The organism is Bradyrhizobium centrosematis (assembly GCF_045571495.1).
Taxonomy (GTDB): domain Bacteria; phylum Pseudomonadota; class Alphaproteobacteria; order Rhizobiales; family Xanthobacteraceae; genus Bradyrhizobium; species Bradyrhizobium centrosematis.
The window spans coordinates 3,525,398-3,752,916 of the sequence record NZ_CP120703.1 but is presented as its reverse complement, the minus strand read 5'-3'; the positions used below and the strand labels follow the sequence as shown (position 1 = coordinate 3,752,916).

The following is a 227,519-nucleotide window of genomic DNA, read 5'->3' as shown; positions in this document are numbered from 1 at the left end:
GCCTTCGGGCACCGCGAGATTGATGCCGTCATTGGACTTGCCGTTGGTCTTGGCGCCGTAGCTCGTGACCACCTTGCCGCGCACCGGCCAGCGGAAGGTCGGCAGCGCGCTGGTGGTCTCCGCAGCCTTGGCCGGAGCTTCGGCGGGCTTCTCCTCGATATTGGTCGTGGCCTGCGCCAGGCGCGCGCTCTGCACGGGCGCAGCGGCCGCCATCTTCGTTGCGGGCGCCGGAGCGGCGGCAACGGGCTGCAGGGTCCCGGCAACGGGAGCGGCCCCGACGGGCGCCGCAGCGACCGGAGCTCCGGCGGCGGCGGTTTTGGCACCCGGCATCGTCAGCTTGGTGCCGAGCTTGAGCTTGGCCGACGGATCGAGGCCGTTGGCGCGGGCGAGCTCCGCCGCCGAAATATGGTTCTTGCGGGCAATGCTGGCGAGCGTGTCGCCATGATTGACGTAGTGGGTGCTCGGCGGCGCCGCCACGGCCGCAACCGGCTTCGCAGCGGGAGCTGCCGCGACCGCAGTCGGCGCCGGCGCGGGTGCGGCGGCCGTGGCCGGATGCGGAATGATCAGCTGCTGGCCGGGCGAGAGTGAGCGCGGCCCCTTGTAGCCGTTGGCGGCAAGGATCGCCTGCGGCGTGACGTGATAGCGCTTGGCGAGCACATCGAGCGTGTCGCTGGTGCCGACGATGATCTTGGTCCCGCCGGCCGGCTGAGCGGCGGCAACGGAGCGCGGCGGCACGGTGGCCGTGGTCTCCAGATGCGGCTGCGCCGGGGGTGCGTAGGAGCCGACGCCGCGTCCGCCACCGGACACCCCGCCCCCCGAAGCGACGGGATAGGATTGCGGTGCGGACACCGCCGGCGGCGGCAGCGGCTGCGACTGATAATAACCGGGCTGCGTCTGCGGCCGCGCATATTGCGGCAGCTCACGCTGCGGCGGCGGTGCCTGCTGCACCGAACCGGTCGCTTCGGACGAAAAGGGATTGGAGAAGTTCGACTGGGACAGCCGCGACGACATGTCGGCGCTGCACCCTGCGAAGCTGAAGGAGATCAGCGCCAGCACCGCGACCTGCGGCACGCGGCGCGAGTAAAGCAACTCGGCGACAGCGGACATGGTTACTCACTCGTACGCAACTGAACTGGTGTTTTAAGTAAACACGCGCCGAGTAAATAACGGCTTAACCCTCCCAATAAGATGTTGGCGGCGCAGCCAATCCGGGAATCTACAGCTCCCGCGCCACTCCGGGCAGTGCCGGCACGAAGCGGACCTCGACGAGTTCCTTGCGTTCGATCCCGGCTTCGCTACGGGTCAGGCGGATCAGCGTCTGCACACCCTGGTGCGGGCCGACCGGTGCGATCAGGATGCCGCCAATCTCAAGCCGGTCGACCAAATTGTCCGGAATCTGCTCCATCGCGGCGGTGACGATGATGCGGTCGAACGGGCCGATATTGGGCGGGAGGTTGAGACCGTCGCCCAGCATCACCTCGACATTGTGACAACCGAGCTTTTCGAGCCTGGCGCGTGCCGTGTCCGCAAGCTTGCGATAGCGCTCGACCGTCAGGACCTGGCCAGCGAGCCGCGACAGCACGGCCGCCTGATAGCCGGATCCGGTCCCGATCTCGAGCACGCGGTGCTGCTTCTGGAGATGAAGCTGCTCGGTCATGTAGGCCACGACGAAGGGCTGGCTGATGGTCTGCCCGCAGGCAATCGGCAGCGCACTGTCGCGGTAAGCGCCCTCGCGATCGGCCTCGTCGACGAAAAGCTCGCGCGGCACCTCCTCCATGGTTCGCAGCACGGCCTGGTCGCTGATGCCTCGACGCCTCAGCGTGAGCTGAAACATCATCTTTTCCGGCGGGTGCTGATGGGAGCTCATTGCCTGCTTTTGCTGCCTTGCCCGGGCCCGCTGCGCGTCAGGGCCGGGCGCGAGAATCTGTTCCTGCTCAGGAACTCATGATAGTCTTCGAGCGGAGCATTTGACCACAAATTGGCTTGCCGCGGGCGAGCGGCGATGACCATTTTCACACATCCGTTCGTCGAAACGCGCATTGCGTCGATTCGTGTTATCTGCGAACGTTTTTGGCGATGGGCAAGGACTCAACCATGACCGCGACAGGGCTTTCCGGCCGCTCTGTATTCCTCGTCGAGGACGAGGTGATGATCAGGATGATGGTCGCGGACATGCTCGAAGAGCTCGGCTACAAGGTCGCGGCCGAGGCGGGCGACATCACCGAGGCCATGCGGCTCGCCCAGGCGACCGAATTCGACATCGCCATTCTCGACGTCAACGTCAACGGCAAGGTCATCTCCCCGGTTGCCGACGTGATCAAGGCGAAAGGCTGCCCGTTCATCTTCGCCACCGGCTACGGCTCCTCCGGCCTGCCCGAGCAGTACCGCGACCGGCCGGCGCTCCAGAAGCCGTTTCAGCTCGAAGCGCTCGGCAAGACCATCGAAGCCGCGCTCCGCGGCGGCTAGGAGATTTCCGTATCCCGGATTTCCTGCGCCCCATCCGGGCAACAGGCCCATCGCGGGCCGCTATTTCAGCATTGCGCTCAGCTCTTCCGAAAAGGCTTCGTTGGTGCGGTCGAGCCTGAGCGGCGTCACCGACACATAGCGCTCGCGAAGCGCCGCCAGATCAGTGCCATCGGCCGGCGTGTCCATCATCGCAGCGCGCTCGAAGCCGATCCAGAAATAGGGATTGCCCCGGCCGTCCTTGCGCTCGTCGATCCTGAGGAAACCAAGATTGCGCTTGCCCTGACGGGTGACGCGGATGCCCAGCACATCTTCCGGCGCGCAGGACGGGAAGTTGACGTTGATGACGGTGTCCTTCGGGATGCCCGCAGCAATCACCTTGCGCAGGATGTCTGGCCCAAATTTGCGCGCGGTGTCCCACGGCGGGCGCTCGCCGGTCTCGACGCTGAACTCCTGCGACAGCGCAAACGACGGCAATCCAAGGATGGTGCCCTCCAACGCGCCGGCGATGGTGCCGGAATAGACCACGTCCTCGGCGACGTTGCGGCCCTTGTTGACCCCGGACAGCACGACGTCGGGCAGCTTAGGCCCCAGGATATGGCGCGCGCCCATGATGACGCAGTCGGTCGGCGTGCCGCGCACGGCAAAGTGCCGTGGCCCGACTTCGCGCAAGCGCAAGGGATCGTTCAGCGACAGCGAATGCGACACGCCGGATTGGTCGAGCTCTGGTGCAACCACCCAGACGTCGTCGGACAAGGCACGCGCGATCTCCTCCACGACCTTGAGGCCGGGGGCGTGGATGCCGTCGTCGTTGGTGCAGAGAATGCGCATGCGAAGGGTCGATTCCAGAAGAGCAGGGTCTAAGCCGTCTTATCCGGCTCTGGCCGATCAGGCAAACCGGTCGCTCCGGGCTGGGGCGGCGGGTTCCCGGCGTAATCCTGCTACCTTCGGATGCGCCATTGCGGCAGGAAGCGCGCCAGCCGCCCCTCCGCACGCAGCTTCATCGCCGGCACGGCCGGACTGATGATCGGAGCCTCGACGACGCCGAGCGCCTCCAGTTGCGCGACGAGCGGATTTAACTCCGGCGGCTGCGGAAAGCGTTCGCGTGCCACCGTCAACGCCTTGTCGAAGTCGGACGCATTGACACCGGGCTTGGCCCGCCGGCTCTGCACGAGATCGTCGTCCCAGAGCCGCGCGATCTCGATGTCGAGCACGCCGCGTAGGCGCTGATCCACGGCCTGGATGCCGGCACCCGTCACCGCCCATTGTCGGCCGACCCAGAAGATGTCGCGGTGCAAGGCCATGACCGAGGGTTCGCGTTGAGGTGGCGGCAGGATAGCCGGCCGCCCGATCTGCGCAACGCGATTCTCGTGATGCCGCGTTTTCTTGACGCGAAACCGGTACCCACTTCGCTCGAAAACGCTTTAGTCGCGCCCGATCACCTTCGCGCCGCCCATATAAGGCTGCAGCACATCGGGGACCGCGATCGAGCCGTCCTCCTGCTGATAAGTCTCCATCACGGCGATCAGTGCGCGGCCGACTGCGGTGCCGGAGCCGTTCAGCGTGTGCACGAAGCGCGGCTTGCCGTCGGGGCCGCGCGAGCGCGCATCCATGCGCCGGGCCTGAAAATCACCGCAGACCGAGCAGCTGGAGATCTCGCGGAACATGCCGCCCTCGCCCTGCCCGGGCATCCAGACTTCGATGTCATAGGTTTTTTGCGACGAGAAGCCCATGTCCCCTGCGCAGAGCGTCATCACGCGGTAATGCAGACCGAGACGCTGCAGCACCTGCTCGGCGCAGGACAGCATCCGCTCCAGCTCGTCCTTGCTGGTTTCGGGCGTCGTGATCGAGACCAGCTCGACCTTGGTGAACTGGTGCTGGCGGATCATGCCACGGGTGTCGCGCCCCGCAGCACCCGCCTCGGCGCGGAAGCAGGGCGTCAGCGCGGTCAGGCGCATCGGCAGCTGCCTCTCGTCGAGGATGGATTCGCGCACGAGGTTGGTAAGCGAGACTTCCGCGGTCGGAATGAGACCGAGACGCTCGGTCCTCAATCGCTCCTGGTCGGGCGCAGCGAGAAGCTCGCCCTTGATCGCCCAGAACTGATCATCCTCGAATTTCGGCAATTGTCCGGTGCCGAACATCACCTCGTTGCGCACCAGCAGCGGCGGATTGATCTCGGTGTAGCCGTGCTCGGTCGTATGCAGGTCGAGCATGAATTGGCCGATTGCGCGTTCGAGTCGCGCCAAGCCCTTTTTCAGGACCACGAAGCGCGCACCGGAGAGTTTTGCCGCCGCCTCGAAATCCATGTAGCCGAGCGCGGTGCCAAGATCGTCATGCAGTTTCGGCGCAAAGCTGTAATTGCGCTTGTTGCCGAACACATGGAGCTGCACGTTGCCGTGCTCGTCGACACCATCGGGCACCTCGTCGAACGGAATGTTCGGGATTGCCGACAGCTCCCTGGCGAGCTCCTCGTCGGCAGCCTTGGCGGCAGCTTCGAGCTCCGGCATCGTGGTCTTGAGCTCGGCGACCTCGGCCATCAGCTTGGCCGCGCGCGCCTCGTCCTTGGCCTTCTTGGCGTCACCGATCTCCTTGGAGGCCGCGTTGCGCCGCGCCTGCGCCTGCTCGGAGGCCAGGATCGCCGCGCGCCGCTTCTCGTCGATCGCGAGCAGGGAGGCCGACATCGGCTTCAGGCCGCGCCGCGCGAGGCCGGCATCGAAGGCTTGCGGATTGTCGCGGATCGATTTGATGTCGTGCATGGCGGTGGTCCTGGATCGGCGCGTAAACAATCAACGTCGAATGTCGTCAGTTTGCATTGGCGCGCGTCCTAGCACAGCTGCCATCATCCGCGAAGGCGGATGATCCAGTATTCCAGAGACGGCGGTGATTCCTCGAGGGGCCGCGGCGTACTGGATTCCCCCGCATCGGCGGGGAATGACGGTGGAGGACGTGGGCCGCCCTACTCCGCCGGCTTGGCCGGCGTCGACACATCGGTGCCGGTGGTGGCCTGCGCGGCCGCCGCCTTCTTCTCCACCATCGCCACCGCGATGATCGAGCCTTCGTAGAGCGCCAGCAGGGGGATCGCGAGCGAGCACTGGCTGAGCACGTCGGGCGGGGTCAGCACGGCCGCGATGACGAAGGCGATGACAATGAAATAACGGCGCTTCTCGCGCAGCATTTTCGAGGTGACGATTCCGATCCGGCCGAGCAGAGTCAGGATCACCGGAAGCTGGAAGGCGATGCCGAAGGCGAAGATCAGCGACATCATCAGCGACAGATATTCGCCGACCTTGGGCAACAGCTGGATCTGCGCGGTCTCGTCGCTGCCGGCCTGCTGCATGCCGAGCGAGAAGCGCACCAGCATCGGCAGCACGACGAAATAGACCAGCGCCGCGCCGAGCACGAAGAAGAACGGCGTCGCAACCAGGTACGGCAGGAAGGCCTGCTTCTCGTGCTTGTAGAGGCCGGGCGCGACGAATTTATAGATCTGCGTCGCAACGATCGGGAACGAGATGAAGCCGGCCCCAAACAGCGCGAGCTTGAGCTGGGTGATGAAATATTCCAGCAGCGCCGTGTAGATGAATTTCGAGTTCTCGGGACCTGCGACCCACACGAACGGCCAGACCAGCACGTTGTAGATCTGCTTGGCGAAGAAGAAGCAGAAGATGAAGGCCACGCCAAAGCCGAGCAGCGCCTTGATCAGCCGCGAGCGCAGCTCGATCAGATGGTCCATCAGCGGGGCTTTGCTGGCCTCGATATCGGCGTCGGTCATGACGCTTTGGCGTCCTTGATCGCTTCGGATGGCGCGGTGTCCTGCGCAACCTTTGCCTGTTCGACCTCACGGGTGATCGCGAGCGGCTCGTTGGCAGCCGCGTGCGCCTCGGCCTCCATGAAGGTCGCAGGCGTCGGCGCTTCCGGCGTCGTGGGCGTCGCAGGCGGTTCGACAGCGGCCGTTGCGGATGTCTCGGCCGGCTTGTCCAGCGCATCGACACGGAGCGCGTCGCTGACGTCCTTCTGCAGCGAGGTCAGCGGATTGAACCCTGTGGCGGCCTCCTTGACCTCGTCGAAGCTCTTCTTGAGGTCGGCCATTTCGGCCTCGCGCATCGCTTCCTGGAACTGGCCCTGGAATTCGGCGGCCATCTTGCGCGCCTTGCCCATCCACTGTCCGACCGTGCGCAGCACGCCCGGCAGCTCTTTCGGGCCGATGGCGATCAGGGCCACGACCCCGATGAGGACCAGTTCACTCCACCCGATGTCGAACATGAGGTCTTCCGTTCACGCGAAGCCGCAACCGGCCCAATCCCTTGCGCGCAGGATCGGGGCCGCTACCCGCGTCTCGCGTGCTTCTTCCGGCTCAGACGGCCTTGCTGCCGACGTCGGACCGCGCCGCGGTCGGCGCACCATTGTGCTCGATCGACTTGGCGGGCTCGGGCTTCTCGGCAGGCTTGTCGTCGTCCTGCATGCCCTTCTTGAACGCCTTGATGCCCTGCGCCACGTCGCCCATCAGATCCGAAATCTTGCCGCGACCGAACAGCAGCAGGACCACTGCGATCACCAGGATCCAGTGCCAAATGCTGAGTGAACCCATCCTGCAACCCTCCAAACGCGCATGGCCGGGGACCCGGCCGATCTTCACCGAAACCTAGGCTTGGCAGGCCTCAAAAACAAGGACCAAGGCAGCGCCAATTCGCTGTGGGCGCTACGCAATCTTGCTAGTGTTAACTGTCGCAGGGCCCGTACTTCGCCGGCACGTCACTCCTCAGTGCCGCCCTCGCCGCCACCCTCATTGCCGCCTTCCGGCGGGCTCTCGGGCTCGACCGCAGGCGCGAGCGCGAGATCGAGGTCGTCACCCGGTTCCAGCGGATCCTCATCCTCCCGCAGGGCCGGATCATCCGACGGTGTCGGCACGCTGAATCCGGTCGGCAGGCGCGAATCCAGCAATCCCGTACCTTTGAGCTCCTCGAGGCCCGGCAGATCGCCGAGCTGTTCCAGGGTGAACTGCGACAGGAACTCCTCGGTGGTGCCGAAGGTCAGCGGACGGCCGGGCGTCTTGCGCCGGCCACGCGGCTTGATCCATCCGGTCTCCAGCAGCACGTCGAGCGTGCCCTTCGAGGTGACGACACCACGGATCTCCTCGATCTCCGCGCGCGTCACCGGCTGGTGATAGGCGATGATCGCCAGCACCTCGATGGCAGCGCGCGACAGGCGGCGGGTCTCGGTGCTCTCCCGCGTCATCAGCCAGGCGAGATCGCCGGCCGTGCGGAACGTCCATTTGTTGGCCACGCGGACGAGATTGACCCCACGCAAGGCGTAGTCGGCCTGGAGCTGTTCGAGCGCGGCCTTGACGTCGACGCCCTCGGGCATGCGTTTGGCCAGCGTCGCGGTATCCAGCGGTTCACTCGAGGCGAAGAGCAGGGCTTCCAGCAGCCGCAATTCCTCGGGACGTGCCTGGGTTTCGTTCTCCATCGGCTCGGCCTCTTCTACCCGCACTTCAGCCAGGCTTGCCATGGCAGATTCTCCTTCTTGCACTTAACCGACCGGCGCATCAGGCGCAGGAGCTGCGTCCGGAACCGGTTTAGGACGCCCCTTCCGGAAATAGATGGGCGCAAACGCCTCTTTCTGGTTCAGCTCCAGCTGACCTTCGCGCACCAGTTCGAGCGCCGCGGCAAAGCTCGAAGCGAACACGGTCGCGCGCTGCGAGGGATCGGCGACATGCCGGATCAGGAAGTCGTCGAGCACGCCCCAATCATCCTGTTCACTGATGCTGCCGACCAGCCGCTCCAGCGTGGCGCGTGCTTCGGCGAGCGACCACACCGTACGCTTGGCCAGATGCACGCTCGCCAGCACGCGCGACTGCCGCTGCGCGGCATAGGCGGTGAGCAGGTCGTACAGCGTCGCCGTGTATTTCGGATGCTTGATCTCGGCGATCTGCTCGGGCTCGCCGCGCGCGAAGATGTCGCGCTGCAATTGCGGCCTGTTCATCAGGCGGTTGGCGGCCTCGCGAATGGCCTCCAGCCGGCGCAGGCGGTTGGCGAGCGCGGTGGCCATCTGCTCGGCGCTCGGGCCTTCCGCGCTCGGCGGCTCGGGCAGTAGCAGGCGCGACTTCAGGAAGGCGAGCCATGCCGCCATGACGAGATAGTCAGCGGCAAGCTCGAGCCGGATCTTCCGCGCCGCCTCGATGAAGTGAAGATACTGGTCGGCCAGCGCCAGGATCGAGATCTTGGCGAGGTCGACCTTCTGCTGCCGCGCCAGCGCGAGCAGCAGGTCGAGCGGGCCCTCATAGCCCTCGACGTCCACCACCAACGCCGGCTCACCCTCGGCAAGCTCTGCGGGCCGCCCGGTCTCGAAAGATAGAATTTCTGCGGTCATGCGAATGCCGTATTTGCCCGTGCGATCAATGCGTCCAGCTCAGCGCGCGCGGCGGCGCGGTCGAGCGGCTGCGGCGCCCTGCGCGCAGCGAGCGCGGCATTCGCCCGCTCCAGCGCCCGGCCCGACAGCTCAGGGGTCTGACCGGCTACCGCACGCATCTCGTCGATATTGCCGTTGCAATGCAGGGCCACGTCGCAGCCGGCCGCGAAGATGGCGCGGGTCCGCTCGGCGATATTCCCCGACAGCGCGTTCATCGACACGTCATCACTCATTAACAAACCCTGGAACCCGATTGCGCCGCGAATCACGTCAGCAATCATTGTCGCAGATGTCGTCGCCGGATGGGCGGGGTCGACCGCGCTAAACACAACATGTGCAGTCATGGCCATCGGCAGGTCCGAGAGCGGCTTGAACGCGGCAAAGTCGGTCCGCTCCAGCTCATCCCTCGGCGTATCGACCGTCGGCAGCTTGAAATGGGTGTCGGCGGTAGCCCGGCCATGGCCGGGAATGTGCTTGAGCACCGGCAGCACGCCGCCCTGCTCCAGCCCTTCGGTGACGGCGCGCGCGATGGCCGCAACCTTCGCTGGCTCGGTGCCGTAAGCCCGGTTGCCGATGACGGCATCGGCGCCCGGCACCGGAACGTCGGCCAGCGGCAGGCAGTCCACGGTAATGCCGAGATCGGCGAGATCGGCTGCGATCAGGCGGGCGGAGAGGCGCGCCGCGGCGAGCCCGAGGGCCGAATCAGTGTCGTACAAAGTCGAGAAAACGGCACCCGGGGGATAGACCGGCCAGTGCGGCGGGCCCAGCCGCTGCACCCGTCCGCCTTCCTGGTCGATCAGCACGGGAGCGTCAGCGACGCCGGCCACTGTCCGCAATTCCGCAACCAGTGCAGCGACTTGGGCTGGCGTTGCGACATTACGCTTGAACAGGATGAAGCCCCATGGGCGCTGGTCGCGGATAAACTCCCGCTCGACGGCGGTCAGTTCCGTTCCGGATACGCCGGTAATGAAGGCCCGCGTGCTCATAACGGCCGATTAACCCTGACCCGCGAGGGGGTCAAGGAAACGGCCGTTAATTCCTCTGGACGAAGCAGGCTGACAAGCCGGCGGACTTCAGGCTGTTGCAGGCGTGCGTCGCCTCCTCCGCCGAGCCGTAGGGCCCAGCAAAGGCGCGGTAGACGACTCCCTTGCCCTTGTCGGTCAGGTCGACGCGCTTGATCACCGGCGAACGGGAGCCGAGCACGCTGCCATACTTGCTCTGAAGCACGCGGTACGACGCGGCGGCGCTCTCCTCGCTCTGCTGCGAGGAGACCTGCACGATGTAGCCGCCACCGCTGCTGGCGGGTGCCAGCTGGGTCGGAGCCGTCGCCGCCATCCGCTGCGGGGGTTCGGTGGCCGGAGCCGATTGCGGTGCCAGCGACATCGGCTGGTTCGCGCTGGCATTGGCCGAGGTCGGCGGATTGCGCGGCGCGGCCGGTGCGGCGGGCGCAGCAACAGGCTTGGGTGCAGCCGCAGGTTTGGCGGCAGCGGCCGATTGCGGCGTGCCGCTATCGGTCTGATCGCCCTTCACCGCGACAGTCCTGATCGGGCGCGGCGAATTGTTCGGCAGCGTGCCATTGCTCGCGGTCGCGCTCGGCGGCGGCACCGCAGACGGCGACACGCTCGCAACCGACGGCGGGTTCGCATTCTGGTTCAGCGGCGGGAACACGACGCGAGGACCACCTGCCTTGGCGTTGACGTCCACCGGCGCCTCTTCGCGCGGCACGATCTTTTCGGTGCCGTCGCCGCTCACCATGCGATCCGGCACCTTGGCCGAGGAATCCGTCGGCGTCGGCACGATCTTGGTCGGCGTGTTGTCGGCCTTGATGATCGGCGGCTCGCCGCTGCGGGGCGAGCCGACGTAAGTCTTGTAGGCGAAGGCCGCGCCGGTGCCGACCACGGCCAGCGCCAGGATCGCCGCGACCGTCATCATGCCGCCGCGTTGCTTCTTGGGCTCGTCGTCGGCCTCTGCGTCGGGATAGTCGCTCTGATACGCGTAGGGATCGTCGGGATAGGCCGGATCGCGCTGATAGTCCTGCTCGCCCGCCTCGAGCCGGCCATAGAGCGCATCGTCGTAGCGCGACGGATCCGGCTGTTGATGCGGCTCCTGGTAGGCTTGCTGCTGGTAGGCCTGATCCGGCTGGTAAGCCTGATCCTGATAAGCGTGGTCCGGATAGGCCTGCGACTGACGCGGTTCAGGCGCCGGCGCCGCGGGTTGGGCTGAATAGCGATGCAACGGATGGATCGGGTTGACGGAGACCGGATAGTCGGGCTCGGAGGCTGGCGCCGGCTGCGGCTGCACATTGGCGCGCCGCATCCATGAGGGCGGCCCGGGCGGTGGCAGCGGGGCCGGCTCGGCATCGTCCTGCTGATAATCGTCCTGGCGATAGCCGTCGTCGTGATAGCTCTGCGCCGGCGCAAGAGCAGCCGGCGGACGCACACCGGGCCGCGACTGCGCGGCGAACGGATCGGTCTGTCCGATCAGGCGGGCAAGCTCAGCTAAGGGATCGCTTTCCGTCCTGCCATGCTGGTCGCCGCCGCGACCATAGTCATCGGAAGGAAACGGTCTGTCCTGATATCGTTCGGCCATCGTGATGATGCGTCCCTTCGGGAAAGCCGCGCGCCCCTCGACCAAGGCACGGCTTTCGACCCACAAGGCATTCAACCAAGTCTCAGCGATCCGGCTTCTGCCGGTACCCCCAACAAATCCCCTTAAGTAGTTCGCCCCAAACTACCGCATCTCGTTCGGAGCATGGACGCCGAGGATGGCGAGGCCCGATGCCAGAACCGAGACGACGCCCTGGACCATGGCCAGTCGCGCCTTTGTAAGATCTGCATCATTATTGATAATGAAGCGTAAATAGGGCAAATCCCGCCCTTTCGTCCAAAGTGCGTGAAATTCGCTGGCTAAATCATAGAGATAAAAGGCAATTCGATGCGGCTCATGGGCCGCGGCGGCGGCCTCCAGCATGCGCGGATAAATTGCGAGTCGCTTAAGAAGGTCGAGCTCGACAGGGTCCGAGAGCCGTTCCACCGCCGACTCAGCGAGCCATGCGATGCGCTGACCGGCGTCCTCCGGCAGCTCCGGGAACACCTCCGCCCGGGCGTTGCGGAAGATCGAGTGGCCACGGGCGTGACCATATTGGACGTAGAACACCGGGTTGTCGCGCGACTGTTCCATGACCTTTGCGAGGTCGAAGTCGAGCACCGCATCGTTCTTGCGGTAGAGCATCATGAAGCGGACGGCGTCCTGGCCGACTTCATCCACCACCTCACGCAAGGTGACGAAGTCCCCGCTCCGCTTCGACATTTTCACCGGCTCGCCATTGCGCAGCAGCTTGACGAGCTGGACGATTTTGACGTCGAGCGACCCCTTGCCCGACGTCGTCGCCTTCACCGCCGCCTGCATGCGCTTGATGTAGCCGCCATGGTCGGCGCCCCAGACGTCGATCATCTCGGCAAAGCCACGGTCGAACTTGTTCTTGTGGTAGGCGATGTCGGAGGCGAAGTAGGTGTAGGAATTGTCCGACTTGATCAGGGGACGATCGACGTCATCGCCGTAAGCCGTCGCCTTGAACAGCAGCTGCTCGCGGTCTTCCCAATCCTCGACCGGCGCGCCCTTCGGTGGCGGCAGGCGGCCTTCATAGATATCGCCCTTGGCTTTCAGGAAATCGATGGTCTCGGCAACCTTGTTGTTGCCGGTCTCGATCAGCGAGCGCTCCGAGAAGAACACGTCGTGGCGGATGTTGAGGGCGGCGAGATCGTCCTTGATCTCGTCCATCATCATGGTGATCGCCTTGGCGCGCACGGTTGGCAGCCACTCGGCTTCGCTCTTGGCGAGCAGATTGTCGCCGTGCTCCTTCGCAAGGGCCTGCCCGACCGGTTTCAGATAGTCTCCGGGATAGAGCCCTTCCGGGATCGCGCCGATGTCCTCACCGAGCGCCTCGCGATATCGCAGGAAGGCAGACCGCGCGAGCACGTCGACCTGGGCGCCGGCGTCGTTGATGTAATATTCACGCGTGACGTCGTGGCCTGCAAACTGGAGCAGGCTCGCCAGCGCGTCGCCGAACACGGCGCCGCGGCAATGGCCCACATGCATCGGCCCGGTCGGATTGGCCGAGACGTATTCGACGTTCACCTTGGAGCCGCCGCGGACACGGCCGTAGTCGGCCCCTTCACGCAGTACGGTGCGCAGAGCCTCGGCCCAGGCGGTCGGCCTCAGCGTCAGATTGATGAAGCCGGGGCCGGCGACGTCGACCTTGGCGATCAGCGCATCGGCGCGCAGCCGCTCGGCGATCTGCTCGGCGAGATCGCGCGGCTTTGCCTTGGCCTCCTTCGCCAGCACCATGGCGGCATTGGTCGCCATGTCGCCATGGGAGGCGTCGCGCGGCGGCTCGACCACCACGCGCGAGAAATCGATGCCCTCGGGCCAGTTGCCGTCCTTCGCAAGCGCGCGGCAGGCGGCGTGCACGCGTGCGAGCACGTCGGCGAACAGATGCAGGGATGAGGAGGTCTGGGGCATGGCCGCCGCCTAACGCAAATCCGGGGTCGAGTCAAAGAGCCGCTGGTGCTCGGTCAAGGCGAAACGGTCGGTCATCCCGGCAATGAAATTGCCGATCCGGCGGGCCCGGTCGCCCTCGTCATCCGCCTCTGCCCCGAGCAGCCATTCCGGCGGCAGCTCGCCAGGGGATTTCAGGTATTTCGCGAACAGGTCGAACAGGATCTGCTCCGCTTCCCCCATCACCCGCATCACCCGCTTGTGGCGATACATGTGCTGGTAGAGGAAGGTCTTGATGGCGGCCTCTTCCTCAGCGACCTCGGCCGGGAACGCGACCAGCGCCCGGCTCTGCTGGCGCACGTCCTGGGCCGATCGCGGCTTCACCGCAGCGAGGTTCTTCTGCGCTTCCTCAAACACGGCACTGATCAGGTGGGAGATCAGCTCACGCACCAACTCGGCACCGCGCCGGACATCTTCGAGATCGGGATAATGGGCGGCGATCCCGGCGATGATCTCCGCCGTCAAGGGCATCACCTTGAGATCGTCGAGATGGAACAGGCCGGCGCGCAGGCCGTCGTCGATGTCGTGCGCGTCGTATGCGATATCGTCGGCAAGCGCTGCGACCTGCGCCTCCAGCGAGGCGAAGCTCCACAATTCGAGATCGTAGGTCTTGATATAGTCGGCGATGCCGACGGGAATGCCGTGCTCGCGATAGCGCCCGACCGGCGCGCCGCTGCGATCGGTCAGCGGACCGTTGTGCTTGACGATCCCCTCGAGCGATTCCCAGGTCAGATTGAGCCCGTCGAACTCGGGGTAGCGATGCTCAAGCGAGGCGACGACGCGGAGCGTCTGAGCGTTGTGGTCGAAACCGCCGAAATCCTTCAGGCAGGCGTCCAGCGCCCGCTCGCCGGCATGGCCGAACGGGGGGTGGCCGAGATCGTGGGCCAGCGCCAGGGTTTCGGTGAGGTCCTCGTCCAGCCCGAGCTGCCGGGCCAGCGCACGGGCGATCTGTGCCACCTCCAGCGAATGGGTCAGCCTAGTGCGGTAGTGATCGCCCTCGTGGAACACGAACACCTGGGTCTTGTACTTCAGGCGGCGAAAGGCGGTGGAATGGATGACGCGGTCGCAATCCCGCCGGAACGGGCTGCGGGTCCGGCTCGGCGGCTCGGCGACCAGCCGGCCACGGCTGCGGTCGGGATCGCAGGCATAGGGCGCGCGGGGGGCTGCCATTCCGACGGACACGACGAATTTAGTCCCTATCCATTTGATTCTGCGTATTCTTGCACTTAACTATGCCGGACGCGGGATACCAAATGAAATGGGCAAGACCCTTGTGTGACCGCGGGACGATCGGAGACCGACCATGACGACTGCCGTGACCATCAGCGACCGCGCCGCACGCCGCATTGGGGAGATCCTCAAGGGCGAAGGATCTGGCGCGATGCTGCGCATCTCGGTCGAGGGCGGCGGCTGCTCCGGCTTCCAGTACAAGTTCGATATCGACCGTGCTCGCACCGACGACGACCTCGTGATCGAGCAGGACAATGCTGTGGTGCTGGTCGATTCCGCCTCGCAACCGTTCCTGGCGGGCTCGCAGGTGGATTTCGTCGACGACCTGATCGGCGCCTCGTTCCGCGTGAACAACCCCAACGCGACGGCGTCCTGCGGCTGCGGGACCAGTTTCTCGGTCTAAAGCGCGATTCAGATGAATCGTCATCGGGCTTTAGGTTGTTGTTTGCGATGATCTTTCCGGAAAACCGCTTCGCACTTTTCCGGATCATGCTTTAGCGCGCTTATGCGCCGGTCATCTGCCTTTCCTCCTCCGTCCACTCCATGTCGACCGGCGCCAGTTCCGGCTGGAGCGGCGCGTCCTCCGACATCGTGTGGCCGTCCAGCGCGCGCAGCAAGGCTGCGACCAGCGCCGGCTTGCGCAATGGCTTGGCGATGAAGTCCGACATGCCGGCCTCGCGGCAGATCCTGACGTCCTCGGGGAAGGCGTTGGCAGTCAGCGCGATGATCGGCAAGGCCGCGAAGCGTCCGCCTTGGGCGCGGATCGCGCGGGTGGCGGCGAGCCCGTCCATATCGGGCATGCGCACGTCCATCAGCACGACATCGTATTCGCCTTCGGAGGCTGCTGCGACCGCCTCGGTCCCGTCAGTGACGACCCGCAGCTCGACGTCGAAGGCCCCTAACATCTTGCTCACGACCATGCGGTTGACCGCATCGTCCTCCGCGACCAGCACCTTCAGCGGCCGATCGAGGCTGGCGATACGGGCATTGAGTTCATCGGCCTCGTCGCGGCCGGCCGTCTGCTCCGATGCCTGCGCCTGGCTCCAGGGCAGCACCAGCGTGAAACGGAAGGTCGAGCCCTCCCCGGGCGTCGAGGTGACGCCGATGGTGCCGCCCATCTGCTCGATGATGCGCCGGGAAATCGCAAGCCCGAGACCGGTGCCGCCGAAGCGGCGGCTGATCGAGGCGTCGGCCTGCGCGAAGTCGCTGAAGAGCTGACCGAGCTTTTCCGGGGCGATGCCGATGCCGCTGTCGGTCACCGTCCATTCGACCGTCGCCAGCAGGTCGCGGCGGGCCTGGCAGGTGGCCGATATCCTCACCTCGCCTTCGTCGGTGAACTTCACGGCGTTCGAAGCGAGGTTGAGCAGGACCTGGCGGATGCGGGCGACGTCGCCGCGCAGCGTCGGCGGCAGATTCGGATCGAGCGCGACCTTGATTGCGAGCCCCTTGGTCTTGGCGCTGGCGCGCGCCACGTTCGCGACTGTCTCGACCAGCGCCTGCGGGGCGAAGTCGATTGCCTCGAATTGAAAGCGTCCAGCCTCGAGCTTGGAGAGGTCGAGGATGTCGTTGAGGATGCGCTGGAGATTGTCGCCGGACTCGCGGATCGTGGTGACCGCCTCGCGCTGCTCCGGATCGAGCTTGGTTTCGAGCAGCATGCTGGCAAGCCCGAGCACGCCATTCATGGGCGTGCGGATCTCGTGGCTCATCACTGCGAGGAAATCCGACTTGGCGCGGCTCTCGGCCTCGGCCTTTTCCGCGCGCCAGCGCTCGGTCACGTCGCGCCCGAAGCCGCGATAGCCGAGGAACTGTCCCTCGCGGTCATAGGCCGGCTTTGCCGTCAGCGACCACAGCCGCGCCTCGCCGCCGGCGACGACCTTGACGTTCATCTCGTGCAGCGGCTCGGCCTGCTCCATCAGGCCGACGATGTTGTAGGCGGCGGACTTGTCCTCTGGGCAGAGCATGTCGAGCACGTCGGCGAAATATGCCCCCTTCAGCAGCGGCAGCGGCATCTGCGCGACTGCGGCAAAGCGCTCGGGGACGTCGAGCAGATGCCCGTCGGCATCGGTCTGCCACAGCCAATCGCTGGCGTTCTCCTGAAAATCCTTCAGCAGCAGCGAGATGATCTCGGTCTGCCGCTCCAGCTCGAGCTGGGCCTTGAGATTGCCAAGGAAGAGATTGCCCTGCGAGACGATGTTGCGCGCCATGAAAAACGCGAACAGCAGCAGGAACACCGAGGTCACGAGGTACGGCCCGGTACCGCAGAGCAGCAGCGCGCCGGCGCAGGCGACCGTCATGGTGGCGAGATAGACCAGGCCGGCGCGCGGGAACGTCGAGAGCGTGAAGGCGCCGCCGGACATCATGCCGACCATGAGGCAGGCCAGGATCAACTGGCTGGTCGGCTCGATGCGGCTGAACAAAGCAAGCGGCAGCGTGCCCCAGATCGCGGCGAGGAAAAAGGCCTGTCGCAGCATCTGCTGCGCGGCGCGAGGTGAGGCCTCCTGCGGCGGGTTCTGGTGCGACCGCCGCCACGAGCGGACCGCGAGCGAGGCGGTGGCGGCCAGCGTCAGGCCCCAGATCGCCAGGAAGTCGTTCCAGCCCCTGCCCCAGAACAGGATCAGGACGATGGCGACGTTGAGCATGGTGACCGCCATCGTCACCGGAATCAGCTGCGTGACCGCGTCGATCTGCTTGGCGCGGATGCGCCGCAGCTCGCGCTCGCTGAGTCCAGCGGTCAGGCCGTCCTCGATCTCGAAGCCGCCGAGCCAATGCAGCAACACGCCGACCACGCCGTCGCGCGGCTCAATTCGCATTATGGATTTGTGCGGCCATCCCATCCGTGGAACCTTTTGTCGATCAATGGCCTGCCGCCTGCTTAAGCCGGGTTAATTTTGTGGGAGATTTTGCGGCATCCTTGACGGGCGCGTTGGCAGTTTGTTCTAACCATGGCCCGCCGCCTGGAGCCCTCCCAATGCCCATCAGAGTTGCCACCTGGAACGTGAACTCGGTCCGGCAGCGGATCGACCTGCTGCTGACGTGGCTGAAGGAGTGCCAGCCGGACATCGTCTGCCTGCAGGAGATCAAATGCGTCGACGAGGCCTTTCCGCGGCTGGAGATCGAGGCGCTCGGCTACAATGTCGTGACGCACGGCCAGAAGACGTTCAACGGCGTCGCCCTGCTCTCCAAGCTCCGCTTCGACGAGACCAAGTCGGGGCTCGCCGGCGACGATGAGGACGCCCACGCCCGCTTCCTCGAGGGCGTGGTGACGCTCAAGCGCGGCGTCCTCCGCATCGCCTGCCTTTATTTGCCCAACGGCAACCCGGTGGGCACCGAGAAATATCCCTACAAGCTCAAATGGATGTCGCGGCTTCTTGAATATTCGAAGGAGCGTCTCAAGGCCGAGGAGCCGCTGATCCTCGCCGGCGACTTCAACGTCATCCCGCACGCTCGCGACGTGCACAATCCGGCCGCCTGGACCGAGGACGCGCTGTTCAAGGCCGAGACGCGGGAGAGCTTTCAGTCCCTGCTCGGTCTCGGCCTCACTGACGCCTTGCGGGCCGTCACCGACGAGGGCGGGCTGTACACCTTCTGGGACTATCAGGCCGGCGCCTGGCAGAAGAACCAGGGCTTACGGATCGACCATTTGCTGCTGTCGCCGCAGGCGAGTGACAAGCTCGCCAATGTCGGGATCGACAGCTATGTGCGCGGTTGGGAGAAGCCGTCGGACCACGTGCCGGTCTGGGCCGACCTGGATATGGAAGCGGCGTAGACTTCAGATTGGTCATTCCGGAGCGACGCGAAGCATCGAACCCGGAATCTCGAGATTCCGGGTTCGGCTCTTCGAGCCGCCCCGGAATGACTGCGTGTCGTGATTACTCCCTACGGCCCTGCACCCATTGCTCCAGCATTTGCAAGGCCATGGCGCGGTCGTCGTCGGAGGCCTTGGCAAAGGCGCGGTTGTAGCTTTCCTTGATCCAGGTCTCTTCAGCCCCGGCGCTGTCGCGCGCCAGGGTCAGCCACATCAGGCCGCGCGCGGCCTGCCGCGGCAGACGGTCGCCATTGAACAGCATCTGGCCAAGCAGCGCCTGTGCCTCGTGCTGGCCCTTCTGCGCGGCAAGGCCGAGCCAGCGCGCGCCGTAGCGGAAATCCTCACGCGAGGCGTCCGGCGTCTTCAGGTAGAGCCGTGCGAGATCGTATTGCGCGTCGGCATTGCCGAAATAGGACGCCGCATAAGAGAACATCTCCCGCGCCCGCTCGGGATCCGACTTGACCTTCGAGTTCGGGATGCCACTGAGATAATAGCGGCCGAGCGCGACGAAGGCGTTGGCGACAACCTGCGCCTGCGGTGCCGACGGGCTGTCCTCGGCATGCGCATTGGCAATCCGGCTGAAATATTCGAAGGCGCGCAGATCGTCCTGGGCGACGCCGTCGCCATTGGCGTACATGCGGCCGAGCTTCCACTGCGCGATCGGATGGCCGCCCTCGGCGGCATATTGCAGGGCGCTGAGCGAGGTTTCCTGGGGCACTGTCGCCGGCGCGACCTTGCTGCGCACGGTCGCGGCGGTCCCCGGCAAGGTGGTCACGACAGGGATGGTCGCATCCTTGTTGACCGGTGCGCCGTCGAAGGCGAGCGCCGGCGCGGCCAGCGCACCGGCTCCCAACACAAACGCAACTATGGCACGCCTAGATGTCCGCATAACACTGTTTCTCGTGCGCGCCGCCCGGATGGGTCACTGCCCCCCCGACCGCTGGTCCAACCTGCTGAGCATATTTCCAGAGCGCACCCGACGTGTGGTTAGTCGCGCGAGCGCTCCATTTGGTCTTGCGCTGGGCGAGCTCGGCGTCGCTCAATTTTACGTTAAGGGTACCGGCGACCGCATCGATCTCGATGATGTCGCCGTCCTCGAGCAGCCCGATCGGGCCGCCGACGGCGGCTTCCGGCCCGACATGGCCGATGCAGAAGCCGCGGGTGGCGCCGGAGAAGCGGCCATCGGTGATGAGCGCGATCTTGCCGCCCATGCCCTGGCCGGTCAGCGCCGCGGTGGTCTGGAGCATTTCCCGCATGCCGGGACCACCCTTCGGCCCCTCGTAGCGGATCACGATGACTTCGCCTTCGCGGTAGGTGCGCTTCTGGACCGCCTCGAAAGCATCCTCCTCACGGTCGAAGCACCTGGCCGGACCGGTGAACTGGAGGTTGGACATTCCCGCGACTTTCACGATCGCACCTTCTGGCGCCAAATTGCCCTTCAGACCGACCACACCGCCTGTCACGGTGATGGGCTTGTCCGCCGGGTGCACCACGTCCTGGTGCGGATTCCAATTCACGCTCTTGAGGTTTTCGGCGATCGTGCGGCCCGTGACGGTAAGGCAATCACCGTGCAGGAAGCCGTTGTCGAGCAGCGTCTTCATCAGAAGCGGTATGCCACCTACTTCAAACATGTCTTTGGCGACATAACGGCCGCCCGGCTTCAAATCCGCGACATATGGTGTCTTTTTGAAGATTTCGGCGACGTCGAACAGGTCGAACTTGATGCCGGCCTCGTGCGCGATCGCCGGCAGGTGCAGCGCAGCATTGGTGGAGCCGCCGGAGGCGGCGACCACGGCAGCCGCGTTCTCGAGCGCCTTGCGGGTCACGATGTCGCGCGGCCGAATGTTGGACGCGATCAAGTCCATCACCTTCTCGCCCGCTGTCATGCAGAAGGCATCGCGGATTTCATACGGTGCCGGGGCACCGGCCGAGTAAGGCAACGCGAGACCGATCGCCTCGGAGACGGTCGCCATGGTGTTGGCGGTGAACTGCGCGCCGCAGGCGCCGGCCGAGGGGCATGCCACGCGCTCGATCTCGTCCAGGTCCTCGTCCGACATGGCGCCGACCGAGTGCTTGCCGACGGCCTCGAACATGTCCTGCACGGTGACCTGCTGTCCGCGGAAATTGCCGGGCAGGATCGAGCCGCCATAGATGAAGATCGAGGGCACGTTGAGACGGACCATCGCCATCATCATGCCGGGCAACGACTTGTCGCAGCCGGCGAGCCCGACCAGGGCGTCATAGGCATGGCCGCGAACAGTGAGCTCGACGGAATCGGCGATGCATTCGCGCGACGGCAGCGAGGAGCGCATGCCGTCGTGCCCCATGGCGATGCCGTCGGTCACGGTGATGGTGCAGAACTCGCGCGGGGTGCCGCCGGCCGACGCCACGCCCTTCTTCACCGCTTGCGCCTGGCGCATCAAAGCGATGTTGCAGGGAGCGGCTTCATTCCAGCACGAGGCGACGCCGACGAAAGGCTGGTGGATCTGCTCGGTGGTCAGACCCATGGCGTAGAAATACGACCGGTGCGGCGCGCGCGCAGGACCTTCCGTCACGTGACGGCTCGGCAGCCTCTGCTTGATGTCGGTCTTCGCGTCCATCGCAAACCAGTTTCCTCGGTCGACCCTTTCAGACCCGAAAAATCAGAGCCAAGATTTGAATCGACCTTGGGATTTTTCCGTCGCCTCGAGGACCGCCGCTGCCCTTAAAACATTAGAGTGATTTTATTCATGTTCGGCTGTGGCCAAAAAGCGGCGGCGATGCGAACCACCAGTGATGACGGTTAAATCGGAACCGAGTGTTGCGGAGACATCACAATCGTTACCGGGAAGACACGGGTGGAGCTACCAAGATACCATCAAGAAGATGACAGCTCACAACCTCAGATTTCACGATGCGTGGCGCGCGCCTGAGATTCAGCTTGGAGGAGATGCACGCAAGTGAGTCGGCCCTCTGCCAGCTTCAATTGCACGGCTCAGGCTGACATCGCTCCTTTGTGCCTGGCCGGACCGACCAGACGGACGATCTCGCAGACGGCGACGAGGCCGGCGAGCCAGACCGCGCAGGTCAATCCGATGCGCATCACGATCTCGGCCGTGAAGGCGCCCTCGCCGCCAAGCAGCGGCGTCCCGGCGAGCAGCGCGAGCTCGTAGGTCCCATAGGCGACGACGAGCGCGATCGCGAGCAGCAGCAGCAGCGTGCGGCCCTGCGACAGGAGGCCAATCACCATCGACGAGGCCGCGGTCGCCAGCAGCGCGGCCACGCCGATGACGAAGCCCCAGGCGATGCTGCTGGCGTCAACGGGATAATGCAGCACGCCGAAATCGATGCCCTGATTCACGAGCCAGGCGCCGGCAACGACGCGCAGCGCCGTGCGCAGCGGCAGCATCGCCGCGGCGACGACGGCGAAGGCCGCGAACGGCGTTGCGCAGGCGAACGCGAAGCTTGCGAGCGTGCATGACGCCGTCAGAAGCGCCAAGCAGAACATCGGTGCAAGGCGCGGCGCGACTGGGTGAAGCCCAGAACGGCCGCCGTGAGACGGCTGGATACTGCGAGCCACGACGTCAGGGCACATGGGTGATTTCCTTCTGCTTTGGATGTCAGAGGTCAGAACGTTGCGCCGACCTTGAGCAGATAGGTGCGTCCGGGCAACGGATAGGCGCTGAATCGGCCATCGGTGAAGGTGCTCGCGATGGCGTAGTCGTAATAGAGCGCATTCAGCACATTGTTGACGCTAAGTGACCAGAAGTAGCGCTCAACCTGGCCGCCGAGCTTGAGGTCGATCGTGCCATTGGCAGGGATTGGCTTCTGGGTGCTCGCCTGATCGTTGTCCACGCGCCGCTCGCTCCAGAAGCGCACAGTGGCATCGAGCACCAGATAATTCTGCCAGATGTTCCAGGTGACGCCGGCACTCGCCGTGTAGCGCGATACCAGCGGCACGTCGTTGCCCGCCCAGATGCCTTCGCGGAAAACCGCCCGCGTATAGGCCATGCCGGAGCGCAACAGCAGAGCGTCGCTGACTCGATAGGACAGGCTGGTCTCCGAACCGTAGCGCCGGGTCGGATCAAGATTAGTGTTGTAGAACAGGACCGGGCTGAAATGGATCTCGTTGGTGAGCTCCATCAGATAGAGACTGCTCTGCAGCTGCAGCCCGCCGCCTTCGATGCGCAGGCCGCCCTCGATATCCCAAGAGGTCTGGGTCTTGAGCTGAAAGGTTTGCGGGATCGCGGCGAAGGTCAAGGGATCGAAGGACGGACCCGAGGACAAGCGCTCGTCGACATCAGGCGTGCGGAAAGCGCGCGCGGCGCGGCCGAACAGCGCGACCGTGTCATTGAAGCGATGCTCGGCTCCAAGATGCAGCGCATATTGGGTCTCGTTGCTCGTCAGCGGCAGCGCGCCGATGTCGGCGTTGAATGGCGCGGCCGGGGCGAAACGGTCGCGTGCTGCAAGACTGACGGTCTGCACCCGCGCGCCATAGGAGATGTCGGTGATGGGCGCCACACCCATTGTGTGCTGGAAATAGCCCGCGACCGTCTGCTGCCTGAGGTCGTAATTGTGCCAGGCGGCGAACCCCTGCCCCGCGCCGCGGTTCTGCTGAAAGCTAGCATCGTAATAGTCGATGCCGGTGAGGAGCTGCGACGGCATGCCGAGCAGCAGGCTCTTCACGCTGAGCCGCGGCGTGATCGACCAATTGGTCAGATTGGAATCGACGTAAGTCGACGTGAAGAAGGCCGGAACCGGCGTCGGGCTGGAGAAGAACGCACTCTGCTGTTTCTTGTCGCGCACGCCGCCATCGACGATCAGATCGACGCCGTTGATCAGGGTCTTGGTGAAGCCCGCTGTCGCGCTAAAGCCTTGCTGGTTGGCGTAGTTGAACGGCGTGCTGGTTCCTCTCCGGTTGGTGGTGAGCTCGTCGAGGCCGATGGAGGGATCGACGGTGCGGCCGCCCGGCAGTCGCAGCTCCTGATTGTCGCCGGCGACAGTGAGAAACGCGGTCAGACCGGGCGTGGTATAATTGAGATTGCCGATGCCGTTCTGCTGGGCGTAGCGATTGTTGTCGCGATAGCCATCGGTCCTGACGGCATTGCCGTAGAACGAGGTCGACCACGGACCGGAATTGACCGAGGTCGAGACGTTGCCGAGCCCTGTGTTGAATGAGCCGAAACCCGCTTCGATGCGCGCGGACGCGGGCGGCCCTCCGACGCCAGTCTTCGTGACGATGTTGATCACGCCGCCGACAGCGTTGTCGCCGTAGAGCACCGCACCGGAGTTGCCGCGTGTGATCTCGATACGTTCGATGGAATTGAGCGGGATGGTGGAGAGGTCCACCTGCGCCATGTCGACGTCGTTCAGCCGCCGGCCGTTGACCAGCACCAGCGTGTTGGCGGTGGCAAAGGCGCCGAAGCCGCGCAGGTCCACGCTGGTCTTGGCGCCGATCGGGCCGCCATAGAACGTCGTGATCTGGGCTCCGGGGGTCTGCGTCGCGATGATCTCGGCCAGCGTCTGCGATGGCGAATGCGCGATATCCGCGGCCGTGACGACCGTCGTGGTGGCCCCGACGATACCGCCGTTGCTGGCCACGGCTTCAGCGCCAGTTGAGCCGGCGCCACTTCCTGCCGGCGCGACACGCGCGGTTGCCCGGTGTCTCGTCGCCTCGCCGTCACCTGTCGCCCTGGCACGCGTGCGGTTCTGATCGTCAGTCTTGCTCACTTCGATCGGCGGCAACTGCTCGGCGAGCGCCTGCTGGGCGAAGGCCGAGGATGGACTGAGCGAATGGAGGGAGACGGACGCGAACAGGCCGGCGCTGAGACGCCAGGCGGCAGGGACGAGACGGGACACGATTGTAACCTCGGTATGACGTCAGTGGCACGTCACAGCGAACGAGGCTTCACGGCAGAGCAATCGGTTGCTCCGGTGCAGCTAATGCCTGTACTCCCCGACCGACATCTTCGCGTGTGACCACGGCTGACGGCAGGTCTCCTGGCTCGCGGGTCATGACCTTAACGTCGCCTTCCCAGGACCGAGATTCCCAGTGGCACAGGACGAAAGATTCACCGCTTACAGTTGCGGGGGCAGCCGTGGCGTTGAGACAAATCCCGGCGTTGGGACGATCCCGCACCACATTCCCTTTTGATCTCCATGAGGAGAACCGTCGCCGATCATTTACGTGTCGTTGCGCCGGAGAGTCAATCGACCGGTCGTGCCAAGGAAAAGTTCTGGCCGGCCGGAGCCCGCCAGGAAGACGGCGAGGCCAAATTGCATGCGGAGAAGACGAAGCGAGCCGCCGTTCAGCCCCGCCCTCGCAAACGCTGGGCCTGGGCCCAGGCGACGGCGACATCGCGCGGCGGAACATCGACGCGCTTGATCGGGGTCAATTCGCCGGAGGCCGAGACGATCGCGGTTTCCTCGCGGCGGCAGCGTGTGCAGACGAAGCGGACCTCGTGCGGGGACGCCGACCAGCTCGACCGCTTCACATTGGCCGCCATCGGCCACGCATCGCAATGCGAGCACGACACCAGAAATCGACCGGGATCCAGCATACCCATTTCCATCGGACTCCGCGTCCTGCCCGCTCCTCCAATGATTAATCCAAGTGAATCGTTCCGGTGCCCGAGCACCGCCAGTTGCGCGGTTGCGCCCTTTGCAAGACAGCAGGCGTGCGCTCAGCGCGCGCCCTTGAGGGTGCAGGAGGTCGTGCAGGTGACCGTGGTACCGCGATCACAGGATTTGCAGGCACTGACGCACTGGTTCAGGTCGCGGGGATTGTAACTGTAGTTCCGCATCGGGCAGGCGGGCGTCGTCGAGCCGGTGATGTCCTGCTCCTGATCGCAGGCCGCCGTCATGAGCGCAAATATAATCACTGCAACGAGGCGCATGGGATTGCCCTGTCAGGCACGGCACAATGACGCTCACGGGACGCGCTGCACCGCAACGAACCCCGGTCTTCCCACCGCGAGCGCCGATCACCGACGCTCGCGTACCGTCAAGGATGCGCGCCAAACATTAAGAACGGATTGATTGCCGCCGGCCTCAGGCCGCAGCCTTGGTCGCGATCGCCTGCCGCATGTCCACCGCCAGCTGACGGTACTGCTCCGAAAGCTTCAGATAGAACTCGCGCTTGGCGCTGTCGGTGGCGAGCTTGGCGATCAGCTCGCATTCGGCGGTGAGCGTCTCGAACCGTTCCAGCCTGTCGTGAAGGTCTGTCATCGGCGTGTCCCCATCAAACGCCTCAAGGACATCCAACCTAAGCCCGGGAAATAGGTCACGGCGAACATCGTTATCGAGTGCAATCAATTTTTCCGATGCGCGGCCTATTTGCTGTCGAGCCGCCAGGCGCCATCCCATCCCTCGTCCGGCGGGCTCGTCTCGAACTGCGCGATGCGGCCGAGCATCATGCGCGAGGGACCATCGCCCGGGACGGCTTCAAGCGCCGCGTTGAAGGCCGCGCGCGCCGCATCGAACCGCCGGGCGCGATAGGCGGCGAGCGCTTCGGCATAGTGGGCGCGCAAGCTCGCTTGCGCGCCGGTGAGTGCACCCGCTTTCGCCATCACCTCGAAGATCGGCTGCGGCGCGCGCTGGCCCGCGACCGCCAGGCGATCGATCTCGCGCAGCTCGAGCCGCGATCCGATCGCCTCCGCGGTGGCCTGCGAGACCAGGATGCGGGTGCCGTAGATCTTGTTGGCGGCCTCCAGGCGCGAGGCGAGATTCACGGCATCGCCCATCACGGTGAAGCTCATCATCAATTCCGAGCCGATGCTGCCGGTCAGGACCTCGCCGGTGGCAATGCCGATCCGCAGATCGCATGGCGCCGGCATGGCGCGGATGCCGAGCAGGTCCGGCAGTTGCCTCTGGAGCGCGGGCACCTGGTCGGTCATCTCGATGGCGGCGAGCCCCGCGAGCGGCGCCTGCTCGTCCTCCGCGATAAAGGGCGGGCCCCAATAGGACATGATGGCATCACCGATATACTTGTCGATGATGCCGCGATTGTTCCTGATCGGAGCGGACATGACAGTGAAATAGTGGTTCATCACCTTGACGAGGCCGCGCGGGGTCATGCCCTCGCTCATCGAGGTGAAGCCGCTCATGTCGCAGAACATGATGGTCATGACCCGGCGCTCGCCGTCGATCGCGACCTCCGGCCGGTCGATCAGCCCCTGCACCACCTTGGGATCGATGTAGCGGCCGAAGGTCTCGCGGATGCGCTCGTTGTGCCTGAGCTGCTCGGTCATGCGGTTGAAGGCCGCCGCGAGCTCGCCGATCTCGTCCTGTGTGGAGACGGTGATGGTCTTGTCGAAGCGGCCCGCCTCGACCTCGCGGGTGCCGGCGAGCAGCAGCCGCACCGGGCGCGTGATGCCGCTGGACACCAGGAGCGCAAACACAAATCCGACGATCGCCGCGAGCAAGGTCACGATGCCAGAAATGACGATCGCCTGATGCTGGCGGCTGATCACCTGCGCCGTCGAGAAGAAGACCTGCGTCAGCATGTCGGCGCGGATCGCATCGACCTTCTGGTTGAACGCATCACGCAGGGTGTCGAGCTGTTCGAGCGTGCCGCGGGCCTCGACCATGTCCTTGGCCTCGACCTGCCTGAGCAGCCTCGCATTGCCCTGGTCCAGATCGCGCCGCAGCTCGGTGACGGCGCTTTCGATCCGGACGTCGAGCCGCGCCAACGCGGCATTGTCGGAATACGTCCTGGGATCGTCGATGATCGCGTTGATGAGCTTGCGCGCGGCCTCGGCCTCCTCCTCGAACTTGCGGTCCAGGGCCTCGAAGTCTCGGAGCCGCGTCGTATAGGCCTCTTCGTCGGTCGGCGATCCCATCCTGGTCATGATCATTCGCCGCAGCGCCAGCGCCCGCTCCAGCGAGCGGATATTGGCGCGGGCCAAATGGCTATAGGCCGGGATATAGCGGTTGGTCAGCTCGTCGAGCAGGACGCCGACCTGGCTCGACATCACCATCGACAGGATCGAGGTGACCAGCATCAGGACGATCAAGCCGAGGGCGATGCCGACGATCTTGCGCCGGATCGACTGATTGAAAATCGGCATAGGTGCAGGGCAAAGGCTGGAAGGACGGAACGGGGAACTCAATACACCGGATTTGGCCCCGGGAACACGCGGATCTGTCCGTCCATGGCGCCGTGAGCCGCTGCGAAGCGACGCGCAAGCCCAAGCGTTAACAAAGGTTAAGGAAGCTGCCCTTTCTGCCCCTAGAGAAGTTCCCGAGTTCCAATCCGTATTTTGCCGCATTGTTGCATGAGCGTGAGGAATGCGAAACGATGCCGCGGCATCGTTTGGTGTCGTCTTTGATTCTCAAGCCGCATGTCGTCGCGGACCTTGGTTTGTAGTGGTTTCGCAGGGGGACCATCGAATGAACCAGTGCCTACGCTCGCTCGCGTGTGTCGTTGCCGTGGCCGCAATGGCTTTCCTGCCTACCGAGCTCGCGGCAAAGAGCAGTCACAAATCATCCGCGCCGAAGAAGACGCATGAGGCGAAAGCCGGCAAGCAGCGTCATGCGGCGGCCAAGTCCTCAGCAAAGCCGCGTCACGGCAAGCATGCCGAGGCCAAGCGCAAGTCGAAGAAGCACGACGACGAGCCTGCGGACAAGCCGGCCGCGCCGGCACTGACCGGCGACCTCGCCGCGCTGAAGGACGCCATCGACCTTGCGCGCAAGGGCAAGACGGAGGACGCGAACGCCGCGCGCGACCGCATTGCCGATCCCGCGGGACAGAAGCTCGCCGACTGGTTCATGCTGCGCCATTCCGAGAGCACCGCGAACTTCAAGCGCTATGCCGGCTTCCTCGCCGCCAATCCGGACTGGCCGAGCAGCGCGCTGCTGCGCCGGCGCGCCGAGGCGCGGCTGTGGCAGGAGAAGAGCGACGCCACCACCGTGCACAAATTCACCATGGATCGTCCGACCAGCGCCAAGGGCAAGTTCGCGCTCGCCCGCGTGCTGCTGAGCGAAGGCGACACGGACAGGGCTGCGCAGCTGGTGCGCGAGGCCTGGCGTACGGACGAATTGTCAGAGCGCAGCGAGGAGGACGCCTATGAGGCGTTCCGCGATCTCCTCACCGGAGATGATCATCGCGCCCGCATGGACAAGCGGCTCGGCGCCAAGGACTATGCGGGTGCGCGGCGCGCCGCAAAGCGGCTCGGCGAGGATGCGCTTGCGATCGTCAAGGCCTGCGCCGCCGTAACCGGCAAGGCCAGCAAGGCCAAGGATTATCTCGACGACGTGGCGGCCCAAGAACGCCGCGATCTCGGCTATGTGCTCTGCCGCGCGCAATGGCACCTGCAGAACGACCGTATCGACGACGCCGCCGAGGCGATCCTGGCCGCCGCACCCGGCACCATGGCCGCACAGGACACCGATGCCTGGTGGCGCGAGCGCCGCCTGCTGGCGCGCAAGCTGCTCGACCAGGGCAAGTTCAAAACCGCCTACGACGTGGTACGCACGGCCGCGGTGCCTGAAAAGGAAGTCTATCGCGTCGATTATCACTTCATGTGCGGCTGGATCGCGCTGCGCTTTCTGAACGATCCCAAGACCGCGATGGTGCACTTCGCCGCGATCGACGAAGGCTCGGCCAATCCGATCGCGCTGTCGCGCGCCCATTACTGGCGCGGCCGTGCCGCCGAGGCGATGGGTGCCACCGCCGATGCACGCATGAGCTACCGGGCGGCCTCGCGCTATTCGACCGCCTATTACGGCCAGCTGGCGCGTGCAAAGCTCGGTCTCGAGCGCATCGAGCTGCGGCCGCCCTCACCGGTGCTGGCCGCCGCCGATGCGCCGCCCGCGGACGAGCGCGTGCGCGCTGCCGACATGCTTTACGGTATCGGCGAGCGCGACATCGTGTTCTATTTCGCCGAGGACTTTGCCAAGGAGAGCACCGACGTCGCAGCGCTCGAAGCGCTCGGCGAGCTCGCCGGAAGGCGCAACGATGCGCGCGTGATGCTGGAGGTTGGCAAATCGGCGCTGGCGCGCGGGCTTGCCCTCGACCATTACGCGTTCCCGACCATCGGCATCCCCGAGCATAAGCAGGTGGCGCCCGCCATCGAGACCAGCGTGATCTATTCGGTGGCCCGCACCGAAAGCTCATTCGACCAGCGCGACAAGTCGTCGGCCAATGCGGTCGGCCTCATGCAGGTGACGCCTGAAGCGGGCCGCGATACGGCAAAGCGCTTCGGCCTGACCTACGATTGGGACAAGATGGTCTCCGATCCCGTCTATAACACCCAGATGGGTGCGGCCGAGCTCAGCGCGTTGCTGTCGGAATATCGCGGCAACCAGATCATGACCTTCGCCGGCTATAATGCCGGCCGCGGCCGCGTGCGCGAATGGGTGCAAGCTCGCGGCGATCCGCGCGATCCCAATGTCGATCCGGTCGACTGGGTCGAGCGCATCCCGCTGTCGGAGACGCGCAACTACGTCCAACGCGTGATGGAGAACGTGCTGGTCTATCGCGCCCGGTTCGAGGGCAGCAGCATGCTCGCCGGCAAGAGCGACGAACGGGTGGTGACGAAGGACGCCAGCGCCAAGGCGATGCCGGCGGGATTGACGGGGACGGAGTAATCTCCGAGCGGCGCAGCTTCCTTGGGTGGATTAGCGCTAATCCACCCATTTTGTCGCAGCACAAGAAGAGGTGGATTACGCCTTTCGGCTAATCCACCTACGAGGCCCCGCCTAATCCACCTTGATGTTCGCCGCCTTGATGATCGGCCACCATTTTGCGATCTCGGCCTTCTGACGGGTGCCGAGCGCTTCGGGGGTGAGCTGGTCCTTCGGCGTCATCTCCAGGCCCTGGCTTTCGAGCTGCTTCTTTACAGCGGGATCGTTCAGCGCCTCTACAGCTGCGGCATTGAGCTTCGTCACGATCTCCTTCGGCGTGCCCTTCGGCACCCACATGCCTGACCACAGCGTCATGTTGAAGCCTTTCAGGCCCGCCTCCTCCGCGGTCGGGATGTCAGGCGCCGAGGACAGGCGCTTGCTGTCGGTGATGGCGTAGGCGCGGATGGTGCCGGCGCGAACCTGGCCGATCGAGTTGGAGGTCTGGTCGACGATGATGTCGATCTGGCCGGCGATGAGATCGTTCAGGGCCGGCGCAGTGCCGCGATACGGCACATATTGGAGCTTGATGCCGGAGACGCTCTCGAAATAGACGCCGGCGATGTGGCTGCCGGAGCCGGCCCCTGCGGTGCCGGCCGTGGGCGGCGACGGTCGCGATTTCAGCCATTCGATCAGCTCCTTCAGCGAGGTCGCAGGCACCGCGGTCTTGCTGACCACGATCATGGGATTGCTGGGCAAGAGCACCACCGGCTCGAGATCGGCGAGGAGGTCGTATTTGAGCTTGTAGACGGCGCCGTTGGCGACGTGGGTGCCGAGATGGCCGAACGAGATGGTGTAGCCGTCCGGCGGCGACTGCACCGCACGGGCAACGCCGATCGAGCCACCCGCGCCGGTGACGTTCTCGACCACGACGGGCTGACCAAGCGACACGCGCATGCGCTCGGCAAGCACGCGCGCCATCGCATCCGACGGGCCGCCGGCCGCGAACGGCACGATGATGGTCACGGGATGGGAGGGAAATTCATCGGCGCGCACGGCACCGGTCACAGCGAGAATAGCAAACAGCGCAGCCCAGACGGCCTTCGTCATTGTCTTCTCCCCAGCGATGTCATTGTTATTTTTGCTCTTCCCGCGTACGGGAAGAGGGATCATTCGTGGCGTGGTGCCGCGCTAAAACTAGAACTGCGAATAGTCGATCGGCTTGTGACGGTCGAGCGTGCGGGTGACCGGCGGCAGCGGATATTTCAGGCCGGTGGCGCAGTTGAACAACATCACGCGATCGGACTTGCTGACGCGGCCGTCGGCGAGGCTGTCCTTGTAGGCCGCATAGGTGGCAGCTCCCTCGGGGCACAGCAAGAGCCCCTCCTCGCGCGCGACCTCGTTCAGCGCCGCCGAGATCTTGTCGTCATCGACCGCAATCGCAAAGCCCTTGCTCTCGCGCACCGCACGCAGGATCAGGAAATCGCCGATCGCCTGCGGCACGCGGATGCCCGAGGCAATGGTGTGGGCGTCCTCCCAGCGCGTCGCGTGCTCGGTGCCGGCCTCGTAAGCGCGCACCATCGGCGCGCAGCCTGAGGCCTGCACCGCGACCATGCGCGGGCGCTTCGAGCCGATGAAGCCGATCTTCTCGAGCTCGTCGAACGCCTTCCACATGCCGATCAGGCCGGTGCCGCCGCCGGTCGGATAGAAGATCACGTCCGGCACGTCCCAGCCGAGCTGCTCGGCGAGCTCCAGGCCCATCGTCTTCTTGCCCTCGATGCGGTACGGCTCCTTCAGCGTGGAGGTGTCGAACCAGCCGACCTTGGCCTTGCCCTCGCCGACGATCTTGCCGCAATCGTCGATATAGCCGTTGACGCGGTAGACGGTCGCGCCCTGCAGCTCGATCTCGCTGACATTCACTTCCGGCGTGTCGGCCGGGCAGAAGATCGTGGTCTTGATGCCGCACGAGGTGGCGTAGGCGGCGAGCGCTGCGCCGGCATTGCCGTTGGTCGGCATCGCCATGTGCTGGATGCCGAGTGCCTTGCCCATCGACACAGCCATCACGAGGCCGCGCGCCTTGAACGAGCCGGTCGGCAGCCGCCCCTCGTCCTTCACGATGATCTCGCCACCGCCGAGCTTCTTCCCGAGCTTGGGCAGCCGGATCAGCGGCGTCGTGACCTCGCCGAGCGAGACGATGTCCTTGCATTTGCGCACCGGCAGCAGCTCGCGGTAGCGCCACATGTCGCCGGGCCGCTCCTTGAGCGCATCCTTGGTCAGCGCCTTCTTCACGCCCGCAAGGTCGTAGCGCACCAGCAGCGGCTTGCCGGCCTTGGAGAGATTATGGACCTGGTCGGCCGCGTAATGATCGCCCTCCATCGCGCATTCGAGATGCGTGACGAAGGTCGGGCGCTCGATGGTGAGGTTGTCGTTGTCGTGCATGGGGTGATTTCCTTCTTGTTTTGCAAACAGCTCTCTCTGCTCGTCATTGCGAGCGCAGCGAAGCAATCCAGAATCTTTCCGCAGAGGCAGTCTGGATTGCTTCGCTGCGCTCGCAATGACCGCGGCGGGCGACGCCCTCGTCCGTCAAATATTCAACACCCGTCCATACGCATCCAGCACGGCCTCCTTCATCATCTCCGACAGGGTCGGATGCGGGAAGACCGTGTGCATCAGCTCTTCTTCGGTGGTCTCCAGGTTCATGGCGACCACGTAGCCCTGGATCAGCTCGGTGACCTCGGCGCCGACCATGTGGGCCCCCAGCAGCTGGCCGGTTTTCTTGTCGAAGATGACCTTGACCAGGCCCTGATCCTCGCCTAGCGCGATCGCCTTGCCGTTGCCGACGAAGGGGAAGCGGCCGACGCGGATCTCGCGGCCGCTCTCCTTGGCCTTGGCTTCTGTGAGGCCAACCGAGGCGACCTGGGGATGGCAATAGGTGCAGCCCGGGATCATGTTCTTGTCCATCGGGTGCGGATTGAGGCCCTTGATCGCCTCGACGCAGATCACGCCCTCATGCTCGGCCTTGTGCGCGAGCATCGGGGGACCTGCGACATCGCCGATGGCGTAGATTCCGGGGACGTTGGTCTTGCAGTGACCGTCGACCACGATGATGCCGCGGTCGGTCTTCACGCCGAGTTTTTCCAGGCCGAGATTCTCGATGTTGCCGACGACACCGACCGCCGAGATCACGCGCTCGAACTCGGTCGTGACAGGCTTGCCCTTGCCGTCGTCGATGGTGGCGACGACGCTGTCGGCCTTCTTCTCCAGCTTCGTCACCTTGGTCGAGGACATGATCTTGATGCCCTGCTTCTCCAGCCGCTTGCGCGCGAAACCCGCGATCTCGGCGTCCTCGACCGGGAGGATCTGCGGCAGCACCTCGACCACGGTCACATCGCTTCCCATGGTGTGGAAGAACGAGGCAAACTCGATTCCGATCGCGCCGGAGCCGACCACCAGCAGCGACTTCGGCATCCGCTCCGGCACCATCGCCTCGAAATAGGTCCAGACCAGCTTCTTGTCGGGCTCGAGCCCGGGCAGCACGCGCGGCCGTGCGCCGGTCGCGACGATGATGTGCTTGGCCTGGTAAGTCCCCTCGCCCAGCGATCCCTTGGGCGCCTCGACATCGGACTTCTTCACCGTGATCTTGCCGGGCGCATCGATCGAGGCTGCGCCCCAGATCACGCTGACCTTGTTCTTCTTCATCAGGAAGCCGACGCCGGTGTTCAGCTGCTTCGAGACACCGCGCGAACGCTGCACCACGGCCTTCGGATCGAACGAGACCTTCTCCGCCGACAGGCCGTAATCCCCGGCGTGCTGCATGTAATGGTAGATTTCGGCCGAGCGCAGCAGCGCCTTGGTCGGAATGCAGCCCCAGTTCAGGCAGATGCCGCCGAGGTAGGATTTCTCGACGATCGCGGTCTTGAAGCCGAGCTGGGCGGCACGGATCGCCGTGACGTAGCCGCCGGGACCGGAGCCGATGATGATGACGTCGAAGGATGTATCGGCCATGGCGGCTCCCGTTCAATTCAAGAGGCGCCGCGAGCGCGGCGCTTGACCAGAAAAGATCTCATCAGCCATTCGAGTACCGCCACCAGGACCATAACGGCCAGCGTGGTGAGCACGATCGGCTGAGCGATGTTCCGTGCCAGTTGCTCTCCGGCAAAGAAGGCAGAGTGAAGAAAGTCGAGCCCAATCGGGTTGAGCGCGACGACGGCGCCGAGCAGCAGCGATATCCATGGCCAGCGGGTCCGGACATGCAAGGTTGCCCCCTCTCCCGCTGCGTCAGACCATCATCATCACAGGATTTTCGATCAACTGCTTGAAGGCGCCGATCAGCTCGGCTCCGAGCGCGCCGTCGATGGCGCGATGATCGCAGGACAGGGTCACGCTCATCATGTGCGCGATCTCGATCTTGCCGCCGCGCACGACGGGACGTTCCTCGCTGGTGCCGACCGCGAGGATGGTCGCATGCGGCGGGTTGATCACGGCGGTGAAGTGGCTGATGCCGTACATGCCGAGGTTGGAGACGGCCGTGGTGCCGCCCTGATATTCCTCGGGCTTCAATTTGCGGGATCGCGCGCGCGCGGCAAAATCCTTCATCTCGTTGGAGATGGTCGACAGCGTCTTGGTCTCGGCCTTGCGGATGATCGGCGTGATCAGGCCGCCCGGCATCGCCACCGCGACGCCGACGTCGGAATGGTGGTGCTTGACCATGCCGCTTTCGGTCCAGCTCACATTGCAGTTCGGGATCTTCTGCAACGCCACCGCCATCGCCTTGATGACGAAGTCGTTGACCGAGATCTTGTAGAGCGGCTTCTTCTCCTTGTCCTTCGGCGCGGCGGCGTTGATCTCCTCGCGGGCGGCGAGCAGCTTGCCGATATCGCAGTCGATGGTCAGGTAGAAGTGCGGGATATTCTGGATCGACGCGGTCAGGCGCTGCGCGATGGTGCGGCGCATGCCGTCATGCGGGACGATGTCGTAGGAGCCCGGCTCGAACAGCGACAGGATCTGCTTGTCCGACATGGTCGGCGCGATCGCGGGCGCGCCCGACGGGGCCGCGGCGGGGGCTTTGAGGCCCTTGCCGGATTTGGCCTGCTCGACGTCGCGCGCGACCACGCGCCCATGCGGGCCGGTGCCGGTGACCATGCCGACATCGATGCCGGCTTCCTTGGCGAGGCGTCGCGCCAGCGGCGATGAGAACACGCGGCCGCCATGGCCATTGGCCTGCGCGGTCGGAGCGGCAGCCTGCGGCGCGGGTGCTGCGGCAGGCGGCGGGGCCTTGGGTGCAGCAGGCGCTGGTGCGGCCGCCGGGGCAGCAGTGGGCGCTTCAGCAGCTTTCGGCGGCGCGGCCGAAGCGCTGGGCTTGGCGCTGCTTGCGGCCTTCACATCCTCGCCCTCGCCGGCAAGCACGGCGATCACGTCGTTGACCGGGACATCCTGCGTGCCCTCGGGCACCAGGATCTTGGCGATCGTGCCCTCGTCGATCGCCTCGACCTCCATGGTCGCCTTGTCGGTCTCGATCTCGGCGATGACGTCGCCGGATTTGACCTTGTCGCCTTCCTTCTTCAGCCACTTGGCGAGGTTGCCCTTCTCCATCGTCGGCGAGAGAGCGGGCATCAGGATGTTGATGGGCATGCTGACCTCACGAAGAACTTCTCAAAACGTCGTCTTCGACAGCCGAAGACGAACAGACCAGGTTTAGTTGCCGATGTCGCCCTGCCACAGGCGCTCATTGGCAGGGATGGAACGCCAATTCTTCATCATGGTGATGGAGCGCTGGTCGGCAAGGTCGATCCAGGGAATGCCGAACTTGTCGAGGATGTCCCTGGAGCCCTCGAAGGTGACGGACTCTCCGATCACCACGAGCTTGACCTTGAACAGCGCGAGCGCGCCAGCACACATCGAGCATGGCGACAGCGTGGTGTACATGACCGTGTCGTGGAACGAGATCGCGCCCGCCTCGCGCAGGCAGCTCATCTCGCCATGAAGGATCGGATTGTTCTCTTGCACGCGGTTGTTGTGACCGCGGGCGATGATCTTGTTGTCGCGCGTCAGCACCGCACCGATTGGCAGGCCGCCTTGCGCGATCGAGGCCTCGGCCTCGCGGATCGCTTCGAGCATCAGATCGTAATGATGGGCTTCGATTGCCACGTCAGTGTCCCTTGCCGCTCGGCGTCGTCGTGCCGGTGTCGGTGGGGCGCTCGATCTCGGCCTGGAACATCTCCAGGATCCGGTTCAGGGCGTCCTCCTCGGTGTAATCGCTCTCGCGTGCATAGGCGCGCGCGGCGTGGCGGGCGAGATCGACCAGCAACAGGCCCCACATGTCGGGCTCCTCGAAGGCGCGCTGGAACGCCATCGACAGGCCGCCGTCCAGAACGAAGACGCGCAGGATCTCGACCGCGTCGTCGCGGGTCATGACGTCGGGGGGCAGTGGCTGCTCCTTGGGGCCCGCCATGGTCTACCTGTAGCAGACGGCTTTGGCGGCCTCGACGACTTCCGCCGCCGAGGGCAGCGCGAGCTTCTCCAGGTTGGCGGCATAGGGCATCGGCACGTCCTTGCCGGACACGCGCGCAACCGGCGCGTCGAGATAATCGAAGGCGTTCTCCATGATGCGCGCGGCGATCTCGGCACCGACACCGCTCTGGGCCCAGCCCTCTTCCACGGTGACGGCGCGCCCGGTCTTCTTGACCGAGTTGATGATGGTCTCGGTGTCCATCGGCCGCAGCGTCCGCAGGTCGATCACCTCGGCCTCGATCCCGTCCTTGGCGAGCTCGTCGGCCGCCTTCAGCGCGTAGGTCATACCGTTCGACCAGGAGATGATCGTGACATGGCTACCGGAGCGCACGATGCGGGCCTTGCCGATCGGGATGATGAAGTCGTCGAGCTTGGGCACTTCGCCGGTGTGGCCGTAGAGCACCTCGTTCTCGAGGAAGATCACCGGATTGGGATCGCGGATCGCGGCCTTCAAAAGCCCCTTGGCGTCAGCCGCCGAATACGGCGCGACGACCTTGAGGCCGGGAATGTGCGAGTACCAGGACGAATAGTCCTGGCTGTGCTGGGCGGCGACACGTGCCGCAGCGCCGTTGGGCCCGCGGAACACGATCGAGCAGCCCATCTGGCCGCCGGACATGTAGAGCGTCTTCGCCGCCGAGTTGATGATCTGGTCGATCGCCTGCATGGCGAAGTTGAAGGTCATGAACTCCACGACGGGCTTGAGCCCCGTCATCGCGGCGCCGACGCCGACGCCGGCAAAGCCGTGCTCGGTGATCGGGGTGTCGATGACGCGCTTGGCGCCGAACTCCTGCAGCAGGCCCTGGGTCACCTTGTAGGCGCCCTGATATTCGGCAACCTCTTCGCCCATCACGAAGACGTCGGCGTCGCGGCGCATCTCCTCGGCCATGGCGTCGCGCAAGGCTTCGCGGATGGTCTGCGTCACCATCTCGGTGCCTTCAGGCACTTCCGGGTCGGGCTCGGCGGCGGCTTGCGGCGCAGGGGCAGCCTTCGGGGCTGGCGCCTCGGCCTTTGCCGCGGCGGGCGGCGCTGACTCGGCCGCCTTCTGCGCGGCCGGCGCTTTCGCGAGGTCGGCAGCGCTTTCGCCATCCGCCAAAATGGTCGCGATCGGCGTGTTCACGGCGACATCGGCGGTCCCCTCGGGGATCAGGATCTTGCCGAGGGTGCCCTCGTCGGTCGCCTCGACCTCCATGGTCGCCTTGTCGGTCTCGATCTCGGCGATGACGTCGCCGGATTTGATCGTCTCGCCCTCTTTCTTCAGCCATTTGGCGAGGTTGCCCTTCTCCATCGTGGGCGACAACGCGGGCATCAGCACTTGAATTGGCATATCTTCTCCAAAAGAAAGCTAGCGCGCGTTCAGCGGTACACGTCGGTCCAGAGCTCGGCGGCCTCCGGCTCGGGATCATGCTGGGCGAAATCGGCAGACGCGTTGACGATGTCGCGCACCTCGGCGTCGATCGCCTTCAAATCCTGCTCGCTGACCTTTGCGGCCAAGAGGCGGTTACGCACCTGCTCGATCGGGTCCTGGTCATGGCGGACCTTCTCGACCTCCTCGCGTGTGCGATATTTTGCAGGGTCGGACATCGAGTGGCCGCGATAGCGGTAGGTCTGCATCTCCAGGATGTACGGACCCTTGCCGGCGCGGCACCAGGCCGCCGCCTCCTCGCCCGCAGCCTTGACGGCGCGAACGTCCATGCCGTCGACCTGCTTGCCCGGAATATTGAAGGACACGCCGCGCTTGGAGAAGTCCTGCTGGGCCGAGGCGCGGGAGACCGCGGTACCCATGGCGTAGCGGTTGTTCTCGATGACGTAGATCACCGGCAGCTTCCAGAGCTCCGCCATGTTGAAGCTCTCATAGACCTGGCCCTGATTGGCCGCGCCGTCGCCGAAATAGGTGACGCTGACATTGTCGTTGCCGCGATAGTGATTGGCGAAGGCGAGACCGGTGCCGAGCGAGACCTGGGCGCCGACGATGCCGTGACCGCCGTAGAAGTGCTTCTCCTTGCTGAACATGTGCATGGAGCCGCCCTTGCCCTTGGAATAGCCACCGCGACGGCCCGTGAGCTCGGCCATGACGCCGTTGGCGTCCATGCCGGTCGCGAGCATATGGCCGTGATCACGATAGCCGGTGATAACCTGATCGCCCGGCTTCAGGGCCATCTGCATGCCGACAACCACGGCTTCCTGGCCGATATAGAGGTGGCAGAAGCCGCCGATCGCACCCATGCCATAGAGCTGGCCGGCCTTTTCCTCGAACCGCCGGATCAGGAGCATGTCGCGGAGCGCCTTGAGCTCCTGTTCCCTCGTGAATTCCGGAGGCGAGCCGCCGTCGGTCTTGTCCTGTGCAGTGCTTGCGGCGGCTTTCTTGGGTGCGGCCATGGGAATTCCGGGTCAGAGAAAACTTTCGCCCTCTCTAACCCAAGTCAAACGCCCTTGGAAAGCACCGCGGCGACATGCCACGATTTTCATTATGCCGCACTGCAACGTGATCGAAATATTGGAAAATCTTTGGCGCCGATCGGGCAACAAATCTACGTGTGCTGCTTCCGGGCCGGATCAAGAACTATGGAGCATGCGATTGCGGCCTTTGGAGCGGACGGCGCCTAAACGGCGCCGCCCTCTCCCTCCGCCGATCAGAAGAAGCCGAGCTTCTTCGGGCTGTAGCTGACCAGCAGGTTCTTGGTCTGCTGGTAATGATCGAGCATCATCTTGTGGGTCTCGCGACCGACGCCCGACTGCTTGTAGCCGCCGAACGCCGCGTGCGCGGGATAGGCATGATAGCAGTTGGTCCAGACCCGCCCGGCCTGGATCGCCCGGCCGAAGCGATAGCAGCGGTTGGCATCGCGGCTCCAGACGCCGGCACCCAGGCCGTACAGTGTGTCGTTGGCGATCTCGAGCGCCTCCTCGTCGGTCTTGAAGGTCGTGACCGAGACCACCGGGCCGAAGATCTCCTCCTGGAAGATCCGCATCTTGTTGTGCCCCTCGAACACGGTCGGCTGCACGTAGAAGCCGCCGGCGAGATCGCCGCCGAGATCGGCGCGTCCGCCGCCCGCGAGCACCTTGGCGCCCTCCTGCTTGCCGATCTCGATGTAGGACAGGATCTTCGCCAATTGCTCGCTGGAGGCCTGGGCTCCGATCATGGTGGTGGCATCGCGCGGGTCACCCTGCTTGATCGCCGCGACACGCTTCAGCGACCGCTCCATGAAGCGGTCATAGATGTCGGCGTGGACCAGTGCCCGGCTCGGACAGGTGCAGACCTCACCCTGGTTCAGCGCGAACATGACGAAGCCTTCGATCGCCTTGTCCAGGAAATCGTCGTCCTCGTCGGTGACGTCCTTGAAGAAGATGTTCGGCGACTTGCCGCCCAGCTCCAGCGTCACCGGGATAAGGTTTTGGCTGGCATATTGCATGATCAGCCGGCCCGTCGTGGTCTCGCCGGTGAAGGCGATCTTGGCGATGCGCGGGCTCGAGGCCAGCGGCTTGCCGGCCTCCAGGCCGAAGCCGTTGACGATGTTGAGCACGCCGGGCGGCAGGATATCGGCAATGATCTCGGCCCAGACCATGATCGAGGCCGGGGTCTGCTCGGCGGGCTTGAGCACGACGCAATTGCCGGCCGCGAGCGCAGGCGCGAGCTTCCAGCAAGCCATCAGCAACGGGAAGTTCCAGGGAATGATCTGACCGACCACACCGAGCGGCTCGTGGAAATGATAGGCGATGGTATCGTGGTCGATCTCGCCGATCGAGCCTTCCTGGGCGCGCACGACGCCGGCGAAATAGCGGAAGTGATCGATGGCGAGCGGGACGTCGGCGGCGCGGGTCTCGCGGATCGGCTTGCCGTTGTCCCAGGTCTCGGCGATGGCGAGACGCTCGAGATTGTCTTCCATGCGATCGGCGATCCGGTTCAGGATCGCGGCGCGCTCGGCGGCGCTGGTGCGGCCCCAGGCCGCTTTCGCGGCATGCGCCGCATCGAGCGCCAGCTCGACGTCCTGCGCGTCGGACCGTGCGATCTTGCAGACGATCTGGCCGTTCAGCGGCGAGGCATTGTCGAAATATTTGCCGGAGATCGGCGCGACGAATTTGCCGCCGATGAAATTGTCATAACGTTCGGCAAAGGGAACTTTGGTGACGCTGAGGAATTCCACCTTGTTCATTGATCACTCCCGATGTTTGCTGTTTGCGCAAGCCGTCGCGTGATCCGCGACTTGCGCGGACGATGATGCGGGAGGCGATTTCTGTCAGCCCTGAGGGGAGCGATGGCTGGGCTGACCTGTCGCAGTTCTGCGACAATGTCGTTGCCTCCTATGAGGAGCAAGCAAATCGGGCGCCAGCAGCTTCCACATCGTCATTGCGAGCCAACGGGGCCGCGCTTCGCGGGACCCGTTGGCTCGCAATGACGGAAATCTAGTGGTTCAGCTCGAACCGCTTCAGCTTTCTGTGCAGCGTGGCGCGGCTGACGCCGAGGGCCTTGGCGGCCGCCGAGACATTGCCGCCGGCGCGCAGCAGCGCCCGCTGCACAACCGCGCGCTGCCCACTGGCAAGATGGTCGCGCGCGGTATCGCCGCCGAGCAGATCGGCTGCGGGCACCGGCTGCAACGGCCGGCCCGGGGCAATTCCAAGCGCCAGCCGGGCGGAGCGGGTTGCGCCGATGACGAGATCGTCCGCATCGACCGCGACCAGACCTCCGCATTGGCCGTCTGCGCTTTGCGTGAGCACGATGCGGGCATGGGCGAAGGCCCTGCGGAACAGATCGGCTTCGATACGCTTGGCGGCCTCCCCGGTCGCAAGCGCGATCAGGCTGGAAAACGCATCAGTCCGATCGGCGCGGCAGGAGGAGACGTCGAGCACGCCCGCCAGCGCCGCCTCATGGTCGTAGATCGGAACGGCGGTGCAGCTCAGAAGCGTGTTGCGGGCGAAAAAATGCTGGTCGCGATCGATCGTCAGCGGACGCTGCTCAACGAGGCAGGTGCCGATGCCGTTGGTGCCTTCGTGCTCTTCGCTCCAGAGCGCACCGGTCCACAGCCCCCAGGACTGAAACGTTGCGTCATCCGCCGCCGTGCCGCGGCGATCGACCGGCACGCCCTCGCCGTCGGCGAGCAGCACGCAGCAGCCGCTCGCGCCGACGGCCTGATAGAGCCGGTCCATCGCGCCTTGCGCGGCGACCAGCAGCGGCGCGATCCGTTCGCGCGCATGGTGGAGCTCGGCTTCGGTCAGCCGCATCGGCGAGGTGCGGCCGACAGGATCGAGATGATGCAGTCTGGACGAACGACACCACGAGGCCACAAGCGCAGATCGTGCCGCCTGGCCTGACGCGATCGCGGCCTCGACACGGGCCGCGTGATGCCGGGGCATTGGCCCATTCATCACGGTTTCCTCCGGATAGCAGACTAGAACGTGCCGGTGCCGCCCGTTTGATCTGCGTCAACTTCGGCGACTGCCACCGAAGCCATGGGCCCGCCGGGGGGCCGTCGTCAAGGCGGCCGGCCGGCTGCGGGATTACGACCTTCGCAGGAGGCAACAGTGCGCCGATCGGATTTCGGCGGCGGCTTTCGGTGACGGTTTCGAAAACTGCGGAAAGCGCTAGTTCGCCGGGATCATCCGGACGAGATCGCGCGGATTGACGTAGTCGAGCTGGAAGCGTGCCCGCTCATCCAACATGTCGGGGTCGATCCGCTCGGACCGCAGCAGCGACACCCGCTGCTCGCTCCTGGCCCGCTCACGCTTGAGCTGGGCCAGCTCGCTGGTCAGCGCGATGATCTCCTGGTCGAGTTCCTGGCGGGCATTGAGGCCGTATTTGCCGGTATAGGCGTTCACGCCGAAATAGCCGACGATGGCGGCCGCCATCGCGTAGAGGGCAAGTCCGGTCAGGATCGATTTCAGGCGCGCGCGAGAGACCATCCTGGGAAGATGGGACAGATTGGTTAAGGGAGTGCTAATTTAATCAAAGTGGTCGTTCCGGGGCGGCTCGGAGAGCCGAACCCGGAATCTCGAGATTCCGGGTTCGATGCTGCGCATCGCCCCGGAATGACAGCGCCCTCTTAGCCCTGGTTCTTCGCCACGTGCGCGGCGAAGGCGTCGATGTATTGCTGCAGCACCGTCTTCAGGGAATCCTTGGTCAGGTTGCCCTCGGCATCGAAGGCATCGCCGACGCCGTTGAGGTAGATCTCCGGCTGCTGGAGCAACGGACCGGAAATGCCCGGCAGGATGTTCTGCAGATGCTTGGCCGCGCTAACGCCGCCGAGCGGACCCGGCGAGTTCGAGATGATGCCGACCGGCTTGCCGAGGAACGAGCTCTTGCCGTAAGGGCGCGAAGCGACATCGATCGCGTTCTTGAGAACACCCGGGATCGAGCGATTATATTCGGGAGTGACGAATAGCACGCCGTTCGACTTCTGCAGCTTGTCGCGGAAGGCCAGCCAGTCCGCGGGCGGCGCCCCCTCGAGATCCTGATTGAAGAACGAGATGCCCGCCGGCGTGATGACCTCGAGCTTGAGCGTATCAGGCGCGAGCTTGGCGAGCGCGTTGGCGATCTTGAGCGAGAAGCTCTCCTTGCGCAGGCTGCCGGCGATAACGACGATGTTGTAGGCCATGATTGTCCTTGAAACCTTGAGGGGAAGTGCCCGGCGGCACTTAAGCGATCCGGACCATTTGATGCAAGTGCATGAACCGGATTGATTTGGAAACGCAGCGTTTCGCGAAAGCAGATGGTCGCCCCAAAACAATCGGGCCGCCAAGCGGCGGCCCGACCTTCACGCAAATGTCCAGCTCAGATCAGATCGTCGGATTCCACGCCGATGGGATCAGGCGATATTTGGCGCCGTCCTTCTCGACATGGCCGATCGACGGGAACGTGAAGTGGAAGCCGATCACGGTCGCCTTCTCCGCCGCCGCCATGTCGTAGAATTTGTGGCGCGTCTCCTGCGCCATCGCGGCATCGTTGTCGAACATCACATGCCAGTCCGGATTACGCAGGAAGAATTCCGGAATGTTGGTGACGTCGGACTGGATCAGCACCTTGGCATCGCCGGAGGCGACCGCGAACGAGGTGTGGCCCGGCGTGTGGCCCGGGGTCGCGATCGAGGTGATGCCCGGCGCGACCTCCTTCCCCCACTCGTATTTGGTGACCTTGGACTCCAGGCCAGCGAAGGTCTTCTTCACGTTGGCGAAGTAGTTCTTCATCATCGGATTGGACTCGGCCTTGCCGGCGTTGTCCTCGCTGGTCCAGAACTCCCAATCCTTGCCCGGCACCATGATTTCGGCATTGGGGAATGCCAGCGCGCCGTCGGCGAGGCGAATACCGTTGGTGTGATCGGGATGCAGATGCGAGAGCAGAACGATGTCGATGGCTTTCGGATCGACGCCGGCGGCCTGGAGGTTCTGCAGCGTGCGGCCGACTGCGCCTTTGCTCGGCTCGAGATTGGCGACGCCGTTGCCAGTATCGATCAGAACGAGCTTGGAGCCGGTGTTGATGAGCTGCGGATTGAACGGCACCGTGACCATGCCCTTCGGCATGTAGGCCGCCTCGCCGGCGGCCAGCGCTTCCTCCTTCGGCTTGTTGGCGACGAACTTGTCGGGCATCGGGAAGGTGCGCGCACCGTCGTTGATCGAGGTGCACTCGAAGCTGCCGACCTTGTAGCGATAGAAGCCCGGCGCCTGCGTCCCGGCTTGCGGCACTGCGGCATCGGCAATGGTCGGACGAAGTCCGGTAGCGGCGGCCGCGCCGACGGCGGCAACACCTGCGAGCAGATGACGGCGATTGAGATCGGTCATGGAAAGGTCCCCTTCTGAGCCCTTGCGGTTTTCCGCATTCAATGGCTGCGGAATAATCCCCCGCTTCGCTCAGAAGGCAAGACCTTCCCTCGGTGGCCTGCCGCCGCAGATCACGATTATTTATTTGGGTTGATGAGGAATTTTTCGCCGGTGGCGCGTTTGGCGTACACCGCGATGTTGGCGGGATCGAGCACCTCTGCCAGCGATAGCACCTTGGTGTAGTGGCTAGCGAAGGTGGTCTTGAGCTCGGACGCGACGCGCTGACGCAGGCGGCCGATCTCGGCGGGACCGATCTTCTGCAGGAACGGGGTCAGCAGCCAGCCGCCGACGCCCCAGCTGAGGCCGAACGACCGGCTCAACTCGGTCGGACGGTTGTCCAGGCTGCCGTAGATATAGACCTGCTTGTACACGTTGGAGCCGTACCGGCTGTATTCCTTCGCGGTCTTGTTGGCCGCAACTTCCATGGCGGTCAGAATCTGGCTGGCCAGCTTGCCGCCGCCGATGGCATCGAACGCGATCGTGGCGCCGGTCTCGACCAGCGCATTGGTGAGATCGTCGGTGAAATCAGGCGCGCTGGAATCCACGACGTACTTGGCGCCGATCTTGTGCAGAATATCGGCCTGCTCCTTGCTCCTGACGATGTTGACGAGGCCGATGCCGTCCTTGATGCAGATCTTGTTGAGCATCTGGCCGAGATTGGACGCGGCGGCCGTATGCACGAGCGCCTTGTGGTTCTCCCGCCGCATCGTCTCGGTCATGCCGAGCGCGGTCAGCGGATTGACGAACCAGGACGCGCCGTCGGCGGCCGTGGTGCCCGCCGGCAGCTCCATGACGTCGCGGACCTTCAGCACGCGGTACTGCGTGTACATCGCGCCGCCGATCATCGACACCGTCTTGCCCATCAGGGCCTTCGCCGCGTCCGACGATCCGGTCCGGATCACCGTGCCGGCGCCCTCGTTGCCGACCGGCAGCGACTGATCGAACCTGGCCGCCATCATCCGCATCGCAGCCTCAGGCATTGTCGCGGTGATGACCGGCATCTCCTTGGTGCCGGAGGCCTTGGCGGCGGACATGTCGGCGGGGCCGATCAGGAGGCCGAGGTCGGACGGGTTGATCGGCGTCGCCTCGACGCGGACCACGACCTCATCTTCGGCCGGCTCCGGCGTCGGGACGTTCACAAGGGACAATTCCAGCTCGCCGCTCTTCTTGAGCAGTGAACGCAGTTGCAGTCCGGACGTGCCGTCGCTCATGTCGATTCTCCCCTGTGCGCCTTGTCGCGAGCCCGAGCGCTGGCTTTATGCCAGCGCCTTCAATGCCGCCTTGCCGCCGTAGAGTGCCTGCTTGCCGAGTTGCTGCTCGATGCGCAGGAGCTGATTGTATTTGGCGGTGCGGTCGGAACGTGCAAGGGAGCCGGTCTTGATCTGACCGCAATTGGTGGCGACCGCGAGGTCGGCGATGGTGGAATCCTCGGTCTCGCCGGAGCGGTGCGACATCACCGAGGTATAGCCAGCCTTGTGCGCCATCTCGACGGCGGCGAGCGTCTCGGTCAGCGTGCCGATCTGGTTGACCTTGATCAGGATCGAGTTGGCGCGGCCGGTCTTGATACCGTCGGCGAGGCGCTTGACGTTGGTGACGAACAGGTCGTCGCCGACCAGCTGGCACTTCTTGCCGATCAGGTCGGTGAGCTCCTTCCAGCCGTCCATGTCGTCTTCCGACATGCCGTCCTCGATGGTCACGATCGGATAGCGCGAGACGAGGTCGGCAAGGTACTTGGCCTGCTCGGAGATCGAGCGGGTCTTGCCCTCGCCCTCGTAGACGTACTTACCGTCCTTGAAGAACTCGGTCGAGGCGCAGTCGAGGCCGAGCATGATGTCGTTGCCCGCCTTGAAGCCGGCCTTGCCGATCGCATTCATGACGAAGTCGAGCGCGGCATCCGCCGACGGCAGGTTCGGGGCGAAGCCGCCCTCGTCGCCGACATTGGTGTTGTGGCCGGCCTTCTTCAGCTCCGACTTCAGCGTGTGAAAGACTTCGGCGCCGTAGCGCAGGCCCTCGGCGAAGGAGGATGCGCCGACGGGCAGGATCATGAATTCCTGGAAGTCGATCGGATTGTCGGCATGCACCCCGCCATTGATGATGTTCATCATCGGCACCGGCAGGAGGCGGGCCGAGGTGCCGCCCACGTAACGATAGAGCGGCATGTCGAGCGAGTTCGCGGCCGCCTTGGCGCAGGCCAGCGACACGCCGAGGATGGCGTTGGCGCCCAGCCGACTCTTGTTCGGCGTACCGTCAAGGTCGATCATGATCTGGTCGATCTGCGCCTGCTGCTCGACATCGAGGCCGCTGAGGGCCTCGAAGATCTCGCCGTTGACGGCGCCGACCGCTTTAGTGACACCCTTGCCGAGATAGCGGGCCTTGTCGCCGTCGCGTAGCTCAACGGCCTCATGCGCGCCGGTCGAGGCGCCGGACGGCACGGCGGCGCGGCCGAGCGCGCCATCTTCCAGCACGACATCGACCTCGACGGTGGGATTGCCCCGGCTATCGAGGATTTCGCGGCCGATGATGTCAATGATGGCGGTCATGATGTGCACTTCCGTTCGTTGGAGCTGATCGGTTCGCCGCGGGTCTTACACGGGCCGCAAGCAAATGTGAACGCTTGAGGGTGGCACTTCGACTGACGCCTGAAGTCGCCAGGACTAAGCTCGATACACCGGGTCTGCGCGTGCATCCTCAATCCCAAGCAGTCGGGGTAACGCCATGAATCGCCGCCAGTTTCTTGCCTCCAGTACTGCCCTGTTCGCGGTCCGCCCAGGTTTGGCCCAGGAGGGCCCGTTCCGGACAAAATACTTCCCGATCAGCGCCGGTATGGGCCTGCACGATCTCACGCCCGCCCCCGACGGTTCGATCTGGTTCACGGCGCAGGGCAAGGGCCTGCTCGGCAGACTCGATCCCCGGGATGGCAGTTTCAAGACGGTCAGTCTCGGTCAGGGCGCCGCTCCGCATGGCGTGACCATTGGCCCCGATGGCGCGCCCTGGATCACCGAGGGCGGCCAGAACGCGATCGCGCGGGTCGACCCCGCCGATCTCAAGGTCACGCTGTTCCGCCTGCCGGAAAAGTTCGCGTCCGCCAATCTCAATACCGGCGTGTTCGACAAGAACGGCACCTATTGGTTCACCGGGCAATCCGGCTATTACGGCCGGCTGTCTCCGAAGACCGGGGAGATGAATGTGTTCAGGGCGCCGAAGGGGGTCGGCCCCTACGGCATCACGGTCACGCCCAAGGGCGATGTCTGGTACGCCTCCCTCGCCGGCAGCCATATCGCGAAGATCGACCGCGCAGGCGGCAATGCGACCGTGGTCGAGCCGCCAACCCCGAACCAGGGTTCACGCCGCGTCTGGTCGGATTCGAGGGGCCGGATCTGGGTCAGCGAGTGGAACAGTGGCCATGTCTCGGTGCCTGATCCCGCCGACGGCTCGTGGAAGACCTGGAAGCTGCCGGGCGAGCGTCCCCGCGCTTATGCCGTATACGTCGACGACAAGGACAAGGTCTGGCTGAGCGATTTCTCCGCCAACGCCATCGTGCGGTTCGATCCCGCCACTGAGACGTTCAACGTCTTCGCCAGCGACAAGACCAACGCCAATGTCCGCCAGCTCGACGGCCGTCCAGGCGAGGTTTGGGGATGCGAGTCCGGCAACGACCGCATTGTCATGATCCAGACGATTGCGGCCGGTTGACGAGGAGCCCGTTTGCGTCCATCCCGGCGTCCGAAACAGGATGCAAGGACGATGGCGAAAAAATCCCTCCAGCTCGGCCGTGCGGTCGAGTGGCCGCACACTCCGGAAGAGGCCCAGCTCGACCGCGTGCCCAATCCGCAAAAGGGCACCGACTATCTGGTGCGCTTCACCGTGCCGGAATTCACCTCGCTTTGCCCGGTCACCGGCCAGCCGGATTTCGCCCACCTGATGATCGACTACGCCCCCGGTGCATGGTTGCTGGAATCGAAGTCGCTCAAGCTCTACATCGCCAGCTTCCGCAATCACGGCGCCTTCCACGAGGATTGCACCGTGATGATCGGCAAACGCATCGCCTCGGAGATCAAGCCGAAATTCTTGCGCATCGGCGGCTACTGGTATCCGCGCGGCGGCATCCCGATCGACGTGTTCTGGCAGACCGGCCGCGTGCCGAAAGGCCTGTGGGTGCCTGAGCAAGGTGTCGCGCCCTACCGCGGGCGGGGCTAATACGCGCTCAGCAAATCGACCTTGGCGTTGGCAGCGACGAGCCGCCGCGCTTCGGCTGGGCCGAGCAAACGGTTCGACTGGGCGTCCACCGCGTCACACCTCGAGTTGCCCTGAATAAAAGCAATTCGTGTGCAATGTATACGACCGTCGCGGTGTCATGCTGAGGGACCGGGCCTAAGACATAGCTCGGTCAAGCTGGACCATCGAGAGAAACCGGCCTCGCGCGACAGCGACGAGGCCGCTCTCGCATCATGGTCTTAGCTCGCCAGGCGCTGCCTCAGGCTTTGGTAGAACGCCGTCTCGAAATTCATATAGCCGATGAAGGATGTCGGATCGCCGAAGGGCAGAATCTGGGTGGCCCAGAACCCGCCGACGCCATTCTGCCGATCGATCCAGTAGAACAGGTTGGCAAGACCGGCCCAGCCCAGCGCGCCGGCGGGACGTCCCGTCGGGGCTTCCTCGTCGTTGACCATGAAGCTCAACGCCCAGGATTTGGATTGGCCCGGAAAGAACTCCGCGTCATTGCACAACGACGGGATGACACCCGTGATCGGCGTCACCTTCCTGTCGCCCAGATGGTTCTTTTCCGCCATCCGGACAGTTTCAGGTTTCAGCACGCGGCCGTGCTCACCGGCCCCGTCATTCAACCACATGCGGATAAAACGCATGTAGTCGCCGACCGTGCCGTACAGGCCGTGGCCGCCCATATGGACTTCGGGCTTTGCCGGAAGCTCGAAATCCATCGGCGTCAGCGACCCGTCGGCGTTTCGCGCGTGGATGCCGGCCAGTTTCTGGCGCATCGCGTCGGTCAGCTCGAAGCTCATGTCCTTGATCCCGAGCGGTTCGAAGATGCGCGTCTTGAAGACTTCACCGAGTCGCTTGCCCGTGATGGCCTCAACGATCTGGCCGCACCAGTCGAGATTTGTCCCATAGTCCCAGCGCTCGCCAGGATCGAACAGCAGCGGGGTCATCAGGCAGGCCTTGGTCGCGGTGATCACGCTGGGCTGCCCCTTCTCCTGGGCCAGTCGATTATAGGTGTGATTGATGAAATCGTAGCTCAGGCCCGCCGTGTGGGTCATCAGCATGCGCGTGGTAATATCGCGCTTCGGTGCACGCAGGATCGGCTCGCCCGCCGCATCGAAGCCCTCGATCACCTGCAGCTTTCCGATCTCCTTCTCGTAGCGCTTCGCGGGCGCATCGAGATCGAGCCTGCCCTCCTCGACGAGTTGCAGAACGGCCGTGCCGGTAATCGCCTTGGTCGTGGAGAAAATGGCAAAGACACTGTCGGTGGTCATGGCCGCCGGCTGATCGAGACGGCGTTTGCCGGCAGCGCCTTCATAGATGTTACGCCGGCGGTCTGTCACCATTGCGACAACGCCGGGCACGCGCGGCGTGGATGTGACGACGCCGTCGAGAACGGCATCTGCCGTTGCGCCAAAATTCATGATCATGATCGTCCTTCCGTGCTGGATTGATTGGTTTGATCGATGCTCGCGTCGCGAGCGCTCATTGCATCGCGAAGCCCTCGTAACCATTCATCGCGACCTCGTCGCACTTTTGCCGATAGGCGCCGACGCCGCCGCAGTACGACAAGACACGGCGCGGCTTGCCTTCGACGTTCGAGCCGAGGTACCAGGAATTGGTTTTCGCGATCAGCGTCGCGTTCGCGATCTCGTCGTGATGGGCCACCCAACTGTCCTGGGCGTCCTTTGTCGGCTCGACCACCTTCAGATCGTTGCTGCGCATGTACTTGATGCAGTCATCGATCCATTCGACCTGCTGCTGCAGGCAGGTGGTCATGTTGCACAGCGCGGCCGACGGAGCGAGCGGAACGGCGGTCGTGAAAAGGTTGGGATAGCCGTGAACCTGCAGGCCCATAGTGGTGCGGATGTCCCTGCCCCACTCCTCGTTCAGCGATCGACCGCCGCGGCCCCTGATATCGATGCGCGTCAAGGCACCGGTGCCGGCGTCGAATCCGGTTGCAAGGATAATGATGTCCAACTCATGAACCGTACCATCAGCGGTCTGAATACCCGTGGGCGTCACGCGATCGATCGGATTGCTCTTGACGCTGACGATCTCGACGTTGGGACGATGGAAGACCTCGAGGAAGTTCTGCTCCAGCGGTACACGGTGCGTTCCGAACCCATAGTCGGCGGGAATCAACGCATCGCACAGTTTCGGGTCTCCGAGCCGCTCGCGCATCTTGCCGCGCACGAATTCGGAGATCTCGGCATTGACATCCGGGTCGAAGAACAGCTCGGCGAACGAGGATATCCATAGCTTCAGGGAACCGTCATTCCAGCAAGCCTCGATCACCGCGCGGCGGCGCTCCGGCGTGAGGTCTGCCCAGGCGTGCTCGAAATCGTATTCAAAGCCGGTGAAAGTGCGCGGCAGGCGTTCCGTCAGCGACTTGAACCTCGACTTGTAGTCCTCGACATCCGCAGCTCCAAATTTCGGATTCTTCATCGGGATGATGTATTGAGGCGTGCGGATGAACACCTTGAGATGGCCGACATCGCCCCCGATCGTCTGGATGACCTGGATGCCGGTCGCACCGTTGCCGATGATCCCGACGCGTTTGCCCGCGAGGTCGACAGGCTGCTTCGGCCAGCGCGCCGTATGGAACAACTGCCCCTTGAAGGTCTCCTGCCCCGGAAATGAGACGTAGGGAGCCGACAGCATGCCGCAGCAGGTGACCAGAAACTGGGTGTCGATCACGTCGCCTCGATCGGTCGTGACCAGCCAGCGCTGCGTGGCCTCGTTGAAATGCGCGCTCTTGACCGTCGTGCTGAACTGGATGTCCTTGCGCAGATCTAGACGGTCGGCGACGTAGTTCATCCAGCGTTCGATTTCGGGCTGGCCCGGAAACTTCTCGCTCCAGCTCCAACCCTTGTAGAGTTCCTCGGAGAAAAGATACTGATAGATGTAGGCCTCGGAGTCGAAGCGCGCGCCGGGATATCGATTCCAATACCAGGTGCCGCCGACGCCTGACGCGGCGTCGATCCCCCTGACGCTCAACCCCTGCTCGCGCAGACGATAGAGTTGATAGAGCCCGGCGACGCCGGCTCCGATAACCACGGCATCGAACCTCGCTGTTGCCTGCGAACCGTTGCTTCCATTGGATTTGGTCAGGGCTTCCGCCATTTTTCCTCCTCGGTGATTTTTGAGTGCGCACGACCTTTCCCACCCGTCATGCGATCGGATGGTGGTGCAGCGCGTCATTGTTGATCCCGCCCGTGCGGGATGGGGAAAGCTATGAGTGTTCGGGCGGCTGGAGCTTGAACGAAACGGACAATTCTTTGAACGAAGCAGCACGCTCCCTTGCCGGTACGGTGGTTCGGCAAGACGGCTCGCTTGGCAAATGGCAAAACCGGCTTATGCTCGTCTCCGCCGTTCGGCCAATGAGAAGCAGAAGCGGTCAACCGCGCCGTAGAACACAGGGAAGGAGTCTCGCGCGATGGGCCAATTCATCACGGTCGAGGAGCTGCCACGCTACGCTCCCGGCCAATTGATGCTGGACAGCTCCGCGGTGGGCAAGACTGACTTTCGGTTGCGCGTCTTCCGCTATGCGCCGTCCGACATCTGGGTGCCGCCTTCCGAGAATTTCCTGATCGTCGTCTATCGCGAAGGCGCAACGTCGATGAACCGCCGTGTGACCGGCAGCTGGAAGCAGGATCACGTCGGACGTGGCGTCACAACCCTGCTGACACGTGCGGAGCCTTCGAGCTGGCGCTGGAGCAATGACCTCGAGGTCAGCCATTTCTACATCTCGCCGAGCCTGATGACGAAGACCGCGAGCGAGGCATTCGACCGCGACTCAGGAAGCGTCGAGCTCCACGATCTGCTCAGGATCGAAGATCCGGTGCTGACCTGGATCGGCGACCGGATGGTGCAGGAAGTGTCCGAAGGCGGTCCGGGCGGCCGGCTCTGCTACGATGCGCTGGCACTTCAGGCGAGTGTGCACATCTTGCGAAGATATGCCTCCGTGGAATTCAAGCTGCCCTGTCCGCAGGGGCGCTTCAGGCCGGCGCATGCCAGGCTGATCGAGGACTATGTCGAACAAAACATCTCCAGGAACATTACGCTCGAGGAGCTGGCCAATATCTGCAACTGCTCGCCGGTGCAGTTCGCGCGCAAGTTCCAGGTGCACTATGGCATGCGGCCGCATGCCTACGTCCTGAGCCGCAAGGTGGAGCGCGCCCGCCAACATCTGCGCAAGGATCGGCTCGCCCTGAAGGAAATTGCGCTCTTGAGCGGATTTTCCGATCAAAGCCATCTCAATCGGATTTTCCGGAGACACATGAACGTCACGCCGGCCGAGTATCGCAAGAGCTGCGTGAGCTAGTCCTCCTTCACCGAGTCCTGCGATCCAGCCGGACATGCATCGTGTCGCCGTCCGTCAGACCAGCGCATCGGACGGTGCCCGCTGCCTGAGCAGCCCCGCGCAGACCAGGCCCAGCACGACCATGATTGCGGCGCTCACGAGCAGCGTCGGCACCTTGCCGCCATGCTGGAGACCAAGGCCATAGGCGATTGGCCCCACGGTCTGCCCCATGAAGAAGAAGAAGGAATGCAGCGACATCGCCGTCGCCCGCGCCCCGATCGACAGTTCGCTGGCGAAGACCTGGAGACAGCCATGGGCGATGTAGAAGCCCCAGCCCATCACGACCAGATTCAGCGCCTGCACCTCCCAGCGAGGCCCGAAGGCGACCGCGACGAGCTGCGAGGCCACCAGCGTCATCCCTGCGATCATCATGCCCTTGACGCCGAGCCACGGCAGCAGCCGCGACACTGTCAGCGTGTAGAACAGGCCGCCGACGGCAAAGCCCGCGATGACCAGGCCGGCGATCGAGAGCGAGGTCTGGCCGAGCTCGAACAGGAACGAGGCGATGTAGGGAAACAGGCCGAGCACGCAGCAGCCTTCGATGAACACCGCCGAATAGCAGACATAGGCGTTCGGATTGGTGAAGATGGTGCGATAGCCGGCCTTCAGTGCCGACAGGCTCGTCTTCGGCGGATGCTTGACCCTGGCGCCGCGAAAGCCGGCGGCGACCGCGATCGAGGCCACGATCACGAGCCCGCCGAGCACCGCGAGCACGCCGCGCCACCCGAGAAAGTCGCCGATCAGGCCGGAGGCCGAGGCGCCGAGCAGATTGCCGGTCATGGCGCCGGCAAGCGTCCGGCTGATCGCGACCTGCCGCTTCTCGGGCCCGACCAGGTCGCTGGTGAGGCTAAGCGCCACCGGGAACACCCCGCCCGATCCGATACCGGCGAGAATGCGGGTTGCAAACAGGACCGAGAACGAGGTCGAGAATGCACCCAGGATGTTGGCGAGGCCGAGCAGCGCGAGGCAGCCGATCATCAGCCGCGTCTTGCCGAACAGATCCGCGGCAGCGCCGATGATCGGCTGGATGATCGAGAAGGTGAAGGCGAACACCGCGGCAAAGCCCGCGGCAGTCGTGATGCTGACGCCAAAATCCTCGGCGACGTGCGGCAGCACCGGATCGAGCGCGCGCGCCGACAAGGCAGCGGCAAAACTTGCGCCTGATATAACGTAGAGCGCCGTCGGCAAGCCGTGATCGTGCGGCCGCGCCTCGCCTTGCTGCATCAGCGCGGGTTCTTTGCCAGCGCGTCGAACGCCATCAGCCTGGCGATCAGCCCCTCGAACTCGCGCAACGGCACCATGTTGGGGCCGTCCGAGGGCGCGCGGTCGGGATCGGGATGGGTCTCGATGAAGACGCCCGCGACGCCGACTGCGACCGCGGCGCGTGCGAGCACCGGGACGAACTCGCGCTCGCCGCCCGAGGAGGTCCCCTTCCCGCCCGGCTGCTGCACCGAATGGGTGGCATCGAAGATGATGGGCGCGCCGGTGGTGCGCGCCAGGATCGGCAGCGCGCGCATGTCGGAGACCAGTGTGTTGTAGCCGAACGATGCCCCCCGCTCGGTGACGAGCACGTTAGGATTGTCAGCGCTGGTGATCTTCGCGACCACGTTCGCCATATCCCACGGCGCCAGGAACTGCCCCTTCTTGACGTTGACGACCTTGCCAGTCGCGGCCGCGGCAAGCAGCAGATCAGTCTGCCGGCACAGGAAGGCGGGTATCTGCAGGACGTCCACGGCCTGCTCCACCTCGGCGCATTGCGTGGCCTCGTGCACGTCGGTCAGGACGGGCAGGCCCAACGAGGCCCGGATCTCGGCGAAGATCGGCAGCGACTGCGCAAGGCCTAACCCGCGCGCCGCCGAAGCGCTGGTGCGGTTGGCCTTGTCGAACGAGGTCTTGTAGACAAGGCCGATGTTCAGCCGCGCCGCGATCTCCTTCAGCGCGGAGGCAACCTCCAGCGCATGCTGGCGGCTTTCGAGCTGGCAGGGTCCCGCAATGATCGAGATCGGCAGATCATTGCCGAATCTGACCGTGCCAATGGTGACGACCGGCGCCGCGGAATGCGAAGAGCTCAAGGCAAATCCCTCGTTTTGCCGCGACCATAGCCGCCACGAAGGTCGGATCAACCCTATTCGGTCCGGACCATCCGAATATCAGGGTTGCGCCGGGCCTGCCGGCGCCACCCTTACAGCGGCAGGTTCCTACTTCACCGCCGAGAAGGCGGTCGGCGTCAGGATCTGGCTGACGATATTGCCGACGATCTGGCCGTCCGCTTCACTCTCGGCGCGCGCTTTGATCCAGTCCGGATCGGTCATGAACTTGCCCCACTTCGTCTCGCGCTCGGCAAGCGACTCCCAGGCCAGGAAATAGGTCAGCTCCTGGTTGGATTCGCCGATCAGCGTGGTGAAGAAGCCGGCCTGCTTGATGCCGTGCTTCTCCCAGATCTTCAGCGTGGCGGTCTCGAACCGCTTCAAGAGCGCGGGCAGGCGGCCGGGCACGCAGCGATAGACGCGCATTTCGTAGATCATTCATGGTCCTCCCTGAACAGGTCCGGCGGTTATAGCGGCTGGTCCCGACGGTGTCTTGAGCCCCGCCGGGCCGCCCCATGTGGCGTTCTGCGCATGGCTTGAGCTCACCGCTGCGCCAGACTCCCGCAATGCTGCCGCAATGATCGGGCCGCTAGAAAGGCTCGGTTGGGGTTCAGGTGCCTGTCACATGCGGATTTTGCTGGTCGAGGATGAAGCGGAAATGGCCTGCGCGCTGGCCTCGGCGCTGAAGCGCTACGACATGGTGGTGGACCATGCCCCGACGCTGGCCGAGGCGGAAGAGGCCATTTCGGCCGACGTCCATGCCGCCGTCCTGCTCGACCGCCAGCTTCCCGACGGCGATGGCCTCGCTTTGATCCCCAAGCTCCGCGCGCGCGCCGATGGCGTGCCGATCATCGTCCTGACCGCGCGCGGCGAGCTCGCCGACCGCATCGCCGGGCTCGACGGCGGTGCCGACGATTATCTGGCCAAGCCGTTTGCGGTCGAGGAGCTGCTCGCGCGGCTGCGCGCCGTGCTGCGGCGGCCGGCTGGCCTCTCTCCCGACGTCGTCCGTGCCGGCCGGCTCGCCTTCGACCTCAGTCATCGCGAGGCCAGCATCGACGGCACCCCGTTCGAGCTGCCCCGCCGCGAGCTGCTGGTGCTCGAAACATTGGTCCGCCGCATCGGCCGGACCGTGCTGCGTTCGGCACTGGAAGAGGCGGTCTACAATTTCGACGACGAGATTCAGTCCAATGCGCTCGACACGCACGTCTCGCGGCTGCGGCGAAAGCTCGCGGACGCCGACGCAGGCATCGAGATCCACGGCATCCGCGGCGTCGGCTATCTCCTCAAGAAGCTGCCAGCCTGAAGAAGCCGATATGAGCAAACACGACGATCCCTATTGCCTGCGCTCGCGGCTGAGCTGGCGCCTGCTCTGGCTGCAGGCCGCGATCCTGGTCGCGCTGGTTGCCGTCGTCCTCGCCGGGCTTTGCGCCTCCGGCTTCGTGCTCGCCGAGCGCGACGAAGACCGCGTCATCGATGTCGTCCGGCGCGCGCTCACGCGCGACGCACAAGGCGCCTTGAGCTTGCGGCCGACGGCCGAGCTGCAGCAATTGCGCAGCGAGACGCCAGACCTCTGGTTCCTCGTGCGCGACCGGCAGGGTCGTTTCCTGAGCGAAGGCACCGTGCCGGCCGAATTCGCCGCGATCGGCAGCGGCCTCGACCAGATCAGCCAGGCGCGGCTCGGCTGGCAGATGTTCGAGGACGATCCGCGCAAGCCGGCGGCGCGGATGAAGCGGGTCGACACCGATGCGGGCAATGTCCAGGTCATCACCGCGACACAAGGACGCCTGACCGGCGCCAAGGCACTGTTCACGACATCCCTTGCATTCCTCGGCATTGCCCTCCCCGGCTTGCTGCTGATGGGAACAGCGACATTCATTGCCACGCCAATGATCGTGCGGCGCGCGTTCAGAGGGCTCGATAGCGCGGCGGACGAGGCCCGGCGCATCGATATTCATCAGCGTGGCGCGCGGCTGCCGGTGGAGGGTATTCCACTGGAGGTCATGCCGCTGGTGACCGCAATCAACGACGCGCTGGCGCGGCTCGACCAAGGCTATGCCCGCCACAAGCGCTTCGTTGCGGATGCCGCCCACGAGCTGCGCACGCCCATCGCCATCCTGAACACGCGGCTGGAGTCGCTCAGCCCCGGGCCGGACAAGGCCCGCCTGCTGGAGGATGCAGCGCGGCTGGCGACGCTTGCCGAGCAATTGCTCGATATCCAGCGGCTCGATCGCTGCGGCCATCCGTTCGCGCGCGTCAATCTCGCCGCCGTTGCGCAAAGCGTCGCCGCCGACCTCGCTCCCCTGGCGATTGCCGCTGGCTACGCGCTTGCCCTCGATGCGCCGGAGACACCGGTCGAGACGATCGGCGATACGGCTGCGCTCGAGCGCGCGCTGACCAACCTCGTGCAGAATGCGATCCAGCACGGCCCGCGCCGCGGCACGATCGGGATTCGCGTCGACAGACCAGCGAGCATCGAGGTCACGGATGAAGGCACCGGTATTCCCGCCGATCAGCGCGAGCAGATCTTCGAGCCGTTCTATCGGCTGACGCCGCTCGATCGCGGTGCCGGCCTCGGCCTCAACATGGTCCGCGAGATCGTGCAGCTGCATGGCGGTCACGTCTCGGTGACGGACGGGCCCCACGGCGGCGCCTGTTTCCGGATGACGCTGCCGGACGTGCGGCAGAGCTGATTCAATTCACATTTGCGCCCCATCGCGCAATGCCGGCGCAATGCGCTACCGCGACACTGCATCGGTCGCACCTCGCTTGAGGTGCAAATCAAGATGCTGGAGTGCGCATGCCCAACGATTTCCTCTCCTTTTTCCTGTCCTGGATGTCGTCCCCGCGTCGGGTCGGCGCGATCGCCCCATCGGGTGCGGCGCTCGCCGATCTCATCACGCGCGAGATCAGCGCGACGACGGGACCGATTCTCGAGCTCGGTCCCGGCACCGGCGCGTTCACCTACAAGCTGCTCAAACGCGGCGTCCGGCCGCAAGATCTCACGCTGATCGAATACGGCTCCGACTTCATGAAGGTCCTGCAGATGCGCTTTCCCGGATCGCGTGTGCTGTGGATGGACGCGGCACGGCTTGCGACCGAGCGCCTCTATGACGGCGCCCCCGTCGGCGCGGTCGTGAGCGGCCTGCCGCTGCTCAACATGTCCAGGCGCAAGGTGATGGCGATCCTCAACGGCGCATTCAGCTATGTCCGCCCTGGCGGCGCCTTCTACCAGTTCACCTACGGCATGAGCTGCCCGGTGCCGCGGCCGGTGCTCGACCGGCTCGGCTTGCGCGCAAAGCTCGTGGATCGCGCTCTGCTGAACGTGCCGCCCGCCGCGGTCTACAGGCTGACGCGGCGGCCCCAGATGAAGTTGATCGCGGGATCGCTGGCGCCTCAACCATCAGCGCGGGTCGCGCCGGCGCCGATGCAGCACGCGCGCGACTACTCCGCCGCGCGCTGAGCCATTAAAGCGCGATGCGACCAGGATGAAACGTCATCGCGCTTTGGGTTGTTGTTTAAGCATGATCTTTTCGGAAACCGCTGCGCACTTTTCCGGATCATGCTCTAGACGAGCCGGCTCTGCTTCGCCGCCGCTGCGATGAACGAGGCGAACAGCGGATGCGGCTCGAAGGGACGCGACTTCAGCTCGGGGTGGAACTGGACGCCGATGAACCAAGGGTGATCCTCGTACTCGACGATCTCGGGCAGCACGCCGTCGGGCGAGAGTCCTGAGAATTTCAGCCCGTGCTGCTCGAGGCGATCCTTGTAGGCGGTGTTGACCTCGTAGCGATGGCGGTGACGCTCGGAGATCTCGGTGGCGCCGCCATAGACCTCGGAGACACGGCTGCCGCGGTTGAGCGCAGCGGGATACGCGCCAAGGCGCATCGTGCCGCCGAGATCGCCGGCCTGCGAGCGCTTCTCGAGCTCGTTGCCGCGCAGCCATTCCGTCATCAGGCCGACCAGCGGCTCCTTGGTGGGACCGAACTCGGTGGAATTGGCTTCCTCGATGCCGACGAGGTTACGCGCGGCCTCGATCACCGCCATCTGCATGCCAAAGCAGATGCCGAAATACGGCACGTCGCGCTCGCGCGCGAACTGAGCCGCCTTGATCTTGCCTTCCGCGCCGCGCTGGCCGAATCCGCCGGGCACCAGGATGCCGTTGACGTGCTCGAGGAACGGCGCCGGATCTTCCTTCTCGAAGATCTCGCTCTCGATCCAGTCGAGATTGACCTTGACCTTGTTGGCGATGCCGCCGTGCGAGAGCGCCTCGATCAGCGACTTATACGCATCCTTCATGCCGGTGTACTTGCCGACGATGGCGATGGTGACGTTGCCTTCGGGGTTGCGGATGCGCTCGTTGATCTGCTGCCAGCTCTGCAGCGCCGGCGGAATCCGCGAGCCGATGCCGAAGGCGGCGAGCACTTCGTCGTCGAGGCCTGCATTGTGGTAGGCCTCGGGCACCGCGTAGATGTTGTCGACGTCGCGCGCCTCGATCACGGCGCTTTCGCGCACGTTGCAGAACAGCCCGAGCTTGCGCCGCTCCTCCTTCGGGATCTCGCGGTCGGTGCGGCAGAGCAGGATGTCCGGCTGGATGCCGATCGAGCGCAGCTCTTTCACCGAGTGCTGCGTCGGCTTGGTCTTCAATTCGCCGGCGCTGGGAATGTAGGGCAGCAGGGTCAGATGGATGTAGACGGCGTGATCGCGCGGCAGCTCGTTCTTGAGCTGGCGGATCGCTTCGAAGAACGGCAGGCCTTCGATGTCGCCGACAGTGCCGCCGATCTCGACCAGCACGAAATCGTAGTCGTCATTGCCGTCGAGGACGAATTCCTTGATGGCGTTGGTGACGTGCGGGACGACCTGGATGGTCGCGCCGAGATAATCGCCGCGGCGCTCCTTGGAGATGATGTCCTGGTAGATGCGCCCGGTCGTGATGTTGTCGGCCTTGGTCGCAGGCCGACCCGTGAAGCGCTCGTAGTGACCGAGATCGAGATCGGTCTCCGCGCCGTCATCGGTCACGAACACTTCGCCGTGCTGATACGGCGACATCGTTCCGGGATCGAGATTGAGATAGGGGTCGAGCTTGCGGAGGCGGACCTTGTAGCCCCGGGCTTGCAACAGCGCACCGAGTGCCGCTGAAGCCAGACCCTTGCCGAGCGAGGAAACCACGCCGCCGGTGATGAATATGTACCGCGCCATGGGACTTAACCTCTAATCCCTCGAATTCGATTCGCCAAAGCGATTCGTCTTCCGCCCCAAAGATTTTGCGGGCCTGTGGGTGAGCCAAAACTAAGAGTGGTGACAGTGCCTTGATGGGGATTGTTGATGCAGGACGGTAGAAGCCGCCCTGCATGGCCCCCCTGCTTTATTGCGAACGCGGCACCTGCGGGCCTGCCGGCGCCTGGTTCTGCTGCTGCTCGTCGGCCTTCTTCAGGGAATCCAGGATGCCGCCCGAGGTCGGCGGCGCGACCGGCGATCCGCCGGCCGGCTGGGTCTGCGACGGCTGGCCGATGATCGAGGACGGCTTGCGATCGTAACCTGCGTACCAGGACAGGAACAGGCTGGTGAGGAAGAAGCCCACGGCCAGGATCGCAGTGGTCCGCGTCAACAGATTCGCCGTGCCGCGGCTCGACATGAAGCCCGCGCCTCCTCCCATGCCGAGGCCGCCGCCTTCCGACTTCTGGAGCAGGACGGCGCCGATCATGACGGCAACGATCATGAGGTGGATGACGATGACAACGGTCTGCATAGTATCCTTCCGTCACAAGCGGGCGGCGCCTGACGGCGGCCGATCGCGCTTCGCGGGTTTTCCTGAAGTTGCGCGGTGTTACACGATCAGAGGGGGTATTGCCACCCCCGATCGGTCCCGAACCAAAGCTTCGGGTCAGCCGGGGGCAGCCCTTAATTAGGGCAGCCTTTGGCGATCGCAAGGAAATCGGTCGCCTTCAGGCTGGCGCCGCCGACCAGCGCGCCATTGACGTTCTTGACCGCCATCAGCTCGGCCGCATTCGAGGGCTTGACCGAGCCGCCGTAGAGGATCCGCATCCTGGCACCTTCGGCCTTGAACCTGACGGTCAGGACCTCCCGGATAAACCCATGAATCTGCTCGACATCCTTGGCAGTCGGGGTCAGGCCGGTGCCGATCGCCCAGACCGGCTCATAGGCCACGATCAGGTTGGCGGCGGTCGAGCCATCTGGCAACGAGCCGGCGAGCTGGCCGCGCAGGATGTCCAGGGTCTGGCCGGCGTCGCGCTGGGTTTGCGTTTCCCCGACGCAGACGATCGCGGTCGTCCCGGCCCGCCAGGCGGCTTCAGCCTTCTGGCGGATCAGGGCATCGCCCTCGCCGTGGTCGGCGCGGCGCTCGGAATGGCCGACGATGATGGCCGTTGCGCCCGCATCCGCCAGCATTTCGGCGGAGATATCGCCGGTGTGGGCACCGGATGCCTTGGGATGGCAATCCTGGGCCCCGACCGCGACTTTCTTGCCGCGCGCCTTGTCGGCAAAGGCTGCGACCAGGGTCGCCGGTGGGCAGACCAGCAGATCGGCCCTGGCCGCCACATCTGCCGCGCCGCTGAGCATGGCGTCGAATTCGGCAGCCTGGGCCTTCAGGCCGTTCATTTTCCAATTGCCGGCGATCAGGGGGCGGATGGCGTCGGTCATGTCCATTTCCAGCAAAATGAGGTTTGCGCATGCGCTAGCAGAGGACCTGCTGCAGTTCCAGATTCTTGTTTTGACGCGTTTTCTGACGCGAACCGGGGCCACTTCGCTGGAAAACGCTTTGGGGCGTTCAACCGCAGCTTCAAGCAGTCCCCTGACCTGAGGTTGCGGGGGGAAAGCCGCCACTTTATGATGATCTATCAATTTGGTGACGCGCTTTTGCGGAATCTGCATTAAGACGCGCTCCCGTTCCCCTCCTGACCAAACAAGTTGGACCAAATGCTTCGAGGAATGCGCAAGGCCTCATCAAACTGGCTCGGCAAGACCATTATGGCCGTGGTGATGGGCGTGTTGATCATCAGTTTCGGCATTTGGGGGATCGCCGACATCTTTCGCGGCTTCGGGCAGTCCACGGTGGCCAAGGTCGGCCGCACCGAGATCTCGCTGAACGAGTTCCGCCAGATCTACACCGACCGCCTGCAGCAGATCAGCCGCCAGTTCGGCCGTCCGCTGACACCCGACCAGGCGCGCGCCTTTGGTCTCGACCGGCAGGTGCTGCAGCAGACCATCGCGGAAGCCGCGCTCGACGAAGAGGCACGCCGGCTCGGGCTCGGCCAGTCCGACGAGCAGATCCGCCAGGTCATCATGAACGACCCCAACTTCAAGGGCGTCGGCGGCAATTTCGACGCGAACCGCTTCCAGGCTGTGATCCGCAATTTCGGCTATACCGAGCAGCGCTACGTCGCCGAGCAGCGCAAGGTCTCGCTGCGCCGGCAGATCACCGGCACGATCGGGGCGGGTCTCGAGCCGCCGAAGGCCATGATCGATGCGCTGACGCGCTATCAGAACGAGCAGCGCTCTATCGAGTTCGTCAGGCTCGACGCCGCCCAGGCAGGCCAGATCGACCCGCCCTCGCCCGAGGCGCTGGCGGCCTATTTCGAAGATCACAAGGTCCAGTTCCGCGCGCCCGAATATCGCAAGATCGCCTTCGTGGTGGTCTCGCCGGAAGAGATCGGCAAGTGGAGCGAGGTGTCGGACGAGGACGCCAAGAAGGTGTTCGAGCAGCGCAAGGACCGGCTCGGCACGCCCGAGAAGCGTCAGATCCAGCAGATCGTATTTCCCAACGCTGCCGAGGCCCAGGCTGCACGGGAACGTCTCGTTGGCGGCATGTCGTTCGAGGACCTCGGCAAGGAGCGCGGGCTGAGCACCTCCGACGTCGATCTTGGGCTCGTGACCAAATCCGCGCTCGCCCCCGCGGTGGGCGATGCGGCCTTCGCGCTTCCCGCCGGCGAGATCAGCCAGCCGATCCAGGGGCCGCTCGGCACGTCGATCGTCAAGGTCGACAAGATCGAGCCGGGCAAGGAGGCGGATTACGCCAGCCTTGCCGGCGACCTCAAGCGCGAGATCGCGACCGAGCGCGCGCGCGTCAAGGTCAACGAGCTCCGCGACAAGATGGAGGACGAGCGCGGCGGCGGCTCCAGCGTGATCGACGCGGCGCAGAAGCTCGGCCTCACCGCCGTGACCATCGATGCCGTCGATCGTTCCGGCCGGGCCCCGAACGGCCAGCCAGTCACCAACATCCCGCAGGGGCTCGACGTGGTGTCGCAGGCTTTCAACACCGATGTCGGCGTCGACAACGACTCGATCTCGTTCAAGGGCGGCTATGTCTGGTACGATGTGCTCGCCATCACGCCCTCGCGCGACCGCAATCTCGACGAGGTCCGCGATCAGGTCGAGGCGCGTTGGCGCCAGGACCAGATCGCGACCAAGTTGAAGGCCAAGGCGACCGAGATGGTGCAGAAGCTCGAAGCGGGCGGCAAGCTCGCCGATGAAGCCGCGGCGATCGGCGCCAAGGTCGAGACCGCTACCGGCTTCAAGCGCGATGATACGCCCGCCAGTGTGCCCGCAGCCGTCGTTGCCGCCGCCTTCCGCGCCGCCAAGGACGGTGTCGGACAGACGCCGGTGACCGGCGGCGCCGAGGTGATCGTCTTCCGCGTCACCGACATCGTCGATCCCGCGGTCGACGCCGCTTCCGACGCGGTCAAGAAGCTGAAGGACAGCCTCGACCGTGCCCAGACCGAGGAGCAGGTCGCGTCCTACGTCAACAAGCTTGAAACCGACATCGGGACCACCATTAATCAGGCCGCCTTCGCGCAGGTGACCGGCGCGAACCAGTGAGTTGAAAGCACGCGATGGACGACCTGAAATCGATCATTGGAAAAGTGGCGACCGGCGCCAGCCTGTCGCGTGACGAAGCCGCCTCCGCCTTCGACGCCATGATGAGCGGCGAGGCCACGCCCTCGCAGATGGGGGGCCTGTTGATGGCGCTCAGGGTGCGCGGCGAGACCGTGGAGGAGATCACCGGCGCCGTTGCGGCGATGCGCTCCAAGATGCTGACCGTGACGGCACCGCCTGATGCCGTCGACATCGTCGGCACCGGCGGCGACGGCTCCGGCTCGGTCAACGTCTCGACCTGCGCCTCGTTCATCGTCTCCGGCGCCGGCGTGCCGGTGGCCAAGCACGGCAACCGCGCACTTTCGTCGCGTTCGGGCGCGGCCGACGTGCTGGCCTCGCTCGGAGTGAAGATCGACCTCAGGCCCGAACAGGTCGGCCGCTGCGTGCGTGAATGCGGCATCGGCTTCATGTTCGCCCCTGCCCACCATCCCGCCATGAAGAACGTCGGTCCGACCCGGGTCGAGCTTGCGACGCGCACGATCTTCAACCTGCTCGGTCCCTTGTCCAACCCCGCCGGCGTGAAGCGGCAGATGGTCGGCGTGTTCTCCCGGCAATGGGTGCAGCCGCTGGCGCAGGTGCTGAAGAACCTCGGCTCCGAATCCGCCTGGGTCGTGCACGGCTCCGATGGTCTCGATGAAATCACCCTCACCGGCCCGACCTTCGTCTCCGCGCTCCACAATGGCGAGATCCGCAATTTCGAGGTGACGCCGGAGGACGCCGGCCTGTCGCGCTGCGAGGCCGGCGCACTGAGGGGCGGCGATGCCGAGGCCAACGCGATCGCACTGCAAAGCGTGCTCGACGGCAAGCCGAGCGCCTACCGCGACGTCGCCCTGGTGAATGCCGCGGCCGCGCTGGTGGTGGCCGGACGCGCCAAGGACCTCAAGGAAGGCGTCGCGCTCGGCGTGAAGTCGATCGACAGCGGCGCAGCCAATGCGAAGCTGAAGCACCTCATCGCGATCTCGAACGGCTGAGCCCGGCATGTCGGACATCCTGACCAAGATCGAAGCCTACAAGCGCGAGGAGATCGCTGCCGCCAAGCGCGCGCAGCCGCTCTCGGCCGTCGAGGCGACAGCCAAGGCGCAAGCCGCGCCGCGCGGCTTCGTGCGCGCGATCCGGGCCAAGCACGCCAAGGGCGATTTCGCTCTGATCGCGGAGGTGAAGAAAGCCTCGCCGTCGAAGGGGCTGATCCGTGCCGATTTCGATCCGCCCCGGCTTGCCAAGGCCTATGAGGCGGGCGGCGCAGCCTGCCTGTCGGTGCTGACCGACACGCCCTCGTTCCAGGGCCATCTCGACTTCTTGGTGGCGGCGCGCGCGGCGACGTCCCTGCCGGTGCTGCGCAAGGATTTCATGTTTGACACCTATCAGGTGGCCGAGGCCCGCGCGCACGGTGCCGATTGCATCCTGATCATCATGGCGGCACTCGACGACGCCACGGCAAGAGACCTCGAAGACGCCGCGACTGCCTACGGCATGGACGTGCTGATCGAGATCCATGACCGCGCCGAGCTTGACCGGGCGCTGAAACTTCGCTCGCCGATGATCGGGGTCAACAACCGCAATCTTCGGACCTTCGAAACCACGCTCGCGACCAGCGAGGGCTTGGCGCCGCTGATCCCTTCGGACCGGCTGATGGTCGGCGAGAGCGGCATCTTCACGCCCGCCGATCTCGCCCGGCTCGAGCGCGTCGGCATGTCGACCTTCCTGGTCGGCGAGAGCCTGATGCGGCAGGCCGACGTCACGGCGGCGACGCGTACGCTGCTTGCGCGAGAGACGGCCGCGCGCGCGGCCGGTACGCGCTAACATGGCGCGCAAGGCTGCTGCGACCAGGCCGAAGGCCAAGCCCTTGAAAACCGGGGCCGGCCCCGCCCTCACCCATATCGGTGCCTCCGGCGAGGCCCGAATGGTCGACGTGTCGGACAAGCCGGCCACCGAGCGGCTCGCGGTAGCGGAAGGCCGCGTCGTCATGACCAGGGCGACGCTCGACCTGATCGTGTCCGGCAACGCGAAGAAAGGCGACGTGCTCGGCACTGCCCGCATCGCCGGCATCATGGCCGCCAAGCGCACCTCGGAGCTGATCCCGCTCTGTCATCCGCTCGCGCTGTCGAAGGTCATTGTCGACATCGAGCCTGACGCAAAGCTGCCGGGCTGCGTGGTACGGGCGAGCGTGAAAGTGACGGGACCGACCGGCGTCGAGATGGAGGCACTCACCGCGGTGTCTGTCGCCTGCCTCACCATCTACGACATGATCAAGGCGGTCGAGCGCGGCGTGCGGATCGAAGGCATCCACCTGGTCGAGAAGCTCGGCGGCAAGTCCGGCCATTACCGCGCCTGACGCGCTCATTTCGGCGACCCACCCCTTGCATCGTGCGCATCGATTGCTTTTCCGCGCGACCATTCATGCTCCGTTAACCGCGCTTCCTAACTTCGCCTCCACACCGTTCCCGTAAACCAACGGATGTTTTCGGGGCCAAGAATTGATCCTGACGTGTGCACGGCAATGATCCAGCATGATGACGAGATTCGGCAGTCGCCTCTTTGACCAAGCCTTCGTGCGCGGCGGGCCGATCCGCTGGCTGGTGATGGGCGGCACGCTGCTGATCGCGGCTATCGCGATAGGCTCCGTGCTGATGGCGCAGAATTTCCGCGAACGGGCGCTGCGCAACTCCAGCCGCGAGCTGGAAAACACCGTGCTGATGCTCGCCCATCATTTCGACCAGCAATTGCAGGATTTCGCAGTCATCCAGCGAGACTTCGTCGATCACGCGCGTTCGATCGGCATCGCCAGCGCTGCAGACCTCCGCGCTCGCCTCTCTGGTCGGGACATCCACCAGATGCTTCGATCGAAGATCGAGGCGCTGCCTTATATCGGCGGCGTCAACATCATCGATGCCGAAGGCAATCTGATCAATTCGTCGACGGCTTGGCCGGTACCCAAGGTCAACATGGCCGACCGCGCCTATTTTCGCACCTTCAAGTACGATCCCAATTCGCCCGATGTCCTGATCGAGCCGTTGCACAGCCGGATCTCCGGCGCATGGACCATCCTGGTGGCCCGGAGGATCGTCGGGCCCAATGGCGAGTTCCTGGGCGTCGTCGGACGCGGCATCGAGCCCGCCAATTTCGAGAAGTTCTTCGCATCCGTGGTGCTCGGCGAAGGCGCGACGATCTCGATGCTGCATCGCGACGGCACGCTGCTCGCCCGTTATCCGCACGCCAGCGAATTGATGGGACGGAACTTCAAGACTGGCCCATTCGAGCAGCAGAGGGTTTTCGGCCTCGATCACTTCGCCGGCCGGTTCACGAGCCCCGTCGACGGCGAGGACCGACTGATCTCCTCGCGCGCGCTGCCCCATTTCCCGATCCTGATGATGGCGACCACGACGCGCGCGGCGGCCCTGACCGACTGGCGCGAACAGATCGGCATGCTGATCTCGGTCGCCACCGCCTCCGCGCTCGCCATCGCAGGCGTGCTGATTGCGGTCGTGCGCAAGCTGCTGGAGCAGCACCGCGCGTCGCGCGAACGGCTGACGCTGGAGAAGCAGCGGCTCGACCGCGCCGTCAACAACATGACGCAGGGCCTCCTGCTGTTCGACGCCGAGCGACGGATGGTGGTCTGCAACCATCGTTACATCGAGATGTACGGGTTGTCGGCCGACGTCGTGAAGCCAGGCTGCAGCTTCCATGACATCATCACCCATCGCAAGGCGACCGGTTCGTTCACAGGAGACGTCGACGCTTATGTCGCGCTCGTTCTGAAGGACATCCACGTCCGCAATTCCATGGTGATCGACACCGCCGACGGCCGCTCCATCCACATTCTCAACGAACCGCTCGCCGACGGCGGCTGGGTGGCGACCCATGAGGACATTACCGAGCGCCGCCGCATCGAGGAGCGCATCACCCATCTCGCCCATTACGATGCGCTGACAGACCTGCCGAACCGCGCCATGTTCCACGAGCATCTGCGCGTGGAGCTGGCCGCGGTCGGCAACGGCGAAGAGATCGCGGTGCATTACATCGATATCGACGAGTTCAAGGGCGTCAACGACGCGCTCGGCCACCTCGTCGGCGACGAGCTGTTGAAATCGGTTGCCGCGAGCCTGCGGCGCTGTACGGGCCCGGCGGATTTCGTGGCGCGGCTCGGCGGCGACGAATTCGCCATCGTCCAGAGCGCGGTGACGTCGCGGGACCAGGTCGACGACCTCGTCGCGCGGGTCTTCGCGGCCATCCGCGCCCCGTTCAACTGCATGGGCCATCATCTCACCACCGACGCCAGCATCGGCATCGCGCTCGCACCGGAACACGGCACGGCGCTCGACCAGATCCTGAAGAACGCGGACATGGCGATGTACGCCGCCAAATCCGCCGGACGCCGCACCTATCGCTTCTTCGAGCCGGAGATGGACGCCAAGGTGCGCGAGCGCCGGCAGCTCGAGAGCGACCTGCGCCACGCCATCGCCCAGGGGGATCTCGAAGGCGGGCTCGAGGTCTACTACCAGCCCTGCCTCAGCCTGAAGGATGATCGCATCACCGGCTGCGAGGCCCTGGTGCGCTGGCGCCACCCCGAGCGCGGCATGGTCTCGCCGGCGGAGTTCATCCCGATCGCCGAAGATACCGGCCTGATCAACGAGATCGGCGAATGGGTGCTGGCGACCGCCTGCCGGGACGCCGCGGGCTGGCCGGACGATATCCGCCTCGCGGTCAACGTCTCCCCGGTGCAATTCAAGAGCGGCACGCTGGCGCTGAAGATCATGTCAGCGCTCGCCGCTTCGAACCTGCCGGCGAGCCGGCTGGAGCTCGAGATCACCGAGGCGGTGCTGATCCGCGACGACGACGTCGCGCTCACGATCCTGCACCAGCTCCGCGCCATCGGCGTGCGCATCGCGCTCGACGATTTCGGCACCGGCTACTCGTCGCTGAGCTATCTGCACCGCTTCCCGTTCGACAAGATCAAGATCGACCGCTGTTTCGTCGACGATATCGCCCGTCCCGACGGCTCCGCCAGCATCGTCCAGGCCGTCGTCAATCTGGCAGCGGCGCGCCGCATGACCACCACGGCCGAGGGCGTCGAAACCGAGGAGCAGCAGCGCCTGCTGCGCGCGCTCGGCTGTTCCGAGATGCAGGGCTATCTGTTCAGCGCCGCAAAGCCCGCCGCCAAGGTGCTGGAGCTGTTCGCTCTGCATCGCAGCCGGCTGGCCCAGCGCGGCGGCAGCGAGAGCCGTCGGCGCGAGGCTAGCTAGCCCGCATGTAGCCGGTCCAACGAGACGTCGCTCAAACGAAATCGCCCGGGAGCGGCAATCCGCTCCCGGGCGATACCGAGAAAGTCGGAAAATTTAGTTCGGCACCGCAGCCTTCGGCGCGGGCTTGGCGGCAACCGCATTCGCAGTGACGCCGTGCAGGAAGTCATAGGCCGCATGCAAAGCCTTGTCGTCCTTCTCTTCCGGCGGGACGTAGGATTGCGATCCGGTCTGCTCGGTGCCGTCGGCGGCTTGCAGATGGCCGCGCATCTGGGACTCCGCCATAGTATCCATGCGGCCCTTCAGCTCGGGCGGCACGTCCTGCAGGATCTCGATGTCGGGCGCGATGCCCTGGGCCTGGATCGAGCGGCCCGACGGGGTGTAGTAGCGCGCCGTCGTCAGCGCCAGCGCGCCATTGCCCGCGCCGAGCGGAATGATCGTCTGCACCGATCCCTTGCCGAACGAGCGCGTGCCGATCAGCGTCGCACGCTTGTGGTCATGCAGCGCGCCGGACACGATCTCCGAGGCCGAGGCCGAACCGCCGTTGATCAGGACCACCAGCGGCTTGCCCTTGGTGAGGTCGCCGCCATGCGCGGTGAAGCGCTGGGTCTCTTCCGGATTGCGGCCGCGGGTCGAGACGACCTCGCCGCGCTGCAGGAAGGCGCTCGACACCGATACGGCCTGGTCGAGCAGCCCGCCCGGATTGTTGCGCAGGTCGAGCACGTAGCCGGTGAGCTTCTCCTGCGGGACCTGCTTTGAGATCGCCGCGATCGCCTTCTTCAAGCCGTCGGTGGTCTGCTCGTTGAACGAGGTGACGCGGATATAGCCGATGTCGCCGTTCTCGACGTGGAAGCGTACCGGGCGCACATGGATGATCTCACGCGTGATCGCAACGTCGAGCGGCGCATCCGCGCCCTTGCGCACGATGGTGAGCTTGGTCTTGGTGTCGACCGGGCCCTTCATCTTGTTGACGGCCTGCTCGAGCGTCATGCCCTGCACGGCCTCGCCGTCGATCTTGCTGATGAGGTCGCCGGACATCAGGCCCGCCTTCGAGGCCGGTGTATCGTCGATCGGCGAGACGACCTTGACCAAGCCGTCTTCCATCGTGACCTCGATGCCGAGGCCGCCGAACTCGCCGGAGGTGGTCTCCTGCATCTCGGTCCAGGCCTTGTCGTTCATGTAGCGCGAATGCGGATCGAGCGAGGTCACCATGCCCGTGATCGCGCCTTCGATCATCTTGGCATTGTCGGGCTTCTCGACATAGCTCGCCTTCACCCGCTCGAACACGGTGCCGAACAGGTTGAGCTGGGAATAGGCATCATCTGCGCTCGCTGCCGCCCGCGCCGCCCATACGCCGCCGTGCGGGCTCGCTACCAGAAGGGTCAGACACGCTCCGGTGAGCGTGCCGAGAGGGAACAGCAGGGACTTCCGCATGGATGGGCTGGCCTTTTTGCTTTGGCGGTTCGCTTTGAGCTTGCTCTCAAGACTTGGGAGGCGCCATGCAATTGGCGATCCAGTTCGCTTCTCACAATACCATTCTGGTTTCTTCAAGGCCGGGATGCCACGCCGGCGGGTACTCCGCAGAAATCGCTTCGTTCGAGCCTAAACTTTTGGCAACGTTGCAGGACTGGTCCGCCCGCAAGGGGAATCGGTGGGCCGGTCCACGCCTCGCAGCTATGCGATTTTAGGATAGTTTTGGAGGGCTGGACGGGTTAGGCGATGACATAAGGCTTCAAATTCTCGGGAGGAAAACAATGAACGAAGCACCCCGCATCCGGCCGGAACGGAACGTCGAACTCGGCGCCAGCAACGAGCCGTTCCAGAACCTGCACGAATTCATCCGGAAGGCGCGGGCCAACCTGAACCAGAACGCCTGGGACTACATCGTCGGTGCTGCCGAGACCGAAACCACAATGCGTCGCAACCGCATGGCTCTGGACGAGATCGCCTTTCGGCCGCGCGTGCTGCGCGACGTCCGCAGGGTGGACGGCTCGGTTCAGCAATTCGGCCGCCAGATGCGCCTGCCGGTGGTGCTCGCTCCCGTCGGTGCGCTCGAGATCTTCGATCCCGATGGCGCGGCGAGCGTCGCGCGCGGTGCCGGCGCCTTCGGTGCCGCCCACATGCTGAGCTCGGTATCGGAGCCGGGCCTGGAGAAGACCGCGGAAGCCGCGCCCGATGCGCTCCGGCTCTATCAGCTCTATGTCCGCGGGGACGACGCCTTCGTCGCCGATGTCGTCAGCCGAAGCGAGAAGAACGGCTACGCCGCCTTCTGCCTGACCGTCGACACCGCTCATTACAGCCGTCGCGAACGTGACATCGCCAAGCGCTATGTTCGCGAAAGCCGCCTGCGCGCCACCGGGGGCGATTTCCAGAAGGGACTGGAGTGGCGGACCGTGAAGATGATCAAAGACAAGTTCAAGATCCCGCTGATCCTGAAGGGCATCGCCACTGCCGAGGATGCCCTGATCGCGGTCGATCACGGCGTCGAATGGATCTACGTCTCCAATCATGGCGGCCGCCAGCTCGACCATGGCCGGGGTGCGATGCATGTGCTGCCCGAGATCGTCGAGGCCGTGAAGGGCCGCGCCAAGATCATGGTCGACGGCGGCATCTGTCGCGGCACCGACATCGTCAAGGCGATCGCGGCAGGCGCAGACCTCGTCGGCATCGGCCGGCTGCAATGCTGGGCGCTGGCGGCGGCCGGCGAAGCCGGCGTCACGCGGATGCTGGAGCTGTTGGAGGACGAGGTGCTGCGCTGCCTCGGCCTGCTCGGCGCCACCTCGTTTGCCGAGGTCGACAAATCCTGCCTGCATCCGGCGACCGCCACCAACGCGCCGAGCGTGTTCAGCGCGTTCCCGCTGTTCGACCACGAGCCTTATCGGTACTGATTGGCAGACCCTAGAGTGAAAGGATCCATGTGACATCGCTCTCTCCCGGCAGCGCGGACGCGCTTTTGTTCGATCTCGGGCGCGTGGTGCTCGACATCGACTTCTCCAAGGCGATCGCCTGCTGGGCTGGACATGCCGGGTGCGAGCCCGAGTCGATCGTCGCCCGCTACGTACGCGACGAGGCCTATCGGCTGCACGAGGTCGGCAAGATCAGTGACGAGGATTATTTCGCCTCGCTGCGCGCTTCACTGGGAATAGGCATTTCGGACGCCCAGTTCCTGGAGGGCTGGAACGCGGTCTTCGCCGGCGAGATGCCTGATATCGCCGAGTTGCTGCCGCGCGCGGCGAAGAAGATGCCGCTCTACGCCTTTTCCAACACCAACCGGCCGCATGTCGACTATTTCTCGAAGGAATATGCCGACCTGCTCGGCCATTTCCGCGAGCTGTACCTGTCGTCAAGCATCGGCCTGCGCAAACCGGATGCGGAGGCTTTCGACCATGTCGTGGCCGCGATCGGCGTACCCGCTGAGCGCATCGTGTTCTTCGACGACCTCGCCGAGAACGTCGAGGGGGCACGGGCGCGCGGCCTGACGGCAGTGCATGTGACCTCGCCGCGTGATGTCGGGAACGCATTGAAGGCATTGGGTATCTGACCCAAATCCCTTCGTTCCGCACAGCCCACGGCGGAAGCGCTTCCCGAACTAAATTTGCAGCGAATGTGGAACCTGATCACTTTGTGCATTTTTATACAGAGTTCCGGGAACGGAATACCACCCTCCGGACTCTTGAGTCCGTTGGGACTTCTACACCGGACTGATCGACGTGCTGGGCAAAACCTACCTCACCAAGCAAGCCTCTCTCCTGCTTGAATTCGCAAGAAACACCTCGGATTCGGACCTTTCCGCCAAGCTGATCAGCAAGGCGGCCGACCTGAAATCGCAGGCCGACCCGCTCCCCGACAAGGATCAAGGGCCCAAAGCTCCAGACGTCGCGTTCGGCCTCGGTACGGACGGACCGACTGGGAGCTGACCGATGCTGGCCGTGGCGCTTGTTTTTCTCGTTCTTGCCATGGCTATCCTCATGCCGGTTTGCCTTGCCTTCCGGATCATGCCCCGGCGGATGTGAGCTTCCTTCCTCTGCACGGAGATCACGCAGGATAAATCATTCTGCGTGCTGCTTTGCCTCGCGCCTGCACTCGGCTAGAACTCTCCGCCATTTTATCGATGTGCTCAGCAGGAGTTCAGCCGTGGCCTTGATGCCGGTTTCCGACGCCCTCGCTGCGGTGCTGGCGGCTGCAGAGCCGCTGCCTGAACAGATGGTTTCGCTCGACGAAGCCTACCACCGCGTGCTCGCCCATGACCTCGCGGCGCGGCGCACGCAGCCGCCGCAAGCCATGTCGGCGATGGACGGCTATGCCGTGCGCACGGTCGATGCGGCAACGATCAATTCCAGGCTGACGGTGATCGGCGAGGTCGCCGCGGGACGTCCCTTTGACGGAACGGTCGGGGCCGGCGAAGCCGTGCGGATCTTCACCGGCGGCGTCGTTCCAGACGGCGCGGACGCGGTGGTGATCCAGGAGGACACGGTTGCGGACGGCAACAGCGTCACCATCAAGGAAGCGGCGATCGCCGGACGGCACATTCGCCCGGCCGGCGTCGATTTCCGCGAGGGTGACGTGCTGCTGCGCAAGGGAACCCGGCTGACCGAGCGCGATCTCGCACTGGCCGCCGGCATGAATCACCCGCGCCTGCCCGTCCGCCGCCGTCCGAAGGTTGCGATCCTCGCCACCGGCGATGAGCTGGTGATGCCCGGCACCACGCCCGGCCCCGGCCAGATCGTCTATTCCAACGGTTACGCCCTGCATGCACTCGCCCGCAGCGAGGGCGCGGAGACCATCGACCTCGGTGTCGCCGCCGATACGCTGGAGGCGACCTCCGCCGGAATCCGCCGCGCCCGCGACAGCGGTGCCGACATCCTGATCACCACCGGCGGCGCGTCCGTCGGCGACCACGATCTGGTCCAGCAGGCGCTCAAGGACGAAGGCATCGCGATGGCCTTCTGGAAGATCGCGATGCGGCCGGGCAAGCCGATGATGCACGGGCGGCTCGGCGCCATGCGCGTGATCGGCCTGCCCGGCAATCCGGTGTCGTCCTACGTGTGCGCCTTCCTGTTCATGGTGCCGCTGATTCGTGCCCTCTCGGGCCGACAAGTGATTCATCATCAGCGCGAGCGCGCCGTGCTGGGCCGCGATCTCGCTGCCAACGACCAGCGCGAGGATTACTTGCGCGCGCGCCTGGAGCTGCGCGACGACGGCGCGCAAGTCGCCGTTCCCGTCAGCCATCAGGACTCCTCTCTGCTTGCGAATCTCGCTGCGGCACAGGTACTTCTCGTCCGCGCGCCCTTCGCGCCGAAGGTCGAGGCCGGCAGCCCGTGCGAGGTGCTGCGGCTACCGGTTTGAACCGCGCGGCCACACGCATTCCGCGAGTTTCGCTCCGTTCACCGTAAATTAAGCAGTTGCGGAACACATATCGAACATATAGTGTCCGTTCATGATTTGTTTCGAGCATGTAGCGCCTTGTCGCTGAATTCACCGTCTCGGAATCGAACGACATCAACCGGGGGACTTTGGTCGAGATGTTAACGCGCAAACAATACGAGCTTCTGCGGTTCATCAGCGAACGCTTGAAGGAAAGCGGCGTGCCGCCCTCCTTCGACGAGATGAAGGATGCGCTCGACCTGCGCTCGAAGTCAGGCATCCACCGCCTGATCACCGCGCTCGAGGAGCGCGGCTTCATCCGCCGCCTGCCCAACCGCGCCCGCGCCATCGAAGTGATCAAGCTGCCGGAGCTCCAGGCCGCGGCCGGCAACCGACGCGGCTTCACGCCGAGCGTCATCGAAGGCAATCTCGGCAAGGTCCGCGCGAGCTCCAGCCCGCCCGCGGACGAGGGCGAGCGGCCCGTGGCAGTGCCGGTGATGGGCCGCATCGCGGCCGGTACGCCGATCGAGGCGTTGCAGACCCGCAGCCACACCATCAGCGTGCCGCCTGACATGCTCGGCTCGGGCGAGCATTACGCACTCGAAGTGCGCGGCGATTCCATGGTCGAGGCCGGTATCCTCGATGGTGACATGGCGCTGATCCAACGCAACGAGAGCGCCGACACCGGCGACATCGTAGTGGCGCTGATCGACGACGAAGAGGCCACGCTCAAGCGCTTCCGCCGCCGCGGCGCCTCGATCGCCCTCGAGCCCGCCAATGCCGCCTATGAGGTGCGCATCCTGCCGCCGAACCGCGTCAAGATTCAGGGCAAGCTGATCGGGCTTTACCGGAAGTACTGATTGCGGACGTACTCGGCACGCGAATATCCGGCGCCTCACGCGCCTTCGTTCGGGATGCCGATCAGAGATTGGAGCGGACGGATGTCCGCTCCGGCTGGATAGTCTTTCTGGTTCTGCACAGATTATCCGGCCCCTTCTCCACGGCCAGGTCCTCGGCGTACCGCCAGAGGCAGCATCGCGTCACAGCGTCCCGCGTTCGAGGGGATAGGCAAGCGCGTATCGCTCGAGTGTCGGCGCTGATGGCAGCACTGGGCATCGCACGCGGTTGCCGCGCAATCGCGTCATCATGTCCGCAACGCCTGGCGCAGTGCAATTGCGCCGCATCGCAATCGTGCTGGCGATGCAGGCGTCGCGTTTGCCAGCCGTTGAGACGTGCCGGCCAAATGCACGGCAGCCCGCTTTGTTCCTAGCGAATTCGGGAAAGATAATGTGATCGCGGCGCTGAGGTCCCAGCCGCAGATTCGCCTTCAACCAAGCAGAGTCTTGCGTGCTTACTCTGACAGAGGCCTGTGCCTCCAAGAGAGGTACGGGTCGCTATTCTTCGCATGAGGAGCACCCGATGTGTGACTACAGCCTGCATGCCGTCGCGACGCGCCCCGCGGAAGTCGGCGAGACGATCGTCACGACCACGTTCCGCGGCACGTCGACGCGCGGCTTCGCCTCCGAAGCCGATCTCTCCGTCGCGGTCTGCCTGCTTCCGGGAACGGAGCTCGCCTTCGCCGACAACGTCCGCTACGACAACCGCTGGATCTGGACGCGCACCGTCAATTCCCGCGTCGGAAAATTCGGCAAGATCGATCCGCACATTCCCGACCGCCATCACGACGCGATCGAATTCCCTGACGGCAAATACGTGCTGGTGACGCAGCTCGTCGAAGGCCAGCGCGCGACCGTGCTGCAACTGCCCGTGACCCAACCGGTCGGCGAGCGCGAGCACAAGCCGCAGATCATCGCCGACAGCCGGCCGCCGGTGACGCGCCTGCCGATCGGCTGACGCCGCCCCGGCCGCCAGGTCGAGGCTAAGGAAATGCCATCGCCGGCCGCGGCCGGCGAGATGGTATGGTTTGCGTCTCACGGAATCCCATCGGACCGTCCACTTCCCCTCCATCCTCAATCGTCGGCCTGCAAGTCGGTCTCCGATGGCGTTGCGTCGCGGTTGCGGGGAGCCGCCTTCGGCGCAAGACTGCCGTCGAAATCGCCTTCGCCGGCGCCGGCAGGCAACCACGGGCGGTTGGAGCCTCTCGCCCTCACTGCTTGGACGGAAAATCCGTCACCACGCTGCGTGAGCGCCAGCGCGCCCTGGCGAACCAGCCGCTGCCGATCCACCACCATCGCCGCACAATCGGGCGGCGCGGGCCGTGGCGTCACCACCAATGTGGCACGGCTGCAATCGTCAGCCAACGCGTCGATGCGCAAGGCCAGCGCGACCAGCCGTCCGTCGGCGAGCGGCGTGACGCAGCCGGCCTCGTCGCACGATATGCCGTCGGCCAGCGCGCTACTGCCGGCATCGCGCGGATCGGCGTCGGCCGCCAACCACTCCCTCAGCATGAAATTGTCCTTCCCCGCCCTGATCAGGTGCAAACGCCCGTCCCTGCCCCGCACCGCGACACTCGCGCCGTCCCCGGCAATCAGGATATCGGGCTGCTGCACCGACAGACCCCAGGCGATCGAAGCCAGCAGCACCACTGCACCGGCCCAGCGCAAGGGGGTACGCAACAAGCCCATCACGATGATGCCGAGGCTCGCTCCGACCAGCGGCGCCATACCGAACGCCGGGATGCGGCCGACCGCGCCCGGCAAGGCGGCCACCCAGCGGGAGACCGCAACCATCCAGTCGATGCCCAGTCCCATCAGCCACCAGAACACGCCGTCGAGCCCGAACGGAGCAGCCAGCAATCCCAACAACCCGGCCGGCATCACCAGTGCTGAGACCACCGGCATCGCCCCCAGATTGGCGAGCACGCCGTAGGGCGTGACGCGATGGAAGTGAAAGGCGGCATAGGGCGTGGTCGCAAGCCCCGCGATCAGCGAGGCCAGAAACAACATCGCGATCTCGCGGCCGCCCCACAGCGCGACACGCGCAGTCGCCGAATGGTCAGGCGAGGCAAGCAGGTTCGGCATGCCGATCTGCACCAGCGCCACCAGCCCGAGCGTTGCCGCAAACGACATCTGGAAGCTCGGATGCACCAGCGCCTCCGGCGCGACCGCGAGCACGATCAGCGCTGCCACGGCCAGTGTGCGGAAGGTGATGGCGCGGCGATCGACCATGACCGCGATCAGCACCACCGCCGTCATGAAGAACGATCGTTGCGTTGCGACCTCCGCGCCCGAGAGCAGAAGATAGAACGCCGCCGCAACCAGCGCCGCGGCCGCCGACCATTTCTTGATGGGAAAGCCGACGGCGAGACCCGGGATCAATGCCAGCAGCGCGCGCACCGCGAAGAACACGACGCCCGCGACCACCGCCATGTGATAGCCGGAGATCGAAAGCACGTGGCCGAGCCCCGAGACGAACATCGCGTCGTTGACAGGCGTGGAAATCGCATCGCGTCGTCCGGTGAGCAGCGCTGTCGCGATCGCGCGGTTATCGCCCTCGAGCGTGGCGCGGATGCGGGCATCGATCGCATCGCGCAGGCCCTGCATGAAGGCGGCATAGCGCAGCCGCAGGCCGCCGGCATCCGGCGGCACCGCAGCTGTGATCGCGCCCATCACGAATCCGGAGGCGCCGATGCCCTGAAAGTACAGATCGCGTGAAAAGTCGTAGCTGCCGGGGCGGACTGGCGAGAGCGGCGGCATCAGCCGCGCCTTGAGCTGCACGAAGCTGCCGACCTCCGGCGCGGTGCCCTTGCGCACGGACAGGCGGACGCGATCGAGCTTGACGTCGCTGCGCTGCGCCTCCATGGCGGTGACGCGCAGCACGAAGCGATCGGTGCGCTCGCGGATGTCGCGCGTCTCGACGAAGCCGGACAGCGACACCGAATAGAGCGGCTTGGCCAGCACGGTGTGTGCGATGCGCGCGGTCTTCCAGGTCGCCACGGCAAAGCCCGCCGCGACCGCCGCGATCATGATCGCCGGCGCAAACAGCCGGCTCCGCCGCAACAGGATCGCGCCGAGCAGGAGCGCGGCCGCCGTCGTCGCGACAACCCACAGCACCGGCTCATGATCGGCGGCAAAATAGAGCGCGATGCCGCCGCCGAAGGCGACCGGCACCCACGGCAACAGCCGCCCGGGGCCGGCCTCGGCGCGGACCCATTGGCGCAGCGTCTCGACGATCGCCGGCCAGATGCCGAAGCCCGCCGGCGCAAGGCCGCCGGTTGGCACAGCGCGGCCGGCCGGCCACGTCCCGGCAACTCCCTGGGAGCGTAGTGGCCGGCCCGGCTGCCTCATTCCTCTGCACCTTACGCGACGTGATCAACGCCGAGGCTACCGGAACGTGCAGGCGGACGAATAGCGGCACAAATCAGGAACGAAGAGGGAGCGCCCTACTTTTCCTCTTCCATCGTCACGGCAACATCCGCCTTGGCGGACAGCCGCACCTTGTTGCCTTCGACATCGGCAACCAGGCCCTTGTCGATGAAATGATGGTGACCCTTGTGGCTGCCCTCGCCGCTGTCCTTCTTGGTCAGCTTGATGCGATTGCCCTCGACCCGATCGACGGTGCCGACATGGACGCCGTCGGCGCCGATGACTTCCATATGCTCTGCGATGTTCTGCATGGTGGGCTCCTTGTTGGACCCACCCCAACGCGCAGGAACGAGGTTCGTTCTCGCACACGGCAATGACGATGCCGTGTGCTGCCTAGAGCGCGATGAGATTTAGATGAATCGTCATCGCGCTTTGGGTTGTTGTTTGCGCATGATCTTTCCGGAGAACCGCTTCGCACGTTTCCGGATCATGCTTTAGATTTAGATGAGCGGCGCTTGCGAGGAGGCATGATGATTGACGATCTTCCAGTCGCCGTCCTCGCGGATGATGACCCAGCTCATCTTGACGATGAGATCGTCCCGCTCGCCGGCGAGGTCGAACGAGATGGTCGCGGCCATGTTGATGAGATCAGGGCCGACCTGCACTGCGTTCACGTCGGAGAACACGGCACTCGGCCTGCGCCAGCGCGGCAGGCCGTTGAAATAGTCGGCGACGCCGCCCCTGCCCCGATAGAGCTTTGGGTTCGAGCCGAAGAAGAACGCGGTCCTGGAGTACAGCGATGACAGTGCCGCTGCGTCGAGTGTTGCGAAGCCGGCGCACCATTTCGCGATGATGGCGGAAACGATGGCGTCGGCTTCGTTGCTCATTGTCGCCTGTCAGCCCTTTGCGACTTCCTTCGCGAAGGTGTCGCGAAGACCAATGGTGCGCGAGAACACCGGCTTGCCGGGCGTCGAATCCTTGTCGCGCACGAAATAGCCCTGGCGCTCGAACTGCATCGGCTCGGTGGAATTGCTCTCCGCAACCGAGGCCTCGACCCGCGCATCGGCGAGGATCTCCAGCGAGTTCGGATTGAGATCGGCCGCGAAGTTTTGAGCGTCCGGGCTTGGATTGGCGAACAGCTGGTTGTAGATGCGGATCTCCGCCGGCTTCGACGTCGCCGCCGGCAGCCAGTGCATGGTCGCCTTCACCTTGCGGCCGTCGGGCGCATTGCCGCCCTTGGTCGCGGGGTCGTAGGTGCAGCGCAGCTCCACCACCTCGCCCTTGTCGTTCTTGATCACGCCCGTGCACTTGACGAAATAGGCGTAGCGCAGCCGCACCTCGTTGCCCGGCGACAGGCGGAAGAACTTCTTGGGCGGGTTCTCCATGAAGTCGTCCTGCTCGATATAGAGCTCGCGGCCGAACGTGATCTTTCGCGTGCCCGCCGAGGGATCGTCGGGGTGGTTGATCGCCTCGAGCTCCTCGGTCTGCCCTTCCGGATAGTTCTCGATCACGACCTTGAGCGGCTTCAAGACCGCCATGCGTCGCTGCGCGGTGCGGTTCAGCTCCTCGCGGATGCAGAATTCGAGCATGCCGACATCGACCACGCTGTTGGCTTTCGCAACGCCGATGCGCTTGACGAATTCGCGAAGAGCCGCCGGCGGCACACCGCGGCGACGCATGCCCGCCATGGTCGGCATCCGCGGATCGTCCCAGCCGGCGACGTGGCCGTCGCGGACGAGCTGGGTCAGCACGCGCTTGGACAGCAGCGTGTAAGTCAAATTGAGCCGCGCGAACTCGTACTGGTGCGGCTGTGACGGCACCGGCAGCTTCTCGATGAACCAGTCATAGAGCGGCCGATGGTCCTCGAACTCCAGCGTGCAGATCGAGTGCGTGATGCCCTCGATCGCATCCGACTGGCCGTGCGCGTAATCGTAACTCGGATAAATGTGCCACTTGGTCCCCGTGCGCGGATGGTGCGCGTGCAGGATGCGGTACAGCACGGGATCGCGCAGGTTGATGTTGCCGGCGGCCATGTCGATCTTGGCCCGCAGCACGCGTGCGCCGTTGGGGAATTCGCCCGCCTTCATGCGGCGGAACAGGTCGAGGTTCTCCTCCACGCTGCGGTCGCGGAACGGCGAGTTCTTGCCCGGCTCCGTCAGCGTGCCGCGCGAGGCGCGGATCTCCTCCTGGGTTTGGTCGTCGACATAGGCGAGCCCGTCGCGGATCAGCTGCTCCGCCCATTCGTACAGGCGATCGAAATAGTCGGAGGCAAAGAACAGGTTCTTGCCCCAATCGAAGCCGAGCCATCGCACGTCGGCCTGGATGGAATCGATATATTCCTGCTCTTCCTTGACCGGATTGGTGTCGTCGAAGCGCAAATGGCAGCGGCCCGGAAACTCCTGGGCGATGCCGAAGTTGAGTGCGATCGACTTGGCGTGGCCGATATGCAGGTAGCCGTTCGGCTCCGGCGGGAACCGGGTCACGATCTCCCTGTACTTGCCCTGATCGAGGTCGGCCTGGATGATGTCACGAATGAAATCGCGCCCAACCTCAGCTGCCACCGGTTCTGTCATTACGAAAATCCTGTCGGGAAATCAGCGGTCCTTCTGCCAAATTCGGGAGGCTGAGCCAAGAGCTTAAGCAACAGCTCAAGCAAGGCCCGGCAGGGCCGCCGTCGGGCTTTAGTTATGTCCCGTTCCTGCTATACACCACCGCCTCCAACGCATAGGCCCTGCCAAGAATGACCGATTCCGTCGTCACCCGCTTCGCCCCCTCGCCGACCGGCTTCCTCCATATCGGCGGCGCCCGCACGGCGCTGTTCAACTGGCTCTATGCGAAGAAGCACGGCGGCAAGATGCTGCTGCGGATCGAGGACACCGACCGGGAGCGCTCCACGGAGGCCGCGATCGGCGCCATCCTCGACGGGCTGAAATGGCTCGAGCTCGGCTGGGACGGCGAGGTCATCTACCAGTTCGCCCGCGCCGCGCGCCACCGCGAGGTCGCCGAGCAGTTGCTCGCCGACGGCAAGGCCTATCGCTGCTACGCCACCGCCGAGGAGCTCGCCGCCATGCGCGAGAAGGCGCGCGCAGAGGGGCGCACCCGCCTCTATGACGGCATGTGGCGCGATCGTGATCCTGCGACCGCCCCAAGCGACGTCAAGCCGACCATCCGCCTGCGCGCGCCGCAGACTGGCGAGACCGTGATCGAGGATCAGGTTCAGGGCCGCGTGGTCTGGCAGAACGAGAACCTCGACGACCTCGTGCTGCTGCGGGGCGACGGCAACCCGACCTACATGCTCGCCGTGGTGGTCGACGACCACGACATGGGCGTCACCCATGTGATCCGCGGCGACGACCACCTGATCAACGCCGCTCGCCAGAAGCAGATCTACGACGCGATGGGCTGGACCCTGCCGAGCATGTCCCACATTCCCCTGATCCACGGCCCGGACGGCTCGAAGCTCTCGAAGCGCCACGGCGCCCTCGGCGTCGATGCCTACCGTGCCATGGGATACCTCCCCGCGGCGCTGCGCAACTACCTCGTCCGGCTCGGCTGGAGCCATGGCGACCAGGAGATCTTCTCGACCGAGGAGATGATCGCAGCCTTCGACCTCGCCAGCGTCGGCCGCGCCGCCGCCCGCTTCGATTTCGCCAAGCTGGAAAACCTCAACGGCCACTACATCCGACAGGCCGACAATCAATCACTCGTGAAGATGTTCGAGGACGTCTTGGATCACGTCGTGCCCAGCCGCGACGAGATTAAGGCGAAATTAAACGACACCACGCGCGCCCAGCTCCTCAAGGCCATGCCGGCCCTGAAAGAGCGCGCCAAGACGCTGATCGAACTGATCGACGGCGCCTATTTCATCTTCGCCGACCGGCCGCTGCAGCTCGATCCCAAGGCGCAGGCGCTGTTGACGGCAGAGAACCGCAAGCTGATCGGCCAGCTTCATTCCGCGCTGGAGAAAGTCGAGACATGGAGCGGCGCCGCCACCGAAGCCGCATTGCGCAGTTTTGCCGAGGAAAATAGTCTCAAGCTCGGCGCGGTCGCCCAGCCCCTGCGGGCGGCGCTGACCGGACGGACGACGTCGCCTGGTATATTTGAGGTTTTGGACGTTCTTGGACGCCAGGAGAGCCTCGGCCGGCTTAAGGACCAATCTACGACGTAAGTCGACCATGCGCGCGGCGATCTTGCAGCGCACATAGCAATAATATACCCATCTCCCCCGTACCTTCTGGAACATCCGGTCTGCCCCCATTATCCGCCTCGGGGGCTCCGGCTCCGGCCCGTTTCACCATACATCGGGGACCTCTGATGGACGCAAAACCAAGCCCAAAGACCGCTACGCTGACGGTCGGAAACAAGAACTACGATCTCCCGATCCACAGCGGCAGCGTCGGGCCTGATGTCATCGATATCGGCAAGCTCTACGGCCAGTCCGGGCTGTTCACCTACGATCCCGGCTTCACCTCCACCGCGAGCTGCCAGTCCAAGATCACCTATATCGACGGCGACGCGGGCGTGCTGGAATACCGCGGCTATCCGATCGAGCAGCTCGCCGAGCACGGCGACTTCCTCGAGACCTGCTACCTCCTGCTTTACGGGAACCTGCCGACCGCCGCGCAGAAGAAGGATTTCGACGACCGCGTGACCCATCACACGATGGTGCACGAGCAGATGGCCCGCTTCTTCCAGGGCTTCCGCCGCGACGCCCATCCGATGGCGATCATGGTCGCAGCCGTCGGCGCGCTCGCCGCGTTCTATCACGACAGCACCGACATCAACGATCCGAAGCAGCGCATGATCGCATCCATGCGCATGATCGCGAAGATCCCGACGCTCGCGGCGATGGCCTACAAGTACACGGTCGGCCAGCCCTTCATCTATCCGAAGAACGCGCTGTCGTTCTCCGAGAACTTCCTCAACATGTGCTTCGCCGTCCCGTGCGAGGACTACAAGATCAACCCGGTGCTGGCTGACGCGCTGGACAAGATCTTCATCCTGCACGCCGATCACGAGCAGAACGCCTCGACCTCGACGGTGCGCATCGCCGGCTCGTCCGGTGCCAACCCGTTCGCCTGCATCGCTGCCGGCATCGCCTGCCTCTGGGGCCCGGCGCATGGCGGCGCCAACGAAGCTGCGCTCGCGATGCTGGCCGAGATCGGCACCGTGGACAAGATTCCCGAATTCATCGCCAAGGTGAAGGACAAGAACTCCGAAGTCCGCCTGATGGGCTTTGGTCACCGCGTCTACAAGAACTACGATCCGCGCGCCAAGATCATGCAGAAGATGTGTCACGCCGTGCTCAAGGAGACCGGCCATGGCGACGATCCGATGCTGAAGGTGGCGATGGAGCTGGAGAAGATCGCGCTCAGCGACCAGTACTTCATCGACCGCAAGCTCTACCCGAACGTCGACTTCTATTCGGGCATCACGCTGAAGGCGATGGGCTTCCCGGTCTCGATGTTTACCGTGCTGTTCGCGGTCGCACGCACCGTCGGCTGGATCAGCCAGTGGAGCGAGATGATCGAGGACCCGCAGCAGAAGATCGGCCGTCCGCGCCAGCTCTACACCGGCGTCACCCGCCGCGATTACGTCCCGATGAAAGATCGCAAGTAAGACGTCAGCCGATACGGCTCTTGAAACGGCGCCATCGCAAGACGGCGCCGTTTTCGTTTGTGCCGTTCCTGTGGATAGGGCGAAGCGCAGCGTCCCTGCCCCCTCTCCGCGACGGGTGCGAAGTCATGGACGCGCTGCGCCTCCACCGATCCCTGCAAGACCCAACCGGAACCCCTCCCGATCTTGCTGCCGCGCACAACAACAAGTCCATGCCCTACGCCGACAGCCGCTTGACAGTCGAACGGCTTCACGCGCAAATTCTTACACTAAGTAAGAATGACGACAGGGATGGAAATGCCGGAGCAGCCGAGAAGTCGGCGGCAGACGCGCGCTGCCATTTTGACTCATCTGCTTCAGTCGGGCGGCTCGTTCCGTCCGCCTCTGGCCAAGGCCGTGCGCCTGTCCGAAGCGAGCCTGTCGCGCATCCTGCTCGACCTGAAGGCCGAAGGCCTGATCGAGGAAGTGCGACGCCCTGCCCCTTACGTCGGCGGCCCGACCGGCCTCGTGTCGCTCGATGGCTCGGTCGCGCTCGCAGCCTTCGAACTGACCGCTCAGCGGCTCAGCGTCGGCGTCGGCGGCTTGTCGGGCGAGCTGCACTACACCGAGCGCGTGCCGCTGCCGAAGACGCCAACCGTCGAGACTGTCGGCCGGGCGTTTCGCGAAGCGATGACGTTGTTGCGAAACTGGACCCGCCGCCGCCGTATCACCCTCTCCCAGATCGGCGTCTCCATTCCCGGCCTCGGCCGTCTCACCATGTCGGCCAATCCGATCATCCCCTGCGACGTCGCGCGCATCAGCGCCATGTTCGGCGAGATGTTCGCCGACGTGCCGCTCGAATTCACCAATTCGGTCGTCGCGCATGCCACCTTTCACCGCTGCCGCACCGAAAACTATCCGTTCGAGGACACGCATCTGTTCGTACTCGTCAGCCACGGTGTCGCAGGCGCCTGGATGGATGATCCGGCGGAGGCTGACGCCCTGCAACCGATCGAGCTCGGCCACATGGTGTTCGGCCCCGACGGACCGCGCTGCCGCTGCGGACATCACGGCTGCGTCGAGGCCTACGCATCGATTCCGGCGCTGGCCGAGCTTCTCGGCGTTTCCGAAACCGAGCTGCTCCAGCTCGGCAACGAATGGGTGAACACGGTCCCGATCTCATCGCGCGTGCGGCAGGAGTTGCGCCGGCGGCTGTTCCGGCTCGGGCTCGCCATCGGCAACACGCTGAACGTGAAGCCGTGCGGCGGCGTCGCAATCAGCGGCTGGCCGTCGCTTCTGGCTGCCGACGATCGCAAGGCGGTGGTCGATGGGATCGATGCCTGTCTCCTGGGTGGACGCGAATTGGCACAGGTCTCCCTCGCCTTCGTGCCGCCGTCGACCGGCAACGATCCGCAGGCTGCGCTCACCTTCGCCGCCTTCTGTCTCGCCAGCCGTGGCGGCATGCCCGCGGCATCGACGGAGGCGGCCTGACATGCGCTGAGCCTGTACGGCCCACAAGCGCCGAGATTTCACACCGGGAGGAACTGCCATGCCGATCACCACAACAAGGCGTCGTCTGCTCGCTGGATCCGTTGCCGCCCTCGCGATGCCGGCATTTGCCCGCGCGCAAGGCGCAGTCAAGCCGCGCTTGACTGCGATCTCGCAATGGTCCGCAGGCAGTGACGGGGCGGCAATCACGGCGCTCGGCAAGAAATTCGAGGAGAAAGGCGGGGTTTGGCAGCACTCTCCCGTTCCCGGCTTCACCACCGAGATGATGAACAAGTTGCGGGCGCAGATCATGGCCGGTGATCCGCCAGCCTGTTCACAGCTCAAAGGGCCCGAGATTGCTGCCTGGTCCAAGATTGCCCCCACCGTCAATCTCGACGCCCTGGTCGCCGCCGCCGGCTACGAAAAGGTCGTCGCTCCGGACCTTGCGAAACTGCACAAGCCCGAGGGCAAATGGATTGCCCTGCCGCTGCAGATCTACAGCACCAACATGCTGTTCCTGTCGAAGCGCGCGATGGACAAGGCCAAGGCCGACAAGGTCCCCGTCACCTGGGCCGACTTCAACGACCTCGCCGAGAAGATGAAAGCGGGCGGCGTCGCCTATCCCGTCGCCAACGGCGGCACCCGCCCGGACGACGGGCAGAAATTCGAGGCCGCTCTCGCCGGCATCAGTCCCCTCGCCTATCGCGCGGCCATCATGAATCTCGAGAAGAAGGCTCTGGAAGGTCCCGAAATCAAGGCTGCATTCGCGCAGGTGCGCAAGATCGCCGATTGGATGGACCCCAATGTCGGCGCCCAGCACTTCTCCACCAACCTGAAGCGCTTCGTCGACGGCGACATGGGCATGATGATCATGGGCGGATGGGCGCAAGGCGTGTTGCGCAACGCCGGCTTCAAGTTCGAGGACTTCATGATCGCCCCAGGTCCGAGCGACAATGGCAAGCCGGTCTTCCTGCTGAACGCCGATGCCTTCATTTTCTGGCAGCGCAAGGAGCCCGACCTGCAGGCCGGCCAGACGCTGATGGCTCAGCTCGTCATGGATCCGGCGATCCAGACGATGTACTCGCAGATCACGGGGTCGATCCCCGTGCGCACCGATGTCGACCTGTCCGGTGAAGGCTGGTCGGAAGGGCAACGTCGAACCGCTGCGGCTCTCAAGGACGCCATTGCCAGCAATCAGGCGGTCCTGAGCCTTGCGCACAACATGGCGCAGGAAAACGGCATGACCGCCGCGATGATCGACGTGATCACTGAGTACGTGAAGAACAAGACGATCAAGCCGGAGCAGGCAGCCACCCGCCTCGCCGAGGCCGTCGAGGGCGCGCGTTGACTAAGGCGGTCGCAGCGAGACCGGACGGTCCGGCGGTTCCTGACGTGATCCGCCGGCTGCCCGAATATCTGATGATCTGGGTGCCGCTGCTGCTGTCCGCCGCGCACCTCGTGTCGTTCTCGGCGTGGACGATCTGGATCTCGTTCACGCCCTCAACGCTGGTCCCCGTTACCGGCTGGGTGGGGTTGCGCAACTACACGGCGGTCGCTGCATCGCGAAACTGGCAGATCGCGTTCGACAATCTGCTGCTGTTCGGCTGCGCCTTCGTGCTGCTGAGCCTGGCGACCGGCCTCGTCCTTGCGATCCTGCTCGATCAGCGCCTTCGCGGCGAAAACCTGCTGCGATCCATCTTCCTCTACCCCCTTGCGGTATCGTTCGTGGTCACCGGCACGGTCTGGAGCTGGCTGCTCAATCCTGGCCTTGGAATCCAGAAGCTGGTGCACGATCTCGGTTGGACCTCCTTCAAGTTCGACTGGCTGATCGACCGGGACATGGCGATCTGGACCATCGTCATCGCTGCGATCTGGCAATCTTCGGGCTTTGCCATGGCGCTGTTCCTTGCCGGCCTCCGCTCCGTCGATTCCGACATCATCAAGGCTGCGCAGATCGACGGCGCGGGCCCGATCCGCATGTATCGGCGCATCATTCTGCCGACGCTTTGGCCGATCACCATCACCGTCGTCGTCGTTCAGTTGCAATTCGCGATTTCGGCTTTCGACCTCGTGCGCGCGCTCACCAATGGCGGGCCGGGAATAGCGACCCAACTGCCGGCGCTCGTCGTCTACGACCTGATGTTCCAGCGCAGCCTGCTCGGCCGCGGGGCCGCGGCGGCCGTCCTCATGCTGCTCATTCTGCTCGTGGTGCTGCTGCCGTATGCGGCGTGGCGCTATGTCCGGGGACGGCGGGCCGCCCATGCTTGAGCGCAGCTTCGTCCCAAGCCGCATTCTGGTCTATGTCGTCGTTCTGCTGATCGCCGCAGCATGGCTCGCGCCGCTCGCCGTCGTCGTCCTGAACTCGCTCCGGACCAACGAGGAGATCGCGCAGGGCTCGATGATCGGCTGGCCGCAGCACCTGGCCTGGAGCAATTACGCCGCAGCCTGGAGCGGCTTCTGCGTCGCCGAGACCTGTTCCGGGATTCGGCCCTACATGCTGAACTCCGCACTGGTCACGATCCCCGCGACGATCTTCTCGACCCTGCTCGGTGCGATCGCCGGATACGCCGTGTCGCTCTGGCGCTTTCGCGGCGACACCTGGATCTATGGAATCGTGACCCTTGGCCTCTTCCTGCCTCAGCAGATGCGTTTGCTGCCCTGGACTATCGTGCTGCGGGACATCGGCCTCATCAACACGCTGGCGGGCCTCGTGCTGATCCACACGATCCAGGGGCTCTCCTTCACCACGCTGTTCTGCCGAAACTACTATGTCGCCATTCCCCATGAATTGATCAGGGCCGCGCGCATCGACGGCGCGGGATTCTTTCGCATCTTCTGGCGCATCATCCTCCCGCTCTCGCCTCCCATCCTGATCGTCACCGTGATCTGGCAATTCACGCATATCTGGAACGAATTCCTCTATGGCGTGACGTTCACGAGCGGCCAGCAGCAACCCGTCACGGCCGCTCTCATCGCGCTGTCGGCTGCGGTCGCAGACATTCCGCAGCACGGCGTGCAGAGCGCCGCGGTGATCATCGCCGCGCTGCCCACTTTGTTGATCTACGTCTTCGGTGGCCGGTACTTCGTGCGAGGCCTCACCGCCGGAGCCGTGAAATGATGAGGCCGTCATGGCAGCCCTGAGCATTCGAACCCTGTCGAAGCGCTACGCCAATCTGGAGGTGCTGAAGGCTGTCGACCTCGACATCGAAAGCGGCGAGTTCACGGTTCTGGTCGGGCCGTCCGGTTGCGGCAAATCCACGCTGCTCAACATCGTTGCCGGGCTCGATCATCCGAGCGCCGGGACAGTCGAGATCGGCGGACGCGTGGTCAACGACATTCCGCCCAAGGATCGCGACATCGCCATGGTGTTCCAGTCCTATGCGCTCTATCCTTCGATGACGGTCCGCCAGAACATCACCTTCGGCATGGAATGCCGCCATGTGCCGAGGGCCGAGCAGGACAAGGCGGTCGCCAACGTTGCAAAACTGCTCCAGATCGAGCCGCTACTCGGCCGCAAACCGGCCCAATTGTCCGGCGGCCAGCGCCAGCGCGTGGCGATGGGACGCGCGCTGGTGCGCGATCCCCTGCTCTTCTTGTTCGACGAGCCGCTTTCCAATCTCGACGCCAAGCTACGCGTGGAGATGCGGATGGAGATCAAGCGGCTGCACCAGCGCATCGGCGCCACCATTGTCTATGTCACCCACGATCAGATCGAGGCCATGACGATGGCGACGCGAATCGCCGTGATGCATCAGGGCCGCGTGCAGCAATTCGCCGACCCCGACACCGTGTACCGCTACCCCGCCAACCTGTTCGTCGCGCGCTTCATGGGTTCGCCGCCGATGAACACGCTGCCGGCGCGGCTCGAGGCGGATGACGATCGCCCGGTCGTCGTGATCGGCGCCGGGCGGCCGGACGAAGTTCGTCTTCGTCTGCAGGGATACGATGCAGCCGCCCCCTATCTCGGCCGCGAGGTGGTGTTCGGGATCAGGCCGGAGTGTATCGCCGAGGGTAACCGCGTGTTCTCCGGCGATCCGCCGATCGTCCTCACCGCGCCGGTGGAGATGGTCGAGCCCACCGGGGCCGAGACCATCGTCCTGCTCCGGCTCGGCGGCGAGCCGGCGCAGGCACGCATCTCGCCAGACGTTCGCCCGACGCCGGGCAGCCCAGCCCCCTTTGCGCTCGACACCCGGCGCATCTGCCTGTTCGACCCCGAGACGGAGCGACTGATCGCATGACAAAGACAAGCTATGCCGGTCTCGCCGACCGCGTGGTGCTGATCACCGGCGGCGCCAGCGGCATCGGCGCCGCCTTTGTGCGCGCCTTCGCCGCCCAGCGCGCCCGCGTTGCTTTCCTCGATATCGACCAGACGGCCGGTCGCGCGCTGGTCGATGAGGTCGCTGCAGAGGCCGGAACGGCGCCGCTGTTCGTGTCCTGCGATCTCCTCGACATCAACGCCTTGCGCGCCGCCATGGCGGAGGTCCAGCGATCGCTCGGCGACGCCGCGGTGCTCGTCAACAACGCCGCCAACGATCAGCGCCACGTGCTGGCGGAGGTGACGCCGGCCGAGTTCGATTGGATGGTCGGCGTCAATCTCAAGCACGTCTTCTTTGCCGCGCAAGCGGTGGTGCCGCAGATGCAGGCGCGCGGCGGCGGCTCGATCATCAACATGTCCTCGATCGCCTGGATGCGCGGTGCGCCGGCGCTGCCGGTCTACGCCGGGACCAAGGCGGCGATCGTCGGCTTCACCAATTCGCTGGCCCGGCTGGTTGGCCCCGACCGCATCCGCGTCAACGCGATCGCGCCCGGCATGGTCGTCACCGAACGCCAGCGCCGGCTGTGGTACCCGAACGAGCAGGTCATCGCCGAGATGCGCTTGCGCCAGGCCATTCCGGATGCGGTGACGCCCGAGGATATTGCCAACATGGCGCTGTTCCTCGCCTCCGACGAAAGCCAGCGCATCACCAGCCAGTGTTTTCGAGTCGACGGCGGAGTTGCCTAACGCTTGCACTCAGAGACCGTCCGATCAGCTTTGCTCTCCGAGGGATACGCCAAGGGCCAACAGCGGACCCAATAGCACTCGCCCATCTATTCGATAACCTCGTCCGCACGAGCCAGGAGTGACGGTGGCACCGCGAGGCCAATTTCCTTTGCGGTCTTCGCGTTGATAATGAGTTCGACCTTGGTCGGTTCTTGCACCGGCAGATCGCCTGGCTTCTCGCCTTTCAAAATGCGATCGACATAACTTGCCGAACGTCGATGCATATCAGGTGAATTTGGTCCGAGCGAGAGCAAGCCACCTTCAGACACCTGAGAGCGGTTCCAGAAGATTGCCGGCAACTTGTGCTTGATTGCCAACTGCACGATCTGCTTGCGATAGACGATCGAGAACGTCGCGGCCGTCACGATCAGCCCGCTGTTCGGCGTCTCAGCCAGTGCCGAAATTCCGCTTTCAATATCGTCAAGACTGCGGACTTGAACGGATGTCGGCTCTACCGAGAACGTTTTTGCCGCTGCCTCGAAGGATCTTTGAAAACCTTTGAAGTTATGATTGTTGGGATCACCGAGTAACGCGACCCGCGTCAAGTGCGGTGCGATCTCCTTAAGCAACTCCAGCCATTTCCCGCCGATATCATACTCGAATGGCGTGAAGCCCGTAATGTTTCCGGAAGGTCGAGAAAGACTGGCGACAAAGCCGCCTGCCACCGGATCCGTCACGTTCAGAAACACGATCGGTATTTTATCTGTCGCATTATGCAAGGCCGTCATCGCGACCGTCCCGCTTCCCACGATCACGGCGGGTGAGAGGCTCACCAGTTCTGCTGCCGACGATCGCGCGCGTCCGGGATCCCCGCCTCCCCAGCGGTACTCGATCTGCAAGTTGGCGCCCTCTGTCCAGCCTAAAGCTTGCAACCCGAGTTTAAACGCCCCCAGATCCCTGGCCGATTGGGCGTCACCCTCGACACTGCTGAACATAACGCCAATCCGTCGTGTTCGCTCGCGCTGTTGCGCGTGAGCCAGCAGCGGCCAAGTCACCGCTGATCCGCTCAGCAGAGCAATGAACTTGCGCCGTTTCATGTTGGCCCCATTCCCCATCGCGAACATGTTCTCGCAGTTTAAGGCAGCGTTTGACTGATAGAAAGCCGTCATCTGACAGGGACTTGGTGCGAGGCCCGAAGTTAGCTCCATGGCAGGCCAGCCGCAGCAACGTCCGAGGTACTGGTGAGCGGAGTCACAATCCTGGGCCGAGCAAGGCACTCACGTAGATCGAGACTTGCTCGAGGTTTTGCGAAGCGATGCGGCCGGAGGGGTCTGGCAGGCTTGTTTGCCTAACACAAGCTGCTGTTCCTATTGACTCGCGTCGCGAATGGGCAAATCCTCCCGACAACGAGATTGTCATCGCTTATTTCAGCATTACGAACTTCGGCGCCCCCGGCCTTATCGGCGTCATATAACCAAAGTTTTCCGGACAGATACGGAGGTCCCGATGCGCGCGCTCGCCTTGAGAACCGTCTCTCTTATTGCCCTGACCATGATGGCCTCGATCCCAACCGTTTCTGCAGCCCGCGCGGAGGACGGGACCGACGAGCAGTTTGGCAAGGTGCACTTCCAGACCACTTGCAACGAGGTCGCGCAGCGCCGCTTTGACCGCGGCATGCGCTATCAGCACTCGTTCTGGTATCGGCCGGCGAAAGAGATTTTCGAGGAGACGTTGCAGGCCGATCCGGAATGCGCGATCGCCTATTGGGGCATTGCCCTGAGCCTGCTCTACAATCCGCATTTCCCGGCGCCGAAGGAAAATCTCACCGAAGGCCTCGCTGCGCTGCAGAAGGCCAAGGCCCTCGGTGCCAAGAGCGAACGCGAACGAGACTATATCGACGCGCTGCTGGCCTTCTATTCGGGCGACGACAAGACGACCTTTGGTCAGCGGGCGCAGGCCTATCTCAAGGCAACCGAAGCGGTCGCCGCCCGCTACCCCGACGATGACGAGGCGCAGATCGCCTACGCCATCACGCTGAATGTCACGGCGTCACCAAACGACAAGACCTATGCCAACCAGCTCAAGGGCGCGGCCATCCTGGAGCCGATCTTCAAGCGGCAGCCGCGGCACCCCGGAGTCGCGCATTACTTGATCCACCTCTACGACTATCCGGCGATAGCAGAGCAAGGGCTCGATGCTGCCAAGCGCTATTCCGAGATCGCGCCCGCCGCGCCGCACGCTTTGCACATGCCCTCGCACATCTTCACGCGCGTCGGCTACTGGAACGAATCCATCGACGCCAACAGCCGTTCCGCCAAAGCTGCCAAGGAGGGCAGAGATCCCAGCGAGCAGCTGCATGCCGACGACTATATGGTTTACGCCCTGCTTCAGCTTGCGCAGGACAGCCGGGCCCGCGATGTCATCGCGGACATGCTCGCGACCACCGGCTATGCGCCGGCCGTCCGGGCCGGTCCTTACGCGATAGCAGCCAGTCAGGCGCGGTATATGGTCGAACGCGGCGATTGGCAGGGTGCTGCCGCACTGAAGGTCGAGCCGAGCCGATTCGCGTATGTCGATGCGATTACCTATTTCGCCCGCGCCCTTGGCGCCGCACGGACCGGCAATGCAGACGCCGCAACGGCGGACATCGCCAAGCTGGCAGAGCTGCGAGACAAGTTGCAGCAGGACAAGGACGCCTATTGGGCTGAGATCGTCGACATTCAGCGGCAGGTCGCGACGGCCTGGCAGCTCAACGCCCAGGGAAAACAGACCGACGCATTGGAAGCGATGCGCCTTGCGGCCGATGCCGAAGACAAGACCGAAAAATCCATCGTGACGCCTGGGCCGCTTGCTCCGGCACGCGAGCTTTATGGCACCATGCTGCTCGAGCGCGGCATGGCGACGGAGGCATTGGCTGCGTTCGAAAGCACCATGCGCAAGGAGCCGAACCGCTTCGGCGCGACGATCGGCGCAGCTCACGCCGCCGAGAAATCGGGCGACGCCGTAAAGGCACGCCAGTATTACGCGAAAATTGTCGACATGGCGCGGAATGGCGACTCCTCGCGGGAGGAGCTCGCGGCCGCGCGAAGGTTCATGGCCCAGAATTAGCGAGTGCGCGGCAGGTTCCATGCGCCTGACAAGCAAACTCGTCGCGATCTGTGCAGCCATGGCACTGCTCTGCGCAGCCGCTGTGGTCTGGATATTGCGACCCGGCGAACCGGCACGTGCGACGGCACCGGCCGAGATTCGACCGGCGTGGTCGGACGCCGAATGGCCTTTTGCGCCCGACCCCTGGGGAAAGGGAAGGGCGTTCCGCTGCAAGGCCGCTGATTGCGGCACCGAGGTCCGGCTCTACGTTCGCGCCAAGCTGGGCTTTTGCAATTGCGCCACCGGGGTCGCCGATGATGGTGACCTGGAGCAGATGGGCGACCTCGCGCTGATCGGGAAGGCAACCCCGATCGGAGCCGGCCGCGAGATCATGGTCGGTCCGATGCGCGGCCGCAGTCGAGCCTATCGCATCGAGGGGAATGGCAAAGCCGCGCTCTCACTCGCATTCAATCAGCGCTGCGACATGGTGGCTGCGGTGGCTTTGGTCGGATCGGACACGCCGGCGGTGCTGGAGCCGGCGGTGCTGGCATTCCTCAATAGCGACCGCATGGTGCAATGGGCCGAGATCGCGCTTGGCTTGTGACTCCGACTTCCACCGGCTGCAGAGGACACGTCCTAGCTCACTCCCCTGCCTTTGCGCATCGTGGCCAGCACGATGTCGGCGGCGAGCGCGCTCGGCGATTTGTTGCCGGTCGACATGATCTGATCGAGCTGGGCGAAGGCCGCGACCTGCTGCCGCCGCAGCGGGGAATCCGTCAGCACATCGTGAAGCGCGGGTGCCAGCTTCTCCGGCGTGCACTCCTCCTGCAGGAACTCCGGAATCACGTCCTTGCCGATCACGAGATTGGCGAGGATCACCGAGGAGACGCGGATCGCCCGGCGCAGGATGAAGGCCTCGATCGCTCCGACGCGATAGGCCGTCACCATCGGAATCCCCGACAGCGCAAGCTCGAGCGTCACCGTGCCGGACTTTGCCAGCGCCGCGCACGCGATACGGAACGCGGCGCGCCTCTCGTTCTCGCCGATGACGATTTGCGGCTTCACCGGCCAGTTCGCGATGCCTTCGCGGATGGTGGCTTCGAGGTGCGGCATGGTCGGCAGTATCAGATCGAAGGCACGGCCTTCTGCCTGCAAGCGGCCGAGGGTTGCGCCGAATATTTCGAGATGGTGCCTGACCTCGCTGCGGCGGCTGCCCGGCAGCACCAGCAGCACCGGCGGCTCGCGGTCGCGGCGTGCCTGCTCCGCCGCGTTGGGCCGCAGCGACGACAATTGCTCGATCAGGGGATGGCCGACATAGCTGCATGGCGGCCCGCCGAGCTTGCGGTATTCCTCCGGCTCGAACGGCAGCAGACCGAGAACATGGTCGACATAGCCGAGCATGGTCCGCGCCCGTCCCGGCCGCCAGGCCCAGAGCTGCGGCGAGACGTAGTCGACGACCGGGATCGCTGAATTCTTCGCGCGCACGCGGCGGGCGACGCGATGGGTGAAATCGGGACTGTCGATGATGACGAGCACGTCCGGCGCGGCTTCAGCCACGGCCTCCGCGGTGTTGCGGATCAACCGCAGGATTTTCGGCAATTGCTGCACCACCGCGGCGAAGCCGACGATCGACAGCTCCTCGATCGGAAACAGCGATTCGAGCCCCTCGCGCGCCATGGTACGGCCGCCGACGCCGACGAACTCCACAGCGTCGCCGAGGCGCTGGCGCAGCACCTTCATCAAGGCGCTGCCGAGCCGGTCGCCGGATTCCTCGGTGGCGATCAGGAAGATCTTGCGCTTGGGATCGCGCGACTGCATCACGCCGGCAGACCGATGACGAAGAGATATTTGGCGTCGGCCAGCCCAATCATCGCCTGCGGCTCGGCCGCGATGGTGTTGCCGGCGATGACGGCGATGCCGGAAAGGCCGGCTGCGGCGACCCCCTCGATGGTGCGCGGGCCGATCGTCGGCAGGTCGAAGCGTAGATCCTGGCCGCTCTTCGGCGCCTTCACCAGCACGCCGCGTCCCGCGGCCGCGCGAATCCGGCCCTCCTCGCGCAGCCGCGCGACGCGCGCGAGCAGCGCGTCGGTGCCCTCGATGTCCTCGACAGCAACCACATGGCCGTCGATCACCACCGCAGCCTGGCCGATATCGAACGGACCGAGCGCGGTCAGCACCGCACGGCCGCACGCGATGTCGGCCTTGGCGTTGTCATTCGGCCAGGCCCGACTGATGCAGCCCTCCGGCATCAGCAAGTCGGGCGCGACGTCCTTGATGCCGACCATGCGAAATCCGTCCTGCTCGAGGATGCGGCCGACGCCGGACAAGAGATGATCGTCGCCGCCGCGAAAGGCGCGGATGACGTTTCCGAGCAGGCGCAGCGTCTTGACGTCGAACCGGATCTCCGCGAGCGAGGGGCGCACCAAGGTGCCGATGAAGATCAGGTCGCGGCAGCCTTCCTCGCGAAACAGCCGCATCGCGCGGCCGAGCTGGCCAACCGAAATCCAGCGATGGCGGAATTTTTCCACCCGGGCCGGATCGCACGCCCCGCGAAGGGGAAACAGCACTGGCGTAATGCCGCGGGCGGCGAGCGAGTCCGCGACCGCGAACGGCATTGCGCCGCCGCCGGCGACGATCCCGACCGGCGATGAAACCTGCGAAGCCGCCGATGTCATGCCTGCGGCCATGCCGAGATCACTTCGCGATGGCGGGAAGACAGAGCGGGCGCTTGCCCTTGCCGATGAAGTCGAGGATCTCGGCAATCGCCGGATCTTCGCTTGCAAGCGGCCTCGATGCCTCCAACCGCTCGGCAAAGGTGCCGGGCCCGTGGAAGAGCTTTTGGTAGAACGCCCGCACCGTCGCAAGCCGCTGCTTGGTGAACTTGCGGCGCTTCATGCCGATCAGATTGAGGCTCTCCAGCACCGCGTACTGACCATTGACCAGCCCGTACGGGATGACATCGTCACGCACGCCACAGACCCCGCCCACCATCACATATGGGCCGATGCGCGTGAACTGATGCACCGCAGAGAGGCCGCCGATGTAGACGGCGTCGCCGATCTCGCAATGCCCGCCAAGCGTCGCCGACGTCGCGAAGATCACGTTGTCGCCGACCATGCAGTCATGGCCGACATGGCTATTGTTCATGAAATAGCCGCCGTTGCCGACGCGCGTCAGCCCTCCACCCTTGATGGTGCCGACATTCATCGTCGCACCTTCCCGGATGGTGCAACCCGAGCCGATCTCGAGCCGGGTCGGCTCACCTTTGTAACTGAGATCCTGCGGGGCGCCACCGAGCACCGCGAAGGGCGAGATCACGCAGCCATCGCCGAGCGAGGTGTGGCCGATGACGGTGACCTGCCCGATCAGCTTGCAGTTGGCGCCGATCACAACATTCGGGCCGATGATGCAATAGGGTCCGATCTCGGCGCCCTCGCCGATCACGGCGCCGTCCGCGATCCGTGCGGTGGGATCAATCTTGCTCATCAAGCAATCTTACTCGTTAGGAAGCTCTGATTATGTGTTGAAGTCACTCGATTTTCCGGTGGTTAGCGCGACTATGCCCGATCTGTCCAGTGACGTATCATCTCGCCGTGTTTCAAGTATCGGATGAGGCGACCGCCCGTCCGTCGGCAAGTTCATGTGGAGCTTCAATACTCGTGGTCAGGGCCTTGGCAGTTCTGCTCGCACAACTGGCGGCCGCACCGATCGTGTCGGAGACGGTCCAGACCGGTGATCGCCATCCCATCGACCTCGCGACATTCGAATGCCGCGACATCAGTCGCAGCACGGTGCTTCAGCGTGTCTGTTACGACCGCGCGCAGCACGACCTCGTGGTTGCGACCGGCGGCTTCTATGCGCGCTATTGCGGCGTCACGGCCGAGACCGTCGACCGCCTTCTGGGCGCACCGTCCATGGGCCAGTTCTTCAACCGGCATATCAGACGCGAGGCCGCCGGCGGCCGCTACGATTGCAGCGCGTGAATCCTGTCCGTGCGGGGATGCCGCTCAGTCCGTCAGCATGGCGCCGACATCGGCTTCCGCGACCACCTGCCCGTTGACCTTGGCGTCGCCGTGAAACCACCACATCGCCTTGCGACGGCCGAGCGAGCGCATGTGGTACTCGATGGTGTCGCCGGGCAGCACCGGCTTGCGGAACTTGCACTTGTCGATGGTGAGGAAATAGACCGCCCGCGGCTTCTCGGTGCCTTCGACTGACTTGATGCCGATCACGCCCGCGGTCTGCGCCATCGCCTCGATCATCATGACGCCGGGATAGACCGGCCGCTCCGGGAAATGCCCCTGGAAGGCCGGCTCGTTGAAGGTGACGTTCTTGATGCCGATGCCGCTGTAGTCGGCGCGGATGTTGATCACGCGATCGATCAGCAGCATCGGGAAGCGGTGCGGCAGGGTCTGGAGGATGGCATTGATATCCACCAGCTCGAACTTAACAGGTGATTCCTCCGTCATTCGCGTCCCTCGTCCTTCGGATCGGCCTTGCTGTCGCGTACCAGGCGCTCCACCGCGATAATCTCCTTGAACCACTGTTTGGTCGGCTTGGCGAAATGCCCGCCCCAGCGGCCGCCCGGCGGGATGTCGTCCTTGACGGCACTCATGGCGGTCACCTGAGCCCCGTCGCCGATCTTGAGGTGGTTGTTGATGCCAACCTTCGCTCCGAGCGCCACGTTGTCGCCAATGGTCAGGCTGCCGGCGAGGCCGATCTGCGCCGCCAGCAGACAGTGCCGGCCGATCGTCACATTGTGGCCGATCTGGACCTGATTGTCGATTTTAGTCCCCTCGCCGATCACGGTATCCCGCAAGGACCCGCGGTCGATCGTGGTGTTGGCGCCGACCTCGACGTCGTTCTGGATCAGCACCCGGCCGGTCTGTGGCACCTTCACATGGCCTTCCGGGCCGAAGAAGATGAAGCCGTAGCCGTCCTGGCCGATCGAGCAGCCGGGATGGATCAGCACGTTGTTGCCGATCAGGGTGCACTGGATCGCGGTGCGGGCCCCGACATTGCAGTCCCGGCCGATCTTGACCCCAGGGCCGATCACCGCCCCGACGCCGATCACGGTGCCGGTGCCGATCTCCACGTCCGGCCCAATCACCGCCAGCGGATCGACGATCACGCCGTCCTCGAGCCGGGCCGAGGGGTCGATGATCGCGGACGGGGCAATACCGTCATTGCCGACCCAGGATTGCGGCCGCAGCGTGTCGCCATGCCATTCCCGGGCGATCCTGACGAAGGCCCGGAACGGCTGCGCCACCCGCAGCACGGCCACATGGGCGGGCACCTGCGCCTCGAAGCGCGGGCTGACCAGGCAGGCGCCGGCCTTGGTCGCCTTGAGTTCGCCGGCATATTTGAGGTTATCGAAGAACGCCAGATGCATCGGGCCCGCTTCGTCGAGCGAGGCAAGGCCCGTGATGACGTGGCCACCCCGGCCGGGATCGACCAGTTCCGCCTTGGCCATCGCGGCGATGTCGGCCAGCGCTGAGGCCGGCGGCTTTGTGAAGAAGTTCGGCTGCGCCATTCCACCCCGTCGCGGTCCGGCTTCGGCATGAAGCGGATCAGGCCGCATCATGCCCCATCTCTTGGAATGGCACGATCCCTTTCGGAAACCGGCTCCAGTGATCCGGATCGTGCCGTGCTGATCGAACTAGAACGTCGTGCCGCCGCCGAACCGGAACTCCTGCACGCGATCGTATTTGCCCTTGGTGAGCGGCACGGCGTAGTCGAAGCGCAGCGGACCGAACGGCGACTGCCAGATCAGGCCGACACCAACCGATGAGCGGACGACCTTGCTATCGTCATAGACCAGGCCGGTACAGGTGCCGGCGCTCGACGGATTGATCGTCGATGGGATACAGCCCGGCACGTTGACTTCGTTGGTCGTGGTCCAGCTCGTCGGTCCCCTGTAGTCGTAGAGACCGCCGGCATCGGCATAGACCGCGCCCTTCAGACCCACTTCCTTCGGCAGGAACCAGAACGGCATCTGCAGTTCGAGCGAAGCGCCCCAGTACTTGGTGCCGCCGAGCGCGTCCTGCGTGCCGAACGGATTCAGGTCGCGCGGGCCGATGCCGTTCGGGGCAAAGCCGCGGACGAGGTTCGAACCCATCTGGAAGTGATCGAGCATGCGCAGATCGCTGCCCATCTTGTTCAGCATGCCGCCCTGCAGTCGGATCAGGCCGACGATGTCGGACACCAGCGGAGTGTAGTACTTCGCATCGATCACCGACTTCAGGTAGGAGACGTCGCCGCCGACGCCGGCGAAATCCTGGCGGAAGTCGACGAGCAGACCGTCGGTGGGGTTCTTGTTGTTGTCGAGCGTGTTGTAGGTCAGCGTGTAGCCGAGCGCCGAGGTCAGGGTCTTGCCGTTGGCGAGTTCCTTGCGTACCGGCAGCGAGGCCTCACCGTCGCTGTAGCAGCCGAGGCCGTTCGAGGACGCCAGACTAATACCATTGGCGGCGGCGAAAGCCGGGCTTGGATTGAACAATGGATTGGCACTGCCATCGGGCAGGAACTGCACGTTGTTACAATTCGCCAGGTAGCTCGGCAGCGTGATTTCCTGCTGGTAGATCGAGTAGCGCAGTTGCAGCGACAGATCTTCGCGCAAGGAGAAACCGAGGCGCGGCGAGAAGCCGAGCGTCTTGGTGCCGTAGGAGATGTAGCTGTTGGACAGTTGCTGGCGCTGATAGAGGTCGAGGCCGAGCGCGACGCGGTAGTCGAGCAGATAGGGTTCGACGAACGACAGCGAGTAGCCGCGCGCATACTGGCCATAGGTCACCGACGCCTTGGCGAACAGGCCGCGGCCGAGCAGATTGCGCTCGGAGATCGAGACTTCGGCCAGCGCGCCGTCGGTGGTGGAGTAACCGCCCGAGATCGAGAAGTCGCCGGTCGATTTCTCTTCCATGTCGACGATCAGGATGACGCGGTCGCTCGACGAGCCGGGCTCGGTCGTGATCTTCACGCTCTTGAAGTAGTCGAGGTTCTTCAGGCGTCGCTCGGCGCGGTCGACCAGGGCGCGGTTGTAGGCATCGCCTTCCGAGATGTCGAACTCGCGGCGGATCACGTAGTCGCGCGTACGGGTGTTGCCGCGCAGGTTGATGCGCTCGATATAGGTGCGCGGGCCTTCATCGATGTTGAACACGACGGAGACGGTGTGCGCCTCGAAATTGCGGTCGCCGCCCGGCCGGACCACGGCGAAGGCATAGCCGCGGCGCGAGGCCTCGATCTGCATCTCCTCGACCGACTTCTCGACCGATTCGACGTTGTAGAGCGAGCCGGCATGGACGCGGGAATAAGTCCGCATCGACGACGGATCGAAGTTCGGAATGCTGGAGCGGAAGTCGACCGTGCCGACGCGGTACTGAGATCCTTCCTCGATCTTGAAGGTGACGTTGAAGCCCTTCTTCTCCGGATCGTATTCGGTCAGCGCGGCCACGACCTGGACGTCGGCGAAACCGTTCTTGAGGTAGAAGCGGCGGATCAGGTCGCGGTCGGCCTCGACACGGTCGGGATCGTAGATGTCACCGCTGGCGAGGAAGCTCAGCAGGTTCGATTCGCGCGTCTTGATGACGTCGCGCAGACGGTAGGACGAGAAGGCATTGTTGCCGACGAACTCGATCGACTTGACGCCGGTCTTGGCGCCCTCCTCGATCGTGAAGATCAGGTCGACGCGGTTGTTCGGCTGCTCGATGATCTCGGGCGTGACCCGCACGTCGTAGCGGCCGGACCGGCGATAGATTTCGGCGATTCGCAGCGTGTCGGACTGCACCATGGCGCGGGAGAAGGTGCCGCGGGCCTTGGACTGGACCTCGGCGGTGAGCTGCTCGTCCTTGATCTTCTTGTTGCCCTCGAAGGCGATCCGGCCAATCACCGGGTTTTCCACCACCGAGACGATGATCTGGCCGCCGGGGCCGCGGTTGATCCTCACGTCCTGGAACAGGCCGGTCTCGATCAACGCCTTGAGGCCGTCGTCGATGGCGGCCTGATCGAGGCGGCCGCCCGGACCCGGCTTGAAATAGGAGCGGATCGTCTCCACCTCGACACGACGATTTCCTTCGACGGAAATCGACTGGACGGTCTGAGCGAGCGCAGACGAAGAGACGAAAACAGCCCCGACCGGGGCAACCACCGGCGCGCCGAACATGATCAGGGTTGCGAGCAAGCCCCCCCGGAGTCGCAGTCCAAACTTCATGCGCAACGCGCCCTTATCATTCCGAGCCAGACCCAACCCCAACGCCGGTCTGGAAGATTCCCCAAGTCGAGGCCGCTTGTAGCTAATTTCCCCGACGCCGCAAACGGCCGAAAGCGTCGTAATTTCAAATTCATTCCAAGACGTTGCTCAACAGCAACGCCACAAAAAAGCCTCCATCAGGATGCGGCCATTCGCAGGATGTCGTTGTAGGTCGCAAACACCATCAACATCAGCACCAAACCGAGCCCGATTCGGAACCCCATCTCCTGAGTCCGCTCGGACAAGGGCCGGCCACGGACCACCTCCGCCGCATAGAACATAAGGTGGCCGCCATCGAGCAGCGGGATCGGGAACAGGTTCAACAGGCCGATCGACACCGACAGCACCGCGCACAGATTGATCACGAACTGGAACCCGGCGCTGGCCGCCTGCCCCGACATCTTCGCGATTCCCAGGACGCCACTGACCTCGTTGGGATTGCCTTGCCCCACGAACAGCGAGCCCAGGAACTTGAAGGTGCTGGTGATGATGAACCAAACCTGCTCGACGCCGATCTTGAGCGCCTCGCCGACGCCGACCGGGGCGGTCGAGGCCTCGCCGGCCTGCGCCTTGTGCTCGACGCCGAGCACACCGAGACGATGGCTGTTGCCGAACGGATCCTTGCGCTCGAGCAGCGCCGGCGTTGCCGTCAGCGACACGATGGCGCCGTCCCGCTTCACCTGGAACGCAAGCGCCGAACCGGCGTTCATCGCAACGATTCGCTGCATGTCGGCAAAGCTCTCGATCGGCTTGCCGTCGATCTGGACGACGACGTCTCCGACCTTGAAGCCGGCCGCGGCCGCAGCGCCGTCGGCAACGACACCGTCAACGCGCGCGATCGTGCTCGGCTTGCCGTAGTACAGCGCCATGCCCGCGAAGATCAGCGCACCCAGGATGAAATTGGCGATCGGGCCGGCCGCGACGATGGCAGCGCGCGGGGCCACCTTCTTGTGGTGGAAGCTGCCGGCGCGCTCCTCGGCCGTCATGGCCGCGAGCGCCTGGGCCGATGGGGTCGAGGCCTCGCTCTCGTCGCCGAAGAACTTGACGTAGCCGCCGAGCGGGATCGCCGAGATCTTCCAGCGCGTGCCATGGCGGTCGTTGAAGCCGACCAGCTCCGGTCCGAAGCCGAGCGAAAAGGTCAGGACGCGAACGCCCGCCCACCGCGCGACCAGAAAATGGCCGAGCTCATGGAAGAACACGACGATCGTCAGGACGAACAGGAAGGGAACGGCATAACCCAGGATCCCATGGCTCAACGTATTGAAACTATGGGCAAAAAAGTCGATCATCGAATTCCCTCATCCAGCGCCGCAAGGCCCTGGCCCCGAACCATCTAGGATGCCTTTAAGGCAATTTGAGGCAATAGGGCGGCAGCTCTATTTCGCGCAACATGGTCAACAGAGATTGCATCATCGGCGGACGTCAGAGGTGCCTGGTTCCCGCTGCGGATCCAGTCATCCAGCGTCGCCTCCACCAGCCGGGCAATCGCGCCAAACCGGATCTTGCCAGCAATGAACGCGGCGACCGCGACCTCATTGGCGGCGTTGTAGACGGTGGTCGCCCCCTTCCCGGTCCGGAGCGAATCGTAAGCCAGCCGCAGTCCGGGGAAGCGCTCGAAATCGGGCGCCTCGAAGGTCAGCTGGCCGATCTTGGCGAGGTCCAGCTTGGCCGCCGGCCCCTTGATGCGGTCGGGCCAGCCGAGGCAGTGCGCGATCGGGGTGCGCATGTCGGGCGCACCGAGCTGGGCCACCACCGAGCAGTCGGAAAACTCCACCATGCCGTGGATGATCGACTGCGGATGGACCAGCACATCGATCTCATCGGGCGTGAGCGCGAACAGATAGGAGGCCTCGATCACCTCGAGCCCCTTGTTCATCATCGAGGCGGAATCGATCGTGATCTTCTGGCCCATGCTCCAGTTCGGATGCTTCAGGGCCTGCGCGAGGGTCGCCTGCTCGATGTCCGCCACCTTCCAGGTGCGGAACGGGCCGCCTGAGGCGGTGATGATGACGCGGACGAGCTCGTCGCGATTGCCCGAGCTCAGCGCCTGAAACAGCGCATTGTGCTCGGAATCGGCCGGCAGGATGCAGGCGCCCGCCTTGGCCGCGCGCTGCATGAAGAAATCACCGGCGCAGACCAGACATTCCTTGTTGGCCAGTGCGACATGCGCGCCGCGATCGACCGCCGCGAGCGCCGGCTTCAGTCCGGCAGCGCCGCTCACGGCGGCCATCACCCAATCGGCCGGACGCGCGCCGGCTTCGATCACTGCGCTTTCGCCGGCACCGCATTCGGTGCTGGTCCCTGCGAGCGCAGCCTTGAGCTCGCCGAGCTTGGAGGTGTCAGCGATCGCGACGTAACGCGCGGAAAATTCCTTGGCGAGCTTCGCCAGTGCTTCGACATTGCCGTTCGCCGTCAGCGCCTCGACGCGGTAGCGCTCGGGCGAGGCGCGCAGCAAATCCATCGTGCTGTCGCCGATCGAGCCGGTGGCGCCGAGAACCGTGACGCTGCGGACGTCGGACGCCACAGCCTTGTTGTTTCGCAATGGGACCGCGCTCATATCCTCACCAAACCATAAGACCGCTTCCGGCGCTATGCACACCATGGCGGAGAAAGCCGATAAACCAGGCCGCCAGGATGGCGGCGACAAAACCGTCCAGGCGGTCCATAAGCCCGCCATGGCCCGGAATTAAGTGACTGGAATCCTTGACACCGAAGCGCCGCTTCACCGCGGATTCGAACAGATCGCCCGCCTGCGAGACTACCGATAGGACGGCGCTGACCAGCAGCAGCGGAACCGGCTTCCCGATCCCGCAAGCGGCGAAACCTCCGGCCACCGCAAGGCTCGCCACGAAGCCGCCGAACGCTCCGGCCCAGGTCTTCTTCGGGCTCACGCGCGGCCACAGCTTCGGCCCGCCGATGTTGCGGCCGGCGAAGTAGCCGCCGATATCCGTCGCCCAAACCACGAGCAGCACGAACATCAGCGCGGAGAAGCCGTTGACGAGATCCTTCCGGACCAGGATCGAGGCCAGCAGCGCTGCGGCTGCGTAGGCAAACCCCGTGGCCGCCCAGACGAACTTGCCGCGCGCGATCAGCGTCACGATCGCGCCGCCAACGAGGCCGACGACGACGGAGGTCTTGAGCCCGCCAAAGGCGACCGCAGCTCCCATCATGGCGATGACGACCGTCCCCGCCCCGGTCAGCGCGGCGGAGCCTGCGCCGACCACCGTCAGCCATTCGGCGAACAGCCCGATCGAGACCAGGGTGACGAGCAGCACCCACAGCCAGCCACCGACGTAGGCGATCGCAATGGTCAGCGGTGCCAGCACCAGCGCTGCGAGCACTCGCATCACCAGATTGCTCGGGGCAGGCTTGGCGCCCGCCGGTGCGGCGTCTTGTTCGCTCACGAGGCGGTTTTCGCGACCAGACCGCCAAAACGGCGCTCGCGCCTGGCGAATTCGGCGATCGCGCTTTCCAGCGCCGCCTTGTCGAAATCGGGCCAGTGAATCGGCACGAACACGAGTTCGCTATAGGCGGCCTGCCACATCAGGAAATTGGACAGGCGCTGCTCGCCGCTCGTGCGGATGATGAGATCGGGATCGGGAATGTCGGGCGCATCGAGATGCGCCCCGAGCGTCTCGGCATCGATCGTATCGGGGTCGCGCTTGCCTTCCGCAACTTCGCGGGCGAGCTTCTGCGCCGCCTTCGCGATCTCCTGCCGCGATCCGTAATTGAAGGCGACGACCAGCGTGAGGCGCGTGTTGTCGCGCGTCAGCTCCTCGGCCTCGTTCAAGAGCGCGCAGATGTCGCTATCGAGCCCCTCGCGCTCGCCGATGATGCGAACCTTGACGCCGTCGCGGTGCAGGCTCGCCAGGTCGTTGCGGATGAAGCGGCGCAGCAGGCCGAAGAGGTCGCCGATCTCGCTCGCCGGGCGTGACCAGTTCTCCGATGAGAAGGAGAAGATGGTGAGGTAGCGGATGCCGAGCTCGTGCGAGGCACGCACGACGCGGCGCAGTGCCTCGACGCCGCGGCGATGCCCCTCCGCACGCGGCAGGCCGCGCGCGGCGGCCCAACGCCCGTTGCCATCCATGATGATGGCGACATGCGCAGGCGCGTCGGACCGATCGGATCCTTCCGTTGCTGGCGCGGCGGCGTTGGACATGATGGCAGCCTTAAACGGTCAGGATTTCTTTTTCCTTGGCAGCCAGCAGCTGGTCGATCTCGGCGATCGTGCCGTCGGTCGCCTTCTGCACCTCGTCGGCATGACGCTTCTGATCGTCCTCCGACATCTCGTGGTTCTTCTCGAGCTTCTTGAGGACGTCGAGGCCGTCGCGGCGGACGTGACGCGCGGCGACCTTGGCGGCTTCCGCGTATTTGTGCGCGACCTTCACCAGCTCCTTGCGCCGCTCCTCGTTGAGCTCGGGGATGCGCAGACGCAGCACCTGCCCCTCGGTCGCGGGCGACAGGCCGAGATTGGAATCGACGATGGCCTTCTCCACCGCCTTGACCATCGACTTGTCCCAGACCTGCACCGAGATCAGGCGCGGCTCCGGCACGCTGACGGTGGCGAGCTGGTTGAGCGGCATGTGACTGCCATAGGCGTCGACCTGCACCGGATCGAGCATCGAGGCGGAGGCGCGCCCCGTCCGCAGGCCGCCGAGCTCGTGCTTGAGCGACTGGACGGCGCCCTGCATGCGGCGCTTCACTTCGTTGAGGTCGAAATTACCCGTGGCCATCTCGTTTCTCCTTCAAAATCCCGGCGACTGCTCCCGCGCCCCTCGCTTCAGGGCGCGGCAGTCGAGCCGTCAGCCGGCGACGATGGTTCCGTGGCCGACGCCACGCAGAATCGCGCCGATCGAGCCCGGCTCCGCGATCGAGAACACGATGATAGGCAGCGACGTCTCGCGGGCAAGCGCGAAGGCGGTCGCATCCATCACCTTGTAGCCGCCCTCGATCGCCTGCGAATGCGTCAGCCGGTCGAACCGGGTTGCGCTCGGATCCGTCTTCGGGTCGGCCGAGTAGACGCCATCGACATTGGTCGCCTTCAGGACCGCCTGTGCGCCGATCTCCGCAGCGCGCAGCACCGCGGTCGTATCGGTGGTGAAGAACGGATTGCCGGTGCCGCCGCCGAGCAGCACGATCCGGCCTTCGGCGAGATATTTGTGCGCCGCAGTGCGGGTGAACAGCTCGGAGATCTCGGGCATGACGAAGGCCGACAGCGTACGCGCCGGCGTGCCCTTGCGCTCGATCGCCGCCTCCAGCGCGAGGCAGTTCATCATGGTGGCGAGCATGCCCATAGTATCGCCGGTGGTGCGCGAGACCCCGCGGGAGGAGACCTCGACGCCGCGGACCATGTTGCCGCCGCCGATCACGACCGCAACCTCGGTGCCGAGATGGCGGGCGGCGATCAGATCGTCCGCAACCCGGTCGACGGTCGGCTGATCAATGCCAAACCCCTGCTGTCCCGCGAGATATTCGCCGGACAGCTTGATCACGACGCGACGATAGACCGGATCTGTCATGAGCAATTTCCTTGTCCGGGCGCCGCTTCCGGCGGCGCGCCGGAAGGAACTTTCCGGCGCTTACTTCTTGCCGCTGGCCGCGGCGACCTCGGCTGCGAAGTCGCTTTCCTGCTTCTCGATTCCCTCGCCGAGAGCATAGCGCACAAAGCCGGCGATCTTCACAGCGCCGCCGACCTTGCCCTCGGCCTCCTTCACCGCCTGCGCCACCGACTTGCCGGTGTCGTGGATGAAGGCCTGCTCCAGCAGGCAGACTTCCTTGTAGTAGGTCTTGAGGCCGGACTCGACGATCTTCTCGATCACGTTCTCGGGCTTGCCCTGCTGGCGATACTTGTCGGCGAGCACGTCCTTCTCGCGCTTGACGACCGCCGGATCGAGGCCGGACGGATCGAGCGCCAGCGGGTTGGCGGCCGCGACATGCATCGCGATCTGGCGGCCGAGGGCCGCGAGCTCGTCGGCCTTGCCCGGCGATTCCAGCGCCACGATCACGCCCATCTTGCCGGCGCCGTCGACGACGGCACCGTGGATGTAGTGCGCCACGACGCCCTGGCTCACTTCGAGCGAAGCGGCACGACGCAGCGTCATGTTCTCGCCGATGGTGGCGATCGCGTCGTTGATCGCGGCTTCGACCGTGACGTCACCGACCTTGGCGGCCTTGATCTTCTCGACGTCGGCACCGGTGTCGAACGCGACCTGGGCGATCATCTTGACCAGCCCCTGGAACTGGCCATTGCGCGCGACGAAGTCGGTCTCGGAGTTGACCTCGACCACGACGCCCTTGGTGCCCTTGGTGAGCGCGCCGATCAGACCTTCCGCCGCGACGCGGCCGGACTTCTTGGCGGCCTTGGACAGGCCCTTCTTGCGCAGCCAATCCTGCGCCGCTTCCATGTTGCCGTCATTCTCGGTCAGCGCGGCCTTGCAGTCCATCATGCCTGCGCCGGTGGACTCGCGCAGATCCTTGACCATCGCAGCTGTGATCATTGCCATTGTTGAAAATCCTTTGTGCCTGCCGGTTTGCCGCGGCACGGCACCCAACTGCCCCGCCGCGGTCCATCTCAGGTATTCGCGTCAACTGAAATGGTGGCCGGACCCTATCCGGCCAACCCATCGCTCTTTTTGACTATTCCGCTTCCGCGGTCAGCGCCTTGGCCTTGGCGACCCAGGCATCCGCGCGGCTCGGAAGACCGACTTCTTCGCCGATCGTGTGCGCGGTGTCGTGGTCGAGCTCGGCGAGCTGCCAGTAGTGGAAGATGCCGAGGTCGTTGAACTTCTTCTCGATCGCACCCGACACGCCCGGGAGCTTCTTGAGGTCGTCGGCGGTGCCGCGCGGACCTGCAAGGCCCTGGAAGCCGCTCGACGACGGAGCCGGCAGCTCTTCGGCGACCGGCACGGCCGCAGCGCCGACGTCGACGCCCGAATCGCCCTGGGCACGCGAGATGCCGTCGATCGCCGCACGCGCAATCAGGTCGCAGTACAGCGAAATGGCGCGACCGGCGTCGTCATTGCCCGGCACCACATAGGTGATGCCCTTCGGGTCCGAATTGGTGTCGACGATCGCGGCGACCGGGATGTTGAGCCGCTGGGCTTCTTGGATCGCGATGTCTTCCTTGTTGGTGTCGATCACGAAGATCAGGTCGGGCAGACCGCCCATGTCCTTGATGCCGCCGAGCGAACGGTCGAGCTTGTCGCGCTCGCGCTGAAGCGTCAGGCGCTCCTTCTTCGTGTAGGAATTGGCTTCGCCGCCCGACAGCACGTCGTCGAGGTGACGCAGGCGCTTGATCGAGGCCGAGATCGTCTTCCAATTGGTCAGCGTGCCGCCGAGCCAGCGCGAATTGACGAAATATTGCGCGCAGCGCTTGGCCGCATCGGCAACGCCGTCCTGCGCCTGGCGCTTGGTGCCGACGAACAGGATGCGGCCGCCCTTGGCCACCGTGTCGCTGACGGCCTGGAGCGCCTGGTGCAGCATCGGCACGGTCTGGGCGAGATCGACGATGTGGATGTTGTTTCGGGTGCCGAAAATGAACGGAGCCATTTTCGGATTCCAGCGGTGAGACTGGTGACCAAAGTGCACGCCAGCTTCGAGCAGCTGACGCATAGTGAAATCGGGTAGTGCCATCGTTCTAATTCTCCGGTTGGTTCCTCCGGAAACGTGTGAGCAAAACGGAGCGTTCTCGCCCCGGTTGCCACCGGACGGCCTTGTGAGCCATGTTTCCGTGTGAGATGGCGCGCTCTATAGCGCAATTTCGGCCAGAAGCAAGGAAATAAGGGCCTCGCGGGCGGTTTTCGCCCGCCCAAGGCCCCTTCCCTAAAGACCCCCGCAATACCCTGCCGCTCGATCGGGACCCGGCTAGCATTTCGGCTGGTTGGGCGGGCACTTCTTCGCAGCCGCCGGAGGCGGTGCCGCAGGTCGCGGCGGGGGTGGTGGCGCCGGGCGCGGCGGCGGCGCGACAGCCATCCGCGGGGGAGGCGGCGGAGGTGCCGGCCGGGCAACCGGCGGGGGCGGCGCGGGCCGCGCCATAGGCGGAGGAGGCGCCGGCCGCGCAGCCGCCACGGGCGGAGCCACCCGTGCCGGCGGAGGCGGCGCGACACGCGGCGGCGGCGGTGGTGCCGGACGTGCGATGGCCGTGGGCGGCGGAGGCGTCGGTCGCGCCACGGCTTGGGGGCGCGCTGGTGGGGCGGATGGCCGGATCGCCTGCGCCGGCGCGGCAGACGGCTGACTTTGCGGCCTGATCGGCTCGCGCGCGGCCGACGGCGATGGTGGAACGGGCCTTCCCGCAGCCCCGGGAGCGGTGCCCGGCTTGCCGGCTGCTGCCGGCGGCGGCGCGCCGGCCGGCTCGCGGATTGCAGACTTGGCGCGGTCGACGGGAGCGGTCCCGGACGGTATTTGCGCACCCGGGGGCTTCGGCGCCTGGCCGGTCGCAGTGGCGGGGGCGTTGGGCGAGACGGTCGCCGGCGCGGCAGCCGTTGGCGTATTGGGATGAGCCGGCGGCGGCGCACCGGGAGACGCGGTGCTCGGCGCTCCCTGGCGGGTCGGCGAGCTCGTGGGAGCAGTCGCTGTCGGAGCGGGCCTGCCCGGCAGGTTCCCTGCCCCCGCAGCCGGCGCTGGCGGCCCGCCCTGGGCACCAGGGACCGGCAGCGTGTTGGCCTGTGGCAGCCTGGTCTGTGGCGAAATGGCTGGTGCTGCGGTCGGCGCGACGGCGGTCGGCGTCGTCGGAGGCGTTGCAGTCCTTGCCGTCGGCTGGATCGTCGCGCTCGGAGGCATAGGTGCCTTGCCCTGCTGGATCAGGGCGGCGCGCTGCGCGACCGCCTGCGGCACGGCCGGGCCGGCCGGGTTGGCGCGGCCGGCAATCGCCGGAGCCAAAGCGGCCGGACCGGCGCCCGGCCCGACGCCCGGCGCAGGTGCGGGCGGTTGGTTGATCACGGTGTTGATCACCGTCGTATTGTGGATGTTCTGGTAGATGATGTTGTTGGGCGGCGGCGCGACGTAGACCGGCGGCCTGACGTACACCGGGATCGGCACGAACACCGGCTGCGGCAGCACGAACAGGCCGACCACGGGCAGCGGCGGTGGCAGCACGACGAAATCCGGCGGCGGCGGCGGTAGATAATAGACCGGTGGTGGCGGCGGCGGCGCGAAGTCGAAATCGGGATCGCTGAAATACAGCACCGGACGGTCGACATAGACCACCTCCTCGGGCGGCGGCGGCGGCACGTCGTAGTCGATCATCGCAAAGCTCGGCGGCGGCTCGGGCGGCGCGGTGAGGATCGCCAGGCGCCGGCGCGCATCCGCGGCGTGCGGCCCGCGCGGATAGCGGCGCAGATACGACCAATAGGCCTCCGGCGTATCGGTCCGGTAGGTCCGCCGCCAGGTGATGGCTTCGCGGCGCGCCGCCACGATCGCGATCACGCGCTTTGCAAGCGGATCATTCGGATAGGCCGCCAGAAATTCCTCATAGGCCGGCAGCGCGTCGCGCTCGAGTGCGGCAGCATAGGCATCCTGCACGCCTAGATCGCGGATCGGCTTGTTGCGGATGGCGGCAACCTGGTCAGGCGCAGCCGCCGGCGGCGGCGCGTCGGGCGCGCGCTCGAAGAACGAGAATGGCGCCGAGATCTTCTGCTCATTCCAGGGCACCTGCGCGCCCTTGCTGGCTTCGTTGACGCGCAGGCGGACGCGGTCGAATACCTCGGCTAGCGGCAGACCGCCGGTGCGGATCATCTCCGCCAGCGATTGCGCATAGATGCCGTACGGCCCCGGCTCCTCGGGCGCCACCGTGCCGGGCGCCGCATTGAAGGCGATCAGCATATTCGCCTCCGGCTCGACCAGCGCCAGGCCACTTGCGATCGGCTGGCCGCCCGCGATGAAGGGCTGCGCGCGCGCTGCGTCGAGCACGACGATGTTCGCCTTGAGCGGAATGGCCGCGAGCTGTCGCACATAGTCGCTGATGCGCAAGGCCTCGGTCGGAATGTCGGTGTCACGATTGATGTTGGAATCGACCGGGATGAAATAGTTCTCGCCGGCAAGCTGCACGCCGTAGCCGGCAAGATAGATCATCGCGACTGTTCCCGGCCCGGAAGCCTGGGCCTTCTGGATGAAATCGCGAAAACTCTTGCGCAGCGTGTCGCCGTCGAGATCGCGCGCGCCGACGACATCGAAGCCGGCCGCCTGCAGCGTCTGCGCGATCAGCCCGGCATCGTTCGCGGTGGTTGCCAGCGGCGACTTGGCATAAGCGCCGTTGCCGACAACCAGCGCGATGCGCTTTTCCTGCTGCTGTGCACGCGCCTGATGCGGTGCGCCTGTGGCAAGGACCAACGGCAGGAGAAGGCAGATGAAAACTTTGAGCGTCCCACGCATGGCTTGTGCCCGCTTTTGTTCTAGAGGTGGCCACCACGCATCAGACGCGCGTCCAGCTGAATGGCTCTTGAACGAAAAGCGCGGATTGAGGCGGCGGCATGGCGCCGCCGCCCAGTCAAACCTTTGCGTCGAACCTCCACGTCAGGCTCGCGTAAGTCTCACGACCGCACTGCGGCGCAAGCTCACCCGAGTTGACTTAGCTTTGGGTGATCAGATCAACCGTCCCAGTGCTCAGCCGATAGATGCCGCCGACCACCTTGAGCTTGCCCTGCTCGACCGCTGCGTTGAGGAGCGGCGCCGCCGATTTCAGCTTGGCGACGTTGTCGATGACGTTCTGGCGAATGGCGTTGTCGAGCGCGTTGCCGCCCTGCTGGGCCGCCATCTTCACCGCCGGCGCAATCGCGGCGACCAGTGAGGGGATGTGCCCCGGCAGCGGCTTGTCGTCCTTCAGCGACTTGATCGTCGCGTCGACGGCGCCGCAATTGTCGTGGCCGAGCACCAGGATCAGCGGCGTGCCGAGCACCGCGACGGTGTACTCCATGCTCGCCACCGTCTCATCGCCGGCGAAATTTCCGGCGACGCGGCACACGAAGAGATCGCCGCGTCCGCTGTCGAAGGCATATTCGGGCGCGATCCGTGAATCGGCGCAGCTCAGCACGGCCGCGTAGGGATTCTGGCCGCCGACCAGAGCCTCGCGCTCATGCGTGAAGTCGTGGCGGCGCGATACGCCCGAGACGTAACGCGAATTGCCCTCCATCAGCCGCTTGAGGGCCGCATCGGGCGAGAGCACGTTCTGAGGTTTCGGCGGCGCCTTGGCTTCCTTGGCTGAGGCGGCCCCGCCAAACGCCGCGGCCCCGAGCGCCGAGGCGGCGAAAAGCATCATCGAACGGCGGCACGGAGCGATCGATTGATGCAGATTTTCAGAGCATTTGTCACACATGGTTGTTCTTCCTTGGTTGCGCGCCGGGCGACAACTGATAGCTGTGCCCGCAAGGCTTCGAAACCATGCGTGAGCTTGTTAGTTAAGCTTTGGTTTGCGGCAAAGTGTGCAAGCGTCAGATCTGCTGCACGTCCACCACGCCCGCGACCGCCTTGATGGCGCCGGCGATCTGCGGCGAGACCTTGAAGCGGCCGGGCAGCTTCATCTCGACCTCGGTCTCGAGGTCGAGCATCATCACCAGCGACACCTCGCCGTCGCCATTGGAGCGCGGCGCGATGCCCGGGCTGCCGATCTTTGGCGCAGCACCATTCGATGCGGCCAAGTCGGGGCCGGCCAAGCGCTTGGCGATCGAGTCCAGCGGCTTGGTGTCGCGCAGGAAGATGCGCAGGCCCCTCTGCGTCTTGGCGGCGGCATCATCGAGCGGCTCGGCATGCAGCACACGGGCGCGCACGTCCTCGCCCTGCAGCTCGGCCCCCAGCTGCAGCAGCACGGCGGCGCCCGGCTCCAGCACGTCGCGATATTGCGCAAGGCCTTCGGAGAACAGCACCGCCTCGAAATGGCCGGTGGGATCGGAGAGCCCCATGATGCCCATCTTGTTGCCGGTCTTGGTGCGCCGCTCCATGCGCGAGACCACGGTGGCCGCGACCTTGCCGGCGGTGGCGCCGGTCTTCACGGCGCGGGAGAATTCCGCCCAGCTCTGGACCCGCAGCCGCTTCAGCACGGTGGCGTAATCGTCGAGCGGATGACCGGACAGGAAGAAGCCGACGGCGTCGTATTCGCGGCGAAGCTTTTCGGCCGGCAGCCACGGCTCGATCTGCGGCAGCATGATGGTCGGGGCGTCCGCCGACATGCCGAACATGTCGTTCTGGCCGACGGTCTCGGCCTGATGCGCGCGCTGGCAGGCGGCCAGGATCGAATCCGCGCCGGCGAAGACGCGCGCCCGGTTCGGCTCGAGCGTGTCGAAGGCGCCGGCGGCGGCGAGACTTTCGATGATGCGCTTGTTGATCGCACGCGGATTGACCCGCGCGGCGAAGTCGGCGAGCGAGGTGAACAAGCCCCGCTTCGTGCGCTCCTCGATGATCTGCTCGATCGCCTGAATGCCGACGCCCTTCAGCGCAGCGAGCGCGTAGTAAATCGTCTTCTCGCCGACCTCGAAGGTCGCGCCCGACCGGTTGATGTTCGGCGGCTCGACCTTGATGCCGAGGCGCTGCGCCTCGGAGCGGAATTCGGACAGCTTGTCGGTGTTGTTGAGATCGAGCGTCATCGACGCCGCGATGAACTCCACCGGGTAATGCGCCTTCATGTAGGCGGTGTGGTAGGACACCAGCGCATAAGCCGCCGCGTGGCTCTTGTTGAAGCCGTAGTCGGCGAATTTCGCCAGGAGCTCGAAGATGGTTTCGGCCTGCCCTTTCGGCACGCCGTTCTTCACAGCACCCGCGACGAAGATGTCGCGCTGCTTGTCCATCTCGGCGCGGATCTTCTTGCCCATGGCGCGGCGCAACAGGTCGGCATCGCCGAGCGAATAGCCCGACATCACCTGTGCGATCTGCATCACCTGTTCCTGGTAGATGATGACGCCGAAGGTCTCTTTGAGGATCGGCTCCAGCACGGGATGCAGATATTCCGGCTCCTCGTCGCCGTGCTTGCGCGCACAATAGGTCGGGATGTTCGCCATCGGGCCCGGGCGATACAGCGCCACCAGCGCGATGATGTCCTCGAAGCGGTCCGGGCGCATGTCGACCAGCGCGCGCCGCATACCCTGGCTTTCAACCTGGAACACGCCGACCACCTCGCCCCGAGCCAGCATCGCGTAACTCTCGGCATCGTCGATCGGCAGCGTGGCGAGATCGACGTGGATGTTGCGCGGCTTCAAGAGCTTCACCGCGACGTCGAGCACCGTCAGCGTCTTCAGGCCGAGGAAGTCGAATTTGACGAGGCCGGCGGGCTCGACCCACTTCATGTTGAACTGGGTCACCGGCATGTCGGATTTGGGATCGCGGTAGAGCGGCACGAGCTCGCTCAGCGGACGATCGCCGATCACGATGCCGGCCGCATGGGTCGAGGCATGTCGCGTCAGGCCTTCGAGGCGCTGGGCGATGTCGAAAGCGCGCGCCACCACCGGATCTTCATCGCGGAACGCCTGCAGCTTCGGCTCGCTCTCGATCGCGGCCGCCAGCGTCACCGGCGCCGCCGGATTCTGCGGCACCAGCTTGGTCAGCTTGTCGACCTGGCCATAGGGCATCTGCAGCACGCGACCGACGTCGCGCAGCACGCCGCGCGCCTGCAGCGTTCCGAAGGTGATGATCTGCGCCACCTGGTCACGGCCGTAGCGCTGCTGCACGTATTGGATCACCTCGCCGCGGCGGTCCTGGCAGAAGTCGATGTCGAAGTCCGGCATCGAGACGCGCTCGGGATTGAGGAAGCGCTCGAACAGCAGGCCGAACTTGATCGGATCGAGATCGGTGATGGTCAGCGCCCAGGCGACCAGCGAGCCCGCGCCGGAGCCGCGGCCCGGCCCGACCGGAATGCCCTGGCTCTTCGCCCATTTGATGAAATCGGACACGATCAGGAAGTAGCCCGCGTATTTCATGCGGGTGATGACGTCGAGCTCGAAGGCGAGCCGTTTGGCGTAGGTCTCTTCTGTCGTGCCCTGGGACAGGCCGTGGACGCTGAGGCGCCGGGCGAGCCCCTCCTCGGCCTGGCGCTTCAGTTCCGCCGCCTCGACTGCGGCGGCGTCCGAGCTCTGCGCGGCACCGACGGTGAAGAACGGCAGGATCGGCTTGCGCGTCATCGGGCGGAACGAGCAGCGCTCGGCGATCTCCACCGTCGAGGCCAGCGCCTCCGGAATGTCGGCGAACAGCACCGCCATCTCGGCGCGGGTCTTGAAGCGATGATCGGGCGTGAGCTGCTCGCGCTCGGTCTCGGCGATCAGCCTGCCGCCGGCGATGCAGAGCAGCGCGTCATGCGCCTCGTAATCGTCGGTCGAGGCGAAATACGGCTCGTTGGTCGCGACCAGCGGTAGTCCCTTGGCATAGGCGAGGTCGATGAGGCCGCTTTCGACGCGCCGTTCCTTTTCGGTGTTGTGGCGCTGCAACTCGATGTAGAGGCGATCGCCGAACAGGCCCGCCAGCCGCTCGCAGCGCGTCGCGGCGAGCTCGGCATGCCCGCCGGCAAGCGCCAGCGAGATCGGCCCGTCCGGTCCGCCTGTCAGCGCAATCAGCCCCTCGGTCTCGCCCTCGAACCAGTCGAACTTGATGAATGGAGCGTGGCTGTCCGGCGATTCCAGGAATGCGCGGGAGTTCAGCCGCATCAGGCTGCGATAGCCGCGCTCCTGCGCCGCCAGCAGCACCACGCGCGAGGGCCCCATCGCGTTGCGCGCATTCGGATCCTGGTCGCCGAAATCGATCGCCAGCTCGCAACCGACGATCGGCTGGATGCCGGAGCCCGCCATCTTGTCGGAGAACTCCAGCGCGCCGAACAGATTGTCGGTGTCGGTCAGCGCCAGCGCCGGCTGGTGGTCCTTCTTGGCAAGCTCGGCGAGCTTGGCGATCTTGATCGAGCCCTTGAGCAGCGAATAGGCCGAGTGAACGTGAAGGTGAACAAATCCGGCGCTCGGCATGGTCGCGTGATGGCCTCTGGCAAATGGGATGGAGCGGGTGCCGGCTCCTCAAGGCATCATGCGCCTGTCCGGCCGACTCGCAGCACAATGGTGGGGTGCCGCGCCGCGAGAGTCCACGCCGGAGCGGCCGCTTCGCCACGTCGTCCTGCTTTTCCCCAACCAGACATGCTTGAACCCCGGGACTCAGAGCTGGGGGATGACCTGGGCCCAGATCGCGATCATCCCGACGAACAGCGTGATCGAGGCCAGTGCGGCGGCCTCTTCGACGAAAACCCTGAACATGTCTCGCTCCCTTGCTAGAACGTATGAAGAACATTGTTCTCATTTCGTTCTCGGGAGTCAAGCGCGGCGGACAACCTCCAAAGCCGATGGTTAACTCGCTGAATTCAAGCAATAAAAAAGCCCCGGCCGAGGCCGGGGCTTTCGACGAGCGCTCGCAGCCGAGCGATCTGGATCAGTAACGGCCGAGGATCGGGCCACCGAACTTGTAGTTCAGGCGGACGAGGCCCATGTCGATGTCCTGCCCGATGCGGTCGACAGCGCCGCTGGCAAAGGTGACGTTGTGGTCGCCGAGGAAGATGTGGTTGTACTCGACGCCAACCGACCAGTTCGGAGCGAAGCCAAACTCCAGGCCCGCACCAACCGTCCCGCCCCAACGGGTCTCGCTGGCCCGGTCGAGGTTCGCACCGGTGACAGTGCTGTAGACGTCGTACTTGTTGCCGACGACGGCCGCACCGCCCTTCGCGTAGAGCAGGACGTTGTTCCAGGCGTAGCCAACCTGGCCCGTGATCAGACCGAACGAATCGACGCGGGTACGGTTGCGGAAACCGGTGATGCCGCTGACGTTGTCACCCGAGAAGTCCGCCCAGTTGCCCTGGCCTTCGAGGCCGAACACGAACTGACCCGACTGCCAGCGATAACCGATCTGACCACCGACCGTGCCGCCGGTCGAGTTGTGCGAACCTTCGGGGCCGAAGCCAACCAGGTTCCACGAGGTGTCGGCCGAACCGCCGCCACCGTTGATACCGATGTAGAAGCCGCTCCAGTCGTAAACGGCGGCGATCGCCGCCGGCGGCGCCTTGGTGTAGGGCCGTGCCGCGAGGTCGGCAGCCAGCGCCGGCGCAGCCGCGCTGAGCGCGACGAGGCTGACAGCGGCGAGCAACACATTTCTCTTCATCTTGATTCCCGTTCCAGTTTCTTCGAAGGCCCCCCGGCCGTGCTGTGGTCATATCAGCGATCAACGGAATTGCTGTAACCGCCACGCAACAGTGCTGTCGAAAGGAGCGTGCTCATTAACGAATGTTTATCAGCGCGTGCGTGGAAACCCTTTGGAACAAGTGTTTTCTGCGGTTCCAATGTCGACTACACGACGTAAAGTGCAGGCGCGCGTAACATCGTCGCGCGCACATTCCTGTGATTGGAGAATCGAAATGCGTCGTCGCGCTACACATCGCATTGCTGCCACATTTTTGCTCGCATTCGTCACATTCGCCGTCGCATCGAGTGCAAGCACGCCCGCGCACGCATTCGGCACGCATCATCCGTTCTGTCTCACCGGCGATGAATGGCCCGGGCTGAGCAATTGCAGGTTCGACACCTACGCGCAGTGCCAGGCGAGCGCATCGGGACGCGCGCTGACCTGCATCGCCAATCCGTATTTCGCCGGACAGAGCGACGACCCCTACGCCTATCAGAATCGTCCGCGCGTACAGACGCCCGGCTATTCGCCCGGCATCTACCTGCCGCGCTGAGATGCGCACCGCCTGTCTCGCGCTCGCCGCCATGGGCCTGCTTCTCCCGGGCGGACCTGCACGCGCGCAGACCTACGATCCGCGCTATCCGGTCTGCATGCAGATCTACGGCCCTGTCGGCTATTTCGATTGCCGCTACGGCTCGCTCGAGCAGTGCAGATATCTCGCCGTCGGACGTTCGGCGAGTTGCACCGTGAACCCGTACTTTCCAACGACGCAGCCTGCGCGCGCTCGCCGCTCGAGCGCGCCGCCTCGCCACCGATCCTAGCGGCTTCGATTTCGGCGGGGATCGGGGTGGCGGACGCGTTCACACCGCCTGGCGGCTCAGCTTTGCCAGGGCGTATTGCGGATCCGTGTGCACGCGTTCGGCTTGCGGAACGTGGGATCGTGATCTTCGATGTAGTCAAAGTTCACGGTCCCAAACGTCGTCTGCGGCTTCTTCAGGGCCGAACAAGTCTGCACCTTCAGGAACTCGTTCTTGAAATCACCGCGAGGAAACGCGGAGATCACCTGATCGCGCTGCTCCGGCGTGTAGTCGTCATATCCGACCCCGACGACGTCCACCAGAACGCCCGCGTTGGTGAGCGCGATCTCCGGCCGCATATATTGCGGAATGCCGGGTGTGGTGTGCAGGGCGATTGCCTCCCAAACCAGGTCGGCTTGCGGCTCGGCGATTCCGCGCGCCCGCAAGAACTCGCGCGCAGCATCGGCGCCGTCGACCTCAAATCGCTTCGTTTCGCTGTGATAGTGATCGACGAGGCCGATGTCGTGAAACAGCGCCGCGACATAGAGCAGCTCGGCGTCGAATTTCAGCTTCTGCCGCAGCCCTTTCATGGCGCCGAACACATAGACGCGGACGGAATGGTTGAACAGCATCTCGTCTTCGTAGCTGCGCACCAGCTCAGCCGCCTCGCGCGCCAATTGACTATCGGGAATTTTGACGCCGGAAATCACGCTCGTCATTGTCAAGCTCCTGCAATGCATGTCGGTTGGTGCCGCGCGAACCGTCACGCCGCCCTCTCGAGCGCGGCCTGCGGCGTATTTCGGAAGCTGATCGACATGCGATTGTACGCATTCATCACGCTGATGGCGATCGTGAGGTCGACAAGTTCGCGCTCGCCGAAGACCTTGCGGGCGGCTTGATACGCTTCATCCGGAACATTGGTCTCGGCGACGCGGGTGACCGTCTCGGCCCATGCGAGAGCGGCGCGTTCACGCTCGTCGAAGAGATTGCCGGCCTCGGCCCAAGCTTGGACCAGCGCGAGCTTTTCGATTTTCATCCCGCTCTTGAGCAGGTCGCGTGCGTGCATGTCGAGACAATAGGCGCAATTGTTGATCTGCGAGACCCGCAGGTAAGCGAGCGTCACCAGCGTCGCGGGAAGCCCGCTCTGCATGACATAGCCATAGACGCCGCCCAGTGCCTTCGCGCCTGCCGGGGCAATGTGGTTGTAGTTGAGGCGTTCACTCATCCGGATTTTCCTTGCTGATCGAGGGAGCAAAGCTCTCCCCTTTGCTGCCTCAGATGCCCCTCCCCTGGTCCATAAAAAAGCACCAAGAATGCACTAAAATCGTGTACTAGGGATCATGGTCAAACCGCTGCGGCTGAAGCTCGATCGGTCCGCGAAGACGCCGCTCGCAGAGCAGATCCACCACGGGATCAGGACCGCCATCGAGAATGGCGTTCTCGCCCCAGGCGCACGCCTGCCTTCATGGCAGGATTTGGCGGCTCAGCTTGGTGTTGCGCGCGGCACCGTGCGCTCAGCCTATGAGAAGCTCTCATCCGCCCAGCTGATCGTCGCGGCCCGTGCGACAGGCACCCATGTCTCCGATCGACCGTCCTTGCCCGCGCGACGGGACAAGGCCCCCGCCCCCGGCTCGTTCATGGAGATGTACCAGGAGCTCACGGCGGGCCCGGCGATCTTCCAGATGGGCGTGCCGTCGCGAGAGACCTTTCCTGCGACGTTGCTCGCGCGAATGCGAGCGCGGGCGGTACGGGCCGAAGCGAGCCGACCTGCGATCTACCCGGATCCCCGCGGCGAGTTGGACTTGCGGCGCGAGATCGCAGCCTACCTTGCGCTGGCGCGCGGGATCGAGTGCACGCCGTCCCAGATCATCATCACCAGCGGCTTCAGCGGCGGCCTCGGCCTGGCGCTCCAAGTCCTCGGTCTCGAGCCAAGAAGGAAAGTCTGGATGGAGGAGCCCGGCTTTCCCTTCACCCGGCACGGCCTCGGGCTTGCGAGATTGTCGATCGTGCCGATCGCGGTCGACGCCGACGGCATCGATGTCGATGACGGTCTGCAGCGTGCACCCGATGCCGCGCTGGCTGTCGTGACGCCAGGGCAGCAGGCGCCGCTCGGGTCCACATTGTCCCTGGCACGCCGCACGCGCCTTCTCGACTGGGCGATGCGAGCCAAGGCATGGGTGATCGAGGACGACTATCTCAGCGAACTTCAGCTCAAGGGCCGCGCCACGCCGGCGCTCGCCTCGCTCGACCGCGCCGGCCGCGTCATTCACGTTGGCTCCTTCAGCAAGACCATAAGCCCTGCCTTGCGGCTGGGCTTCGTCGTTGCACCGCCAGCTCTGGCGTCGCGATTTGCCGAGACGGCCGCCTGCCTCGCGCCGGCCCCCGGCCCCGCGGTGCAGCTCGCCACGGCCGACTTCATGCGCGAGGGCCATTATCTGCGGCATCTGCGACGCACGAAGCGCGCCTATGCCGCGCAGGCCGATGCCTTGCTCAAGGAGCTTTGCCCGCGGACGAACGTTGCGATAGCAGGACTGGCCGCGACCCTGCGATTGCCGGACGGAGCACCTGATCTTGCGGTCGCGAAAGAGGCCGCATCGTTCGGACTGGCGCCGACACCGCTATCGCTCTGGTATGCATCGGCGGCTTCCGCGCATCCCGGACTGTTGCTGGGCGTCGCAACGTCTCCACTCAAGAGGATCGAGGCATCATGCGAACGGCTCCTTCGGATCATCGACCGCTTGACGTGATCCGACGCCAATCCCGCTGGCCCTAACCGGACATCGTCATGAGCAACGGTCCGTGCCGTGTCGCGACAACAATGTGCTCGTACCGCACCGTCGGCGCTCCGGGACTGCTGTAGAGTGTCCATGGCTCATCGCCATTCTCCGCCCACTCCGCGCCCATATTTCGAGAAAGCACGACGTCACGACTCCGACATCGCAATCACTATTCATACGACATCTCACCGGTGCTATCTCGCGCCCCACTCTCGGCAAGAAGAAACGGGAGAACTGGAGAATTGTTATGTCTGTCGCGAACATTGGAATCGGCCGGCGGGACTTCATCGCATCCTCGCTGATCGGTGCCATTGGCCTCAACCTTCCGTTCACAACGAGCGCATCACCCGCGCAGCCGTCGGAAAGCGCGGCGAGCTCCGCCGGCGACGCCAGCATTCGCAAATTCAACATCGACATTCCCGCCTCTGCCCTCGACGATTTGCGCCAGCGCATCGGCGCAACGCGTTGGCCGGACCGCGAGACGGTGCCTGACAATTCGCAGGGCGTGCAGCTCGCACGGCTGCAGGCGCTTTGCGACTACTGGGCGAGGTCCTATGACTGGCGCAAGGTCGAGAAGCAGCTCAACGCGCTGCCGCAGTTCATCACCGAGATCGATGGCCTCGATATCCATTTCATTCACGTCCGGTCGCGCAATCCCGACGCGCTGCCCATCATCATCACGCACGGTTGGCCGGGTTCGATCCTCGAGATGCTCAAGACCATCGGGCCGCTAACCGATCCGGCGGCGCACGGCGCGCGCGCGGAGGACGCTTTCCACGTCGTCATCCCATCGATTCCCGGTTACGGCTTCTCAGCGAAACCGCGCGAGCTCGGATGGGGCCCGGATCGTGTGGCGCGCGCCTGGGACGTACTCATGAAGCGGCTCGGGTATGTCAGGTACGTCTCGCAGGGCGGCGACCATGGCTCCGTGATTTCCGACGCGCTCGCCCGTCAAAAGCCTACCGGCCTCTTGGGTATCCACGTCAACATGCCGCCGACCGTGCCTCCGGAGTACGTCAGGGGCATCAATGCCGGCGACCCGCCACCTGCCGGCCTTCCAGAACCCGAACGCGTGGCCTTCGAAACCCTGAGCAAGTTCTTCGCCCGCAGCGCAGCCTACGGCGCGATGATGGTGACGCGCCCGCAGACGATCGGCTACGGGCTGTGCGACTCGCCCGCGACGCTCGCTGCCTTCATGTACGAGAAGATCGCCGAGTGGACCGACAGCGGCGGCGAGCCCGAGCGCGTGCTGACCCGGGACGAGATCCTGGATGCCATCTCGCTGTACTGGCTCACGGAGACCGGCGCGTCGGCCAGCCGGTTCTATTGGGAGAACAACAACAACAACTTCAGCTCGGCCGCGCAGAAGACCACGGAAATCACGATCCCGGTCGCGGTGACCGTGTTCCCCGCCGAGATCTATCGTGCCCCGAAGTCATGGACCGAGCGCGCCTATCCGACGCTCCATTACTTCAACGAGGTCGACAAGGGCGGCCACTTCGCAGCATGGGAGCAGCCGCAGCTCTTCGCCGCGGAAATGCGGTCGGCATTCAGGTCGTTGCGTTGAGCTGCTCAATGCGTGGACCGCATGGCGGCGCTGTCATGGCGCCGCCCGATTTCCGACTTATGAGGTTGCCCTCAATTCTTTGAATTGGCCTACATGAAGCTACATGAAGCCGGGATTACGAGGGAGGTAGCTGGCCCAATCCCCGAACTGTCGATCGGACATCAGCAGCATCGGGAACGTCAGATGCATGCCGTGGTCGATCGCCACCTTGAGCGCCGGCTCGCTCGCACCCGGCACAAAGGCCGAAATGATTGGGACATCGCTCCGTGCCGCGAACGAAAGCGCAGCCGCAAAGGCGGGCCCAACGAGATCGGGCCGGCGCACGGCGAGCGGGCCAATGTGTCCGTCCGAGATATAGACATACCCTTCGCATTCACGGCCGGCATGAATGGTGAACCCGTTCGTCGTGCTGTCGCCGAGGAGATATCGATGATGCTTTGCTCTGGAAACGCCGAGAGCGCCGACATCAATGGGAACCAGGTCCTCGAACCGGGGCGCAGCAGCAGCAAGGGGTTCGAGATGGAGCCGCGGCCCAGCCAGCCGTGACGCCAGACGGTCACGAGGCACGCTGACCATGTAGATCGGAAAGCGTGGGAATAGTCCGTGGCGGATGTAGAGACCCTGCGACACGTTGTTGAAGGTGAAAGTGATCAGCGCCTTGATCGATGCGCCGCGCGCCTCTGCGTGCGCGAACGCCTTGCTGATGAGTTGATTGCCGACGCCGTCACTCTGCCGGTCAGGCGCCACGAACAGCTGCGCCAGAAACCAAAGCTCGCCACAAACCCAACTCCACGCGAAGCCGACAATGTCCGCCCCGTCATCGGCAACCCAGAGGCCTTCGGGATCGTCCATGAGCGAGAAGGCTTGAAAATTCTGGGGGCGGGAGGATGCCATCTTGCCGAAGCCCCGCCGTTGCGTGAGTTCATTGATGCTCGCAACCACGATCTCGTCGGCTCTGGCCAAGTCATCGATGCGAGCGGGTCGGCACACGACAGCCATGACAGCAACGACTCCTCAGCCGAGGATCAGGGAAACGGCCGGATATTCTGGTTCATACGGAAGAAGTTCGTCGGGTCGTATTTCGCCTTGATCCGTTGCAGGCGCCGGTAGTTCGGTCCATAGGCGGCCGCGACAGGATCGCCTGTCTCGTCATCATCGAGATAGTTGACATAGCGGCCGGAGGCAAAGAAGGGCCGCATCTTTTCGTAAGTATCGCGCGCCCAGGACACGCAGCGGCTGGTATCGCTGGCCTGCGTCCACTGCGCCAGGATCGAGAAATTGTAGCCCTCCTGCCGGTGCGGAAATGCCGTATCGTTCGTATCGACGCGGACCGCCGCGCCGTGAATGTGTTCGACGAGAAACTGCCCCATGGGAGTCGGGCAGCGCGCGAAGCATTCGATCATGGTCGCGATCGCGCCATCACTGAGATCCGCGAGAAAGTTCGATTTCCAATAGTTGAAGGCGCCTTTCGGATAATTGGCGTCAAGCATGCGGTTGAGCTCGCAATAGGGTATCGGCCCGACGGCATCCAGGATCGGAGTTCCGAACTGTTTCAGGGGCCGCACCGCGCGTTCGGCATCCGTCACGGATCCGCAGTGGCTGGTGACCAGGGCGGCGACTTCCGTACCGGAGCCGTCTGGCGCATGCGTCAGGGAGGCGAACAGCATGTGCTCGTCCGCGAGCGACCGCGTGCTGGTCCGGAAGAATTCGAGCACGTCGCGGGAGCGTTCGATGGGATGGATGATGGGACCGCCGGTGACGATCGGCCCGACCGTATGAAGATCGTATTCGAGACTGGTGGCGATCCCGAAGTTTCCGCCGCCGCCGCGGACGGCCCAGAACAGATCGGGCTCCTCTTGCCTGCTGGCCCGCAAAACTTTGCCATCGGCGGTGACGAGTTCGACGGCCCGTAGATTGTCCAGGGCGAGGCCATACTTGCCCATCAACCAGCCCAATCCTCCGCCGAGAGTCAGGCCGGCAATCCCGGTGCTCGAGACCACCCCGCCGGTGACCGCAAGCCCGTGAAGCTGCGTCTCGCGATTGAGCTCGCCCCAGGTGACCCCGCCCTGCGCCCAGACGGTCCTACCGGCAGGGTCGACCCGCACCCCCTTCATGGGCGAGAGGTCGATCATGATCCCGCCGTCGATGGTTGCGCGACCTGCGACATTATGGCCGCCGCCGCGAACCGCAACCTCAAGGCCGAGCTTGGTCGCAAGGGCGACGGCATCGACGACATCGGCCACGCTGCGGCACCTGGCAATCAATGCCGGCCGTTTGTCGACCAGCCCGTTGTGGACCTTTCTCGCCTCCTCGTAGCCTTGGTCCGCGGGTTTGAGGAGTTGTCCTCCGAAAGAGGCGCCAAGATCAGCGGCAGCGCTGGCGACGGATGCGATGGACGTCATGACATGGTCTCCTCAGCTTGACCCGCCATATCCTCGACCGTGGATTACCCCGGAGCAAATCCGAAGAATTCAGGTGACGATGAATTAATTTCACCTAGACTGGGAGGCATGCACAAGCTGCCGCCGCTGATCGAGCTTCGCGCTTTTGAAGCCGCCGCCCGCCATCTGAGCTTCAAGAAAGCCGCGGCAGAACTCGGCGTGACGCCAACGGCGATCAGCCACCAGATCGGGCTGCTCGAGCAGTATTGCGGTCGCGCTCTATTCCGCCGCAGGCCACGGCCACTCTCGCTGACCGATGCCGGAGCGCGGCTTTTCCCCGCCATAAGCGGTGGGCTCGAGGTGTTTGCTGCGGCCATTGCAACCGTCAAGCAGGACGGCGCCCAACAGCCGCTTCGCGTGACGACGACCAACGCATTCGCCAGCCGCTGGCTGGTGCCCCGCCTGCCCCTGTGGCGGAAGTTGCATCCCGACGTGCCGCTGGACGTCATCGGCACTGACACCGTGCTCGATCTGCAGGCCGGTGACGGCGATGTTGCCATTCGCTACGCGACCAGCCGAGTACGGCCGGCAGACGGCATCGTCGAAGATCTCTTCAGCGACACGTTCTGGGCCATCTGCAGTCCGCGCCTGCTTGCAACGGGACGCCTGAAGCGACCAGTCGATCTCGCAAATCACGTCCTGATCCACTCCTATTGGTCGCCCGCCGATCGCGAGCCGCCCACCTGGCAGCGATGGCTCGCCGCGGCTCAGCGCAGATGGCGCGAGGTCCCCGCATTCAAGGACCTGCAGCATCTGAGCTTCCGGGAGGAACTGCACGCCATCGAGGCGGTGATCGCCGGACAAGGAATAGGCGTGTTCAGTGATGTGCTGACGGCACGCGACCTCGCTGCCGGAACGCTCGTGAAAGCGTTCAAGTTGAGCTTGCCCGGCTACGGCTTCCACGTGGTCAGCAAGCCAGGCCATCCGCGCGCGAGAACCATCCGTGCCTTTTCGGAATGGTTACGCTCAAATCCTTGATACGCTTCTAGGCGACGAACATCCGCCAAATTCCGGGAATCCGGTGCCGCAGCCGGGCTGGCGGTTTTGCCAGCCGGCTGCGGAGGCCGGACAGCGCCGACCGACTGGATCGGTCGGACCGAATAGACGATCAAATTTCGTCCAGCAAGGCACGGACCTTGGCGGCCAGGTCTTCGATCGCAAAGGGTTTGGACAGCAGATGTTTGCCGGCATCGAGCATGCCATTGTGAACGATTGCGTTGCGCGTGTAGCCGGTGGTGAACAGCACCTTCAGCTTCGGGTATTGCCGCGACAGCACGGCGGCAAGTTCGGCACCGGTCATATCGGGCATGACCACGTCGGTAAACAACAGGTCGGGAACGAGACCATCTTCGATCGTCCTGATCGCCTCCTTGGCGCTGGCAGCTTCGATGACGGTATAACCGAGCTCGCGCAGGCTTTCGGACGAGATGCCGCGAACCCGCTCATCATCCTCGACAACGAGGATGGTCTCGCTCTGAAGGCTTGCACCCGGATGCGTCATGCCTTGGGACCATGGCGCGGCGGCCTCCTCTCCGACGAAGCGTGGAAGATAGATCTTCACGGTCGTGCCGACATCGATTTCCGAATAGATTTTGACATGGCCACCCGACTGCCGCACGAAGCCGTAGACCTGACTGAGGCCAAGGCCAGTGCCTTTCCCTACGACCTTGGTCGTGAAAAAGGGATCGAACACCTTTCCCAACACATCGGCTGGAATTCCGGTGCCGTTGTCCGTCACGGCGATGAGAACATACTGTCCGGGTGAGAGTGCAAATTCGCGAGCATACGTCCTGTCGATCGAGGCGTTGCTGGTTTCGATCGTCAGCCGGCCGCCCTTCGGCATCGCATCGCGCGCATTGACTGCAAGATTGAGGAGGGCGCTTTCCAGCTGGGCCGGATCCGCCTTGGCGCGCCAAAGGCCGGCCGCAAGCAGCGTCTCGAGGCGGACGAGCTCTCCGAGCGACCGCTCGAGCAGTTCGCTCATCCCGCCGATCATCCTGTTGACGTCCAACACTTCCGGCGCCAGGGGCTGCTGGCGCGAGAATGCCAAGAGCCTTTGCGTCAAAGTGGCAGCGCGATTTGCGCCATCGATTGCCCCTTCTATGAAGCGATCGATATTGACCTCTCCCTTCCCGAGCCGTCGTTTGGCGAGATTCAAGCTGCCGAGAATCACGGCCAGCATGTTGTTGAAGTCGTGGGCGATACCTCCGGTCAATTGACCAACGGCTTCCATCTTCTGCGATTGCCGCAATTGCTCTTCGGCTTTCATTCGTTCGGCGATCTCGTCGTCGACACGCTGCTCCAATTCGGCGTTGAGCGCCTCGAGCCGCGTCAGGAGCCGCGCGTTGTCGATGGCACTGGCGGCATGACCGGCAATGCCGAGCAGCGCCGTTTCGTGCTCGACCTGGAATTTACCCGTCTCTGCATGGCCAAAGAACAGCCCGCCGAGGACTTCGCCCGTCCGCGAGATGACGGGGACCGCGAGGTACGATCGGACTGGAAGGTGTCCTTCGGGCATGCCTTGACGTGGCGCGTTCTTGCCATAGCGCGGGTCCTGCAGAATGTCGTCAGACCTCACCACGGTGCCCTTGAACGTCGGCTCGAACACGGCCGTGTTGCGCGGCATAGGAAACTTCTCGAAGGCGGATCGCGGCACTCCTGACAACGAATAGAGCATGTAGCTGCCGCCGTCCGGCGCCAGAACGTTGTAGAAGAAGGCTCCGAACTGGGCGCCAGTCAGCTCGACGCCGGCATCCGTCACGATCTGCACGATCTTCTCGAGGTCCCGCTCGCGAGCGACCGATGCGCCTGTATCGTTCAGGATTCGCAGTTGCCGCTCGGTCTTTTTCTGCGCCGAAATATCCAGAGCTGTTCCGATGAAGCGGACGGCCTGCCGATTGAAAAAGAGCGCCTGTCCCGTCGCAGCAATCCAGCGTTCGACACCATCTTCGATCCCGACGGTTCGGAATTCGATGTTGTAGCTTTTCGGGGAGTCCGGCATCAGGGCCTCGGATACGGCCTTGTGAACTCGCTGCCTGTCGTCCGGATGGATGCCTTTCAGGAAGGCGCCTTCGTAGGTCACATCGGCGCTCGGCGATAGACCGAACACCTCCTTGCAGCGGTTATCCCATCCGAGGATATTGTTCACGGGATCGTAGTCCCAGGTGCCGATCCCTGCTGCCCTGTTCGCAAGGCTCAGTCGTTCGGCGGCTTCTCGTGCGGCCTGCTCGGATCGAACGCGCTCGATGTGCGCCCACGACCTCTCCGTGACTTCCGCGAGCAACGCCAATTCGCGCTGCGTCCACTGATGCGGGCCGCGGTGATGTATGGCCATCAACGCCGTGAGCTGCCCTGCTTTGACCAAGGGCATGCAAATGGTCGAACCGATCCCGATGTTCTGAAAAGTCGCCGCTTCCTCCGGCGCGATCTCCTTCAAATTGTCGTTGATGATGAGAGGCCTGCCGGCGCTGAGCTCGCGCACGGCCTTCTGACCGAAATCAGCCAGGCTGTAGTGACCGAGGATATGCATCGCGCCAGGAGCCGCCCAGTCCCCGCGGATGGTGAACCCGTCCTGATCGGGATCCATGTCGGCATAGGCGCAGTTCGATACTCCGAGATGCTCACCGACCATCCTAGTCGTCACCGCCATCACGCTATCGGCATCGCGGGTCTTGGCCGTCTCCCTGCTGAGAGCATCCAGGAACAGCAGGCGGCTCTCGTTCTCCCGCACTGCCGCCTCGGCTCGTCGCCGCTCGACGGCAGTGCGCGTGCGCTCGGCGACGTCGTGGATGAGTTCGAGCTCCTCCGGACTCCAGTCCCGCGGCGTTGCGTTGTTGAGATACAGGAGCGCGACGACCCCGTCGGGCTCCAGGATGGGCATGTTGACGAGCGCGCGAGCGGAGATCGCTTCGAGCGCACGGGCGCGGTCGCCGACGCGAGGATCTTTCTCCGCGTCGGCACAGATGACGGTCTCCCCTCGCTTCAGGTCTTCGATATAGTCGCCATAGTCGCGGAAGTGCAGCACTCCTGCCAGGCTCGAAATGCCCGGCGCGTTCCAGTCGCGAGCGATGGAGATGGTCTCGGCCGACGTATCGACGGTCCCGTAGCCCGCCCGGCTGACCTTGAGGCTGCGGCCGAGCAACTCTGCCGCCGCATAAGCGAGATCGTCAGGGTTGGCGATCTCCCGGATGTACTCCCCAAGGGCAGCCAAGACGGCATTGCGATCGGTCGAGTTCTCCCCGGCCGCCGTTGTCATCTGACTTCCCCGTCAATTTGTTCGCTTCACCGAATATCGTTTAAGCAACCTGGCGGCATCGACTCGCCAGCGAGAGATCGGCACCGGCGCCCCTGATAACCTCATGAATGGGCTAAGGTTCCGGACGATCGAATCGCGGCTGAGGCGTTCAGCAATGTCGGGAAGGCATGGTGGCCGATTCCGAACAAACACAAACTGGTGCGCGACTCCAAGTTGTGAAGACAGCGGCCCTCGTATAGCGTCAGTCATCGACATTCACCTCGTGGTCGCGCAATTGATGCTTGTCCGAGTCCTGCTTCTCCTGACGTTCCTGTCGATTTCGGGAGCATTGCGCGCAGAAGGACCGCCGGCCGAGAAAGCCGGGTTTGCCACCAAGCTGACGATCTATCTCGCCAAGGGCGCTCCCGACGCGTGCGGCCCGGGTTGCGACCGCTGGATCGCCATCGAGGGCCAGATCGATCAGGACGCAGCCTCGCGGGTTCGCCGCTTCCTCGCCGGCGTCAAGGACCTGCAGCGGCCGATCTACCTTCATTCGCCCGGTGGAAATGTGGAGCAGTCCTATGTGATCGCCCGGCTGCTGCGCAGCCGCAAGGCGATCGCCCGAGTTGGCCGGACCATCGCCACGGCGTGCGCTGCAGGCACGCAGATTGACGCCGCGTGCCTCAAGATCAAGAACGCGACCGGCGAGGTCGAGGCCGAACTCACCACCTACCACGCGATGTGCAACTCGGCCTGCGGTTACCTGTTTCTCGGAGCGAGCTCGCGCGAGGTTGCCCCCGATGCCGCGCTGGCGGTCCATAATTCCAGGCTGATCCTCCAGCTCCACGGCAATCCGCCTCCGGAAGTGGTCGCAGAGGCGCGGCGGCGCCGGATCGCGAGCGCCGACCGCGACCGCGCCGCCTTCATTGCGGCGATGGGCATCAGCCGCGAGCTCGATGCGCTGATCCATAGCGTGAAGTTCGAAAGCCTGCACGTGCTGACGCGGCCCGAGCTCTACCGGTTCGGAATCGACACGCGCCCGCTGGCCGAGACGATGTGGCGACTCGAGAAAGGAACACGGCCGTTCATCAGCAAGGTCGCCACTGTGAAGAAGGAGAGCGATGCCTCGTTCCGGACCATGGAATGGCGCCTCTACTGCGAAACCAAGAAACGCGTGCCGCTGATGTTCGCAGGCGAGATCGACGCATCGGCCACGGGAAAGAAGACCATCCTGATGGCGGCCAGCGCCGACACCAGCAAGGAAGCGGGAGGGCCTCCGATGCGGTTCGGAAAGTACGAGGTCTGGAGCGGCGCCGTCGATCCCGACATGGTCAAGGCGGTGCTGGCCTCGCACGCCCTGCAGGTTCGAGAAACGACGCCGGACTCGGAAGGAAAGGCTGACGTCACAAGCTTCAGCATCGACACGACAGGCCTGGCGTCGGTGTGGACGCAGCTTGGAACGTCGTGCACCTCCGCGGCGGCAGGTCCGGCAAAACCCTGGCCGGCGAATCCTCTGCAGCCGACGCCTTGGACGGACACTCCATGGACAGCAGGCACGAACGTCAGCGCGAAGCCTTTGGCCGCACCCGTGCCGTAAGTGCACGGCGAGCAATGAGCAGGCTTGCCAGTCAACTTCCAGAAGCTGAAGCCTGCCCGTCCGTCAATCCGCGCCGTCGACCGGCGTGTAAATCACCAGCTTCAACGCGGGATCGTCGTTGGCCTGGAAGCTGGTGTGCTCGAACCTGAGCAGGCCCCTGGTCGGATGGTTCATGGTCTTGAGGCCCGAGGCGGTGCTGCGGATGTCGTGCGTTTCCCACCATCTGACGAATTCCGGACTGCCCTCGCGCAGTCGGGTCAGCAGCTCCGTGAAGGCGGGATCGCCGGCCCAGACATCGTGATCGGCGCGAAACATTGCAACCATGCTCCTGGCGACATCGGTCCAGCTCGCGCCGTAGAATTTTCGGGTGTGCTTGTTGGTCAGGACCAGCAGCAGCGTGTTGCGATCCTGCTCCGGCAATTTCCCGAAGCCAAAGATGTCCTCGGCCGCCTCGTTCCAGGCCAGCACATCCCAGCGTCGTCCGGTGACATAGGCCGGCTGGTGCAGGCTCGCGATCATCCGCCGGATGGGCGGTGGCACGATCTCGCGCGTGAACGCACCTCTGGCGCCGTCGCGCGCCAGCGCCTTCAGATGCGCGTGCTCGGTCTTGCTGAGACGGAGTGCGCGGGCCAGCGCGTCAATGGTGGTGACGGACGGGCTGACCGTGCGCCCCTGCTCGAGGCGGATGTACCAGTCGACGCCGATGCCGGCGAGCTGGGCGACCTCCTCGCGCCGCAGGCCCGCGGTGCGGCGCCGGCGGCCCATCGGAAGCCCGACGGTCTTCGGCGACAGCTTCTCGCGGCGGGACCTGAGGAAATCACCGAATTCGACGCGGCGTGGGTCGGCCATTGCCGTCGCTCCTGCATGGAGGGCTTCTGGAATACTAGGATAATACCAGGCCTTCTTACCCTCTCCAAGGCGGCGCATATCGGCTTCACCCGACTTTGAGGTGAACATCATGAAAGCTGCCGTGCTCAAATCCTTCGGCTCGCCGCTGGTGATCGAAAATGTCCCGGAACCGGTGCTCGGCACTGGCGAGGTCATCGTCGAAATCGTCGCCACGCGCGTGCTGTCCTACATGAACGAGGTCTTCAGCGGAGAGCGCAATTATGCACTCGAGTTGCCGATCATCCCGGGCCCCGGCGGCATCGGCCGGGTGCGCGCGATCGGACCGGACGCAACCAAGCTTGCCATCGGCGACTGGGTGTTCTGCGATCCGACGGTGCGTTCGCGCGACGACGCCGTCGCGCCCGACATCGCGCTGCAGGGCCTGACCGCCGCCGGTGCCGGCGGCATGCGCCTGCAACGGCATTTTCGCCACGGATCATTTGCCGAGCAGATGCGCGTGCCGACCGAGAATGTGAAGCCGCTGGGCGCAATCACGTCAGAGGACGCGACCCGATGGTGCGCGCTGGGGACGCTGCTCGTGCCTTACGGCGGCTTCCTCGCGGCGAACCTGCAACCCGGCGAGACCGTGCTGGTGAGTGGGGCCACCGGCAATTTCGGCAGCGCGGCCGTCTCGGTGGCGCTGGCGATGGGCGCCGCCTGCGTGGTCACGCCGGGCCGCAACGAGAAGATCCTGGCCGACCTCGGCCGCCGCTTCGGCAGCCGCGTGAAACCGGTCAAGCTCACAGGCAACGAAGACCACGACCGCGAGGCAATGAAGCGCGCAGCGCCAGGGCCGATCGATTGCGTGTTCGACATCATGCCGCCCTCGGTGAGCACCACCGTGGTGCGCGCGGCTGTGATGACGGTGCGTCCCTATGGCCGGGTCGTGCTGATGGGCGGCGTCGGCATGGCGGGCGGCGCGGGGCTCGAGCTGCCCTACCCCTGGATCATGCGCAACTGCATCAGCATTCACGGCGTCTGGATGTACCCGCCCGATGCCGCAAGCCGCCTGATCGCGCTGGTGCGTGCCGGGCTGCTCAGGCTGGAGGAGTATGAGGCAACGGCCTTCGACCTCGACCATGCCAACGCGGCCGTGGCGCATGCCGCGGCCAATGGCGGGCCGTTCAGATTGACGGTGATCCGGCCTTGAGCCTCAGGAGGCGACGGAGAGCCGATTTTTTCGCAAGTCCCGCCAAGCACTTGGCTACTGTGCATGGGGTTGTTTTCGGGATTTTTAGTCGAGCTCGACCACCTGGCCGTTCGACAGCGACACACGCCGGTCCATGCGGCCGGCGAGCTCCATGTTGTGGGTGGCGATCAGCATCGACACCTTGGTCGCCTTGACCAGCTGCATCAGGGCCTGGAACACGTGATCGGCGGTGTGCGGGTCGAGGTTGCCGGTCGGCTCGTCGGCCAGCAGCACCCGCGGTGCGTTGGCGACCGCGCGGGCGATCGCGACGCGCTGCTGCTCGCCGCCCGACAGCTCGGCGGGGCGATGGGTGATGCGGTCGCCGAGGCCGAGATAGCCGAGGATCTCCTTGGCGCGCTTGACGCTCTCGGACTTCTTCAGGCCGCGGATCATCTGCGGCAGCATGACGTTCTCCAGCGCCGAGAACTCCGGCAGCAACCGGTGCGACTGGTAGACGAAGCCGATATCGGTGCGGCGCAGCTGGGTACGCTCGATGTCGGGCAGCTGCGAGGTCGGCGCGCCGTTGACATAGACCTCGCCGGAATCGGGCGCCTCCAAGAGTCCTGCAATGTGCAGCAGCGTCGACTTGCCCGAGCCGGATGGCGCGACCAGCGCGACCGATTGGCCGGCCCACAGCGCCAGCTTGGCGCCGTCCAGGATCGTCAGCGGCACCTCGCCCTGCAAGTACTGCCGCTTTATCTCGTGGAGATAAATGACCGGTACATCGTCAGCCCCCTGCTGCTGCTCCATCAGCCCCTCACTCGTACCGGAGCGCTTCGACCGGATCGAGGCGCGCGGCGCGCCACGACGGATACAGCGTCGCCAGGAACGACAGCGTCAGCGCCATGATGACCACCGCCGTGGTCTCGCCGATGTCGATCTCGGCGGGCAGTTTCGACAGGAAATAGAGCTCCGGCGAGAACAGCTCGGTCGAGGTCAGCCAGGACAGGAATTGCCTGATCGATTCGATGTTGAGGCAGATCACGAGGCCGACGCAGAAGCCGACCAGCGTCCCGACCACGCCGATCGAAGCGCCCGTGATCAGGAAGATCCGCATGATCGATCCCTGCGAGGCGCCCATCGTGCGCAGGATCGCGATGTCGCTGCCCTTGTCCTTCACCAGCATGATCAGGCCCGACACGATGTTCAGCGCTGCGACCAGCACGATCATGGTCAGGATCAGGAACATCACGTTGCGCTCGACCTGGAGCGCGTTGAAGAAGGTCGAGTTGCGCTGCCGCCAATCGACCAGGAACACCGGCCGGCCGGCGGCCTCCGTCACCGCCTTGCGGAAGGCGTCGATCCTGTCGGGGTTGGTGGTGAACACCTCGATCGAGGTGACGTCGTTGCTGCGGTTGAAATAAGCCTGCGCTTCGGCGAGCGGCATGAACACGAAGCCGAGATCGTATTCGGACATGCCGATCTCGAACACCGCGACGATCTTGTACGGTTTGATGCGCGGCGTCGTGCCCATCGGGGTCACCGCGCCCTTCGGCGCCACCAGCGTGATGCTGTCGCCGGCATGCAGCGAGAGCTGGTCGGCGAGGCGCCGGCCGATCGCGACGCCCTGCCCTTCGTCAAACCCCTCGAGCGAGCCTTGCTTGATGTTCTTGGCGATCGAGGTGAGGTTGTTGAGGTCGTCGGAGCGGATGCCGCGCACCAGCACGCCGGAGGCGTTCCAGGGCGACGACGCCAGCGCCTGACCGTCCACCACCGGCGCCGCGAGCCGGATGCCGTCGACCTGGCTGAGGCGGTCGGCAACGTCCTTCCAGTCGGTCAGCGGCGATTCCAACGGCTGGACCAGGATGTGGCCGTTGAGGCCCAGGATCTTGTCGAGCAGTTCCTTGCGGAAGCCGTTCATCACGGCCATGACGATGATCAGCGTCGCCACGCCCAGCATGATGCCGAGAAAGGAGAACCCGGCGATGACCGAGATGAATCCCTCCTTGCGGCGCGCCCGCAAATAGCGCGCCGACAGCATCCACTCGAATGGCGCAAAAGGCGCGGTCTGCACGGTTTCGGTCATGGTTTCATCCATCGCTCGATAATCCCATGATTCGGGGTCAATTGTGGCCGGATTGGCGGCCGCGATATCGCGCGATGAACAATATTCAGCCGACCAGCCTTATCAGCCCACAAGTCTTGCGACTGCGTCGGCAGGCGACATGGTCTCGCGGGAGCCGTCGCTTCGCCGCTTGATCTCGACCTTGCCGTCGGCGAGGCCCTTCGGGCCGATCATGATCTGCCAGGGGATACCGATCAGGTCGGCGGCCGCGAATTTGGCGCCGGCGCGCTGGTCGGTGTCGTCGTAGAGCACGTCGACGCCCTTGGCCGTGAGCTCGGCATAAAGCTTCTCGCAGGCCGCATCGACGGCGGCATCGCCCTGTTTCAGGTTGAGGATCGACACGCGGAACGGCGCCACGGCCTCCGGCCATTTGATGCCGGCATCGTCATGGCAGGCTTCGATGATCGCACCAAGCAGGCGCGAGACGCCGACGCCGTAGGAGCCGCCATGGATCGGCACGTCGACGCCGTCCGGCCCCGCCACCAGCGCCTTCATCGGCTCGGAATATTTGGTGCCGAAGTAGAAGATCTGGCCGACCTCGATGCCGCGGGTGTTCACCCGCTTGTCGGCGGGCACTTCCTGCTCGAAGCGGGCGGCGTCGTGGACGTCTTCGGTCGCGGCATAGAGCGAGGTCCACTGCTTGATGATCGGCGTCAGGTCGCTCTCATAATCCACGTTCTCGCCGGGCACCGGCAGATCCAGCACGTCGCGATTGATGAAGACGCCGGATTCCCCGGTTTCCGCCAGCACGATGAACTCGTGGCTGAGGTCGCCGCCGATCGGGCCGGTCTCGGCGCGCATCGGGATCGCCTTCAGCCCCATCCGCGCGAAGGTACGCAAATACGCGACGAACATCTTGTTATAGGCAACGCGCGCCGCGGCCTCGTTGAGGTCGAACGAATAGGCGTCCTTCATCAGGAACTCGCGGCCACGCATCACGCCGAAACGCGGACGCTGCTCGTCGCGGAATTTCCATTGGATATGATAGAGATTCAGCGGCAGGTTCTTGTAGGACTTCACATAGGCGCGGAAGATCTCGGTGATCATTTCCTCGTTGGTCGGCCCGTACAGAAGCTCGCGCTTGTGGCGATCGGCGATGCGCAGCATCTCCGGGCCATAGGCATCGTAGCGGCCGCTCTCGCGCCAGAGATCGGCGAGCTGGAGCGTCGGCATCAGCACCTCGATCGCGCCAGAGCGATCCTGCTCCTCGCGCACGATCTGTTCGATCTTCTTCAGCACGCGAAAACCGAGCGGCAGCCAGGCATAGATGCCCGCCGCCTCCTGCCGGATCATGCCGGCGCGCAGCATCAGCCGATGCGAGACGATCTCCGCCTCTTTCGGATTTTCCTTCAGGATGGGCAGAAAGAACCGCGACAACCGCATGGCAACACTCTGGGAATCAGTGATCGCCTGCAGTGAAACCGGATTGAGAGAGAAAATACAAGACCGGGAATGAGGAAAAGCCGCTAAGGCAACGGAATTCCTGTCATTTTTCCGTCGGACTTCAGGTTCAGCTTGAGCTGCGCCTTACGGCGACGTGACCTCGAGTTCATCTTCGAGCGTGATTTGCTCGAAGTCGGTCACCAGCGCACCGATCCGCACATGCCAGCGGCCGGCAAAGGGAAGCTCGACCTTGCGCACGTGCCAATAGCCGTCCGGGCCAAGCGAAGCCTTCCGCTCCATCGGTTCGATGCCGCGCTCGGGCAGGCTCAGCGTCAGCGTCGCCTCCTTGGCCGCCAGCGGCGTCCCCTCGCCGGTCATGAGCTGGAGCACGAAGTCGTTGGAGCCAGCGTTGCCCGGCGAGACCAGCACCTGGAACATCGCCTTGTCGCTGTGGATGTGGACTGCCAGCGGAGTCTCGGGAACAATGGTCCGCGGCGGCGGTGTGAAGCGCCAGCCGGCGACCAGGGCGAGGATGGCGAGAGCGACGACGCTCTCGAGCAGGATCGAGCGCTTGAGGCCGGGCGCGGCCTCGCGAGCTGTTGCGAGCGCCGGGGTCAGTCGATAGCGATTGAGCGCGGCCATTGCCAGCAGCACAAGGACCAGCACGAGCTTGACCATAAGGATGAGGCCATAGCCGGTCTCGATCAGCGCGGCCGGCTTTTCGACCTGAACGATCGCAAGTCCAAGTCCGGTCAACGCCAGAACTCCGACCGCCGGCATGGCGCTGCGAGAAAAGCGGTTCACGATGGGCAACGTCGCCTTCGTCGGCTTCGACACCAGGACGACAAGCGGAGCGAACGCGCCCATCCAGAAAGCAACACCGAGGCCATGGAGAAAGATCGCCGGCTGCATCAGCGCTCGAGGCGGTGCCGTCGCGGCGTGCCCGGTCATCGCGAGCGACAAACCGGCACCGATGAATGCGATCAACGCAAGGGCGCGCGCGTGCCATTCGCCACGCAATGCCATCAATGCGAACAGCATCGCTGTGAAGCCAACCAACAAGGCAGGGCCTGCACTGGTCGCGAATGCGACCTTCCACGGACCAGCCGTCGGGAGAGCAGCTAGGGGCAACCCGAGCAGATCGAGGCCCAACGCACCAAACGACGTCACTGCGCTCAGAAGGCCGAGGACCAGGGCCGTCCGCGGAACAGCCATGCCGACCATCGACCTCGCGATCCAACGCGCGAAGAACACGCCGCCAACGCCAGCGAACAGCCCGATATAGAGACCAACCCGCGCCAGCCAGATCAACGCGTTCAAGCTGCCGTCCACGGCGGCCGCAGGCTTCGTCGCCGTCGGCGTGCCGACCGAGAAGATCACCGATCCGGTGACCGGATGGCCATCCTGCGAGATCACCCGATAGCTGACGACCGCGGTCCCCTCGGGCAGATCCGCCGGCATCGCGATCGAAATGGTTTCGCCCGACACGCTAAGCCGTGTGTCGCTCCGCGCCCTGCCTGCTCCGTCGATCAGCCGGATCGCACCCGGCGTGACCGTCTCGTTGAAGCGCAGCTGCACCGCCTTGGGCGCAGCCGCGAGAACACTCCCGCTCGCGGGCTCGACCGAGATGAGGGCCGCATGGGCCCACGCCGCGCTCGCAAGGCCGACGGCGAGAAACAGCGTCGCGAGCGCAGCCAGCAGCCGCATCACGGTTTGGGCAACAGCTTCACGCCCGGCGCAGGCGACTTGCCCTCTGACTTGCCATCATGCGAATGCGCTGCCCCCTCGACTGGAATTTCGATCCAGCGGCTGACGCCGGTTTCGCATTCCTGGACGACGGGGAAGTACAGGGTCGAGTTCGGCTTGAGCTGGTCGGTCAGGACCGTGTGCATAACGAACTCGTCGTAGTTCTTGTCCAGCAGCCTGCCACCGGACCACGTCACCTCCTTGACGCCGGAGGAAAGCTTGTTGCCGTGATAGTCGTACTCTCCGGCATATTTGCCCTCGACGACGTCGGCACTCCAGCCTGCCTTCGGCATCGGCTTCACCGCGATCACCCCTTCAGGGATCTGCACCCGGATCTTCACCGTCGGCGAGCCCGCGCAGCCATGTGGCACGGTGAAGACGGCCTTGTAGGGCGCGCCAATCGTTGCCTGCTTGGTTTCGAGCGAGACGTGCGCCGCCGCCGGCGAGGCGGCGAGCGCAGTGATGAGGAACAGGCTGGATCGTTTCGACATGTTCGGCCTCCCGAGAGTCGAGATCAGTCTCACTTCATCTTCATTCCCGAATGGTCCGGCATTTTCTTCATGTCCATGTGACCCGAATGCCCGGCATCGCCGGGCGCCTGTGCGCCGACGCCCTGGACGTCGAGGGAGACGTTGACCTTGCCGGCCTTCTCGAATTGCAGCGTCACCGGCACCTTGTCGCCCTGCTTGAACGGGCCCTTCAGCTCCTGGAGCATCAGATGATTGCCACCGGGCGCGAGCTTCACCGTCTTGCCCGGATCGATCGCGAGTCCCTTGTCGAGCGGACGCATCTTCATCACGCCGTTATCCATCGCCATTTCGTGGATCTCGGCCTTCCCCGCGATATCGGCGGACGCGCCGACCAGCCTGTCCGGCGCCGTCCCCTTGTTCTCGATGACGAGATAGCCGCCGGCAACCTTTGCGCCGCCTGGCGTTGCGCGGCTCCACGCCTGCGAGATGACGAGGTCGCCGGCCTTGACGTCGTCGGCGAGCGCTTGCGCCGTGCTGATTGCGAGAGCGAACGCAGCGAGCAACACGTTCTTCGAGATTGTCTTCATATCGGTAGTTCCTTTGCAGATTGAGCTTCAGTGTTTCGAGAGTTGTTGCGCCGACCACTTTTCGAGGTCGGCCATTTCGGCCGAGCCTTCGATCGTGGCGATGGTCCCTTCCGGAGAGATGAGCATGGTCCTCGGAATCTCGCCCTGCCACGTGGGGTCGATCTCGAACCGCAATCGCTCGGCGAAGCCGTCGTTGAAAACGAAGTTATCGGTCGACGACAGCCCGGCTTTGTCGAGCATCGATTGCGTGGCGGCCGGCAGATTGGGCACCAGACCGGCGCTGATCGTGACGACATCGATCTCCGGATGGTCCTTTGCAAACCGCCCGAGCAAGGGTAGCTCGACCTTGCAGGGCCCGCAGGTCACGCCCCAGAAGTGCACGAGCGTCGGGCGCCCGGAATGCTCGCGCAGGACGCTTTGCCAGGTTCCGCGTTCGAACGGTTTGAGGCCGGGCGGCGCTCCAAGCGCCGAGGCCGATGCGATCAGGGCGCCCAGGCCCAGAATCACTGCAAGTCGATGTCTCATGGTTGGTCCTCGATCGCAATAAGACGGTAGCCATCCGCCTTCGTCATCCAAGACAGGTAGATCCGCCCGCCATCGGCAACGAGCAAGGGGTGGTCGGAGGTGTCGGTGGTGCTCGATATCGCTCGCGGCGACGACCAGGTCTCGCCATCGTCGCGGGAAGCCGTGATCTGGACCGACGTCTTCTCGCCATCGAACTCCTTCCAGACCATCGCCGTTCCCGCCGCGCCTGCGAGCACGAAGGGGCGCGTTGGATTGCGATCAGGCCGCCCCAGCGCCATCGGCACCGAGAACGTGCGGCCTTCGTCGCGGGAATGCGCATAGAACAGTCCCTTTCGCGCCTTCCCGTTGGTGTACCAGACCACATGAAAAGTCCCATTCGGCGCGACGCTGAGGCTCGGGCCGTGGTGCGGACAGGCGTTGATCTGCCAATCGTCATTGCTGACCCGACGGATCTCACCCGGTGTCGAAAGGTCGGCGAAGGTCATGACGGCGTGATCGCGCACGCCGCCGTCAAAGAGGTTCCTGAAGATCACGGCCGGCCGCCCGGGGGCAGCGAACGTCAATCCCAATCGGCAGCACTCGCAGGTGCCGTCACGCGCAAGAGCGGCCTCCGTGTAGGTGGCACCGCCATCACGCGACGAGGCAAAGAAGAGCGCCGCCCCCTCGTACTTCCGCCCTGCCTCTCTCGCAGGGACACGATTGCGCTTGTCGAGCCAGGCCGCAAACACGGTTCCATCTTGATCGAGTGCCAGCGCCTCAAACCGCTGGCTCTCGTTGTTAGCGGTGATCGGCCTCAGCTCGGCAAAGCTCCTCCCGCCCTCGGCCGAGCGCGTGTAGAGCACCTGACCGTTGAAGGCCTCGTCTCTGAAGGTCGAGAACGCGAGCGCGATGCCGCCCTTGCGATCGACCACGATCTTGGGCCGCGCATCCGGCCCCCAATCGAGGTTCAGCCGCTTGGTCGTGACCTGGATGGGTGACGAAAAACTGTGGCCCGCATCCTGCGAACTTGCGACAGAGACCTGCCCTCCGGCCATCCAGACCAGCCATAGCGTGCCATCCGGACCGAATGCAGGTGTCGCCTTGGTCGCACAGCGCAGCGTCGGCTCCTCACACGCCGCTTCGGAGGCAGGCGGGGCACGCATCTGCCCGGGCGCCGCGCCTTGCAGGAACACGAGAGCAACGATGCCGAGCAAGCCTCTTGGGATCACGGCCCAACTCCCTTCGAGAGCCCGGATCATTTGAACGCCACCTTCATACCCGCAACGAATGTGCGCGGCGAGCCCGCATAAATCGATCCGGTTGTGTTTGCGAGCACACTCGCCGGGTTTTGAAGGCCTGCCCCTGTGACGGTGTTGGCGATGTTGTTCGCCGACGCGACATAGGTGCGGTCGAATACGTTTCGAACTTCAAGAAACAGGTTCAAAGACCTGAAGGTATCGGATACCAGATCAGCCTTGTAGTGGACGTTGACGTTGACCAGCTCATAGCCCGGCGCCTTCAGCAAGTTCGCATTGTCCATGTAGAAGGAGTCCTTCCATTGAACCTCGACGAAGCCACCGAGGCCGGCCAGCGGCCCGGCGAACGCGTCGTAGCCAAGTCGAGCGGTTAGCTCGTTGGGCGAGATCCCGGGAATCTTGTTGCCTGCCCGGTTGAAGCTGAACACCGCGCCATTAGTGATATTCTCGACATATTCGGTGTAGACCTCATCGAGATAAGTATACGCCGCCACGAACCGCCAGCCTGGATAGAACTTCCAGTCGGCGGCGAGCTCGATACCCCGATGCTCCGATCGCGGCGCGTTGAAGGTGTAGGATATGCCGGAGATCGGTGTCGCCTGACTAACGATCTCGTTGCGGAAGAACTCGTAAAAGCCGGTCGCGCTCAGCTTGAGCGTCTGGTTCGGAGTCCAGTCGAAACCAAGATCATAGCCCAGATTCTTCTGAGCCTGGAGCTGGGTGTTGTTTCCCGACAACCCGGTCGGAAGGACGAAGAGGTTCGAAACCTGCGGAGTGCCATAGCCCGTGGCGACTCGTCCGCGGAACAGCCATTCGTTGTTGAGATTGTAGAGCAGCGCTAGTTCTGGCGCAGCATTTTGAAACTGCCGGTCCGCGGTGGTCAGCGTGGTGGTCGTGATGCCGCTGGGGCCGGCATAGGCATACGCCGTGTTGGCTCCCTTCAGGAGCGTCGTCTCCCAGCCGATGCCGGCGACCGCCGTCAGTGCCGATGTAAGCTTGAGCTCTTCCCTGGCACGAACCCCATAGTTGGTCGTTTCGCTCTGGAGATTGCTCGACAATCGGCCGAGCGCCGCGTTTCCTCCCGGCATCACGTTCCGTGTATCGCTCGACGCCGCCAGCGTGTTGTAGAATGCGCCGAAGAATGTCGTCGATTCCAGCCCGACGATCTCACCCCGCTTGGTGACATCGCTCATGAAGTTGTACGATGGAAAATCTCCGATCGCGCTCGTCGAGCCGGTCGGCTGACTGATGTTCCGATCGTCGAATACGAACTGGTTGCGCCAGGTCGTGGTGTTGTCGAAATCGTGCTCCCACCGGCTGCCGACGATCGTCCGTCGGTCGTTGCGGCCGAGCCCGGCCTGCACGGCCGTCTCGGTGTCGGTCCCGCCGGTCGCGTTGAAGCCATTGTTGAACAGTCTAACTGTCCCGCATCCCGGCGCGGCTGTGGCACCGGTCGTACATCCCTGCTGGAAAGGGTTTTGATAAAATTGGTTCAGCGAGGAGCGGATCGGCAGCCGCGCGCTGAGGTCGTTGTTGATGATCTTGACCGTGAAGCGGTCGTCCGGCGTCGCCTTCAGGGTGCCGAGAAAATTGACGGTCTGCGTGTTGAACCAGCTGTTGCCGATATAGCCGTCGCCACGGGTATCGCTTGCGAACAGCGAGCCCTCGAAATTCCCGACCTTCTTGCCGGCCGCCAGATAGTTGTTGAGGTAACCGTAGCTGCCCCCGTCCACGCCGTACTCGACGCCGTCGATTGTACCGCCCGGCCGCGTTCGAAAATTGAGCGCGCCGCCGGTCGCATAGTTGCCGTAGAGCGCCGATGATGGTCCCCGGATCACGTCGATCGCGCCATAGGCGTGGGGATCGATCAGGTCGCTGCGCGAGAGGCCGTCCGGCTGCGTTACCGGGAAGCCGTCGTCGAAGATCACGAGATTGCGGATGGCGAAACCGTTCCTCGCGTTGGAGCCCCGAATCGAGATGCCGAAATCCCGGGGGCCGTTGCCTTGCTTGATCGAGATGCCCGGACTATCCCGCAAGACGTCGCCGACCGAGAAGGACGGGCGATTGTCGAACTGGCTGCGATCGATGGTCGTCGCGGTCTGTCCGGCCGGCGACTGGTTGAGATCGGCCCGCACTGCGCCGGCGTCGTTCGTGTCTTTTTGCCCCTGAAGACCATCGGGCGCGTTCCGCGCGGCCGGCCTCGCCGTGCGGGCGGCCGAAGCGGAGCGCAATCGGGATGGCCGCGTGATTGGTTTGGGACGGGACGTCTGCGGCGCCTCAACAGTCACCGCGGGAAGCGCTTCCGAGGCAGCCTGGGCGCGCGCGTCTGAACCGATCGAGGACAGCAGTCCGAAGAGCACAGGCAAGCCCGCGCAGCCGATCGCACGAATGCGTAACATCAATTGAATTCCTGACATCCGGCGCGTTGGCCGGTCCATTGAGCACGCCGCCGGCGCAGCAACGGCGCGCGCCAACGGCTCGGCTTGTCGTTAGGTCAGGAAAATTGAGGCGGGGCGCGCGCCTGAGCGATCGCCCTCTCAGGAGAGGCGATGGCGAACGCATCCGCTGGATGCCACAGCACCCGCTCGACATGGCGGACGGGAATCGCGAATGTCGCGTAGGTTGGCGAGTCGAGTGAGGCGTTGGCCTGGGCCAGGCAGCACAAGGCGCAGGCTCCGGCATGCGCGGTCGGCGTGCCGGTCTGATCGTTCAGGTCCCCCTGCTCGCTCGCATTGTGGCAGATGACGCCCGCGGACAGCGGATCGGCAATGGCGAGGCCCGTCGCCCAGCAGGCGGCAATCGGCGCCAGCACCTGCATCGCCAGGGCGAGCAGGACCAGGGGTAAGAATTTTTGAAGCCGCGCGCGCATCCGCCGAACCGTTCGTTCGTCCACTAACTAAACACTGTGCCGTCCTGAAGTCGAGGTCAGTTCGGCCGCCTGCTTGGCCCAGCGCAAATTAGCGAAAACGGTGGCCGGGTAACCCAGCACGACACCGGGGTGGGCCAATTGAGGCACGTCAAGCGGCCCAACCCTCCACAAATTTCTTATATTTGTCATATACTTGCAGGGATGCGGACCCGATCGTTTCGTCTACTGACCGAATTTTGAACATTCGTTGCCGAAAATGATGACAAGTGAGAAAAGTTGATCTAGCATCCCTCTCGCTCAGGCTGGCCGCGAGGTCCAAGTCTGGTGGTCCAAGTCTCGGGAGGAGCCCCTGGCGCGCAAAATGCAGCGTCGCCCCGTCAATCAAGAGCAAATCTTAGAATCGGGGATAATAGGGTCGACACAATTTTTGAGCGGGGCCAGGGCCCCGCTCTTTTTTTGTCCGCGCGGCTGAACCGCCGATGAATGCCTCGTCCAATCCGATCGCGATCAGCTTCGAGCGCGCAGCCTCGCGCTGTACGGATCTCACGCCCCTCGTCTACCGACGCCTGTTCGACGCACATCCCGAGACACGCACGATGTTCCGCTCGGAGGGCAGTGACCTCGTGAAGGGCTCGATGCTCGCGCTGGCGATCGAGGCCATCCTCGATTTCGCCGGGCCGCGTCGCGGGCATTTCCGGCTGATTGCCTGCGAGCTCGCATCCCACGACGCCTATGGCACATCGCGCCAACTGTTCATGACCTTCTTCGCGGTCATCAGGGATACGCTGCGCGATCTGCTCGATGATGAATGGTCATCCGAGATCGCGCGAGCCTGGGGCGCACTGCTCGTCGACATCGAAACATTCGCCGGTGCGGCGGCTTGATACTTTGCGCTGCACCAACACGGCTTGCTGCAATCCCAGCGAGTGATTGCAGATTGAGTGGCGCCAACTCTTGTGAGACACTTTCGGGCATCGGTCGCGCAAGCAATGACGCGCCGACGACAAGATATATGGGAGCGAGCGATGTCCGGGACGAAAGATTTCTCGACGACGAGGCGCGATCTTCTTCAGGCGGCAGCGACCGCCGGCGCCGGAGCTGCCCTCCTCGGCAGCATGGGCATAAACCCCGCATTGGCTGCCGAGGTCGGACGCAGCGAGAAGCCGCTGAAGGCGGCATTCTCCAATGCGGGCCTGCAGGCGACCTGGTGCGCGCAAGGCAAGCAGGCCGCCGAATTCTGGGGCAAGCTGTTCAACGTCGAGGTCACCTGGTTCGACGGCCAGCTCGATGCCGTGAAGCAGCGCGCGGCGATCGACAACATGGCCTCGCAGAAATGGGACTTCGTCGCGATCCAGGCCTTCGGCATCGGCACCCTCACCCAGCCCGTGCAGAAGATGATCGATGCCGGCACGCCCGTGATCGACATGGACACGCTGATCGCACCGCTCGACCAGATCAACGTCCACTCCTTCCTCGCTCCCGACAACGAGTTCATGGGCGCCTCGGTCACCCAGGCGCTGTGCAACGCGATGGGCGGCAAGGGCAAGATCATCATGACACAGGGCGCGCTCGGGCATACGGGCGCGCAAGGACGGGCCAAGGGCTTCAACTCGGTCGTCAAGCAGTTCCCCGGCATCGAAGTGCTCGACACCCAGCCGGCCGACTGGGACGTCTCGAAGACCGCCCGCCTGTGGGAAACCTACCTGACCAAATATCCGCAGATCGACGCGGCGTTCTTCCACAACGATGACATGGCGCTCGCCGCCGCCAACATCATGAAGGCCCGCGGACGCACCAACATCCTGATCGGCGGCGTCGATGCCATGCCTCCGGCGATCCAGGCGGTGAGCGAAGGCCGCATGTTCGCGACCGTCCGCAATCCCTCCTGCCGGATCCATGGCGGCGCGATCATCGCGGGCGTCTCCGCCGTGGTCGGCGGCGAGAAGAGCGGCCAGGGCATTCCCAAGAACGTCGTCACCGACGGCCCGGTCGTGACCAAGGCCAACGCCGCCGGAATGCAGTGGATGCAGGATCACTTCCTGATCTGAGCCTTCATGCCTGAGCTGCGTTCGCCCATCCTTGAACTGCAGGGCATCACGAAGAGCTTCGGCGGCGTCGAGGCGCTTCGTGGTGTCGACTTCGCGCTCCATCGCGGCGAAATCCACGGGCTCGTCGGCGAGAACGGCGCGGGAAAAAGCACGCTGATGAAGATCATCGCCGGCGTGCACACCGAGTTCTCCGGCCGCTTCCTCGTCGACGGCCAGGAGAGGCATTTCCGCTCGGCGCGCGATGCGCATGCGGCCGGCATCGCCATGGTGCATCAGGAGCTCAGCGTCGCGCCCGATCTCACGGTCGCCGAGAACGTCTTCCTGGGCAACCAGCCGACCAATCGGCTCGGCCTGGTGCAATGGCGGCGCATGGCGCGCGAGGCCGGCGAGCAGCTCGCCCGCTTCGGCATCGACGTCGATCCGATGACGCGGCTCGGAGACCTTCCGATCGGGCTGCAGCAGCTGATCGAGATCGCCCGCGTGCTGTTCTCCGGCGCTCGCATCGTCATCCTGGACGAGCCGACCTCCGCGCTCTCCCCGCCCGAGGTCGAGCGGCTGTTCGCGACCCTGCGTCGCCTGCGCGAGGAAGGCACTGCGATCGTCTTCATCTCGCATTTCATCGAGGACATCCTGCGCGTGTCCGACACGGTCACCGTGTTCCGCAACGGGCGGAAGATCGCGGAGACCGCAAGCGCTGCGACCAGCAAGGGCGCATTGATCGAGGCGATGATCGGCCGCGGCGGCGAAGCGCTCGAGCACAGCTACACCGACGATCTGATGCTGCCCCGGCCGTGCGACAGCTCGGTCGTCCTCAAGGTCGACCGGCTGTCGCTGGCCCGCAGCCTGAGGGACATCTCCTTCGAGGCGCGCGCCGGCGAAGTGCTCGGCATCTACGGCTTCATGGGCTGCGGCCAGCAGGAGCTGTCGCGCATCCTGTTCGGCAAGCTGAAGCCGGACAGCGGCACGCTCGCCGTTGACGGCAGGCCAAGAACCTTCGCGAGCACGGCGGCAGCGCGGCGCGCCGGCGTGGCGCTGGTGCCGGAGAGCCGGCGCGACATGCTGTTCCACCAGGAGCCGGTCTACAAGAACGTCTCGATCAGCATCCTTGACCGAATCTCGTCTCTGCTGCTCAAGCCGGCGCAGGAGCGCGACATCGCAAAGCGCCAGGTCGAGCAGTTGCAGATCCGGCCCCCGGTGGTCGGTCTGGATCTCGGCATGCTCTCCGGCGGCAACCAGCAGAAGGTTGCGCTGGCCAAATGGCTGACCTATCCGCCCAAGCTGCTCGTCCTCTGCGAGCCGACCCGCGGCATGGATGTCGGCGCGAAGAACGACGTCATCAACATCATCCGCGACCTCCGCGCTAAGGGGCTTGCGATCATGGTGCTATCGACCGAGCCGGAAACGGTGCTGTCGCTGGCCGACCGCATCCTGGTGCTCAAGCGCGGCGCCGTGGTGCGGGAATTCAAGAACGAGCCGGTCAGCAAGGACCGCCTGCTGGAAGCGGCGTGACGGAGAAGCACATGAGCAGCGAAACGGCCCTGGCGGCGCAGCAGCGGACACGGGGCCTTGCGCCCTTCCTGCGCTCGCAGATGCGCAACATCGCGCCATTCCTCACCCTGATCTTCCTGTCCGGCTTCTTCGCCTTTGCCAGCCCCTCCTTCGCGACGCTCGACAATCTCGGCAACATCCTGACCCAGGTGTCGGTCACCGGCATCATCGCGGTCGGCCTCACCTTCGTGATCCTCTGCGCCGAGATTGACCTGTCGATCGCCAGCATCGCCAATGTCACCGGCATCGCGGTGGCCTATTTCACGCTGCAGGAATCTTACGTCAACATCGCCAATATCCCTCTGCCCGGCGCCGTCGCGATCATCCTCTCGATCCTGCTCTGCGCCCTGCTCGGGCTCGTCAACGCGCTGGGGCTGACCGTGATCGGCATCCCCTCCTTCATCATGACGCTCGCCATGATGCAGATCGCCGCCGGCATCTCGGCGCTGCTGGTGCGCGGTCAGATCGCCTACAAGGTGCCGAGCCTGATCACGACGCTCGGCTCCGGCTCGATCAGTGGCATCCCCTGGATCGTCATCGTCGCCGCCATCATGCTGCTCGGCGGCCATCTGGTGCTGACCTACACGCGCTTCGGCCGCTACGTCTACATGGTCGGAGGCAATCGCGAGGCAGCCGAATATTCCGGCCTCAACGTCAAGCTCATCCTGGGCAGCGTCATGGTGATCTCAGCGGTGTGCTCCGGCATCGGCGGCATGCTCGGCGTCGCCCATTTCGGCAGCGCGCAGCAGAACGAGTTCGACACCTACCTGCTCGACTCCATCGCCGCCGTCGTGGTCGGCGGCACCAGCCTGTTCGGCGGCCGCGGCGGCATCGGCAACACCATCGTCGGGCTTTTCGTCCTCGGTGTTCTCAACAACGGTCTCGACCACGTCAACATCGACAGCTTCCTGAAAATCCTGATCCGCGGCCTGATCCTCCTGGCGGCATTGGTCATCAACGTCTATGCGCAGCGCCTGAGGGAAAAGGCGGCGGAATAGACAGCGCGCACAACAAGAAAACGCGAAAACAACCCCATGCACAGTAGAAACTGTGAGGAAATTCAGGTGCTTGCCAACCGCGCAACGGCGTGGGCGAGTGCTCAGATTTGACCCGTCGGGCAAAACAGGCGCAGGATGTTATGATAGCGTGAGCACCCGGCTGGTGCGCATGCTCGTGGCGCGACCCGCGGTTCGTCTTCCCCTCCCCGATCCTCCCGACCCTCAGAGCGAGGCCATTGTCATGCGGTATCTTGCGCTGCTCGCGACCTTGCTGCTCTGGTCGGGGTGGGCAAGTGCAGAGCCCGGATCCGAATGGCAGGCCCTGGATTCGAAGGGCGCAGCGCAGGTGTCGTCCATTCGAGACGCGGTCCAGAGCTACGCCCGAAAATACAAGCCGATGGCGATCATGATCGTGCGAGACGGTCTCGTGATCGCCACATCGGGAGACGTCAGCCGCAAGGTCAATGTTCGCTCTGTTCGAAAAAGCTTCTTGAGTGCTCTGTTCGGCGTCGCCGTCGAACGCGGCCAGATCAATATCGAAAGCACACTCGGGCAGCTGGGCATCGACGACACCGCCCCATCGCTGACGGCTGACGAGAAGCATGCAACGATTCGCCAACTGCTCATGGCCCGCTCCGGGGTCTATCACCCGGCGGCTTACGAGACGAGTGATCAGAAATTGAGGCGCCCGCCGCGCGGCGCTCATTCGCCTGGGACGTTCTGGTACTACAACAATTGGGACTTCAACGCGCTTGGAGCAATTTATGAGAAGGCGACGGGCTCGAACGTATTCGACAGCTTCGAGAAGCTGATTGCACGCCCCTTGGGGATGCAGGATTACACGGCCCGTGACGGCACATTCATTGGAGATGGTTCGTCCCTTTATCGTGCCTATGTTTTCAGTATGAGTGCGCGCGATCTCGCACGGTTTGGACTGCTGTTCCTCAACAAGGGGCGATGGAACAACGTTTCCGTCGTTCCATCCCAATGGACGACGGAATCGACGAAGGCCTATTCGGAGACCGATCGAAAGGACCGGGGGTATGGCTATCTATGGTGGACTCTCGATGCCGGCGCCTGGGGAAGAGATGCAATCTTCGCGTCCGGCTACGGAGGACAGTTGATCGTGATCGTGCCGGAGAAACATCTGGTCGCCGTTCAGGTCGTTGAATTGAATGAACGCCAGAAGGGAATTCACTCAGCGACTTTTCTCGACCTTGTTAGGCAGGTCGGCCACGATACGACCGGGCCGTTGCCCTTCGAGGGCCGCTGAAGGAGCGGCCACCTCAGGGTGTCGGAGATAGAGCGAGCCTCTCTGCAGCAATCTCCTCGCTCCGCCAGCACCGCACCGCATGCCCGTCAAGCCGCGTCTCCAGCACCGGCCCAGGCTCGCTCCGGCACACCGCTTCCGCGTAACGACACCGCGGGCTGAAGGCGCAGCCGTTCGGCGGATTGAGCGGGTTGGGAAGATCGCCGCCGGTCGTCGCCAGCGGCGCATGGTGCAAGGGATCCGGGATGGCGGCGATCAGGGCTTGCGTATAGGGGTGCGCCGGCCGTTCGAAGATCTCGCGCCAATGGCCGTTCTCGACGATGCGGCCGAGATACATCACGGCGACGCGGTCGCTCATGTGCTCGACGACGCCGAGATCGTGGCTGATCATGATGTAGGACAGACCGAGCGTCTCCTTCAGCTCCAGCAGCAGATTGATGATCTGGGCACGGATCGAGACATCGAGCGCCGAGACAGGCTCGTCACAGATGACGATCTTGGGATTGAGGATCAGGGCACGGGCGATGCCAATGCGCTGGCGCTGGCCGCCGGAGAATTCATGGGGGTAACGGCCGGACTGCTCGGGCCGCAGGCCGACATGCCGCAGCATGGTCGCAACGCGGTCCTCGATCTCACTCCTGGCGGTCACGCCGTGCACCCGCAGCGGATCCTCGAGCGTGCGGCGCACCGTCTGGCGAGGGTTGAGGGAGGCATAAGGGTCCTGAAACACCATCTGCACCGTGCGCGCCAACGCCTTGCGATCGCCCGATTGCCGGGGCTTGACGACCTGCCCGTCCAGCACGACGCGGCCGCGCGTCGGCGCCACCAGGCCAAGGATGGACAATGCGACCGTCGACTTGCCCGAGCCGGACTCGCCGACGAGGCCGAGGCATTCGCCACGCCTCAAGCTGAGATCCACACCATCCACGGCACGAAGCAGCCGACGGCCGCGGCCCAGCAGGCCGCCGCCGAGCGGAAAATGAACAGCGAGATCCTCGACGCTGAGGATGAGATCGTCGTCCGGCCTGCGCTCACCCTGCATGTTGTGCGGCTCATGCATGGTGGTGACACCTCACCAACCCGCCGGCTTCCAGCCAATCGGTTTCCGGGACGACCGTCCGGCAGATATCGGTCGCCTGCGCGCAGCGCGGATTGAACCGGCAACCGTCCGGGAAGCTCGTGATGGCCGGGACGACGCCCGCGATCTCCTTGAGCCGGGTGCGGCCGAGCGCAGCGCGGCTGCCGAGCCGCGGCAGCGAGGCGACCAGGCCTTGCGTATAGGGATGCGAGGGCGAGCGAAAGATATCGGCCGAGCCGCGTTCCTCGACGATCCGTCCGGCATACATCACGGCAACGCGGCGGCAGACATTGGCGACGAGTCCGAGATCGTGGCTGATCATCAGGATCGCCGTTCCTCGCTCGGCGCACAGATTCCGCATCAACTCGATGATCTCGGCCTGCACAGTGACGTCGAGCGCGGTGGTCGGCTCGTCGGCGATCAGCAGATCCGGAGCGCAGGCCAGGGCAATGGCGATCATGACGCGCTGGCGCATGCCGCCCGAGAGCTGGTGCGGATAGTCCTTCACGCGGCGCTCCGGCGCGGGAACGCGGACGCTGGCCAGCGCCTCGACCGCCAGTCGGTTGGCTTCGCGCCAGCTCTTGCCCTTGTGCAGCACGAACATCTCGGCGATTTGCCGGCCGACCGGCGAGACCGGGTTCAGCGCCGTCATCGGCTCCTGGAAGATCATGGCGATCCGGTCGCCCCGCAATTCCCGCTGCTGCGCGGCGGACAGGTGCTGAATCTCCCTGCCCTGGAAGCGGATGACGCCACCCCCGATCGACAAGGGTGGCCGCAGTAGGCCGATCAAGGCGAGGGCCGTGATGCTCTTGCCGCAACCGGATTCGCCGACGAGCCCGAACGTCTCGCCGCGATCGATCCGGAAGGAAATGCCCTCGGCGGCGGCGACGCGCCGCGATCCATTATCGAGATCAAGCCGGAGATTCTCGACTTCGATCAGCGGCACGTCTGTCATGTCCGCCGGCTCCGCGATTGGGGATCGAGGATGTCGCGCAGGCCATCACCGAGCAAATTGAGGCCCAGCACCGTCAGGAAGATGGCCAGGCCCGGAAACACCGACAGCCACGGCGCCGTCGTGATCTGCTCGCGGGCTTCCGACAACATGCTGCCCCAGCTTGGAAAGGGCGGACGGACGCCGAGGCCGAGGAACGACAACGCGGCTTCCGACAGGACCGCGCTGCCCATGCCCAGTGTGCCGATGACGATGAGCGGCCCGAGCATGTTCGGCAGCAGCTGCGTGATCATGATGCGCAGATCGCCGTAGCCGAGCACGGTCGCCGCCTGGACATAGCCCTGGCTCCTCAGCGACAGCGCCGAGGCGCGCGCGATCCGGCACGTGAAGGACCAGTTGGTCAGCCCGAGGGCGATCAAGAGACTGGTCAGGCCCGGCCCCAGCACGGCCATGATGGCCAGCGCAAAGATCAACGACGGGATCGCGAGCATGAGATTGGTCAGGGCGTTGACGACATCGTCCCACCAGCCGCCAAAATAACCGGCGCTCAGGCCCAAGGCCACGCCGATGACGCTGTTGATCAGCTGAGAGATGATGCCGACCGTCAGCGAGACCCGCGCGCCGTAGACGACGCGGGAATAGATGTCGCGGCCCTGGTCGTCGGTGCCGAACCACCAGGTCCAGCTCGGCGGCTCCTCCGCGTTCATCAGATTGGCATCCATGACCGGATCGGTGTGCGCCAGCCACGGCGCGAGCAGGCCGACCAGGATCGCCAGCGCGAACAGCGCCCCACCGATGACGAGATTGGCGCGGAGCTTCATCGCGAGTGCTCCCTCTCAGCAAGGGCAGTCACGGGTGAGGTTACCCAGAACTGGCCGCGGCCTGGCTTCGCCTCTCCCGCTTGCGGGAGAGGCCGACGCGCTCGCAGAGCGCGGCGGGTGAGGGCTTTCGCCACTCGGGGGCATTTTCCCCAATTCTCGAAAATCCCAATGCGGAGACAGCCCCCACCCCAGCCCTCCCCCGCAAGCGGGAGAGGGAGCCGACTGCCACTGCCGCCGCATCGTGCACACCATATGCGATTGCCCTGCCCGCAAGCGGGAGAGGGAGCCCACCGCCAATGCCGCAGCATCGTGCTGCTCACACGTGATTGCTCTTCCGCAGCACGGTGCGATCCGATCAAACGCGTACAAGCGCAATGAAGCGGGCCAGCACTCATGCGTATCTGATCCTGGGATCGATCACGCCGTAAAGTACGTCGATCAGCAGATTGATCGCGAGAAAGGCGAGGACCACCACGAGAATGGAGCCCTGGACGGCCGGAATGTCGCGCTGCAGGACGCTGTCGACCAGCAGCGAGCCGATGCCCGGCCAGGAGAACAATTTCTCGACGACCACCGCCTGCCCCATCAACCCGCCGAATTGCAGGCCGACGGTCGTGAGAATGATGACGAGCGCATTGCGCATCACATGCCATTTCACGACCCTCGTCTCGCTCATGCCCTTGGAGCGCGCGGTGCGGACGAAGTCAGCCGTCATGATCTCCAGGACCGCGGCGCGGGTCGTCCGGGCAAACAGCGCCATCGGCGAGACGCCGAGCGTCACGGCCGGCAGCAGCAGGTATTTCAGTCCCCCATCGCCATAGCCGAAACTCGGCAGCCGGCCGAGCTTCAACGCGAACAGATACATCAGCACCAACCCAAGCCAGAACTTGGCAATCGACAGGCCCGACACCGCCACCATCATGGCGGTGGTGTCGACGATGCCGCCGGGCTTGAGCGCTGCGATAAAGCCAAGCGGAACACCGATCACGACGGAAAACGCCATGGCTGCAAAGATGAGTTGCAGTGTCGGCCACGCCCGCTTGGCGATCATGGCCGTTACAGGCTCCCGCGTCCGGAACGAGGTGCCGAAATCACCGACCGCAAGTTGGGCGATGTAGCTGCCGAAACGCACATGGACGGGCTGGTCGAGGCCGAGCTGCTGCTTCATGCGCAGCTCGACCTGCGGATCGCTGTCGTCGCTCATCGACGTCACGATGCTGCCGGGGACGACGCTGAACAGCACGAACACCAGCAGCACGACCGCGAGCACGGTCGGAATAGTCTGCAGCAGACGACGGATCAGGAAGGAGAGCATCGGCACTGTTCCTCTCTCCCTCCATCGTTCGAAGCGATAAAGGGAGCGCGAGCGCGTACGTCACTTCGCGGGCGAGGTCTCGTCGACCCAGAGGTCTTCGACGTTCTGATGGGTCAGCTCCGTCGCGTTCAGCTGGACGCCCTTGAGCCACGGCTGCACCGCCATGACCGCCTTGTTGTAGTTGAAGAACCAGACCGGCGCCTCCTCGTAGAGCAGCGCATTGGCCTTCTGCAGCAATTGGGTGCGCTTGGCGGAATCGTCGGCCTGCCCTGCCTCATCGACGATCTTGTCGAAATCGGCGTTCTTGTAGTTCATGTAGTTGCAGGCTGGCTGCGGCGTCGACGAATGGAAGCATTTGAGGGCAGACAGCGGATCCGGGCCGCTCGCCTGGGAATAGATGAAGGCCTGATAGTCGCCGGTGCGAACCACCTCTGCCAGCACCGCGGTCTCGACCTGCTTGACCTTGGCCTTGATGCCGACCTTGTCCAGCATCGGGATGACGGCCGAGACGATCGGCAGGCCCCAGCTTTCATTCGGGCTGGTGGTCCATTCGAACTCGAAACCCTGGGGATAGCCAGCCTCAGTGAGCAGCTGCTTGGCCTTGGCGGGATCATAGGGGTAAGGCTTCATGGCCTTGTCGTAGGCCGTCGAGGTCAGCGGCAGCCAGCTGGTGGCGCGATAGGCCTTGCCCTTGACCAGCTTGTTGATGATCAAATCGGTATCGATCGCGTAGTTGATCGCCTGCCTCACGCGCTTGTCGGAAAACGGCTTGAATGCGGGATTCATGCCCATATAGCGCGTGAACACCTCGGCGACCTCGACGATGGTGCCCTTGAGGGCGGCGTCGGACTGGTAGGCGACATATTGCGCGGGTCCGAGCACCGAGGTGTCGATCTCCTTGTTGCGGAAGGCGACGTCGCGCGCCGCGGCCTCGGCCATGATCGAGACCACCACCTTGTCGGCATAGGGCTTGCCGGGCTTGTAGAACCGGTCCCACCGCTCCAGGACGATGCGCGATCCCGGCACGTGCTCGACGAATTTGAACGGCCCGAGGCCGATCGGCTTCTGAATGAAGCTTTCCTTCGCGCCCTCGTCGGCGGGATAGATCGAGGTCAGCGCGGTGAAGAAGTAGAAGCCGGGATCGACCTTCTCGGTCAGCTTCATCTCTATGGTGAAGTCGTCGATCTTCTTCAGGCCGGAGATTTCCTTGGCCTGCCCCTTTTCGACCGCGGCGGCGCCCTCGATCACACGAACATAACGCGCGCCGGGGAACGCCTTGGTGCCGTCCATGATGCGGTTATAGGACCAGATGACGTCGTCGGCCGTCATCTTGCGGCCATTGTGGAAATAGGCGTCGTCGCGCAGCTTGAAGGTGTGAACGAGACCGCCGCCCGAGACCACGTCCTCCTTGGCGAGTTCCAGAACCGGTTTGCCTTCCGCGGAATTCCAGATGTAGAGCGAGCGATGCAGGGCCTTGGCGTAGATCTCGTCTTGGGCGCGCTGCGTGGTGTGAATGTCCAGGCTGGTGAAGCTCGAGCCATAGGGCGCAGTCATGCGGATGGTTCCGCCCTTGCGCGGAGTCTGGGCCTCCGCCGTGGCGGCGAGCGCCAGCCCCAGCCCCGCGACGATCGCAATCATCCTGAACATCATGAGTCCCCCAACAACGCAGGTGCATTCCGAGCAGAGATTTGATCATTCGCAGCCCGTCGAATGCAAGCTTCGTTTTCGATGGGCCCCAATGTCAGTTCGGATAGTGCGGCCCTCGGACGAGGGACCCCGGAGGTCGGGTTGCATCCGCCCAGCGATGCAAGCGGCCGATTGGCGCGGTGCGTCATGCGCCGGCCGGCAGCTCCCGTGTGGATTTCTCGAGGCGCGCTTCTGCCTCCCCGTCATTGCGAGCACAGCGAAGCAATCCAGAATCTTTCCATGGCGGCACTCTGGATTGCTTCGTCGCATCAGCGCAAAATTGCTACGCAATTTTGTCACGAGCTCCTCGCAATGACGGAGTGTGCGTCGTCCGTCCTTCGCGACGTTTTTAGCCCGGCAATTCCGGCAGCCAGTCCCGCAGTTTCCGCGCTGCACGGGTGACATCGGCGACGGCGGGAAAAGCCTCCGTCTCCACCATCATCGCGCGCGCCAGTTGCACCGCGCGGGCTTCGGTCACCGCCCGCCTCCTCGCATCTTCGATCAGCTCGAAATCGATGTTGTGGGCGAGACCGAAGATCCGGCGAATGATCTTCGCGGCGGCGAAGCCGACCACATCGATGAACAGGCGCTGCATATAAGTCTGGCGCTCGGCCTCCAGCCGGGCAGCGCCCTTCTCTCCGGCAAAGAGCGAGGCGGGATAGGCATCGCCTGCCGCGCCGGCCCGCCAGAGCTCCAGGAACTTGCGGGCAAACTCGTTCCAGACCTGCTCGACCGTCTCCAGCACCCAGTCTTCGAACAAAGCCCGCTCGCCCGGCGCGCGCTCGTGGCCGGCGGAGGCGAAATAGGCCATCAGGAGATTGGCGAGCACGGCGCCGACGTCGAACCCCATCGGGCCATAGAAGGCGAATTCGGGGTCGATCACCCGCGTCTGGCTGGCCGTCACCATGATCGAGCCGGTGTGGAGATCGCCGTGGAGCAGCGCCTCGGGGCTGGCCATGAACTTCAGCTTGAGCCGGGAGATGGCGATGTGCAGGTCCATGTCGTCGCGCAACTCAGCGGCAAGGCCGTCGAGATAGGGCGCGGTCCAGCGGTTCTGCTCGGCGATGCGGTAGGGATCGGTGAAGATCAGATCCTCGGTGATCTTGCAGAGCGCGTGGTTGCCGGCGAAGGCGGCAATGCCCTCCTTCTTCTCGGCCGCGGACAGGGCGAGGTCGGAGGTGAGAAACAGGGTGCGCGCCATGAAAGTGGTGATGTCGCCGGCAAAGCCCGGATATTGCGTGCCCGAAACCAGCCCCCTGCGCATGATGATGTGGGGCTCGAGCAGCTCCATCACCGTCAGCGCCAGCGTCTCGTTGTGATGCAGCACGGCCGGCACGAGGCCGGGTGCGAGCTGGCCCTGCCGGGTCAGCGCGAGATATTCGTAATGAGCCCGCGACAGCGGCAGCGGCCAGCTTTCGCCGACGAGGCGGACATAAGGCAGCGCCTGCTTGACCGCGATGCCGCCGCGCGCGCCCTTGACGATGAAGACGAGATTGAGATTGCCGTCGCCGACCTCGGTGATCCCCCAGCCGGCCGGGTCGCCGCCGAGGCGCGCCGTCAGGTCTGGCAGACCCACGAGATAATCCCGCAAGGCCGCCTCATGCAGGATCCGGTAGTCCCCCTGCGCCTGCGCCATGACGATCCCACCCCATCTCTGTGGGCCGGATCGTTACTCCCGCTCCAGGAAGCTCGAGCCGATCTCGGCCTTTCTTTTGATCGGATCGTAATCACAATAAACAAGGTCCGCCACCAGCGTGTAGCTGGCGCTGACATTGTATTTGTCCAGCTTGACCGAGTTCAGTCCGATCACCGAGGTGCTCTTGCCGCCGTTCCATTTGAACGGCGTCGAGCTCTTGGCCTGCTCGCAGGCCATCACGGCCTCATTGAAGACGTAGCCCTCGACGAACGCCTTCAGCGTTCGCACCTGCACCGCCGTCCTCCACTCGACATAGCCGATGGCGCCGAGACCGGCGACGATCAGCACCAGAAGGCCGACGACGATCCGCTGAAAAGTCATTGATGGCCCCAAATCAAAAGAGTTACAAAACTCAAGGCGAGACGAAGCGCGCACGCCTCGTCCTTCGAGACGACCGCTTCGCGGTCTCCTCAGGATGAGGCTAACGGACATCGGCGCCCGTTGAAACTGCTGCCGCGCACTCTGTCCTCATCCTGAGGAGCCCGCGAAAAGCGGGCGTCTCGAAGGATGCGCCGCACCAAAAAACCTAAAACGGCATCCCCATCAGCTTCGACAGGCGCTCGATCGAGAGATAGCCGGCCTGATAGGCGACCATGCCGAGGCCGTAGACGATGGCCGAGATGATCGTGGTCCAGATCAGCTTGCGGCCCATCCGGGTCAGGATCGGCGCGCCGGGGTCGGTGCCGGGCGCGCCGACGCCGTCCTCGTGCTGGCTGCGCACGCCGAAGGGCAGCGTCAGGAACAGCGCGATCCACCAGATGACGAAGTAGATAGCAAGCGCAGTCGAGATCTGGATGGCCATGGGACGGCCTTACGCCTGCTCGATCTCGACGAGCGCGCCGGAAAAGTCCTTCGGATGCAGAAACAGCACCGGCTTGCCGTGGGCGCCGATCTTCGGCACGCCGTCGCCGAGCACGCGCGCGCCCTCCTTCACCAGCGTGTCGCGCGAGGCGATGATGTCGACGACCTCATAGCAGACATGGTGAATGCCGCCGTCCGGGTTACGCTCGACGAATTTTGCGATCGGCGAGGCCTCGCCGAGCGGCTCGATAAACTCGATCTTGGTGTTGGGCAGCGTCGCGAACACGGTGATGACGCCGTGCTCGGGCAGCGGCACGGGCTCCGAGATCTCTGCGCCGAACGCGGTGCCGTAGATCCTCGCGGCCTTGACCGCATCCTTGGTCGCGATCGCGACATGGTTGAGCCGGCCCAGCATGGTTCTCTCCCTCGGAGCATGATCCGGAAAAGTGTGAAGCGGTTTTCCGAAAGAGATCATGCTCAAATTATCAGACTGTCAGTACGTGTACCAGACAGGGGGGCTTTTTGCCCCAATGTTCGTTGATGACCGCCCGGACGGCGCGTCGCACCGACTCGGCCAGCGCATCCGGATCGCGGCGGCGCGGCTTGGGCAGCCCCTCGATCGTCGACATGACGGCATCGAAGACCAGGTCGTCAAAAGTCTCGCCCGCCCTGTTCTTCTCGGGGATGCCGACCAGATCGACCTCGGGTTCGTCGGCGAGCTCGCCCTGCGCGGTCATGGCAATGGCGACAAAGGCACAGCCTGAAAAGGCCATGCGGCGGCGCTCGACCACGGCGCGGGACTTGGAATCCTCGAGGATCGTGCCGTCCTTGTAGAGCCGGCCCGAGGGCACCTCGCCGACGATGCCGGGATCGCCGGGGCCGAGCTTGACGAGGTCGCCGTTGCGGCAGACCAACACGCGCGGCACGCCGGCAGCGCGCGCCAGCTTGGCGTGCTCATGCAGATGCAGGGCCTCGCCATGGACCGGGATCAGCAGCTGCGGCTTCACCCAGGAGATGAGGTCGCGCAGCTCGTCGCGGCGGGGATGGCCGGAGACGTGGACCAGTGCCTCGCGGTCGGTGATGATCTCGACGCCCTGCAGCACCAGATTGTTGATGATCGAGCCGACCGCCTTCTCGTTGCCGGGAATGGTGCGCGAGGAGAAGATTACGCTGTCGCCGCGGTTGAGCGTAATTTCAGGATGGTCGTCATTGGCGATGCGCGCCAGCGCGGCGCGCGGCTCGCCCTGGCTGCCGGTGCACAGCGCCAGCACCTTGTCCTGCGGCAGGTGGCCGTAGATCTCGGGCGAGCGGAAGTTCTGCACGCCGTCGAGATAGCCGGTCTCGCGCGCAACCTGCACCACGCGCTCCATGGCGCGGCCGACCACCACGACCTCGCGGTCGGCAGCCTTCGCGGCGGCGGCGACCGCCTTGATGCGGGCGACGTTGGAGGCGAACGTTGTCACGGCGACGCGGCCCTTGGCGGCCTTCACGAGATCGATGATGGTCCGGGCGACCTCGGCTTCCGAGGGCGAGCGGCCGTCGCGCACCGCATTGGTGGAATCGCCGATCAAAGCGAGCACGCCCTCCTCGCCGAGCTCGCGCAGCCGCTTCTCGTCGGTCGGCGCGCCCAGCGTCGGCGTCGGGTCGATCTTCCAGTCGCCGGTGTGCAGCACGATGCCGGCCGAGGTGTGGATCGCCAGCGCGTGCGCTTCCGGAATCGAATGCGCAACCGGGATGAACTCGACATTGAACGGGCCGACATCGATGCGGCCGCCCGACGGTACCACCGTGACCGGAATCTGCGGCGCGTTGCGCTCGGCGGCGCATTTGGCTTCGAACAGCGCGGCGCTGAACTGCGTCGCATAGATCGGGCATTTCAGCTTCGGCCAAAGGTCGATGATGGCGCCGAAATGGTCCTCATGGGCGTGGGTCAGCACCAGGCCCATCAGGTTCTTGCGCTCCTTCTCCAGGAAGCTGATGTCGGGCATGATCAGGTCGATGCCCGGCAGATGCTCCTCGTCGCCGAAGGAGACGCCGAGATCGACTGCGAGCCAGGCGCGCTGCTGGCGGTTGCCGAGGCCGTAGATCGACAGGTTCATGCCGATCTCGCCGACACCGCCGAGCGGCGCGAACACCAGTTCGTCGGGCTTTGCCATCACGCAGCTCCCACCGAGCGGACCGGGCCGAAGAACACCTCGCCGGCCGCCACCGGCACACGGCGGCCCTCCGCGGTGCGGACGATCAGGCAGCCGGTGTCGTCGATGGTGTCAAAAATGCCTTCCAGCGCCATCGTTCCTGTGTGGATCGCGACCCGCTCGCCGAGCCCGGCGGCGCGCGCCAGCCACAGTTTACGGATCTCGGCAAAGCCGTTTCCATTGTCCCAAATGCCACGGAACTCGACCCACGCGTCCGACAGGGCCGCAAACAGCTCCTCCGCGCTGATCTGGACGCCGAGCCCGGCCAGCGACACCGCGGGCGTCGGGGTGCCCTCGGGCGCGGCGACGACATTGGTGCCGATGCCGACGACGATGGCAAGGCGGTCGCCGACGGCCTCCGCCTCCAGGCCGATGCCGACGAGCTTCTGGCCGTTGGCCAGCACGTCGTTGGGCCATTTCAGGGCGTAGCGCGGCCGGCCCTCGCCGAGGCGCAGGATGGCCTCCAGGCTGACCTTCTCGAGCGCGGCCTCCTCGGCAAGCCCGGCGGCAAAGCCGATGGTGGCGGCAACCGCCGGAGCCACGTCCAGAACTTCGAGGACGCTGGCGGCGAGATTGCCCTTCGGCGCGATCCAGGGGCGCTGGCGCCGGCCGCGGCCGGCAGTCTGCTCGGATGTGACGAACCACATCGGGCCACGTTCGCCGGCCCTGGCGCGTTCGATCGCCTCGGTGTTGGTCGAGCCGGTCCGTTCGAACGCCGCGAGCTTGTAGCCCGCAGCCGACGCGCGAGGACCGAGCGCGAACGCCATCCTAGAACAGCGACTTTGCCGCGGCGGAGGCGACGCTCACCACCGGACCCGCGAACAGCGCAAACAGGATGTTGAACAGGCCCGCCACGGCCAGCACCGTCCGCACCTCGACGCGCACCGGATCGACCCGGCCGGCCGGCTCGTCGAAATACATCGTCTTGACGATGGCGAGATAGTAGTAGGCGCCGACCACGCTGGTCAGCACGCCGATGACGGCGAGCGTGAACAAATTGGCCTTGATGGCGGCGACGAACACGTACCACTTCGCGAAGAAGCCGGCGAGCGGCGGGATGCCGGCGAGCGAGAACAGCAGCATCGCGAACATGAAGGCGAGCAGCGGATTGGTGCGCGACAGGCCGGCGAAATCACTGATCTGCTCGACGGCCTGGCCGTTGCGGCGCATGGCGAGGATGATCGAGAACGAGCCCAGCGTCATCGCGACATAGATCACGATGTACATCAAGACGCCCTGCGCGCCCTCGACCGTGCCGGAGGCAAGGCCGACCAGCGCAAAACCCATATGACCGATCGAGGAATAGGCCATCAGGCGCTTGATGTTGCTCTGGCCGATCGCGGCGAAGGAGCCGAGCGCCATCGAGGCGATCGACACGAACACCAGGATCTGCTGCCACTGCGAGACGATGCCGGGGAATGCGGTCAGCGTCACGCGGGTGAACACGGCGAGCGCAGCCACCTTCGGTGCCGAGGCGAAAAAGGCGGTGACCGGGGTCGGCGCGCCCTCGTAGACGTCAGGCGTCCACATGTGGAACGGCACGGCCGAAACCTTGAAGCAGAGGCCGACAAGCAGGAAGACCAGGCCGAAGACGAGGCCGACATTCGAGACCGTCGCGGCGGCGGCGATGCCGGTGAAGCTGACGGTGCCGGTGAAGCCATAGACCAGCGATGCGCCGTAGAGCAGCATGCCAGAGGACAGCGCGCCGAGCACGAAGTACTTCAGGCCGGCTTCGGTCGATTTGGCGTTGTCGCGGTTGGAGGCGGCGACGACATAGAGCGCCAGCGACATCAGCTCGAGGCCGAGATAGAGCGAGATCAAATCGCCGGCCGAGATCAGCACCATCATGCCGAGCGTCGAGAGCAGCACCAGGATGGAATATTCGAAGATGCGGCGCGATGGGTCGGACAGGAATTCGGTCGACAGGATCAGCGTCACCGCCGAGCCGATCAGGGCCAGGATCTTCATGAAGCGAGCAAAGTCGTCGACGATGAAGCTGCCGCCGAAAGTCACCTGCTTGCCCGCAGGCAGCATGTATTCGAGCACGCCGACCACGACCAGGAGCACGACCGCCAGCGAGGTGACCGCACCGGTCGTCCCCTGCCCGCGATAGGCACCCAGCATCAGCAGAGCCATGGCGCCGATCGCGAGCACGATCTCGGGCAGCACCGGCGCCAGTTGATAACCTGCAGTCACAAAGCTCATGGCGATATCCTGACCTGCCCGATCACTGGAGCAGTGCGGCGGCTTTCACGGCCGTCACAGCGGTGTTGTAGTTGTTGACGAGTTGCTGGACCGAGGCGGCCGACATGTCGAGCACCGGCTTCGGCCAGACGCCGAACAGGATCGTCAGCGCGATCATCGGAAACAGAATCACGCACTCCCGCAAGGTGAGGTCCTTCATGCTCGCCAGCGACGGCTTGACCAGCGCACCGAACACGACCTTGCGATAGAGCCACAGCGCATAGGCCGCCGACAGGATCACGCCGAAGCTGGCGAAGAACGCCGTCGGGATCGAGACCTTGAAGGTGCCGAGCAGCGTCATGAATTCGCCGACGAAGCCGCTGGTGCCGGGCAGACCGACATTGGCCATGGTGAAGACCATGAAGGTCATCGCATAGAGCGGCATCCGGTTGACGAGGCCGCCATAGGCCGCGATCTCGCGGGTGTGCAGGCGGTCGTAGACGACGCCGACGCAGAGGAACAGCGCCCCGGACACGATGCCGTGCGAGATCATCTGGAACACGCCGCCGGCGACGCCCTGCATGGTTCCGGCGAAGATGCCCATGGTGACGAAGCCCATATGCGCCACTGACGAGTACGCGATCAGCTTCTTCATGTCCTCCTGCATCAACGCCACCAGCGAGGTGTAGATGATGGCGATGGCCGAGAGCGTGAAGATCAGCGGCGCGAAGTCGTGCGAGGCCAGCGGGAACATCGGCAGCGAGAAGCGCAGAAACCCGTAGCCGCCCATCTTCAGCAGGATCGCGGCCAGAACCACCGAGCCCGCGGTCGGCGCCTCGACGTGGGCGTCGGGCAGCCAGGTGTGCACCGGCCACATCGGCATCTTCACCGCAAAGGAGGCGAAGAAGGCCAGCCATGCCCAGGTCTGCAAGGACCGCGGCACGGCGGTGTGCATCAGGGTCGGGATGTCAGTGGTGCCGCCGTTCCAGTACAGCGCCATGATGGCGAGCAGCATCAGCACCGAGCCGAGCAGCGTGTAGAGGAAGAACTTGAAAGACGCATAGACCCGGCGCGGCCCGCCCCAGACGCCGATGATCAGGAACATCGGGATCAGGCCGCCTTCGAAGAACAGGTAGAACAGCACGAGATCGAGCGCCGAGAAGGTGCCGATCATCAGCGTTTCCAGGATCAGGAACGCCATCATGTATTCGCGGACGCGGTTCGAAATCGCCTTCCAGCTGGCGATGATGCAGAACGGCATCACGGCAGTGGTCAGGATCACCAGCGGCAGCGAGATGCCGTCGACCCCCATGTGATAGGTGATGCCGGTCGCGAGCCAGGCCGCCTTCTCGACGAACTGGAAGTCGGGATTGCTGGGGTCGAAGCGCATGACCAGGATCACGGACACCGCGAAAGTGATCAGCGTGGTCCACAGCGCGATCCAGCGCGAGTTGCGCTTGGCCGCCTCGTCATCGCCGCGGCTCAAGTAAACGATCAGCGCACCGACCAGCGGCAGGAACGTCGTGACCGAAAGGATGGGCCAGGTTGTCATTTACTGGCCTCCAAAGCCGAACATGAACCAGGTGATCAGGCCGGCGGCACCGATCAGCATGGCGAATGCATAGTGATAGAGATAGCCGGTCTGGATCTTCACGACGTTGCGGGTGACGTCCAGCACGCGGGCCGAGACGCCGTCGGGACCGAAGCCGTCGATGATGAAGCCGTCACCCTTCTTCCAGAGCTGGTAACCGATCCACTTCGCCGGACGGACGAAGATGATGTCGTAGAGCTCGTCGAAGTACCATTTGTTGAGCAGGAACTGGTACAGCATCGGCTGCGTCTTCGCGAGCTCGACCGGCAGGTAGGGCCGGCGGATGTAGAACAGGTACGAGACGAGGAAGCCCAGCACCATCATCACCGTCGGCAGGAAAGCGATGGTCTCGGGGATGTGGTGCATCTCCTCGATGATGTGCGGGTTCATCTTCACGGACTCGCGGAAGAACTCCTCGACGCCGTGGCCGGCGAACAGCTCCTTGAACGGCAAGCCGGCGACGAACGAGCCGACCGCAAGCACGCCGATCGGGATCAGGATCCAGAGCGGAGCCTCATGCGCGGCCTCGTAGTGATGCTCGTCATGCGGCTCGCCGTGGAAGGTCTTGAAGATCAGGCGCCAGGAGTAGAACGAGGTCAGGCCGGCGGCGACGATCGTCATCAGGAAGCCGTACACCGCGAACGGATTGTGCGAGGCATAGGCGGACTCGATGATCGCGTCCTTGGAGAAATAGCCGGCCGTGAGCGGGAAGCCGGTCAAAGCCAGCGTGCCGACCACCATCACCGCGTAGGTGTAGGGGATCTTGCGCCAGAGGCCGCCCATGTTGCGGATGTCCTGCTCGTGGTGCATCGCGTAGATCACCGAGCCGGAGCCTAGGAACAGCAGCGCCTTGAAGAAGGCGTGCGTGAACAGGTGGAACATGCCGACGGAATAGGCCCCTGCTCCCATCGCCACGAACATGTAGCCGAGCTGCGAACAGGTCGAGTAGGCGACGATTCGCTTGATGTCGTTCTGGACGAGGCCAATCGTGGCCGCGAAGAACGCGGTGGTGGCGCCGAAGAACATCACGACGGCCTGGGCGGTCGGAGCGAGCTCGAACAGCGGCGACAGGCGCGCCACCATGAACACGCCCGCGGTGACCATGGTCGCGGCGTGGATCAGTGCCGACACGGGAGTCGGGCCTTCCATCGCGTCCGGCAACCAGGTGTGCAGCAGGAACTGCGCCGACTTGCCCATCGCGCCCATGAACAGCAACAGGCAGGTCAGGGTCAGTGCGTCGGCGTGCCAGCCCAGGAAGTTGATGGTCTTGCCGGTCAGCCCAGGTGCGGCATGGAAGATGGTCTCGAAATCGGTCGAGCCGACCAGCATGAAGACCGCGAAAATGCCGAGCGCGAAGCCGAAGTCGCCGACGCGGTTGACCACGAATGCCTTGATCGCGGCGGCGTTCGCCGAGGGCTTCTGGTACCAGAAGCCGATCAGCAAATAGCTGGCGAGACCCACGCCTTCCCAGCCGAAGAACAGCTGCACCAGGTTGTCCGCCGTCACCAGCATCAGCATGGCGAAGGTGAACAGCGAGAGATAGCCGAAGAAGCGCGGACGGTTCGGGTCCTCGTCCATGTAGCCGATTGAATAGAGGTGCACGAGCGAGGAGACGGTCGTCACCACCACCAGCATCACGGCCGTCAGCGTGTCGACCCGCAGCGTCCACCAGACCTGAAGGTCGCCGGAGAAGATCCAGGGCAGCAGCTGGATCCTCATGTCATGGTGCATGAAGCCGACATCGACCAGCGTCATCCAGGACAGCGCGGCCGAGACGAACAGCAGCCCGGTGGTGATCAGCTCGGCAGCGCGCGAGCCCGCCGCGGGCGGCTCGGCCGGACCGTGACCGTCGTGCCCGTCGCCGGGCTCGTGATGGGTCTCGTGGATGACGGACGCGTCCTCGTTGATCGTGTCGGACGCATGCGCATGGACGCCGTGGCCGTGGTCGCCGTGATGCTCGACCTCGTCGCCCGAGGGGTTGCGGGCATGCGCGCCGAACAGCGCGATCAGGCCAGCCAGAATGGCGCCCAGGAGCGGCAGGAAAACGATTGCCTGAACCATTTGAGAGCTCAGCCCTTCATCAGATTGACGTCCTCAACCGCGATCGAGCCGCGGTTGCGGAAATAGACCACCAGGATGGCGAGACCGATCGCGGCTTCGGCCGCCGCGACGGTGAGCACCAGCAGCGCGAAGACCTGGCCGACGATATCGCCGAGGAAGGTCGAGAATGCCACGAGGTTGATGTTGACCGAGAGCAGGATCAGCTCGATCGACATCAGGATGACGATGATGTTCTTGCGGTTCAGGAAGATGCCGAGGATCCCGAGCGTGAACAGGATCGCGCCGACCGCCAGATAATGTCCGAGCCCGATCGTCATTTCACCCACTCCGCCGCATCGGCATCCGAAAGGCCCTGCCCCGGGGCCACCTTGCGCATCGCCATCGCCATGTCGGGCGTGCGTGCGTTCTGAACATTGATGTCCTGCCGCTTCACGCTGGCCTTGTGGCGCAGCGTCAGCACGATGGCGCCGATCATGGCGACCAGCAGCACCATGCCCGAGAGCTGGAAGTAGTGGATGTACTTCGTATAGAGCACGAGCCCGAGCGCCTCGGTGTTGGAGACGTTGGCCGGGATCGCCGCCGTGATCGTCTTGGACACGCCGGGATTGATGACCCAGAAGCCGACGGTGAGCAGCAGCTCGAACAGGAAGATGCCGCCGATCACGAGGCCGACCGGCAGGTACTCGATGAAGCCCTCGCGCAGCTCGAGGAAGTCGACATCGAGCATCATGATCACGAACAGGAACAGCACCGCGACCGCGCCGACATAGACGACGATCAGCATCATGCCGAGGAACTCGGCGCCCATCAGCACGAACAGGCCGGAGGCGTTGACGAAGGCCAGGATCAGGTACAGCACGGAGTGCACGGGATTGCGCGAGACAATCACCATCACGGCCGAGGCAACGCAGACGCTGGCGAAGAGGTAGAAGAACAGCGCGGGAAGGATCATCGAGAAACTCCCGTCATTCCGGGGCGCGCGAAGCGTGAACCCGGAATCTCGAGATTCCGGGTCTGGTCCTTCGGACCATCCCGGAATGACTTAGAAATCTGGATCATGCCCTCACCTCACCGGTACGGCGCGTCGAGCTCGATCGCTTTCGCGATCTCGCGTTCCCAGCGGTCGCCATTGGCGAGCAGCTTGGCCTTGTCATAATAGAGCTCCTCGCGGGTCTCGGTCGCGAACTCGAAGTTCGGGCCCTCGACGATGGCGTCGACCGGACAGGCCTCCTGGCAGAGGCCGCAATAGATGCATTTCACCATGTCGATGTCGTAGCGGACCGTCCGGCGCGTTCCGTCGTTGCGGCGCGGGCCGGCCTCGATCGTAATGGCCTGCGCCGGACAGATCGCCTCGCACAGCTTGCAGGCGATGCAGCGCTCTTCGCCGTTCGGATAGCGGCGCAGCGCGTGCTCGCCGCGGAAGCGCGGCGAGATCGGGCCCTTCTCGAACGGATAGTTCAGCGTCGGCTTCGGCTGGAAGAAATAGCGCATGGCGAGGAAGAACGCCGAGACGAATTCCGACAGCAGAAGCGAGCGTGCAGTGGCGTTGACGTTGATACCCATGACGGCCCTCACTTCGGCGCGATGCCGGCGAAGTGCAGCACGCCCGCCACCACGATCACCATCGCCAGCGACAGCGGCAGGAACACCTTCCAGCCGAGGCGCATCAGTTGGTCGTAGCGGTAGCGCGGCACGATCGCCTTTGCCATCGCGAACAGGAAGAACATGAAGAACAGCTTCAGCGAGAACCAGATGATCCCCGGCACCCAGTTGAAGGGCGGCAGGTCCACCGGCGGCAGCCAGCCCCCGAGGAACAGGATCGTGGCCATCGCGCACATCGTGACGATCGCGACGTACTCGCCGAGCATGAACAGCAGGTACGGCGTCGAGCCGTACTCGACCATGAAGCCGGCGACGAGCTCGGATTCCGCTTCGACGAGGTCGAAGGGCGGACGGTTGGTCTCCGCCAGCGCCGAGACGTAGAACACCACGAACATCGGGAACAGCGGCCAGACGTACCAGTTCAGGATGGTCAGCTGCGGCAGCCCGATCAGGCTGGCAAGGCCGCGGGCATGCTGGGCCTCGACCACGGCCGAGAGGTTCAGCGTGCCGGCGCAGAGCAGCACCGTGATGATGACGAAGCCGATCGAGACTTCATAAGACACCATCTGCGCCGCCGAGCGCAGCGCCGCCAGGAACGGGTATTTCGAGTTCGACGACCAGCCGGCCATGATGATGCCGTAGATCGACAGCGACGAGATCGCGAAGATGAAGAGGATGCCGACATTGATGTCGGAGATCACCCAGCCGAGATTGGTCGGGATCACCGCCCAGGCGGCGAGCGCGAGCACGCACGACACCAGCGGTGCCAGCAGGAACACGCCCTTGTTGGCGCCGGCCGGGATGATCGGCTCCTTGAGCACGAACTTGAGCAGGTCGGCGAAGGATTGCAGCAGGCCCCAGGGGCCGACCACGTTGGGGCCGCGCCGGATCTGCACCGCCGCCCAGATCTTGCGGTCGGCGAGCAGGATGTAGGCGATCGCGACCAGCAGGACCACGAGCACCAAGACGCTCTCGGCGACCATGATGATCAGCGGCCAGAGAAAACCGGTCCAGAATGCGCTTTCGAAGAATTCCATCAGATCACGCTCACTCCGCTGCGGTCAGCATGTGCCCGGAGGCCAGGCGCGAGCATTCCGCCATCACGGCGGAGGCACGCGCGATTGGGTTGGTCAAATAGAAGTCCTCGACCAGCGGCTTGAACGGCGCCTTCTCCGGCGAGCCGCCCTTCCCCGCCAGCTTCTTGATCTGGTCGGCCGAGCCGGCCTCGATCTGATCGAGACGGATCAGATGCGGCACGGCCTTGAAGATCGTCTGGCGCAGAGCGCTAAGCGAGTCGTAGCCGAGCTTCTTGCCAAGTGCCTCGGACAGTGCGCGGACGATCGCCCAATCCTCGCGGGCTTCGCCCGGCGGGAACGCGGCGCGGCCCGTCATCTGCACGCGGCCTTCGGTGTTGACATAGATCGCGGACTTCTCGGTGTAGGCGGCCGCCGGCAGGATCACGTCGGCGCGGTGCGCGCCGCGGTCGCCATGGGTGCCGATATAGACGACGAAGGTGCCGTCCGGCGCGTTGATCTCGTCGGCTCCGAGCAGGAACAGGAGGTCGAGCGTGCCGAAGGTCGTCATCTGCGCGGCGTTCAAGCCGCCGCCGGTTGCGGCAAAGCCGATATCGAGCGCGCCGACGCGCGAGGCGGTCTCATGCAGCACGCCAAAGCCGTTCCAGCCGTCCTTGACCGCACCGACATCGATCGCGAGCTTGGCGCAGGCGGCGAGAATGGCAGCGCCGTCGTGACGAGCGGCCGGGCCGGCGCCAACCATAATGATCGGGTTCTTGGCGTTCTTCAGCACGTCCATGAAGGAGTGCTTGCCGGCCGAAAGCTCGCCGAGCGTCTCGGTGCCCGCGCCGAGGTGATCGTAGTCGTAGGTCAGGTCGGCCTTGGCACCGATCACGCCGACCTTGAAGCCGCCGGCGCGCCAGCGCTTGCGGATGCGGGCGTTGAACACGGCCGCCTCTTTCCGCGGATTGGCGCCGATGATGAGCAGCGCGTCGGCCTGCTCGACGCCGGCGAGCGTCGGGTTGAAGATGTAGGAGCCACGGCCGAGCGCGGGATCGAAGGCGTCGCCGCCCTGCACCGCCAGATTGGACGAGCCGTACTTGGCCAAGAGGTCCTTCAGCGCAAACATCTCCTCGACGCCGGCGAGGTCGCCGGCGATCGCGCCGATGCGCTTGCCGTCGGTGCGCGCCGCCTTCGAGGCGATCGCCGCAAAGGCCTCCTGCCAGCTCGCCGCGCGCAGCTTGCCGGCCTCGCGGATGTAGGGCCGGTCGAGGCGCTGGGTGCGCAGGCCGTCGACCACGTGCCGGGTCTTGTCCGAGATCCACTCCTCGTTCACGGCCTCGTTGATGCGCGGCAGGATCCGCATCACCTCACGGCCGCGAGTGTCGACGCGGATTGCTGAGCCAAGACCGTCCATGACGTCGATCGACTGGGTCTTGCCGAGCTCCCACGGCCGCGCCGCGAACGCATAGGGCTTCGAGGTCAGCGCACCGACCGGGCAGATGTCGACGAGGTTGCCTTGCAACTCCGAGGTCAGCGCGTGCTCGAGATAAGTGGTGATCTCCATGTCCTCGCCGCGGCCGGTGGCCCCCATCTCGGGCGCGCCGGCCACTTCCGCCGAGAAGCGGACGCAGCGCGTGCACTGGATGCAGCGGTTCATCGAGGTCTTGACCAGCGCGCCGAGATACTTGTCCTCGACCGCGCGCTTGTTCTCGGCAAAGCGGCTGGTGTCGACACCATAGCCCATCGCCTGGTCCTGCAGGTCGCACTCGCCGCCCTGGTCGCAGATCGGGCAGTCCAGCGGATGGTTGATCAGAAGGAATTCCATCACGCCTTCGCGCGCCTTCTTCACCATCGGCGAACGGGTGGAGATCTCCGGCGGCTCGCCCTTGGGGCCCGGACGGCAGTCGCGCACGCCCCAGGCGCAGCTCGCGACCGGCTTCGGGCCGCCCTTCACCTCGACGAGGCACATCCGGCAATTGCCGGCGATCGACAGCCGCTCGTGATAGCAGAAGCGCGGAATCTCGGCGCCGGCCGCCTCGCACGCCTGAAGCAGCGTGTACTCGGCGGGCACATCGATCTCTTTGCCGTCGATGATGAGCTTGGTCATGTCTCTTACTCCGCCGCGACCATGTTCACGGGATCGCGGACGCCGATATCGTCGACATCGGCCCTGTGCGAATATTGATCGATGCGCGCTTCGATCTCGTGACGGAAGTGCGTGATCAGGCCCTGGATCGGCCAGGCCGCCGCGTCGCCGAGCGCGCAGATGGTGTGACCTTCGACCTGCTTGGTGACTTCCAGCAGCATGTCGATTTCGCGCTTGTGGGCACGGCCTTCGGCCATGCGGGTGAGCACGCGCCACATCCAGCCCGTGCCCTCGCGGCACGGCGTGCACTGGCCGCAGCTCTCGTGCTTGTAGAAGTACGAAATGCGGGCGATGGCGCGGATCAGGTCGGTCGACTTGTCCATCACGATCACGGCCGCGGTGCCGAGGCCCGAGCGCAGCTTGCTCAAGCTATCGAAATCCATCGGCGTGTCGATGATCTGCTCGGCCGGCACCATGCGCACCGACGAGCCGCCGGGGATCACGGCCTTGAGGTTGTCCCAGCCGCCGCGAATGCCGCCGCAATGCTTGTCGATCAGCTCACGGAACGGGATGCCCATGGCCTCTTCGACGTTGCAAGGCCGCTCGACATGGCCGGAGATGCAGAAGAGCTTGGTGCCGACATTGTTCGGACGGCCGATACCGGCGAACCAGGCTGCGCCGCGGCGCAGAATGTCGGGCGCGACGGCGATCGACTCGACGTTGTTGACGGTGGTCGGGCAGCCGAACAGGCCGACATTGGCCGGGAACGGCGGCTTCAAACGCGGCTGGCCCTTCTTGCCTTCGAGACTCTCGAGCAGCGCAGTCTCCTCGCCGCAGATATACGCGCCGGCGCCGTGTGCGACGTAGAGGTCGAACGGCCAGCCGTTGATATTGTCCTTGCCGATCAGCTTGGCCTCATAGGCCTGGTCGATCGCGGCTTGGAGGCGTTCGCGCTCGCGGATGAACTCGCCGCGGACATAGATGTAGCAGGCATGCGCATTCATCGCGAAGCTGGCGATCAAGCAGCCCTCGACCAGGAGATGCGGATCGTGCCGCATGATCTCGCGGTCCTTGCAGGTGCCGGGCTCGGACTCGTCGGCGTTGACGACCAGATAGCTCGGCCGGCCATCGGTCGATTCCTTCGGCATGAAGGACCATTTGAGGCCGGTCGGGAAGCCGGCGCCGCCGCGGCCGCGCAGGCCCGACGCCTTCATCTCGTTGATGATCCAGTCGCGGCCCTTGTCGATGATATTCTTGGTGCCATCCCAGGCGCCACGGCGCCGCGCACCCTCGAGCCCCCAGTCATGGAGGCCGTAAAGGTTCTTGAAGATGCGGTCCTTGTCCTCGAGCATATCAGTGCTTTCCGATCAACGATTGGACTGCTTGTAGGCAAGTCCGGCGGCGCAGACGGCGAAGGTCAGCGCCCAGAGCAGGCTGGATTCCAGCGACGCGTTCAGGCTGAAGCGCTGCAGCAGGAAGATGAAGGTGGCCGCGACAGCGGCGTGCATCGCGATGAAGCCCCACTTCTTCATGGCACCGCTCCCCTGCCCTGCAACCGACGAAAGATCACGCATCAGGTGGTCTCCTTCAGCGTGGTCGGCCCGGTGATCGGCGCCGAGAACTGGCGGCCGTTCTGCGGACCGGGCTTGGGCGGATTGCCCGAGGCGAAGCCGTCGAGCACCTTGCCGAAGCTTTCCTTGGTCAGGTCCTCATAGGTGTCCTTGCCGATCAGCACCATCGGCGCGTTCACGCACGCGCCCAGGCACTCCACCTCTTCCCAGCTGAAATTGCCGTCCTTGGACAGATGGAAGGGCTCGTGATGGATGCGATGCTCGCAGACGTGGATCAGATCCTCGGCGCCGCGCAGCCGGCACGGCGTGGTGCCGCAGACCTGGACGTGAGCCTTCTTGCCGACCGGCGCCAGCTGGAACATGGTGTAGAAGGTCGCGACCTCCAGCACGCGGATATAGGGCATGTCGAGCATGTCGGCGATGACGCGGATCGCGGCTTCCGACACCCAGCCCTCGTTCTGCTCCTGCGCGCGCCAGAGGATGGCGATGACGGCGGAAGCCTGCCGGCCGGCCGGATATTTCGCGATCTGCTGCCTGGCGAATGCGAGGTTCTCCTCCGTGAACGCAAAGCTCGCGGGCTGGACTTCCTTCGGTGCTAATCGGCGAACGGACATCTGTTATCTCTCACTGCATGCGGCGCGCGGACTTCGCACTCAAGGTCTTGGCATTCAAGTTCTTGGCGTTCATGGCTTCGATCCTGTCCTGCCAGAATGCGCTTGCGGTGCCGAAAACGTTGTAGCCGACATGGGTCGAGACCTTGATGCGGTCGAGGATCGACAGCTCGGTCACGGTCTCCATCCGGTTGCTGCGCGGATCGAACACGATCAGCTTCAGCGGGGTCTGCTCGAGGATGTAGCGCGACACGGCATGAGAGCGGTCGCTGCCGTGCTCCTCGCACATGATGACGCTGTCGGCCTGGAGCAGTCGTGCCCCGCCCTTGATCGCCTCGATCTCGACGCCCTCGACGTCGAGCTTGACCAGGTACTTGCCGGTGGCCGCGACCTTGCCGTCCTCGATCAGATTGTCGAGCGAGATGACCGGCACGTCCTCACCGCCCGCCGAAGGATCGCCCGCGATGCTGAAGGCTTCGTGCTTGGTGCCGGACAGCCGCGCGGTGCCCCGGGTGGCGCCGATCGCGCATTTCATGGTCTCGAAGCGGTTGCCGTTGACGCGCGCATTGTTGGCGAGCTTCGGATAGTTCTGCCCCGACGGCTCGATCGCGATCGCCTTGTGTGCGCCGAACGGCTTGCTCGAGACCAGCACCGACCAATAGCCGTAATTGGCGCCGCAATCGAGCAGCGTGTAGTCGACATCGATGGAGTCGGCGAACAGAAGCTCGAGCTCGTCCTCGTAATTGTACGAGCGGTTGAGCAGCTTGCTCCAATAGCCGTCGCCATAGGGAAATTCGAACACGGCGTCTGGATTGAGCCTGATCGCGATGTTGCGCTCGGGCAGCGTCTTCCGCAGCAAATTCGCGCAGGCGATGTAGCCCATATGCGAGAAGTGCGAGGAGATCTTGGACCCCGTCACCAGCGCCAAGGCAGCCGTCCGCTCCCACAGGTTGGCCCCTTGAAGGACCCCCGAGGCGCGGTCAAACTGGATTGGCGCCTGCGCCATCACCGATCGACCTCTCCGAACACGATGTCGAGCGAGCCGAGGATCGCCGAGACGTCGGCGAGCAGATGGCCACGGCAGATGTGGTCCATGGCCTGCAGATGGGCAAAGCCCGGCGCGCGGATCTTGCACTTGTAGGGCTTGTTGGTGCCGTCGGCGACGAGATAGACGCCGAATTCGCCCTTGGGTGCCTCCACCGCGGCATAGATTTCGCCGGCCGGCACGTGCACGCCTTCGGTGTAGAGCTTGAAGTGGTGGATCAAGGCTTCCATCGAGCGCTTCATCTCGCCACGGCGCGGCGGCGCCACCTTGTTGTCGGCGACGACGACGGGGCCCTTGCCCTCAGGCGCGTTCAGCTTCTGGATGCACTGCTTCATGATGCGCACGGCCTGGCGCATCTCTTCCATGCGGATCAGGTAGCGGTCGTAGCAGTCGCCGTTCTTGCCGATCGGGATGTCGAAATCCATCTCGGCGTAGCACTCATAGGGCTGCGACTTGCGCAAATCCCAGGCTGCGCCCGAGCCGCGCACCATCACGCCGGAGAAACCCCACTCCCAGGCTTCCTTCAGCGGCACCACGCCGATATCGACGTTACGCTGCTTGAAGATGCGGTTGGCGGTGAGCAGCCGGTCGAGGTCGTCCACGACCTTCAGGAACGGATCGCACCAAGCCTCGATGTCGTCGATCAGCTTCTGCGGCAGATCCTGGTGCACCCCGCCGATGCGGAAGAAGGCTGCGTGCATGCGGCTGCCCGAGGCGCGCTCGTAGAACACCATCAGCTTCTCGCGCTCTTCGAACCCCCACAGCGGCGGGGTCAGCGCGCCGACGTCCATCGCCTGCGTGGTGACGTTGAGCAGATGCGACAGGATGCGGCCGATCTCGCAATAGAGCACGCGGATCAGCTGGCCGCGGCGCGGCACCTCGATGCCGAGCAGCTTCTCGGCGGCGAGGCAGAAGGCGTGCTCCTGGTTCATCGGCGCGACGTAGTCGAGCCGGTCGAAATACGGGATCGCCTGGAGATAGGTCTTCTGCTCGATCAGCTTCTCGGTGCCGCGATGCAAGAGACCGATGTGCGGGTCGACGCGCGCGACGACTTCGCCGTCTAATTCGAGCACGAGACGCAACACACCGTGGGCCGCAGGATGCTGCGGTCCAAAGTTGATGGTGAAGTTTCGGAGGTTCTCAGGTTGCTCGTTCATGATCAGACCTTCGGCCCCGCTTTTTCATCCCCCGGCAGCGGATAGTCAGCCCCTTCCCACGGCGAGAGGAAATCGAACTTGCGGAATTCCTGGTTGAGCCGGACGGGCTCGTACACCACCCGCTTCTCCTGGTCGTCGTAGCGGACCTCGACGAAGCCGGTGAGCGGGAAATCCTTGCGTAGCGGATGCCCCTCGAACCCGTAGTCGGTCAGGATGCGGCGCATGTCGGGATGGCCGACGAAGAACACGCCGTAGAGATCGTAGGCCTCGCGCTCGAACCAGTCGGCGCCGGGGAACACATCGATCAGCGACGGCACCTGGGTGGTCTCGTCGGCTTGCGCCTTGAGGCGGATGCGCGCGTTCAGCGTCGGCGACAGAAAGTGGTAGATCACGTCGAAGCGCTTCTCGCGCGACGGATAGTCCGCCGCCGTGATGTCGGTGATGTTGACGAAACGGCAGTTCGGGTCGTCGCGGAGGTACTTGACCACCTCGACGATCTTGCTGGCCTCGACATCAACCGTGAGCTGGTTGAAGGCCACCGAATGACCGGTGGCGGCGCCCGGAAGCGCGCTAACGATCGTCTGCCCCAGGGCGTCGAGCTTGGCGTCGTCCATGACGTAAAACCTTAGCGTTCGATGGTGCCGGTGCGCCGGATCTTCTTCTGCAGCAGCAGCACGCCGTAGAGCAGCGCTTCCGCCGTGGGCGGGCAGCCCGGCACGTAGATGTCGATCGGCACGATGCGGTCGCAGCCGCGCACGACCGAGTAGGAATAGTGATAGTAGCCGCCGCCATTGGCGCAGGAGCCCATCGAGATGACGTAGCGCGGCTCCGGCATCTGGTCGTAGACCTTGCGCAGTGCGGGCGCCATCTTGTTGGTCAGGGTTCCCGCGACGATCATCACGTCGGACTGGCGCGGCGAGGCACGCGGGGCAAAGCCGAAGCGCTCGACGTCGTAGCGCGGCATCGACACCTGCATCATCTCGACCGCGCAGCAGGCGAGACCGAACGTCATCCACATCAAGGAGCCTGTGCGCGCCCAGGTGATGAGGTCGTCGGTCGCGGCCACGAAGAAGCCCTTGTCGGACAGCTCGGAGTTGACCTCGAGGAAGAACGGATCATTGGCCCCGACCGGCTTGCCGGTCGACGGGTCCAGAATGCCCTTGGCGGCCGGCGCGATGACCGGACCCGTGGACGATGCAGGGTTCAATCCCATTCCAGAGCTCCCTTCTTCCATTCATAGGCGAACCCGACCGTCAGCACGGCGAGGAACACCACCATGGACCAGAAGCCGGTCGCACCAAGCTTGCCGAACGCCACCGCCCAGGGAAACAGGAACGCCACCTCGAGGTCGAAGATGATGAAGAGGATGGCGACCAGATAGAAGCGGACGTCGAACTTCATGCGCGCATCGTCGAAGGCGTTGAAACCGCACTCATACGCCGACAGCTTTTCCGGATCCGGTTGCTGGAACGCCACGATGAAGGGCGCGATCAGCAGCACGAGGCCGATGAGGCCCGCTACACCTATAAAGACCACGAGTGGAAGATAGTTCTGCAGAATGCCGCTCATTGGCGAGCCCTTTTTCCCGCGGCCTCGGGGCAGCCACGGATTCGTCCGATTTGGAATTATTCTGAGCCTTAGCGCAGTGCACCAATGGGCGCAAGACACGCTCGTTTTAGGCCCTTTGCCGCCCCCAGAACGGTGAAAATCCCGGAATCGCCCCGCGCTGGTATGGAGCAGATCGCCGGGCCCAGCAAGTGCGACCGCCGGTTTGCAGGGCAGCTTTTCGCAGATGGCGACGCCCGGGCCACCGCCGCGTTTGGCCGCGGTTCGTCCAAGAAAAACACCCGGTTTTCCGGCACCGCGGCACCCCAATTCAGGATGCACCCACCGCCGGGGCTCCGACCGTCATGCGGCGAGGTCTTTGCCGGCGGTGTCCGCGAGCGGCGCCGCCCGATCAGTCTTTGATTGTCGCGGCCGCAAGACACGACAAGTTGCAGCAAAGCCACCTATCCACAGACGCAGGTCGTCAGACGAGCCATGCATCGCGGCGGGAGCGGCCTGCCTCCTGCGGGAACGGCATCGCCCTGCGATATATTGCGGTCCGACCGGCCCAGCCGCGAGCGCGGCGACGGCGGCGACCAGGTCATCGCACATGCCGCGCTCGGATGAGCTTCAGGCCGGGGGCATGACCCGCGAGCTCATCGATCTCGTCAAATGCGGCCCCGGTGTCGTCCCTCGCCTTTCCTCACCATTTGTAGGAGACGCTGGCGGTGACGCGCCGGCGATCGCCGTAGAAGCAGGACGTGGCCGAGGCGCAGCTGGCGACATAGATCTTGTCGGTCAGGTTGATCACGTTGAGAGCCGTACGCCAGTTCTGCCATTCGTAGTGGAGCGCGAGATCGCCGAGCAGCACCGAGGGAACCTGGAGCGTGTTGGCCTGGTCGGCCCAGGACGAGCCGATGTAACGCAAGCCCCCGCCGAAGCCGAACCCCGTCAGCGGTCCCTCCTTGAAGGTGTAGTCGGCCCAACCCGAGGCCAGAAGCTGGGGGGTGTTGGTCAGTGTCTTGCCGACGAGGGCCGGATCGAGGTCCTTGCTCGTGAAGAGATGATAGGACGTGAAGGCGCCGATCAGCTTCAGCTCACGCGTGACGTTGGCCACCGCTTCCAGCTCGATGCCCCGCGACGTCACCTCTCCGGTCTGGTTCTGCAGCACCGGAACGATGCCCGCCCCCGTGGTCGTCGTCACGTTCTGGCGAACCAGATCGAAAACCGACACGGTGAAATAGCCGTCGAATCCGACCGGCGCGACCTTCACGCCGATTTCGGTCTGCTTGCCGGTCTCCGGCAGGAGCAGCTGGTTCGACGCGTTGAGGCCGATGATCGGATTGTAGCTCGTCGAGTAGGACACATAGGGCGCAATGCCGTTGTCGAAATTGTAGATCAGTCCGGCGCGACCGCTGAACCTGCTGTCGTCGCGGCTGGCGATGGTCGCCCCGGTATCGCGGGCTTCCTGCGTCGTCTCGACCCAGTCATTGCGGCCGCTCAGCACCAGCGTGAAATTGCCGAGCTTCATCTGGTCCTGCAGATAGGTGCCGGCCTGCTTCTGCGTGATCAGGTAGTTGCGGAACGGCGTGCCCGGCAACGGAACCTCGGCTCCCCCATAGGCCGGATTGAAGACGTTGACGGAGGGCACACCGAAGCCGAAGGCCTGGTAATCGTCGATCTGATAGCCCCGCAGGTCGACACCGAACAGCATCGTGTGCCTGACCGGGCCAGTGTTGAAGCGATACTCGAGCTGATTGTCGAGATTGGCCTGGTTGGCGGTGTTCTTCGCGTACCAGTTATATCGCCCCATCGTGGCGGTGTTGATATTGTCCCAACCGTTGCCGACATAGCCGCGGTAGCTGATGTCGACATGCGCGAAGCGAGCGTTCTGCCGGAAGGTCAAATCGTCGGTGAGGTTGCGCTCGAACTGATAGCCCAGCATCTCCTGCTCGCGCGTGAACTTGTCCACGCTGGGATCGCCGACGAAGAAGCTGATCGGAATCTTGCCGAACGGCGCGTTCGTCACCGTGCCCTGATAGGGCAGGAAGTTGATGCCGCGGGTGTCCTGCTTTGAGGCAGACGCAAGCACCGTGAAGCTCGTGTCGGCATCCGGCTTCCACGTGAACGACGGCGCGATGAAGTAGTTGTTATCCGGCGTGAAGTTGACCTGCGTGCCGCCGTTCTGGACCTGGCCGACCACGCGCGCGAACAGCTTGCCGTTCTCGAGGCTGGTCGCGACCGGGCCACCCATGTCGAAGCTGACATAGGCGTTACCGAAATTGTTGACGCCCGCCTCGACGTAGCGGATCGGCTCGGCCGGCGGCATCTTGCTGATGACGTTGACGATGCCGCTCGGGCTTGATCCCCCGTACAGCACAGCCGACGGACCGCGCAAAACCTCGACCCGCTCCATGTTGGGGGTCTGCAGCTTCCAGCTGGCATAGGACGTGTAGAACAGCTGCATGCCGTCGAGGAACAGGCCGATATCCTCGGACTTGAAGCCGCGGATCAGCCACCAGTCGTTGCGGGTGTCCGTGCCGAAAGTCCCTGCGCGCACGCCGGCGGTGTAGCGCAAGACCTCGTCGAGCTTGTTCGGCTTCTGATCACGGATCTGCTCGGCACCGATGACGGACACCGATTGCGGCGTCTCCATGATCGGCGTGTTGGCTTTGGTGCCGGACGAGCTGCGGCCGGCGACGTAGCCGTTCACCGGACCGCGCGGCGTCTCGACGAAGCCGACATTGCGTTGGGGCTGAGGCTTGCTCCTGCTGGCGGTCTGCACCGACCGCGGCGCTCGGCGCTGAGGCGTCGCCGCCGCGCGGCGACGCGCTTCCGGCGCGGTGACCGTCACCGACGGTAGATTCTGTGCGCCACTCTGCGCCGAAGATTGTGCGAGCGATGCCTGCGGCATCAAAACCCAAGCGGATGCGGTCGCCAACACGGCCGACCGCAGCATTCCAAGATTGTTCAACGCGCCACCCCAAAGCTGCAATGTTCGATACATCATGCCGCCTGTCCCCGGACGGCTTGCGCTTGGCGGTGACGCTTATGGGAGAGCGTGCGAATTCCCTAATTGAAAACTTCTTAGAGGGACTCTTAGAAGCGATCCAACATGTCCGGAGATTGCTGAGGAATCACCGCGAGCTCTGCTCGCTCGCCAGCATGCCGCGGCCTGAAGGCCCTTCCGTCCGCCAGCCTGGCGCAACCAACCGGGCGTAAGGATGAAACCATTTTGCGGAACCCGCGAAACCATCCGGAAACAGATGGTCATTAAGACATGAGCCCGTAGACGGCGGCAAAGCCCGTCGGGAGGCTCAAATGAACCACTCAATTCACTCTGCTGATCGTGCGACCCACCTGAAGATCGTGGTGGTGGCGCTGGTGGCAGGCATCATGGTGGCCGGTTTCGGGATCGCAGCGCGGACCCATTCCGATGACAGCCAGACCGCCCAGTCCACCCACGTGATCAAGGCCGGCAAGCCGGTGGTGGTGACAAGCGCGGGGACGTCGGAGATTCGCTGAGGCGTCCACCTTTGGGCTGATCCATGGCCGCCTCCGGGCGGCCGTTTTCGTTTTCCAGAGCAATGCTTAGCCCGGATGCACCGGCGCCGCGCAACGTCCTTGACTTCACCCAGCCCCGCCTTTAAGTCCCCCCTCGTTCCGCGCGCGTCCAGCGAACCACGCGGGAGTAGCTCAGTTGGTTAGAGCGCCGGCCTGTCACGCCGGAGGTCGCGGGTTCGAGCCCCGTCTCTCGCGCCATTTTGGCAATCCCATCATAGTCTTAGCCCGAACTTCTCGACGCCTATCGCATCGGCGCCAGCTTTTGACGATGTCCGGCGGGAACTCTCGGCGTAGTCAGCCCGCGCCCGAATCGTCTACGCCTTCCGGGACTTAGAGGGATCCCCACGCGTTTCCCGCTTTTCCGGGGCTTCCCTTTCATTGGAATCGAGGAGGCCAGACATGGCGAAGAAGGATTCAGCCAAGAAGGATTCGGCAAAGAAGGCGGCCACTGTCACGCTTAAGCACCTCGCCGCCGATATCGCCGAAAGCCAGGACCTGTCGAAGAAGCGCGCCGAGGCCGTCCTCACCGACATGGTCGACCTGATCGCCAAGCACCTCAGGAAGGGCGACCGCGTCCGCATCGTCGGGCTCGGCATCCTCCAGGTCCGCAAGCGCGCCGCCCGCACCGGCCGCAATCCTACCACGGGCGAGCCGATCCACATCAAGGCCAGCAAGAAGGTCACCTTCCGGCCGGTCAAGGAACTGAAAGAGGCGATCTGAGCCAAGGTTTCGTTAAGCCTGACCGCATTTCTCGTTCCGGCCGCAACGCGGCCCGCTTTCTGCTATACCGCCTCTATCTCCTGACCCGGCGGTTTGATCAGAAATGTCCTCCCTCACCTTCTCGCACACCGTGACCGAGCGCTTCCTGCGCTACGTCACCATCGATACCCAGTCCGATCCGGCCTCTCCTCGCTCGCCCTCGACCGAGAAGCAGAAGGATCTCGGCCGCGTGCTCGCCGCCGAGCTGAAGGCCATGGGCGTTGCGGATGCGCATCTCGACGATTACGGCTACGTCTACGGAACGATCCCGGCCAATACAGCGAAGAAGGTGCCGGTGATCTGCTTCTGCTCGCATATGGACACCTCGCCCGACGTCACCGGCAAGGACGTCAAGCCGCAAATCGTGAAGAACTATCGCGGCGGCGACATCACCCTGCCGGGCGACACCAGCCAGGTGATCCGCTTCAACGAGCATCCGGCGCTGAAGCACCAGATCGGCAACGACATCATCACCACCGACGGCACGACGCTATTGGGGGCCGACAACAAGGCTGGCGTCGCCGAGATCATGGATGCCGCGCATTTCTTCATCAACAATCCCGATGTGAAGCACGGCACCATCAAGATCCTGTTCACACCGGACGAAGAGATCGGCCGCGGCGTCGACAATGTCGACCTGAAGAAGCTGGGCGCCGATTTCGGCTACACCATGGACGGCGAGAGTGCCGGATGCGTCGAGGACGAGACCTTCTCGGCCGACGGCGCCACCATCACCATCAACGGCGTCAGCGCCCATCCCGGCTATGCCAAGGGCAAGATGGAGCACGCCATCAAGATCGCAGCCGCTATCGTCGAGCGCTTGCCGAAGGAAGGCTGCTCGCCGGAGACGACCTCGGGCAAGCAGGGCTTTCTGCATCCGATCAGCATCGAGGGCGCACTGGAGCAGGCAACGCTCTCCTTCATCGTCCGCGACTTCACCGAGGAAGGGCTGAAGGAGAAGGAGGTCCTGCTCGAGGGCATCGTCAAGGACGTGATGAAGGACTATCCGCGCTCGACCTACACGTTCGAGGTCAAGGAGCAGTACCGCAACATGAAGCAGGTGATCGACCGTCACCCGCACGTGCTCGAATACGCCATCGAGGCGATCCGCCGCGCCGGCCTGCGCCCGATGCGCACCGCCATCCGCGGCGGCACCGACGGCTCCCGCCTGTCCTTCATGGGACTGCCCTGCCCCAACATCTTCGCCGGCGAGCACGCGTTCCATTCGCGGCTCGAATGGGTCAGCCGGCAGGACATGGAAAAGGCGGTGGAGACCATCGTGCATCTGGCGATGATCTGGGAAGAGAAGGCCTGAGGCTTCAGGCGTTCGTTATGGCCGGGCGGCTTGCGCCCGGCCATCTGTTTCGAGCTTACGGCACCGGCATTGCGCGCGGATTGCGATGGAAGCGATTTGAGCTCGCCATCCAGTTCGGCAACGGCTCTCCGTCACGATGCCGTCCGCCGGCCACGGCCGCAGCCCATGCCACCGCAGCGCCAATCAGGGTCGCGGCGGCGATCGAGAACGCCACGATGATGGAGTTGCGCCGCGCGCGGTTGATGGCCGTCTTGGAGTCCGCGATCAACGCATCGACGCGCCGTTCGGCGTCCGGGGCCGCCAGACCCGTGAGCGCGGCAACCTGCTGCACCAGATAGGCGCGGTCATCGGTGCTGATACCGCTATGGCTGGACGAGGTCATCAGAATCCGTCCCGCTTCAGCCCGTGCTTCCCTCAGGTCGACATTTGGCGCGCGACGCGGCGCGCGGAACAGCTTGTCGAGCTCATAGCTCAGCAGAGGCTCGGCCGTGGACGAATTGCCGGCCGAGCTGCGCATCGGCGAACGGTCGATCGTGGCAGCGCCGAGAAGCGCGAGCAGAGCCGCGCCGGCCAGCACGGCCAGGGCCCAGGAGGTCAGGCCGTGCAGGCCGTCCCGCCGCTCGCCATCGTCTTCGATCGTCGCGAGCGCGGGCGCCGGACGCGTCGTCCGGCCGGCGATGTAACCACCGAAGCCGAAGCTGATGATCGCCTGGATGATCAGGTACAAGCCGGACAGCAGCGCCAGGGCTGCCGAGGCATCGCGCCATGTCGGCGAGGCCGAACTGACCCCGAGGCCGATGGCCACGCCAAAGCCGATCAGGATGAACGACATTGCGCCAGCGGCGAGAGCGCCGGCGAATACCGAGCTCCACTGGATGGTCCGGCGGTTGTCGGCAGTCGCTGCGCCGCCCTCCATCACGTCTTCCCGTACGAGAGTTTCCATTGTCGTTCTCTCAGCGCAGGCCGAAGAACGACAGGATCGCCATGATCACGACGATCAGGCCGATCAGATAAATCAGTCCGTCCATTGTCCGTCCTCCTCAGTTTCTTCTGGTCGCTAATCGCGACGTATGAGGAACGTTCCAAATTCCAGCGATGCGCGGGAACGAACCGGCGAGATGCGAATTATCCGCGGGAGTCCCGAGGATGAAGATTGTGAGCACAAGGGGCCTCAGCCGGTCATTCCCGGCTGGGGCCCTTCCGCATTTGCTAAGACCTGATCGCCCCCTCGCCTGTCCTATGTTAACGACGCCGGCTCCGGGATCATCAAAGATGCGGTCGGGGCGGGACCTCCAGATCGGGAGAGGCCCGTGGATCGCAGAACGGCGTGCCTGCATCAAGCCGACGCATTCCGGGAGAAGGCCCTCGCCGATCCCGAGCACCACGACCAGTGGATCGATGAAGCCATTAAATGGCTGGAACGGGCGATGGAGGCGAGTTGTCGCGCTGCCGTCACCGTCGAGGCCGGCAATGGCAGCGACGACATTCCCGAGCCGACCCGCACGGCCATCGTCGAAACCATTGCCCCGCAACGACGCGTCATCGCCCGCCAGTGAGCGGCGGACACGCTGCTGCGGCAATTGTTCCACGGACGTAACAATGTTGCGGGTCGACACTGTTCCCGCCGCCATGCTAGGCCGGGCACCGACCGCAATCAGAGTGATGTCGTGCCCGCGCATTGCCAACCTTCACGAACCTGCCGTCCGCGCAACTGGCGCGGGCTGCTGTCCGTGCTGATGGCAGTCGTCTATCTGCTCGCGAGCGCACTGCACGGCGCGCACCATATCGACGTCACCACGCCCGGCGACGGTTCAGAGATCGCCGCGGTCCTGGATGGCGCCAGCGGCCATGGCGACCACAAGGCCATCGGCGGACATCATTGTCATGGCTGCTTCTCGCTGACAGTGGCACAGCCGGCCCCATCGACCGCCGCGACTGCGATCCTGGCGGCGCCGACCCCGCAACCGGCCCCCCGGCTCGCCGGAATTGTTCCCGATACCGACTCTCCCCCTCCCAGACCTGTTGCCTGAACGGATTGGTCGGGCGTTCCACGCCCATTAGGTTCATCCTTCACAGGTCGGTTTCATGTTTCGTAACGGAATGGCCGCGCGCCTGGCGTGCGCGGCAGTGTGCCTGATTGCAGGCTCGGCGCTCACACCGTCGCAGGCCCAGACCTTGACGATGCGAAGCGCGCTGTCACGCGCACTGTCTGCGAGCCCGCGCCTGACGGCGGCCGAGCGCGACGTCGGCATCGCCACGGGCCAGCGCCTCCAGGCGGGCGCCCTGATCAATCCTGAACTATCCTACGAACAGGACGATTCATTCGGTTCAGGCAGATATCGCGGGACGCGATCGGCCGAGACCACGCTCCAGATCAGCCAGGCGTTCGAGCTGTTCGGCAAGCGCGACGCGCGGATTGCGGCCGGAGCCGCCGGCGTCGAGATCGCCGCGATCCAGCGCAAGGCCATCAGGCTCGAGGTGCTGTCGGAGACGGCGATCGCCTTTCTCAGCGTGCTCGGCGCGCAGCGGCGCATCCAGATCCTCGACCAGCAGATCGCCGCCATCGACCGCCTGACGCCGCTGCTGCGCCGCCGGGTCGAAGCTGGGGCGTCCTCGCCGGCCGAAACGGGCCGCGCCGAGGTGGCCTCCGCCCTGGTGAAGGCCGACCGCGAGCGCTTCAAGGCAACGCTGGCGAGCGCCCGACGCGAGCTTGCGGTGCTGATGGGCGATGCGTCCGCGAAATTCGGCGAGGTCTCCGGCCGGTTCGACACCATGGGCAAGCCGCCGACGTTCCAGTCGGTCGTCGCCGCCATCGACGCCAACCCGCAGCTGATGCGCTGGACCGCGGTCTATGCCCAGCGCAATGCCGAGCTCTTGCTGGCGCGGCTCAAGCCCTATCCCGACGTGCGGATCGCGGCGGGCTGGCGTCACTACAACGAGACCAATGACGATGCGGTGCGGCTCTCCCTCTCGGTGCCGATTCCCGTGTTCGACCAGAACCAGGGCAACATCCTCTCGGCGCAGGAAAGCCTCGCCAAGACCAAGGCCGAGCGCGAGGCCAACCGCAGCGCGCTGATCGTGATCGCCGGACGCGCCTACGATTCGGTCCAGGGCTCGCTGCGCGAGCTCGCGGTGCTGCGCGAGACCGCAATCCCCAAGGCTGTTGAGGCGTCTGAGGCGATCTCGCAAGGCTACGGCCAGGGCCGTTTTACCCTGCTGGAGGTGCTCGACGCCCAGGCGAGCGTGACCCAGGCGCGGCTGCGCGAGCAGGAGGCGCTGCAGAACTTCCACGCCGGCGTTGCGACCATCGAAGGTCTCGTCGGCGATCCCTTCACGCTGGCGCGGGAGAGCGCACGATGAAGATTTCCTCCACCATTCTCGTGGCCGTCATTGCCGCCGGGCTCGGCGCTTACGGCTATTCCCTGCTGGCGCCGGCGAAGCCTGCGCACAACGAGCATGCCGAGCATTCCGAGCCGAAGAAGCCGAACGACCATGTCGAGCAGGACGAGCACGGCGCCGACCGCATCCGCATCTCCGACGTGAAGCTGGCGGCCGCAGGCGTCACGCTGGCGGAAGCCGCGGGCGCGACGCTGACCGACACGCTGGCCTTCAACGGCATTCTGCGCGCGAACCAGGAAGCCGTGGTGCAGGTGACGCCTCGCTTTCCGGGTCTCGCCAAATCCATCCAGAAGCGCATCGGCGACAAGGTCGGCAAGGACGATCTGCTGGCCGCGATCGAGAGCAACCAGAGCCTCACCGTCTACGAGCTGAAGGCGCCCATTGCCGGCACCGTCATCGAGCGGCAGATCTCGCTCGGCGAATACGCCTCCGAGCAGAAGCCGGCCTTCGTGGTCGCCGACCTCTCCACCATCTGGGTCGACCTGTCGATCTACCGGCAGGATCTCCGCCGCGTCCGTCTCAACGACGAGGTGCTGATCGATCCCGACGACGGCCGCGGCGAGATCAAGGGCACGATCTCCTACATGGCGCCGATCGGCTCGAGCGAAACCCAGACCGCGCTGGCGCGCGTGGTGCTGCCCAATCCGGACGGGCGCCTGCGTCCCGGCCTGTTCGTCACGGCACGGCTGATCCTCGCCGCCCGCGACGTCGCGGTCGCGGTGCGCCGGAGCGCGATCCAGACACTGGAGAACAAGACCATCGTGTTCGTGCGCGAGGACAGCGACAAGATCGAGGCCCGCCCGGTCGAGCTCGGTGATTCCGATCCACGCCATGTCGAGATCAAGGCTGGCCTTTCGGCCGGCGAGCATTACGTCGCGGAGAACAGCTTCGTCGTGAAGGCGGAGATGGGCAAGGGCGAGGCCGAGCATGATTGAGCGCCTGATCGCCGTCTCGCTGCACCAGCGCTGGCTGGTCCTCCTGCTCGCGCTCGGCGCCGTCGCGTTCGGAGCTTGGAATTTCCAGCGCCTGCCGATCGACGCGGTGCCTGACATCACCAACGTCCAGGTCCAGATCAACACGCGCGCGCCCGGTTATTCGCCGCTCGAGACCGAGCAGCGCATCACCTTCCCGGTCGAGACCGCCATGGGCGGCCTGCCCAAGCTCGACTACACCCGCTCGCTGTCGCGCTACGGCCTCAGCCAGGTCACGGTCGTATTCAAGGATGGCACCGACATCTACTTCGCCCGGCAGCTCGTCGGCGAGCGCATCCAGCAGGTGAAGGACCAACTGCCTGTTGGCGTCGAGGTCGCGATGGGTCCGGTCTCGACCGGCCTTGGCGAGATCTTCATGTACACCGTCGAGGCGAAGGCGGGCGCAAAGACGCAAGGCGGACGCGACTATTCGCTGACCGATTTGCGCACCGTGCAGGACTGGATCATCCGGCCGCAGCTCCGCAACGTGCCTGGCGTGATCGAGGTCAACACCATCGGCGGCTTCGAGCGGCAGTTCCACGTGCTGCCGGATCCCGGCAAGTTGATGGCCTATCGGCTCGGCTTTCGCGACGTGATGACGGCGCTCGCCGCCAACAACGCCAATGTCGGCGCCGGCTATATCGAGCGCAACGGCGAGCAATACCTGGTTCGTTCGCCGGGTCAGGTCGGCAATGTCAGCGAAATCCAGGACATCGTCATCGGCTCGCGCGGCGGCAATCCCGTCAGGATCAGGGACGTCGCGACCGTCACGGAAGGACGCGATCTGCGCACGGGCGCTGCGACGCGCAACGGCGAGGAGACCGTGCTCGGCACCGCCATGCTGCTGATCGGCGAGAACAGCCGCAGCGTCGCCCGCAGCGTCGCGGCCCGTCTCGAGGAGATCGCCAGGTCGCTCCCCGACGGCGTCGTGACGCGGACCGTGTACGATCGCACTGATCTCGTCGAAGCCACCATTCGCACCGTCAAGAACAACCTGCTGGAAGGCGCGGCCCTGGTGGTGGCCGTGCTGTTTCTGATCCTCGGCAACATCCGCGCGGCGCTGGTGGTGGCCTGCGTCATCCCGCTGTCCATGGCCATGACGATCTCAGGCATGGTCGAGACGAAAGTGAGCGCCAATTTGATGAGCCTGGGCGCGATCGATTTCGGCATCATCGTCGACGGCGCCGTGATCATCGTCGAGAATTGCCTGCGCATGCTGGCCGCGGCCCAGCGCGAGAAAGGCGGTCTGCTCACGACCACTGAGCGGCTGCGCGCGATCCTGCGCGGGTCGAGCGAGGTGATCAAGCCGAGCCTGTTCGGAACGCTGATCATCGCCGTGGTTTACCTGCCCGTGCTGACGCTGACCGGCGTCGAGGGCAAGATGTTCACGCCGATGGCGCTGACCGTGTTGATGGCGCTGGGCGCGGCCGTGCTGTTCTCCATCACCTTCGTGCCGGCAGCCGTCGCGATCTTTGTCACCGGCAAGGTATCCGAGCACGAAAACCTGTTCATGCGGATGGCCAAGCGCGCCTATCTCCCCCTGCTCCGCCTTGCCATCGACAACCGGCTCGCCGTCGCCTTCATGGCCGGACTCATCGTGATCGCAAGCGGCATCGCCGCCGCGCGGATGGGCGGCGAATTCATTCCGAGCCTGGACGAAGGCGACGTCGCGCTGGCCTCGATCCGGATTCCCGGCACCAGCCTCTCGCAATCGCTCGACCTGCAGAAGGCGCTGGAAAGGCGCATCAAGCAGATCCCTGAGGTGAAGGAGTTCTTCACCCGCATCGGCACCGCCGAGATCGCGACCGATCCGATGTCACCGGCGCAGACCGACGGCTACGTCATGCTCAAGCCGCGCACCGAGTGGCCCGACCCGGGCAAGCGGAAATCGGAGGTGATCGAGGCCATCGCGCATGCCGCTGACGAAATTCCCGGCAGCGCCTACGAAATCTCCCAGCCGATCCAGTTCCGCGTCAACGAGCTGATCTCCGGGGTGCGCACCGACGTCGGCGTCAAGATCTTCGGTGACGATCTCGACATCCTGCAGGGCGCAGCGAAGCAGGTGGAGGCCGCGATCCGCGGCATCCGCGGCGCCAGCGACGTCAAGATCGAGCAGGTCGCGGGCCTGCCGATCCTCACCGTCCGCCTCGACCGCCAGGCGCTCGCCCGCTACGGCCTCAGCGTCGGCGAGGTGCAGGGCATCGTCGAGATCGCGGTCGGCGGCAAGTCAGCCGGCAAGCTGTTCGAAGGCGATCGCCGTTTCGACATCGTCGTGCGCCTGCCGGAACACCTGCGCGGCAATCTCGAGGCGATCCGGGCGATCCCGATCCCGCTGCCGCCCGGCGAGGACACTGCAACCGGGGCCGCCGTCCGAACAACGCTGGCGAGTTCCCCCCTCGCCCAGATGCGCTACGTGCCGCTGTCGTCGGTCGCCACCGTCGACGCGACGCCGGGGCCGAACCAGATCAGCCGCGAGAACGGCAAGCGACGGATCGTCGTCACCGCCAATGTCCGCGCCCGCGACCTCGGCTCGTTCGTGGCCGAGGCCGAGGCTGCGGTGGCCGAGAAGGTCAAGCTGCCGCCGGGTTACTTCATCGGCTGGGGCGGCCAGTTCGAGCAGCTGGTCTCGGCCACCAGGCGGCTGACGATCGTGGTGCCGGTGGCGCTGCTCCTGGTGTTCCTGCTGCTGTTCATGGGCATGGGATCGGCTGCGGATGCGGCGCTGGTGTTCTCCGGCGTGCCGCTGGCGCTGACCGGCGGGGTTGCGGCGCTGCTGCTGCGCGACATCCCGCTCTCGATCAGCGCCGGGGTCGGCTTCATCGCGCTGTCCGGCGTCGCCGTTCTCAATGGCCTCGTCATCATCGCCTTCATCGAGCGTCTGCGCCGCGAAGGACGCGCCATCGCGGAGGCGGTGCGCGAAGGCGCGCTGACGCGGCTGCGCCCGGTGCTGATGACGGCGCTGGTCGCCTCGCTCGGTTTCGTGCCGATGGCGCTCGCCACCGGCGCCGGCGCCGAGGTGCAGCGGCCCCTCGCGACGGTCGTGATCGGTGGCATCATCTCCTCGACCGTGCTGACGCTGCTGGTGCTGCCGGCGCTCTACGTGCTGTTCCGCCGTGACGTGGCAGACGAAACGCCTACAATGACGCCTGAATTGGCGGCGTCCGGGGAGCGCTAGAATTGGGTAGCCACGACCACCACGGTCATCATGATCATGCGGGCCACTCGCATGCGCATGGCCACGGTCACGGGCACAATCATGGCCAGGACCATCATGATCATGGGCCGGGCCATGTCCACGCACCCGCCGATTTCGGCAAGGCGTTCGCGCTCGGCATCACGCTCAACACCGCGCTGGTCGCGGCCGAGGCGGTTTACGGCTATCTCGGCAACTCCACCGCCCTGCTCGCCGATGCCGGCCATAACCTGTCCGACGTGCTCGGCCTCGTCATCGCCTGGGGCGCCTCGATCGCAGCCCGGCGCGCGCCCAGTGGCCGTTTCACCTACGGTTTTCGCGCCTCCACCATCCTGGCGGCGCTGGCCAATGCGGTGTTCCTGCTGGTCGCGACCGGCGCGATCGGCTGGGAGGCGATCCTGCGCCTGCGCGAGCCCGAGCCGGTCGCCGGCGTCACCGTGATGGTGGTCGCCGGCATCGGCATCCTCATCAACGGTTTTACCGCGCTGCTGTTCGCCAGCGGACGCAAGGACGACATCAACATCGAAGGCGCTTATCTGCACATGGCAGCCGACGCCGCGGTCTCGCTTGGCGTCGTCATCTCGGCCGCGCTGATCATCTGGACCGGCTGGCTCTGGCTCGATCCCATCACCAGCCTCGTCATCTGCGCCACCATCCTCTGGAGCACGACCAGCCTCTTGCGCGGCTCCATCGACATGTCGATGGCGGCCGCCCCCAAGGGCACCGATCTCAACGCGATCAGGGCGTTCCTGTTGGCGCGGCCGGGCGTCTCGGGGATTCACGATCTCCACGTCTGGCCGATCTCGACCACCGAGACGGCGCTGACCTGCCATCTCGTGATGCCCGCAGGCAGTGCCGATGCGTTCCTGATGGAGACCGCCCAGATGCTGAAGGCTTCCTTCCGCATCGGCCACACCACGCTTCAGATCGAGACGCATCCCGACAACGGCTGCGCGCTGGCGCCGGATGATGTGGTGTGAGGGTGTTGCGTAGCCGCTCGCCCCACAACCTCGCGGAGCAGCGAACCTACTCCGCCTTCGCCGTCACGATCCAGATCGCGCCCTGCAGCGCCACGCTTTGCCCCTTCAAAAACGGCGCGAGCGTCTCGCGGATCGACGCCTTGGCGGCCGCGTAGGTCTCCGGCGGATGGCCCTGGAGCGCACGGCTGGCCGGTCCGATCTGAAGCGCGCCGTCGACGGCGGCATCGAGCCCGCCGCCGATCGCGACGTCCATCGGAAGATCATAGGGCTCCATCGCCACGTCGACGAAGCCCGCGCCTTTGAGGATGCGCGTCACGCGCTCTTCCGAAGCAAAGGCGAACGGGCCCGGCTCTTCGGGACCAACCGGCGGCATCTTCGGCACATGCTTGTAGACCGCCATCAGCGGCGCCATCATCCACGGATTTTGCTTCGGCTCGCGCCAGCAGGCGAAGGCGAGCCGCCCTGTCGGCTTCAGTGCGCGCCGCAGATTGGTGAAGGAGGCAACGGGATCGGCGAAGAACATCACGCCGAAGCGCGAGGCCAAGAGATCGAAGCTCGCCGGCTCGAACGGATACACCGTCGCGTCCGCCAGCACGAAATCAAGCGGCAGCCCCTTTGGCGCAAACGCGCGGGCCTGCGACAGCATCGGCTCGGACACGTCGAGGCCGAGCGCAAATCCATTCGGCGCCACCGCCTTCGCAAAGGCAAAGGTCGTCGCGCCGGAGCCGCAACCGACATCGAGAACGCGCTCGCCCGGCTTCGGCTTTGCGCGGTCGATCAGCACGTCGGCGATCGGGCCAAGCAGGTTCTCCTGCGCCGCATGCCGATCGGCCCAGCGCTGCCCGCTCGGCCCGTTCCAATAGGCGATCTGGTCGGCATTTTGCTCGTGTCCGCTCGGTTGTTGCATCGTGTCCTCTCAGCTGGTCACTGCCTTACACTAGCTCGCGTGGCGGAGACGGCCACGCTTGGCGTCGAGAAATACCGACTTGATTGACAACGTTCGCTAGCGCCTGGCCACTCCTTGAATGAACGAGCCAAACAGTTGCATCATCTGCTGCTGGTTCATCTGATTGATCCGAGCCTGTTCAGCCTTTTGGACCTCTTGCTCGTAGCCGCGCTGCGCACCGGGATGTCCGAGTTCTGCCGCCCGGTGCAACAGGGCCAGTTTGGTTTGGTCAGGACTGGGGGTAGGCAGCAACCCCCTGTCGATGAGATCAACCAGGCTGACCATGGAATCGGCGTCGTCGAGTGCGCTGCCTCGCTTGAACAGGGCAATTGCCGACATAGCGTCCTTCCGCTCGTAAAGGTACATTCCGCCGAGGTTATCGAAAGCCGCGGCGTAGTTTGCCTGAACCAGCCGCGTGAAAATCTCAAATGCCTGCTTCTTGTCCTTGAACTGAGCGGCACGTCCAAGCTGGTATTGATACCTCAATTCCGTCGGGAATAACCCAATGGCCCTAGTACAAGCCTCATAGGCCTGGTCGGCCTGCCGTTTCAGGACGTCGAACGGTACACCTTCAGCTGCCCTCTTGGCATCGGTCGGGTTAGCAGCAAGCCGGTCACAATCGTTTGCACTTTGCTGGCGTTGCCTGAATTCCTCGGCTGCAGCTTCCCTCGCCTGGCGTTCGCGCTCGGCAACTTCGCGCGCCTGCTGAGCGTCTCGCTCAGCGCGCTCGCGCGCCTCCTTTTCTCGCTGCTCCTGCTCAGCCCTCTTCTTCGACGCGAAGGCCTCCTGCTGCTCTCGCCACTCCTTGATGATGTCGCGGGTAACGAGCTTGAACTGGTCTCCGGTGCGCGGATGAAAACCGGGCCCATCGTAGAATTCATATTCACCACGGTCATTCCGCGAATACCACACCTTCGCGGAGCCGTTTGTGGGATCGAAGAAACCGAACTTCTCGGGGTCTTCTACCCGGACCGGAACTCGGCGAACGACCTTCGCCGCCTGCTGTTTCCAGGTCTCGATAATGTCCCGGGTAATTGGAAGAAGCTCCTCGCCGCTCTGCGGGTGGAAACCCATCAGATCGAAGAGTTCGAGCTGACCGCGATCACTCCTGGAGTACCAGACTATCGGCTCGCCCGTAGTAGGATCGAAGAAAGTCGGGTCGGTCGATGTGATCTGCTTCGGTCGATGCCCGCGCTTATATTCCTCGATCTTCTCGACGATCTGAGGCGTCAGCGGTCGGCACTCACGCCCGGTCTCGGGATCCGTCCCTACTCGATTCAAGGTCTTGATGGCGGTGCGCGTCATCACGTAGCATTTTTGGGCAACCCCGTTCTTTCGGAAATTCGCTTCAATACGGCCCAGCAGCAGCGAGTGCGTGATGATAAGGCTGAGCAGACCGCCGTACCCGATCCAACGCTTGTATTTCGAAAACGAGAATGAATAGCCGGCCAAGATGACAATCGCAGCGAAACTGGCCCACAGGATCGCTCTTGTGATCCCCGGATTTAGGTCATAGGCGTCTGCAAGTTCCTCGGTATAGCTGCGCGCCAAATAGAAATAGACCAGCTCATTGCAGAGCCAAAGGATGAGACCACCGAAAAGCAGACACGCGAGAATAATGACCGCGACCCGAGCGGCAACGTTAAGTCGCCGCAATGCCTGGGCTGTGGCGCCCCTTAGTCCTTCGATGGTCTGCACTCTCAGCCCCCAACATCGCGTCTTGCACGTGCAATATGATTACGTCTCAACCCAGCGCGCACGATAAAGGGGGAGGTTTCGTCGTGTCAAAGGTCCTTTCGTCAGGCTTGCGCGCGGCAGAGGGATTGCAGCACACGGACAGGGGCCCCGCTCTGCGAAGCCATCCGTAGTGCCGCAGGGGCAAGACTGGTGGGCGGTCACGGATTCGAACCGCGGACCCTCTCGGTGTAAACGAGATGCTCTAACCAGCTGAGCTAACCGCCCTCGCCGCCTCTTTAGCCTCTCGCGGCCCGACCGGGCAAGTACCCCCTGGACCAAGCTTAATCCTGCGGCCGCCCCGGCAACAGCGGCACCGCATCGATCCAGACTGCTGCGGATTGGCACCAGATCTGCCGCACCGGCCTCAGCGCATTGCGCTGGCGGATCGCGCCCCAGCGGATGCCCCAATCGTCGGCTTGGTCGCCCTCGCCGCTCGTGAACAGCGGGGAACCGCAATCGCCGCAGAAATGCTGGAAGCGCATCCGGCCGTTGTCGCCGCGCTTGCCGTAGACCTTGGGCGTGCCGGCGCTGAGCCTGACGTCCGCAGCGCCGCAGATCGCGGTTACCCGGAACGGCGAGCCTGTCAACGTCTGGCAGTCGGTGCAGTGACAGACCGAGACCTCCTCCGGGTCGATCTCGGCCTCGAACGTAATCTTTCCGCAATGGCATTGCCCATCGATGTGCATTGCCTGCTCCCCTTGCCCAAACAAAAACGGCGCCCGAAGGCGCCGTTTTATCATCTTTTCGAGCTGCAATCTCAGTGAGCGGTCAGGCCGCCGGCGGCCTCGTCGCCGTCCGGCTTCACTGTCACCTTGGTGTCCTCTTCCCAGACGATCGGCGTCGGCTTCTTCACCAGCGCCTTGGCGATGACGTCGTCGAGACGGGAGACCGGGATGATCTCCATGCCGCCCTTGATCGCATCGGAAATCTCCGTGAGATCCTTGGCGTTGTCCTCGGGGATCAGCACCGTCTTGATGCCGCCACGGGCCGCAGCCAGCAGCTTCTCCTTGAGGCCGCCGATCGGCAGCACGCGGCCGCGCAGCGTGATCTCGCCGGTCATCGCGACATCGTGGCGGACCGGGATGCCGGTCATGACCGAGATGATCGCGGTGGCCATGGCGACGCCCGCGGACGGACCATCCTTCGGCGTCGCGCCTTCCGGCACGTGCACGTGGATGTCGCGGCGGTCGAACATCGGCGGCTCGATGCCGTAGTTGATCGCGCGCGAGCGGACGTAGGACGCCGCCGCCGAGATCGACTCCTTCATCACGTCACGCAGATTGCCCGTGACCGTCATCTTGCCCTTGCCGGGCATCATGACGCCTTCGATCGTCAGCAGCTCGCCGCCGACGTCGGTCCAGGCAAGGCCGGTGACGATGCCGACCTGCGGCTCGCTCTCGATCTCGCCGAAGCGGTACTTCGGCACGCCGAGCAGCTCTTCCAGAGTCTTCTCGGTGACCTTGACCGCCTTCTTCTTGGAGATCATCAGCTCCTTCACCGCCTTGCGGGCGAGTGTGGAGAGCTCACGCTCCAGATTACGCACGCCCGCTTCGCGGGTGTAGCGGCGGATCAACAGCAGCAGCGCGTCGTCGTCGATCGAGAACTCCTTGGAGTCCAGACCGTGCTTGGACACCGCGTTCGGGATCAGATGCTTGCGCGAGATCTCGACCTTCTCGTTCTCGGTGTAGCCCGCGATCCGGATGATCTCCATGCGGTCCATCAGCGGACCCGGAATATTGAGCGTATTCGCGGTCGTGATGAACATCACGTTGGATAGATCGTAGTCGACCTCGAGATAGTGGTCGTTGAAGGTCCCGTTCTGCTCGGGGTCCAGCACCTCGAGCAGGGCCGACGACGGATCGCCGCGGAAATCGGCGCCCATCTTGTCGATCTCGTCCAGGAGGAACAGCGGATTGGACGACTTCGCCTTGCGCATCGACTGGATGATCTTGCCGGGCATCGAGCCGATATAGGTGCGGCGGTGACCGCGGATCTCGGCCTCGTCGCGCACGCCGCCGAGCGACACGCGAACGAATTCGCGGCCCGTGGCCTTCGCGATCGACTTGCCGAGCGAGGTCTTGCCGACGCCGGGAGGCCCGACCAGGCACAGGATCGGTCCCGTCAGCTTGTTGGCGCGGGACTGCACGGCGAGATACTCGACGATGCGTTCCTTGACCTTCTCAAGTCCATAGTGATCGGAGTCCAGGATGGCTTGCGCCTGCTCCAGATCCTTCTTCACCTTGGACTTCTTGTTCCACGGGATCGACAGCAGCCAATCCAGATAGTTGCGCACGACGGTCGCTTCCGCGGACATCGGCGACATCTGGCGCAGCTTCTTCAATTCATGCTGCGCCTTCTCGCGCGCTTCCTTGGAGAGCTTGGTCTTGGAGATCTTCTCTTCGAGATCGGCGAGCTCGTCGCGACCGTCGTCGTCGCCGAGTTCCTTCTGGATCGCCTTCATCTGCTCGTTGAGATAATACTCGCGCTGGGTCTTCTCCATTTGTCGTTTGACCCGAGAACGAATCCGCTTCTCGACCTGCAGCACCGAGATCTCGCTCTCCATCAGGCCCAGCACCTTCTCCAGGCGCGTGGTGACGGACAGCGTCTCCAGGATGCCCTGGCGATCGGCGATCTTGACGGCAAGATGGGAGGCAACGGTGTCCGCGAGCTTGGCGAAATCGGTGATCGCCTGCACGACGCCGACCACCTCGGCCGAGATCTTCTTGTTGAGCTTCACATAGCTCTCGAAGTCGGACACGACCGAGCGCGCCAGTGCTTCCGCCTCGACCGACTTCGCATCGGTGTCGGCGAGGGCGACGGCGGTCGCCTCATAATAGTCGGCGCGATCGGTGTACTTCGACACGCGCGCACGCTCGAGCCCTTCGACCAGCACCTTCACGGTGCCGTCAGGGAGCTTCAAGAGCTGCAGCACGCTGGCGAGCGTACCGGTCTCGTAAATGGCATCGGGTGCCGGATCATCGTCGGACGCGTTCTTCTGCGTCGCGAGCATGATCAACGCATCGTTCTTCATCACCTCTTCCAGCGCGCGGATCGACTTCTCGCGGCCGACGAAGAGCGGAACGATCATGTGCGGGAAGACGACGATGTCGCGCAGCGGCAGCACTGGATAGGCGTGCGCTTCGCCATGGACGATGGTTGGCCGGGGTTTCGGATTAGTCATGGCCTTTTCCTTTTGCTTTGCCCCCTTGCACGCAGCCCGCCATGCTCATGCGCAACCGCCACAAGGTGCCGAGGTGATCCGCAAGACCGATCGGTCCCTTTGCAAGTTGGACCGGCTCGCCGGATCGGAACTGAGGCGAATCTGGAAGAGAATTTTCGCTCGCCGCCGACATTAGGTGGCTATCGACCCGGGGGGTGTCAAGTCATTGAAAAACGCGCGCCATCAGGCGCTTACGCAACGCGACAAGCGACGCAACACCGGCTGCGGAGATAAACTTCCGCAGCCCGTTTTGAGGAGACAATTGGAGCGTTCCGGCGCCGCCGGATCAAGCGCTGGCGTTCTCGACGGCGCGATCGGACCGATCGGCGTAGATGTAGAGCGGACGCGCCGTTCCTTCCACGACTTCGCGGGAAATCACGACTTCTTCCACACCTTCCAGGCCCGGCAGGTCGAACATGGTCTCGAGCAGGATCGCCTCGAGGATCGAACGCAGGCCGCGCGCGCCGGTCTTGCGCTCGATTGCCTTGCGGGCGACCGCCCCAAGCGCTTCGTCGGCGAAGGTCAGCTCGATGTTCTCCATCTCGAACAGCCGCTGGTACTGTTTCACCAGTGCGTTCTTCGGCTCGGTGAGGATCTTCTTCAGCGAGTTCTCGTCCAAATCCTCGAGCGTCGCCACGACCGGCAGACGGCCGACGAATTCGGGGATCAGGCCGTACTTCAGAAGGTCCTCAGGCTCGACGTGACGGAAGATCTCGCCGGTGCGGCGATCCTCCGGCGCCATCACCTGGGCGGCGAAACCGATCGAGGTCGACCGGCCGCGCGCCGAGATGATCTTCTCGAGGCCGGCGAACGCACCGCCGCAGATGAACAGGATATTGGTGGTATCCACCTGCAGGAACTCCTGCTGCGGATGCTTGCGGCCGCCCTGCGGCGGGACCGAAGCCACCGTGCCTTCCATGATCTTGAGCAGCGCCTGCTGCACGCCCTCACCCGACACGTCGCGCGTGATCGAGGGATTGTCGGACTTGCGGCTGATCTTGTCGATTTCGTCGATGTAGACAATGCCACGCTGGGCGCGCTCGACATTGTAGTCGGCGGCCTGGAGCAGCTTCAGGATGATGTTCTCGACGTCCTCACCGACATAGCCGGCCTCGGTCAGCGTCGTCGCATCGGCCATGGTGAACGGCACGTCCAGGATGCGGGCGAGCGTCTGCGCGAGCAGCGTCTTACCCGAGCCGGTCGGACCGATCAGCAGGATGTTCGACTTCGCGAGCTCGACGTCGTTGTGCTTGGTCTGGTGGTTGAGGCGCTTGTAGTGGTTGTGCACCGCGACCGACAGGACCTTCTTCGCATGGCTCTGGCCGATCACGTAGTCGTCCAGGACCTTGCAGATTTCCTTCGGCGTCGGAATGCCGTCGCGCGACTTGACCAGCGAGGACTTGTTCTCCTCACGGATGATGTCCATGCAGAGCTCGACGCACTCGTCGCAGATGAAGACCGTGGGACCCGCGATCAGTTTGCGGACTTCGTGCTGGCTCTTGCCGCAGAACGAGCAATATAGCGTGTTCTTGGAGTCGCTCGTGCCGACCTTACTCATTCATGTCTCCGTCCGCGGTTCGATCCCGTTCCGCTCGATCACTCCATTCCGACACGATGGTCGGCATGAAGCTTAAGTAGAGCAAATTCTGTACCAAAAAAGACCCTACGCGTTACATCCCGTGCGAATCACGGTCACTCGATTCTCCGCGATCATAGCCGATCAATCGTAGCCAACCATGCTGTCACCCGACTATCAAGAATTCGCTAATCGGGGGTCGCCGGCTACCCGTGACAATACCGTGATTTCCGGCCTTGGCACGGGCGAAGTGACCGAAATCACGACGGCGTTGCTGGATTGCCACGAAAAACAAGCACGAAAGCGGAACTTTCAGCCTGCCGCAGGGCGCAAAACTGGCGTTTTGCAGCGCGCACGCGTCCATAGCGTGAACGCCACCTGAATGGCGCGACGGACGATCGCAAGGGACCCAGGGATCGCCGTCACACTCCAGTAGTGTTACGGAGCCTTCGCCGGCGCGGCTTCCTCAGCACGCTTGTCGATGACCTTGTCGACCAGGCCGAACTCCTTGGCGTCGTTCGCGGTCAGGAACTTGTCGCGTTCCAGCGCGTCCTCGATCGACTTATAGGTCTGGCCGGTGTGCTTCACGTAGATCTCGTTGAGCCGCTTCTTCAGGTTCAGGATTTCCTGAGCATGCAGCATGATGTCGGTGGCCTGGCCCTGGAAGCCGCCGGAGGGCTGGTGCACCATGATGCGCGCGTTCGGCAGCGAGAAGCGCATGTCCTTCTCGCCGGCGGCGAGCAGCAGCGAGCCCATCGAGGCGGCCTGCCCCGTGCACAGCGTGGAAACCGGCGGGCGGATGAACTGCATGGTGTCGTAGATCGCAAGGCCCGACGTCACCACGCCGCCCGGCGAGTTGATGTACATCGAGATTTCCTTCTTCGGATTTTCCGCCTCGAGGAACAACAGCTGCGCGACGATCAGCGTCGACATGCCGTCCTCGACCGGACCGGTCACGAAGATGATGCGCTCCTTCAGAAGGCGCGAGAAAATGTCGTAGGCGCGCTCGCCACGGTTGGTCTGCTCGACCACCATGGGCACGAGGTTCATGTAAGTTTCAACCGGATCGCGCATGAGTCACCTAGGGTTTCGGAGACGGACATCGCCGCGCGGGCTTGCCAGTTTGGCTGGTTGGCCGGGAGGCGAATGGACGTCCTGTGATGCAGGAACTTGGGTAAGAGGTAGAAGGCGTAGCGACAGATATAGCCCAATTCGCTTCTGACAAGTGCGGAGCGCATTCAGGCTTAATCCCTCGGGCAGTTGAAGCTGATTCGCACAAAGAGGCCCAGCCGGCCATCTGGCTAGCTGGGCCTGTTCGCTGATCATCCTTAATGGATGGCTGCCCCAGAGCCCCATTCCGATGCAATCGGAACAGGCCTCCTTCGCTCGAAGACCCTTCTGGAGCCCTCAGGCTGCGGTCTTTTCCGCTTCGTCGTCCTTGTAGAGGTCCTCGCGCGAGACCTTCTTCTCGGTCACGTTGGCGAGCTCGAGGATGAAGTCGACGACCTTGTCCTCATAGATCGGTGCACGAAGCTGGGCCAACGCCTGGGCGTTGTTACGGTAATAATCCCAGACCTCCTTCTCGCGGCCAGGCATCGAGCGGGCGCGCTCGATCACGGCGCGACCGACCTCGTCGTCGGTCACGGTGATCTTGTTCTTCTCGCCGATCTCGGAGAGCACGAGGCCGAGGCGCACGCGGCGGTCAGCGATCTTGCGGTACTCTTCCTTGGCCTTGTCCTCAGTGGTGTCCTCGTCGGCAAAGGTCTTGCCGGCGGAGTCCATCTCGGCCTTGACCGAGTTCCACATCAGATTGAACTCCTCGTCGACCAGCGACGGCGGCGCCTCGAAGCGATGCGCCTCGTCGAGACGATCGAGCAGCGCGCGCTTGACGCGCTGGCGCGTCGCAGTGGCGAACTCGGCGGACAGACGCTCGCGCGCGGCTTCCTTCAGCTTGTCCAGGGATTCCAGACCGAGCGTCTTGGCGAACTCGTCGTCGATTGCAAGATCCTGCGGCGCCTCGATCAGCGTTGCAGTGGTCTCGAACTCGGCGGGCTGGCCGGCGAGCTTGTCGTTCATGTAGTTCTTGGGGAACGACACTTTCAGCGTGCGGGTCTCATTGGCGCCGATGCCGATCAGCTGCTCCTCGAAACCCGGAATGAAGGTGTTGGAGCCGATCACGACCTGGATGCCTTCGCCGGTACCGCCCTCGAAGACTTCGCCGTTGATGCTGCCCTTGAAGTTGATGGTGACGCGGTCGCCGGAGGCGGCCTTCGCGCCCTCGGCCTTCGCGGCATAGGTGCGGTTGGTGTCGGCGATACGCTTGATCGCCTCGTCGACATCCGCGTCGGTGACGTCGGCAACAGGCTTCTCGACCTGTAACGACTTGAAGTCTGCGAGCGCGATCGCCGGCACCACCTCGATCGCGACCGTGTAGGTCAGATCGGTCTTGCCGCTCAGCAGCTCCTCGACCTCGGCCTGCTCGCTCGGCATGGTGATCTTCGGCTCGGTCGCAAGGCGGAAGCCGCGCTCGGAGAACAGCTGCGTGTTGGTGTCGCGGATGGTCTGGTCGATGGTCTCGGCCATCACCGAGCGGCCATAGACCTTCTTCAGGTGCGAGACCGGCACCTTGCCGGGACGGAAGCCGTTGATGCGAACCTTGTCCTTGAGGTCAACGAGCTTGGCACCGGCCTTGGCGTCGAGATCAGACGCGGGAACGCTGATCTTGAACTCGTGCTTCAAACCTTCCGAGAGGGTTTCTGTGACCTGCATGGCGTCCAATCTTCTTTTCGTTCGGTCCCGGCGCGCATGCGTCGGGACGCTGTCGTTAATCGATCCGGCGCGAGGCAAACGCCTCACCGCCGGTGGTTCATCGAACCGGCTTCGTGCGGACAACAATCCGCGCAGAAGCAGGTCCTCGTAATCCGTGCAAACGCGATAAGCGCTTGGTGCGGGCGGAGGGACTCGAACCCCCACAACTTTCGTCACTGGAACCTAAATCCAGCGCGTCTACCAGTTCCGCCACGCCCGCGTGAAGTTGCATCTAGACCGGCCGCGATGCCGCGGGCGGCCGGGCTTATAGCATGTGCCTGACTGTTCGCAGCAAAAAAATGGCCTGATGGAGGCAGGCTTCAAGTAGGCACGGCGGCTGGACTTATCCAGCGCGGCGTGGTCCGGATCGTCCCATGAAATCGCGGATCTTTGACCCTCATCGGCGCGAGGTTCTGGCCGGGCTTGGAGCCTCGGCGGCCGGGCTGATCGCGGGCGGCGCGGGCCCGCTCGTGACCGCCCAGCTCGCTCTTCAGGCCAGAGCAGCAACGCTGGCTCTGAGGTCCGGTCAACCAGCTACACCAATCTGGGAGCTCGCCGCCGTAAGCCATCTCAAGGACGTCCGCCTCAAGCGCGGTGACCGCTGCGAAATGGTGTTTCGGAACGACCTTCCTGTCCCGCTTGCGCCAGTCTGGTACGGGCTGAATGGCGCGGCCTCGGTCGACCCGTTGCGGGGGCGCGCGCCCGCCCCTCCAAATGCGGTCGAAACATCAGTCATTTCAATACCTAACGCCGGAACCCTGCTGACCGACTTCCGCCTGTTCGACGACGGCCTGAAGCAGCCTGCGCGCCCGCTCCCGATCATCGCGGCTGAGACCGGCCCGGTTGTCGTCGACCGGGACGAGGTGCTGCTGATCGAGGAATGGCGCCTGCGGCCGGATGGCACCGCCGTCCCGCCGGGCCAGGACCCCACGGGCACGACCCCGCTCTATACCGTGAACGGGCAGACTTCATTCGAACTCTCAGCCTTGGGCCATCAGCGGCTGCGGCTGCGCTTCATCAACGGCTCCCAACGCACTGTTCTGGCGATCAAATTGGAGAGCCACGAAGTTCAAGTGATGGCCCTCGACGGCCAGCCCGCCGAGCCGTTCCCGGCGCGCAACGGCGCGCTGGTGCTGGCGCCTGGCGCACGCGCCGACGCCTTTGTGGATGCGGCCATATCGGCCGCAATTCTGCTGCATGACGGCAAGGAGGCCCGCCAGGTGGGCAGCCTCAAAGTGTCGGGCCAGCTGGAACGGCGTGCGCCGCTCGCGCCGCCGCAACCACTCCCCTCGAACGACCTGCCTGAGAAACTCGAACTGAAAGGTGCCCTGCGGTTCGATGTCGCGCTCGGCGCGTCCGATTCCAGCTGGGCCCGGCCCGCAAGCTTTTCCACGGTCTCCGCCCCCGCCTTCCGCGCCAAGGCCGGCCGCACCGTCGTGCTCGCCCTGAAGAACCCCGGTCCCATCACGACCGTGTTCCACCTGCACGGTCACCCTTTCCGCCTGCTCGACAAGCTCGACGACGGCTGGAAGCCCTATTGGCTCGACACGCTCGCCATCGAGCCCGGCCAGACCCAGCGCATCGCCTTCGCGGCGATCGCGCCCGGACGATGGTTGATCGAATCCGTCGCGACCGACTGGGCCGCGCCGCGGCTGGTGCGGTGGTACGCGGTGGAGTGAGGCTGCTACCGGCGCCTCCAAACATAGCGAGCGTCTGGCTCCTTCTCCTCGTTCCGCGCCCCGTCAGTCTGCTCCACCAGCGCGAACCCGCGCGCCTCATAGAAGCGGCGCGCCGCCGCATTGCGCTGGAAGGTCCAGAGTTCCAGCCGATCGACTGCGCTTTTGGCGATGTCGAGGAGCTCGCTGCCGACGCCGCGGCCTTGCGCGACCGGAAGCACGTAGAGCTGTTCGATCCAGCCGTCGCGAAACGCGATGATCCCGCAAAGCTCATTACCGTCGAAACGCCCCCACACGCGGCACGTCGGAAAGACACGCTCGCGATAGAACCAGCGATCCTCGTCCGGCGTATGCAGCCCGGCGAGCCACGGCATCGCCTGGTCGAACGCAATCCGATGCACCCGCGCGGCCGCGCCCATGTCGGCAAGTGCGAGCTGCCTGAGCACTAATACTCTACTCCCAGCGCATCATAGATCCGCCGGTGCACCGCCGGCAGGGTCTCGGTGAGATCCTCCGCAATCAGTCCCGGCCCGGCTTCGCTTGCCGCCTCGCCGTGCATCCACACGCCGATGCAGGCGGCTTCGAACGCCGGCACGCCCTGCGCCAGAAGGCCTGCGATGATGCCTGAGAGCACATCGCCGGCGCCGGCGGTGGCGAGCCAGGGCGGCGCATTGGCGGCGATGGTGGCGCGACCGTCGGGCGCGGCGATGGTGGTATCCGGCCCCTTCAGGAGCACGACCGCGCCGGAACGCTCGGCGGCGGCCCGCACGCGCTCGAGCTTGGAACGGCCGGGATGCTTGTTGCTGAGGTCGGAGAACAGGCGCGGAAACTCGCCCTCATGCGGCGTCAGCACGACTGCATTGTCCTGTGACGACTTGATCGATTCGAACAGCCGTTCGGGCTTTGCGGCAAAGCTGGTCAGCGCATCCGCATCCAGCACCAGATGCCGCTGCGCCGACAGCGCGGTGTGGACGAAGTCGCAGGTGCGTTCACCGACGCCGGCGCCGGGGCCGATCATGCAGGTGTTGTAGCGCTTGTCGCCGAGCAGGTCGCCAAACTCGATCGCGGTGTCGACGGCGCGCACCATCACCGCAGTCAGTGCGCTCGCATTGATCGCGAGCGCATCGCGTGGGCTCGCCAATGTCACAAGACCCGCCCCGGCGCGCAGCGCGCCGCGTGCGGCAAGCCGCGCGGCACCGGTCGCCGCCGCATCGCCGGAGACCGCCAGCACATGGCCGCGCGCATATTTGTGGCCGTCGATGCGCGGCACCGGGAAGGCGGCGCCCCAGACATCCGGATCGTTCTCGAAGGTCTGCGGCGCGATCTCGTCCAGCACCTGCGCCTCGATGCCGATGTCGGCGACGTGCACGCGGCCGCAATGCATCCGGCCCGGCAGCAGCAAATGCGCCGGCTTCTTGCGAAAGAAGGTGACGGTCTCGGTCGCATTCACGGCCACGCCCATCACCGCCGCGCTGGTGCCGTTGATGCCGCTCGGCAGGTCGACCGCGAGCACCGGCGCGCCGTTGGCGTTGATCGCCTCGATCATCTCCCGCGCCTCGCCCTCGACGGGGCGGCTGAGGCCCGCGCCGAACAACGCATCGATGATCAGCGCAGGTCTTCCGATCGCCTGCGGATTGAACGGAAGCACCGGGTACTTCCAGCCGCGCGCGGCGGACGCCGCATCGCCCTGCAGCTGCTCGCGCTCGCACATCAGGATCACCGAGACCTCCCGCCCCTGGGCGGCGAGCTCGGCGGCTGCGACAAAACCATCGCCGCCATTGTTGCCGGGGCCTGCCACGATCAGGATCGGCCCCTCCTCCACCAGCGCCTGGGCGGCCTCGGCGACCGCCTGGCCCGCGCTCAGCATCAGCTTGAAACCGGGCGTGCCGGCCGCGATGGTGAGCTGATCCGCCCGCTGCATTTCGGCGTTGGTCAGAACTTCCATGCCACTTCCCTAGTACAATCGCCTTTTCAACAGGCAGCTTCAGCGCCGGCGCGGCGCGTGGAACGACGATCTGCACATATATTGAACCGTTTGCCTATTTCGTAGTCTTCGGTATTTTGTGCAGGTCGGCGTCGCCGTCAGAGATGCTCGTTAAAAGGCTGATAACGCTCCAATAATCAGGGCATTTGCAACTTGGCATAGACCCTGCTTTCGAGGAAGCCGCTTCGGTTCGTCGTGCTCACTGGCGTTTATCAGGGTGTCGCCGGCCGTTGTTGCCGGACAGGTCAGGACTCCCGGCATAGCGAAGACAAAATCGTGCGTGAAGAAAAGCGCATCCTGACGAAGACGTTGCTATTTGATCGAAAGGCCGGGAGGCGCGCAGTGAAGAAAATCGAAGCCATCATCAAGCCATTCAAGCTCGACGAGGTGAAGGAAGCGCTTCAGGAAGTCGGCCTTCAGGGCATCACCGTCACCGAGGCCAAGGGCTTTGGCCGGCAGAAGGGTCACGCCGAACTGTACCGCGGCGCAGAATACATCGTCGACTTCCTGCCCAAGGTGAAGATCGAGATCGTGATCGGCGACGATCTGGTCGAGCGTGCCATCGACGCGATTCGCCGCGCCGCGCAAACCGGGCGCATCGGCGACGGTAAGATCTTCGTCTCCAACATCGAAGAGGCGATCCGCATCCGAACCGGCGAATCCGGGCTGGACGCTATCTGAGCCGGGTGCTATCCCGCATTTTGCGACACTCCGACTAGAAAGAAGGCTGCTTCGGCGGCCTGATTTCGTTTGTGCGGTCGCGCAAAACTCGCCCGAGCGAGAATAATTTTGCTCATCTGGAAACCGACCCGCAGAGCCAAAAGGGGTATGCATGAAGACCGCCAAAGACGTCCTGAAATCGATCAAGGACAACGACGTCAAGTACGTCGACCTGCGCTTCACCGATCCGCGCGGCAAGTGGCAGCATGTGACGTTCGACGTCAGCATGATCGATGAAGACATCTTCGCCGAAGGAACGATGTTCGACGGCTCCTCGATTGCCGGCTGGAAGGCGATCAACGAGTCCGACATGTGCCTGATGCCGGACCCGGTCACCGCGACGATCGACCCGTTCTTCGCCGAGACCACCATGGTCATCACCTGCGACGTGCTCGAGCCGACCACCGGCGAGCCCTACAACCGCGACCCCCGCGGCATCGCCAAGAAGGCCGAGGCCATGGTGAAGTCGATGGGCGTGGGCGACAGCGTGTTCGTCGGCCCCGAAGCCGAGTTCTTCGTGTTCGACGACGTGCGCTATTCGTCCGACCCCTACAAGACCGGTTTCCGCCTCGACTCCTCCGAGTTGCCGACCAATTCCGACACCGAATATGAAGGCGGCAATCTCGGCCACCGCATCCGCACCAAGGGCGGCTACTTCCCGGTTCCGCCGCAGGATTCGGTGCAGGACATGCGCTCGGAGATGCTTGGCGCCATGGCCAAGATGGGCGTCAAGGTCGAGAAGCACCATCACGAGGTCGCTTCCGCCCAGCACGAGCTCGGCATGAAGTTCGACACGCTGACGCTGATGGCCGACCACATGCAGATCTACAAGTACTGCATCCACCAGGTCGCCCATATCTACGGCAAGACCGCTACCTTCATGCCGAAGCCGGTCTATGGCGACAACGGCTCGGGCATGCACGTGCACCAGTCGATCTGGAAGGACGGCAAGCCGGTGTTCGCCGGCAACAAATACGCCGACCTCTCGGAGACCTGCCTGCATTACATCGGCGGCATCATCAAGCACGCCAAGGCGATCAACGCCTTCACCAACCCGTCGACCAATTCCTACAAGCGTCTGGTCCCGGGCTATGAGGCTCCCGTGCTGCTCGCCTACTCCGCGCGCAACCGCTCGGCCTCCTGCCGCATCCCCTACACCGCTTCGCCGAAGGCCAAGCGCGTCGAGGTGCGCTTCCCCGATCCGATGGCCAACCCCTATCTCGGCTTCGCCGCGATGCTGATGGCCGGCCTCGACGGCATCAAGAACAAGATCGATCCGGGTCCGGCGATGGACAAGGACCTCTACGACCTGCCCAAGGAAGAGCTGAAGCAGATCCCGACCGTGTGCGGTTCGCTGCGCGAGGCGCTCGAAAATCTCGACAAGGACCGCGGCTTCCTCAAGGCCGGCGGCGTGTTCGACGACGACTTCATCGACGCCTATATCGAGCTGAAGATGACCGAAGTCGCCCGCTTCGAAATGACCCCGCACCCGGTCGAGTTCGAGATGTACTATTCGGGCTAAACGGCCCGAACGCTCTGCAACAAGCAAGAGGCGCTTCCGATGGAGGCGCCTTTTCGTTTTGGCAAGCCGGCCGCTACCACGTCGCCGTAAATGCCTTCTGCAGTTCGGCCGGCGCCGTGACGCCGCTTGCGATCAGCAATTGGGTGAGCACGCGCGCCTTCTGCGGATTGAGATCCTCGGACACGACGAAACCGTTCTTGTCGTCGTCGACCTCGACGTTGCGCGTCACGAAGCCGGACCGGACCCGTGTCGAGCGCACGACCATGATGCCCTTCTTCGCGGCCGCTTCGAGCGCATCGAGCGCAGCCTTCGACGTGTTGCCGTCGCCGACGCCGGCCAGCACGATGCCCTTGGCACCGTGCGAAATGGCGTCCTCGATCGGAACGGCGTCCATGTTGGCGTGCGAGTAGACGATCTCGACGCGCGGCAATTGCTCGCCCGCCGGGAGCTGATAGGTCGCGCGCTTGAAACCGGGAGCCTGCGCCATGAAACGAATGCCGCCGGCGGTATCGACATAGCCGACAGGCCCGTCATTGGCGGAGCTGAACGTCTCGATGCTGGTGGTGTTGGTCTTGGTGACGGAGCGCGCGCCTTGAATCTTGTCGTTCAGCACGGCCATCACGCCGCGCCCGCGCGAGCGCGGATCGGCCGCGACCTGCACGGCTTCGTAGAGATTGCCGGGGCCGTCAGCGCTGACCGCCGTCGCCGGCCGCATCGAGCCGACGATCACCACCGGCTTGTCGCCGCGCACCACGTTGTCGAGAAAGAACGCGGTCTCCTCGAGCGTGTCGGTGCCGTGGGTGATGACGACCCCGTCGGCCTCGTTCTTGTCGAAGGCCTCCTGGATGCGGCGGGCCAGCGCAAACCAGACCTTGTCGTTCATGTCCTGTGACCCGATCGACGAGATCTGCTCGGCGTTCAGCTTCGCCAGCTTGTCTAGGCCCGGCACCGACTGCACCAACTGCTCGCCGGTGATCTGGCCGGATTTGTAGGCGCCGGTCGCACGCGCGTCGGCCTGGCCTGCGATGGTGCCGCCGGTCGCAAGCACGAGAATGCGCGGCAGATTGGCGGTGGAGGCATCCTTGCCCGGCTCTGCGGCCTGCGCCGAGACGCCGATGCTGCCGGACCACAGCGCGAAAGACATCAGTGCAATGGCAAGTCTCGAGACCCGGCCGGGCTGGTGATGTGCTGATCTGACGGCGTCGCTGATCATCGAATATCCTCCTGCTGCCCGGGCGAGCTATTCGAAACCGCGCAATGGGGCCGAAGATGGGCGGCCGCACGCAGGACGGGTAGAGCGTCGCAGGATCGCATCGCAATGAGCCCTGCTCCGCTCTATGCACGAACTACGTCGTCATGGGCATCGCGCAGCGCAGCCAATCGATCTTCATGCCGGTCGGCTATCTGCCGTCGCAGGACCCCTATCGCGCGCCGCGGATGGAGCGGACGATGTGAGGCGCCTTCGAGCCGTTCGCTTTCGTTCCGCATCCGACTCCACTTCGTTCTCGAAGAACAAATCAGAGCCGAGAAAATCCGAGCGGACCAATTCCTACTGATTGGTTTATCTCGTCCGAAATTGGGAATAGATCTCGGTGACTACCGGAGCCCACTTCATCAGCGCAGCGTCACCCGACAGCCCTGCGCCTGAAAATGCTCCTGTGTTCCTCGTCCCTTGGTTCGCAGGCCGGAGGCTCCGACATGGAGCGCGAGTCTTGCTCGGTCACGGTGGCGGCACCATGCCGTCAGGGACAAAGTCGGTCGGCAGGCCGTCGATGCTCTTCATGTTCTTCAGGCCCCAATATTTTCGCAAGTTGTCGATGCCCTGCGCCGTCCAGTAGCGCACGAGGCTGCCGCGCTCCTGCTTGTAGTCGAACAGCGGCACACCCATGCCACATGACGTCTGCACGAGGTCCACCGCGAGCCGCACGATCTGGCGCGCTCCGGCGATGTCCTCGAAGTTCGGCATGAGATCGGCGTATTCCGGCGTGCCGCGCATCAGCGATCGGCCCTGGCCGTAGAGCCGCAGGATCATCGGAGGACCATCGAAGGCGCAGAACATGATGGTCAACCGCTTGTCGGCCGAGGCGACCAGATGCGCGCGGGTCTCGCTGCCGCTGCCGGTGCAATCGACATAGGCGACGTCATTCTCTCCGAGCACCCGAAACGAGGACAGGCCCTTGGGCGAGACGTTGATACGCCCCTTCGGTGGAGCGCTGGCGACGAAGAAGAGCTTCTGCCGCGCAATGAAGGCCACGTGCTCCGGTTCGATCTTTGCGAATTGCTTGCCCATGCCCGTCCCTCCTCTGCGCAGAGGTCAAGTGGAGATGGAGACTAGCATGGTAGCTGTACCGGTTTAAGGATGGACTTTATCCTGGTATAAGGATCACTATGAAAGGACAGGATTCGATCACCCGCGCTCTCTCCCTTAGTGCATTCTTACGGGCGCTTCGCGAGCGCCAGTCTCCAGCGGAATTCGGTCTCGCCGCCGGATCACGCCGACGCACGCCGGGCCTCCGGCGCGAGGAGGTTGCGCAGCTCTGCGGATTGAGCGCCACCTGGTACACGTGGATCGAGCAGGGTCGCGACGTGTCCGTCTCTGCGTCGACACTTGCCCGGCTCGCACGCGGATTGCGCCTCTCACGCGCCGAGCGCAGCTATTTGTTCGAAGTCGCTGGCAAGCGCGATCCCGAGCGGCCGGACAACAGGGATGCCCCGCCGGAGGCGGTGCTGGCCTGCGTCGATGCGATCGATGGTCCTGCTTACATTCTCGATCGCACATGGGGCGCGCGCCGCTGGAACACGAAAGCATCCCGGCTGTTCGCAGGATGGCTCGATACGGACGGCGACAAGAACCTGCTGCGCTACATCTTCCTCAGGCCTGAGGCGCGCACGCTCATCCGCGACTGGACGTCCCGCGCGCATCGCGTCGTAGCAGAGTTCCGCGCCGCGGTGACGGCTTACGCCGATGATCCGGATATTTGCCGGCTCGTCGACGAACTGAGAATTGGAAGCCCGGACTTTGAGCGCTGCTGGCAGTCACAAGGGGTGCTGGCACGCGAAGGCGGCGAACGTGCGTTCAACCATCCAGCGATGGGACAGCTGCGCTATCAGCAGGTGTCCTTGTCTCTCGCGGGCTGGCACGACTACCGCCTGACGATGCTTCTCCCCACGGGACGAGGCTCTGCCGTCGAAGAGACCGGTCGCGAACAACGCCGGCCGCACCGCCAGCGTTTGGGATCGGCCAACCGAGCCCGATCAGTCAAGCTTCGAGGATAAGGGAGGCTTGCCGCCCATCTTCCGAAAAAGGCAACTAAAAGAGTCCCTTGATCAGGCGCGACGTCGCCGTCGCGGCCTGCGGCTCTCTCCGCAAGAGCACGCGTTTGCAGCTGACCGGCAACTCTTCAGGATCTCTGGATCTGTCCCAGCACAAATCCTCAATTCTTCGGCTGACCGAAATCAAGCGGCGGCGGCAGCTCGACGTCAGGAATTTCGATCTTGATCTTGTCCAGATCCACCTTCCTGGGGGCGTCCAGCAGCCCGGTGACGGTTATCGGGAATGCGATGACAATCGCGACCATGATCGCCTGCAGGCCGATCCAGGGCATCGCGCCCCAATAGATGTCCGAGCTCTTGACCTCCTTCGGCGCCACACCCCGCAGATAGAACAGGGCGAAGCCGAAGGGAGGATGCAGGAAGGAGGTCTGCATGTTGACGCAGAGCATGACACCGAACCAGATCAAAGCAGCGTCCGCCCCGACGACGGGTGCGAGCAGCTTCTGTGCGATCGGTGCGATCATCGGAATGATGATGAAGGCGATCTCGAAGAAATCGAGGAAGAAGGCAATGAAGAAGATGAACAGGTTCATGAAGATCAGGAAGCCCCAGACGCCGCCGGGGAGCGATGTCAGCATGTGCTCCAGCCAGACACCGCCGTTGCAACCGAGAAAGACGATCGAAAAGCAGGTCGATCCGATCAGGATGAACGTCACCATGCAGGTGATGCGCATGGTGGTCTCGTAGCCCTGCTTGACCAAGTTACGGAGGTCCGGAATCCTGACCGCCTCGAGGCAGACCCAGGCAACCGCGAGATAGGCGATCGCGAAGGCGATCTTGAACGCCAGATTCGGCGTGAAGTAGATGCCGATGATGGTGCCGACACCGGCCGCTGCGACGCCGACGAGCAGCACCTTGTGGCCGGCCGAGCTGAAATCCTTGTGATGGATGACCGCGAGGACGATCGCGCCGACTGCGCCCATCGCACCTGCCTCGGTCGGAGTGGCAAGGCCGAGCATCATCGTGCCGAGCACCACGAAGATCAGGACGGCGGACGGGATGATGCCCAAAAGGCACTTGCGCCAGAGCGCCCAGCCCTTGAGCGTCCTTGCTTCCTTGGGCACCGCCGGAACGTGGCTCGGCTTGATCACGCTCAGAGCAAACGTGTAGCCGGCAAAGAGTGCGATCTGGAGGATCGATGGGCCCCAGGCGCCTAGATACATGTCGCCGACCGACTTCCCGAGCTGGTCCGCCAGCACGATCAGAACCAGCGAGGGCGGCACCAGCTGGGTGATGGTGCCGGATGCCGCGAGCACGCCGGTGATGTAGCGCATGTTGTAGCCATAGCGGATCATCACCGGCATCGAGATCAGCGCCATCGCGATCACCTGCGCCGCCACGGTGCCTGTGATGGCACCGAGGATAAAGCCGACGATGATCACGGAATAGCCGAGACCGCCGCGAATGGGGCCGAACAACTGCCCCATCGAGTCCAGCATGTCCTCAGCGAGGCCGCACCGTTCGAGGATCGACCCCATGAACGTGAAGAACGGGATGGCGAGCAGCAGCTCGTTTGCGAGAACGCTGCCGTAAATGCGCTCCGGGATCGCCTGGAGGAAGCTGAAGCCGAAGAACCCTTCGTGGATCGCGAGAAATCCGAACGACAGGCCGAGAGCGGCCAGCGTGAAGGCGACCGGATATCCGATCAGCATCGCCAGAACGAGTCCGCCGAACATCAGCGGCGGCATCATCTCAATCGTGATCATTGGGTCGGCCGCTCGTATTTCGCATCGATGGTGACTTCACCGCGCAAGGCCGCCGCTCGCTTGATGGCTTCCGAAACGCCTTGCAATGCCACCATGAAGAAGCCTGCCGGCAGGACAAACTTGATCGGCCACCGCAGGAGACCACCGGCATTGTTCGACATTTCGCCGATGATGAACGAGTTGTAGAACATCGCCCAAGACAGGTAGCTGAGAAGCAGGCACGCCGGGACGAGGAAAACAAAGGTCCCGATCAGGTCCAGCCACAGCTGGCCGCGTTCGGACAGCATGAGGTAGACGATCTCGACGCGGACGTGCTCGTTGCGCTTGAAGGTGTAGGAAGAGCCGAACATCACGATGACGGCGAACATGTACCACTGCGCCTCGAGCCAGCTGTTGGAGCTGTAGCTGAAGGCGTACCGGATCATCGCATTGACAGCGCTGACCACACAGGCCGCGAGCACCAGAATGTTGCAGACGTTGCCGACTTTTTCATTCAGCCAGTCGATAGCTGTACTTACCGCCAACAATGGGCGCATCGATCGCTTTTCCCCGCTCGCTGGGTGCTGAGCCCAAACGAGCATGAGCATGGCGCTGCGTCAGCAGCCTTCCATTCCTGCGCGGGAGCTAGTCCACCCCTCCTGATGCTTCCGCCCGTTCTTGTTGTCGGTTTTTGGCAAGACCTTTTCAGGTCTCGCCCGCCGCGTGAAGCAAGGGCAGCTTTACCGTCCGCCAATTCCGGGTCAACAGGAAAATGGACAGTTGGCCGCAGCAAGGTTTGAATAGAGTCGCGGCTCTTGCTCCGCTGCAGGTCGCCCTGTCTTTCCCCGCTCGAAGCGTCGGGGCGCGCCTAAACCTTGACGTCGTACTGCTTGCAGAGGTGATCGCCGATCTGAACAAGCATGGCGACGCATTCGGGGTAGCCGGGCCGATCTGAGGTGGCCCGATCTGCGCTGGCCCGAAACTCCCAGGAATTCCCGTCGCGAAGGATGGATATCGTCATTCCGTCGGGGCAGTCGGCGTGAACCTTCAACTCGGCCTTCGCCATGGCGATGAGTTCGCTCTCGGTCTTCACAGGTCTGCTCATGAAGGTAATCCTCCGTCTTGGAACAGAAATTTAGGTGCACCTGCCCAGCCCCATCAAACCAATTTGTCCGATAAGTTGGCTCCCGGCATTGGGGTAGCGCAAGCCGTTCCGAGGGCGCCTGTGCCGGTAATGGGCGTTCAAGGTCCTCGCGAGGCGTCGGGCAAAACACCCCGGTCAAGCCCCTCCTCCTAAAATATTCCGCTTTCCCGAATTTCGGAAGTATGGCATACACGCGCCATCCCGGCCCTGCCAAAGGGGCGCTTCGCGATCGTCACGAGATGCGGGCCGGGTGGCGGTGGACGAGGTAGCGCCGGCGCGGCTTGCGTGATGACAGGGCGGGCAACCGTGAGGCATCAGGCGACGCGATACGACCCGGCGCGGTCACAGCGGTTTCGTCGGTGCCTTGGGGCGAGCACACGCGAGCCTCCCGGCAGTTCGGCGAGACCGTCCGCGGACGGAGAAGTCGTGTGGTCCTGACGCCCGGGGTCTGTGCGTCAAGGCTTGCGGTGATGTGGCGGCCCAACCGGGCACGCGCATCAGCCATCCGCAAGGTGACGGGGGCAATAGTGCATCGCTCCCCGGGGAGAGCACGAAGGACACCGTTAAAACCAGCCGCGCAGGGAAGGCCGGGCGACCGGCATCACCTGTGGTCCACCCCGTGTGCATCTTCCAAAGCGCACGGACTTGCGGGTGCCGCCGGCGCCCGGCCTTCCCTGCGCCCTTTGGCCTTTCAAAGCGCGCCAACGACCTGCAAGCCTCGGGCGAAATGCGCCGCGAGATTGAAAAGGCGTGTCTGCAATTACGAATGCCGATGAAGTGCGATCCAGTTGCCTCATGCTCCGTCATTGCGAGCCAACGGGTCCGCGCAAGGCGCGGCACGATGACAGGCTCCGCGAAGCAATCCAGTCTGCCGCAGCAGAGACATACTGGATTGCTTCGCTGGCGCTCGCAATGACGTGGAGAGAGCGAGCGCCACGCGCGCGTGCCCTACGCCGCCGCCTTCTGCCGCGCGACCAGCGCTTCGCCGAAGGCTTCGAACAGCTTGCGGTTGATCGGATTGTGCTGGGGATCGTATTCGGCGTGCCACTGCACGCCGAGCGCAAAGGTCGGGGCTTCGGCGATGCGGATCGCCTCGATGGTGCCGTCCTCGGCGACGCCCTCGATCAGCACGCGCTTGCCGGGATCGAGGATGCCCTGGCCGTGCAGTGAGTTGACCCTGATCTTCTCGCAGCCGAGGATCCTTGCGAAGGCCCCGCCGGGCGTCAGGTCGACATCGTGACGGTCGGCAAACACCACGGTCGGGTCGGGATGGATCTCGCCGTTCTCGAGCCGGGGCATGCGATGATTCATGCGGCCGGGAATTTCGCGGATTTCGGGATGCAACGAGCCGCCGAAGGCGACGTTCATCTCCTGCAGGCCGCGGCAGATGCCGAACAGCGGGATGCCGCGAGCGACGCAGGCGACCGAGAGCGCCAGCGCCACCTCGTCGCGATGGATGTCGTAGGGTTCGTGCTTCTCGCAGGGATCGACGTTGAAACGGGTCGGGTGCACGTTGGCCCGCGCGCCGGTGAGGATGATCCCGTCCACGGTGTCGAGCAGCGCGGCGATATCGGTGATGTCGGGGGCTCCAGCGAACATCACCGGCAAGCCGCCGGAGACCTCGGCCACGGCGCGCAAATTGCGCTCGCCTACCATCTGGACCTGAAATCGATTTTCGACGCGATGGGAATTCCCGATCACGCCGACGACCGGCTTTCTCATCTGTCGTTCCGCGCCTCTCCGTGAAGAAGATTCTCCAAACATGCCCCTCCAATGGAACAAATTCAACCGAAGGGATCGCGGGACGGCAATGCTATTTTCGGGCAAATGCCGCCCCGGCCTCGCCCCCCGGCGGCAGGCCGGCCGCCGTCAGGGGCGGTTGCGGCCGGATCGCCCGGCGCGGCCAGGAGCCCGAGCAGACCCGCCCATTTGCTGATGAAGCTCAAACCGCCGTCTGCAGCGGACCGCACCGTCGGCGTGCGGGCGTCAAACCAGCGCGTTGGCGCGGTCTTGATCGGAAGCGCGTTTGTCGAGAAAGTGCGGCGCGCAATTGCGCTGAACAGGATCCGATGTGACCATGTCCAAAATAGATGAACGCTCCCGGGCCCGCGGCGACCTCGCTTGGGCGATCTCGGTCGGAGGCATCGGCGTCGTGCTGTTCACCGCGCTGCTCGCCTTCACCTGGTATTTCGCCGCCACCCTGCTGCTGATCTTCACCGGCATGCTGCTCGGCCTCGGTCTCAACGCGCTGACAGGCGCTCTCGGCCGCCACGTGCCGCTGCCGCATGCGGTGCGGCTCGCGATCGTCTGCGTCGCGCTCGCCTTGATGCTCGCCGGCATCGCCTATCTCGGCGGCGCCACCATTGCCGAGCAGGCTTCGCTGCTGAGCAAGACCCTGAAGTCGCAGCTTGCCAACGTCAGGTCGTTCCTCGACAGCCACGGCATCGACACCAGCTTCTTCGATCTCGGCAACGGCCCGGCTGACGCCTCGAGCAATGCGCCGTCGGACGCGACGTCACCACCGCCGGCCGCGTCCCCGCGCGGCCCCCTGCCCAGCGCCGGCGCGCTCGCCTCCAGCGGCGGCGCGATCGTGAGCCAGACCTTCAAACTGCTGCTCGGCACCATCCACGGTGTGGGCAACATCTTCATCGTGCTGTTCCTGGGCTTCGCCTTCGCCGCCCAGCCCGCCGTCTATCATGACGGCCTGTTGTTCCTGGCGCCGGCCCGGCACCGCACCCGCGTCACCCTCATCATCGACCGCATCGCTGAGACCCTGGAGCGCTGGCTGATCGCGCAGATCATCGTCATGCTCGCTGTCGGCGTGGTGACCTGGATCGGGCTCGCCCTCATCGGCATCCCCGGCTCGTTCATCCTGGGGATCCAGGCCGGCCTGCTCGCCTTCATCCCGACGGTCGGGGCCATCATCGCCGGCGTCATCGTGGTGCTGGCGAGCCTTGCCTCGGGCTGGATCCCGGCGCTCTCGGCGTTTCTGCTCTTCATGGGCGTGCACGCCATGGAGAGCTACGTGCTGACGCCGATCCTGCAGCGGCAGGCGCTCGACATTCCGCCGGCCACGCTGTTCGCGTTCCAGATCCTGCTCGGCGTCGTGTTCGGCATCTGGGGCCTCGCACTGGCGCTACCGCTGGTCGCCATCGCCAAGGTGATGATCGACCATTTCAAGACCTATCAAGCGCCGCCGCTCGTGGAAGCGGCCTGATCCAGCTCAGGTCGTCAGCACGGTTTCGGTGTGCTCGACCTCCGGGGGCGCCGCAAAATAGTGGCCGACGAGGCCACGCCATTCGGTAAAATTCTCCGAGCCGCGGAAATCGACGGTGTGGTTCTCCAGCGTCGCCCACTTCACCATCAGCCGGTAGCGCTGCGGCTTCTCGATCGATCTGTGCAACTCGAAGCCGTGAAACCCCTTGGAGCGGCCGAAGGCGGCCTTGGCCTTGGCGACGGCGGCCTCGAAATCCTTCTCGCTGCCCGGCTTGACGTCGATTTGCGCGATCTCTGTGATCATCGGTTTCCACCCTTCTTGTTCGATCAGCGTCTCTACCGCAGCCGGCGAAAAAGAAAAAGGCGCCGAAACGGCGCCCTGCTCGGCCGAAAAATGCAGATCTCTCAGGCCAGCAGCAGGACCGTGCCTGCCACGATGAGGGCGCAACCGACGAACAGTCCGACGGGCCAGTAGCTGCGGCGGCTTTGCGTGTAGCGCCCCTGCGCGCGGCGCTCGCTGATCAACGCGCGCTCATATTCATCCGCGGTGGAGAACAGGCAGGCGAAGCCGCTGCGTGCCGATGCGGCAGCGGCTTCGAGCGACATCAGAGTGACTTGCGGATTCTGTCGACGGATCGATTCCATGACCGCAATGGTAGGGATCGAATGGTAAACAGAAGCTTACCGCAACGCCACCTCGTGTCTTAAGCGGTCGCCGGCCGCGCCTGCGGCGCGCCGACCCGCGCGGCGCTCTGGCGGCGCCAGTTCTCGAGTGACAGCGGCAGCTCCTCCGCCGCCTCGACGCGGTTACGGCCGCCGCGCTTGGCCTGGTAGAGCGCAGTGTCGGCCGACGCCAGCAGCACCTCGAGCTCGGTGCCGGCAGGCCCGCCGGCCACGCCGATGCTGACTGTCGTGTCGACCGGGCCCTCATCGACCACGACGCCGGAGGTTTCGAATGCCTCGCGCACGCGCTCGGCGACCAGCACACCCTCCTCCAGCGAACACGGCAGGAGCGCTGCGAATTCCTCGCCACCGATGCGGCCCGACAGGTCGGTGATGCGCAAATTGCTGACGACGACGGTGGAGAACAGTCTCAGCATCTCGTCGCCGGCGGGGTGGCCGAAGCGGTCGTTGATCGACTTGAAATGATCGATGTCGAAGATCATCACGGTCACGGGACGTCCGGCCTTGGCCTCGCGCTCGATCACGCGGCCGCAAGCTTCCGAGAAGCCGCGCCGGTTGAGCATGCCGGTCAGGGGATCGGTCGAGGCGGCGGTCCGGTGTGCCGTGACGGTGCGCTCGGATACCAGCATGAAGATCACGAATACGGTGCCGACGGCGTAGAGGATCAGCTCGACCGCGAACACGGTGACCCAGATGCTCGACGAGAAGCCGGCATCGTGCGGACGCAGGAAGCTGCCGATCACGATCGGCAGCATCAACACGCAGCCGTGCATCACGGGCATCACGAAGGCCGGCCAGCGTCGCTGCACGCTCTTGCGCCGCTCGGTCCAGAGCTCGCTGGCGGTCAGTGCCGCATAGACCGAGACGATGCCGGCGCCGATGATCATCCGCAGCATCGATGCCTCGGGAGCGATCAGCGTGACGGCGGCGACCCAGGCCAGCGCGCCGAGCAAGAGCCCCGGCCAGTTCGGCTTGCGGCCATGGAAGACGCGCGCCGCGTTCCAGACCATGCCGCAGGCGACGAAGCCGACTGCGTTCAGCGCGAGGTAAAGATGCGGGCCCAGCCTGTCGCCGGCCGCGGTCCACAGCGCGACGGAAGCCGCGCCGAGCAGGTAGGCGGTGCCCCACCATTTCAGTGCAGGGCTGTTCTCCTGCCTGCCGAAAAAAACCATCATGGCGCCGAGCAGTGCGGCAACCATCGTGGCGACCAAATAGAGCGTGATGCTATCGAGCGACATCATGTCGGCCCCCTCTAGATCATAGCAGTTACGCGATCGGTACATCCGATTTGCGCGCCCTTCCGAAGGCGACGCTAGGGGGGGCCGGGTTCCATTCAGGTTTTCACGCAGACCTAAGTTTTCCGGAAACACGCCATCAATTTGCGTACAAACGAACAACAAAAAGGGCGCTGAATTCAGCGCCCTTTTGCATCTCATTGAAGCCGCTTTCGCGGCGAATGTGACAAAAGCGATTAACGCTTCGAGAACTGGAAGGACCGGCGGGCCTTGGCCTTGCCGTACTTCTTGCGCTCGACCACGCGCGAGTCGCGGGTCAGGAAGCCGCCCTTCTTGAGCACGCCGCGCAGCTCCGGCTCGAAATAGGTGAGCGCCTTGGAGATGCCGTGACGGACCGCACCGGCCTGGCCGGACAGGCCGCCGCCGGCAACCGTGCAGATCACGTCGTACTGGCCCGAACGCTGGGCCACGGAGAACGGCTGCTCGATCATCATGCGCAGAACGGGACGGGCGAAATAGACCTCGACCTCGCGCGAGTTGACGGTGACCTTTCCGGCGCCCGGCTTGATCCACACGCGGGCGACAGCGTCCTTGCGCTTGCCGGTGGCATAGGCGCGATTGAACTTGTCGACCTTCTTCTCGTGCTTGGGCGCCTCGGGCGCCGCCGCCGTCTTGAGCTGCGAGAGCTGGTCGAGCGACTGGATGGATTCGGCCATGTTATGCGGCCCTCGTGTTCTTGCGGTTCAACTTGGCGATGTCGATCTTCTCGGGCTGCTGCGCCTCGTGCGGATGATCGGCCCCGCCGTAGACACGGAGGTTGCCCATCTGCACGCGACCGAGCGGACCGCGCGGGATCATGCGCTCGACGGCCTTCTCCAGCACGCGCTCCGGATGCTTGCCCTCGAGGATCTGGCGCGCGGTGCGCTCCTTGACGTGGCCGACATAGCCGGTGTGCTTGTAGTAGGTCTTCTGCTCGCGCTTGCGGCCGGTGAGGACCGCATGCTGCGCGTTGATGATGATGACGTTGTCGCCGCAATCGACGTGCGGAGTGTAGGTCGGGAGATGCTTGCCGCGCAGGCGCATGGCGACAATGGTGGCGAGGCGGCCGACGACCAGACCCTTGGCGTCGATCAGCACCCACTTCTTCGTCACCTCAGCCGGCTTTGCCGAAAAGGTTTTCATGTCGGAGTTTCCGTGGACGGGAGATATCGGCGCGAACACCGCGCCGGACTGCGCGGGTTTCTAGAGAAGAGATGCGCGACGGTCAATGCCCGACAGCGTAAATTTTATATGTGAAATCAATTACTTATAAATATGGTGTTATATTACCTGCAAAAAGCTCAAACATTTGGAATGGAATAGGTCGAGGTGACATGGGCGATCGGATCCGGCGAGGTGCCGGACAAGAGCTTCACCTCCCCGACCGCCAGCCGCTTGCCGAGCTTGAGCAGCCGGGCTTCCGCCAGCACGTCCTGCCCGGGCTGACCCTTGCGGAGGAAATTGATGTTGAGATTGGTGGTGACGGCGAGCCCGATCGGCCCGATTGCCGATAGCAGCACCACGTACATTGCAAAATCGGCCAGCGCCATCAGCGTCGGCCCGGACACGGTTCCGCCGGGCCGCAGCATCTTCTCGCTGAAACGCTGGCGCAAAAGGCAGGTCTGGCCGTCCGCGCTCTCGATGGTGATGTCGTCGCCACTGAAGGCCTGGGGAAACTCGACACGGAGAAACTGCTCGACCTCCGCCACGCCCATTTTCGCTGCCGCCATGCTGTTCCCCACCCTCGCTTCGCCTGCCCTGTTACATTAAGTTATCTGCGTCATTCAAATGCAATAATCCAACGGAAACGCTTCGATGTCCGGCCAGGCCGCCCGCGCCCCCTCCCCGCAACCGCCGATCCTGCTGCGCGAGACCGCCGGCTCCATCGCAGTCCTGACCTTGAACCGCCCGGCTGCCCGCAACAGCCTGTCGGCAGCGATGATCGCGACCCTGCATGCCGAGCTCAACGAGATCCGCGAGGACAAGGCGGTGCGCGGCGTCGTCCTCGCTGCCAACGGCCCGGCCTTCTCCGCCGGCCACGACATGAAGGAGCTCACCGCGCGCCGCACTGATCCCGACCGCGGCCGCGCCTTCTTCGCCGAGATGATGACCGCCTGCAGCGCGATGATGCAGGCGATCGTGCATCTGCCGAAACCCGTGGTCGCGTCCGTCCAGGGCATCGCGACCGCGGCCGGCTGCCAGCTCGTCGCCAGCTGCGATCTTGCGATCGCCTCGAAAAAGGCGAAGTTCGCCACGCCCGGCGTCGACATCGGCCTGTTCTGCTCGACACCGATGGTGGCATTGTCGCGCAACGTGCCACGCAAGCAGGCGATGGAAATGCTGCTGACCGGCGAGCCGATCTCCGCCGACCGCGCCCGCGAGATCGGCCTCATCAACCGCGTGGTGCCCGCCGGCCTCGAGCTCGGCGCCGCGATCGAGCTCGCGCAACAGGTCGCGCTGAAATCCGCCTACACCATCAAGCTCGGCAAGCAAGCATTCTACCGCCAGGCCGAGATGAGCCTTGCCGACGCCTATCGCTATGCGGCAGAGGTGATGACCGAGAACATGATGGCGCGCGACGCCGAGGAAGGCATCGGCGCCTTCATCGAGAAGCGCGCGCCGAGCTGGCGGGATGAGTAACTGTATTTCTTACGCCGTCATTCCGGGGCGATGCGAAGCATCGAACCCGGAATCTCGAGATTCCGGGTCGGCTCTTCGAGCCGCCCGGAATGACGAATGAAGGATCACATGAACCACGACGCCTATCCCGACAATTACATCCGAGGCATCCTCAACAGCGTGAAGTCGATCGCAATGGTCGGCGCCTCGCCTGTCAACGTGCGTCCGAGCTATTTCGCGTTCAAATATCTGGCGCAGCGCGGCTATGACATGATCCCGGTCAATCCCGGCCATGTCGGCAAGGAGCTGCTCGGCAAGCCGTTTGTCGCCTCGCTTTCCGACATCGGCCGCCCCGTCGACATGATCGACATCTTCCGCAATTCCAGCCACATCATGCCCGTCGTCGAAGAGGCGCTTACGCTCGATCCGCTGCCGAAGGTGATCTGGATGCAGCTCGGCGCACGCGATGACGCCGCGGCGGCGAAGGCGGAAGCGGTCGGTATCAAGGTGGTGATGAACCGCTGCCCCAAGATCGAATATGGCCGTCTGTCGTCCGAGATCTCCTGGATGGGCGTCAATTCGCGCACGCTGAGTTCCAAGCGCGCGCCGGCACCGACGCAGGGCATGCGGCTATCCCTCAATCGGATGAGTGTCGGCGGCGGCAACACTGCCGCGTCGGATCGCGCTGCGAAAAACAAGACCGAGCAAGGCTGACGCAATCGCGAAGGATTCATTCCGCGAACGCGACAATGCGTAGCAAGATCGTTCCGATGTGAAGCGGCGCCTTGACGCGGAACGCCGCGCCCATCAGCATGCCGCGCGATTTTCAGGCCACAAGAACAGGACGCCATCAATGAGCGATCGCCTTCCGGGATTTTCAACCCTCGCCGTGCATGCCGGTGCACAACCCGATCCCACCACGGGCGCGCGCGCGACCCCGATTTATCAAACGACCTCTTTCGTCTTCAACGACGCCGATCACGCCGCCTCGCTGTTCGGCCTGCAGGCGTTCGGCAATATCTACACCCGCATCGGCAATCCCACCAACGCGGTGCTTGAAGAGCGCGTCGCCGCGCTCGAAGGCGGCACCGCCGCGCTCGCGGTGGCTTCCGGCCATGCCGCACAGGTCGTGGTGTTGCAACAGCTGCTGCAGCCCGGCGACGAATTCATCGCGGCGCGAAAACTCTATGGCGGCTCGATCAACCAGTTCACGCACGCCTTCAAGAGCTTTGGCTGGAACGTGGTGTGGGCCGATCCCGATGACATCGCGAGCTTCGAGCGCGCGGTGACGCCGCGCACCAAGGCGATCTTCATCGAGTCGATCGCCAATCCCGCCGGCAGCATCACCGACATCGAGGCGGTCTCGACGGTGGCGCGCAAGGCGGGCGTGCCGCTGATCGTCGACAACACGCTGGCCTCCCCCTACCTCATTCGCCCGATCGATCACGGCGCCGACATCGTCGTGCACTCGCTGACGAAGTTCCTCGGCGGTCACGGCAATTCGCTCGGCGGCATCATCGTCGATGCTGGCACCTTCGACTGGTCCACCGGCGGCAAATATCCGATGCTGTCGGAGCCGCGCCCCGAATATCACGGCATCCGCCTGCAGGAGACCTTTGGCAATTTCGCCTTCGCGATCGCCTGCCGCGTGCTCGGTCTGCGCGACCTCGGCCCCGCGCTGTCGCCCTTCAACGCGTTCATGATCCTGACCGGCATCGAGACCTTGCCGCTGCGCATGCAGAAGCACTGCGACAACGCCAAGGCGGTTGCCGAATTCCTCGCCGGCCATCCGGCGGTGGCCTCGGTCAGCTATGCGGGCCTTCCAAACGACAAGTACAACCAGCTCGCCCGCAAATACGCGCCGAAGGGCGCAGGCGCCGTGTTCACCTTCAGCTTGAAGGGCGGCTATGACGCCGGCGTCAATCTGGTGTCGAAGCTGCAGCTGTTCTCGCACCTCGCCAATGTCGGCGACACCCGCTCGCTCGTCATCCACCCCGCCTCGACCACGCACAGCCAGCTCGACGACGCCGCCAAGATCAAGTCCGGCGCCGGTCCCGACGTGGTGCGCCTCTCGATCGGCATCGAGGACAAGGAAGACCTGATCGCCGATCTGGAACAGGCGCTGGGGACGTAGTCCTCATTGTCATTCCGGGATGGTCCGAAGGACCAGACCCGGAATCTCGAGATTCCGGGTTCGGTGCTTCGCGCCGCCCCGGAATGACGGTCGCTTCGGCCGCCGCCAGTTAACAGTCGTTAACCATGTCGGCCCCATACATCGTCTTTGGATCGCCCCCTTGATTCGGAGCCGACGATGCTGCGCTGGATGATGCCTGCCCTAGCCGTGACGCTGACGGTCTCAAGCGCGCTCGCCGCAGACCTGCCGGCCACGCCGAAGCGGCGGGCCGCAGCTTCTCGACAGGAGCCGGCAAAAGTCTACGTCGAAACGGACCCGGACGCGTTGATCTCGCCGGCCTATGGCATCGGCAGCTACATCAGCAACCTGCCGGGCACGCCCCTGTTGCCGGGCTCGCACACCCTGCCCGGCTATTACGGCCGGCCCTGGGATTACGACTATCAGGGGCCGTATTACGGCGGGAAGCAGGTCGATTATTTCTGGCGCCTGCCCTATGCCTGCGGCGTTTACGGCTATTGCTGATCAGCCGGCTGATGGTGATCAGCCGGCCTGACCGACCGGAACCGCGCGCGGCTGCGGGTGCGTCTGCTGGCGCGAAGCGAGCCGTTCCACCTGCATCACGGCTAGCGTCAGCACCACGATCGCAACCGCCTGGTGAGCCAGCGCGAGACCGATCGGCACCTGGTTGAGCAGCGTGAGGATGCCGAGCACGGCCTGCAGGCTGATCGCGGCGAACAGCCACAGCGCCCCGCCCGCCGCCGAGCCTGCGCGCGACCGTACCGCATCGACTGCATGCAGCAGCGCCAGCCCGAACAGGGCGTAGGCGGTCATGCGGTGCTCGAACTGCACCGTCAGGACATTGTCGAACATGTTGCGCCACCACGGCGTTTCGAACCACAGCCGCTCGGCCGAGGGAATGAACGCGCCGTCAATCTGCGGCCAGGTGTTGTAGGCGCGGCCCGCGCGCAGGCCCGCAACCAGCGCGCCGAAATAGATCTGCACCAACGTCACCACGAGCAGCAGCGCACTCGTGATCCGCAGCCGCGCCGATGCTGCGATTTGCGGCCGCTCCTTGAGCCGCCGCACCGTCCAGACGATGCCGGCAAAGATCAGAAGCGCGAGCAGCAGATGCGTCGCCAGCCGATATTGCGACACCTCGACCCGTTCGCTAAGGCCGGAGGCGACCATCCACCAGCCGACCGCGCCCTGGAGGCCACCAAGCGCGAACAGCAGCCACAGCCGCCGCTTCAATTCACCGGACAGGCCGCCGCGCCACAGGAAGAACAGGAACGGCAGCAGATAGGCGACGCCGATGAAGCGGCCGAGCAGCCGGTGGCTCCATTCCCACCAGAAGATCTCCTTGAACTCCGATAGGCTCATGCCCGCATTGAGCTCGCGGTATTGCGGGATCTTCTTGTAGGCCTCGAACGCCTCGGTCCACTGCGCCTCCGACAGCGGCGGCACGCTGCCCGTGACCGGCTTCCATTCGACGATCGAGAGCCCGGATTCCGTGAGCCGCGTCGCGCCGCCGACCAGCACCATCAGCGCGATCAGCGCGGCCACGGAGATCAGCCACCAGCGCACGGCGCGATGCGGCTCGGACGGAGTGGAAATCATCGTCATTTCAAGGACAAAACCGAGCCTGTGCCGAAGAGACTTGAACCGGACTGCGTGCCCCTTATAGTCCCCCGCTCCCGCAGCGCAAGTTACGCGAAAGCCACGATATTCCACCATGACGATCCGCACCCGCAAGTTCCTCGGCGCCATCCTGCTGCTGGTGCTGGCCACGATCTGGGCCCTGCTCGGCATGGCGGCGGCACAGATGCCCTGGATCGCCGAATCCGGCTGGCGGCAGGCGATCTATTACGTCGTGGTCGGCATGGGCTGGGTGCTGCCGGCAATGCCGATCGTGAGCTGGATGCAGCGGCCGGACCGCGTCAAGTCTGGCTCGTAGCGGTCGGTTTCACCGGCGCAAAGGCAACGCCCGATACCAGCACACGCAGCATGCGCAACGAACGCACGCGGCCGTCCCAGGAAATCCGCGGCAGCGCGCGCAGGTTGGTCCGTCCCTCCGCATCCACGATGCCGGGGATCGTCGACACCGCGCTGGCAAAGCCTGCCTCCGCGGCCATCAAGACGTGGCTGCGCCGGAATGAGGCGCGGTCGCCGAACGGAAAGGCGAAATGCCGGACATCGCGGCCGAAGGCGGCTTCCGCGACGGCCTTGCCCATCGTGATCTCGCGCAGCGCCGCAGCATCCTTCATGTTGGCGAGAGCGGGATAGTTCACGGTCGCGCTGCCGATCGTGACGAGCGGATCGGCGGCGAGCTTCGCCAGATCCTCCCAATCCATCGACGCCTCGCGCGAGAGCGCGGCAAGATCGATGCGGTACCGTGTGCAGAGATCGGCGATGGCCGCCGACAGGTCCGCCGGCGACAGCGAGCGCAGCCAGCTTTCCAGATGCGAAAACAGCGCCTGCTTCTCGGCGGGATCGCTGACGACGAAGCGCTGCTCCTTCTCGCCCATCATCAGGCTGATCCGGCTCTGCCGCGCGATCACCTGTTCGAGCCCGAGCCACCAGGCCTGTCCGGCGCCATCGGGAAACGCGGTGGGCACGTAGATCGTGAAAGGCACGGCGTGTTGCGCCAGCACCGGATAGGCAAACTCGATGAGATCCTTGGTCGCACCGTCGAAGGTGAGCGCCGCGAAGCGCCGCTTCTCCGGCAGCGTCACCGCGCGCCGGCAGACCTCGTCCATGCCAAGGAAATCGTACTGCCAGCGCTTCAGCGCGCGAATGGCGCGGTCGAGAAACTGCGGCGTGATCTCATTCGCGCGCAGCGGCTGAAACCCGCCGCGCCGCCGCGGGCACACCCGTTGAAAGCGCAGGATGGCGCCGGCACCGCGACTGCGCAGCGCGGCCCGGCCCGTGAACCAGGCCAGCTCATGCCGCAGCCGTTCCAGCCATCTGACGTCGGATGCCAATATCCCACCCTTACGCCCGCGAGGCGCCCGTTCCCGCTGCCATTGTCCTTACCCTTTGTTGACAATTCTTTGCAAAGGTCGGCCACAGGCCGATTGACGTCACTTTCTGATTTCTCGACAGGTTTCGCGGATGACCATGGCTGCGGCGATGCAAAGCCGGACGGCAGAAGCGCCAGCGCGGTCGAAAGCGAGCCGTATCGCGCATGTCGACATCGTCAGCGATCTCGGCGCCGCCGAGGCGGTCTGGCGCGCTTTCGAGGAGCCCGGCCATCTCTTCACGCCCTATCAGCGCTTTGATCTGCTCTGCCCCTGGCAACGAATGGTCGGCGAGCGCGAGGGCGCGCGTGCCTTCGTCGTGATCGGCCGCGACGCCGATCACAAGCCGCTGCTGCTGCTGCCGCTCTCATTGCGGCAAAGCCACGGCGTGCGCACGGCCTGCTTCATGGGCGGCAAGCATACGACCTTCAACATGGGCATGTGGGACGCCGCGTGTGCCGCGCAGACCGCCGTCACCGATCTCGAGGTGTTGCTGGCGCCGCTGCGCGAGCATGTCGACGTGCTGGCGCTGACGCAGCAG

At 64.5% G+C, this 227,519-nt stretch carries 204 protein-coding genes, 3 tRNA genes, 1 pseudogene and 1 riboswitch (2 of these 209 running past the window's edge); of the genes and pseudogenes, 66 read left to right on the top strand and 142 right to left on the bottom strand.

Features of this window, described 5'->3' with window-relative positions; all coding sequences use genetic code 11:
• Both P6U31_RS18085 and P6U31_RS18080 read right to left on the bottom strand, forming a co-directional pair.
• On the bottom strand, positions 1–1,107 hold the 5' portion of the coding sequence (locus tag P6U31_RS18085; protein WP_407189719.1) for a peptidoglycan DD-metalloendopeptidase family protein. 276 nt of this gene lie to the left of the window's left edge; the window shows 1,107 of its 1,383 coding nt (coding positions 1–1,107); it begins with the start codon at positions 1,105–1,107; the stop codon falls past the left edge of the window.
• A 109-nt stretch (positions 1,108–1,216) separates the two neighbouring features.
• The gene (locus P6U31_RS18080) at positions 1,217–1,867 is read right to left on the bottom strand and encodes a protein-L-isoaspartate(D-aspartate) O-methyltransferase (protein ID WP_407189717.1); all 651 of its coding nucleotides are present in this window, start codon (positions 1,865–1,867) and stop codon (positions 1,217–1,219) included.
• 227 nt (positions 1,868–2,094) lie between these two features.
• On the opposite strand from P6U31_RS18080, the gene P6U31_RS18075 reads away from it, so the two are divergent.
• On the top strand, positions 2,095–2,466 hold the full coding sequence (locus tag P6U31_RS18075; RefSeq protein WP_407189715.1) for a response regulator: 372 nt from the start codon (positions 2,095–2,097) through the stop codon (positions 2,464–2,466).
• Positions 2,467–2,526: 60 nt separating this feature from the next.
• Here the strand turns inward: P6U31_RS18075 and surE are convergent, their stop codons facing one another.
• The 12 genes from surE to P6U31_RS18015 all read right to left on the bottom strand — a co-directional run bounded on the left by surE (position 2,527) and on the right by P6U31_RS18015 (position 14,607).
• Positions 2,527–3,294 carry a 5'/3'-nucleotidase SurE gene (gene surE, locus P6U31_RS18070; RefSeq protein WP_407189713.1) on the bottom strand — a complete coding sequence of 256 codons (768 nt, stop codon included), beginning with the start codon at positions 3,292–3,294 and terminating at the stop codon, positions 2,527–2,529.
• A gap of 110 nt (positions 3,295–3,404) precedes the next feature.
• Positions 3,405–3,767 carry a hypothetical protein gene (locus P6U31_RS18065; protein ID WP_407189712.1) on the bottom strand — a complete coding sequence of 121 codons (363 nt, stop codon included), beginning with the start codon at positions 3,765–3,767 and terminating at the stop codon, positions 3,405–3,407.
• Positions 3,768–3,887: 120 nt separating this feature from the next.
• On the bottom strand, positions 3,888–5,219 hold the full coding sequence (serS, locus tag P6U31_RS18060; RefSeq protein ID WP_407189710.1) for a serine--tRNA ligase: 1,332 nt from the start codon (positions 5,217–5,219) through the stop codon (positions 3,888–3,890).
• A 200-nt stretch (positions 5,220–5,419) separates the two neighbouring features.
• A complete protein-coding gene (gene tatC, locus P6U31_RS18055) occupies positions 5,420–6,232 on the bottom strand; it encodes a twin-arginine translocase subunit TatC (RefSeq protein ID WP_407189708.1) in 813 nt (270 codons plus the stop codon).
• On the bottom strand, positions 6,229–6,723 hold the full coding sequence (gene tatB, locus P6U31_RS18050) for a Sec-independent protein translocase protein TatB (RefSeq protein ID WP_407189706.1): 495 nt from the start codon (positions 6,721–6,723) through the stop codon (positions 6,229–6,231). Before tatB ends, tatC begins: the two co-directional genes overlap by 4 nt.
• A 91-nt stretch (positions 6,724–6,814) precedes the next feature.
• Positions 6,815–7,048 (bottom strand): twin-arginine translocase TatA/TatE family subunit, encoded by a 234-nt coding sequence (locus P6U31_RS18045; protein WP_018317874.1) that lies wholly within the window; start codon positions 7,046–7,048, stop codon positions 6,815–6,817.
• 164 nt (positions 7,049–7,212) lie between these two features.
• Positions 7,213–7,968 carry an SMC-Scp complex subunit ScpB gene (gene scpB, locus P6U31_RS18040; RefSeq protein WP_407189705.1) on the bottom strand — a complete coding sequence of 252 codons (756 nt, stop codon included), beginning with the start codon at positions 7,966–7,968 and terminating at the stop codon, positions 7,213–7,215.
• A gap of 21 nt (positions 7,969–7,989) precedes the next feature.
• Positions 7,990–8,829 (bottom strand): segregation and condensation protein A, encoded by an 840-nt coding sequence (locus tag P6U31_RS18035; RefSeq protein WP_407189704.1) that lies wholly within the window; start codon positions 8,827–8,829, stop codon positions 7,990–7,992.
• Positions 8,826–9,854: a beta-N-acetylhexosaminidase gene (nagZ, locus tag P6U31_RS18030; RefSeq protein ID WP_407189703.1), complete on the bottom strand. Its 1,029-nt coding sequence runs from the start codon at positions 9,852–9,854 to the stop codon at positions 8,826–8,828. The genes P6U31_RS18035 and nagZ overlap by 4 nt, the downstream gene beginning before the upstream one ends.
• A gap of 46 nt (positions 9,855–9,900) precedes the next feature.
• A complete protein-coding gene (locus P6U31_RS18025) occupies positions 9,901–11,457 on the bottom strand; it encodes an SPOR domain-containing protein (protein WP_407189874.1) in 1,557 nt (518 codons plus the stop codon).
• A 141-nt stretch (positions 11,458–11,598) separates the two neighbouring features.
• Complete coding sequence (argS, locus tag P6U31_RS18020; RefSeq protein ID WP_407189701.1) at positions 11,599–13,389, bottom strand: arginine--tRNA ligase; 1,791 nt, start codon at positions 13,387–13,389, stop codon at positions 11,599–11,601.
• 9 nt (positions 13,390–13,398) lie between these two features.
• Positions 13,399–14,607 (bottom strand): deoxyguanosinetriphosphate triphosphohydrolase, encoded by a 1,209-nt coding sequence (locus P6U31_RS18015; protein WP_407189699.1) that lies wholly within the window; start codon positions 14,605–14,607, stop codon positions 13,399–13,401.
• Positions 14,608–14,728: 121 nt separating this feature from the next.
• On the opposite strand from P6U31_RS18015, the gene erpA reads away from it, so the two are divergent.
• On the top strand, positions 14,729–15,058 hold the full coding sequence (gene erpA, locus P6U31_RS18010; protein WP_024342679.1) for an iron-sulfur cluster insertion protein ErpA: 330 nt from the start codon (positions 14,729–14,731) through the stop codon (positions 15,056–15,058).
• 100 nt (positions 15,059–15,158) lie between these two features.
• Here erpA and P6U31_RS18005 read toward each other — a convergent pair whose 3' ends face one another.
• Complete coding sequence (locus tag P6U31_RS18005; RefSeq protein ID WP_407189698.1) at positions 15,159–17,489, bottom strand: ATP-binding protein; 2,331 nt, start codon at positions 17,487–17,489, stop codon at positions 15,159–15,161.
• Positions 17,490–17,623: 134 nt separating this feature from the next.
• On the opposite strand from P6U31_RS18005, the gene xth reads away from it, so the two are divergent.
• Entirely contained in the window at positions 17,624–18,421 is a 798-nt protein-coding gene (gene xth, locus P6U31_RS18000) for an exodeoxyribonuclease III (protein ID WP_407189697.1), read from the top strand.
• Between the two features lie 103 nt (positions 18,422–18,524).
• On the opposite strand, the gene P6U31_RS17995 is transcribed toward xth, so the two are convergent.
• From P6U31_RS17995 to P6U31_RS17960, 8 genes are all read right to left on the bottom strand, one after another.
• Positions 18,525–19,349 carry a tetratricopeptide repeat protein gene (locus P6U31_RS17995; RefSeq protein WP_407189696.1) on the bottom strand — a complete coding sequence of 275 codons (825 nt, stop codon included), beginning with the start codon at positions 19,347–19,349 and terminating at the stop codon, positions 18,525–18,527.
• Entirely contained in the window at positions 19,336–21,060 is a 1,725-nt protein-coding gene (gene ilvD / locus P6U31_RS17990; RefSeq protein WP_407189694.1) for a dihydroxy-acid dehydratase, read from the bottom strand. The genes P6U31_RS17995 and ilvD overlap by 14 nt, the downstream gene beginning before the upstream one ends.
• Positions 21,061–21,434: 374 nt before the next feature.
• Positions 21,435–22,034 carry a hypothetical protein gene (locus P6U31_RS17985; RefSeq protein WP_407189692.1) on the bottom strand — a complete coding sequence of 200 codons (600 nt, stop codon included), beginning with the start codon at positions 22,032–22,034 and terminating at the stop codon, positions 21,435–21,437.
• 32 nt (positions 22,035–22,066) lie between these two features.
• Complete coding sequence (locus P6U31_RS17980; protein WP_407189691.1) at positions 22,067–24,298, bottom strand: TonB-dependent receptor; 2,232 nt, start codon at positions 24,296–24,298, stop codon at positions 22,067–22,069.
• Between the two features lie 113 nt (positions 24,299–24,411).
• A riboswitch (cobalamin riboswitch) is annotated at positions 24,412–24,628 on the bottom strand.
• Between the two features lie 119 nt (positions 24,629–24,747).
• Positions 24,748–24,999, bottom strand: a complete 252-nt coding sequence (locus P6U31_RS17975; protein WP_407189689.1) for a hypothetical protein — start codon at positions 24,997–24,999, stop codon at positions 24,748–24,750.
• A 123-nt stretch (positions 25,000–25,122) separates the two neighbouring features.
• The gene (locus P6U31_RS17970) at positions 25,123–25,335 is read right to left on the bottom strand and encodes a hypothetical protein (protein ID WP_128925896.1); all 213 of its coding nucleotides are present in this window, start codon (positions 25,333–25,335) and stop codon (positions 25,123–25,125) included.
• A gap of 154 nt (positions 25,336–25,489) precedes the next feature.
• The gene (locus P6U31_RS17965) at positions 25,490–25,666 is read right to left on the bottom strand and encodes a hypothetical protein (RefSeq protein ID WP_407189687.1); all 177 of its coding nucleotides are present in this window, start codon (positions 25,664–25,666) and stop codon (positions 25,490–25,492) included.
• Positions 25,667–25,770: 104 nt separating this feature from the next.
• Entirely contained in the window at positions 25,771–27,507 is a 1,737-nt protein-coding gene (locus P6U31_RS17960) for an adenylate/guanylate cyclase domain-containing protein (RefSeq protein ID WP_407189685.1), read from the bottom strand.
• Positions 27,508–27,829: 322 nt separating this feature from the next.
• Between P6U31_RS17960 and P6U31_RS17955 the strand changes: the two genes are divergently transcribed.
• A complete protein-coding gene (locus P6U31_RS17955) occupies positions 27,830–30,028 on the top strand; it encodes a transglycosylase SLT domain-containing protein (protein WP_407189684.1) in 2,199 nt (732 codons plus the stop codon).
• Positions 30,029–30,139: 111 nt separating this feature from the next.
• On the opposite strand, the gene P6U31_RS17950 is transcribed toward P6U31_RS17955, so the two are convergent.
• The 16 genes from P6U31_RS17950 to eno form a co-directional block, all read right to left on the bottom strand.
• A complete protein-coding gene (locus P6U31_RS17950; protein ID WP_407189683.1) occupies positions 30,140–31,111 on the bottom strand; it encodes a tripartite tricarboxylate transporter substrate binding protein BugD in 972 nt (323 codons plus the stop codon).
• Between the two features lie 87 nt (positions 31,112–31,198).
• On the bottom strand, positions 31,199–32,440 hold the full coding sequence (locus P6U31_RS17945; RefSeq protein ID WP_407189681.1) for a threonine synthase: 1,242 nt from the start codon (positions 32,438–32,440) through the stop codon (positions 31,199–31,201).
• A 144-nt stretch (positions 32,441–32,584) separates the two neighbouring features.
• A complete protein-coding gene (lpdA, locus tag P6U31_RS17940; RefSeq protein WP_407189679.1) occupies positions 32,585–34,006 on the bottom strand; it encodes a dihydrolipoyl dehydrogenase in 1,422 nt (473 codons plus the stop codon).
• 17 nt (positions 34,007–34,023) lie between these two features.
• Positions 34,024–34,257, bottom strand: a complete 234-nt coding sequence (locus P6U31_RS17935) for a hypothetical protein (RefSeq protein WP_407189678.1) — start codon at positions 34,255–34,257, stop codon at positions 34,024–34,026.
• 22 nt (positions 34,258–34,279) lie between these two features.
• The gene (locus P6U31_RS17930) at positions 34,280–35,632 is read right to left on the bottom strand and encodes a pyruvate dehydrogenase complex dihydrolipoamide acetyltransferase (protein WP_407189677.1); all 1,353 of its coding nucleotides are present in this window, start codon (positions 35,630–35,632) and stop codon (positions 34,280–34,282) included.
• Between the two features lie 63 nt (positions 35,633–35,695).
• Positions 35,696–36,148 (bottom strand): nucleoside deaminase, encoded by a 453-nt coding sequence (locus P6U31_RS17925; protein WP_407189676.1) that lies wholly within the window; start codon positions 36,146–36,148, stop codon positions 35,696–35,698.
• 1 nt (position 36,149) lies between these two features.
• Positions 36,150–36,452 carry a DUF5076 domain-containing protein gene (locus P6U31_RS17920; protein WP_407189674.1) on the bottom strand — a complete coding sequence of 101 codons (303 nt, stop codon included), beginning with the start codon at positions 36,450–36,452 and terminating at the stop codon, positions 36,150–36,152.
• Between the two features lie 3 nt (positions 36,453–36,455).
• Positions 36,456–37,835 carry a pyruvate dehydrogenase complex E1 component subunit beta gene (locus P6U31_RS17915; protein ID WP_407189673.1) on the bottom strand — a complete coding sequence of 460 codons (1,380 nt, stop codon included), beginning with the start codon at positions 37,833–37,835 and terminating at the stop codon, positions 36,456–36,458.
• Positions 37,836–37,864: 29 nt separating this feature from the next.
• Positions 37,865–38,887, bottom strand: a complete 1,023-nt coding sequence (gene pdhA / locus P6U31_RS17910) for a pyruvate dehydrogenase (acetyl-transferring) E1 component subunit alpha (RefSeq protein ID WP_407189672.1) — start codon at positions 38,885–38,887, stop codon at positions 37,865–37,867.
• A 254-nt stretch (positions 38,888–39,141) separates the two neighbouring features.
• The gene (gene adh, locus P6U31_RS17905; RefSeq protein ID WP_407189671.1) at positions 39,142–40,659 is read right to left on the bottom strand and encodes an aldehyde dehydrogenase; all 1,518 of its coding nucleotides are present in this window, start codon (positions 40,657–40,659) and stop codon (positions 39,142–39,144) included.
• Between the two features lie 250 nt (positions 40,660–40,909).
• Positions 40,910–41,869 carry a GAF domain-containing protein gene (locus P6U31_RS17900; RefSeq protein WP_407189669.1) on the bottom strand — a complete coding sequence of 320 codons (960 nt, stop codon included), beginning with the start codon at positions 41,867–41,869 and terminating at the stop codon, positions 40,910–40,912.
• Positions 41,870–42,085: 216 nt separating this feature from the next.
• Entirely contained in the window at positions 42,086–42,403 is a 318-nt protein-coding gene (locus P6U31_RS17895; protein ID WP_407189668.1) for an FtsB family cell division protein, read from the bottom strand.
• Between the two features lie 140 nt (positions 42,404–42,543).
• Positions 42,544–43,095, bottom strand: a complete 552-nt coding sequence (locus P6U31_RS17890) for an NADPH-dependent FMN reductase (protein WP_128925911.1) — start codon at positions 43,093–43,095, stop codon at positions 42,544–42,546.
• Positions 43,096–43,276: 181 nt separating this feature from the next.
• Entirely contained in the window at positions 43,277–44,275 is a 999-nt protein-coding gene (locus P6U31_RS17885; protein ID WP_407189667.1) for an MBL fold metallo-hydrolase, read from the bottom strand.
• 116 nt (positions 44,276–44,391) lie between these two features.
• Positions 44,392–45,525 (bottom strand): zinc-binding dehydrogenase, encoded by a 1,134-nt coding sequence (locus P6U31_RS17880; protein WP_407189666.1) that lies wholly within the window; start codon positions 45,523–45,525, stop codon positions 44,392–44,394.
• A 45-nt stretch (positions 45,526–45,570) separates the two neighbouring features.
• A complete protein-coding gene (gene eno / locus P6U31_RS17875) occupies positions 45,571–46,854 on the bottom strand; it encodes a phosphopyruvate hydratase (RefSeq protein ID WP_407189665.1) in 1,284 nt (427 codons plus the stop codon).
• 175 nt (positions 46,855–47,029) lie between these two features.
• Between eno and P6U31_RS17870 the strand changes: the two genes are divergently transcribed.
• Together P6U31_RS17870 and queF are read left to right on the top strand one after the other, a co-directional pair.
• Complete coding sequence (locus tag P6U31_RS17870; RefSeq protein ID WP_407189664.1) at positions 47,030–48,007, top strand: lyase; 978 nt, start codon at positions 47,030–47,032, stop codon at positions 48,005–48,007.
• A gap of 51 nt (positions 48,008–48,058) precedes the next feature.
• Positions 48,059–48,511 carry a preQ(1) synthase gene (queF, locus tag P6U31_RS17865; RefSeq protein WP_061881832.1) on the top strand — a complete coding sequence of 151 codons (453 nt, stop codon included), beginning with the start codon at positions 48,059–48,061 and terminating at the stop codon, positions 48,509–48,511.
• A 257-nt stretch (positions 48,512–48,768) separates the two neighbouring features.
• Here the strand turns inward: queF and P6U31_RS17860 are convergent, their stop codons facing one another.
• Together P6U31_RS17860 and P6U31_RS17855 are read right to left on the bottom strand one after the other, a co-directional pair.
• Positions 48,769–49,962 carry a serine hydrolase domain-containing protein gene (locus P6U31_RS17860; RefSeq protein ID WP_407189663.1) on the bottom strand — a complete coding sequence of 398 codons (1,194 nt, stop codon included), beginning with the start codon at positions 49,960–49,962 and terminating at the stop codon, positions 48,769–48,771.
• 55 nt (positions 49,963–50,017) lie between these two features.
• Positions 50,018–51,658, bottom strand: coding sequence for a flavin-containing monooxygenase (locus P6U31_RS17855; RefSeq protein WP_407189662.1), 1,641 nt, complete (start codon positions 51,656–51,658; stop codon positions 50,018–50,020).
• Between the two features lie 313 nt (positions 51,659–51,971).
• Here P6U31_RS17855 and P6U31_RS17850 point away from each other — a divergent pair, with 313 nt between their 5' ends.
• Complete coding sequence (locus P6U31_RS17850) at positions 51,972–52,859, top strand: helix-turn-helix domain-containing protein (RefSeq protein WP_407189661.1); 888 nt, start codon at positions 51,972–51,974, stop codon at positions 52,857–52,859.
• A gap of 54 nt (positions 52,860–52,913) precedes the next feature.
• Here the strand turns inward: P6U31_RS17850 and P6U31_RS17845 are convergent, their stop codons facing one another.
• From P6U31_RS17845 to P6U31_RS17835, 3 genes are all read right to left on the bottom strand, one after another.
• On the bottom strand, positions 52,914–54,122 hold the full coding sequence (locus P6U31_RS17845; protein ID WP_407189660.1) for an MFS transporter: 1,209 nt from the start codon (positions 54,120–54,122) through the stop codon (positions 52,914–52,916).
• The gene (gene kdsA, locus P6U31_RS17840) at positions 54,122–54,970 is read right to left on the bottom strand and encodes a 3-deoxy-8-phosphooctulonate synthase (protein ID WP_407189659.1); all 849 of its coding nucleotides are present in this window, start codon (positions 54,968–54,970) and stop codon (positions 54,122–54,124) included. Before kdsA ends, P6U31_RS17845 begins: the two co-directional genes overlap by 1 nt.
• Before the next feature lie 126 nt (positions 54,971–55,096).
• Positions 55,097–55,423 carry an NIPSNAP family protein gene (locus P6U31_RS17835; RefSeq protein ID WP_100179780.1) on the bottom strand — a complete coding sequence of 109 codons (327 nt, stop codon included), beginning with the start codon at positions 55,421–55,423 and terminating at the stop codon, positions 55,097–55,099.
• A gap of 187 nt (positions 55,424–55,610) precedes the next feature.
• Between P6U31_RS17835 and P6U31_RS17830 the strand changes: the two genes are divergently transcribed.
• The 3 genes from P6U31_RS17830 (at position 55,611) to P6U31_RS17820 (ending at position 58,445) form a co-directional block, all read left to right on the top strand.
• Positions 55,611–56,288, top strand: a complete 678-nt coding sequence (locus P6U31_RS17830) for a response regulator (RefSeq protein WP_407189657.1) — start codon at positions 55,611–55,613, stop codon at positions 56,286–56,288.
• Between the two features lie 10 nt (positions 56,289–56,298).
• The gene (locus tag P6U31_RS17825) at positions 56,299–57,675 is read left to right on the top strand and encodes a sensor histidine kinase (protein WP_407189655.1); all 1,377 of its coding nucleotides are present in this window, start codon (positions 56,299–56,301) and stop codon (positions 57,673–57,675) included.
• Positions 57,676–57,782: 107 nt separating this feature from the next.
• Positions 57,783–58,445 (top strand): class I SAM-dependent methyltransferase, encoded by a 663-nt coding sequence (locus P6U31_RS17820; RefSeq protein ID WP_407189654.1) that lies wholly within the window; start codon positions 57,783–57,785, stop codon positions 58,443–58,445.
• A 104-nt stretch (positions 58,446–58,549) separates the two neighbouring features.
• On the opposite strand, the gene P6U31_RS17815 is transcribed toward P6U31_RS17820, so the two are convergent.
• From P6U31_RS17815 to tpiA, 3 genes are all read right to left on the bottom strand, one after another.
• Positions 58,550–60,181 (bottom strand): CTP synthase, encoded by a 1,632-nt coding sequence (locus P6U31_RS17815; protein ID WP_407189653.1) that lies wholly within the window; start codon positions 60,179–60,181, stop codon positions 58,550–58,552.
• A 166-nt stretch (positions 60,182–60,347) separates the two neighbouring features.
• On the bottom strand, positions 60,348–60,731 hold the full coding sequence (gene secG / locus P6U31_RS17810; protein WP_407189652.1) for a preprotein translocase subunit SecG: 384 nt from the start codon (positions 60,729–60,731) through the stop codon (positions 60,348–60,350).
• Between the two features lie 152 nt (positions 60,732–60,883).
• Positions 60,884–61,642 (bottom strand): triose-phosphate isomerase, encoded by a 759-nt coding sequence (gene tpiA, locus P6U31_RS17805; protein WP_407189873.1) that lies wholly within the window; start codon positions 61,640–61,642, stop codon positions 60,884–60,886.
• Between the two features lie 276 nt (positions 61,643–61,918).
• Between tpiA and P6U31_RS17800 the strand changes: the two genes are divergently transcribed.
• The 5 genes from P6U31_RS17800 (at position 61,919) to P6U31_RS17780 (ending at position 69,114) form a co-directional block, all read left to right on the top strand.
• Positions 61,919–63,817, top strand: a complete 1,899-nt coding sequence (locus tag P6U31_RS17800; RefSeq protein WP_407189651.1) for a SurA N-terminal domain-containing protein — start codon at positions 61,919–61,921, stop codon at positions 63,815–63,817.
• 14 nt (positions 63,818–63,831) lie between these two features.
• Positions 63,832–64,845: an anthranilate phosphoribosyltransferase gene (gene trpD, locus P6U31_RS17795; RefSeq protein WP_407189649.1), complete on the top strand. Its 1,014-nt coding sequence runs from the start codon at positions 63,832–63,834 to the stop codon at positions 64,843–64,845.
• 7 nt (positions 64,846–64,852) lie between these two features.
• Positions 64,853–65,674: an indole-3-glycerol phosphate synthase TrpC gene (gene trpC, locus P6U31_RS17790; RefSeq protein WP_407189648.1), complete on the top strand. Its 822-nt coding sequence runs from the start codon at positions 64,853–64,855 to the stop codon at positions 65,672–65,674.
• Position 65,675: 1 nt separating this feature from the next.
• Positions 65,676–66,206: a cyclic pyranopterin monophosphate synthase MoaC gene (gene moaC, locus P6U31_RS17785; RefSeq protein ID WP_407189647.1), complete on the top strand. Its 531-nt coding sequence runs from the start codon at positions 65,676–65,678 to the stop codon at positions 66,204–66,206.
• Between the two features lie 175 nt (positions 66,207–66,381).
• Positions 66,382–69,114, top strand: coding sequence for an EAL domain-containing protein (locus tag P6U31_RS17780; protein WP_407189646.1), 2,733 nt, complete (start codon positions 66,382–66,384; stop codon positions 69,112–69,114).
• A 93-nt stretch (positions 69,115–69,207) separates the two neighbouring features.
• On the opposite strand, the gene P6U31_RS17775 is transcribed toward P6U31_RS17780, so the two are convergent.
• Positions 69,208–70,545 carry a S41 family peptidase gene (locus tag P6U31_RS17775; RefSeq protein WP_407189645.1) on the bottom strand — a complete coding sequence of 446 codons (1,338 nt, stop codon included), beginning with the start codon at positions 70,543–70,545 and terminating at the stop codon, positions 69,208–69,210.
• Between the two features lie 320 nt (positions 70,546–70,865).
• Here P6U31_RS17775 and P6U31_RS17770 point away from each other — a divergent pair, with 320 nt between their 5' ends.
• The 6 genes from P6U31_RS17770 (at position 70,866) to P6U31_RS17745 (ending at position 76,329) form a co-directional block, all read left to right on the top strand.
• On the top strand, positions 70,866–71,999 hold the full coding sequence (locus P6U31_RS17770; RefSeq protein WP_407189644.1) for an alpha-hydroxy acid oxidase: 1,134 nt from the start codon (positions 70,866–70,868) through the stop codon (positions 71,997–71,999).
• A 23-nt stretch (positions 72,000–72,022) separates the two neighbouring features.
• The gene (locus P6U31_RS17765; RefSeq protein ID WP_407189872.1) at positions 72,023–72,652 is read left to right on the top strand and encodes an HAD family hydrolase; all 630 of its coding nucleotides are present in this window, start codon (positions 72,023–72,025) and stop codon (positions 72,650–72,652) included.
• A 169-nt stretch (positions 72,653–72,821) separates the two neighbouring features.
• A complete protein-coding gene (locus tag P6U31_RS17760; protein WP_407189642.1) occupies positions 72,822–73,028 on the top strand; it encodes a hypothetical protein in 207 nt (68 codons plus the stop codon).
• A gap of 217 nt (positions 73,029–73,245) precedes the next feature.
• On the top strand, positions 73,246–74,457 hold the full coding sequence (glp, locus tag P6U31_RS17755) for a gephyrin-like molybdotransferase Glp (RefSeq protein ID WP_407189641.1): 1,212 nt from the start codon (positions 73,246–73,248) through the stop codon (positions 74,455–74,457).
• 176 nt (positions 74,458–74,633) lie between these two features.
• Entirely contained in the window at positions 74,634–75,335 is a 702-nt protein-coding gene (gene lexA, locus P6U31_RS17750; protein ID WP_091886069.1) for a transcriptional repressor LexA, read from the top strand.
• A 559-nt stretch (positions 75,336–75,894) separates the two neighbouring features.
• Positions 75,895–76,329, top strand: a complete 435-nt coding sequence (locus P6U31_RS17745) for a hypothetical protein (RefSeq protein WP_407189640.1) — start codon at positions 75,895–75,897, stop codon at positions 76,327–76,329.
• Positions 76,330–76,445: 116 nt separating this feature from the next.
• Here P6U31_RS17745 and P6U31_RS17740 read toward each other — a convergent pair whose 3' ends face one another.
• From P6U31_RS17740 to P6U31_RS17725, 4 genes are all read right to left on the bottom strand, one after another.
• Positions 76,446–78,722 carry a ComEC/Rec2 family competence protein gene (locus tag P6U31_RS17740; protein WP_407189639.1) on the bottom strand — a complete coding sequence of 759 codons (2,277 nt, stop codon included), beginning with the start codon at positions 78,720–78,722 and terminating at the stop codon, positions 76,446–76,448.
• A gap of 95 nt (positions 78,723–78,817) precedes the next feature.
• A complete protein-coding gene (locus P6U31_RS17735) occupies positions 78,818–79,051 on the bottom strand; it encodes a DUF2171 domain-containing protein (RefSeq protein WP_128925944.1) in 234 nt (77 codons plus the stop codon).
• 189 nt (positions 79,052–79,240) lie between these two features.
• Positions 79,241–79,627, bottom strand: coding sequence for a nuclear transport factor 2 family protein (locus P6U31_RS17730; RefSeq protein ID WP_407189638.1), 387 nt, complete (start codon positions 79,625–79,627; stop codon positions 79,241–79,243).
• Between the two features lie 9 nt (positions 79,628–79,636).
• A complete protein-coding gene (locus P6U31_RS17725; protein ID WP_407189637.1) occupies positions 79,637–81,313 on the bottom strand; it encodes a glutamine--tRNA ligase/YqeY domain fusion protein in 1,677 nt (558 codons plus the stop codon).
• Between the two features lie 167 nt (positions 81,314–81,480).
• Here P6U31_RS17725 and gltX point away from each other — a divergent pair, with 167 nt between their 5' ends.
• The 8 genes from gltX to P6U31_RS17685 all read left to right on the top strand — a co-directional run bounded on the left by gltX (position 81,481) and on the right by P6U31_RS17685 (position 90,825).
• Positions 81,481–82,908 carry a glutamate--tRNA ligase gene (gene gltX / locus P6U31_RS17720; protein WP_407189636.1) on the top strand — a complete coding sequence of 476 codons (1,428 nt, stop codon included), beginning with the start codon at positions 81,481–81,483 and terminating at the stop codon, positions 82,906–82,908.
• A 146-nt stretch (positions 82,909–83,054) separates the two neighbouring features.
• Complete coding sequence (gene gltA, locus P6U31_RS17715; protein WP_407189635.1) at positions 83,055–84,359, top strand: citrate synthase; 1,305 nt, start codon at positions 83,055–83,057, stop codon at positions 84,357–84,359.
• A 288-nt stretch (positions 84,360–84,647) separates the two neighbouring features.
• Positions 84,648–85,826, top strand: coding sequence for an ROK family transcriptional regulator (locus P6U31_RS17710; protein ID WP_407189871.1), 1,179 nt, complete (start codon positions 84,648–84,650; stop codon positions 85,824–85,826).
• Between the two features lie 58 nt (positions 85,827–85,884).
• Positions 85,885–87,171, top strand: coding sequence for an ABC transporter substrate-binding protein (locus tag P6U31_RS17705; RefSeq protein WP_407189634.1), 1,287 nt, complete (start codon positions 85,885–85,887; stop codon positions 87,169–87,171).
• Positions 87,168–88,091, top strand: a complete 924-nt coding sequence (locus P6U31_RS17700) for a carbohydrate ABC transporter permease (protein WP_407189633.1) — start codon at positions 87,168–87,170, stop codon at positions 88,089–88,091. The genes P6U31_RS17705 and P6U31_RS17700 overlap by 4 nt, the downstream gene beginning before the upstream one ends.
• Positions 88,084–88,941, top strand: coding sequence for a carbohydrate ABC transporter permease (locus P6U31_RS17695; protein WP_407189632.1), 858 nt, complete (start codon positions 88,084–88,086; stop codon positions 88,939–88,941). Before P6U31_RS17700 ends, P6U31_RS17695 begins: the two co-directional genes overlap by 8 nt.
• A gap of 10 nt (positions 88,942–88,951) precedes the next feature.
• Positions 88,952–90,061: an ABC transporter ATP-binding protein gene (locus P6U31_RS17690; RefSeq protein ID WP_407189630.1), complete on the top strand. Its 1,110-nt coding sequence runs from the start codon at positions 88,952–88,954 to the stop codon at positions 90,059–90,061.
• Positions 90,058–90,825 carry an SDR family NAD(P)-dependent oxidoreductase gene (locus P6U31_RS17685; RefSeq protein WP_407189629.1) on the top strand — a complete coding sequence of 256 codons (768 nt, stop codon included), beginning with the start codon at positions 90,058–90,060 and terminating at the stop codon, positions 90,823–90,825. Before P6U31_RS17690 ends, P6U31_RS17685 begins: the two co-directional genes overlap by 4 nt.
• A gap of 86 nt (positions 90,826–90,911) precedes the next feature.
• On the opposite strand, the gene P6U31_RS17680 is transcribed toward P6U31_RS17685, so the two are convergent.
• Complete coding sequence (locus P6U31_RS17680) at positions 90,912–91,973, bottom strand: ABC transporter substrate-binding protein (RefSeq protein WP_407189627.1); 1,062 nt, start codon at positions 91,971–91,973, stop codon at positions 90,912–90,914.
• Between the two features lie 337 nt (positions 91,974–92,310).
• On the opposite strand from P6U31_RS17680, the gene P6U31_RS17675 reads away from it, so the two are divergent.
• Both P6U31_RS17675 and P6U31_RS17670 read left to right on the top strand, forming a co-directional pair.
• Positions 92,311–93,912 (top strand): hypothetical protein, encoded by a 1,602-nt coding sequence (locus tag P6U31_RS17675; protein ID WP_407189626.1) that lies wholly within the window; start codon positions 92,311–92,313, stop codon positions 93,910–93,912.
• A 19-nt stretch (positions 93,913–93,931) separates the two neighbouring features.
• Positions 93,932–94,495, top strand: coding sequence for a hypothetical protein (locus P6U31_RS17670; RefSeq protein WP_407189625.1), 564 nt, complete (start codon positions 93,932–93,934; stop codon positions 94,493–94,495).
• A gap of 32 nt (positions 94,496–94,527) precedes the next feature.
• On the opposite strand, the gene lpxB is transcribed toward P6U31_RS17670, so the two are convergent.
• Genes lpxB through lpxA form a run of 3 tightly spaced genes read right to left on the bottom strand, consistent with a single transcriptional unit; the run spans position 94,528 to position 97,377 of the window.
• Entirely contained in the window at positions 94,528–95,712 is a 1,185-nt protein-coding gene (gene lpxB / locus P6U31_RS17665) for a lipid-A-disaccharide synthase (protein WP_407189623.1), read from the bottom strand.
• Entirely contained in the window at positions 95,709–96,566 is an 858-nt protein-coding gene (locus P6U31_RS17660) for an LpxI family protein (protein WP_407189870.1), read from the bottom strand. Before P6U31_RS17660 ends, lpxB begins: the two co-directional genes overlap by 4 nt.
• Before the next feature lie 19 nt (positions 96,567–96,585).
• Entirely contained in the window at positions 96,586–97,377 is a 792-nt protein-coding gene (gene lpxA, locus P6U31_RS17655) for an acyl-ACP--UDP-N-acetylglucosamine O-acyltransferase (RefSeq protein WP_407189622.1), read from the bottom strand.
• A 173-nt stretch (positions 97,378–97,550) separates the two neighbouring features.
• Here lpxA and P6U31_RS17650 point away from each other — a divergent pair, with 173 nt between their 5' ends.
• A complete protein-coding gene (locus P6U31_RS17650) occupies positions 97,551–97,874 on the top strand; it encodes a KTSC domain-containing protein (RefSeq protein ID WP_407189621.1) in 324 nt (107 codons plus the stop codon).
• 24 nt (positions 97,875–97,898) lie between these two features.
• On the opposite strand, the gene fabZ is transcribed toward P6U31_RS17650, so the two are convergent.
• The 15 genes from fabZ to P6U31_RS17575 form a co-directional block, all read right to left on the bottom strand.
• On the bottom strand, positions 97,899–98,360 hold the full coding sequence (gene fabZ / locus P6U31_RS17645) for a 3-hydroxyacyl-ACP dehydratase FabZ (protein ID WP_035702330.1): 462 nt from the start codon (positions 98,358–98,360) through the stop codon (positions 97,899–97,901).
• Entirely contained in the window at positions 98,357–99,424 is a 1,068-nt protein-coding gene (gene lpxD / locus P6U31_RS17640; RefSeq protein ID WP_407189869.1) for a UDP-3-O-(3-hydroxymyristoyl)glucosamine N-acyltransferase, read from the bottom strand. Before lpxD ends, fabZ begins: the two co-directional genes overlap by 4 nt.
• Positions 99,425–99,550: 126 nt before the next feature.
• Positions 99,551–102,091: an outer membrane protein assembly factor BamA gene (gene bamA, locus P6U31_RS17635; RefSeq protein ID WP_407189620.1), complete on the bottom strand. Its 2,541-nt coding sequence runs from the start codon at positions 102,089–102,091 to the stop codon at positions 99,551–99,553.
• Positions 102,092–102,267: 176 nt separating this feature from the next.
• On the bottom strand, positions 102,268–103,419 hold the full coding sequence (gene rseP / locus P6U31_RS17630) for an RIP metalloprotease RseP (protein WP_407189619.1): 1,152 nt from the start codon (positions 103,417–103,419) through the stop codon (positions 102,268–102,270).
• A 44-nt stretch (positions 103,420–103,463) separates the two neighbouring features.
• A complete protein-coding gene (gene dxr / locus P6U31_RS17625) occupies positions 103,464–104,687 on the bottom strand; it encodes a 1-deoxy-D-xylulose-5-phosphate reductoisomerase (RefSeq protein ID WP_407189618.1) in 1,224 nt (407 codons plus the stop codon).
• A 4-nt stretch (positions 104,688–104,691) separates the two neighbouring features.
• Positions 104,692–105,534, bottom strand: a complete 843-nt coding sequence (locus P6U31_RS17620; protein WP_407189617.1) for a phosphatidate cytidylyltransferase — start codon at positions 105,532–105,534, stop codon at positions 104,692–104,694.
• Positions 105,531–106,289 carry an isoprenyl transferase gene (locus P6U31_RS17615; RefSeq protein ID WP_407189616.1) on the bottom strand — a complete coding sequence of 253 codons (759 nt, stop codon included), beginning with the start codon at positions 106,287–106,289 and terminating at the stop codon, positions 105,531–105,533. Before P6U31_RS17615 ends, P6U31_RS17620 begins: the two co-directional genes overlap by 4 nt.
• 10 nt (positions 106,290–106,299) lie before the next feature.
• Positions 106,300–106,863: a ribosome recycling factor gene (gene frr, locus P6U31_RS17610; protein WP_212432439.1), complete on the bottom strand. Its 564-nt coding sequence runs from the start codon at positions 106,861–106,863 to the stop codon at positions 106,300–106,302.
• Between the two features lie 69 nt (positions 106,864–106,932).
• Positions 106,933–107,649 carry a UMP kinase gene (pyrH, locus tag P6U31_RS17605; RefSeq protein ID WP_407189615.1) on the bottom strand — a complete coding sequence of 239 codons (717 nt, stop codon included), beginning with the start codon at positions 107,647–107,649 and terminating at the stop codon, positions 106,933–106,935.
• Between the two features lie 60 nt (positions 107,650–107,709).
• The gene (gene tsf, locus P6U31_RS17600; RefSeq protein ID WP_407189614.1) at positions 107,710–108,633 is read right to left on the bottom strand and encodes a translation elongation factor Ts; all 924 of its coding nucleotides are present in this window, start codon (positions 108,631–108,633) and stop codon (positions 107,710–107,712) included.
• A gap of 133 nt (positions 108,634–108,766) precedes the next feature.
• Complete coding sequence (locus P6U31_RS17595) at positions 108,767–109,762, bottom strand: 30S ribosomal protein S2 (protein WP_407189613.1); 996 nt, start codon at positions 109,760–109,762, stop codon at positions 108,767–108,769.
• Positions 109,763–109,993: 231 nt separating this feature from the next.
• Entirely contained in the window at positions 109,994–112,498 is a 2,505-nt protein-coding gene (locus P6U31_RS17590; protein WP_407189612.1) for a caspase family protein, read from the bottom strand.
• Between the two features lie 196 nt (positions 112,499–112,694).
• Positions 112,695–113,438 carry a carbonic anhydrase gene (locus P6U31_RS17585; protein WP_407189611.1) on the bottom strand — a complete coding sequence of 248 codons (744 nt, stop codon included), beginning with the start codon at positions 113,436–113,438 and terminating at the stop codon, positions 112,695–112,697.
• Positions 113,439–113,553: 115 nt separating this feature from the next.
• Positions 113,554–117,057, bottom strand: a complete 3,504-nt coding sequence (gene dnaE, locus P6U31_RS17580) for a DNA polymerase III subunit alpha (protein WP_407189610.1) — start codon at positions 117,055–117,057, stop codon at positions 113,554–113,556.
• A gap of 454 nt (positions 117,058–117,511) precedes the next feature.
• Positions 117,512–118,234, bottom strand: coding sequence for an outer membrane protein (locus P6U31_RS17575; protein WP_407189609.1), 723 nt, complete (start codon positions 118,232–118,234; stop codon positions 117,512–117,514).
• Positions 118,235–118,487: 253 nt separating this feature from the next.
• Between P6U31_RS17575 and P6U31_RS17570 the strand changes: the two genes are divergently transcribed.
• Together P6U31_RS17570 and P6U31_RS17565 are read left to right on the top strand one after the other, a co-directional pair.
• The gene (locus tag P6U31_RS17570; RefSeq protein WP_407189608.1) at positions 118,488–118,808 is read left to right on the top strand and encodes a DUF3551 domain-containing protein; all 321 of its coding nucleotides are present in this window, start codon (positions 118,488–118,490) and stop codon (positions 118,806–118,808) included.
• Between the two features lies 1 nt (position 118,809).
• Complete coding sequence (locus P6U31_RS17565) at positions 118,810–119,076, top strand: DUF3551 domain-containing protein (RefSeq protein WP_407189607.1); 267 nt, start codon at positions 118,810–118,812, stop codon at positions 119,074–119,076.
• Between the two features lie 56 nt (positions 119,077–119,132).
• On the opposite strand, the gene P6U31_RS17560 is transcribed toward P6U31_RS17565, so the two are convergent.
• Together P6U31_RS17560 and P6U31_RS17555 are read right to left on the bottom strand one after the other, a co-directional pair.
• A complete protein-coding gene (locus P6U31_RS17560) occupies positions 119,133–119,771 on the bottom strand; it encodes an HD domain-containing protein (protein WP_407189606.1) in 639 nt (212 codons plus the stop codon).
• 44 nt (positions 119,772–119,815) lie between these two features.
• Entirely contained in the window at positions 119,816–120,277 is a 462-nt protein-coding gene (locus tag P6U31_RS17555; protein WP_407189605.1) for a carboxymuconolactone decarboxylase family protein, read from the bottom strand.
• Positions 120,278–120,392: 115 nt separating this feature from the next.
• On the opposite strand from P6U31_RS17555, the gene P6U31_RS17550 reads away from it, so the two are divergent.
• The gene (locus P6U31_RS17550) at positions 120,393–121,799 is read left to right on the top strand and encodes a PLP-dependent aminotransferase family protein (RefSeq protein WP_407189604.1); all 1,407 of its coding nucleotides are present in this window, start codon (positions 120,393–120,395) and stop codon (positions 121,797–121,799) included.
• A gap of 22 nt (positions 121,800–121,821) precedes the next feature.
• On the opposite strand, the pseudogene P6U31_RS17545 reads toward P6U31_RS17550, so the two are convergent.
• Positions 121,822–121,959: pseudogene (locus P6U31_RS17545) on the bottom strand (type I methionyl aminopeptidase); the annotation flags it as partial.
• A gap of 117 nt (positions 121,960–122,076) precedes the next feature.
• On the opposite strand from P6U31_RS17545, the gene P6U31_RS17540 reads away from it, so the two are divergent.
• Positions 122,077–123,396, top strand: coding sequence for an epoxide hydrolase family protein (locus P6U31_RS17540; RefSeq protein WP_407189603.1), 1,320 nt, complete (start codon positions 122,077–122,079; stop codon positions 123,394–123,396).
• A gap of 99 nt (positions 123,397–123,495) precedes the next feature.
• On the opposite strand, the gene P6U31_RS17535 is transcribed toward P6U31_RS17540, so the two are convergent.
• Both P6U31_RS17535 and P6U31_RS17530 read right to left on the bottom strand, forming a co-directional pair.
• Entirely contained in the window at positions 123,496–124,395 is a 900-nt protein-coding gene (locus P6U31_RS17535) for a GNAT family N-acetyltransferase (protein WP_407189602.1), read from the bottom strand.
• A gap of 26 nt (positions 124,396–124,421) precedes the next feature.
• Positions 124,422–125,798: an FAD-binding oxidoreductase gene (locus P6U31_RS17530; RefSeq protein WP_407189601.1), complete on the bottom strand. Its 1,377-nt coding sequence runs from the start codon at positions 125,796–125,798 to the stop codon at positions 124,422–124,424.
• A 108-nt stretch (positions 125,799–125,906) separates the two neighbouring features.
• Here P6U31_RS17530 and P6U31_RS17525 point away from each other — a divergent pair, with 108 nt between their 5' ends.
• A complete protein-coding gene (locus P6U31_RS17525; protein WP_407189600.1) occupies positions 125,907–126,815 on the top strand; it encodes a LysR substrate-binding domain-containing protein in 909 nt (302 codons plus the stop codon).
• A gap of 130 nt (positions 126,816–126,945) precedes the next feature.
• Here the strand turns inward: P6U31_RS17525 and P6U31_RS17520 are convergent, their stop codons facing one another.
• Positions 126,946–130,092, bottom strand: coding sequence for a GAF domain-containing protein (locus P6U31_RS17520; RefSeq protein WP_407189599.1), 3,147 nt, complete (start codon positions 130,090–130,092; stop codon positions 126,946–126,948).
• A gap of 277 nt (positions 130,093–130,369) precedes the next feature.
• On the opposite strand from P6U31_RS17520, the gene P6U31_RS17515 reads away from it, so the two are divergent.
• Complete coding sequence (locus tag P6U31_RS17515; RefSeq protein ID WP_407189598.1) at positions 130,370–131,668, top strand: hypothetical protein; 1,299 nt, start codon at positions 130,370–130,372, stop codon at positions 131,666–131,668.
• A 63-nt stretch (positions 131,669–131,731) separates the two neighbouring features.
• Here P6U31_RS17515 and P6U31_RS17510 read toward each other — a convergent pair whose 3' ends face one another.
• A complete protein-coding gene (locus P6U31_RS17510; protein ID WP_407189597.1) occupies positions 131,732–132,517 on the bottom strand; it encodes a helix-turn-helix transcriptional regulator in 786 nt (261 codons plus the stop codon).
• 109 nt (positions 132,518–132,626) lie between these two features.
• Here P6U31_RS17510 and P6U31_RS17505 point away from each other — a divergent pair, with 109 nt between their 5' ends.
• Positions 132,627–133,706, top strand: coding sequence for a zinc-binding dehydrogenase (locus P6U31_RS17505; RefSeq protein WP_407189596.1), 1,080 nt, complete (start codon positions 132,627–132,629; stop codon positions 133,704–133,706).
• Positions 133,707–133,790: 84 nt separating this feature from the next.
• Here the strand turns inward: P6U31_RS17505 and P6U31_RS17500 are convergent, their stop codons facing one another.
• From P6U31_RS17500 to P6U31_RS17455, 10 genes are all read right to left on the bottom strand, one after another.
• Positions 133,791–134,495: an ABC transporter ATP-binding protein gene (locus tag P6U31_RS17500; RefSeq protein ID WP_407189595.1), complete on the bottom strand. Its 705-nt coding sequence runs from the start codon at positions 134,493–134,495 to the stop codon at positions 133,791–133,793.
• Between the two features lie 7 nt (positions 134,496–134,502).
• The gene (locus P6U31_RS17495) at positions 134,503–135,783 is read right to left on the bottom strand and encodes a lipoprotein-releasing ABC transporter permease subunit (protein ID WP_407189594.1); all 1,281 of its coding nucleotides are present in this window, start codon (positions 135,781–135,783) and stop codon (positions 134,503–134,505) included.
• A 90-nt stretch (positions 135,784–135,873) separates the two neighbouring features.
• Entirely contained in the window at positions 135,874–137,193 is a 1,320-nt protein-coding gene (proS, locus tag P6U31_RS17490; protein WP_407189593.1) for a proline--tRNA ligase, read from the bottom strand.
• 144 nt (positions 137,194–137,337) lie between these two features.
• Positions 137,338–138,900: a copper resistance CopC/CopD family protein gene (locus tag P6U31_RS17485; RefSeq protein ID WP_407189592.1), complete on the bottom strand. Its 1,563-nt coding sequence runs from the start codon at positions 138,898–138,900 to the stop codon at positions 137,338–137,340.
• The gene (locus P6U31_RS17480; protein WP_407189591.1) at positions 138,900–139,430 is read right to left on the bottom strand and encodes a YcnI family protein; all 531 of its coding nucleotides are present in this window, start codon (positions 139,428–139,430) and stop codon (positions 138,900–138,902) included. The genes P6U31_RS17485 and P6U31_RS17480 overlap by 1 nt, the downstream gene beginning before the upstream one ends.
• A gap of 29 nt (positions 139,431–139,459) precedes the next feature.
• Entirely contained in the window at positions 139,460–139,996 is a 537-nt protein-coding gene (locus tag P6U31_RS17475) for a copper chaperone PCu(A)C (RefSeq protein ID WP_407189590.1), read from the bottom strand.
• Positions 139,997–140,023: 27 nt separating this feature from the next.
• Positions 140,024–140,521, bottom strand: a complete 498-nt coding sequence (locus P6U31_RS17470; RefSeq protein ID WP_407189868.1) for a TlpA family protein disulfide reductase — start codon at positions 140,519–140,521, stop codon at positions 140,024–140,026.
• Positions 140,518–141,729 (bottom strand): sialidase family protein, encoded by a 1,212-nt coding sequence (locus P6U31_RS17465; protein WP_407189589.1) that lies wholly within the window; start codon positions 141,727–141,729, stop codon positions 140,518–140,520. Before P6U31_RS17465 ends, P6U31_RS17470 begins: the two co-directional genes overlap by 4 nt.
• Positions 141,730–141,755: 26 nt before the next feature.
• Positions 141,756–144,155, bottom strand: coding sequence for a TonB-dependent receptor family protein (locus P6U31_RS17460; RefSeq protein WP_407189588.1), 2,400 nt, complete (start codon positions 144,153–144,155; stop codon positions 141,756–141,758).
• 95 nt (positions 144,156–144,250) lie between these two features.
• Positions 144,251–144,625, bottom strand: a complete 375-nt coding sequence (locus tag P6U31_RS17455) for a DUF2946 family protein (RefSeq protein WP_407189587.1) — start codon at positions 144,623–144,625, stop codon at positions 144,251–144,253.
• Between the two features lie 479 nt (positions 144,626–145,104).
• Between P6U31_RS17455 and P6U31_RS17450 the strand changes: the two genes are divergently transcribed.
• The 5 genes from P6U31_RS17450 to P6U31_RS17430 all read left to right on the top strand — a co-directional run bounded on the left by P6U31_RS17450 (position 145,105) and on the right by P6U31_RS17430 (position 150,492).
• Positions 145,105–145,509, top strand: coding sequence for a globin (locus tag P6U31_RS17450; protein WP_407189586.1), 405 nt, complete (start codon positions 145,105–145,107; stop codon positions 145,507–145,509).
• A gap of 141 nt (positions 145,510–145,650) precedes the next feature.
• Positions 145,651–146,673, top strand: a complete 1,023-nt coding sequence (locus P6U31_RS17445; protein WP_135164404.1) for a sugar ABC transporter substrate-binding protein — start codon at positions 145,651–145,653, stop codon at positions 146,671–146,673.
• 6 nt (positions 146,674–146,679) lie between these two features.
• Positions 146,680–148,182, top strand: coding sequence for a sugar ABC transporter ATP-binding protein (locus tag P6U31_RS17440; RefSeq protein WP_407189585.1), 1,503 nt, complete (start codon positions 146,680–146,682; stop codon positions 148,180–148,182).
• Positions 148,183–148,193: 11 nt separating this feature from the next.
• Positions 148,194–149,219 carry an ABC transporter permease gene (locus P6U31_RS17435; protein WP_407189584.1) on the top strand — a complete coding sequence of 342 codons (1,026 nt, stop codon included), beginning with the start codon at positions 148,194–148,196 and terminating at the stop codon, positions 149,217–149,219.
• 148 nt (positions 149,220–149,367) lie between these two features.
• Positions 149,368–150,492 (top strand): serine hydrolase domain-containing protein, encoded by a 1,125-nt coding sequence (locus tag P6U31_RS17430; RefSeq protein WP_407189583.1) that lies wholly within the window; start codon positions 149,368–149,370, stop codon positions 150,490–150,492.
• 13 nt (positions 150,493–150,505) lie between these two features.
• Here P6U31_RS17430 and P6U31_RS17425 read toward each other — a convergent pair whose 3' ends face one another.
• The 28 genes from P6U31_RS17425 to P6U31_RS17290 all read right to left on the bottom strand — a co-directional run bounded on the left by P6U31_RS17425 (position 150,506) and on the right by P6U31_RS17290 (position 180,461).
• A complete protein-coding gene (locus tag P6U31_RS17425) occupies positions 150,506–151,549 on the bottom strand; it encodes an ABC transporter ATP-binding protein (protein ID WP_407189582.1) in 1,044 nt (347 codons plus the stop codon).
• Positions 151,542–152,522 (bottom strand): ABC transporter ATP-binding protein, encoded by a 981-nt coding sequence (locus P6U31_RS17420; protein ID WP_407189581.1) that lies wholly within the window; start codon positions 152,520–152,522, stop codon positions 151,542–151,544. Before P6U31_RS17420 ends, P6U31_RS17425 begins: the two co-directional genes overlap by 8 nt.
• Positions 152,519–153,340 carry an ABC transporter permease gene (locus tag P6U31_RS17415; RefSeq protein ID WP_407189580.1) on the bottom strand — a complete coding sequence of 274 codons (822 nt, stop codon included), beginning with the start codon at positions 153,338–153,340 and terminating at the stop codon, positions 152,519–152,521. The genes P6U31_RS17420 and P6U31_RS17415 overlap by 4 nt, the downstream gene beginning before the upstream one ends.
• A gap of 391 nt (positions 153,341–153,731) precedes the next feature.
• Positions 153,732–154,655, bottom strand: coding sequence for an ABC transporter permease (locus tag P6U31_RS17410; RefSeq protein ID WP_407189867.1), 924 nt, complete (start codon positions 154,653–154,655; stop codon positions 153,732–153,734).
• A gap of 60 nt (positions 154,656–154,715) precedes the next feature.
• Positions 154,716–156,305 (bottom strand): ABC transporter substrate-binding protein, encoded by a 1,590-nt coding sequence (locus P6U31_RS17405; RefSeq protein ID WP_407189579.1) that lies wholly within the window; start codon positions 156,303–156,305, stop codon positions 154,716–154,718.
• 385 nt (positions 156,306–156,690) lie between these two features.
• Positions 156,691–157,977, bottom strand: coding sequence for an S-methyl-5-thioribose kinase (gene mtnK, locus P6U31_RS17400; RefSeq protein ID WP_407189578.1), 1,287 nt, complete (start codon positions 157,975–157,977; stop codon positions 156,691–156,693).
• Between the two features lie 33 nt (positions 157,978–158,010).
• Positions 158,011–158,358: a hypothetical protein gene (locus P6U31_RS17395; protein ID WP_407189577.1), complete on the bottom strand. Its 348-nt coding sequence runs from the start codon at positions 158,356–158,358 to the stop codon at positions 158,011–158,013.
• Positions 158,359–158,563: 205 nt separating this feature from the next.
• Positions 158,564–158,839 carry a DUF1467 family protein gene (locus P6U31_RS17390; RefSeq protein ID WP_407189576.1) on the bottom strand — a complete coding sequence of 92 codons (276 nt, stop codon included), beginning with the start codon at positions 158,837–158,839 and terminating at the stop codon, positions 158,564–158,566.
• Positions 158,840–158,848: 9 nt separating this feature from the next.
• Positions 158,849–159,253, bottom strand: coding sequence for a methylmalonyl-CoA epimerase (gene mce / locus P6U31_RS17385; RefSeq protein WP_407189575.1), 405 nt, complete (start codon positions 159,251–159,253; stop codon positions 158,849–158,851).
• 70 nt (positions 159,254–159,323) lie between these two features.
• A complete protein-coding gene (locus tag P6U31_RS17380; protein WP_407189574.1) occupies positions 159,324–160,994 on the bottom strand; it encodes a ribonuclease J in 1,671 nt (556 codons plus the stop codon).
• The gene (locus P6U31_RS17375) at positions 160,994–161,800 is read right to left on the bottom strand and encodes a biotin--[acetyl-CoA-carboxylase] ligase (RefSeq protein WP_407189573.1); all 807 of its coding nucleotides are present in this window, start codon (positions 161,798–161,800) and stop codon (positions 160,994–160,996) included. Before P6U31_RS17375 ends, P6U31_RS17380 begins: the two co-directional genes overlap by 1 nt.
• A 1-nt stretch (position 161,801) precedes the next feature.
• Positions 161,802–163,238, bottom strand: coding sequence for an NADH-quinone oxidoreductase subunit NuoN (gene nuoN, locus P6U31_RS17370; RefSeq protein ID WP_407189572.1), 1,437 nt, complete (start codon positions 163,236–163,238; stop codon positions 161,802–161,804).
• 22 nt (positions 163,239–163,260) lie between these two features.
• On the bottom strand, positions 163,261–164,769 hold the full coding sequence (locus tag P6U31_RS17365; protein WP_407189571.1) for an NADH-quinone oxidoreductase subunit M: 1,509 nt from the start codon (positions 164,767–164,769) through the stop codon (positions 163,261–163,263).
• Complete coding sequence (gene nuoL, locus P6U31_RS17360; RefSeq protein ID WP_407189570.1) at positions 164,770–166,869, bottom strand: NADH-quinone oxidoreductase subunit L; 2,100 nt, start codon at positions 166,867–166,869, stop codon at positions 164,770–164,772.
• Between the two features lie 8 nt (positions 166,870–166,877).
• Entirely contained in the window at positions 166,878–167,186 is a 309-nt protein-coding gene (gene nuoK, locus P6U31_RS17355; RefSeq protein WP_008547737.1) for an NADH-quinone oxidoreductase subunit NuoK, read from the bottom strand.
• Entirely contained in the window at positions 167,183–167,821 is a 639-nt protein-coding gene (locus tag P6U31_RS17350) for an NADH-quinone oxidoreductase subunit J (protein WP_407189569.1), read from the bottom strand. The genes nuoK and P6U31_RS17350 overlap by 4 nt, the downstream gene beginning before the upstream one ends.
• A gap of 116 nt (positions 167,822–167,937) precedes the next feature.
• Positions 167,938–168,432, bottom strand: coding sequence for an NADH-quinone oxidoreductase subunit NuoI (nuoI, locus tag P6U31_RS17345; RefSeq protein WP_210268102.1), 495 nt, complete (start codon positions 168,430–168,432; stop codon positions 167,938–167,940).
• An 8-nt stretch (positions 168,433–168,440) separates the two neighbouring features.
• Complete coding sequence (gene nuoH / locus P6U31_RS17340; protein WP_128926007.1) at positions 168,441–169,508, bottom strand: NADH-quinone oxidoreductase subunit NuoH; 1,068 nt, start codon at positions 169,506–169,508, stop codon at positions 168,441–168,443.
• Between the two features lie 10 nt (positions 169,509–169,518).
• Complete coding sequence (gene nuoG, locus P6U31_RS17335) at positions 169,519–171,594, bottom strand: NADH-quinone oxidoreductase subunit NuoG (RefSeq protein ID WP_407189568.1); 2,076 nt, start codon at positions 171,592–171,594, stop codon at positions 169,519–169,521.
• Positions 171,595–171,599: 5 nt separating this feature from the next.
• A complete protein-coding gene (gene nuoF, locus P6U31_RS17330) occupies positions 171,600–172,925 on the bottom strand; it encodes an NADH-quinone oxidoreductase subunit NuoF (RefSeq protein ID WP_407189567.1) in 1,326 nt (441 codons plus the stop codon).
• Positions 172,926–172,940: 15 nt separating this feature from the next.
• Entirely contained in the window at positions 172,941–173,147 is a 207-nt protein-coding gene (locus tag P6U31_RS17325) for a hypothetical protein (protein WP_407189566.1), read from the bottom strand.
• Complete coding sequence (gene nuoE, locus P6U31_RS17320) at positions 173,147–173,758, bottom strand: NADH-quinone oxidoreductase subunit NuoE (RefSeq protein WP_061877839.1); 612 nt, start codon at positions 173,756–173,758, stop codon at positions 173,147–173,149. Before nuoE ends, P6U31_RS17325 begins: the two co-directional genes overlap by 1 nt.
• Positions 173,759–173,768: 10 nt before the next feature.
• Positions 173,769–174,761, bottom strand: coding sequence for an FkbM family methyltransferase (locus tag P6U31_RS17315; protein ID WP_407189565.1), 993 nt, complete (start codon positions 174,759–174,761; stop codon positions 173,769–173,771).
• Positions 174,761–175,957, bottom strand: a complete 1,197-nt coding sequence (locus P6U31_RS17310; protein ID WP_407189564.1) for an NADH-quinone oxidoreductase subunit D — start codon at positions 175,955–175,957, stop codon at positions 174,761–174,763. The genes P6U31_RS17315 and P6U31_RS17310 overlap by 1 nt, the downstream gene beginning before the upstream one ends.
• Before the next feature lie 2 nt (positions 175,958–175,959).
• On the bottom strand, positions 175,960–176,571 hold the full coding sequence (locus tag P6U31_RS17305) for an NADH-quinone oxidoreductase subunit C (RefSeq protein WP_407189563.1): 612 nt from the start codon (positions 176,569–176,571) through the stop codon (positions 175,960–175,962).
• Between the two features lie 11 nt (positions 176,572–176,582).
• Positions 176,583–177,170 carry an NADH-quinone oxidoreductase subunit B family protein gene (locus tag P6U31_RS17300; RefSeq protein ID WP_164937776.1) on the bottom strand — a complete coding sequence of 196 codons (588 nt, stop codon included), beginning with the start codon at positions 177,168–177,170 and terminating at the stop codon, positions 176,583–176,585.
• A complete protein-coding gene (locus tag P6U31_RS17295) occupies positions 177,161–177,526 on the bottom strand; it encodes an NADH-quinone oxidoreductase subunit A (protein ID WP_008136158.1) in 366 nt (121 codons plus the stop codon). The genes P6U31_RS17300 and P6U31_RS17295 overlap by 10 nt, the downstream gene beginning before the upstream one ends.
• Before the next feature lie 679 nt (positions 177,527–178,205).
• On the bottom strand, positions 178,206–180,461 hold the full coding sequence (locus tag P6U31_RS17290) for a TonB-dependent siderophore receptor (protein WP_407189866.1): 2,256 nt from the start codon (positions 180,459–180,461) through the stop codon (positions 178,206–178,208).
• Positions 180,462–180,823: 362 nt separating this feature from the next.
• Between P6U31_RS17290 and P6U31_RS17285 the strand changes: the two genes are divergently transcribed.
• The 4 genes from P6U31_RS17285 to pepT all read left to right on the top strand — a co-directional run bounded on the left by P6U31_RS17285 (position 180,824) and on the right by pepT (position 183,140).
• Positions 180,824–181,027, top strand: a complete 204-nt coding sequence (locus tag P6U31_RS17285; RefSeq protein ID WP_407189562.1) for a hypothetical protein — start codon at positions 180,824–180,826, stop codon at positions 181,025–181,027.
• Positions 181,028–181,187: 160 nt separating this feature from the next.
• A tRNA-Asp gene (locus P6U31_RS17280) sits at positions 181,188–181,264 on the top strand.
• A gap of 201 nt (positions 181,265–181,465) precedes the next feature.
• Positions 181,466–181,786, top strand: coding sequence for an HU family DNA-binding protein (locus P6U31_RS17275; RefSeq protein WP_128926016.1), 321 nt, complete (start codon positions 181,466–181,468; stop codon positions 181,784–181,786).
• A gap of 103 nt (positions 181,787–181,889) precedes the next feature.
• Positions 181,890–183,140: a peptidase T gene (gene pepT / locus P6U31_RS17270; RefSeq protein WP_407189561.1), complete on the top strand. Its 1,251-nt coding sequence runs from the start codon at positions 181,890–181,892 to the stop codon at positions 183,138–183,140.
• A 55-nt stretch (positions 183,141–183,195) separates the two neighbouring features.
• Here the strand turns inward: pepT and P6U31_RS17265 are convergent, their stop codons facing one another.
• The gene (locus P6U31_RS17265; protein ID WP_407189560.1) at positions 183,196–184,083 is read right to left on the bottom strand and encodes a hypothetical protein; all 888 of its coding nucleotides are present in this window, start codon (positions 184,081–184,083) and stop codon (positions 183,196–183,198) included.
• Positions 184,084–184,450: 367 nt separating this feature from the next.
• On the opposite strand from P6U31_RS17265, the gene P6U31_RS17260 reads away from it, so the two are divergent.
• From P6U31_RS17260 to P6U31_RS17235, 6 genes are all read left to right on the top strand, one after another.
• Entirely contained in the window at positions 184,451–184,696 is a 246-nt protein-coding gene (locus tag P6U31_RS17260) for a hypothetical protein (protein WP_407189559.1), read from the top strand.
• 111 nt (positions 184,697–184,807) lie between these two features.
• Positions 184,808–185,170, top strand: coding sequence for a hypothetical protein (locus tag P6U31_RS17255; protein WP_407189558.1), 363 nt, complete (start codon positions 184,808–184,810; stop codon positions 185,168–185,170).
• A 55-nt stretch (positions 185,171–185,225) separates the two neighbouring features.
• On the top strand, positions 185,226–186,500 hold the full coding sequence (ihpA, locus tag P6U31_RS17250) for a divalent metal ion exporter subunit IhpA (RefSeq protein WP_407189557.1): 1,275 nt from the start codon (positions 185,226–185,228) through the stop codon (positions 186,498–186,500).
• On the top strand, positions 186,497–187,474 hold the full coding sequence (gene ihpB / locus P6U31_RS17245; protein WP_407189556.1) for a divalent metal ion exporter adaptor subunit IhpB: 978 nt from the start codon (positions 186,497–186,499) through the stop codon (positions 187,472–187,474). Before ihpA ends, ihpB begins: the two co-directional genes overlap by 4 nt.
• Positions 187,467–190,685: an efflux RND transporter permease subunit gene (locus tag P6U31_RS17240; protein WP_407189555.1), complete on the top strand. Its 3,219-nt coding sequence runs from the start codon at positions 187,467–187,469 to the stop codon at positions 190,683–190,685. Before ihpB ends, P6U31_RS17240 begins: the two co-directional genes overlap by 8 nt.
• 2 nt (positions 190,686–190,687) lie before the next feature.
• On the top strand, positions 190,688–191,683 hold the full coding sequence (locus P6U31_RS17235) for a cation diffusion facilitator family transporter (RefSeq protein ID WP_407189554.1): 996 nt from the start codon (positions 190,688–190,690) through the stop codon (positions 191,681–191,683).
• Between the two features lie 46 nt (positions 191,684–191,729).
• Here P6U31_RS17235 and P6U31_RS17230 read toward each other — a convergent pair whose 3' ends face one another.
• The 6 genes from P6U31_RS17230 to clpX all read right to left on the bottom strand — a co-directional run bounded on the left by P6U31_RS17230 (position 191,730) and on the right by clpX (position 199,144).
• Positions 191,730–192,590 carry a methyltransferase domain-containing protein gene (locus tag P6U31_RS17230; RefSeq protein WP_407189553.1) on the bottom strand — a complete coding sequence of 287 codons (861 nt, stop codon included), beginning with the start codon at positions 192,588–192,590 and terminating at the stop codon, positions 191,730–191,732.
• Between the two features lie 96 nt (positions 192,591–192,686).
• Positions 192,687–194,327 (bottom strand): hypothetical protein, encoded by a 1,641-nt coding sequence (locus tag P6U31_RS17225; RefSeq protein ID WP_407189552.1) that lies wholly within the window; start codon positions 194,325–194,327, stop codon positions 192,687–192,689.
• Positions 194,328–194,514: 187 nt separating this feature from the next.
• A tRNA-Val gene (locus tag P6U31_RS17220) sits at positions 194,515–194,591 on the bottom strand.
• Between the two features lie 56 nt (positions 194,592–194,647).
• Positions 194,648–195,052, bottom strand: coding sequence for a GFA family protein (locus tag P6U31_RS17215; protein WP_407189551.1), 405 nt, complete (start codon positions 195,050–195,052; stop codon positions 194,648–194,650).
• Positions 195,053–195,123: 71 nt separating this feature from the next.
• Positions 195,124–197,547 carry an endopeptidase La gene (gene lon / locus P6U31_RS17210; protein WP_407189550.1) on the bottom strand — a complete coding sequence of 808 codons (2,424 nt, stop codon included), beginning with the start codon at positions 197,545–197,547 and terminating at the stop codon, positions 195,124–195,126.
• Positions 197,548–197,872: 325 nt separating this feature from the next.
• A complete protein-coding gene (gene clpX, locus P6U31_RS17205) occupies positions 197,873–199,144 on the bottom strand; it encodes an ATP-dependent Clp protease ATP-binding subunit ClpX (RefSeq protein WP_128926029.1) in 1,272 nt (423 codons plus the stop codon).
• A gap of 178 nt (positions 199,145–199,322) precedes the next feature.
• Here clpX and P6U31_RS17200 point away from each other — a divergent pair, with 178 nt between their 5' ends.
• On the top strand, positions 199,323–199,544 hold the full coding sequence (locus P6U31_RS17200; protein ID WP_407189549.1) for a hypothetical protein: 222 nt from the start codon (positions 199,323–199,325) through the stop codon (positions 199,542–199,544).
• A gap of 56 nt (positions 199,545–199,600) precedes the next feature.
• On the opposite strand, the gene P6U31_RS17195 is transcribed toward P6U31_RS17200, so the two are convergent.
• The 3 genes from P6U31_RS17195 to P6U31_RS17185 form a co-directional block, all read right to left on the bottom strand.
• Positions 199,601–200,236, bottom strand: a complete 636-nt coding sequence (locus P6U31_RS17195; protein ID WP_128926031.1) for an ATP-dependent Clp protease proteolytic subunit — start codon at positions 200,234–200,236, stop codon at positions 199,601–199,603.
• Between the two features lie 333 nt (positions 200,237–200,569).
• Complete coding sequence (tig, locus tag P6U31_RS17190; protein ID WP_407189548.1) at positions 200,570–201,931, bottom strand: trigger factor; 1,362 nt, start codon at positions 201,929–201,931, stop codon at positions 200,570–200,572.
• 174 nt (positions 201,932–202,105) lie between these two features.
• Positions 202,106–202,190: transfer RNA gene (locus P6U31_RS17185), tRNA-Leu, on the bottom strand.
• Between the two features lie 154 nt (positions 202,191–202,344).
• Between P6U31_RS17185 and P6U31_RS17180 the strand changes: the two genes are divergently transcribed.
• Positions 202,345–203,649 carry a multicopper oxidase family protein gene (locus P6U31_RS17180; RefSeq protein WP_407189547.1) on the top strand — a complete coding sequence of 435 codons (1,305 nt, stop codon included), beginning with the start codon at positions 202,345–202,347 and terminating at the stop codon, positions 203,647–203,649.
• Between the two features lie 5 nt (positions 203,650–203,654).
• On the opposite strand, the gene P6U31_RS17175 is transcribed toward P6U31_RS17180, so the two are convergent.
• Positions 203,655–204,065, bottom strand: a complete 411-nt coding sequence (locus P6U31_RS17175; RefSeq protein WP_407189546.1) for a GNAT family N-acetyltransferase — start codon at positions 204,063–204,065, stop codon at positions 203,655–203,657.
• A 26-nt stretch (positions 204,066–204,091) separates the two neighbouring features.
• Entirely contained in the window at positions 204,092–205,591 is a 1,500-nt protein-coding gene (locus P6U31_RS17170) for an NAD(P)H-hydrate dehydratase (RefSeq protein ID WP_407189545.1), read from the bottom strand.
• A 381-nt stretch (positions 205,592–205,972) separates the two neighbouring features.
• Between P6U31_RS17170 and P6U31_RS17165 the strand changes: the two genes are divergently transcribed.
• Positions 205,973–206,311 carry a P-II family nitrogen regulator gene (locus P6U31_RS17165; RefSeq protein WP_007603495.1) on the top strand — a complete coding sequence of 113 codons (339 nt, stop codon included), beginning with the start codon at positions 205,973–205,975 and terminating at the stop codon, positions 206,309–206,311.
• A gap of 151 nt (positions 206,312–206,462) precedes the next feature.
• Positions 206,463–207,872 carry a type I glutamate--ammonia ligase gene (gene glnA, locus P6U31_RS17160; RefSeq protein ID WP_128926036.1) on the top strand — a complete coding sequence of 470 codons (1,410 nt, stop codon included), beginning with the start codon at positions 206,463–206,465 and terminating at the stop codon, positions 207,870–207,872.
• Positions 207,873–207,945: 73 nt separating this feature from the next.
• Here glnA and P6U31_RS17155 read toward each other — a convergent pair whose 3' ends face one another.
• Together P6U31_RS17155 and P6U31_RS17150 are read right to left on the bottom strand one after the other, a co-directional pair.
• Positions 207,946–209,085, bottom strand: a complete 1,140-nt coding sequence (locus P6U31_RS17155; RefSeq protein ID WP_407189544.1) for an asparaginase — start codon at positions 209,083–209,085, stop codon at positions 207,946–207,948.
• Positions 209,086–209,592: 507 nt separating this feature from the next.
• Positions 209,593–210,162, bottom strand: a complete 570-nt coding sequence (locus P6U31_RS17150) for a pyridoxamine 5'-phosphate oxidase family protein (protein ID WP_407189543.1) — start codon at positions 210,160–210,162, stop codon at positions 209,593–209,595.
• A 98-nt stretch (positions 210,163–210,260) separates the two neighbouring features.
• Here P6U31_RS17150 and P6U31_RS17145 point away from each other — a divergent pair, with 98 nt between their 5' ends.
• Positions 210,261–211,148: a helix-turn-helix transcriptional regulator gene (locus tag P6U31_RS17145; protein WP_407189542.1), complete on the top strand. Its 888-nt coding sequence runs from the start codon at positions 210,261–210,263 to the stop codon at positions 211,146–211,148.
• A gap of 158 nt (positions 211,149–211,306) precedes the next feature.
• Here P6U31_RS17145 and P6U31_RS17140 read toward each other — a convergent pair whose 3' ends face one another.
• From P6U31_RS17140 to P6U31_RS17125, 4 genes are all read right to left on the bottom strand, one after another.
• Positions 211,307–212,911 (bottom strand): TRAP transporter large permease subunit, encoded by a 1,605-nt coding sequence (locus tag P6U31_RS17140; protein WP_407189541.1) that lies wholly within the window; start codon positions 212,909–212,911, stop codon positions 211,307–211,309.
• The gene (locus P6U31_RS17135; RefSeq protein ID WP_407189540.1) at positions 212,908–213,447 is read right to left on the bottom strand and encodes a TRAP transporter small permease subunit; all 540 of its coding nucleotides are present in this window, start codon (positions 213,445–213,447) and stop codon (positions 212,908–212,910) included. Before P6U31_RS17135 ends, P6U31_RS17140 begins: the two co-directional genes overlap by 4 nt.
• A 311-nt stretch (positions 213,448–213,758) precedes the next feature.
• Positions 213,759–213,995 (bottom strand): hypothetical protein, encoded by a 237-nt coding sequence (locus P6U31_RS17130; RefSeq protein ID WP_407189539.1) that lies wholly within the window; start codon positions 213,993–213,995, stop codon positions 213,759–213,761.
• Positions 213,996–214,982: 987 nt separating this feature from the next.
• A complete protein-coding gene (locus P6U31_RS17125) occupies positions 214,983–215,756 on the bottom strand; it encodes a gamma-glutamyl-gamma-aminobutyrate hydrolase family protein (protein ID WP_407189538.1) in 774 nt (257 codons plus the stop codon).
• A 355-nt stretch (positions 215,757–216,111) separates the two neighbouring features.
• Here P6U31_RS17125 and P6U31_RS17120 point away from each other — a divergent pair, with 355 nt between their 5' ends.
• Complete coding sequence (locus P6U31_RS17120; protein WP_407189537.1) at positions 216,112–217,251, top strand: AI-2E family transporter; 1,140 nt, start codon at positions 216,112–216,114, stop codon at positions 217,249–217,251.
• Between the two features lie 6 nt (positions 217,252–217,257).
• On the opposite strand, the gene P6U31_RS17115 is transcribed toward P6U31_RS17120, so the two are convergent.
• The 6 genes from P6U31_RS17115 to P6U31_RS17090 form a co-directional block, all read right to left on the bottom strand.
• A complete protein-coding gene (locus tag P6U31_RS17115) occupies positions 217,258–217,554 on the bottom strand; it encodes an antibiotic biosynthesis monooxygenase family protein (protein ID WP_407189536.1) in 297 nt (98 codons plus the stop codon).
• Between the two features lie 101 nt (positions 217,555–217,655).
• Complete coding sequence (locus P6U31_RS17110) at positions 217,656–217,895, bottom strand: hypothetical protein (RefSeq protein ID WP_407189535.1); 240 nt, start codon at positions 217,893–217,895, stop codon at positions 217,656–217,658.
• A 59-nt stretch (positions 217,896–217,954) separates the two neighbouring features.
• Positions 217,955–219,175 carry a diguanylate cyclase gene (locus P6U31_RS17105; protein ID WP_407189534.1) on the bottom strand — a complete coding sequence of 407 codons (1,221 nt, stop codon included), beginning with the start codon at positions 219,173–219,175 and terminating at the stop codon, positions 217,955–217,957.
• 230 nt (positions 219,176–219,405) lie between these two features.
• Complete coding sequence (gene rpsI / locus P6U31_RS17100) at positions 219,406–219,885, bottom strand: 30S ribosomal protein S9 (protein WP_028178828.1); 480 nt, start codon at positions 219,883–219,885, stop codon at positions 219,406–219,408.
• A gap of 1 nt (position 219,886) precedes the next feature.
• Entirely contained in the window at positions 219,887–220,351 is a 465-nt protein-coding gene (rplM, locus tag P6U31_RS17095; RefSeq protein WP_011087726.1) for a 50S ribosomal protein L13, read from the bottom strand.
• A gap of 158 nt (positions 220,352–220,509) precedes the next feature.
• Complete coding sequence (locus P6U31_RS17090; protein WP_407189533.1) at positions 220,510–220,938, bottom strand: PaaI family thioesterase; 429 nt, start codon at positions 220,936–220,938, stop codon at positions 220,510–220,512.
• Between the two features lie 85 nt (positions 220,939–221,023).
• Here P6U31_RS17090 and P6U31_RS17085 point away from each other — a divergent pair, with 85 nt between their 5' ends.
• The 4 genes from P6U31_RS17085 (at position 221,024) to P6U31_RS17070 (ending at position 224,483) form a co-directional block, all read left to right on the top strand.
• Positions 221,024–221,848 carry an enoyl-CoA hydratase gene (locus P6U31_RS17085; RefSeq protein ID WP_407189532.1) on the top strand — a complete coding sequence of 275 codons (825 nt, stop codon included), beginning with the start codon at positions 221,024–221,026 and terminating at the stop codon, positions 221,846–221,848.
• Between the two features lie 108 nt (positions 221,849–221,956).
• A complete protein-coding gene (locus P6U31_RS17080) occupies positions 221,957–222,541 on the top strand; it encodes a CoA-binding protein (RefSeq protein WP_407189865.1) in 585 nt (194 codons plus the stop codon).
• 139 nt (positions 222,542–222,680) lie between these two features.
• Complete coding sequence (locus tag P6U31_RS17075; RefSeq protein ID WP_407189531.1) at positions 222,681–223,961, top strand: O-acetylhomoserine aminocarboxypropyltransferase; 1,281 nt, start codon at positions 222,681–222,683, stop codon at positions 223,959–223,961.
• Positions 223,962–224,138: 177 nt separating this feature from the next.
• Complete coding sequence (locus tag P6U31_RS17070) at positions 224,139–224,483, top strand: hypothetical protein (RefSeq protein ID WP_407189530.1); 345 nt, start codon at positions 224,139–224,141, stop codon at positions 224,481–224,483.
• Positions 224,484–224,501: 18 nt separating this feature from the next.
• Here the strand turns inward: P6U31_RS17070 and P6U31_RS17065 are convergent, their stop codons facing one another.
• The gene (locus P6U31_RS17065; protein WP_407189529.1) at positions 224,502–225,584 is read right to left on the bottom strand and encodes a COX15/CtaA family protein; all 1,083 of its coding nucleotides are present in this window, start codon (positions 225,582–225,584) and stop codon (positions 224,502–224,504) included.
• Between the two features lie 109 nt (positions 225,585–225,693).
• On the opposite strand from P6U31_RS17065, the gene P6U31_RS17060 reads away from it, so the two are divergent.
• Positions 225,694–225,915 (top strand): DUF2842 domain-containing protein, encoded by a 222-nt coding sequence (locus tag P6U31_RS17060; protein ID WP_407189528.1) that lies wholly within the window; start codon positions 225,694–225,696, stop codon positions 225,913–225,915.
• On the opposite strand, the gene P6U31_RS17055 is transcribed toward P6U31_RS17060, so the two are convergent.
• Complete coding sequence (locus P6U31_RS17055; RefSeq protein WP_407189527.1) at positions 225,899–226,942, bottom strand: polysaccharide deacetylase family protein; 1,044 nt, start codon at positions 226,940–226,942, stop codon at positions 225,899–225,901. The two genes, P6U31_RS17060 and P6U31_RS17055, sit on opposite strands and share 17 nt — an antisense overlap.
• Positions 226,943–227,072: 130 nt before the next feature.
• On the opposite strand from P6U31_RS17055, the gene P6U31_RS17050 reads away from it, so the two are divergent.
• Positions 227,073–227,519, top strand: partial view of a GNAT family N-acetyltransferase gene (locus tag P6U31_RS17050; protein WP_407189526.1) — the start only. It continues 735 nt past the right edge of the window; only the first 447 of its 1,182 coding nucleotides appear in the window; the start codon lies at positions 227,073–227,075; the stop codon falls past the right edge of the window.

What these genes read in the sequence shown, in the direction of transcription:
- P6U31_RS17900 (WP_407189669.1), bottom strand. Translation starts at nt 41,869, where the DNA reads ATGAATGGGCCAATGCCCCGGCATCACGCGGCCCGTGTCGAGGCCGCG.
- P6U31_RS17515 (WP_407189598.1), top strand. Translation starts at nt 130,370, where the DNA reads ATGCTTGTCCGAGTCCTGCTTCTCCTGACGTTCCTGTCGATTTCGGGA.
- nuoK (WP_008547737.1), bottom strand. Translation starts at nt 167,186, where the DNA reads ATGACGATCGGGCTCGGACATTATCTGGCGGTCGGCGCGATCCTGTTC.
- P6U31_RS17455 (WP_407189587.1), bottom strand. Translation starts at nt 144,625, where the DNA reads ATGCGCGCGCGGCTTCAAAAATTCTTACCCCTGGTCCTGCTCGCCCTG.
- proS (WP_407189593.1), bottom strand. Translation starts at nt 137,193, where the DNA reads ATGCGGTTGTCGCGGTTCTTTCTGCCCATCCTGAAGGAAAATCCGAAA.
- P6U31_RS17175 (WP_407189546.1), bottom strand. Translation starts at nt 204,065, where the DNA reads ATGGGCGCGGCCGCGCGGGTGCATCGGATTGCGTTCGACCAGGCGATG.
- P6U31_RS18025 (WP_407189874.1), bottom strand. Translation starts at nt 11,457, where the DNA reads ATGGCCGAACGATATCAGGACAGACCGTTTCCTTCCGATGACTATGGT.
- P6U31_RS17155 (WP_407189544.1), bottom strand. Translation starts at nt 209,085, where the DNA reads ATGATCAGCGACGCCGTCAGATCAGCACATCACCAGCCCGGCCGGGTC.
- P6U31_RS17125 (WP_407189538.1), bottom strand. Translation starts at nt 215,756, where the DNA reads ATGAGAAAGCCGGTCGTCGGCGTGATCGGGAATTCCCATCGCGTCGAA.
- P6U31_RS17735 (WP_128925944.1), bottom strand. Translation starts at nt 79,051, where the DNA reads ATGCAGAACATCGCAGAGCATATGGAAGTCATCGGCGCCGACGGCGTC.
- P6U31_RS17685 (WP_407189629.1), top strand. Translation starts at nt 90,058, where the DNA reads ATGACAAAGACAAGCTATGCCGGTCTCGCCGACCGCGTGGTGCTGATC.
- P6U31_RS17180 (WP_407189547.1), top strand. Translation starts at nt 202,345, where the DNA reads ATGAAATCGCGGATCTTTGACCCTCATCGGCGCGAGGTTCTGGCCGGG.
- P6U31_RS17440 (WP_407189585.1), top strand. Translation starts at nt 146,680, where the DNA reads ATGCCTGAGCTGCGTTCGCCCATCCTTGAACTGCAGGGCATCACGAAG.
- P6U31_RS17470 (WP_407189868.1), bottom strand. Translation starts at nt 140,521, where the DNA reads ATGAGACATCGACTTGCAGTGATTCTGGGCCTGGGCGCCCTGATCGCA.
- P6U31_RS17745 (WP_407189640.1), top strand. Translation starts at nt 75,895, where the DNA reads ATGTGTGACTACAGCCTGCATGCCGTCGCGACGCGCCCCGCGGAAGTC.
- lon (WP_407189550.1), bottom strand. Translation starts at nt 197,547, where the DNA reads ATGACTAATCCGAAACCCCGGCCAACCATCGTCCATGGCGAAGCGCAC.
- P6U31_RS17565 (WP_407189607.1), top strand. Translation starts at nt 118,810, where the DNA reads ATGCGCACCGCCTGTCTCGCGCTCGCCGCCATGGGCCTGCTTCTCCCG.
- P6U31_RS17500 (WP_407189595.1), bottom strand. Translation starts at nt 134,495, where the DNA reads ATGGAGCAGCAGCAGGGGGCTGACGATGTACCGGTCATTTATCTCCAC.
- P6U31_RS17485 (WP_407189592.1), bottom strand. Translation starts at nt 138,900, where the DNA reads ATGCGGCTGCTGGCTGCGCTCGCGACGCTGTTTCTCGCCGTCGGCCTT.
- P6U31_RS17115 (WP_407189536.1), bottom strand. Translation starts at nt 217,554, where the DNA reads ATGATCACAGAGATCGCGCAAATCGACGTCAAGCCGGGCAGCGAGAAG.
- P6U31_RS17305 (WP_407189563.1), bottom strand. Translation starts at nt 176,571, where the DNA reads ATGGACGACGCCAAGCTCGACGCCCTGGGGCAGACGATCGTTAGCGCG.
- P6U31_RS17710 (WP_407189871.1), top strand. Translation starts at nt 84,648, where the DNA reads ATGGAAATGCCGGAGCAGCCGAGAAGTCGGCGGCAGACGCGCGCTGCC.
- nuoH (WP_128926007.1), bottom strand. Translation starts at nt 169,508, where the DNA reads ATGGAATTCTTCGAAAGCGCATTCTGGACCGGTTTTCTCTGGCCGCTG.
- P6U31_RS18005 (WP_407189698.1), bottom strand. Translation starts at nt 17,489, where the DNA reads ATGGGATGGCCGCACAAATCCATAATGCGAATTGAGCCGCGCGACGGC.
- P6U31_RS17970 (WP_128925896.1), bottom strand. Translation starts at nt 25,335, where the DNA reads ATGCGCCTCGTTGCAGTGATTATATTTGCGCTCATGACGGCGGCCTGC.
- P6U31_RS17595 (WP_407189613.1), bottom strand. Translation starts at nt 109,762, where the DNA reads ATGGCACTACCCGATTTCACTATGCGTCAGCTGCTCGAAGCTGGCGTG.
- P6U31_RS17365 (WP_407189571.1), bottom strand. Translation starts at nt 164,769, where the DNA reads ATGACAACCTGGCCCATCCTTTCGGTCACGACGTTCCTGCCGCTGGTC.
- lpdA (WP_407189679.1), bottom strand. Translation starts at nt 34,006, where the DNA reads ATGGCCGATACATCCTTCGACGTCATCATCATCGGCTCCGGTCCCGGC.
- moaC (WP_407189647.1), top strand. Translation starts at nt 65,676, where the DNA reads ATGGCGCGCAAGGCTGCTGCGACCAGGCCGAAGGCCAAGCCCTTGAAA.
- ihpB (WP_407189556.1), top strand. Translation starts at nt 186,497, where the DNA reads ATGAAGATTTCCTCCACCATTCTCGTGGCCGTCATTGCCGCCGGGCTC.
- P6U31_RS17975 (WP_407189689.1), bottom strand. Translation starts at nt 24,999, where the DNA reads ATGCTGGATCCCGGTCGATTTCTGGTGTCGTGCTCGCATTGCGATGCG.
- P6U31_RS17695 (WP_407189632.1), top strand. Translation starts at nt 88,084, where the DNA reads ATGCTTGAGCGCAGCTTCGTCCCAAGCCGCATTCTGGTCTATGTCGTC.
- P6U31_RS17670 (WP_407189625.1), top strand. Translation starts at nt 93,932, where the DNA reads ATGCGCCTGACAAGCAAACTCGTCGCGATCTGTGCAGCCATGGCACTG.
- nuoL (WP_407189570.1), bottom strand. Translation starts at nt 166,869, where the DNA reads ATGGTTCAGGCAATCGTTTTCCTGCCGCTCCTGGGCGCCATTCTGGCT.
- nagZ (WP_407189703.1), bottom strand. Translation starts at nt 9,854, where the DNA reads ATGAGCACGCGGGCCTTCATTACCGGCGTATCCGGAACGGAACTGACC.
- P6U31_RS17395 (WP_407189577.1), bottom strand. Translation starts at nt 158,358, where the DNA reads ATGACTTTTCAGCGGATCGTCGTCGGCCTTCTGGTGCTGATCGTCGCC.
- P6U31_RS17825 (WP_407189655.1), top strand. Translation starts at nt 56,299, where the DNA reads ATGAGCAAACACGACGATCCCTATTGCCTGCGCTCGCGGCTGAGCTGG.
- P6U31_RS17885 (WP_407189667.1), bottom strand. Translation starts at nt 44,275, where the DNA reads ATGACCGATCTCAATCGCCGTCATCTGCTCGCAGGTGTTGCCGCCGTC.
- argS (WP_407189701.1), bottom strand. Translation starts at nt 13,389, where the DNA reads ATGCCCCAGACCTCCTCATCCCTGCATCTGTTCGCCGACGTGCTCGCA.
- P6U31_RS17265 (WP_407189560.1), bottom strand. Translation starts at nt 184,083, where the DNA reads ATGGAAACTCTCGTACGGGAAGACGTGATGGAGGGCGGCGCAGCGACT.
- P6U31_RS17445 (WP_135164404.1), top strand. Translation starts at nt 145,651, where the DNA reads ATGTCCGGGACGAAAGATTTCTCGACGACGAGGCGCGATCTTCTTCAG.
- P6U31_RS17505 (WP_407189596.1), top strand. Translation starts at nt 132,627, where the DNA reads ATGAAAGCTGCCGTGCTCAAATCCTTCGGCTCGCCGCTGGTGATCGAA.
- adh (WP_407189671.1), bottom strand. Translation starts at nt 40,659, where the DNA reads ATGAACAAGGTGGAATTCCTCAGCGTCACCAAAGTTCCCTTTGCCGAA.
- lexA (WP_091886069.1), top strand. Translation starts at nt 74,634, where the DNA reads ATGTTAACGCGCAAACAATACGAGCTTCTGCGGTTCATCAGCGAACGC.
- gltX (WP_407189636.1), top strand. Translation starts at nt 81,481, where the DNA reads ATGACCGATTCCGTCGTCACCCGCTTCGCCCCCTCGCCGACCGGCTTC.
- trpC (WP_407189648.1), top strand. Translation starts at nt 64,853, where the DNA reads ATGTCGGACATCCTGACCAAGATCGAAGCCTACAAGCGCGAGGAGATC.
- P6U31_RS17435 (WP_407189584.1), top strand. Translation starts at nt 148,194, where the DNA reads ATGAGCAGCGAAACGGCCCTGGCGGCGCAGCAGCGGACACGGGGCCTT.
- P6U31_RS17965 (WP_407189687.1), bottom strand. Translation starts at nt 25,666, where the DNA reads ATGACAGACCTTCACGACAGGCTGGAACGGTTCGAGACGCTCACCGCC.
- P6U31_RS17090 (WP_407189533.1), bottom strand. Translation starts at nt 220,938, where the DNA reads ATGGCGGCAGCGAAAATGGGCGTGGCGGAGGTCGAGCAGTTTCTCCGT.
- P6U31_RS17585 (WP_407189611.1), bottom strand. Translation starts at nt 113,438, where the DNA reads ATGTGTGACAAATGCTCTGAAAATCTGCATCAATCGATCGCTCCGTGC.
- P6U31_RS17660 (WP_407189870.1), bottom strand. Translation starts at nt 96,566, where the DNA reads ATGACATCGGCGGCTTCGCAGGTTTCATCGCCGGTCGGGATCGTCGCC.
- nuoF (WP_407189567.1), bottom strand. Translation starts at nt 172,925, where the DNA reads ATGCTCGAGGACAAGGACCGCATCTTCAAGAACCTTTACGGCCTCCAT.
- mtnK (WP_407189578.1), bottom strand. Translation starts at nt 157,977, where the DNA reads ATGGCGCAGGCGCAGGGGGACTACCGGATCCTGCATGAGGCGGCCTTG.
- P6U31_RS17425 (WP_407189582.1), bottom strand. Translation starts at nt 151,549, where the DNA reads ATGCATGAGCCGCACAACATGCAGGGTGAGCGCAGGCCGGACGACGAT.
- P6U31_RS17110 (WP_407189535.1), bottom strand. Translation starts at nt 217,895, where the DNA reads ATGGAATCGATCCGTCGACAGAATCCGCAAGTCACTCTGATGTCGCTC.
- P6U31_RS17510 (WP_407189597.1), bottom strand. Translation starts at nt 132,517, where the DNA reads ATGGCCGACCCACGCCGCGTCGAATTCGGTGATTTCCTCAGGTCCCGC.
- P6U31_RS17290 (WP_407189866.1), bottom strand. Translation starts at nt 180,461, where the DNA reads ATGCTGCGGTCGGCCGTGTTGGCGACCGCATCCGCTTGGGTTTTGATG.
- P6U31_RS17060 (WP_407189528.1), top strand. Translation starts at nt 225,694, where the DNA reads ATGACGATCCGCACCCGCAAGTTCCTCGGCGCCATCCTGCTGCTGGTG.
- P6U31_RS17200 (WP_407189549.1), top strand. Translation starts at nt 199,323, where the DNA reads ATGCTGTCACCCGACTATCAAGAATTCGCTAATCGGGGGTCGCCGGCT.
- P6U31_RS17065 (WP_407189529.1), bottom strand. Translation starts at nt 225,584, where the DNA reads ATGACGATGATTTCCACTCCGTCCGAGCCGCATCGCGCCGTGCGCTGG.
- P6U31_RS17960 (WP_407189685.1), bottom strand. Translation starts at nt 27,507, where the DNA reads ATGCCGATTTTCAATCAGTCGATCCGGCGCAAGATCGTCGGCATCGCC.
- P6U31_RS17475 (WP_407189590.1), bottom strand. Translation starts at nt 139,996, where the DNA reads ATGAAGACAATCTCGAAGAACGTGTTGCTCGCTGCGTTCGCTCTCGCA.
- P6U31_RS17800 (WP_407189651.1), top strand. Translation starts at nt 61,919, where the DNA reads ATGCTTCGAGGAATGCGCAAGGCCTCATCAAACTGGCTCGGCAAGACC.
- P6U31_RS17300 (WP_164937776.1), bottom strand. Translation starts at nt 177,170, where the DNA reads ATGGGATTGAACCCTGCATCGTCCACGGGTCCGGTCATCGCGCCGGCC.
- P6U31_RS17145 (WP_407189542.1), top strand. Translation starts at nt 210,261, where the DNA reads ATGAAAGGACAGGATTCGATCACCCGCGCTCTCTCCCTTAGTGCATTC.
- bamA (WP_407189620.1), bottom strand. Translation starts at nt 102,091, where the DNA reads ATGAAGTTTGGACTGCGACTCCGGGGGGGCTTGCTCGCAACCCTGATC.
- P6U31_RS17690 (WP_407189630.1), top strand. Translation starts at nt 88,952, where the DNA reads ATGGCAGCCCTGAGCATTCGAACCCTGTCGAAGCGCTACGCCAATCTG.
- eno (WP_407189665.1), bottom strand. Translation starts at nt 46,854, where the DNA reads ATGACCGCCATCATTGACATCATCGGCCGCGAAATCCTCGATAGCCGG.
- P6U31_RS17495 (WP_407189594.1), bottom strand. Translation starts at nt 135,783, where the DNA reads ATGGATGAAACCATGACCGAAACCGTGCAGACCGCGCCTTTTGCGCCA.
- P6U31_RS18035 (WP_407189704.1), bottom strand. Translation starts at nt 8,829, where the DNA reads ATGACCGCAGAAATTCTATCTTTCGAGACCGGGCGGCCCGCAGAGCTT.
- pepT (WP_407189561.1), top strand. Translation starts at nt 181,890, where the DNA reads ATGTCCTCCCTCACCTTCTCGCACACCGTGACCGAGCGCTTCCTGCGC.
- pyrH (WP_407189615.1), bottom strand. Translation starts at nt 107,649, where the DNA reads ATGACAGATCCGGTCTATCGTCGCGTCGTGATCAAGCTGTCCGGCGAA.
- ilvD (WP_407189694.1), bottom strand. Translation starts at nt 21,060, where the DNA reads ATGGACGCGAAGACCGACATCAAGCAGAGGCTGCCGAGCCGTCACGTG.
- lpxD (WP_407189869.1), bottom strand. Translation starts at nt 99,424, where the DNA reads ATGGCGCAGCCGAACTTCTTCACAAAGCCGCCGGCCTCAGCGCTGGCC.
- secG (WP_407189652.1), bottom strand. Translation starts at nt 60,731, where the DNA reads ATGCAGACCGTTGTCATCGTCATCCACCTCATGATCGTTGCCGTCATG.
- P6U31_RS17815 (WP_407189653.1), bottom strand. Translation starts at nt 60,181, where the DNA reads ATGGCGCGGTACATATTCATCACCGGCGGCGTGGTTTCCTCGCTCGGC.
- tatC (WP_407189708.1), bottom strand. Translation starts at nt 6,232, where the DNA reads ATGACCGACGCCGATATCGAGGCCAGCAAAGCCCCGCTGATGGACCAT.
- P6U31_RS17855 (WP_407189662.1), bottom strand. Translation starts at nt 51,658, where the DNA reads ATGGCGGAAGCCCTGACCAAATCCAATGGAAGCAACGGTTCGCAGGCA.
- P6U31_RS17085 (WP_407189532.1), top strand. Translation starts at nt 221,024, where the DNA reads ATGTCCGGCCAGGCCGCCCGCGCCCCCTCCCCGCAACCGCCGATCCTG.
- P6U31_RS17780 (WP_407189646.1), top strand. Translation starts at nt 66,382, where the DNA reads ATGATGACGAGATTCGGCAGTCGCCTCTTTGACCAAGCCTTCGTGCGC.
- P6U31_RS17380 (WP_407189574.1), bottom strand. Translation starts at nt 160,994, where the DNA reads ATGGCAAAGCCCGACGAACTGGTGTTCGCGCCGCTCGGCGGTGTCGGC.
- clpX (WP_128926029.1), bottom strand. Translation starts at nt 199,144, where the DNA reads ATGAGTAAGGTCGGCACGAGCGACTCCAAGAACACGCTATATTGCTCG.
- surE (WP_407189713.1), bottom strand. Translation starts at nt 3,294, where the DNA reads ATGCGCATTCTCTGCACCAACGACGACGGCATCCACGCCCCCGGCCTC.
- P6U31_RS17530 (WP_407189601.1), bottom strand. Translation starts at nt 125,798, where the DNA reads ATGACGTCCATCGCATCCGTCGCCAGCGCTGCCGCTGATCTTGGCGCC.
- P6U31_RS17405 (WP_407189579.1), bottom strand. Translation starts at nt 156,305, where the DNA reads ATGATGTTCAGGATGATTGCGATCGTCGCGGGGCTGGGGCTGGCGCTC.
- P6U31_RS17895 (WP_407189668.1), bottom strand. Translation starts at nt 42,403, where the DNA reads ATGGTCTCTCGCGCGCGCCTGAAATCGATCCTGACCGGACTTGCCCTC.
- P6U31_RS17675 (WP_407189626.1), top strand. Translation starts at nt 92,311, where the DNA reads ATGCGCGCGCTCGCCTTGAGAACCGTCTCTCTTATTGCCCTGACCATG.
- P6U31_RS17070 (WP_407189530.1), top strand. Translation starts at nt 224,139, where the DNA reads ATGCTGCGCTGGATGATGCCTGCCCTAGCCGTGACGCTGACGGTCTCA.
- P6U31_RS17860 (WP_407189663.1), bottom strand. Translation starts at nt 49,962, where the DNA reads ATGATCATGAATTTTGGCGCAACGGCAGATGCCGTTCTCGACGGCGTC.
- gltA (WP_407189635.1), top strand. Translation starts at nt 83,055, where the DNA reads ATGGACGCAAAACCAAGCCCAAAGACCGCTACGCTGACGGTCGGAAAC.
- P6U31_RS17215 (WP_407189551.1), bottom strand. Translation starts at nt 195,052, where the DNA reads ATGCACATCGATGGGCAATGCCATTGCGGAAAGATTACGTTCGAGGCC.
- P6U31_RS17850 (WP_407189661.1), top strand. Translation starts at nt 51,972, where the DNA reads ATGGGCCAATTCATCACGGTCGAGGAGCTGCCACGCTACGCTCCCGGC.
- P6U31_RS17870 (WP_407189664.1), top strand. Translation starts at nt 47,030, where the DNA reads ATGAATCGCCGCCAGTTTCTTGCCTCCAGTACTGCCCTGTTCGCGGTC.
- P6U31_RS17985 (WP_407189692.1), bottom strand. Translation starts at nt 22,034, where the DNA reads ATGTGCCCTGACGTCGTGGCTCGCAGTATCCAGCCGTCTCACGGCGGC.
- P6U31_RS17550 (WP_407189604.1), top strand. Translation starts at nt 120,393, where the DNA reads ATGGTCAAACCGCTGCGGCTGAAGCTCGATCGGTCCGCGAAGACGCCG.
- P6U31_RS17705 (WP_407189634.1), top strand. Translation starts at nt 85,885, where the DNA reads ATGCCGATCACCACAACAAGGCGTCGTCTGCTCGCTGGATCCGTTGCC.
- P6U31_RS17775 (WP_407189645.1), bottom strand. Translation starts at nt 70,545, where the DNA reads ATGCGGAAGTCCCTGCTGTTCCCTCTCGGCACGCTCACCGGAGCGTGT.
- pdhA (WP_407189672.1), bottom strand. Translation starts at nt 38,887, where the DNA reads ATGGCCGCACCCAAGAAAGCCGCCGCAAGCACTGCACAGGACAAGACC.
- P6U31_RS17140 (WP_407189541.1), bottom strand. Translation starts at nt 212,911, where the DNA reads ATGATCACGATTGAGATGATGCCGCCGCTGATGTTCGGCGGACTCGTT.
- P6U31_RS17415 (WP_407189580.1), bottom strand. Translation starts at nt 153,340, where the DNA reads ATGAAGCTCCGCGCCAATCTCGTCATCGGTGGGGCGCTGTTCGCGCTG.
- P6U31_RS17420 (WP_407189581.1), bottom strand. Translation starts at nt 152,522, where the DNA reads ATGACAGACGTGCCGCTGATCGAAGTCGAGAATCTCCGGCTTGATCTC.
- ihpA (WP_407189557.1), top strand. Translation starts at nt 185,226, where the DNA reads ATGTTTCGTAACGGAATGGCCGCGCGCCTGGCGTGCGCGGCAGTGTGC.
- P6U31_RS17575 (WP_407189609.1), bottom strand. Translation starts at nt 118,234, where the DNA reads ATGAAGAGAAATGTGTTGCTCGCCGCTGTCAGCCTCGTCGCGCTCAGC.
- P6U31_RS17680 (WP_407189627.1), bottom strand. Translation starts at nt 91,973, where the DNA reads ATGACGGCTTTCTATCAGTCAAACGCTGCCTTAAACTGCGAGAACATG.
- P6U31_RS17520 (WP_407189599.1), bottom strand. Translation starts at nt 130,092, where the DNA reads ATGACAACGGCGGCCGGGGAGAACTCGACCGATCGCAATGCCGTCTTG.
- xth (WP_407189697.1), top strand. Translation starts at nt 17,624, where the DNA reads ATGCCCATCAGAGTTGCCACCTGGAACGTGAACTCGGTCCGGCAGCGG.
- P6U31_RS17080 (WP_407189865.1), top strand. Translation starts at nt 221,957, where the DNA reads ATGAACCACGACGCCTATCCCGACAATTACATCCGAGGCATCCTCAAC.
- P6U31_RS17845 (WP_407189660.1), bottom strand. Translation starts at nt 54,122, where the DNA reads ATGCAGCAAGGCGAGGCGCGGCCGCACGATCACGGCTTGCCGACGGCG.
- P6U31_RS17835 (WP_100179780.1), bottom strand. Translation starts at nt 55,423, where the DNA reads ATGATCTACGAAATGCGCGTCTATCGCTGCGTGCCCGGCCGCCTGCCC.
- P6U31_RS17560 (WP_407189606.1), bottom strand. Translation starts at nt 119,771, where the DNA reads ATGACGAGCGTGATTTCCGGCGTCAAAATTCCCGATAGTCAATTGGCG.
- P6U31_RS17375 (WP_407189573.1), bottom strand. Translation starts at nt 161,800, where the DNA reads ATGGCGTTCGCGCTCGGTCCTCGCGCGTCGGCTGCGGGCTACAAGCTC.
- nuoN (WP_407189572.1), bottom strand. Translation starts at nt 163,238, where the DNA reads ATGAGCTTTGTGACTGCAGGTTATCAACTGGCGCCGGTGCTGCCCGAG.
- glnA (WP_128926036.1), top strand. Translation starts at nt 206,463, where the DNA reads ATGAAGACCGCCAAAGACGTCCTGAAATCGATCAAGGACAACGACGTC.
- P6U31_RS17310 (WP_407189564.1), bottom strand. Translation starts at nt 175,957, where the DNA reads ATGAACGAGCAACCTGAGAACCTCCGAAACTTCACCATCAACTTTGGA.
- P6U31_RS17820 (WP_407189654.1), top strand. Translation starts at nt 57,783, where the DNA reads ATGCCCAACGATTTCCTCTCCTTTTTCCTGTCCTGGATGTCGTCCCCG.
- trpD (WP_407189649.1), top strand. Translation starts at nt 63,832, where the DNA reads ATGGACGACCTGAAATCGATCATTGGAAAAGTGGCGACCGGCGCCAGC.
- rpsI (WP_028178828.1), bottom strand. Translation starts at nt 219,885, where the DNA reads ATGGCCGAATCCATCCAGTCGCTCGACCAGCTCTCGCAGCTCAAGACG.
- frr (WP_212432439.1), bottom strand. Translation starts at nt 106,863, where the DNA reads ATGGCCACGGGTAATTTCGACCTCAACGAAGTGAAGCGCCGCATGCAG.
- P6U31_RS17590 (WP_407189612.1), bottom strand. Translation starts at nt 112,498, where the DNA reads ATGCGTGGGACGCTCAAAGTTTTCATCTGCCTTCTCCTGCCGTTGGTC.
- rseP (WP_407189619.1), bottom strand. Translation starts at nt 103,419, where the DNA reads ATGATCGACTTTTTTGCCCATAGTTTCAATACGTTGAGCCATGGGATC.
- P6U31_RS17325 (WP_407189566.1), bottom strand. Translation starts at nt 173,147, where the DNA reads ATGCGTGATCTTTCGTCGGTTGCAGGGCAGGGGAGCGGTGCCATGAAG.
- dnaE (WP_407189610.1), bottom strand. Translation starts at nt 117,057, where the DNA reads ATGCCGAGCGCCGGATTTGTTCACCTTCACGTTCACTCGGCCTATTCG.
- P6U31_RS17460 (WP_407189588.1), bottom strand. Translation starts at nt 144,155, where the DNA reads ATGTTACGCATTCGTGCGATCGGCTGCGCGGGCTTGCCTGTGCTCTTC.
- P6U31_RS17410 (WP_407189867.1), bottom strand. Translation starts at nt 154,655, where the DNA reads ATGCTCTCCTTCCTGATCCGTCGTCTGCTGCAGACTATTCCGACCGTG.
- P6U31_RS17830 (WP_407189657.1), top strand. Translation starts at nt 55,611, where the DNA reads ATGCGGATTTTGCTGGTCGAGGATGAAGCGGAAATGGCCTGCGCGCTG.
- P6U31_RS17930 (WP_407189677.1), bottom strand. Translation starts at nt 35,632, where the DNA reads ATGCCCATCAACATCCTGATGCCCGCTCTCTCGCCGACGATGGAGAAG.
- P6U31_RS17570 (WP_407189608.1), top strand. Translation starts at nt 118,488, where the DNA reads ATGCGTCGTCGCGCTACACATCGCATTGCTGCCACATTTTTGCTCGCA.
- scpB (WP_407189705.1), bottom strand. Translation starts at nt 7,968, where the DNA reads ATGGCAAGCCTGGCTGAAGTGCGGGTAGAAGAGGCCGAGCCGATGGAG.
- tsf (WP_407189614.1), bottom strand. Translation starts at nt 108,633, where the DNA reads ATGGCAATGATCACAGCTGCGATGGTCAAGGATCTGCGCGAGTCCACC.
- dxr (WP_407189618.1), bottom strand. Translation starts at nt 104,687, where the DNA reads ATGAGCGCGGTCCCATTGCGAAACAACAAGGCTGTGGCGTCCGACGTC.
- erpA (WP_024342679.1), top strand. Translation starts at nt 14,729, where the DNA reads ATGACGACTGCCGTGACCATCAGCGACCGCGCCGCACGCCGCATTGGG.
- P6U31_RS17890 (WP_128925911.1), bottom strand. Translation starts at nt 43,095, where the DNA reads ATGGCCTACAACATCGTCGTTATCGCCGGCAGCCTGCGCAAGGAGAGC.
- nuoI (WP_210268102.1), bottom strand. Translation starts at nt 168,432, where the DNA reads ATGGGTATCAACGTCAACGCCACTGCACGCTCGCTTCTGCTGTCGGAA.
- nuoE (WP_061877839.1), bottom strand. Translation starts at nt 173,758, where the DNA reads ATGTCCGTTCGCCGATTAGCACCGAAGGAAGTCCAGCCCGCGAGCTTT.
- P6U31_RS17730 (WP_407189638.1), bottom strand. Translation starts at nt 79,627, where the DNA reads ATGAGCAACGAAGCCGACGCCATCGTTTCCGCCATCATCGCGAAATGG.
- P6U31_RS17285 (WP_407189562.1), top strand. Translation starts at nt 180,824, where the DNA reads ATGAACCACTCAATTCACTCTGCTGATCGTGCGACCCACCTGAAGATC.
- P6U31_RS17945 (WP_407189681.1), bottom strand. Translation starts at nt 32,440, where the DNA reads ATGCACGACAACGACAACCTCACCATCGAGCGCCCGACCTTCGTCACG.
- P6U31_RS17740 (WP_407189639.1), bottom strand. Translation starts at nt 78,722, where the DNA reads ATGAGGCAGCCGGGCCGGCCACTACGCTCCCAGGGAGTTGCCGGGACG.
- P6U31_RS17725 (WP_407189637.1), bottom strand. Translation starts at nt 81,313, where the DNA reads ATGACAGAACCGGTGGCAGCTGAGGTTGGGCGCGATTTCATTCGTGAC.
- P6U31_RS17350 (WP_407189569.1), bottom strand. Translation starts at nt 167,821, where the DNA reads ATGATCCTTCCCGCGCTGTTCTTCTACCTCTTCGCCAGCGTCTGCGTT.
- lpxA (WP_407189622.1), bottom strand. Translation starts at nt 97,377, where the DNA reads ATGAGCAAGATTGATCCCACCGCACGGATCGCGGACGGCGCCGTGATC.
- P6U31_RS17105 (WP_407189534.1), bottom strand. Translation starts at nt 219,175, where the DNA reads ATGATGTCGCTCGATAGCATCACGCTCTATTTGGTCGCCACGATGGTT.
- P6U31_RS17480 (WP_407189591.1), bottom strand. Translation starts at nt 139,430, where the DNA reads ATGTCGAAACGATCCAGCCTGTTCCTCATCACTGCGCTCGCCGCCTCG.
- P6U31_RS17075 (WP_407189531.1), top strand. Translation starts at nt 222,681, where the DNA reads ATGAGCGATCGCCTTCCGGGATTTTCAACCCTCGCCGTGCATGCCGGT.
- P6U31_RS17130 (WP_407189539.1), bottom strand. Translation starts at nt 213,995, where the DNA reads ATGAGCAGACCTGTGAAGACCGAGAGCGAACTCATCGCCATGGCGAAG.
- P6U31_RS18080 (WP_407189717.1), bottom strand. Translation starts at nt 1,867, where the DNA reads ATGAGCTCCCATCAGCACCCGCCGGAAAAGATGATGTTTCAGCTCACG.
- P6U31_RS18075 (WP_407189715.1), top strand. Translation starts at nt 2,095, where the DNA reads ATGACCGCGACAGGGCTTTCCGGCCGCTCTGTATTCCTCGTCGAGGAC.
- P6U31_RS17150 (WP_407189543.1), bottom strand. Translation starts at nt 210,162, where the DNA reads ATGGGCAAGCAATTCGCAAAGATCGAACCGGAGCACGTGGCCTTCATT.
- P6U31_RS17555 (WP_407189605.1), bottom strand. Translation starts at nt 120,277, where the DNA reads ATGAGTGAACGCCTCAACTACAACCACATTGCCCCGGCAGGCGCGAAG.
- P6U31_RS17135 (WP_407189540.1), bottom strand. Translation starts at nt 213,447, where the DNA reads ATGCGCCCATTGTTGGCGGTAAGTACAGCTATCGACTGGCTGAATGAA.
- tig (WP_407189548.1), bottom strand. Translation starts at nt 201,931, where the DNA reads ATGCAGGTCACAGAAACCCTCTCGGAAGGTTTGAAGCACGAGTTCAAG.
- P6U31_RS17915 (WP_407189673.1), bottom strand. Translation starts at nt 37,835, where the DNA reads ATGCCAATTCAAGTGCTGATGCCCGCGTTGTCGCCCACGATGGAGAAG.
- P6U31_RS17295 (WP_008136158.1), bottom strand. Translation starts at nt 177,526, where the DNA reads ATGAGCGGCATTCTGCAGAACTATCTTCCACTCGTGGTCTTTATAGGT.
- P6U31_RS17120 (WP_407189537.1), top strand. Translation starts at nt 216,112, where the DNA reads ATGTCCAAAATAGATGAACGCTCCCGGGCCCGCGGCGACCTCGCTTGG.
- P6U31_RS17770 (WP_407189644.1), top strand. Translation starts at nt 70,866, where the DNA reads ATGAACGAAGCACCCCGCATCCGGCCGGAACGGAACGTCGAACTCGGC.
- P6U31_RS17230 (WP_407189553.1), bottom strand. Translation starts at nt 192,590, where the DNA reads ATGCAACAACCGAGCGGACACGAGCAAAATGCCGACCAGATCGCCTAT.
- P6U31_RS17920 (WP_407189674.1), bottom strand. Translation starts at nt 36,452, where the DNA reads ATGGCGGGCCCCAAGGAGCAGCCACTGCCCCCCGACGTCATGACCCGC.
- fabZ (WP_035702330.1), bottom strand. Translation starts at nt 98,360, where the DNA reads ATGACGGAGGAATCACCTGTTAAGTTCGAGCTGGTGGATATCAATGCC.
- P6U31_RS17880 (WP_407189666.1), bottom strand. Translation starts at nt 45,525, where the DNA reads ATGAGCGACGGCACGTCCGGACTGCAACTGCGTTCACTGCTCAAGAAG.
- tpiA (WP_407189873.1), bottom strand. Translation starts at nt 61,642, where the DNA reads ATGACCGACGCCATCCGCCCCCTGATCGCCGGCAATTGGAAAATGAAC.
- tatB (WP_407189706.1), bottom strand. Translation starts at nt 6,723, where the DNA reads ATGTTCGACATCGGGTGGAGTGAACTGGTCCTCATCGGGGTCGTGGCC.
- P6U31_RS18045 (WP_018317874.1), bottom strand. Translation starts at nt 7,048, where the DNA reads ATGGGTTCACTCAGCATTTGGCACTGGATCCTGGTGATCGCAGTGGTC.
- P6U31_RS17615 (WP_407189616.1), bottom strand. Translation starts at nt 106,289, where the DNA reads ATGTCCAACGCCGCCGCGCCAGCAACGGAAGGATCCGATCGGTCCGAC.
- P6U31_RS17390 (WP_407189576.1), bottom strand. Translation starts at nt 158,839, where the DNA reads ATGGCCATCCAGATCTCGACTGCGCTTGCTATCTACTTCGTCATCTGG.
- rplM (WP_011087726.1), bottom strand. Translation starts at nt 220,351, where the DNA reads ATGAAAACCTTTTCGGCAAAGCCGGCTGAGGTGACGAAGAAGTGGGTG.
- P6U31_RS17540 (WP_407189603.1), top strand. Translation starts at nt 122,077, where the DNA reads ATGTCTGTCGCGAACATTGGAATCGGCCGGCGGGACTTCATCGCATCC.
- mce (WP_407189575.1), bottom strand. Translation starts at nt 159,253, where the DNA reads ATGCTGGGCCGGCTCAACCATGTCGCGATCGCGACCAAGGATGCGGTC.
- serS (WP_407189710.1), bottom strand. Translation starts at nt 5,219, where the DNA reads ATGCACGACATCAAATCGATCCGCGACAATCCGCAAGCCTTCGATGCC.
- P6U31_RS17315 (WP_407189565.1), bottom strand. Translation starts at nt 174,761, where the DNA reads ATGGCGCAGGCGCCAATCCAGTTTGACCGCGCCTCGGGGGTCCTTCAA.
- P6U31_RS17195 (WP_128926031.1), bottom strand. Translation starts at nt 200,236, where the DNA reads ATGCGCGATCCGGTTGAAACTTACATGAACCTCGTGCCCATGGTGGTC.
- P6U31_RS18065 (WP_407189712.1), bottom strand. Translation starts at nt 3,767, where the DNA reads ATGGCCTTGCACCGCGACATCTTCTGGGTCGGCCGACAATGGGCGGTG.
- P6U31_RS17450 (WP_407189586.1), top strand. Translation starts at nt 145,105, where the DNA reads ATGAATGCCTCGTCCAATCCGATCGCGATCAGCTTCGAGCGCGCAGCC.
- P6U31_RS17995 (WP_407189696.1), bottom strand. Translation starts at nt 19,349, where the DNA reads ATGCGGACATCTAGGCGTGCCATAGTTGCGTTTGTGTTGGGAGCCGGT.
- P6U31_RS17525 (WP_407189600.1), top strand. Translation starts at nt 125,907, where the DNA reads ATGCACAAGCTGCCGCCGCTGATCGAGCTTCGCGCTTTTGAAGCCGCC.
- P6U31_RS17170 (WP_407189545.1), bottom strand. Translation starts at nt 205,591, where the DNA reads ATGGAAGTTCTGACCAACGCCGAAATGCAGCGGGCGGATCAGCTCACC.
- nuoG (WP_407189568.1), bottom strand. Translation starts at nt 171,594, where the DNA reads ATGACCAAGCTCATCATCGACGGCAAAGAGATCGATGTGCCCGCCGAG.
- queF (WP_061881832.1), top strand. Translation starts at nt 48,059, where the DNA reads ATGGCGAAAAAATCCCTCCAGCTCGGCCGTGCGGTCGAGTGGCCGCAC.
- P6U31_RS17240 (WP_407189555.1), top strand. Translation starts at nt 187,467, where the DNA reads ATGATTGAGCGCCTGATCGCCGTCTCGCTGCACCAGCGCTGGCTGGTC.
- P6U31_RS17955 (WP_407189684.1), top strand. Translation starts at nt 27,830, where the DNA reads ATGAACCAGTGCCTACGCTCGCTCGCGTGTGTCGTTGCCGTGGCCGCA.
- P6U31_RS17950 (WP_407189683.1), bottom strand. Translation starts at nt 31,111, where the DNA reads ATGACGAAGGCCGTCTGGGCTGCGCTGTTTGCTATTCTCGCTGTGACC.
- P6U31_RS17275 (WP_128926016.1), top strand. Translation starts at nt 181,466, where the DNA reads ATGGCGAAGAAGGATTCAGCCAAGAAGGATTCGGCAAAGAAGGCGGCC.
- P6U31_RS17535 (WP_407189602.1), bottom strand. Translation starts at nt 124,395, where the DNA reads ATGGCTGTCGTGTGCCGACCCGCTCGCATCGATGACTTGGCCAGAGCC.